We start from the raw sequence: 220494 nt of genomic DNA, 5'->3' as shown, positions 1-220494 counted from the left end.
GATCCGTGATCCGCACCAGCGTCAATTCGATTTGAAGCGGGGTTGCCCCGAGCAGGCGCGCCAGCTGCGTTTCAGTGTTGATCTTGTCCGGCATGAGGTTGAGCAACCCGATCCGCAACGGCCTGATGTCCTGGCGCACCGCATCGGCTTCGCCCATGATCATGACCCCCTCGGCCTCGAGCGTGTGCCGGGCGGGGAGTTGATCGGGTATCTTTATCGGCACGGCGGGTCGGTTCCTTTTTCGGGTCCGACGCTTGGTGGCTTTGATCCGCTTGGTTGCCGGCTCGGCCACATCCTCCCTGGCAGGAGTGCCACCTTGCCCGGATCGGCAGGTTGGCGTCGGGCGTCGCCCCAACTCTTGATGTCGGGATCGCCATAGTTTGCGGCGCTTGCCTTCGCAACGGGCGTTTTCGCGTCGCCGATACATCTGACGGAAGGGGAGAAAATGGGTCGTCGGCCGATCGACCCGTCGTCACGATTTTCTTGCACTGCCCTGCCCGCGCGCTACGGGCCTCATCATCCGGACATCCGGCTCTCACACTGCAAGACGGGCACACCAGAATGTCGATCACCCGCTCCCCCCTCGCCCCCGCCGGCTTTCCCGAGCTTCCCGCCATCCCCGGCGTCACGCTCCGCATTGCCCGCGCGCAGTACAAGACCTGGGACCGGTGCGACCTGACCTTCGTGACGCTCGATCCGGGCACCGGCGTCGCCGGGGTGCTGACCCGGAGCCGCTGCCCTTCGCCCGAGGTCGAATGGTGCCGCAAGGCGCTGGTGCTCGGCGAGGCGCGCGCATTGGTGGTCAATGCGGGCAACTCGAACGCCTTCACCGGCGATCGCGGCCGCGCCGCGGTCGAGGCGATCGCCGCGCGCGCCGCGGCGCATCTCGGCTGCCAGCCCTCGGACATATTCGTCGCGTCCACCGGCGTGATCGGCGTTCCCCTGCCGATCGACAAGGCCGAGGCCGGGCTCGACGCCGCCTTCACCGCCGCGCCGTGCGGCTGGGAGGAGGCCGCCGCGACGATCATGACAACCGACACCTTCGCCAAGGCAGCGGTAACCCGGGCCGTGATCGGCGACAGGACGGTGAGCCTGGTCGGCATCATCAAGGGATCGGGCATGATCATGCCCGACATGGCGACGATGCTCGGCTTCATCTTCACTGACGCCGCGGTCGAGCCCGCCTTCCTCCAGGCAGCGCTCGCCGACGCCAATGTGAAGAGCTTCTCCTGCATCACCGTCGACAGCGACACCTCGACCAGCGACACCGTCCTCGCCTTCGCCACCGGCAAGGCGGGCAACACCCCCCTCGCCTCGTCCGACGATGCCGGCGCCGACGCTTTCCGGGCAGCGCTCGCCGATCTCTGCCTCCAGCTTGCCCATCTGGTGGTGCGCGACGGTGAAGGCGCGTCCAAGTTCATCACCATCGATGTCACCGGCGCCGAGAGCGACCGCAGCGCGCACCGGATCGCGCTGTCGATCGCCAATTCGCCGCTGGTGAAGACGGCGATCGCCGGCGAGGACGCCAATTGGGGCCGGATCGTCATGGCGGTGGGCAAGGCCGGCGAACCCGCCGAGCGCGACAAGCTCGCCATCCGCTTCGGCGAGACCCAGGTCGCCCGCGATGGCCTGGCGGTGAAGGGCTATGACGAAGCGCCGGTCGCGGCGCATCTCAAGGGCAGCGACATCGATATCGGCGTCGATCTCGGGCTTGGCGAGGGCCACGCGACGGTTTGGACCTGCGACCTGACTCACGGCTATATCGCGATCAACGCGGATTACCGGAGCTGAGCCGATGCTGACGATCTGGGGGCGGCTCAATTCGCACAATGTGAAGAAGGTCGCCTGGTTCGCCGAGGAAGCCGGGCTCGCCTATGTGCGGCACGATGTCGGCGGGGCATTCGGCATGGACTCAGCGTATCTCGCCAAGAACCCCAATGCGCTCATCCCGACGATCGAGGATGGCGAGGTCACCCTTTGGGAATCCAACGCGATCCTGCGCTATCTCGCCGCACGGCACGCGCCCGCGCGCTTCTGGCCGGCCGACCCGGCGGCGCGGGCAATGGCCGATCGCTGGATGGACTGGCAGGCCGATTATGCCGAGGCGCAGCGCGACGCCTTTCTCAACCTGATCCGCCGCCCGGAAGGCGAGCGCGATGCCGAAGCGATCAAACGGTCCGCGGCTGCCTGCGCCGAGAAGATGGCCGTTCTGGACGCGCATCTCGCCACCAGCCAATGGCTGTCGGGCGACAGCTTCGGCATCGGCGACGTGCCGATGGGGGTCTATGCCCATACATGGTTCACGCTGCCGATCGAGCGGCCGGACCTGCCCAATGTGGCTGACTGGTACGCCGGCCTCCAGGCACGGAAGGGCTATGCCAGCCAGGTGATGATCCCGCTCACCTGACTTGACGGCGCGCTTCTCCTGATACATCGGCCGGGCCGTCGCGCTCGTGCGACACAGCGACAGGAGGCCGTCATGCCACGCATAGACCACTTCGCCGACCTGCCCTGCTTTCGAGGTCAGCTCGAAGCGGCGTAAGGGATATCCATCCGAGACGAACGTGAAGCGGGGCTTCCGCTTCGTTCACGGCGATATCGAACTTCTCGAAAAACTCGGTCGCAACGATCCCTGCCCCTGCGGGTCGGGGAAGAGATTTCAAGGCATGTTGCCTCGCCGGCGGCCGCTTTCGATGGGGTGGAACGCCATGATTATTATCGGTAGGAAAAAGCGGGGCCGCCGGATCGGGCGGCCCCGCCGTTCGCGCGTCAGGCAAGCTCACCCTGGCGCCCTGCTCTGATCCCTTTTCAAGGCGGGCTTGGGTCGATTCAACTTTATGCTCGACCATGTCAGCGTCCTCCGCATGACGAGCCGCATGATAAAAGCCGATTTCGGGCTGCTGGTGAATCGGGCTTCGCTGTTATGCGCGTTGCTTTTCGCTGTTATTGCGGCTGGGTTTCGCTGTTCCGCAAATCGTTTTCCCTGTTCCGGAATAACAGCGAAAACATCAGTTAAGATACTGATCAAGAAAGATACTATTTCCAACAAACCGGCCGAAAAGGACGAGAAAAAATTTTCTTTCCCTGTTCTTTCCCTGTTACGGGCCGTTAACAGGGAAAACGGCCGCATCCATCGCGTGCCGAAATCCGTCGCCGGAATATCGCGTGGCGCCCGTCGCTCGAACAATCGGATCGCGCAGAGGTGCGAAAAGTGTGTGGGGGACGGACACGTCCCGTCGACCTGCCGGCACCGCTCGCGCAACCCGTCGTCGCGCTCAGGCGACGCAGCGACAGGAGGCCTTCGTGCCACGCATCGACCAATTCGCCGGAAGAGATTTCAAGGCATGCTGCCCGGCGGGAGGCCGGTTTCGACGGGGCCGAACGCCGGGACCGTTGTCGCTGAGCGCCGCGCGATGCGCGCGTCTCAGCAAAGCGGGAGCTGCGCGACCAGTCGGCCGCGCAGTTCCTGGATGCGTTACTGGCTAACAGCCGGTGCCGTGGCTGCCCCACCGGCGAGCTCGCCCTCGAGCCATGCCTTGATCCGCCCCTTGGGCTCGGCGCCGATCTTGGTCGCGGCGGGCGCGCCGTTCCTGAACAGGATCATCGTGGGGATTCCGCGCACGCCGTAGCGGCCGGGGGCATCGGGATTGTCGTCGATGTTGAGCTTGGCGATCGTCACCTGCTCACCGAGTTCCTCCGAGATTTCCTCGAGGCTCGGCCCGATCATCTTGCACGGGCCGCACCATTCAGCCCAGAAATCGACGAGCACGGGTCCGTCGGCGTTGATGACGTCCGCGTCGAAGCTGTCGTCGGTGATGTGTTTGGTGGCCATGAAGGAATCTCCTGTGTTGGCAGCCAATCTAGGAGCCGCGGCGCCAACCCTCAAGCGTGCCGTTCACAGCTTTACTGCGCGGCGGGATAGCCGGGCTTGTGCGAATCCAGGACGGCGGGCGGCAAGACCAGCAGCCGCGGCGCTGCGGTATAGAGCAAGGCGGCCTCGACCATGCGACCTGGGAAGATCACTTCGAGCGCCTCGACATAGGCGGCCATCTGGCGGGCATGGTAGGGCGGAATATCGGCCAGCGTTGCCGGCGCCTGCCGCCCGGTCTTGAAATCGACCACCTGGATTCGGTCGGACGTGACCAGCAGTCGATCGACAGTGCCCGACACCACCACGCCTTCAGCCACCACTGCGGCGATCGGCGCTTCGGCCAGCGAATCCGGGCCGAACAGAGCGGCGAAGCGGGGATCGTGGAGGACGCCGAGCACTGTGCCGGCGATCTCGCTGCGGACAGCGGCATCTTGGATCGCCCCGATCTTCTCCAGCCAGCGATCGGCGGCCGCCGCGCGCTGATCGGCCGGCACCGCGGGCAGGCGTTCGAACAGCGCGTGGATCAGCCGGCCGCGCTCGGCGGCGAGGCGGAAGGCGGGCGACGGCGGCGGATCGGCCACCTCGTCCTCGCCGAGCGACGAGGGCGCCAGCGGCCGCGGCGGGCGAGCCTCCTGGGGCGCCCGCTTCGTCGCCCAATCCGGCAGCGTTTCGTCCGCCGGCTGTTCGATCGGCTTGCGCGACGACAGGGCCACCGGCCTTTGCGGCACGATTCCGGTGAAGCTCCGCGCCTCGGGCGAGGGCGGCACGCCGAGCGCGGTCATCGCCCGGTCGGCGGCGGCATACCAGCTCGACGGTGGCGGCTCCCCCTTCGCCAGCGGCCCGAGCGCACCGGCGATCACCAGCCGCTCCTCGGCCCGCGTCGCCGCCACGTAGAAGAGCCGCCAATGCTCCTCGAGCTCGCGCTGCGCATCCTCCTCGAGCACCGGGCCGAGCGGCCCGCCGCGCTCGCTGGCGCGCGGCCGGAAGATCGGCAGCGCGTTGTCCATCTCGTCCGGGTGCCAGAGCAGCATCGACCGCGGCGAGCGGGTCGGGTCGACCGCCGCATCGGCGAGGATCACCAGCGGTGCCTGCAGTCCCTTGGCGCCGTGCGCGGTCATCACCCGCACCGCGTCGAGCGGCGCGGAAGGGTCGCGCTTGATCTCGACATCGCCCCGGTCGAACCAGTCGAGGAAGCGCTGCAGCGAGGGCGTGCCGAGCGATTCGAAATCGAGCGCTGCGTTGAGCAGTTCCTCGATCGGATCGCGCGCCTCGTGCCCGAGCCGCCGGATCAGCTTGCGCCGCCCGTCGAGCGGCCCGGAGAGGATCTCCTCGAGGAAGCGATAGGGCGTCGCGATATCGGCGCGGTCGAGCATCGCGTGGAGCGGATCGAGCGCCGCGCGCGGCAGCGTGCGCGAGAGATGCCGCCACAGGCTGCCCGCCTCGCGCGGCGCTGCCGCCATCAGCTGCTCCTGGCTCCAGCCGATCAGCGGCGAGACGAGCAGGCTGGCGAGCGACAGGTCGTCGCCGGGCTGGAGCACGAAGCGGATCGCCGCGAGCAGGTCCTGCACCGCGAGCGGCGCGTTGAGCCGCAGCCGGTCGACGCCGGCGACGGGCACCTTCTCGGCATAGAGCCGCGCGACGATCAGCGACGCGAGCTCGCCGCGGCGCTTGACCAGGATCATCACATCCTCGGGGCGGAGCACCCTGCCCTGGCTTTCGAGCATCAGCGTGCCGACCCAGGCCTTGACCTGCTTCGCGATCTGGCTGGCGAGCGCCCGGGTCGAATCGGCGATCCAGCCCTCCTCATCCTCCTCGCTGCCGCCCGCGACGGTCAGCGGCCAGAGCGTTACGGTGCCGGGCCCGGCCACCTCGCTGGCATGCGGCTCGCGCTCGGCGATCTGGCCGAGGCCGGGATCGGGGATCGCATCGATCGCTGCGTCGACGAATTCGAGCACTGGCCGGGTCGAACGGAAGCTGTGGGTGAGCGACAGCCGGTCGAAGCGCTGACCTTCGGCAAGGTCGCTGAAATGCCGCTCGGCCGCCTGGAAATAGATCGGGTGCGTGCCCTGGAAGCCGAAGATCGCCTGCTTGTAGTCGCCGACCGTGAACAAAGTGCGGATCCGCTCGTCATGGCTGCCCAGCCCGGCGAAGAACTCATCGGCGAGCGCGCGGATGATCGACCATTGCTCGGGGTTGGTATCCTGCGCTTCGTCGATCAGGATATGCTCGGTCACCTGGTCAAGCTTGTAGCGCACCCAGTCGCCCATGCCGGGCTGGGCGAGCAGGTCGATCGTCGCGCGGATCAGATCGTCGAAGTCGACCCCGCCGACGCGCCGCTTGGCTCGCGCATAGGCAGCGGCATAATCGCGCCCGACATCGAGCGCGTCGGCGAGCAGATCGGCATAGAAAGCGCGCACCCGGAGATCGAGCAGCTCGGCGCAATAGCCGTACAGGCCGGTCGCGAGCTCGGCATAATCCTCGTCCTGCGGCGCCTGGCCCTTGCCGAACGAGCGCATCTCGCCGTCCTGCCGCGCCCAGATCGCATGGAGTTCGGCGAGCGAGGCGGCGCGCTCGGCCACCGGCTTTTCGAGCCAGGCCGAGATGAGCTCGGCGCGGGCGAGGCCGTTCTTGGTGCCCCAGCCGCTGTTCATCCCGCCGATCGCGTCGAGCGCCTCATGATCGAAGGCATCGTCGCCGCACTGGGAGACGATATAGCTGTCGATATCACCGCTCGGCAGATCGAGCTGGCGACGCAAGAACGGGCGCAGGCCGTCGCCGTGCGGCAGTTCATCCATCGCCGCCGGGGCGCGGGCACAGGCACGCAGGAAGTTCTCCGCCTCGCCCTCGCCGAGCCGGACGCTGAGCCGGCCGACCGTCTCGATCGGCTTGACCCGGCCCTGCCGGTCCGCCTCGACCAGCATCTCGGCCAGCGCCTCGCGCGCCAGCACCGCTTCCTCACGCGCTTCTAGCGGCCTGAAGCCGGGCACCAGGCCGGCCTCGACCGGGAACGCGGCGAGCAGCCCCTGGCAGAATCCGTGGATCGTCTGGATGCGCAGGCCCCCGCCCGGCGCGTCAAGCACCTTGGCGAAGAGCGTGCGCGCATAGGCGATGCGGCGCGGATCGAGATGGTCCTCGCCGAGCGCGAACAGGTCCTTTTTCAGGTCGCGCTCGTCCATCCGCACCCAGGCGGCAAGCCGGGAGCTGATCCGCCCCGCCATCTCGGCCGCGCCGGCCTTGGTGAAGGTGAGGCACAGGATCGCGCCCGGGTCGACGCCGCGCAGCAGCAGCCGGAACACCCGCGCGGTCAGCACCTGGGTCTTGCCGGTGCCGGCCGAGGCGGAGAGCCAGACATGCGCGTCGGGCGCGCTGGCGAGCGCCTGGTTGCCGGTCAGATGCGGCAGCGCGCCGGGCCGGTCAGCGCTCACGGCCATACCATTCGTCGCGCCGCATCAGCTGGTCATATTCGGCATAGGGGGCATATTCGGGGTGGAGCTTGGCGGTGAACGCCTCGCCGCCGGTCAGCCACGCAGCGACCGCCTCAGTGAAGTGATGCGCGGCGAGCGCGGTGAAGTCTGCGGGCAGCACCTTGTCGCCCTTCCCCGCCGGATCGACCGGCGAGGTGATATAGCCGAAGCTGTCGGCGCGCTTGCCGAGCGACCAATATTCGAAGCCGCGCGCCTCGCCCTTGATGCCGTCATAGCCGCCGCGCTCGGCGATCAGCCCGAGCAGCCCGAGCTGCAGGCTGAACCCGGCGCGGACCGCGGCGGGCGATGGCGGCTTGCCGGTCTTGTAGTCGATCACCGCGAGATTGCCGTCGGGCAGCCGGTCGATGCGGTCGAACTTGCCGGTCAAGGTCACCCCGGAGATCGCGATCCGGCCCTCGCGCTCGACCGCGAGCACCTGGCGTCCGGCGGCGGCCCCGCGCGCGATCTCGGCCGCGATCCAGTCGATCGCCTCCATCAGCCGCGGCTGCCACAGCGCACGCATCATCGGGTGCGTGCGCTCGTCAGCGAGCATGGCGAGCGCGCGCGGACGCAGCGCTTCGGGACGGCAATCATCCTCGCGCGCCCAGCGCTCGAGCACGTCATGCACCGCGGTGCCGCGCCACGCAGCACTCGGATCGGCATCGACCGGATCGAGCGGCTGCAGCCGCAGGATGCGCTTGGCGTAGAAGGCATAGGGGTCGGCCTTGAGCCGGTCGACGTCAGTGACGGCGATCCGGGTCGGCCGCAGGATCGCCGGCGGCGATGGCGCCGGCTGGTCGGCGGGTTCGTGGACGCCGGGATCGTCGAGCGCGCGGGTCCAACGCTCGAGGCTACGCGCGCGCTCGAACCGTTCGCCGGCAAGCGCCTGGAGCCGCAGCCAGAAGCGCGAGGCGATCGCCGGCTGGCTCGCATCGCGGCGCGCGCGGGTGATCAGCGCGAGCGGCGCGCCCAGCGCGCCGGCGAGATCGTGCGCCGAAACGCCGATCCTGCGCTCGAGCCCGGGCAGGCCGAGCTCGGCGCGGATGCGCGGCGCGAGCCAGGGGTCGGGTGCCGGCTGGCCGGGCCAGGTGCCTTCGTTGAGGCCGCCGAGGATCATCAGGTCGGCGGTCTGGAGCCGCGCCTCGATCAGGCCGTAGATGGCGAGACGGGGATGCCCGCCCTGCGGCGGCCGCACCGCGACCTCGTCCATCAGCGTCTTGAGCAACGGCGCGAGGCTGGCGGGATCGACGCTTGCCGGGCCTGACGCCGCCTCGGCTTCGAGATCGGCGAGCAGCTCGGAAGCCGCGCGCCCGGCCGGGCCGCTCCACAAGGTGTCGCCGCACAAGGCCTGCGCGGTCTCGCGCAGCGCCGCCAGCAACGCGGCAAGCGGCTGCGCGCCGCCGTCGAACACCGCCTCGATCGGCGCGAGCAGGCCGCGCGCCTCGGGCCACCAGGCGGCGGCTTCGGCGCGGCGCTTGCGCTCGCGTTCGGGCGGGTTGGCGAGATGATCGTCGATCCCCGCCAGCCCCGGCGCCGGGCGTGGACCGCGCAGCACGCGATCCAGGCTGCGCGCGCCATCGAGCCACGCGGCCCGGGCGTCGCCGAACCGCACCAGCGGATGCTTGAGCAAGGTCAGCAGCGCCAGCGGGGCGAAGCGCTGAGTCGCTGCCTCGGCCAGCGCGGTCAGCAAGGTGCCAGACGGCAGGATCGAGAGCGGCCGCCCGGCCGAATCGTCGATCTCGATCTTCCAGCGCGCGGCATGCGCAGCGACGCGGCGGGCGAGGCCGCGGTCAGGCGTGACCAGCGCCGCGGTACGGCCCGGCGTTTCGAGCACCTCGCGGAGCGCCAGCGCGATCGCCTGCGCCTCTTCCGCGGGCGTCGCGAGCTCGGCGGCGGCGATGCCGGCAAGGCGGCGATCCTCGGCGGCGAGCGAGGTCCATTTGCCGGTGAAATCGGCGGGCGCCAGGGCATTGGCGATCGCCCGGCCCCGCGCCGCGGTCGCGTCATGCCCGCCGCCGCCACGCCACGTCTCGAACTCGGTGCGATTGACGCCCATGCGGTCGAGCAGCAGCTTCAGATGGAATTGCGGGTGGGTCTCGATCGACCGGCGCCGGAAACCGCTGACCGGGTCAGGCGCATGCGGACCGAGCGCCTGCCACTCGCCCTCGTCCATGCCCGTGGCGAGATCGGCGAGGACGACCATCCCCTGCGGCAGTTCCGACACGCAGCGCATCAGCCGCGCGACCGCAGGCGCTGAATCGGTGATGCCCGCGGCGCAGACGAAGCCGGCGGGCGGCGCGTCGCGCCAGCGCGCCGCGAGCCGCCTGAGCAGACGCGCCCGGCGATCGGCGAGGTCGATCCGGCCGAGCCGCTCGAGTTCGCCCGGCCAGCGATCGAGTATGATCCCGAACAGCGCCAGCGCGCGACGCCAATGATCCGACAGTTCCTCGCCGAGGTCGAGCTCACGCAGCCGGGCGGGTGCCACCTCTTCGATCAGGAGCTGATCAAGCGTCCGGGAGAGATCGCCCGCCAGCCGCACAGCCTCGGCTGCATCGACCGGCTGGCCAATGCGGATTCGCTCCTCGGCAACCAGCCGGGCAAGGATCATCCGGCGCTGAAGCGGCGGCACCGCGGGCGGCACGGGATCGGGGTCGTCCGCCGGATCGAGCGCAGCGCCGGCAGCCTCGTCGAGGCCCGGATCGCCGATCGCGACCAGCCGCGGCAGCAACAGCCCCCCTTCGCTCGCCCGCACAAAGGCGTCAGTCATCGCGCGCTTGGCGCGGTTGTTGGGAAGCAACACCAGCCCGCGCGCCAGCCCGAGCGGCTCGCCGCCGAACCGCCGGATCAGCCCGGCCGCGAGCGCGTCGGCAAAGGCGCGGTGAGCCGGGATCGTGAAGAGCTGGGGCTTGCCCCGCTCAGCCATCGGCCAGGATTGCCTCGGTCTTCGCAATCGCGCCGGGTGTGCCGACATCGAACCACAGGCCCTGATGGACCAGGCCATAGGCGCGTCCGGCCGCAATCGCGCGATCCCAGAACAAATTGGTCGAGAACGGCCCCTCGGGCCAGTCGGCGATCACCCGCGGCGAGAGTATCTGCACGCCGGTATAGACGAACGGTGCCGGGCGGCCGGGTTGGCGGCGCTTGATGATCCGGCCGTCCGGCGCGAGATGGAAATCGCCCTGCCCGCCATGATTATGCGCCTGCGACAGCGGCACGACCAGCAGCAACGCGTCCATCTTGGCATCGTCCCAGCGTGCGCCGAGCAGCCTGATGGCGTCGGCGGGGCCATCGATCCAGAGATTGTCGCTGTTGACGACGAGGAAGGGCTTGTCGCCGATCAGCTCGCGCGCCTTGACGATGCCGCCGCCGGTTTCCATCAGCCGGGCGCGCTCGTCCGAGACCAGGATCTCGATGCCCTTCACCCGGTTGGCGAGATGCGCCTCGAGCGCGTCGGCGAGATAATGGACATTGACCACCGCCCGCTTCACCCCCGCAGAGCGCAGCCGGGCGAAGACATGGTCGATCAGCGTCTTGCCGGCGACCTCGATCAGCGGCTTGGGCCGCGTCGCGGTCAACGGACGCATCCGCTTGCCGAGGCCGGCCGCCATCACCATCGCCGTCTCCGGCACCGTGCCGCCCGGATCGGGCCGGATCGCGAGCGTGCGCTTGGTGCTCATTGTGCCGCAAGCGCCATCGGATCGCCGCGCAGGCCTTGCGGAATATTGGCGTCGAACCACGCCCTCACGGGCGCGAGCGCCGGGTGCGCGAGATCATGCTCCAGATAGCGCCACACCCGCGGGCAAAGCGTCGGATAGCGCGTCTTGCCGTCGCGCTTCCACAGCCGGGTGAAGATGCCGATGATCTTGGCGTTCCGCTGCGCGCCGAGCACATGATAGGCGATATCGAAATCCTCCCCGACGCCGGTTATCATTTTATAGCGATCGAGCATTGCCGCCTCGAGCACCGGATCGACGTCCCGCCGCGCGTCCTGCAGCAGCGAGACGAGATCATAGGCCGGGTGGCCGGCAAGCGCATCCTGGAAATCGAGCAGGCCGAGCGAATCGCTGCCGCCGATCAGCATCAGATTCTCGGCATGATAATCGCGCAGCACCGTCACCTGCCGGCCGGAGAGCGCCGCGTCGAACACTGAGTCCCATGCCGCTGTATAAGCGTCGATATCGGGCTCGATGCCGAGCGCGGGGCAATACCATTCGGGAAGCAGATTAGCCTCGCGGTGCAGCACGGCGCGATCATAAGGCGGCAGCGCGCCCGCCTCGTGCGCGTGCAGCCGGACCAGCACATCGATTGCCGACTCGTACAGCGCGGTTTCGCGCCCCGCTTCGGCATCGGCCGTCTCGCGCATGCGCACGTCACCGAAATCCTCGATCAGCACGAGGCCCTGATCGAGATCGCTCGCATGGATGATCGGCGCCGCGAAGCCCCGCTCGGCAAGCCAGCGGGCGATGTCGATAAAGGGTCTCGGGTCCTCATGCGGAGGTGGCGCATCCATCAGGATAGCGCTGCGATCCCCGTCGACGACCCGGAAATAGCGCCGGAAGGAAGCATCCCCCGCCACCGGCAGGATTGCCGCGCCGGCCCAGCCATGCGCGGCGAGGAAATCGGCCGCCGCAGCCGGTGGAATCATATCTGTCGCCATCGCGCCTTCCATGGCGCCGGGACCTCGGCTGTCAAGGCGCGGCTGCCATCGGGCTCGATCGTGAGGCTCAGCGCGAGCGCGTCGGGCCACATGCCGGGCGCGCGCTCGGGCCATTCGATGATCAGCAGCGAATCGGCCAGCGCCTCGTCGAGCCCGAGCTCCTCGATCTCGGCGGGATCGTCGATCCGGTAGAGATCGACATGCAGCACCGGCACGCTGACCTCGGGCGGGGCATAGGGCTGGACGATCGCGAAGCTCGGCGAAGGGGCCTCGCCGGCGAGGCCGAGCGCTGACAGCAAGCCGCGCGCGATGCTCGTCTTGCCAGCACCGAGCGGGCCGGCGAGCGTGATGACATCGCCGGGCCGCGCCAAAGTCGCGAGACGCGCGCCGAAAGCTTCGGTCGCGGCGGGGTCAGCGAGCACCGATAATGACGTCACGACATCAATAGCCGGTCAAAAGCATATCAAGCGCGTTCATGATCGCCGACTGCTCAGCCGCCAATGACGACACGGGCAGCCCAAGCGCTTTGGTTGCGACCGACGCAGCACCTTGTGTGATCATCTCCACTTTCTGCCCATTCACGACAAAAATGGGATTGAGCCGTGCAAAGGCCGGACGCATTCCGGATGGCGGAAGCAATGGGACCACAAAGCGGGTGCCAAGAACACTCAGCAGGGTCGCCTGACAATCAAGCAGCAAGACATTGGACCCCGGCTGGGCGTAAACGTCGAAGCGCGCCATCAGAACCGCCGGTATTTTTCCAGCGGCAGACCGTGCTCCTCGACCCACGCATTCCAACCGTCGATCGCCCCCCGATTCTCTTCGAGCCAGCGTCGGCCGCGCTCTTCGGATATCTGCTTGGCGAGCCCTTCTTCGCAGGCACGCGATATGTTGATGCCGAGCTCCTTCGCGTCATCAATCATCGCTGCATCGAGCGAGACATTGGTCGGCCGCCTGAACGGCGTCTTCGATTCCCGGACAAGCGATCTAGGCATTACAATGTCCTGCTCTATGCGTAGATTATATGCGCACCAATCCCCCCATTCAAGTCAGCGCCGCGGCAATTCCACCGTGATGAACGTCCCCTCGCCGGGCTCCGACACCAGCGCGATCGTTCCGCCATGCGCCTCGACGAACTGCTTCGCGAGCGGCAGCCCGAGGCCGAGCGCGCGCTCGCCGCTGCGCGTCACGCCGGGCTGGGCGAAACGATCGAATGCATGCGCGACCGCATCGACGCTCATCCCGGCACCATCGTCCGAAACCACGATCCGCGCCGCCGCTGCGGTGCCGTCGGCGTGGAGCAGGATTCGCCCGCCCTCCCCCGTCCCGCCCACCGCATGGCGGAGCAGATGTTCGATCACCTGGCGCAACCTGAGCGCATCGCCCTTCATGCTGCCGACCGACGGCAATATCTCGACCGCGAAATCGAGCTTCTTGCGCCTGATGAGCGGCTGGACCGCTGCTGCGGCATCGCGCGCGACGGCTTCGAGATCGACCTCGAGCATCTCGATGTCGGGAGTCTTGCCGTCATGCTGGGTCAGGTCGAGCACCTCGTCGACCAGCAGTCCGAGCCGCTCGACCGATTCCATGATCGCATCGACATAGGCGTGCGCGTCCTTCGACAGTTTGCCGGCATAGCCTTCGCTCAGCATTTCAGCGAAACCGCTGATCGAGGTGAGCGGCGTGCGAAGCTCGTAGCTCATATTCGCGACGAAAGCGGTCTTGATCCGGTCCGCCGCCTCGAGCGCCTCGTTGCGATCGCGCAGCGCGCGTTCGATCCGCTGGCTGTCGGAAATGTCGAACATCGTGAACAGCCCGTTGCCGTCGGGAAGCGGCACCGCTGCGAGCTCGAAGAAACGCCCATCGGCGAATTCGAGCTGCCCGCCGCGCTGCGCCCGCTCGACCGTCGCGGCACGCACCAGATCGGCGATCAGCGTCGCGCGTGCCGGCTTGGCGAGCTGGCGCGCGGCTGCTTCGGCGAGCGCATCGACGCGCGGATGGGTGACCAGGAACGTCTCCTCGAAGCCCCAGAGCGCGCGGAACTTGTTGTTCCACAATTGCAGCCGCCCATCCGCCGCGAACACGCCGAGCGCTTCATAGAGATTGTCGAAGGTCGCGGTGCGCACGCGCAGCAGCGTATCGCGGGCGCTGGCGAGCTGGACCTGCTCGGTGCGATCCTCGAAGATCAGCAGCAACCCGCCGTCCGGCAAGGGCTGAGCGACGACGCGGAGATGGACTCCGCCGGGCAGATGCCAATTCTCCTCGATCGCCCCGCCCGCCGCCAGGAACCAGTCGCGCCGCTCGGCCTTCCAGCCCGGAAAATCGCGCACCTCGGGCAGGCGATTGGCTTCGCGCATCCGCTCGAGCACGCGATCGAATTCGGGGCGGTCGGCGAGCCACTCGCTCTTCATCGCGAACAGCCGCCGGAAGGGCTGATTGCAGAATGCCAGCGTGCGGTCGGCGGCGAACTGGACGACTCCGGCGGAGAGACGATCGAGCATCGCGCGCTGCGCATCGGCGAAGCGCTTGATCCCGCTGCGCGCCTGTTCGAGATCCTCGATATCGATCGAGAAGCCGGCGACGCCGCCGACCGGCAGCGGTACGTCGTAGACGCGCAGCATCCGGCGGGCGCCCTTGATCGTCGCCGGCATCGCCTGCATCTGCGGCTGGCCGGTATCGCGCGCGATCACTGCGCTGGCGAGCGGACCGCCGATCCCCGATCCCTCGACCAGTTCGACGCCGCGCCGCACGACATCGGCGGCATCGGCGCCCTCGACCGCATCGACATAGGCCGAGTTGACCATTGCGAGGCGCATATCGGCGCCGCGATACCACATCGGCATCGGCGCGGCCTCGATCAGCCCTGTCAATGCCTGGAAGGCGGCGCGCGCCTCGGCGCCTTCCTCGGCCAGCCGCGCGATCTCCGCCTCGCTCTCGGTCGAGTCGAACACCCAGAGCACGACACCGCCCGGCGCCTGCAGATCGCGCGGCGCGCGGGCGCCGCGGATCATCAGCGCGCGCGACGACCCCTGAGTCCGGATCGCCCGGGCGAATGGCCGCCCGGCTTTCTGCGCCGCCGCCACATCGGCCGCGAGCGCCCGGGCATCATCCGCGGTCAGCCCCGCATCACGCCCCGCCAGATCATCGAGATAGCGCGGCGGCGGCGAGAGCCCGAGCCAGTCGGCGAGCCGGTCGGGCAACTCCAGCCGCCCGTCCGTCCGCACCACCATCGCCAAGGCGGGCGCCGAGCCGAGCAATGCCTCGAGTCGGGCATTGGCGACGAGCGTCGATGCCGCTGCGCGACGTGCGCGAAGGCCGAGATAAAGCGCGACGCAGCCACCCCCGATCAGAAGGGCGAGAATAACCCCGGCTATCACGCTTCCGATGACGGATATCTGGATCACCACAGCCCCTTCAGGCGCCATCGACACGTTGCGCGCACTCTCGCGCAACTGTCCCTAGGCGATCGGCCGTCGAATTTCAAAAGGCGGCAAATGCGTCGCGAACAGGGCCGCTTCGGGCGCATAGTGTGACATTTGCGAAACAGCTGCCACGTTGCGCCGCAAAATCGCTTACCGGCCGCTTGCCGACTTTGCCGATATTCCGCACACTTTGCGCTGCAGTGTTTCGTGAAAGGGGCCAAACAATGCGCAAATTCAGCTTCAATTCATCGACCGCGCTGTCGTCGGCGGCATTCATATCGTCCGCCTTCATTGTCGCCGGAACCCTGGCAAGCCCGTCCTACGCCCAGACCACCGATCCCCAACAAACGAGCGCGGTCAGCGCACCGCAATCGGCAGACAGCCAGCCTGCGGAACCTCCGCATGAGACCGACGTCGTCGTGACCGGCTCCCGCATCGCGCACAGGGGCAATGAGACGGCTTCTCCGCTCCAGACGATCAGTTCCCAGGATCTCGATGCGCGCGGCTATCAGACCGTTGCTCAAGCGCTGAACGAGCTGCCGTCCTTCGGCGTGCCCGGCGCGTCGCCGGTCGGATTCAATCAGTCAGGATTTGGCGCGGGCCAGAGTTTCGTCGACTTTCTCGGGCTCGGATCGCAGCGTACCCTGACTCTGGTTAACGGTCGGCGTTTCGTCTCGGGCAATACGTCTTCGATCTTCGGACCGACGGGATCCGGCGGCAACCAGGTCGACCTCAACGTTATCCCGACCAAGCTGATCGATCGCGTGGAGACGGTCGCGGCGATCGGCGCTCCGATCTATGGCTCGGACGCTATTGCCGGCACAATCAACATCATCCTGAAAAAGGACTATCAGGGTATCGATGTCGATGCCGAGACCGGCATATCGAGACAGGGTGACGCGCCCGAATATCGGCTCCGACTGCTGGCAGGCAGGAATTTTGCCGGCGGTCGCGGCAATATCACGATCGCGGGCGAATATGACGAGTCAAAGGGACTGTTCTTCGACGACCGCGCGCAAACGGCGAGCGACAATCGCTTCGGTGTCTCCCGGACCGGGTCGGGTCCTCAGCCGATCTATCCCGACAACCGCATCCCCTCGGTTTCGCCTTATGGCATCCCGATTGTCGGAGGCGCCAATGTCGGCCTCGATCTCACGCTAACCCCCCAGCAGTCGAACCTGTTCTTCGGTGATCCGACGTTGAACTTTGGCGTCAACAATTCAGCCGGCACGCAGCTCAAATTCGATCAGCAGGGCAATCTTATTCCAATCATCTATGGCAATACGATTGGGCCGGACTCAAGCTTCAATGTCTTCACCAGCGGCGGCAACGGCTTCACGCTGCGCGATGTCGAAAACCTGGTGACCGACATCAAGCGCTACAGCGGCAATATCGAAGCGTCTTTCGATCTTACGCCCAATGTCAGGTTGTTTGGTGAGGGCTGGTATAGTGTAAGCCAAGGCACGAACCTGGCCGCACAACCGGTTTATAACTCCGGGCTGTTCGGCGCAGCTGGGACGAGAGACGGCAATTTGATCATCTCGATCAACAACCCGTTCCTGAGCCCGGCAGCACGCGCCGCGATTCAGAATTCGATCAACAACAATCCCCTAAGCGACCAGAACAATCCATTCGGAGATCCGGCGCTCAACGGCATCACCCAGGATTATTTCTATCTTGGCCGCGCCAACGTCGATCTCTCATCGGGCGTGTCGACCGGCAAATCCGAGGTAATCCGTTTTGTCGGCGGCATGGACGGAACGCTCCATGTCCTGCCCGACCGGGACTGGCGTTTTGAAGCCTATTTCAACTATGGCCGGTCACACGTCACCAGCCGTAACCCGGAACTGAACGAACAGAATTTCCTCAACGCGATCAACGCCGTGAATGGGCCGGGCGGCTCGATTATCTGCGCCCCGGGCTTCACGAACTCACCGATCGCGACGCTCAGTTCCACCTGTGCGCCGATCAACCCCTTTGGCAATCAGGTTTCCCAGGCCGCCAAGGATTATATCACCACGATCGCCACCCCGAGCAACATCAACAATCAATATGATGCGGTCGCCTCGGTTGCAGGCCCACTGTTCAAGCTGCCCGGCGGCGACTTCTCGTTTGCCCTCGGCTTTGAGCATCGCGCTGAAGATTCGACCTTTGATCCGGGCGCATTCTATTATGGCAGCGGCACCGGCAATTCCTCGCAGCGTGGCAGCTATGGCCGGTCGGTTCCGATCGATCCGGTGTTCGGGAAATATTACACGAACGAGATTTTCGGCGAGTTGAATGCCGATCTGATCGGGAGCGATAACGATATACCGTTCGTGCACGAACTCTCCATACAGACGGCCGGCCGTTATATCTGGAATTCGCAGGCGGGTGGCGATCCGACATACACGATTCAGGGGCGATACGCGCCGGTTCGGGACATCGCGTTCCGGGCGGCCTATACCCGCGCGGTGCGGGCGCCTTCGATCACCGAAGCGTTCAACCCGACGTCGAGCGCCTTTGGGTTTGCAACCGACGTCTGCGACATGTCGCTGGTTAACTCCGGGCCGGATCCCGTGACGCGTGCGAAAAATTGCGCTGCGGCAGGCGTGCCGGCCAACTTTGTGTCGCAGTCGAATAACCGTTCTTTCCCGACATACACTTTCGGGAATTCCGCCCTGCAAAACGAAAAATCGGACAATTTCACCGTTGGCGCGGTCTTCACACCGCGGTTCATCCCCGGGTTCAGCATGACTGTGGACTATGTCAATATCACGCTGAAAAACGCGATCAGTCAGTTCTCAACCGACCAGGTCGTCGCGGCCTGTTACGATGCCACCAATTATCCCAGCAACCCGTTCTGTTCGCTCGTCACGCGCGACTTCTCCGGTACTCCGGGAAGCCTTGATTACGCGCAGCTGAGCAATGTTGGTACAAGCTACTTCAACTCGGCAACTCTAAAGTACAAAGGCATCCTGGCAGAAGTATCCTATCGCACTGCCACAGACTTCCTTGGCCAAGGCAGCCATATCGGCCTGGACATCAACTATCAGTATCTCGATACTCTTTCCACCATCGTGACCGAGGGTTCGGTTCCGGTCCACACCAGCAATTCTGTCGGCTATTCACCCCATAAGGGTGTCGCGACGATTCGGTATGACAGAGGCATTTTCTTCGGGCAGGTCCAGATCAACTATATCGGCAAAACGAGAATTGATCCGGACACGGTCTATAATTTCTACGCTGTGCCGGAAGTGAACGCGTTCACCTATGTGAACATGTCCTTCAAGCTGGACGTAACCAAGAATTTCTCGCTCAACCTTGACGTGGACAACGTGTTCGACGTGAAGGCGCCCTATCCCTATTCGGCTTCGGGCGGGACCACGACCTATTTCCAGGGCATCCTGGGTCGTTACATGCGCTTTGGGGCGGCGGTGCATTTCTGATCGCCTGATGGTTACCTGTATCGACTTGGCTCGCTGACAAAAAGGGCCGCGGATCCCTCCGCGGCCCTTCTCATATCGATCTCTCGACCAATCAATAGCGATAATGATCCGGCTTGAACGGCCCCTCGACCGGCACGCCGATATAATTCGCCTGCTTCTCGGTCAGTTTCGACAACTTCACACCGAGCTTCTCCAGATGCAGCGCAGCCACCTTCTCGTCGAGATGCTTCGGCAGGACGTACACGTCGTTCTTGTAATTCTCGCCCTTGGTCCAGAGCTCGATCTGCGCGAGCGTCTGGTTGGTGAAGGACGATGACATCACGAACGAGGGATGGCCCGTCGCGCAGCCCAGGTTCACCAGCCGGCCCTTGGCCAGCACGATGATCTGCTTGCCGTCGGGGAACTTCACCAGGTCGGTGCCCGGCTTCACTTCGGTCCACTCGTAATTGCTGAGCGCGGCGATCTGGATCTCGCTGTCGAAATGGCCGATGTTGCACACGATCGACATGTTCTTCATCGCCTTCATGTGATCGGCGGTGATCACATCGGCATTGCCGGTCGCGGTCACGAAGATGTCGGAACGCGTCACCGCTTCCTCCATCGTCACGACCTCGAAACCCTCCATCGCCGCCTGCAGCGCGCAGATCGGATCGACCTCGGTCACCAGCACGCGCGCGCCACCGTTGCGAAGCGACTGGGCGCTGCCTTTGCCGACATCGCCGAAGCCCGCGACGGTGGCGACCTTGCCGGCGAGCATCACGTCGGTGGCGCGGCGAATCGCGTCCACCAGCGATTCCTTGCAGCCATAGAGATTGTCGAACTTCGACTTGGTGACGCTGTCGTTGACGTTGATCGCCGGGAAGGGCAGCTCGCCCTTCTTGGCAATCTCGTACAGGCGATGAACGCCGGTGGTGGTCTCTTCCGAAACGCCCTTCAGGTTCTTGACCGTCTCGGTCAGGTAGCCCGGATACTTCGCCACGAACGCCTTCAGCGCGCGCTGGAACTCGACTTCCTCCTCATTCTCGGGCTCGCCGAGCGTGTGGCCGGCCTCGAGCTTGGCGCCCCACAGCGCGAACATGGTCGCGTCGCCGCCGTCATCGAGGATGATGTTGGCGGTGGTGCCGTCAGTGTCGGCGCCCCAGTTGAAGATGTCGCCGACATAGTCCCAATAATCGGCAAGGCTCTCGCCTTTCACCGCGAACACCGGCACGCCGGTCGCTGCGATCGCTGCGGCGGCATGGTCCTGGGTCGAGAAGATGTTGCAGGTCGCCCAGCGGACATCGGCACCGAGCGCGGTCAGCGTCTCGATCAGCACCGCGGTCTGGATCGTCATGTGGAGCGAGCCGGTGATCCGCGCGCCCTTGAGCGGCTGCGAGGCGCCGAATTCCTCGCGGAGCGACATCAGGCCGGGCATCTCGGTCTCGGCGATGTTGATCTCCTTGCGGCCGAAATCGGCGAGGCCGATGTCTGCGATGACATAGTCGTTGGTTTCGGCGGCGAGTGCGGTGGCCACGGTGGAATCTCCGGAAAAATACGAAATGGATGGCGGCCACATAGGGCCGGATCGCGGCCAAATCAAATATAAAGATATCTTTATGTGTTTAGGCGGCGGGGTTGCTGGTCGGTGGGCGCCCAGTCCCCATACAGTCTACCGAAATTATCCAACAAGGTGGCGGAGGGCGCGTCAGGCAGTGCCGGTGCTGCTCGCCAGCAGGCGCGGATCGATCCCAGCTTCACCGAATCCGCGCTGCCATCGCGCACCGGCATCGGTGTCGTAGAGCAGTGTCATGTCGCCCGGCAGGTTGAACCAGCCGTGCCGGGTAAGCTCCTCGTCGAGCTGCCCCTCGCCCCAGCCGGCATAGCCCAATGCGACCAGCCAGCGGCTGGGGCCTTGCCCTTCCGAAATCGCCCTGAGCACGTCGATCGTCCCCGAAAGCGACCAGCGCCCCGCCACGTCGATCGTATCCTGCCCGCCCCAGTCGCTCGAATGGATAACGAAGCCGCGCCGCGGCTCGACCGGCCCCCCGAAATGGACCGGCGCGTTGGGCGCTGCGCCAGGCTCGATCGAAAATTGCGCAAGCAGGTCGTGCAGGCCGAGCCCGGCGATCGTCGCACCCACGCCGATCCCGATCGCGCCCTTCTCGTCATGCGCGCAGATCGCGATCACTGCATGCTCGAAACGTGGATCGCCGATGCCGGGCATCGCCAGCAGGAATTGTCCGGTCAGAAAGGGTGCACTTTCAATCACCCGGCCATCATAGCGACACGGCTCCACGCTCGCACGCTTGAAATCCACGCGTCGTTGCACGAGGTAGGCGCCGTCGTGGTTTCGCGACGATCAGGAATCACCGCACCACAAGCGGCCATCAGGAGGATATCACCCATGACCATCAGCGTCGGCGATCGGCTGCCAAGCACCACTCTCGTCAAGGCGACCGCCAATGGCCCCGAGCAGATCAGCTCGGACGAGTATTTCAAGGGCCGCAAGGTTGCGCTGTTCTCGGTTCCCGGCGCCTTCACGCCGACCTGCTCTGCCAAGCACCTGCCCGGCTATCTCGACAAGGCCGATGAGCTGAAGGCGAAAGGCGTCGACGAGATCGCCTGCACCGCGGTCAACGATGCCTTCGTGATGGACGCCTGGAGCAAGAGCGCAGACGCGGGCGGCAAGGTCACCATGCTCGCCGATGGCAATGGCAGCTTCGCCGAAGCGGTCGGCCTGACGATGGACGTCACCAAATTCGGCCTCGGCAAGCGCGGCCAGCGTTACTCGATGCTGGTCAATGACGGTGTCGTCGAGCAGCTCAATGTCGAGGCGCCCGGCGAATTCAATGTCAGCTCGGCCGAGCATTTGCTAAGCGAGCTCTAAGGGCGCGACCCGGCCGGGCGCGGACATGAAACGATCTGCCCCGGCGCGGCGATGTAAAGGAACTGGCGGCATGCCCCCCGCGTTCAGGGGCAGCGATCGAGCGAGGACCAAGCCATGACCGAAGAAACCACACCTGCCGCAACCCCGGCTGCCAAGCCGGAAGAAAAATCCTTCTTCGAGCGCGCCCAGAGCGCCATCGAATCCGCAGTCGAGTCGACTGTGGAAGCAGTGAAGGAACATCCTGCCGCCGCAGCGGCGATCGCCGCCGGCGCGACCGCAGCCGTCGCCGGCGCCGCCTTCGGCATCAGCAAGCTGCTCGAAGACGACGACAGCAAGGCCTGAACCTGGCCGGGGCGCGCCTTCAACGGCGCGCCCTTATTGCCGTCCGCCGTCGTCTTGCCAGCGTCATGCTGCTGCTTTAGCGACGTAGGATGACGACTGCTTCCGATATCGTGGCCAAACTCGACCGTCTCTACCGCGCATCGGTCGAGCGGTTGCAGACGGCGCTTACCGCTTATCTTGCCACCGGCGCGGTTCCCGAGCGGAACTCCCGCCATGATGGCAGCTTCGCCTATCCCGAAATCAGGCTGCGCTACAAAGGCGGCGGCGATCGCCCAGCCCCGCTCCGCTCGTTCGGCCGGCTGGTGACGCCAGGCGACTATCGGATCAGCGTTACCAAGCCGGCGATCTTCGCCGATTACCTGACCGAGCAGCTGACCCTGCTGATCGAGGATTATGATGTCTTCGTCGAGGCAGTGCCCGGCCGGCAGGAAATTCCCTTCCCCTATGTTCTCGACGCCGGCCATGCGCTGAGCCTCGACGAGGTCTCCGCCCTCGACCTGGCGCGCCATTTCCCGGCGACCGAGCTCGCCTATATCGGCGACGAGATCGCCGACGGCCTGTACGCTGATGCCGACGGCACCCGCCCCCTCGCCTTGTTCGACGGCTTGCGCACCGACTTCTCGCTCGCGCGGTTGCGTCATTACACCGGCACGCCGCCCGAGCATGTGCAGCGCTACGTGCTGTTCACCAATTATCACCGCTATGTCGACGAGTTCGTGCGCTGGGCCTGCGCTCAGCTCGGTGAGGGCAGCCGCTTCACCGGTGTATCGGGCGCCGGCGGCACGATGATGCGCGCCGGCGACGATGTCGAGGCGATGCTGGCTGACAGCAGCGCGTGGCGGCGCCACCAGATGCCCGCCTATCACCTGATGGCGGATGACCGCACGGGCATCACGCTCGTCAATATCGGCGTTGGTCCGTCGAACGCCAAGACGATCACTGATCATCTCGCCGTCGTTCGCCCGGAAGCATGGATGATGATCGGCCATTGCGGCGGCCTGCGCCCGAGCCAGCGGATCGGCGACTATGTCCTGGCGCATGCCTATCTGCGCGACGATCATGTGCTTGACGATGTGCTGCCGCCGGAAATTCCGGTTCCCGCCATCGCCGAGGTCCAGCAGGCGCTTGCCCGTGCCGCCGAGACGATTTCGGGCCAGTCGGGCGAGGAATTGAAGCGCCGCCTGCGGACGGGCACGATCGTGACGACCGACGACCGCAACTGGGAACTGCGCTACGCCCGCTCGGCATTGCGCTTCTCGCTCAGCCGCGCCGTCGGCATCGATATGGAGTCGGCGACGATCGCGGCGCAGGGCTATCGGTTCCGCGTGCCTTACGGGACGTTGCTCTGCGTTTCGGACAAGCCGCTCCACGGCGAATTGAAGCTGCCGGGCCAGGCCAACCGCTTCTACGAGCGCGCGATCAGCGAGCATATGCGGATCGGCATCCAGGCCTGTGAGGAGCTTCGCCGCGAAGGCGCCAAGCTCCACAGCCGCAAATTGCGCGCCTTCAACGAACCGCCCTTCCGGTAACACGGAAACCCGACGCGTCTCGTGCGTTACGGCTGCTCAACATTTCAGGAGCATCCCCATGGCCACCGTCCCGAACAAGCCCGCCGCCTCGCGCAAGCCCGCCGCCGCCCGCAAGCCGGCCGCCCGCAAGCCAGCGGCGAAGAAAGCCGCGCCACGCAAGGTCGCGGCGAAGAAATCCAACAGCCATTGGGGCACGGCGGCGATCGTCGGCGGCGTTGCGGCTGTCGGTGCTGCAGCGACGGCGGCATTGTTCGCGATGCGCGGCAACGGCCCGGATTTTGGTACGCTTTTCAATGGCGACGACAACGCGCACCAGGCAGACGGCACTGATTCGTCCGCATCGTTCAAAGCAGGGATTGCCGACGAAGGCACCATCCCGGCCTGAACCTCCTTCTCGGTAGAATGGGAAGCAGCGATTCCCAGTCCCCGGATATCAATCCGGGGACGCTACCTGCCAGTGGAGCGCCGTGCGGGATCCAGATCACCGGTGTTAGAGAATCGGACTCCAGGTTGGTTATTCCGGGCCCTGAGTCGACCCGGCCGCGAGCCCGATTCCCGCTGTTTCCCGCTGTTATCGCGATTTTTTATTTCCGCCGCTGTTATGTTGGATTCTCCGCCCAATTTCGCCCTTCATTATCAATGCTTTACCGGACATCCCGCTGTTAACCAGGAACAGCGGGATAACAGCGGGGAACAGCGACGATAACAGCGGCGGAACAGCGGGCCTGCAGGATGGCGGCCCGCCCCTTGAATAAATCGGTCATGTCAAAGAGCAGGCGGAACCGAGACAGCATTCCCGCCCGCTCACTTTCCACAATCTCCCACCGGATTGAATCGAACCGATCCATTCCTGATCGCCGGCGCGGGGCACAGCCCACCGGCCGCCCCAACGCTCGCGCGATTCAACATTAGCTGATTCTGTTCTCAGGTCGTCCTTCCTTTCGAGAAGGCGACGATGGTGAGCATAGCTCCACACTATCCCGACGAGACACCGGCACTACCCACACTCGATCAGGGCGCCATCCCCGTCGATCCCAACCGCATAGACGCGAGATCCGGGAGCGGGCCTGCTGCGGACACGTCGCCGGCTGCGGCGCTGGCCAGCCCCTCGACACCAACGGCCATCGACACCCCAATTGGCGGGCCGTCCGGACCAGACGCGGCACTCGCGCCCCTTCCCCGCATCAGCGTCCGCGGCGGCAATATGGCCATGCGTGTGCTGAGCCGGGTGATGCAGGATCTCGACATCGTGACCGGTGGCACCCGCGCGGCGACCTACGAGGAGGTGGATGAACACGTAACGCGCAGAATTGCCATCGAGCGGGATCTCGAGAATGCCGCGCTGACGGCGATGGGCAGGCAAACCCTGCCTCTGGCCAGCCCGGGAACCGGGCCAGCTCCGGGCTATGACGCGTCGCTCGCGAATTCCCCAGCCGACAGGCAGCCCGCCATCGATCACGGCGGCGATGTGGACGCGTCGAGCACGGCAGGCACCGGCACGCCAGCGGCGCAGGTAATCCCGACGACAAAGGCCAGCGACAAGGCGACGCTGCCTTCCGCCCAGCCCGAAAACGCCGCGGAAACCGATCCAGCGGCATTGCCGGATGCGCTTCCCGCGCAGGGAACGTTCAAGGGCGGCAAGAAGGGGCTTGGCGACTGGTTCCAATATACCCAGTCCCTGGCGCATAGCGGTGGCAACCCGGCTGATGCGGCCGGACCGATCGGCTCTGGATATTTCAGGGGCGACGACACCGACATCGCCACGGCGGCGGCCATCGCCAAAGACACGATAGACGGCGCTGATCGCGCTCGCGATTTCATGAACAGCGACCTTACGATATCAGCACAATATTTTGAACAACTCGCCGCGATCGAGAGTCCCTATAAAAATCACTACGCGCTTATTGCCCAAATTCTCGATACGAAAATAGCGCTTGATGCCGCTGCTCTCGACCAAAAGGTCGGCCGGGAGGGAATGGCATACGCCCAGTTCTTCGGCCATGTCGCGCGCCAGGTCTCCGTTCCCGTAGATTTCGTCATGACGATAAAAGAGGTGGCGGACGGGACGATCTCGCCTGCGGAGGCAGCGGTCAATTTTGCAACCATGGGCCACGCCCATCAGGTCGCGAGCCTCGAGCGTATGGTCGCGAAGGGGGCTGAGAAACAGATCACTGAAAGAGCACAGCAGGCCGTAGGCGACGGTAGAGGCGATGGGGGCGCGGGAACGGGAAGACCAGCCGGCGGAGGCGGTGATAATGGAACCGGCAAAGGCGGAAAGGGTGGCGGCAACGATGGTGGTGAAGGCCCAACGGGGGACACCCCCAGGCGACCCAACCGGCAAAACATTTTGCAAACCTTGAGTCAGACATTGAGCGACCATCTGCCCGATATTAAAAGCGTCGACCCCAGTGCTCGGGTTGGATTCAGAGGAAGCTTGGCAAGCGGCACCAAAGGGCCGCATAAAAAATTCGCTCCGTTCGATCCAAAGAATTTTGATGTAGATGCCCTTATCGTCAGTGATAAGCTGGCAGACGAAGTAAAAATGTATAATAATTTTCGGAATGGATCTGATCACTCGACGATCTTGGCAATTCAAAACTCAATCGAGAAAGCGCTTCGTGCGAACCCACATTTTTCAGGAATGCGCGGCGCTTTCACCTTTAGGATCTATTCGCGTAATGAGTTCAGAGAAGTCGTTAATAAAAAACTCGAGAAAAAGATACCTCGTTCATGGTCAGATTTATCAATAGGTGATAAATGTACAAATTTGCTGTATTGGGAATAAAGCCCGTTAAAGGCCTGAATAACACCGCCGATATTATCGGAGAGATATTCGGTCACATACAATTCCACCGCGATGAAGATTTCATCTTCGATGAGTTTCCGGCTTATATCGCCAAAGATGATACTTATAGATATGCGCTACTGGGAATACCCGAATCTCCAGGGCACGATGATGGTGAATCGAAGAATGTATTTCAGTTCGAGATGCGGTCACTGGATCGCGATAACACGAATGGCCATATCAATATGTCGGAAGAGATAGCCGAAAAGCTAAATAGTGACGGGCGCCTTTTTTGCTGGACGTGATGCAACATGGACGAGGAGCGAGCATGCCGCCCGCGAAGGCCCCCTCACCAGCCGCTCGGCTTGCCCTTGTTCTGCTCGTCGAGCCACGCCTTCAGCGGCGCAAAATATTCCATGATCGCGTCGCCCGACATCTCGCGGCTGCCGGTGAATGCCTCGAGCGCGTCAGGCCAGGGCTTCGATTGGCCCATGGTCAGCATCGCGTTCAGCTTCGCACCCACCTCCTTGTTGCCGTAGAAGGAGCAGCGATGCAGCGGGCCGGTCCAGCCCGCCTGCTTGCACGCCGCCTGATAGAATTGGAACTGGAGGAGCCGGGCAAGGAAATAGCGCGTATAGGGAACTTCAGCCGGCACGTGATATTTGGCACCGGGATCGAACTTCGTTTCGTCGCGCTCGACCGGCGGTGCGACGCCCTGATATTGCAGCCGCAGCGCATTCCACGCTGCTTCATAGCCGTCCGGCTTGATCGATCCCGAGAAGACGCCCCAGCGCCATTTGTCGATCAGCAGCCCAAAGGGCAGGAACGCGACCTTGTCCATCGCCTGGCGCAGCAACAGGCCGATATCCTTGTCGGGGCTCGGTACCTTGGCCTGATCGAGCAGCCCGATCTGGACGAGATAGTCAGGCGTGATCGAGAGCGCGACGAAATCGCCGATCGCCTCGTGGAAGCCGTCATTGGCACCATTCTCGTAGAGGAAGGGCTGATCCTTATAGGCGCGCTGATAATAATTATGGCCGAGCTCGTGATGGATCGTCACGAAATCATCGGCATTGATCTTGAGGCAGGTCTTCACCCGGATATCGTCCTTGTTGTCGATATCCCAGGCCGAGGCGTGGCAGATCACCTCGCGATCGCGTGGCTTGGTGATCTGCGAGCGGATCCAGAAGCTGTCGGGTAGCGGTGCGAAACCGAGCGAGGAATAGAAACCCTCGGCCGTCTTCACCATCTTGAGCGGATCATAGCCCTTGGACTCGAGCAGCGCGCCCGTATCGTAACCGAGATCACCCGCGCCCTTCGGGGCGACAATATCGTAGATATTGCCCCATTCCTGTGCCCACATATTGCCGAGCAGATCGGCGCGGATCGGCCCGGTCTTCGACTGGATGGCGTCACCATATTTCTCGTTGAGCTTCCAGCGGACATAAGTGTGGAGCGCCTGGTAGAGCGGCTCGACCTGCTTCCACAGCCCGTCGGTCATCTTCGCGAACTCGGCCGGGCTCATGTCATAGCCCGAACGCCAGAGCGCGCCGGTATCCTTGTAGCCGAGGGTCACCGCGCCTTCATTGGCGATCCCGACCGAGCGCTGATAATCGCCCCGCATCTGCGCACCGACATTGTCATGCCAGCTCGTCCACATCTCCTGGAGCTTCGCCGGGTCGCGGACCTTGCCCATCGCCGCCTCGATGTCGCTGCCGTTGATCGGCTTGCCGTCGAGCGTTCCCTTGCCCGCGCCATATTCGGACGACATCCGGGTCACGATCGTCGCCAGTTCTGCCGCGGCGCCGGGCCGGGTCGGTGCCGGAAGCGTCAGGCCGTTGCGCAGCAGGGCGAGCTTGCGGGCGGTATCCGGCGACAGGTTCGGGATGGTGGCGTATTTCGCTGCGTCGAGCGCGTACTTGACCTGCAGCTCGGTCTGCTCGCTGCCGATGCGCGCGTTGATCGCATCCGTATCGTCAGTGATGTAGGTCGCGTTGATCCACCCGGCCTGGTTCGCGACCACCGAGAAATCGCCAAGCTCCTTCTCGGCGCGCGCGACAAAGCTGTCGGCGTCGGCGGGCGTAAGCGCCGCGGATTTGGCGGTCGCGGGTTCCGGCTTGTCCTTAGCGAGCGCGGGCGTCGCCGCGAGCGACAGGACAAGGGCGAGCATTGAGATGCCGGTGCGGATCATGTGCGATTCCCCGAAAATCAAAGGTGATGCCGTACGGTGTGCCGCCCGCGGGGCGCGGTCAAGCGGCGAGGAAGGCAGCGATCTCGCGTCCGAGCTCCGGCTTGACGACAGCGCTCATGTGACCGCCCGGGACTGTCCGCAGGATCGCATCGGGCAGCGCTGCGGCCAACGCCTCGGCCGAGCCATTGTCCTGGTCCTCGATGCCCGACAGGACCAGCACTGGCTGGCTGATCGTGGCAACCTCAGCCGGCGTCATGTTGGTGAAGGTGCCGATCAGGTTGAGCAAAGCGACCGGATCGCCCTTGACCGTTTTCAGAAAGGCTTCGGCCAGCCATTCAGGGCTGCCGCGCTCGTGCTTGCCGAGATGGGTCAGGATATGGCGAAAATGGTCGGCACGCGCGGTCGCGCCAGTCAAGCCGGCGAGGCCCATGCCCGACAGGACGACGCGACGCGGCAGGGCGCCCTTGATCAGCATCCGCGCCGTGGTGCGCGCGCCAAGCGAATAGCCGCCCAGATCATAATCGGTCAGCCCCAGATGCTCGATCAGGGCGAGGCCGTCGCGCGACAGCACATCAGGCGGATAGCTGGCAGCATCGTGCGGCTTCGCGCTCTCGCCGTGCGCGCGCAGGTCGGGCATGATGACGCGGAAGCCGCGATCGGCAATGGCGGCGGCGTGGCCGTAGCGTATCCAGTTAGTGAAGGCATCGGAGAAGAAGCCGTGGAGCAGCACGACCGGCCGCCCCTCGCCCAGCTCGCGCCACGCCAGGCGCACGCCGTCGAAGCTTTCGAAGAATCGGGTTTCAGTCGGGGAGTCTGCCAACAGTCTTCATCCAGCGATCGACGACATTCTTGTTCTGGTCGGTGCGATAGGTGGGCAGGCCGCGCGTGTCGAGCCATGCCTCGTGCCAGCTCTCGACCGCGAAATGATGAGTCGGACGAAAGCGCTCCGGGTCGTCGAAGCTACCGACGGTCAGGTCCATGGTCTCGCTGTCCGGGAATTCGAAGGTCAGCGGCGTGCCGCATGCCGAGCAATAGCCCCTGCTGGCGATCGGGGAAGAAGCATAGCGATCGGGCTCCTGCTCCCAGATCACGTCCGATTTCCTGACGTTCTTGAATGCGATCGAGACGCCGCCGGTCGCCCGCTGGCACATCCGGCAATGGCAAAGATAGGCATCGTCATCGGCGATGGCGACACTGTAGCGTATCCGGCCGCACTGGCAGCCACCCGTCATATTCCGGGCTTCGGTCACTTTCTGCTCCATCGTCTGCCCCTTGGATGCTGCACCGCGAAATAAACAGGTGTCGAGGGTTGGCTTATATAAGCATGCTTATTATGTGGCAGCCTATGAGCGACACCTTGGGTTTCCTGATTAGCGACGTTTCGCGGCTGATGCGACGCCGCTTCGACGAGCGCGCGCGGTTGATCGGCGTGACGCGGGCGCAGTGGCGCACGCTGACCATGCTCAGCCGCCACGAAGGCATCAACCAGGGTGGCCTGGCCGATCTGCTCGAGGTCGAGCCGATCACGCTGTGCCGGATGATCGACCGGCTCGAGGAAGCGGGGCTGGTCGAACGTCGTCGCGATCCGGCCGATCGCCGTGCCTGGCTGATCTTCCTGACCGCCAGGGCGCACCCGCTGCTCACTCAGCTTCGTGGCCTCGCCGACGACATGATCGAGAACGCCCTGTCCGGCCTGGACGAGGCCAAACGCATTGAACTCGCGCATACACTCGGCGTCATCCGCGCCAATCTCAACACCCCCTTCGAAAGCGACGAGGCCAACCATGGCTGATGCAGACCCCAAGATCGGCCGCGGCGTGACGCCGGTTGCCATCAACACGATCGAAGAGGTCGATGCACCCGAGACGAAGCAGCGCTCCTGGGGACGGATTGCGCTGATGCTCAGCGTGCCGCTGCTGATCGTCGCCATCGGCGGCTATCTCTGGATGACCGCGGGCCGCTACGTCTCGACCGACAACGCCTATGTCCAGCAGGATATGGTTTCGGTCAGCCCGGACGTCACGGGCCGGATCGTCGCGGTCAACGTCAAGGAAAACCAGCGGGTCAAGAAGGGCGACATGCTCTTCCGCATCGATCCCGTGCCCTTCCAGATCGCCCTCGACCAAGCCGATGCGGCGCTCGCTTCGGCGCGCGTCCAGGTCAATACGCTCTCCACCGACACCGGCAGCGCCCAGGCCGATATCGAGAGCGCCAATGCCGATATCCAGCTCGCCCAGGCGACCTATGAACGCCAGGCGCAGCTGATGAAGCGCGGCTTCACCACGCGCGCCAGCTTCGACGCCGCCGCCCATGAGGTCTCGGCAGCGAAGGCGCGCCTCGCAACGGCCAAGGCAAGTGCGGCCAAGGCGCGCAACCAGATCGGTAGCGGGACCGGCGCCTCGGGTGCGCCAGCGGCGATCCAGGCGGCGATGGCTGCGCGCGAGAAGGCGGCGCTCGAGCTCAGGCGCACCACTGTCTATGCTCCGGATGACGGCATCGTCAGCCAGACCGGCCGGCTTCAGGTCGGCACCATCATGCCGAGCGGCGTTCCCCTGCTGAGCCTTGTCAGGAACGGCGGCGCCTGGGTCGAGGCCAATTTCAAGGAAACCGATCTCAACCATATGGCGGTAGGCCAGCCAGCGCGGATAAAGCTGGACGCCTATCCCGGCCTCGCTATCCGCGGCCATGTCCTGAGCATCGGCGCCGGCACCGGCTCCGAATTCTCGGTGCTTCCAGCGCAGAACGCCAACGGCAACTGGGTCAAGGTGACTCAGCGCGTGCCGGTGCGCATTGCGATCGACGGCAGTCCGTCGCGCCCGCTGATCGCTGGCCTCAGCGCAAGCGTGAGGATCGATACGAAAGCCAATCGTGACTGATCCAGTCCCCGGCCAGCCGATGCTGGCGGTCAGGCATCGGTGGCTGGTGATGATCGGCGTCATGGGCGCCGTCGTCATGCAGATCCTCGACACGACGATCGCCAATGTGGCGCTGCCGCATATGCAGACCAGCCTCGGCGCAACCGGCGATACCGTCACCTGGGTGCTGACCAGCTACATCATCGCGTCCGCCATCGCGATTCCCGCGACCGGATGGCTTTCCGACCGACTCGGTTCCCGCAACCTGTTCCTCTGGGCGGTCGGCGCCTTCGTCATTGCATCGATGCTGTGCGGTACCGCCGTCAGCCTCGAGGAAATGGTGCTGTTCCGTATCCTCCAGGGAATCGCCGGCGCGTTCATCAGCCCCCTGTCGCAGACCGCGATGCTCGACATCAGCGCGCCCGAGCGGCAGAACAAGGCGATGTCGATCTGGGCGATGGGCGTGATGGTCGGCCCGATCATGGGGCCGGTACTCGGCGGCTGGCTTACCGAGAGCTATAACTGGCGCTGGGTCTTCTATGTCAACGCGCCGGTCGGTGCGCTCACCTTCGCGATCCTGTGGTTTCTCCTGCCCTCGCGGCCGAAGGCAGTGCGTGCGTTCGACATGACCGGCTTCGCCCTGATCTCGATCGCGGTGGCGAGCTTCCAGCTGATGCTCGATCGTGGCCAACAACGGGACTGGTTTTCGAGTCCCGAGATCATCATCGAGGCAATGATCTCGGCTGCGACAGCATGGATGGGGATCATCCACCTTGCGACGGCCAAGAAACCGCTGTTCGACCGCAACCTGTTCAAGGATCGCAACCTCGTCGTCTCGATGTTCTTCATGGTCGTCATCGGCATGTCGACCATGGCCCCGATGTCGTTGCTGCCGCCCATGCTCCAGCAGCTTTACGGCTACCCGGTCGTCGATACCGGCATGCTGATGGCGCCGCGCGGTGTCGGCGTGCTGTTCACCATGTGGTTCTCCGGCCAGATGATGGGCAAGATCGACACCCGACTCCTGATCGCCGCCGGTCTTGTCCTGTACTCGGTCTCGCTGTGGTTGATGTCGGGATGGTCGCTCGACATGGATTACTGGCCGATCGTCATCAGCGGCTTCATCCAGGGGCTCGGCATGGGCTTCGCCTTCATGCCGCTCAACTCGCTCGCTTTCGGCACGCTCGGCCACGCCTATCGCACCGAGGGTGCGAGCCTACTCAACCTGATGCGCAGCATCGGCCAGTCGGCGGGCATCTCGGTAATGGCGGTGCTGCTCGCCCGCAATGTCCAGACGGCACATTCCGATCTCGCCGGGCATATCACGCGCACCGCAATTCCAACGCTCGACCTTGGGGCGCTCGACCGCTTCGGCTCGCTGTCGGATACAGTGTTCGTGATGGCCGACGCGATGATCAACAAGCAGGCAGCGATGATCGCCTATATCGACGACTTCCGCCTGATGGCGTGGGTGGCGATCCTGGTGATACCGCTGGTGCTGCTGCTCAGGAAGCCCAAGGGCAAGGTCGAGGCGGTCATCGCCGAATAGAGATCAGCGCAGCAGGATCGCCGTGAACTCGGCCAGCGGCGCGCTTTCCTCGAATGCCGGCGTACCCCCGGGAAGCGCAATCCAGGGTTGCTTGCGCTTCACCCAGATATGCGCGCGGGGTTCGATCGTGTCGCTCGCATCGAGCGTGCCGGCACGGACCATAGCGATGCCCGGCCGCGCGCTGTTCGTGTTCCACAATCGCGTATGGCACGTCCCGCACACCCTCTGCCAGGACTGGGCGCCACTCGGACTGGTGAAGCGATAGTCGATGATCGGCCCGCTCGCGGTGATCGCGTCCTCGCGAACGACCGCCTGCTCGGTAAAGGCGCTGCCCGACCAGCTCTGGCAATCGAGGCAATGACAGCAATAGACTGGCGGCATCGCCTCGACGGCGAGCGCGTAACGCGACTCGCCGCAGCGGCAACCGCCTTCCATCATCCGCTCAAGCCGCCTTTTGCAGGTGCCGCCGCCCGAGCAGTTCAGCGATCTGCACTGCGTTCAGCGCCGCACCCTTGCGGAGATTGTCGCTGACGCACCACAAGGCCAGCCCGTTCTCCACCGTCGGGTCCTCGCGGACGCGGCTGATGAAGGTGGCATATTCGCCGACGCACTCGATCGGGGTGATATAGCCGCCGTCCTCGCGCTTATCGATCAGCATCACGCCGGGCGCCTCGCGCAGGATCTTCTGCGCCTGCTCGGCCGTGATCTCGTTCTCGAACTCGATGTTGATCGCTTCCGAATGACCGACGAACACCGGCACGCGGACACAGGTAGCGTGGACCTTGATCTTCGAGCCGAGGATCTTCTTGGTCTCGACCACCATCTTCCACTCTTCCTTGGTCGAGCCGTCGTCGAGGAAGCTGTCGATGTGCGGGATCACGTTGAACGCGATCTGCTTGGTGAACTTGGCAGGCGTCGCCGGATCGCCGACGAAGATGTTGCGGCTCTGCTCGAACAGTTCGTCCATCCCCGCCTTGCCCGCGCCCGAGACCGACTGATAGGTCGCGACCACGATCCGCTTGATCGTGGCGAGATCGTGGAGCGGCTTGAGCGCGACGACCATCTGCGCGGTCGAGCAGTTCGGATTGGCGATGATGTTCTTGCGGGTGTAGGTCGAGATCGCCTCGGGGTTCACCTCGGGCACGATCAGCGGCACGTCCGGATCCATCCGGTAGAGCGACGAATTGTCGATCACCGTGCAGCCCGCAGCGGCGAAGCGCGGAGCATGGATCTTGGTCGCGTCGGAGCCGATCGCGAACAGCGCCATGTCCCAGCCGGCGGGATTGAAATTGTCGATATTCTGGACCTTGAGCTTGCGCCCGGTCTCGCCGAAATCGACTTCGTCGCCCTGGCTGCGCGACGATGCCAGAACGGCGATCTCGTCAGCCGGAAACTCGCGCTCGGCAAGGATGTTGAGCATCTCGCGCCCGACATTTCCCGTCGCTCCAGCGACCACGACCCGGTAACCCATTATCCAAACTCCAGTGGAAACGAGGCGGTCGCATACGCCCCTTATCGGCTTTGTCCAGTACAGGAAATCTATCGGCGGCGCGAAATCGCATCGCCGCTTCCGCCGGATGCCGCTGCCGCCCGCCGCCGCTCATCAGAGATTTTCGATTCACGCAAAGACGCGAAGGCGCAAAGCTGGCGCGTTATTGGCGCCTTTCGCCGTCGGATTCTCGAGTCATCCAAGGGCGCTGACGCGCAGGAAGCGCCCTGAATCTTCGCGTCTTCGCGTGAATCCAGTCCCTTCTACTCAGCCGCCTTCGTCCCCAGCTTTGCGTCGAGGAAGTCGAAGATCGTCGTCCAGACATGGATGTCGCGCCCGGCGCTGTGGGTCTTGCCTGGGTAGAACATCATCTCGAACGGCACATTGTCAGCCTGCATCTTCGCTGCGAAGGCAGTCGAGTTGGTGAAAACGACGTTGTCGTCGGACATGCCGTGGATCAGCAGCAACGGGTCGCTGATCTTGTCGGCATCCCCCAGCGCATCCGAGGAAGCATAGGCCTTCGCGTCCTTCTTCGGATCGCCCATATAGCGCTCGGTATAATGGGTGTCGTAGAGTTCCCACTTCGTCACCGGCGCGCCCGAAATGCCGGCTGCATAGACGCCCGGGTTCGCCTCGAGCATCTTCAGCGTCATGTAACCGCCATAGGACCAGCCATAGATCGCGACCTTGTCGGGATCGATAAAGGGCTGGCTCTTGATCCACTTCGCCGCGGCAAGCTGGTCCTCGACCTCGACCGTGCCCATGGCGCGGTAGATGTGATCCTCGAATGCCTTGCCGCGATTGTACGAGCCGCGATTGTCGATCCGGAAATAGACATAGCCGCGCGACACCACATATTGGGCCATCGGGTTCTGCCAGCCGCGGGTGACCTGCTGGCCGGTGCCGGGGCCGCCATAATGCTCGAAGAACACGGGATATTTCTTCCCTTCGACGAGCGGCGGGGTGATCATTTCGTAATAGAGGGTGGTGCCGTCGGCGGCCTTGAAGCTGCCATAGGTCGTGGCCTGGTGATGGGCGAGATAGGGGTAATAGGGATGCCCCGGCACCACGGCATTCTCATTGACCCATGACAGTCGCTTGCCGGTGATATCGGCCAGATAGGTCTGCGCCGGCTGGGTTGCGTTCGAGCGGGTGACGATGATCCGGCTCGCGGCCGAATCCATGGTCGCGTTGTTCCACCAGCCGAGTTCGGTCAGCCGGGTGATGACGTTCGGATGGGCGATGTCGACTGAATAGAGGTGCTGCTCGAGCGCGCCGTCCTTGTTGCCGATGAAATAGAGCCGGCCCTTCGCCTCGTCGACGCCGGCGAGGCTCTGCACGACCCAGGGGCCCTTTGTCAGCTGAATCCATTTGCCGTGCGCGAAGCGGTAGAGATGGCCATAGCCATCGCGCTCGGAACGCCAGATCAGGCTGCCGTCGCGCATCGGACGATAGGCATCGGTCAGGTTGAGCCAGCTGCGCTCGCCCGATTTCTCGGTGAACAGGACGGTCGATTTGCCCGTGGCCGGATCGACCCTGAGCATGTCGAGGGTCTTCTGATCGCGCGTTTCTCGCTGCACGAGCAGCGTCTTGCCGTCGGGCGTCCAGTTCACCCGGGCGAGATAGATATCGGGATCGCTGCCGAGGTCGACCTTCACCTGGCCCGAGCCATCGGCGCTCATGACGTACAGCTCGACCAGCACATTGGGCGTGCCGGCTGACGGGTAGCGCTGTTCATACACCCTTGTGCCGTCAGCGCCGATCGCTGCCCGGGTGACCACGCCGACCGGCGCCTCGTCGAACTTCTCGACTGCGATCCGCGCGTCGCCCGGGGACCACCAATAGCCGGTGCGGCGATCCATTTCCTCCTGGGCGACGAACTCGGCCTCGCCCCAATGGACGGTGCCGGCGCCGGTCGTGGTCAACTGCTTTGCCGTGCCGCCCGCAAGCGGCTGCACGAACAGGTTCTGGTCGCGCACAAAGCTGACAAAACCTCCGGCCGGGCTGATGACAGGATTGAGCTCGCCGCCGGGCATGGTGGTCAGGCGCGTGACTCTGCCGTCGAGGGTCGCGAGATAGAGATCGCCATCGAGCGGAACCAGGATCGACTTGCCGTCAGGCGCCCAATCATAGGCGATGATCCCTTTCGAACCGCCAACGCGGGCGCGCTCGCGCTGCATCTTCTCGGCCTCGGAAAGCTCGGCACCGCTCCCGACCTTCTTCGAATCGACCAGCATCCGTTCCTTGCCGGTCTTCGTGTCGAGCGCCCAGAGATCGAGCCGATCCTTTTCGTCGGGCCGCGGTCGGAGCGACGTGAGCAGCGTGCCGTCCGGCGAGAGCTTCAGCGCGCGCGGCTGCGCGCCGGCGAGATCGGGGCTCGCGAACAGGCGCTTGAGCGTCAGCGGCCGCGATGCTGTGTCGGCGGCAGCGGCAGGCGCCGTGGCAGGCTCAGCGGCCATTGCAGGTATCGCCAGGGCGGCGAGCATCACGCCCGCCAGCAGCCAGGATTTTGGCATCGTTCATCTCCAGTCCCGATAGTCTTTCGCCGCGCGAATGGCGGTGGATGGCGGGCGTTATCGCGGGGCGGGCCGATGAGGTAAAGGGCGGCGTCGCATGCGGCACCGTGCCTTGGAGCGTTACGCTGGGAGAGGCTCTTCGTGGATCCCGGAACCGTGCAAACAGGAGGCGCGACTTGTGCCTGTGATCGTGATCGCGCGACTCTTCCGCTATTCTGCAAGCCGGGTCGATTGCCCGGCGCGGCTCACGATCTTTCGGACCAGGATCAATATGTCGTCACGCCGCCCTGCTTGACCGTAGGGGCCTGGCCGTTGGAGCGATCGATGGCAGCCCATTCGTCGGCAGTATGACAAGTCTGGCTCGTCATGCGCGTGGTGGTGGATTGATCGCTACGACAAATGCGGCGCGGCTTCTTCACCTTCACAGGCTTGGCGGCGTCGCTAGCGCCCGCCGGCGCACTCGGTGCCGCCTCCTGTGCAAAAGAAGGAACTGACAAGGTCAGGCAGGCAAGGGCGACCACGAGCTTCAACAATATCAATCTCCAGACAGTCGGCGAACGACAAAGCGACGATTTCCGGGCGGGGTTCTATGGAATCGATGCTGGCAAATCAACCGCTTACGCCGCAATTGTCCGCCAATATCTGCTCCCGCCTGAAACAATCTCCGGCATGGTCGTTCACCACGCCCGTCGCCTGCAGCCACGCATAGACGATCACCGGCCCGACGAATTTGAAACCGCGCTTCTTCAGCGCCGCGGACATCTCCTCCGAAAGCGCCGACTTGACCGGTACCTGCATGCCGTCGCCCAGGATCGGCTCGCCGCCCGCCACGCCCCACACGAACGCCGAGAAATCCTCCCCCGCCTCGCGCATCGCGAGATACGCACGGGCATTGCCGATCGTCGCCGCGATCTTGGAGCGTGAGCGGATGATCCGGGCGTCAGCCAGGAGGCGCTCGATATCGGCCTCATCGAAGCGCGCCACGATCTCCGGATCGAAGCCCTTGAACGTCTCCCGAAAGGCATCGCGCTTGCGCAGGATGGTGATCCAGGCAAGCCCGGCCTGAAAGCCATCGAGCATCAGCTTCTCCCACAGCGCGCGACTGTCGCGCTCGGGCACGCCCCATTCAGCATCATGATAGGCGCGCATCAGCGGGTCGTTATCGGCCCAGGGGCAGCGGTGTTGAGTCATTGCGTTCCAGTCACGCGGCTTCGTTCAGGGATCGCGCCATCCCCGCCCTTAATGACGCAGCGCCCACCATCGCCGCAATCCCCATGACCGCGCAAAATGCCCCGAACCACAGGACGCGGATGACGTCCTGGTCGCCAATCAACAGCCCGGCGAGCAACGGCCCAAGACTTGACCCCGTCAACTGCGCGCCGCCGATCAGCAGCGCAGCGCGCCGGCTTTGATCGGCGGCGATCATGATCGGGATCTGGAACGGCAGGGCGAACAGCCAGAGGAAGCCGAACAGCGCGGTCGCCGCCACGAACGCGGTTGCCGAGGGCGGCGCGGCCATGATCGCCAGCAAGGCGAGGTTGATCAGCCCGACCACCATGATCGTCGCCCGCGCCGGCAAGCGCCCCGCAAGCAGGGTCGCAGCGCTCGCGCCAAGCACCTGCATGGCAAGCGACAAGGGCGCGACGATATGGATCGTCGCAGCGGCGATGCCGTGGCGGAAGCCGAGCGGCTCGACATAGACCCAGACGGCGACGATGAAGGCGAGATAGGCGACGACACCGCCCAGGGCGATCAGGCCGCGCGCCGACGGCGTTCCTCCCGCTTCGTGCCCCGCCTCGAGCGGTGTATAGGCACGCGGCAGCCGGGGAAGCGCCAGCAATCCAGCCAGGGTGACGATACCGAGCGCGGTGAAGCCGACCGCGCTACCCGCCGCGACATAGCCGATCACGCTGGCCAGGGCGAACTGCGCAAGCGTCTGCGCGGCGAGATAGATGCCCGACCATCGCTCCGGCCGGTCGGTGCGGATGATGAAACCGATCGCGATCCAGATCAGCACGCCCTCCCCCAGCCCGGCGATGATCCGCGCGCCGAACAGGGCGCCGATACCGAGAAGCGGAGTCAGCAGGTCAATGCCGCCGGTCACCAGCAGGGCCGCGCCCGCGATCGCGCGGAGCCGGCTCACCGGCAGGACGAAACCCGCGCCGCCGGCCGCGATCCCCATCGCCAACAGTTCGACCGTGGCAAGGGTGCCAAGCGCGCTGACTGACAGCCGCCCCTCGCTCGCCAGCGCGCCGAGCAGCTGCGGCTGCAATCCGGGGATCAGGACGCCGATCACGCCGACGACGAACACCGCCAGCACGCGATCGGAAGCAAGGTTCATCGCGCGCGACCACGTGCACTGACCGGCCACATCTCCACCAGCGTATCGCCCCTGACGACGTGGTAATAGTCATAGAGGTTCACGGTCGGGTCGCAGTGCGGCACGGTCAGGCTCACCGGATCGCCGGGACGCAGCCGCACGCCGATATCGGGCGACACGAGTGCTGCGTGCTCGTCGCCCATGAACATGAACAGAGTCTCGACCGGGGCGCCGCGCTGCACTTGCGCGGCGCCGCCGTCAGTCGAGAGCGATTTGAAGCCTGCGTCGATCGTGACCAGGGCCGCATGGTTCGCGCTCACCACCCGCGCATCGACCGAGAGCGAGGTTTCGAACGGCACCGCCGCACCGTCGGCAAGGTCGCAATCGAGATATTGCTTGTCCATGAAGACATAAGATCCGGCCTGGAGCTCAGTGAACAGGCCGAGCTCGAGATCGATATGATGCGAGCCGGTGCCCGATCCGCTGACGATCTCCGGCTGGAAGCCGGCCTCGGCAAGGGCGGCGATCACGCTCCGCAGATAGTCGGTGCGGTCCACGATCGCTGCGCGGCGGGCGGCATAATCCTCGATGTGCTGCTGCGCGCCGCAATAATATTGGACGCCGCGATAGACGAGGCTCGCAGACCGCGCGATCGCCTCGGCTACGGCAACCGCAGCTTCGGCCGACTCGACGCCGGTGCGCCTGATACCGGGATCCACATCGATCACCACGTCGAGCATCGCGCCCGCCGCGGCAAGCGCATCCTGCCACCGATCGACCATCTCGACATTGTCGATCGCCGCCATCAGCCCGATCCCGCGCTTCGCCAGCGCCGCCAGCCGCTCTATCGCACCAGGCGCGCTGACCGGCGACGTGATGAGCAGGCCGGTGATCCCGCCATCGGCGAGCACCTCTGCCTCGCCGATCTTGGCGCAGCACAGGCCGATCGCGCCGGCGGCGATCTGGCGCTTGCCGATATCGACGCTCTTGTGGGTCTTGGCATGCGGCCTCAGCGCAACCCCGCGCGCGGCGGCAAAGGCCTGCATGCTACTGATATTGCGGTCGAGCTTCTCGATGTCGAGCACCAGCACCGGCGTGTTGAGGGCGCTGCGCGAACCCTGCTGGCCGATCAGATGAGCGTGCAGTTCAAGGTCGTCCATCAGGAAAACAGCTCCGTCATATGCTGGTTGAGGAACTTGCCCTCGGGATCGGCCGCGCGCCGCACCGCGCGATAGCGCTCCGCCATCGGATAGAGCATGTCCACATCGGCGCGCGTCAGCGTGTGGCGTTTCGCCCAGTGCGGCCGCCCGCCATGGGCGCGGAAGATCGCCTCCGCATCGGCAAACAGGGTACGCCACGGCATCTTGGCATATTGGTGCATCGAGATCGCGGCGACCGGCCCGGCATTCATCGGGCTCATCCAGATATCGTCGGGGGCGACGATCCGGAACTCGAACGGGAAGGACACGGGAAGGCGCTTCCGGCGGATCCAGCGGACAACCTCCTCGAGGGTCTCGAGCCCGGTCGCGCGCGGCATCTCATATTCCATTTCCTCGAACCGGATCGTTCGATCCGACGGGAAAATGGCATGCGCCGGGCCGCGCCGTTGGCCATCGAAGCTGGTCTTCATCATCGCCCATTGCAATGTCGGCACCAGCGCCGGCACGAATGCCCCGACGTTGAGCAGGCGGCGAAAGGCGGTCTCCTCGATGTCGGTTGTGGAGGCCGGCGGATCGCACGGATCGCATGGCTCCAATGTCTTCAGGATGGCGCTGTCGCTGTGCGGGAAGAGCCAGAACTCGACATGCCGCTGCTGCTCGACCAGCTCGTCATAGCGCTCCCGGATCTCGCCCCAGGGCTTCTTCTCGATCCGCTCGGCGAGGTGGAAGGCAGGCACGACCTCGGCCTCGATCTCGGTGGCGATGCCGAACAGGCCGAGCGACAGGCGCTGCGCCTGGAACAGATCGGGGTTGGTGGTTGCATCGCACCAGACCGGCTCGCCGTCAGCGCCGATCAGCCTGAAGCCGCGCGCGAAGGTCGCGAGATTGCCGAGATCGCGGCCGGTACCGTGCGTGCCTGTCGCCATCGCGCCGGCAAGCGATTGCGGGTTCACATCGCCCTGGTTGGCGAGGGCGAGGCCCTCATCCCACAGGGCCGCGGTCAGCCGCTTGATGCTCCATCCCGCCGGGATTCGCGCCGTCCTGCGATCGGGGGCGACAGTGATCGTGCCCGCCATATCCTCCAGGGAGAGGATCAGGCCGTCCGACTGGCAAAGCGGCATGAAGGAATGGCCCGCGCCGGTCGCGCGCACGCTGGCGGCGCCGCGTACCGCATTTGCCAGTTCAGCCTCGGTCTTCGGGCGCAATAGCGGCGCGCTGGCGGCGACGCTGCCGGACCAGTTCGACCAGCTCATCGCGCCGCCGAGCCTTTCACTTCATCATGGATGATGGTGCATTCGAGCGTCCTTGCGTGGCACATCACGAGATCGACCCCTCCCTCTTTTTCCCGGCGCGGCCGGATTCGGCAGCTTGCGCCATGTCCGCAGCATGATGGCGGCCCGGCGTTTCGCAAGGAATACCGATATGTCGGAACGGCGCAAACGAAACAGGGCGCGGAGGCCATCGCCCCCGCGCCCTGCTCCTGTCTCGTAGCGGATAACCGCTGCCCGATTACTCGGCGGCGGTCGCCTTGGCCGGGCGTGTGTCGCGGCGCTCGGCGATACGCGCCGACTTGCCGGTGCGGCCGCGCAGATAATAGAGCTTGGCACGCCGCACGGCGCCCTTGCGGACCACCTCGATCGAATCGATGTTCGGCGAATAAAGCGGGAAGACGCGCTCGACGCCCTCACCGAACGAAATCTTCCGCACGGTGAAGTTGGAGCCCATGCCCTTGTTCGAACGCGCGATGCACACGCCCTCGTAATTCTGGACGCGGGTGCGCTCGCCTTCGACCACCTTCACACCGACCTTCAGCGTGTCGCCGGGGCGGAATTCGGGGATCTTCCTGGTCTCGAGAAACTTGGCGATGTTCTCGGCTTCGATCGTCTGGATGAGATTCATCTCATTCGTCCTTCGTCTGTCGCCGCGCGCCAGAGGGCGACTGGACCCGAGCACCCTCATGGCGCTCCCAAAGGTCCGGCCGCCTTAGCCGTGTATCGGTCTCGGCCATGTGCTTTCGCCATGCCGCGATCCTCGCATGATCCCCCGATCGCAGCACTTCGGGGATCGTGCGCCCTTCCCATTCAACAGGTCGGGTATATTGCGGATATTCGAGCAGCCCCGTTTCGAAGCTCTCGTCCACGCCGCTTGAAGCCGCGCCCATTACGCCGGGAAGCAGCCGAATGCAAGCATCGAGCAGCACCAGCGCCCCCATCTCGCCGCCGGAGAGGACATAGTCGCCGATCGAGACCTGCTCGATCGCGCGGCCTTCGAAGATGCGCTCGTCGAAACCCTCGAACCGGCCGCAGAGGATGGTGACGCCGGGGCCGTCCGCCAGTGCGCGGATCCGGGCCTGGTCGAGGGGTTTGCCGCGCGGGGTCATGGCAAGAATCGGCCGGTCGTCAGCGACGCTGTCGATCGCGGCGGCGAGCACATCGGCACGGAGCACCATCCCTGCCCCGCCGCCCGCCGGCGTGTCGTCGACGGTGCGGTGCTTGTCGGCCGCGAAGTCGCGGATGTTGACTGCGCCCAGCGACCATTTCGCCTCAGCCAGCGCCCGGCCTGCGAGCGACACGCCGAGCGGCCCCGGGAACATCTCGGGATAGAGCGTGAGGATGGTGGCAGCGAAGGTCAATTGCGGACGGCTTTTCGAAGGAACTTCAGACAAAGTGCGGCGGCGACGAGCCCCACCGGAAAGAGCAGCAGTGCCACGATCACACACGCAGCAATGGCCATTGCACCAAGATCGGTAATGTGGCCCATGCCGAACATCATCCAAAGCGCCAGCGCGATGGCAAGGAGGGGCAAGAGTGATGCCGCCAAGGTCATTTTGATACCCAGGCGGAGTTGTGGCCGGAATCTTTCAAAGAACCAGGCGAGAAGCGCGGCCGCGAGACCCTGCGCAAAGCAGGCCGACACAAGGGCAGCTGTATCACTCATCATGAATCCTTTGGGGGGAACGACTATCATCTCGTCCAGTTCTCTAGCTTGAGACCAGGAATATCAGCAAAATCCCGCTCGTTGTTCGTGACAAGAGTCAGCCCTAGCGCCAATGCGTGGGCTGCGATCAGGCGATCGAACCGGCCGCGCTTGAACGGCAGGGTCGCGTAAATGCCTGCGGCGACTTCGTCGAAATCAACAACTGGAATGTTGCGCCTGAAATCCAGCATCTCGGGGGCGTCATTGACCTCGGCGCCGTAGCCCAGCCCCACTTCGGCCAATGTCACGGCCGAGATCACGACTGAACGTGCAGCCTGATCCGCGACTTTCGCGGAAAGCTTTTCCGACGCCCCCTTCAAAAGATAGATGCAGATGTCGCTATCCAGCATGAAAGCCGGGTCAGCCATCTCGATTCAGCTTCTTGCAGTCCCAATCCAGCTCACGCTCTTCGAATTCGCGGTCTTCAGGCGTCAAAAGCTTCAACCACGGGATCTTCCCCGCAAAGCCGCTAATGTCGATCTTGCGCTCGGCCTTGACCGGCTCAACGATGAAGCGGCCCCGCTCCTCGCGCACGGTCATCTCGACGCCAGCCTCGATCCCCAGCGATTTGGGAAGCCTGAGGGCAACCGAATTGCCCGATTTAAAGGTTCGTGATGTGCGGGGCGCGTTCATGACATTCTCTTTCGTATATACAAATTGTATATACTAACTGGCTACATTGTCGTCAATCGTGGAACCATCGCGGACGCGGGCACTTCAGGCGCGATGGAGGATTGCATCATCATCGGCGCCGGCCCGGCGGGATTGACCGCCGCGATCTATCTCGCGCGCTTTCACCTTTCGATCCGGCTGTTCGACTGCGGCACCAGCCGCGCCGCGCTGATCCCCTGCACGCGCAACCATGCCGGCTATCCCGGCGGGATATCGGGCAAGGATCTGCTCGCGCTGATGCTGGAGCAGGCCGAGAACTTCGGCGCCGAGCGCGAACTGGCCGAGGTTTCGTCGATCGTGCCCAAAGACGATGGCTTCGAGGTGCATGTCGGGGAAGGCGACCATGTGTTTCACGCGCGAACCGTCTTGCTGGCGACGGGCGTGGTGAACAACCCGCCGGATATGCCGCGCGAGGAGCATGATGCGGCGCTCGCTCGCGGGCTGCTCCGCTATTGCCCGATCTGCGACGGTTACGAAGTGACCGACAAGCGCGTCGGGGTGATCGGCACCGGCGACCACGGCATGCGCGAAGCGTTGTTCCTGCGCGGCTTCAGTCGGGACGTGACGCTGATCGCACCGGGCGCGGCGCATGATCTGGATGAAGCGTGCCGGGCCAGGCTCGAAGAGGCGGGGATCGTTCATGTCGACGGCCCCTGCGTGCCGATACGGATCGATGGCGACCAGATCGTGGCGACGACGCCGGACGGAGAACTGGCTTTCGATAGCCTCTACCCCGCGCTAGGCTCGCGCATTCGTTCGAAGCTTGCGGTTGATGCCGGTGCGCGCGCCTCCGAGGATGGATGCCTCGAGGTTGACGATCACCAGCGCACCACCCTCCCTGGCCTGTTCGCGGCGGGCGACGTGGTGAAGGGACTCGACCAGATCAGCCATGCGATGGGCGAAGCCGGTGTCGCCGCGACGACGATCCGCAACTTGCTCGCCGAGAAAAGTCCGCTCAGGCGCTGACGAACTCAGCGGCGACGAGCATCCGCGCGTCATCCCATTCGGGCACTGCCTCGGGGCGCATCGGGACCATGAAGCGTTTCTTGTCGGGGCGTTCGATCTCGATCACGTCGCCCGCGCCGAAATTGTCGATCGCCACGACCGTGCCGAGCGCTTCGCCATCGGTGGAGATCGCGGGCAGGCCAAGCAGGTCGGCGTGATAATATTCGCCCTCGGCGAGCGGCGGCAGCGCCGAGCGCGGCACGGTCAGCTCGGTGCCGCGCAACGCCTCGGCAGCATTGCGGTCATTGACCTCGGCGATCCGCGCGATCGTGCCGTTGCTGCCGGGGCGCACCGATTTGAGGGTCAGGGTGCCGTTGTTGAAGCTTTTGTACGGTTTCAGGTCCTCGGCGAAGACCTTGAGGCGGACCTCCCCCGCCACGCCGTGCGCGCCGATGATGACGGCGAGCGTGACGGGGGTGTCGGCAGGCATCAGCCCTCGGCCGGAGCCTGGGCGCTCTCGCCCTCGGCGACATTCGCCTCGGCGGGCGTTTCCTCGGCTGCCGCCTCAGGCGCTGCTTCGACCGGCGGCGTCGCTTCTGAAACCGCCTCGGCGACTGCTTCGGCTTCCGGCGTCGGCTCTTCGGTGGCAGCTTCGACCTCGGCGGCCATCACTGCCTCGGCTTCCTCGTTGCTGTCCTGGGCTGGGGCTTCCTCGGCGACGGGCTCGGGAGCAGGCGCGGCGGCGGCAGCTGCCTTCGCCTCTTCGGCCTCGGCGAGCTTGGTCGCACGCTCTTCAGCGCGCTCGGTTGCCTTGTCGCCCGGCTTGCCCTTGTTGGGGTTGTTACGGGCGACGCGCTCACGGACGCCGGCAACGTCGAGGAAGCGGGCGACGCGATCGGTCGGCTGCGCGCCGACGCTCAGCCAATGCTTGGCGCGCTCGCCGTCGAGGATGATGCGCTTGTCGTCATCCTTGGCGAGCAGCGGGTTATAGGTGCCGAGCTTCTCGATGAAGCGACCGTCGCGGGGCGAACGAGCGTCCGCAACCACGATCTTGTAATAAGGACGCTTCTTGGAGCCGCCACGCGACAGACGAATGCTGAGTGCCATTAGTTTTACTTCCTTCTTTCGATTACGTTATTTCTTCTTGATCAAATTCTCGAAGCCGGGCGGGAGATTGGACTGGCCGCCACCGAGGCCCGGCAGGCCGCCGCCATTGCCGAGCAGGCCGCCGAGTCCGCCTGCGCCACCGAGGCCACCGCCCCCCATGCCGCCTCCACCCATGCCGCCCATGCCGCCGCCGCCCTTGCCGAGCATCGCCATCATCCCCTTCAGGCCGCCCATCTTGCGCAACTTCTTCATCGCGGTGGACATTTCCTGATGCATCTTGAGCAGCTTGTTCACGTCCTGGACGGTCGTGCCGCTGCCCTTGGCGACGCGGATCTTGCGTTTGGCGTTGATGATTTCCGGCTTGGCGCGCTCCTTGGGCGTCATCGAGGTGATCATCGCATCCATCCGGACCAGGATCTTCTCGTCGACCGCGCCCGAGGCCATTGCCTGTTGCGCCTTCTTCATACCCGGGATCATGCCGGCCAGCGCGCCGAGCCCGCCCATGCGGCGCATCTGGGCAAGCTGCTGGCGCAGATCGTCCATGTCGAACTGGCCCTTGGCCAGCTTCGCCGCCATCTTCTCGGCGTCTTCCTGCTGGATCGACTCAGCCGCCCGCTCGACCAGGCCGACCACGTCGCCCATGCCGAGGATGCGCCCGGCGACCCGCGACGGATGGAAGGCCTCGAGCGCGTCGAGCTTTTCGCCAACGCCAGCGAACTTGATCGGCTTGCCGGTGACGGCGCGCATCGAAAGCGCGGCACCGCCACGCGCATCGCCGTCCATCCGGGTCAGCACCACGCCGGTCAGCGGGACCTGATCCGAGAAGCTCTTCGCGACGTTGACTGCGTCCTGGCCGGTCAGCGAGTCGACGACGAGCAGGATTTCGGCCGGCTTCGCGATATCGGCGACCGCGCGCATCTCGTCCATCAGCGCCTGGTCGACGTGCAGCCGGCCCGCCGTATCGAGCATCAGGACATCATAGCCCTGGAGCTTCGCCGCCTGGAGCGCGCGGCGGGCGATATCGACCGGAAGCTGCCCGGGGACGATCGGCAGCGTCGCGACTTCGGCCTGTGTGCCGAGCGTCGCGAGCTGCTCCTGCGCGTTCGGGCGATTGACGTCGAGCGACGCCATCAGCACCTTCTTGCGCTCGCGCCCGGCGAGGCGCTTTGCGATCTTGGCGGTCGTCGTCGTCTTGCCCGAACCCTGCAGGCCGACCATCATGATGACGGCGGGCGGCGTGACGCCGAGCTCGAGCTCGGACGCATCGGCGCCGAGCATCTCGACCAGCGCGTCGTTGACGATCTTCACGACCTGCTGGCCCGGGGTCACCGAGCGCAGAACCTGCTGGCCGATCGCCTTCTCGGTCGCCTTGTCGACGAACTCCCGCGCGACCGGCAACGCGACGTCGGCCTCGAGCAGGGCGACCCGCACTTCGCGCATCGCCGCGCGCACGTCCGCCTCCGTAAGCGCGCCGCGCCCACGAAGCCGATCGAACACACCGCCAAGCCGGTCGCTCAGGCTTTCGAACATCGAGAAACTCCATTGCCGATCGGCGCCGTACCGGTAAACGCAAAGAACGCCGGCGGACGAAACCTCGTCGGCCGGCGTACGCCCAGTGGGCGGCCCTTCACGAATCCCGGTGGGAAACGATCGCGGCGGCCTTTAGCGCGTCGGGCGCGATCGCGCAACCGTCTGCCGGCTTAACCCGATCTACACCGCTCGCATGACAAGAGTCGCGTTCGGAACTCGGGGGCGCCGGCATGGCAGGTGATATGGTGGACGAAACCAGGACGGGCACAGTGAATGCCCGGCAGGATGTATTGAGCGGCGCAATTACGGTTGCGTCGATCCTCTTGTTCGTCGGCACGGGCAGCGCGGTGCTTTCCACGACCTTCCAATATTATTTCGCCGGCGGCAAAAGCGCTGACCAGACCCTTGTCATTGCGCTGCTGCTCAATGTCGCGCTGATCCTGTTCGGATGGCGGCGGCACCGCGAGCTGGCGCGCGAGGTCTCGATTCGCGCCGCCGCCGAGGAGCGGGCGCATCAGCTCGCCGCCCGGGATCCGCTGACCGGCTTCCTCAATCGCCGCAGCCTTGGCGAAGAGGGCGCGGCGATGTTCGTCCGGGCCCAGCGCCGGGGCAAGGCGATGGCGATGCTGATGCTCGATCTCGACCATTTCAAGACGATCAACGACATGCACGGCCACGCCACCGGCGACGCGCTGCTTCGCGAAGTTGCCGTCGAGATCGCCGCGGCAATGCCCTCGATTGCGCTCACCGCACGGTTCGGCGGCGATGAATTCGCGTGCGCCTTCCTGTTCGACCCCACTCATCCCGATACGGTCGAGCGGATCGCCGAGCGCCTCGTCTCGCGCCTCGCCCAGCCGTTCAAGGCTGAAGGGCTGCAGCTCCATATCAGCGTCTCGGTCGGCATCGCGCGGTCCGATTTCGATTGCGCGAGCATCGACGCACTGATGCGATCGGCCGATATTGCCATGTATGCGTCCAAGAACTCGGGCCGCAACCGCTTCGCGTGGTTCGACATGTCGATGGAACGCGAGCTCCAGGCGCGCAATGAGCTCGAGGTCGGCCTGCGCGGCGCGATCCCGCGGCAGGAGATCGTCCCCTATTTCGAGCAGCAGATCGACCTGACCACCGGTCGGCTCGGTGGGTTCGAGATGCTGGCGCGGTGGGAGCATCCGCAGCGCGGCCTGATCGGCCCCGAGATCTTCATTCCGATCGCTGAAGAGACCGGCATGATCGCCGATCTCTCGCTGTCGATCATGCGCCAGGCCTTTCTTGCCGCGAAGGACTGGGATCCGGCCTTGTCGATCTCGGTCAACATCTCGCCCTGGCAATTGAAGGACGCCTGGCTCGCCCAGAAGATCATCAAGGTGCTGACCGAAACCGGCTTCCCGGCGACGCGGCTCGAGGTCGAGATTACCGAGAGTTCGCTGTTCGACAATCTCGCGCTCGCCCAGTCGATCGTCGGCAGCCTGAAGAACCAGGGCATCCGCCTGGCGCTCGATGATTTCGGCACCGGCTATTCGTCGCTCGCGCATCTCCGTGCGTTGCCGTTCGACCGGATCAAGATCGACAAGAGCTTCATCATGTCGATCAACGACAATGCCGAGAGCGCGGCGATCGTTAACGCGATCACCCGGCTCGGCGACAGCCTGAACCTGCCGATCACCGCCGAGGGAATTGAGGACGCGGTCACTGAGGAGCGCCTCCGCGCGCTCGGTTGCTCCAAGGGCCAGGGCTATCTCTACGGCCGGCCGATGAGCATCGCCAACACCCGCCGCCTGCTCGCTGAAAAGCGCCTGTTGCTGCAGCCGGGGGCACAGAAGGCCGCGAGGAAGGAAGTTACCAGCCAGCGCCTGGCCGGCTGAGATAGTCCTCCTCGGCGGGAGTCGAGGCCCGGCCAAGCGCTGCGTTGCGCGATGGGAAGCGCCCGAAACGCGCGATCACCTCGGCATGCTCGCGGGCATAGTGCAGCTGCTCTTCATCCCCGAGCCGCTCGAACATGGCGAGGCTCAGCGTCTGGATCTCGCGGTCTTCGGCATGCATCAGCGGCATATAGAGAAAGGCGCGGCGTTCCGGCTCCATGTCCTCGTCCCATGCGCGCTCAATCGCGATCCGCGCCAGGTCCAGCGCCAGCGCGTCGCCGGCGAAAGCCCTGGCGCTCCCGCGGTGGATGTTGCGCGAGAACTGGTCGATCAGGATGATCGCCGCCAGCACGCTGTCCCGATCGTCGCGCCACCCGGCCGCGCCGCTCCACAGCACCGTTTCGAGCAGCGCCCCGAAACGGCTGGCAATGGCCCGGTCGAGCGCCTCATCCTGTGCGAAATGCCGATCGGCCGGCACGTCGCCGAACCAGAAGTCGAGCACCGCGGCGGCCTTTTCATGGACTTCGCCCCGACCCGCCCCTAGATCACCGCGCATGTCTCACCTCTCCGGCCGCTTTCATGGCTGAACCCCTGATCGTCAGCCTCGGCTGCCGGCTGAACATCGCTGAAAGCGAAACGATCCGCGCCCTGACCGGCGGACGCGACATGGTCGTGGTCAACAGCTGCGCGGTCACCAACAGCGCGGTGCGCGAGACCCGCGCAGCGATCCGCCGCGCGCGCCGCGACCGGCCGGGCGCGCAGATCGTGGTAACGGGCTGCGCCGCGCAGATCGATCCGCAGGGCTTTGCCGCGATGCCAGAAGTCAACCGGGTGATCGGCAATGCCGAGAAGCTGATGCCCGAGGCGTGGCGGGCGGCGGACGCAATGCTGGTCGGCGATATCATGCAGGCCCGCGACACCGCGCCGCATCTCGCCGCCGCCTTCGCATCGCACGCCCGCGCGTTCGTCGAGGTGCAGAATGGCTGCGATCATCGCTGCACCTTCTGTACGATCCCGTTTGGGCGAGGCAATAGCCGCTCGGTGCCGGCAGGCGCAGTGATCGACCGGATCCGGACACTGGTCGATAACGGACACAAGGAGATCGTGCTGACCGGGGTCGATCTCACCAGCTATGGCCCCGATCTGCCTGGCGCGCCGACCCTGGGAATGCTGGTCGAGCGGATCCTTCTTCATGTCCCGGCGCTCGAGCGGCTGCGTCTGTCGTCGCTCGACTCGATCGAGATCGACGACCGGCTGTTCGAGTTGCTCACCGCCGAGCCGCGGATAATGCCGCATGTCCATCTCTCACTCCAGGCAGGCGACGACATGATCCTGAAGCGGATGAAGCGCCGCCATTCGCGCAGCGAGAGCGTGGCGGTGGTGGAACGCCTCAAGGCAGCGCGGCCCGAGATCGCGATCGGGGCCGATCTGATTGCCGGCTTCCCGACCGAGAGCGAGCCGATGTTCCGCAACACGCTGGCGCTGATCGGCGATTGCGACGTGGTCCATGCTCATATCTTCCCCTATTCGCCGCGTGCGGGAACCCCGGCTGCGCGGATGCCGCAGCTGGAGCCGGAAGTGCGCAAGCGTCGGGCGGCGCTGCTGCGCGAGGCGGGCGCAATGCGCCGGACGGCCTGGCTGCAGGGTTTGATCGGGACCGAGCAACAGGTGTTGATCGAACGCCCCGGTGATCGCGGCCACACGCCGGCATTCGCCGATATACGCATCCCCCTTCCCGTCCGTCCTGGCACGGTGGGCGGTATCCGCCCGATCCTCGTAACCGGCGCCAGCGCCAATTCACTCACCGGAATTCCTGCATGAGCACTACCCCAAGCTGGCACGACAAGCTGCTCGGCGGCTTCAAGCGCACCTCGGACCGGTTGCTCGGCAATCTGACCGGGCTCGGCACAGCGCCGCTCGACGACGATACGCTCGACGAGATCGAGGAGGCTCTGATCGCCTCCGACCTTGGCCCGGAGACCGCCGCGCGCATCCGCGCCCGGCTGGCGGAGGGCAGTTTCGAGCGCAACATGGAGGATCTCGGCATCCGGCTGGTGGTCGCCGAGGAGATCGAGAAAGTGCTCGCCAGGGTCGCAAAGCCGCTTGAGATCGAGGCGTTTCCGCGCCCCCAGGTGATCCTGGTGATCGGCGTCAACGGATCGGGCAAGACGACGACCATCGCCAAGCTCGCGCACCTGCTGATGGAGCAGGATTATGGCGTGATGCTCGCCGCGGGCGACACCTTCCGCGCCGCCGCGATCGGCCAGCTCGCGACCTGGGCTGAGCGGGTCGGGGTACCGATCGTCTCGGGCAAGGAAGGCGGCGATGCGGCCGGCATCGTCTATGAGGCAGTCAAGCAGGCGACCGCGACCGGCATCGACGTGCTGATCGTGGACACCGCCGGGCGGCTCCAGAACAAGCGAGAGCTGATGGACGAGCTCGCCAAGATCCGCCGCGTGCTCGGCCGCATCAACCCGCAATCGCCCCACGATATCCTGCTCGTGCTCGACGCGACCACCGGCCAGAACGCGCTCAGCCAGATCGAGGTGTTCAAGGAGGTGGCCGGCGTCACCGGGCTGATCATGACCAAGCTTGACGGCACAGCGCGTGGCGGCGTGCTGGTCGCGGCGGCGGAGAAATATGGGCTGCCGATCCACGCGATCGGGGTCGGCGAGGGAATGGGCGATCTTCGGCCGTTCGATGCGAACGAGGTTGCGCGGATCATCGCAGGCGTGGAAGGGGGCCGGCATGGCTAATCCCTCCCCTGTCCGCCCCAAGATCGGCCCCGGCCTGCGCCTGGCGATCGATATCGGCCCGCTAGCGGTCTTCTTCCTCGTCAATTTCCTGATGCGCGGCCCGGATATCGTCAAGCTGCTCGCGGGCACCGCTGCCTTCATGGTCGCCAGTGCCATTGCGATGATCCTGTCGCGCTGGAAAGCCGGGCACATCTCGCCGATGCTGTGGATGACGGGCACCCTGGTGCTCGTGTTCGGCGGCCTGACGCTCTGGTATCACGACAAGACCTTCATCCAGTTCAAGCCGACCTTCATCTATGCGATGTTCGCCTCGATCCTGGCGTTCGGGCTCGCGACCGGCCGGCCGCTGCTGCAGATGATGCTCGAGGCAGCCTATCCGGGGCTGACCGAAAAGGGCTGGCGGCAGCTGACGATCAACTGGACGATCTTCTTCGTGTTCATGGCGGTGCTGAACGAGATCGTGAGACGCAAGGCGTCCTATGATTTCTGGGTTGCCTTCAAGCTTTGGGGCGCGATCCCGATGACTTTGCTATTCGCCTTCGCCAATTTGCCCATGTTGTTGAAGAACGGGCTGAATACCGACGGCACGCTGCCTGAGGTGCCGCCCGAAGGATAAGGGTGCGCTGCACGGCCTTTTCCCAAAGGCGGAGACCCGAAAGGTGATGCATGCAGCGCGATTCCCAGGTTCGCGCTGCATGCTCAATACTGCCGCGGCGAGACGGGCCCGGGCTGATCAGCCCTGATCGGCCCGGCTGACCCCGTTGCCGTCGAGATTCTGCGCCGCGAACTCCCAGTTCAGCAGCTTGCTGGTGATCGCCTCGAGATAGCCCGGGCGCGCATTGCGATAGTCGATGTAATAGGCATGTTCCCACACATCGATCGTCAGCAGGGGCTTCATCCCCTCATAGGCAACGGGCGTGTCGGCATCGTGCAGCGAGGTGACCTTGAGCGCATCGCCGTCGAGCACCAGCCAGCCCCAGCCGCTCGCGAAATGGTTGACCGATTCGTCGATCAGCTTCTTGACCAGCGCTTCGGTCGATCCGAAGCCGTCGGTGATCATCTGGGCCAGCTTGCCCGACGGGGCCTGCTGATCGGGGGTCAGGCTCTGCCAGAAGAAGCTGTGGTTCCAGATCTGCGCCGAGTTGTTGAACAGGCCCTTGTTGCCGCTGGCCTTGGCCTGGCGGATTACTTCCGACAGTTTCGCATCGCCCAGTCCCGCCTCGGGGGCGAGCAGATTGGTCTTGTCGACATAGGCCTTGTGGTGCTTGCCGTAATGGAATTCCAGCGTCTCCGCTGACATGGTGGGCGCCAGCGCGTCCCTGGCATAAGGCAGGGCGGGAAGTTCGAAAGCCATCGGGAAAACTCCATCATATCGGGGTCGCAGCGCTCCAACGAGCCTGGGCGCTCGAGGTTCACCAGGAACAAGGATTTTTCGCACCTCGTTACGTGTGACAAACGATATTGAACCGCTTACCATCACCCTCGGGCACGCGACGCGCGATAGCGCATCGCAAATGGGAGGGAAACCCTGATGGACAAGATACTCACTGACCTTCGGATCACCCTAGCGGTCGGCGTCCTGCTGGCGGTCGGGCTCATGTTCGCACCCTATTATCTGCCGCCGCTCGGGCTGTGGAACGGCGTATTCCAGTGGCTCCACGTCTTCTTCGGCATTACCTGGATCGGCCTGCTCTATTATTTCAACTTCGTGCAGATTCCGACCATGCCGGCCATCCCGGCCGAGCTGAAGCCGGGCGTCTCCAAATATATCGCGCCCAAGGCCCTGTTCTATTTCCGCTGGGCAGCCGCCTTCACGGTGCTGACCGGGCTGATCCTCGCCCATCTCTATCATGAGCTGAAAGAAGCGATGATGCTCGAGGAATCGGCCCGGCTGATCGGAATCGGCATGTATCTGGCGCTGATCATGGCGGCCAATGTCTGGTTCGTGATCTGGCCGAACCAGAAAAAGGCGCTCGGGCTGGTGGCGGCGGATGACGCGACCAAGGCGAAGGCGGCGCGCGTCGCGATGCTGGCCTCGCGGACGAATACGTTGCTCTCGATCCCCATGCTCCTCTGCATGACGAACTATCATTGATGAAGGGGGGCCCGCGGCCGCGCCGCGGGCTCCTCGCTCGAGACAGCGCGGCCGGCATTTTCCGCTGTTCCCGCTGTTTTCGGCGATGTTCTTTTTTCGCCGCTGTTATGTTGGATTTTGGCGGCGATTTTCTCGTCTGTTATCAATTCCTTGCCGATGATTTCGCTGTTATCGAATAACAGCGGCGGAACAGCGGAGGAACAGCGCACGATAACAGCGGGGAACAGCGGCGGAACAGCGGGATAACAGCGGGGCTGCTGGCGCTGACAGCCGCGGACCTGTCGTTCGACGATGTGAAAGAGCGAAATGGAGCCGTTGCGGAGCTCCGTCCGGCGCACCCGTCCCACGATCCCCGATATGGTTGAATCGATTCGAACCAGCGTCGTGCCGGACCCTTCGACGAGGCTGAGGGCAGGCTCGTTCCGGCATCCGCTGCTCCCCAAGCGCATCGTCATCTTGTTTGCAGCACGGTGGACCCGGAACACGTCCATGGTGACGACAGGGTGCTGATTGGAGACCTGTGTCAGCCGGCCGCAATGAGTCCGTGGCGCTTGAGCGCATGGCGCAGCTGATCGTAGCTCAGCCCGAGCGCTTCAGCGGTCGCGCGCTGGTTGAAGCGGTGCTCGGAAAGCGCCCTGGTCAGCAGGTCGCGCTCGAATTTGGCGATCTTCGTCTTGAAGTCGGAAGGCCCCTCGCCTGTCTCGTCCTCGATCGCCGCCGGCGCCGGAACCGGAGCCTCGTGCGCCGGAGCGGCCGGCGCCGGCGCGACGGTCGCACCGGGGCGATAGGGCGAGTGGAACGGATCGAATTCGATTGCCTCGATCGGCCCGGCCTGCTCCCAGCGATACACTGCGCGCTCGACAACATTGCGCAGTTCGCGGACGTTACCGGGCCAGGGATAGGCGACCAGTGCCGCCACTGCCTCGGGCCCGAAGCCGGGCCAGTCATCGCGGCCCATTTCGGAGGCCATGCGCCGGCCGAAATGCTCGGCGAGCACCAGCACGTCGCCCGGCCGCGCGCGCAAAGGCGGCAAGGTCACCACCTCGAACGACAGGCGATCGAGCAGATCGGCGCGGAACTGATTGCGCGCGACCTTGTCGGGAAGATTCTCGTTGGTCGCAGCGACGATCCGCACATCGACGCGCAACGGGCGTGACGAGCCGATCCGGGTGATCTCGCCATATTCGACCGCGCGCAGCAGTCGCTCCTGCGCGCCCATCGAGAGGGTGCCGAGCTCGTCGAGGAACAGGGTGCCGCCATGCGCTTCCTCGAAGCGGCCGACCCGCGACTTGGTCGCGCCGGTAAAGGCGCCCGCCTCATGCCCGAACAATTCGGCCTCGATCAGCGTCTCGGGCAGAGCGGCGCAGTTCATGATCACCAGCGGCTGATCCCAGCGCGGGCTCAGGCGGTGCAGGCGCTCGGCGACCAGCTCCTTACCCGTCCCGCGCTCGCCGATGACGAGCACCGGCCGATCGAGCGCGGCGGCGCGACTGGCGCGCTCGAGCGTCTCGAGAAAAACGTTCGATTGCCCGATGACCTGTGTCGTTCGATCCATCGCCAAGCCTTGGCGTAAATTCCCAATGCTTGGCAAGATATTTCAGATCGGTTCATCCCCCGTTCATCCGAAAATGGCGGAAATGCGTGGTTTTCGAAACTGGCACGCTCCCTGCAATGCTCTGTGCATCTGCCCGACAGGGCGACCCAGACAACCAGTTCAGAAGGGAATTACACCATGAACAGCAACTACAAGGCAGGCAATCTCCGCCAGACCGTCGCAGCGGTCGTTTGCGCGATCGTCTTCGGTTCCACCTTCCTGATCGGCGCGGTCGCGCCGGCAGAAACCGCCGCCGCTCACGGCGCGGCGATCACCCGGACCGCCGCCTGATCCCAGGCGGTCTCGCCGGGGCGGGAATCCCTTGCCCCGCCCCGGCCCCCAAGCTTCAACAGTATCCAGCGTATCCCGACAGGAGAGTTTTCGACATGGGCATTTTCTCCCGAACCCGCGACATCATTGCCGCCAACTTCACTGACCTGCTCGACAAGGCGGAGGACCCCGCCAAGATGATCCGCATGATCATCCTCGAGATGGAGGAAACCCTGGTCGAGGTTCGCGCCTCTGCCGCCCGGACCATCGCCGACCAGAAGGAGATGCGCCGCCACATCACCAAGCTCGACTCGCTGCAGGAGAGCTGGACCGAAAAGGCCGAGCTGGCGCTCTCGAAGGGCCGCGAGGACCTTGCCAAGGCAGCGCTCGTCGAGAAGCAGAAGGCGGCCGACATGGCCCACCAGCTCGGCGGCGAGATCACCGTCCTCGACGAGGCGCTCAAGTCGTCCGAGGAGGACATCAACAAGCTGCAGACCAAGCTGCGCGAGGCGCGGACGCGCCAGAACTCGATCGTCACCCGGCTCGAGACAGCGCATAACCGCTACAAGCTGCGCGAAATGTATGCCGGCCCGAAGATGCAGGATGCCTTTTCGCGCTTCGAGATCATGGAACGCCGCGTCGACATGGCCGAGGGCCGCGCTGAAGTGGCCGGCATGGGCGCCCCGCCCAAGAGCCTCGAGGAAGAGATTGCCGAGCTCAAATCAGCCGAGAAGGTCGAGGCCGAGCTCGCCGCGATGAAGGCACGCGTCGGAAAGGACGGCTGAGATGGAGGATGTGTTCATCCCGGTGCTCGTCTGCGGCATTCTGTTCATCGGCATGCCCTGGGTGATCCTGCACTATGTCACCAAGTGGAAGCAGGCGCCGAAGATCACGCAGGAGGACGAGAACCTGCTCGACGAGATGTTCAATCTCGCTCGCCGGCTCGAGGATCGCCTCAACACGGTCGAACGTATCGTCGCCGCCGACAACCCCGACTGGAAACCGGCCGCGCCGGCGATCCACCCAACCGATTACGATATTTCGCGGAGGAACTGAGATGTCTGCAAGCCGCACCAAATTCTACCTCGACAAGCAGAACAGCAAATGGCTGGGCGTGTGCTCGGGGATTGCCGACTATACCGGGATCGATGTCACCTGGGTTCGCGTCGGCGCCATCGTCTTCACCATCGTCGGTGGCTTTCCCTGGACCCTGGTCGCCTATTTCCTGGTCGCCTGGATGGCGCAGAACAGGCCCTACGGCCTGTACGAAGGGCCTGAGGACGAGAAATTCTGGCAGGGTGTCCGCTCGAACCCGAAGCGCTCGACCGCAGAGGTCCGCTCCAAGTTCCGCGACATCGACCGCCGGCTCGCCGACATCGAGATGATGTACACCAGCCGCAACAGCCGCCTCGCCAACGAGATCGACAGCCTGCGCTGAGACGGGTCGCGAACAGGGAGTGATGAGATGAACAACGTCGGCATGTTGATCCCGCTGACGGCGGTGGCGATGAGCCCGGTCGCCTGGGTCGCCACCACCTGGATCCGAGCGAAGCACGGCTATCCGCTCGAGGACGAGAAGGGCAATCCGATCAGCCGCAGCGACCCCGATGCCAAGCGCACGATCGAGCTGCTCACCAGCGAGAATGAGCGCCAGGCCGGGCAGATCAGCCGGCTCGAGGAGCGGATCGCAGTGCTCGAACGCATCGCGACCGACCCGGCCGAGCGGACCGCCCGCGAAATCGACGCGCTGCGCTGAGCGCAGCGCCAAGGAGGAAATGATGCATAGCGATCAGTTATTCGTCCTCGCCATCATCGCCCTCGCCATCATGGGCGGCGTCGCGAAGATGTGGGTCAGGGCGCAGCATGGCTACCCGATCGAAGACCGGAACAGCCGGCGCAACCGCCGCCGAAGCGGTTTTGTCGACGACGCCGGCCCCGAGGCCGAACGCAAGATCCACCTGCTCTCGGCGGAAAATGAGCGGCTGGTGGGCCAGGTTTCCCGCCTCGAGGAGCGGATCGCCGTCCTCGAACGCATCGCCACCGACCCCGCCGAGCGCACCGCGCGCGAGATCGACGCCCTTCGCTAAAGGATCGACCGACATGAACGACCATATGATCCTCGAACTGATGAAGCCGGTCTCGGCGCTGACCCTGGTTGCCATCGGTGCCTGGCTGGTCGTCACCTGGATGAAGGTCCGCCACGGTTATCCGCTCGGCGGCGGCAAGGGCCAGATGCTCTACCCCAATTCGGGCGAGGAAACGATCGAGCGGGTCCGCCTGCTGACGCAGGAGAACAGCCAGCTCCGTGCCGAGCTTGGTTCAGTCAAGGATCGGCTCGCCAATATCGAACGCATCGTCACTGACGGCGCGCACAGCCTGGATCGCGAGATCGAGCAGCTGCGCCTGAAAGCCAACTGAGGAGTATCGAGATGGGCCCTGGTGGTGTTTTTCTGATCCCGCTCCTCGCCATATCGGTTGGCCTGGTGGCGGTGATCGGCGGCGTGATCGTCAAGCCGTGGCTGGCGCATCGCGAGAAGCAGATGGAGCTGGAGGCGAAGATGATCGCCGAGAAAGCGGCGCAATATGCGTCGCAGACCAGCAGCCTCGAACAGCGCGTCCGCGTGCTGGAGCGGATCGTCACTGATCGCGGCATCGACGTCGCTGACGAGATCGAAAAGCTTCGCGACCAGCCGCCCCTCAACTGATTTCAATTCATCCAATTCGACAAGGACTGTACAATGCTTATCTTTCTGGCGGTTTTGGCTGCCTTCACTGCGGGCGCCGTGTATCTCACCGAGCGGGTCGACCGCCCCCGCCGCCGCCTCGAGCGCGAGACAGGCCAGCTGCGCTGAGCGCCGGTCAGTTCAGGACAAAGGGAATAGCCACATGAACGTCTTTGAAATGATCGCTGTCATCACCGTGGTCGGCACGATCGGCAGCGTGCTGCGTGCCCGCTACGGCGTGGTCCGCGACAGGCACGGCAATGACGTGCCGATAGGCGTTGACGACACTGCGCAGGCCGAGAACCAGCGGCTGCGCGAAGAGCTTCGGGCCATGAAGGATCGCCTTGCGGTCCTCGAGCGGCTCGCAACCGACAATGACAATAGCGGCGCACGCCTCGATCGCGAGATCGAGAAGCTGCGTGACCGCCCGTGATCGAAGGAGCAGAGATCATGACCGATCCGAACTTCTACCTCACCATGGCAAGCGCCGCGCTGGCGGGGCTGGGCATGATGACCTTTGCCGTCCTCACCGGCTGGCGCGGCTGGCTGGCGCTCAAGCACCAGGAGCTGCAACAGCAATCCGGTGGCGACCTCCACCAGGAACGCAGCCTGCCCAATGCCAGCGCCCGCATCGAGATCGCCGACCTCAAGGAACGGATCCGCAAGCTGGAAGCAATCGCAGCCGGGGTGGACCTCTAGGGCCTACCCCGCTAGCGGGCGAGGCATGCCAAGCCTCGCCGATCTCCAGGACGAATACAGCTTCCTCGATGCCGATGATCGTTACCGCCTGTTGATCGATCTCGGTCGCGACCTGGAAGCGATGCCGGAAGCCCTCAAGACCGATGCGACTTTGGTGCGTGGCTGCTCAGCCTCGGTCTGGGTCTATCCGATGGTCGCCGCCGACGGCACGCTCCATTTCCTCGCGGATTCGAACGCAGCGATCACCAAGGGCATCATCGCCCTGGTATTGCTGACAGTGCAGGACCGAGCGCCTGCCGCGATCGTCGCCACCGATATCGAGGCGGCCCTCGCGCCGTTCGACCTCAGGAACCAGCTCAGCTCGAACCGGACCCAGGGAATCCCGAACATGATTGCTTTAATTCGCGAGACAGCGGCGCGATATCTATGATATAGTGTATCAACGGCGAATGATTGCAATCCGCCACGGCGGTGGGGGGAACCATCTTGCTAAAGCCCGGCATTGCGTTGCTGATGATGATCACTGCGTCTTGCGACGCCGTGCCGGCGCAGAATTCTCAGGCAAATCCGCCGCCCAATGCGCGCGGCCCGTTTGCCGCAACCCGGATCGGCCCACCCGGCGCCCCGCTAACGCCCGGCGCTCATGTTCCGATGCCGCAGGGCGACCCGCAATCAATCGTCATCCGTCTGGAACGCGGCGGGTGTTTCGGCTCCTGCCCGGACTACAGCGTCGACATCACCGGCATGGGGACGGTCAGCTATGAAGGCCTTGGCAGCGTCCTCGTCCGCGGCAAGCATCATTACAAGGTGGGCGCCGATGTCGTGCAGCGGCTGGCCGAACAGTTTCGCCGCGCCGACTTCTGGTCCCTTCGCGACGACTATTCCTCCCAGATAACTGACCAATCCACCTACAAGCTTGTCGTGACGATCGGCGGCCAGACCAAGGCGGTGACCGATTATGTCGGTGGCGATGTGGGCATGCCGGCAAGCGTGACCGAGCTGGAAAAAGCGGTCGATGCGGCCGCCGGCACCGCGAGGTGGATCGATGGCAATGAGGAGACACTGCCGTCATTGCGCCGCGAGCATTGGAGCTTTCATTCCAGGGACGCCGGCGAGACGCTCGCAAGGGCAGCCTCGAGCGCCCCAGATTCAGTGGTCAATGGTCTCCTTGACGGACGGGCGCCGATCGATGCGCGTCCGACCGATGTTTTCGAGGGCGCCGCCAGCCCGCTCGAAAATGCCTGCCGCAAGGCGCGCCTCGCGATCGCGCGCCGGCTGATTGCCGCAGGCGCGCTCGACACGCGTGCCGACGCGCGCGAACTGGCCCTGTTTGCCGCGGTGGAATCAGCGCACCCGGCAATGGTCGCGGAAATCCTGCGACTGCATCCCCGCGTCAACGCCCGCAACCGTGAGGGCGATACCCCGTTGCTCTGGGTCGAGGAAGGCGGACATCCCTTTTACGATGACGAGAAATCGACCGATACACCAGCCGTCATTCGCCAGTTGATCGCGGCCGGGGCGAATCCGAACGCCACCGACAAGGACAGCGAAACCGTCCTGCACAAGACGCTCGATGTCGCGAATGCACGGGAATATATCAAGGCAGGCGCGGAGCTCGAGGCGCGAAACAAGAGCGGTGAAACGCCCCTGCTCGCGACCTATGGCGAAGATATCGCGCTGCTGCTGCTCGATTCAGGTGCGAATCCCGATGTACGAAACGCGAATGGCTTGAGCTTCGTCGATATCGCGGGGGAGCGGCATTTCGACAAGGTGTTGAAGCGCCTCAAGCAGCCATAATCAGCGATTCGTCACCGCCCTGCCGCAATCAGGCGCACGGCGAAAACCAGCCGGTCGAGATCTCCCATCCGGTTGGCGAGCGCCGGCGTCACCCGGATGCACGAGCCCGACGCAGCGCCGTCGCGGTGCACGGTGAAGATGCCGTGGCGATCGAGCAGGGTCCGGGCCAGGGCGACATTGTCGGCCTGCGATGTCCGCCCGCGCAGGCGGAATCCGGTGATCGCGCCGTAGAGCCGCGGGTCGTCGGGCGTCAGGATCTCGAACCGCTCATCGTCGCGGAGCGGCTCGACCCAGCGGTCGCGGAGCGCGCGGAGCCGCGCCGCGCGGCGCGCGCCGCCAATCGCCTCCTGAAAATCGAGCGCGGCCGGCACGGCGAGATGCGCCGCGAAGTCGATCGTGCCGGTATGGAGGCGGGCATCGATATCGTCCGGATCGCCGGCGTTCACCGCCGGGTCGCGATCCACGTCGCTCGTCCGCCCGCGCCGGATATACATCGCGCCGACCCCGAGCGGCGCGCCAACCCATTTGTGGAGATTGATGCCGACGAAATCGGCGTCGAGATCGGGCAGCGTGAAATCGAGCTGGCCCCAGCTATGCGCTGCGTCGACGATCGCCGCCACGCCCCGCGCCCGCGCCATCGCGACGATCTCGCGCACCGGGATAACCAGCCCGGTACGATGGCCGAGATGGGTGAGCAGCAGAAGCCGGACGTTCGGATGAGCGTCGAGCGCGGCCGCATAGGCGTCGATCAGCCCCTGGTAAGTCGCCGGCTCGGGCAGCGTGATCCGGACGAGGGAGACACCACGCCGCGCCGGGAGCGCGGCGCAGCAGGCCTGCATGCTGCCATAATCGAGATCGGCATACAGCACCGCGTCACCCGGGCGTAGCCGGTTATAGCCGGTGATCAATGTCTTGAGCGCTTCAGTTGCGTTGCGGGTCAGCAGGATTTCGTCGACGCCCACGCCCATCGCCGCCGCCACCCGCACGCGGACAGCGTGGAGATCGGCGACCATGCCACGACGGGCGTAAAAGCTGGTGTCGCGGTTCACGCGCTCGACGAGCGCGCGATAGGCAGCGACCACCGGCCGCGCCATCATGCCCCAATTGCCATGCTCGAGCTGGATCGTCGCCTGCGTCACGTCGTAAGCGGCGGCGAGATCGGCCCAATAGCGATCGTCGGCCGCCACGGGCTCGAAGTCGTCTCCCACCCGCACCGCGAGCGGGAGAGCGGCAGTCCCGGGCGCGCTGCGATCGATCGTCATCTCGCCCTGCCCCCTGATGCGTGCCAGCCAACGGTAGCGGGTCTCGCCGGAGATGCCAGCCCACGCCGGCATAACGAAAGGCGCTCTGCTATCAAGAGACCTGCACCTCGTCCGTATAAGAGGCGCTGCCGGGAAGTCCCACTGCATCGGCGACACAGTCGAGGTCAGCGCCAGCCTTCACCAGAAGCCACTCTCCCGGCGCCTTGCCGTTGATCACCGTCACTGCTCCGCGCGGGCACACGCCAAGGCATTTCACCTCGACGATCCCTAGCGCGGCCTTGCGGCTCTTCTTCACGCGCAGATGCTTGCGCAACGCCTTGGCGAGCGGGGTCCGGCCCTTGGGCCCGAAACCGCCTCCCATCCTTTTCGAGCAATTCCTGCAGACCAGCAGCGTGTTCGACCAGTCCGAATGGACCGACTTCAAACGGCGGGCTTCCATTGCCGCGCATCTTCGGCTGCCTTGAGCACGTCATAGGCGGCCTGGATCGCCTGGAAGCGCGCGGCCGCTTCCTTGTCGCCGGGGCGGACATCGGGATGGTTGGACTTGGCAAGCCGCCGCCAGGCGACGCGCACCGCATCGAAATCGGCATCGACCTCGAGCTCGAGCAGTTCGAGCGCGCGGATCTCGTCGCGCGAGCGGCTGCCGTCGCCGGGCCCGGCCCAGCCATAATGTTTCGCTTCGGCATAGCCGTCGGCAGTGCGGGTCTCGGCCGCCTCGCGCTCGGCTGCCTCCTCGGCGGTCAGGCCTTCGAAATAATTCCAGCCGCGATTATATTCGCCGGCGTGCTGTTCGCAGAAATACCAGCGATCGGGCGAATTGGGCGATTTCGGCGCCGGGCAATGGCCGGGCTCGGCGCAGCCATGCCGGTCACAGATCCTGACCGTTGTCGCATCGCTGCCGGCGCCATAGCCGCGCCAGCGGGGAAAGCCCCAGTCGACCGATCGGGAAGAAGAACGCGCCATATTCTGCCGACATAGCTCTGAACGAAGGGTTCGCAACCCGCCGTGGCCAGCGCGGCGACATAAATTTCACGCCGTCCCGCTCCGAAACGCCGAAAAAACGGCCACATGTAAATGCCAGAGGGTCTGTAAGCCGGGTTCTGTCCATCCTCCCCCGGTAATCCCCGGGCGGGGAATAGGCGACCATTCCTCTAGGCCCGCATTTGCATGCGGGCTCAAGCAACCAACCCGGATGACGAGCCGGAACGAGGCCCATATGCCATCCCTATTCGGTCTTGCTCCCGGTGGGGTTTGCCGTGCCGCTCCTGTTACCAGTCGCGCGGTGCGCTCTTGCCGCACCCTTTCACCGTGGCGGGGCCGAAGCCTTCGCCGTCTGCTCTCTGTGGCACTTTCCCTGGGGTCGCCCCCGCCGGGCGTTACCCGGCACCGTCGTTCCGCGGAGCCCGGACTTTCCTCGGCACGTTCGCACGTGACGCGGCCGCCCGACCCTCTGGCGGGGTCTCTGTAGCGCGAGTTTCACGCGCGCGACAATCAAATCAGTCGTCGCCCAAATCAATCGTCGCCCTGCGGCTTCGGCAAGAGCAGGGCCAGCAGGATGGAGCGGCACTCGCCATCGATCTCGCCGTCGAGCAGTTCGGGGCGGAAGCGGCGCTGGAAGGCGACGACCGCGGCGAGCTTGTCGGACACGTCATAACCGAAGCGTTCGAGCGCGATCAGGAAGCCGGCGTCAGTCCACATCGGATCCATCAGATTCCGGTTCGGCCGCGGCAGCGCCAGGCGAAGCTTGGCAAGGCGGTTCCACGGAAACAGCTCGCCGGGATCCTGCTTGCGTTGCGGCGCGATGTCGGAATGGCCGACGACATTGCCACGCGTTACGCTGTGGCGCGCCTTGATGTCGGCGACGAGCGGCACCAGCGCGTCGATCTGCTCCTCCGGGAACGGCCGATAGCCGAACTCATGGCCCGGATTGACGATCTCGATGCCGATGCTCGCGCTGTTGACATCCTCGATCCCCCGCCAGCGCGACCTGCCCGCGTGCCAGGCGCGCCTGTCCTCGGCGACCATGCGCAGGACGGTGCCGTCCTCGGCGACCAGATAATGCGCTGAAACCTTCGACGCCGGATCGCGCAGCCGGTCGATCGCCGACTGCGCATCCTGCATGCCGGTATAATGCAGGACAATCATCGATATGCCGAGCGTGCGCTCGTCGAAGTTAGGCGACGGCATCTCGATGATCGTCATTGCGTCTCCCTCGCTTTCGCGCTGGATCAGCTTAAGCACGGACGGCGGCGTTTCGGAATAGCGGTCTTGATGCCCGCGCCGATCAGCGCCTGGCCGACAGGGCCGCCGGCACGGCCCCGACCGGCTCGTAAAGCCCGCGATACCGCGGGCTTGGGCGGAACGCCTCGGTCTGGCCGATCACCGTTTCCCCCGCGCCGAGCACGAGCAAACCGCCCGGGCGCGCCACCTCGGCAAGGCGATCGAGCACCCGCCGGCGCAGCGCCGGCGAAAGATAGAGCAGGACGTTCCGGCACAGGATGACATCGAACCGCCCGATCGGCAGCGGGTCAGCGACGAGGTTCAATTTGCGGAAGGATATCTGGCGGACCAGTTCGGGCTTGGCGACCCAGTCGATGCCGACCGAGTCGAACCAGCGCATCATCCGGCGCACCGGCAGCCCACGCTGGATCTCGAATTGCGAATAGCGCCCCGAGCGGGCACGGTTGAGCGCTGCCTCGGAAACGTCGGTTGCGACGATTTCGGGAGAGAGAGCACCGCTTATCTCGTCGCGTTCAGTGAAGAGCATCGCCAGCGACAGCGGCTCCTGGCCGATCGAGCAGCCGGCAGACCATATCCGCAACCGCCGCCCCGGACTCTCGGCGCGCATATCCTCGACCGCCTCGCCGATCATCTCGAGTACGGCCGCATCGCGGAAGAAGGAGCTTTCCTGGTTGAGCAGCACGTCGACCACCTGATCGGCGAGATCCGGCCTGCGCAGGAGATCGCGGACCAGTTCGTCAAGGCTCTCGAAGCCGCGCTCGCGCAGCAGAGGCTTCAGGGCGGTTTCGATCCGCCATTCGCGATTCGCCGCAATCTGCTGGCCGGTTCGCGATTCGAGGAGCGCCGCCAGGACGTTGAGAGCGCCCTTGGGCCGCATATGGGGCAAGGGACTCAACATAAAATGGAACTCGACATGACTGGGGCCTTGCCGGACGCGATCATCCGGCCGATTTCGCTTGGTTTCATGATCGCGCAGGCAGTGCCGTTGGTGGCGATCGCACCGGGCATGCCCCAGACGACCGAGCTTGCCTGATCCTGGACGACGACACTGCCGCCGCGATCAATGATCCGCTGCGCGCCCTCGCTGCCGTCACGGCCCATGCCGCTGAGCACGACCGCCAGCGCGCGCGCGCCATAAGCCTGGGCGAGGCTGTCCAGCATCGGGTCTACCGAGGGTGTACAGCCGCTTTTGACGAGCTCATTCGAGAGGCGGATCGACGCATTCTCGCTGTTGCCGACGATCCTCATATGCGCCGTGCCCGGTGCCACGATCACCCGGCCTGGGCGAATGCGCAGCCGGTCGACCGCGACGTCGCAGGGGCGGCCCGCCAGCACCGCGATCTGCGCGGCGAAATAGGGCATGAAGGATTCGGGCAGATGCTGGGTGATCAGGATCGGCAGCTGGAAGCTCTCCGGGATCTCCCGCAGCAACAGGCTGAGCGCGTGAATACCGCCGGTCGACGCGCCGATCGCGACGATGTCGAAGACGGCGCCCGGGCGGTCACTCGCGAACGGCTGTGAGTCGGCGACGACGCGCGCGCGGACTGGCGTGCGAATGGGTGTCTGGGCGGGCGCCGGCGTCGCTTCGAACAGCCGGAAGAGCTTTTCATCGAGAACAGTCGAGAATCGGCTGGCAAAGTCGCCGATATCGGGTTTTTCGAGCGTATCGGCCGCGCCGAGCGCAAGCGCCTCGATCGTCGCCGCCGCGCCGTCGCCGCAGGACGAGGAGACGATCAACACCTTTGCCCCCCGTCCCGCCGCGAGCAGGTCAGGCAGCGCGGTAAGACCGTCGACGCCGGGCATCTGGATGTCGAGCAGAATCCCGTCCACCTGGTTGAGCTCGAGGAACGCGAGCGCCGCCTTGGCGTGCGGCACGGCGCCGGCAACGGTGAATCGGCCGCTGAGCCCGATCGCGCGCGAAATCACCGCCCGCGCGACGACTGAATCGTCGACGATCAGTATGCTCGGCCTTTCCCGGCCCTCTGCGAACCGGGAACGCTTGTGGATTGAGCGGGATGGCATGACGACCGGCCTTTTCAGGCCATGCCGACGATCTGAAGCTTGCTTTCGAGCGTCTCGCGGTCGAAGGGCTTCATCACATATTCGTCGGCCCCCGCCTCGATTGCGGCGCGGATATGCGCCAGACCATTCTCCGTAGTGCAGAACACGACCTTGGGACGGCGCGTGACGGCGCTGTCATGAAGCGCGCGCAGGAAATCCATCCCGCTCATCACCGGCATGTTCCAGTCGAGCAATACGACATCCGGTGCAGACTCGAGACAGCTGTCGAGCGCCTCGCGTCCGTCGCCGGCTTCGGTCACATGGAAATTGAGCGTCTCCAGGATGTGCCGCGCCACCTTTCGGATCACCTTCGAATCATCCACCACGAGGCACGTCTTCATTGAGCTACACCCTGTTTTTCGCCCCTTGAGGCCTTCTTCTGCCCGAAATGCGTAAGCGTCGCGTTAATCGCCGGTCATGCCGCGATGGCGGACAGGCCCGGCACCAGCGCGCGCAGGTCGATCGCGAGGATCGGTTCGCCGTCACGCTCGATGATGCCGCAGCCGGTCGCGCGCCAGCCGGCGTCGAGCAGGACGCCCGCCATCGGCAACAGATCGAACGGCGCCACGTCTTCGAGCGAATCGACCATGATCGCGTAATGATGGCCCTCGACATGCGTGATGACCGCGCGGGTCGCCTGGACCTCGGCGGGCGGCAGCCCGAGCGCGGCGCGCGTATCGATCACCGTCACGACCCGGCTGCGCAACGCCGCGAGCCCGCGCACCTGACGGTCGGCGCAGGGCACCGGCACGACCGCGCCGATATCGACGACCGATTCGACCTGCCCCGATTCGATCGCGACCGCGCGGCCGGCGAGCTGGGCGATGAGGAAGAGTTGCGGCATCAGCGGCCTCCAGCCGAGGTTGCGAGCGCGGCGAGCAGGCCGTCGCGATCATAGCGGTAGACGGTCGCTTCGCGCGTATTGGCCGCGGCACGCTGGCGACGCAGCCGGACGACCGGTGCGCCATCCTTCGCCTGGGGCGCCTCGGTATTCGTCGTCAGGATGACGGCGGCGGTTTCGCCCGTCTTCAGCCTCGTCGCGACTCGATAGCCGGCACCCTCGAGCAAGGGCTTGAGAAAGGCGTTCATCCATGCCGAATCGGCGCCGTCGATCAGGCAGAGAGGGGGCTGCGAATCGGCGCCGGCCACGCCGTGAGTCGCGAACAGCCAGTGGAGATCGAGCAGTTCGATCTGTTCGCCGTCCATCGCGACGACGCCTGCTACCGCACCGACCTCGCGGGCCGGCACCAGATTTTCGGGCAGCGTGACGATGTCGAGCGCCTCGGCGATGGCGTAGCCGATCTCGGCATCGCCGTCGCGCAGCCTGAGGACCGACACTATCGGGCGCGTCGCCCATTCGCCCTGCGCGGCGAGCGGGATGATCCGGCCTTCGGTCGAAAGCCGCAAGCGGCCGGCCGAGAATTTGATCGCCTCGACCGGAATCGGCTCGATCCGGTCGATAATGGCGAGCGGCACCAGCCGGCGGACGCCATCGAGATCGTCGAACAGCAATGCCGAAACGCTCGGCGCCTCGGCTTCGACCAGCGCATCGTCAGTCACGATCTCGCGCCCGAATTGCAGGCCGGCGACCGCGGCGACGCCGGCGCAATCGATCAGCAGCATCGGCAGGCCGCTGTCGGGCAGCGTCTGCCCGGCATAGACGCCGGTCACCATCACCGCCGGCGCGGCCGGCTTGATCACCAGTTCCTCATGATCGAGCACTGAATCGACCGCCAGCGCATAGCTGCCGCCGGGCACACCGACGATGACCAGCATGCGGGCCTCCTCGGTGCGGGCGAAACCGAGCATGGCGCCGAGATCAATCAGCGGCATCCGCCGGTCGCGCACCGTCGCCATCGCCGTATCGCCGAGCATGTCGACCCGGATCGCATCGCCGCCCACGCGGACGATCTCCTCGATCGCCTGGCGCGAGATGGCGAAACGCTGGCCGCCGACGCCGACGCCGATCGTCGCGATGATCGAGAGGGTGAGCGGCACATGGATCGCGATCCGCAGGCCCTTGCCGGGCGTATTGTGCAGTTCGATCCGCCCGCCGATCTGTTCGACATTGGCGCGCACCACATCCATGCCGACGCCGCGGCCCGAGATCGCGGTGACCTTGTCCTTGGTCGAAATCCCGGCCTCGAAGATCAGCTCGAGCTTTGCCTTTTCGCTGAGCGCACGCAGGTCGCTTTCCTTGCGCGGTCCTTGCGCCGCGACCCTGGCGATCAGCTGGTCGGTATCGATGCCGTGCCCGTCATCGCTGATTTCGATGATGATCTGGTTGCCCGATTGCCGCGCGGCGACCGTCAGCCGGCCATTTTCGCGCTTGCCGAGCGCACGGCGCTCGGCCGGCGCCTCGATGCCATGGTCGATCGCGTTGCGGACGATATGGACGAGCGGATCGCGCATCATCTCGATCATCTCGCGATCGAGCTCGACGTCGCTGCCATCCATATAGAGCGCAACCGACTTGCCGAGTTCGCCCGCCGTATCGCGCACCATGCGCGGCAAGGCCGAGAACAGGGCATCGATCTTCTGCATCCGGGTCCGCGTGACGGTGTCGCGCATCTCGGCGACCGTCAGCGACAGCCGCTCGAGCGCTGCCTCGACGCTCGGGTCGGCGCCCTCGTCGCGCAGCCGTCGCGCCAGCTCGTTGCGGGCCAGCACCATGTCGGACATGCCGCTCATCATGCGATCGAGCAGATCGACATTGAGGCGGACGCTGCGGGTCGGGTTGCGCAGTGCCGTCGCCGCCTGAACCTGGACCACCTCTTCCGAGTCGGCATCGAGGGCAGCGATCAGCAGATCCTCGCTCGAATCGTCGAGCGCGACGCCGGCGTCGATCGCCTCGACGATCTCCCCGATCCGGTCGACGATCGCGAGCACCGCATTGACCAGCTTGGTGTCGGGCAGCCGCCTGCCCGAGCGCACCGCGTCGAGCACATCCTCGGCGGCGTGGCTCAACCGGGCGAGTCGCGGCAGATCGAGGAAGCCGCAGCTCCCTTTCACCGTGTGCACGAAACGGAAGATGGCATCGAGCCGGTCTCGATCGTCGGGCGCGGCTTCCCACGCAACGATTTCGCCCGCGAGCGCTTCGAGCGTCTCCCGGGTCTCGGCGATGAATTCCTGCAGCAGATCGTCCATGGGCCCCCGCGAATTGAAGGAGACCTTGGACGGGAACCGGTTAAGGTCGGGTTTACCCGCGGAAGGTTGCGCCGAACAACAGCACCGGTTCGTCGGGGTCTGAAACCTGCACTGATCCGCCGCCATCGGCGACCAGCGCATGGACCAGATAGGCGGCCGCGGCACGCGGCGTGATCAACGCATCGCCCTGCGCGCCCAGCAGCGCCGTGCGCAGCTCGGGATCGAGCACGATCCTCGGCCCATCCGCGCGCACCACGATCTCGACCTGCCCGTCGACCACCTCGGCGCCGACATCGAGCTGCCCGCCGCGAATCAGCGCGTCGCCGGCGATGAGGGCGAGGTTGAGCAGCACCTTGATCGCTGATTTGGGCAAGGTCGCATCCTCGACCAGCCAGCCGAGATTGACCCGATGATTCTCGCCGAACAGCCCCTCGATCGCGGCCCGCGCCTCGCGCGAATCGACCGTCTCGCCGAATCCGCCCGCGGCGCCGAAGGCCAGCCTGAAGAATTTCAGCTTGTTGGCCGATGCCTTGGCGCTTTCCGCGAGCAGTTCCAGGCACCGGTTGCGCATCTCCGGATCATGCTCGTCGGCCAGCAATTCGAGCCCGTTGTTGAGCGCGCCCACCGGGCTCAGCAGGTCGTGGCACAGGCGCGAACAGAGCAGGCTGGCGAAATCGACCGCGCTGATGGTCATGGATTGGGTACGCTCCGGGTCTTGTTGGGCCGCCTCTTCTGGCGAAGCGGGGGCCGTGGTGCAAGGGCGGTGGCCAACAAGGGCGGCATATGCTGTGGCATATGCCAATTGGGAGATGTCGCCATGGGTGTCGAACGCCATGTGAGACTGTTCACGAATGGCCGCAGTCAGGCCGTGCGCATTCCGCGCGAATTCGAACTGCCCGGTGAGGACGCGATCATGCGGAAGGAAAATGGCAGGCCCATCATCGAGCCTGCCCCGCCACGATCGCTCCTCGGCCTGCTCGCGACGCTGTCCCCGATCGAGGAGGATATCCCGACGATTGCTGATGAAGCCCCAGAGCCTGTCGATCTGTGACAAGCTATCTGCTCGATACCGACATCGTGTCCGACCTGGTCCGCAATCCCCTGGGTCGGGCTGCGGCGCGGATCGCCGATGTCGGCGAGGATAAGATATGCACAAGCATCATCGTCGCCTGCAAATTGCGCTACGGCGCTGCGAAGAAGGGATCGACCAGACTGGCTGCACAGGTCGATGCCGTGCTCGACGTTATCCGGATCCTGAACTTCGAGCCCGATGCCGACCAGCGTTACGGCACGCTGCGCACTCAGTTGGAGACCGCCGGCACTGTCATCGGCGCCAACGACATGCTCATCGCCGCGCACGCGCTCTCTATCGGCGCGACCCTCGTCACCGGCAATGAGCGTGAGTTCTCCCGGGTGAAGGGACTGCATCTGGAGAACTGGCTGCGGCCAGCAGAAGGCGGCTAGAGGAAGTGACACCATCCTGCCGCTAGGGGCTTGCCCCACCACGCCCGCTTCGACCATGCGGGGGCGATGACGTTTCAGGTAGACATGGGTGGCGACGGCGCGGGCAAATCAGTCTGCATCGATCTCGAGGAGCTGCTCGCGACTCGGCTGCTCGTCCAGGGCAATAGCGGCTCGGGCAAATCGCACCTGCTGCGCCGGATGCTCGAGCGCAGCGCCGGCCAGGTCCAGCAGATCGTGATCGATCCGGAAGGCGACTTCGTCACCCTCTCGGCGTACGGCCATATCGCGATCGAGGCGGTCGACTATTCAGTCGCCGAGATCACGCGCTTCGCCGGCCGCTGCCGCGAACATCGCACCTCGGTGGTGCTGAGCCTCGAAGGCCTTGAGATGGAGGGCCAGATGCGCTGCGCCGCCGCCTTCATCAACGGCCTGTTCGATGCCCCGCGCGAGCATTGGTACCCTGCCCTGCTCGTCGTCGACGAAGCGCAGATCTTCGCCCCCGCCGCCGGCGCCGAGGTGAGCGAGGAAATCCGCCGCGCCTCGCTCTCCGCCATGACCAACCTCATGTCGCGCGGCCGCAAACGCGGCCTTGCCGGCATCATCGCCACCCAGCGCCTCGCCAAGCTCTCCAAGAATGTCGCCGCCGAGGCGAGCAACTTCCTGATGGGCCGCACCTTTCTCGACATCGACATGGCCCGCGCCGCCGATCTGCTCGGCATGGAGCGCCGCCAGGCCGAGGCGATCCGCGATCTCGCCCGCGGTACCTTTCTCGGCCTCGGCCCCGCCATCTCGCGCCGCCCGATCACGGTGAAGATCGGCCCGGTCGAAACCTCGGCGCGCAGCTCGAGCCCGGTCCTCACCCCCCTCCCCGAGGCGCCCGCGGGCGACATGCGCCAGTTCCTCCTCGCCGGCCTCGAAGAACCCGCCCCGCCCCCACCCGAACCGCGCGCGCCGCGCCCCGCACCCGCTGACCAGCTCCTGCGCGATCTCGCCGGCACACCGGCGCGCGAGGTCGTCGAGGAGCTAGCGCTGCACGACGAGGCCGAGCTCGAACAGGTGGTGATCGACATCCTCCGCGCGATCGTCGACGACGCCGATTCGACCGCCCGCCCGGCAGCCGTTCTGTTCCAGGATTTCCAGGTCAGGTGCCGGATGGTCGGGGTGAAGCGCGCGCCGCTTGACCCCTCGGCCTTCGCCCGCCGCCTCGCCGCCGCCCGCGCCGGCATTTTCGACGGGCTCGACGACGAATGGCAACAGGCGCTCGAGACGGCCGAGGGCCTGCCCGACGACATGCTCGGCGCCTTCCTCCTCATCGCCCGCGCCGCGCGCGCGGGGGAGCCCTGCCCGAGCGACGAAGCGGTCGCCCGCACCTATGGCACCAGCTCGCTCGGCCGCGCGCGGCGGGTGATGAGCTATATCGAAGGCCGCAACATCTTCGTGACACGGGTGGATCTAGCGGGAAAGCGCTCGATCACCATCCCCGGCCTCGGCTGGACGACCGCGGCGGCCGAGATCGGCTGACCCCCGTCATCCCATATTTCCTTCCCCGGCCTTCGCCGAGGAAGGAAAAAGGGCTTTCATTCGGATCATCACCAACCCCTCCCGGCAGTCGGCGACGCAGCCCGATTGATCCCCACCCCCCGCACCCCCATCTCCGCGCGACAGCATCGACCCAGGGAGCTCACCCCATGCACATCGGTTTCATCGGCCTCGGCCAGATGGGCAGCGCCATCGCGGCCAACCTCGTCAAGACGGGCCATGACGTGAAGGTCTGGAACCGCAGCCCCGAAAAGGCCGCTCCGCTCGTCGCGGCCGGCGCCACCCTGGCTGCCTCCCCCGCCGACGCGGCCTCGGGCGAGGTCGTCCTCACCATGCTCGCCGACGACATGGCGGTCGAAGCCGTCACCTTCGGCGAAGACGGCATCCTCGCTGCCCCGAACAAGCCGATCCATGTCTCGCTCAGCACAATCAGCTTCGCCCTCGCCGAGAAACTCACCGCCGCCCATGCCGAGGCCAGCGGTTCCTTTGTCGCCGCTCCGGTGTTCGGCCGCCCCGCCGCTGCGGCGGCCGCCAAGCTGTTCGTCGTCGCCGCCGGCCCTGCGCAAGCCCTCGCCGCCTGCACCCCGCTGTTCGAGGCGATCGGCCAGAAGACCTTTCCCCTCGGCCACACCCCGTCCGCCGCCACCATCGTAAAGCTCAGCGGCAATTTCCTGATCCTGTCAGTGATCGAATCGCTCGCCGAGGCAATGACGCTCGCCGAAAAGCACGGCGTCGAGAAGGCCGCCCTGCTCGAAATCCTCACCGGCACCCTGTTCGGCGCGCCGATCTACCAGGTCTATGGCAAGATCCTGGTCGACCAGAGCTTCCGCCCCGCCGGCTTCGCGGCGCCGCTTGGCCTCAAGGACATGAACCTCGTCGCGGCCGCCGCCACTGATGCGCGCGTGCCCATGCCGGTGCTCAGCCTCCTCCGCGACCGCCTTCTCGCGACGATCGCCCGCGAGGGCGACGATATCGACTGGTCAGGCATCGCCAGGACCGTCGCGGACAATGCCGGCCCCGCATCCTGACCGCCGCTCCCCAACCTTGCCCATCCCCGACAAAGGCATCCTGCCAATGCGCACCATCTCCGACGACGTCGCCGTCCGCCTCTATCATCTCGACGACAGCGGCACCGCGACCACGCTGCTCTACGGCACGCTCGCCGAAGCCCTGCTGACCGCCGAGGCGCAGCCCGCCGAGGTCCAGGCTGACCTGTTCCTTCAGACCAGCAACGATGTCGTCTCCTGGCTCGACTATATCGAGGGCTGACTCACCGCGGCGCCCGAACCCCGCCCCGTCACTGCACCGCCGGCAACGCCAGCCGCTTCGGCCCCTCGGGACATCCGTCGCGATCGACCACGCCGGGGGTCAGCACGAACGCCCCCTCGCCCTTCGCCCGCCCCTTCGGGTTGGGCTGGCCCGCCACCACATGGCAGAGATCGGCCGCGCCCTCGGGCGTCTCGACGAAATCGGCATGGCCGAGACCGCTCGACACGGCGCTGGTATCGACCACTTCGAGCTCCCCCGGCCGCGCCTTGGGGTAGCAGCGCGTCGACCCCGTTTTGTCGCGGCGCCACAGGTCATAGACGCAGTTCGCGTCCCCGGCGCGCGGGCTGCCATGCACTGCCCAGCTCGTCTGCAGGGCGCGGTCGAAGCGCGAGGCATAGACAGTGATATGCCGCTCGGGCCCGGCGATCGCCGCGGCGAGATCTCGATCGAACATCTCGCGGTCGACATCGGGCGAGGCGAGGACGATCGTGCGGACATGGGTGGAGAGCCCGGGATGTGATCGCTGGAGATCGCGCAGCGCGTCGATCGCGATCCGGTTGCCCATGCTGTGCGCGACCAGCACGACATCCTCGGACTCGCTGGTCAGCGCCAGCAACAGCTGGTCGAGATAGGGCTGGGTCCAGCGGTTATTCTCCTCGTCCCAGGTATATTTCGCGACGGCGCGCTGGGAGGGCCAGAGGAACGCGATCACCGGCCCGTCGAACCCGGTGGCGACGCCGATCGCGTCAGCGCGCGACAGCACTTCGGCTGGCGCATTGTTGAAGCCGTGGACGAACAGCAGCACGCGCTTGCTCTTCGACGTGGCAATGTCTGCCCGCAGTTTCTGCCGCCAGGCCGGCTCGCCCGTCAGGTCGAATGTCGGCAGCTTGCCCGCAGCCGTGTGCGGCGGCCCGGCCACGCCATAGCGGACCGGCCCATCATACGGCATGGGCGAACCGAACGGCATCGGCGTCCCCCGCCCGATCGTCAGCACCGGCCCCGGGCCCCGGCAGTCGGGCAGGCTGGTCGCCACGACATAGACCAGCCGCTCGGCGGTGATCGCCACCTGCCGGGTCATCGCCGGGCAGCCGGCGGCCATGACTGAATAGTTCGGCGGCGCGCTCACACAGGCCGAGACCGAAAGAGCGGCGGCGATTGCCGCGAGCGCCGGCAGGGGTTTCGACATCGGCTATTCTCCCCGCGGCGACCACGCGCCGCGTTGTGCCGACGCCCGAATCGTTCGGTCCCGGCGGGGGTGTTCTGGCAGTTGTTACGGGTGCGAAAAAGGGTTGATGAGGTAACCGGCGGCGGTTGGATATGGGACGATGTTTTTCTCACCACCTCTCGCCGTCCTCATGCTATGGTAATCGAATGACGAAACTGTCGAAAAAGCGGCCGATTTCCGCGGAAGCCCGCGTTCTGGGTGATCGCGCCTTCGCGGCGATTACCGCAATTGAGGGCATCGCTCTGAGCTTGGAAAGCCAACGCCGGTTCGCTTCGATGCGAAGCCGCAATTTGACGCCGCAAGAACAACGTGCCGAGATCATTCGTGCCTATGCGGACGCCAAACGGCCTCGATGAATCTCTCGGGTTATGACGCCTTCGACGATCCCTATGCCTATAAAGGTACCCATGTTCTGAAGAATAAGCTCGGCTTGCGAGACACGGCCGCGCTCGAATCATTCGAACTCGAAATGTCGAATTCGCGGGCGACCGAGGCGCTTCCCGACGGGGATTATGACCCTCGCCATTATCGGGAAGTTCATCGCCATCTGTTTCAGGACGTTTATCGCTGGGCGGGAAAATATCGGACGGTTCGAACGTCGAAGGATAGTAACCCATTTTGCTTCCCGGAGCATATCCCGAACGAGATGAATCTTCTTTTCGAGGCGCTTCGAACAGATTGCCTGCCGAGTGAAGACGCTTCCTCTTTCCTGGCGTCCGCCGCCGCGTTTCTGGCCGAGCTCAACGCGATCCACCCGTTTCGAGAAGGCAACGGGCGCGCCCAGCTCGCCTTTATGCACTTGGTGGGACTGCGGGCTGGTTTCCCGTTCGACTTTTCGCGGGCAAAATCCGACACATTCCTGGCGGCCATGATTGCGAGCTATCACGGAGACCTGACGCCGCTGGTAACTGAACTCAGGGCTCTCCTGACCTGACAGACAGCCTGAGCTTTCGGTTGGGTAAGCAAGCGATGCACGGCCACCGTTCAAACCTTGAAACAATGCTCCCGATGCCAGCTCAGGAAGTGCGGATGCGGCCGATCGGCCGGCGGCAGGGCATGGCCGCTCTTGTTGATCATCCCGCGAATCCCTTCGGGATCATTGACCTGTCGTGAGACAAGAACCCGCCGCGCGGGTTCCTGCATCGGCGGATATCACGCGGCTGTCGGTGCCCGATATCCTTCGCAATCTATGCCATTCATTCATATAGCGATTTCGCGGGCCGGCCAACGACAGGATGTCGTCCTGGAAAATTCGTTGGGCGACGTCGTGCCAGCTCGGCTGAAGCGCGAGGGAGAAGATTGTGCGAGGAACCGGGGTTGTGCGTGCTGTCTCCGCGCTGGCGACACTCATGATTTTGCTGACCGCATCGCCGATGGTGCGCGCGCAGCCGGGCCAGGCTCCGAACCTCAGCGAAGCGGGTCGGACGCGGACCAACTTCAACGCCGACTGGCGGTTCAACCTCGGCAAGATCGATGGCGCTGAGGCACCCGACTTGGACGACGCGGGCTGGAGCCATGTCGGCCTGCCGCACAGTTTCAGCATACCTTATTTTCGTGCGACGGACTTCTACACCGGCGACGGCTGGTATCGAAAGAGCTTCACCCTGCCCGCGGTCGCGCCCGGCCGGCGCTATTTCCTTGAGTTCGAGGGCGCGTTTCAGGATGCCCGCGTTTATGTGAACGGCGTCGAGCTCGCGCACCATCGCGGTGGCTACACCGGCTTTCCGGTCGACATCACTCGAGCGGTCCGCGCGGGACACAATGTCGTTGCAGTGCGCGTCAACAACGAGTGGCAGGCAACCCTGGCGCCGCGCGCGGGCGAGCATGTATTCAGCGGTGGACTGTATCGCGACGTGTGGCTGGTCACGTCGGACGCAGTGCATGTGCCGTGGACCGGCACGCGCGTCACGACGCCCGAGCTATCTGCGGCGTCGGGCCGGGTCGCTGTGGAAACCGAGGTGCGCAATGACGGCGGCGCGCGCGCGGACGTGATGGTGGAAACCCATGTCGTTGATGATCGTGGCCGTGCGGTGGCGACGCTGCCGGATGCGCGTGTGAGCGTCGAGCCAGGCACGACGATGGTCGCGAAACAGTTGTCGGCACCGATCGCGCGACCGAGGCTGTGGAGCCCGGAGACGCCATCGCTGTATCGCACGGTCACCAGCCTGCGTGTTGCCGGCGCGGAGCGTGACCGATTCGAGACTGAATTTGGGTTCCGCTGGTTCGAATGGACCGCGGATCGCGGTTTCTTCCTCAACGGCAGGCATCGATACTTCAAGGGCGCCAACGTCCATCAGGATCAGGCCGGGTGGGGCGACGCGGTGACCAACGGCGCGATCGAGCGTGACGTGCGGCTGATCAAAAACGCCGGGTTCGATTTCATCCGCGGTTCCCACTATCCGCACGATCCGCATTTCGCCGAGGCAACCGACCGTATCGGCATGCTATTCCTGTCCGAAGCGCCGTTCTGGGGCACCGCCGGGTTCAGGAACGCCTGGGGGGCTTCCGCCTATCCGCCCGATGCGGCTGACCGCGCCGCATTCGACGCCAATGTCAAACAACAGCTCACGGAGATGATCCGGATCAACCGCAACCACCCGTCGATCGTTGTGTGGGGCATGGATAACGAGGTGTTCTTCACCGAAAAGGAGACGCTTCCAGAAGTACGCCGGCTACTGAAAGAGATGGTCGCATTGAGCCACCAGCTCGACCCGACACGCCCCGCCGCGATCGACGGGGCGCAGCGCGGCGAGATCGACAGGCTGGGCGACGTGGCCGGCTATAACGGCGACGGCGCCAGTCTCTTCCCCAACCCCGGCGTTCCCAATTTCGTGGCCGAATATGGATCGACGATGGAAGACAGGCCAGGCACCTACGAACCCGGCTGGGGCGACCTGCCCGCTACGCCGGGCGCGGACAAGGCGCGGGAAGGCTCGTGGCGACTGTCGTGGCGCGCGGGCGAGGTGATCTGGGCCGGATTCGATCATGGGTCAGTAGCCGGCAAGCGCTTCGGCGGGATGGGCATGATCGACTATTTCCGCCTGCCGAAGCGGCAATATTACTGGTACCGCAACGCCTATGCCGGTGTGGCGCCCCCAGCCCCGTCCGTGGCCGGCACTCCTGCCGCGCTACGCATCTCCACCAGCAGCCCGACGATTGCTCGCGCCGACGGCACCGACGACGTTCAAGTGATCGTTAGTGTGGTCGACGCCCTCGGCCGCCGTCTCAGCAACAGCCCACCGGTACGCCTCGTGATCGAATCCGGCCCGGGTGAGCTGCCGACCGGGCGCGTAATCGACTTCGCGCCCGACAGCGACATCGCCATCCGTGACGGTGAGGCGGCGATCACCATGCGCAGCTGGCAAGCCGGAGTGTCGCGGCTGCGCGCGACGTCACCAGGGGTGAAGGACGCCGTCGCGACGATCCGGACGATGTCAGGTCCCGCCTATGTAGCGGGCAAGACGCCGCTCGTCGTCGAACGACGCTATGTCCCGTTCGTTGCGCCGGTTCGCGAGCGCGCCGGCGACGGAACATTCGGACCCAACAATCCGACGTTCGCGAGTTCGAACGCGCCTGGCCACAGTTCGCAACTGGTCAATGACGGCAACCCGGCGACCTATTGGGCTCCGGCTGGCGAAGACACGGCGATGAGCGTCACTATCGACCTGGAGCGTGTGGTCGAGGTGCACGCATTGACCCTCAGTTTTCCTCAGGCAGCCGGCTATGGTTTCGTGGCGGAGATCGAGGACCGGCAGGGTAATTGGCAAAAGCTTGTCGAGCAGATCGAAGGACAGGACGATCGCCGGACCCGAACCGTGGAAACCGAGGCGCTGGCGGGCCGCCAGGTCCGCCTCCGCCTCCGAGTCCCGCCTGGTGCGACGGCTGGCCTGGCCGATCTGCAGATCATCGGCGCGCTACGAACGGAGTGACTTGGCGATCGCGAGTACGACAACGGCCAGATGGCTGGTTGCGGACACTGGCTGAACGGCAGTTATATTCCTGGCGGTCATTTGGGCGACCAGGCGCGGGGAACGCCTGCTTTCGCAGCATCGGGCCAGAGGGCCGTCGTTCCGCTAACCTTTAGAGTTCGGGCCAGGCGACAATTCGATGGACCGCCCCCCCAAAAAAAGCGGCGCGGGAATCACCCCGCGCCGCTTCCGTCGATCAGCCCCCACGGCCAATCACCTCTTGTGCTTGTGCTTCTTCCCTCCGGTATCGCTCGTGGCATCGCCCGTGGCGGGCGATGTCGTGGCCGAGCTGTCCGGCGCTGGGGTGGTCGGGCTCGCCGCCGGGTCAGGCATGGTCGACGGCTGGGTCGCCGTGTCCGGGGTCGGTGCGGTGGGCGCGGTTGTTGTCGGCGCACCCGACGTCGTCTGGCCAGGCGTCGTCTGGGGCGTCGTCTGCGCCGTGGCAGGGAGGGCGATGGCGAGTGCCGCGCAGGCAATCGCCGTGCTCAAGGTCTTGATATTCATTGCGTATCCACTTCCGGAAAATAGATCCCCTGTGCGGCTGCAATGCCAAACCCTCGCCATCAGTACGACCGCGAGTCGGCAAGCCGAGCCAGTCGCGGGGTGTGTGGCGCGCCGCCGCCGGCTCATCGTACCGGGGACACGCTCCGTCGATTCAACCCCGGCCCCGAACCCTCTATCCCCCGCTGATGCGCACCGGCCGGCCATCCCGCTACAAGCCCGCTTTCGTCGAACAGGCGCGCCTGCTCGGCCGTCTCGGCGCCGACACCGCCGATCTCGCGGGCTTCTTTTCGGTCAGCCTCGCCACCCTCTATCGCTGGCAGGCGCGCTACCCGGATTTCGGGCTCGCTTTCGCGATGGGCCGGGCGCAGGGCGAAGGGCTGGAAAAGCCCGGCATGTTCAGGCGTGCGACCGGCTATGCCTTCAGCGCCCGGCGCGAGTATCGGACCAGGGCCGGCGAACCGATCGCCGCTGATTTCACCGTTCGCGTCCCCGCCGATCCCAAGGTCGCCCTGCGCTGGCTGCGCAACCGCCGGCCCGAGACATGGTGCGGCGAGGCCCGTCCCGCAGCGATAAAGCGCGCGCCACGCCCGCCCAGGCCACCCCGTGGCCCGGCGCCGGAATAAGGCGCCCGGCCGCTCCGGCGGTACGAGGCCAGCGCCCGATCAACGCCCATCCCGCGCCACCAGGCTGCGCACGCCTGCGGGCGCCTCGTCGAAAACCAGATCTCGCCAAATATTCGCGAGTCCGTGCGCGTTCGTCCAGCCACAGCCTCTGACGCCATGATCGATTCTCATAAGTCGGCAACTATATGAAAACTACATTCTCACCTGCCCGTCACTATACCGCCACCGAACGCAGAACGATCCAGCCCCAATGGCAGAGCAATACAGGGCCTCTTCTGCCGCGTTGCATCCGCTTCGACAAAAATCGGGGTGGACGTGCCCTGACAAAGACCCCTTCCTGCTTGCCGCCTTTCCGAACCCGCCCGCCCTTTTACTTCACGCACGTTCTCGGCACCCGGCCGGGCCTCAGCCGCGCGCCCGAAATTCGCACCGCTCCCGCCCAATCTGAAATTGCCCTTGCCGCGGCACCGCCCTATCACCTTCAAAACAAAGGGGTCGCGTCTTTCTGCAGGGGAAGCCGCATGCACAAGCCGTTCAATATCCTCCAGGCCGCGATCCTGAAGGCGCTCACCGAGGCGCTGTTTCACGAGATCGACATGAAGATCACGCCCGATCAGGTCGTGGACAATATCCAGCGCCAGTTCGCCCAGTTCCACGGCAACATGCCGCGCGAAATCGGCGCGTCGCTGGTGCTGCTCTGCCTCCTGATGGGCGGTCCGGCCTTCCTGATCGCCGGCCCCGCCTGGCGTGCGCGGCGCGTGCGGAATCGGCTCGAACGCACCAGCAACAACCTGCTTCAGGATATCGGCAAGATCCGCGGCGTCGTCTATGCCGGCTATTACGGCCATTGGGAGGGCGACAGCCAGAAGCAGCGGCCCAATCCGGTGCTCGCCCAGATCGATTTCGCCCTGCCCGCCGATCGGGTGCGCGGCCCCGCCGACATGCCGATCGCGCCCTTTCACGGGCGCGACCTGACCGATCGGGATATCCTCGGCCCGGGCGATGTGCCGGAAAGCGCCGGCGTCATCGTCATCGGCTCGGGCGCCGGCGGCGGCGTCGCGGCGGCGACGCTCGCCGCGCAGGGCCACGACGTGCTGATCCTCGAGGCCGGCGGGCATTATCCGTCCGAACGGATCACCCACAAGGAAGCCGACATGACCGCCCGGCTGTTCGTCGATGGCGGCCTGCAGAACACCCGCGATCACGACATCATCGTCTTCCAGGGCCGCTGCGTCGGCGGCTCGACGGTCATCAACAACGGCATCTGCCTGCGCGTGAAGCAGCCCGGCCACACCCATCCGATGGCTGACGACGTGCTCGCCAAATGGGCGGCGCTCGGCGCGCCGGTCGACGAGGCGCGCTTCATGGGCGCCTATGAGGCGGTCGAGAAAAGGCTCGGCGTCGCGCCGATCGCCCCCCGGTCAGGGCGCAACAACGGCACCCATCTGATGACCGGCTGGACGGCGCACGCCGCCGCCACCGGCGATCCGCAGGATGCCGCCGCGCCCGTCACCTGGTTCAGCAAGAATTACGGCCCCCGCTCGGAGGGTGGCGCCGGCAACGCCGAATGCGCCTATTGCGGTTACTGCAACACCGGCTGCCCCTATGGCCGCAAGCAGGGCATGGCCCAGTCCTTCCTGATCGATGCACGGCGCAAGCATGGCGCGCGGATCATGGCCGATGCCGAGGTCGTCCGGATCCGCTGGAAGGACGCGACGAAGGATGATTGTCGCGTGGCCGACGGGGTCGAGCTTAAGCTCGCTGACGGCAGCACCCATTTCATCCGCGCGACCCAGGGCGTGGTCGTGGCCGCGGGCGCGCTCGCCTCGAGCCGCCTGCTCGATCGCAGCGGCGTGCTCGGCACCGGGCTCGACATGTCGCTCAACATCTCCTGCCCGGTCGTCGCGCTGATGCCGGGCCAGGTCCGCGCCTGGGACGAGGACCAGATGGCGACCTATGTCGATCGCGGCGATTATCTGCTCGAATCGCATTTCCAGCCGCCGATGAGCATGTCGACCCTGATGCCCGGCTGGTTCGGCGATCATTTCGAGCGCATGCGCAATTATGGCCGCCTCGCCTCGGCCGGCGTGCTGATCCCCGCCGATCGCCAGGGCAGCCTGATCAACGGCGGCCTCCATTTCAAATTGCGCAAGGATGTCGAACTCCCCCTGCTCCGCCGCGCGCTGGCGACCCTGTCGCGAGTCCATTTCGCGGCCGGCGCCGAGGAGGTCTATCCGGCCCTCGCCCGCGGCCAGACGTTGAAGCGCGGCGAGGATATCGACGCCTTCTTCTCCCGCCACCTGCGCGAGGCCGACGACGTCACCCTCGCCAGCTCGCATCCCCAGGGCGGCAATGCCCGCAACGCCGATCCGGGCAAGGGCGTGGTCGATCTCGATTGCCGGGTCCACGGCACCACCAATGTGATCGTCGCCGACGCGAGCACCTTCACCAGCTGCATCCGGGTGAACGCCCAGCTCACGACGATGGCGATGGCGCATTATGCGACGGCGGAGAGGAATCCGTTCACGTGAAGTCCCACGATCTTCGTCACCCCGGACTTGTTCCGGGGTCCATCGTGCCGCAAACCAATCCGCCGATGCTCTTGCGGAGGGATGGATGCCGGAACGAGTCCGGCACGACGTTCTGGGTGGGGTTCTACCCCACCTCCAACCCGACCTCCTCGAAACGCCCAACCTCGACCGACCGCCACAACCGCCCCTCGTCCGAAGTAAGGATCAACCACAAAGCCCCATCCCCCATCGCCTGCGCCGCGTCGCGCGCCGAAGGAACCGGCTCCCCGGAGGGATGCGAATGATAATGCCCTATCACCACAGGCCCCCCGGCCCGCGCTCGCCGATACGCCGCGAACAGCGCGCCAGGCTCGATCTCGAACGCCCGCGCCGGTTCCGCAGCGACATTCGCGCACGCCTCGGCCGCCTCGATGCGCGCGCCAATATCACCCGGCGCCCCGAACAACAGCCCGCACACCTCGAAACCGGGAGAATCTTTCGCTTCGGCTAGCAGCCTCGCCAGCAGAGTGCTTGAAATTGCGTACCCCATAACCACATCAGCTATCGCATGAACCGGGGGGTTTCCACCATCGCAGCGCGCATCTCGGACGAGGCCAATGGCTGGCGTCTCGATCGTGCGCTGGCCGAAGCGGTACCGACCCTGTCGCGCGAGCGCCTCAAGGCGCTGATGTCGAGCGGCCAGGTCAGCGACGCGAGCGGCGCCCTCGCCCGCGATCCGGCCCGCAAGGCAGTCGCCGGCGCCGTCTACACCGTCTCGGTGCCCGAACCGACCGCTGCGCACAACGAAGCCCAGGACATCGCGCTCCAGGTGGTGTTCGAGGACGAGCATCTGATCGTCATCGACAAGCAGGCCGGCCTCGTCGTCCATCCGGCCGCGGGCAATCTCGACGGGACGCTGGTCAATGCCCTGCTCCACCACTGCGCCGGCAACCTCTCGGGCATCGGCGGCGTGGTCCGGCCTGGCATCGTCCACCGCATCGACAAGGATACCTCGGGCCTGATGGTCGCCGCCAAGACCGATCGCGCGCATGAAGGGCTGGCCCGCCAGTTCCACGATCACAGCATCGATCGGCGCTACAAGGCGATCGTCACCGGCCGCCCGCTGCCGTCGGAAGGCACGGTCGACGCACCGCTCGCGCGCAGCCCGTCGAACCGCAAGAAGATCGCGATCGTGCCGAACGGCAAGCGTGCGGTGACTCATTACAAGACGCTGGCGCGGCTGAAGGAAGCGGCGCTGGTCGAGTGCCGATTGGAAACCGGCCGCACCCACCAGGTCCGCGTCCATATGGCGTCGATCGGAAATCCCTTGCTTGGGGACCCGGTTTATGGTAGAACAAAACCAGTCCACAGGCAGGTTTTGGAAACCCTGCATTTCCGCCGCCAGGCATTGCACGCAGCCCGGCTCGGGTTCATTCATCCGGCGACAAGCATCGCTATGGCATTCGATAGCGAAATGCCGTCGGACATGCAGGAACTGTTCGATACACTCTGTTGTTAGGTTCAAGCGCGTGTCGCCTCATGGGGGCCGCGCCAATTAAGGGAGATTTGATCATGGCAAGCGGCAGCAACGTCCCGGCGACGATCCCCGCGCTCGGTGGAGAGGCAAGCCTCAACCGCTACCTGTCCGAGATCAAGAAGTTTCCGATCCTCGCGCCCGAGCAGGAATATATGCTCGCCAAGCGCTTCGAGGAGCATGGCGATACCGAGGCTGCGGCGCAGCTCGTCACCTCGCACCTCCGCCTCGTGGCGAAGATCGCGATGGGCTATCGCGGCTATGGCCTGCCCGTGTCCGAGCTGATCAGCGAGGGCAATATCGGCCTGATGCAGGGCGTGAAGAAGTTCGAGGCCGATCGCGGCTTCCGTCTCGCCACCTATGCGATGTGGTGGATCCGCGCCTCGATCCAGGAATTCATCCTGCGCTCGTGGAGCCTGGTGAAGATGGGCACCACCGCCGCGCAGAAGAAGCTGTTCTTCAACTTGCGGCGCATGAAGTCCAAGCTCGACGCGTTCGAGGACGGCGATCTCTCGCCTGAGCATCTCGCGAAGATCGCCAAGGATCTCGGCGTCACCCAGGAAGAGGTGACGAGCATGAACCGCCGCATGGCGATGGGCGGGGATACCTCGCTCAACGTGCCGATGCGCGAGGACGGCGAGGGCCAGTGGCAGGATTGGCTGGCTGACGATTCGCCTCTTCAGGACGCGGTCGTGGCCGATGCGCAGGAGGCCGATGTGCGCCACGAGATGCTCGAGAGCGCGATGAGCGACCTCAACGAGCGCGAGAAGCACATCCTGACTGAGCGCCGCCTGACTGACGATCCCAAGACGCTCGAGGAACTGAGCCAGGTCTATGGCGTCTCGCGCGAGCGGGTCCGCCAGATCGAGGTCCGCGCCTTCGAGAAGCTGCAAAAGGCGATGATGCGCCTCGCCGGCGACAAGCGGATGCTTGCCCTGGCATAAGGTGATGGCCGGTGCTGACGTTATCGTCGTCGGCGCCGGCGCCGCCGGCATCGCCGCCGCCGAGGCCGCGATCGGGACAATCGCTGCCGGCCGAACCACGCAATCGCGGTTTACCGGCGCCCCACCCGTGCCTAAAAGCAACGCATGAGCGACGAGCGGGGGCCGCCCTCAGAAGCTGGTCCGGGGCCCGACCCGGAGACACCGCTCGCCGGGGCGGGCCCGGTCGCGCCAAAGCCATGGCGCGAACCCGATATCGAACCCTTCACCTATCCGGAACCCCTACGCGCCATGCCCCGCCGTCGCTCCCTGTTCCGCCGGCTGCTCGGCTGGTTCTTCAAGGGTATCGCCGCCTTCGTCGTCGTTTCGATACTGATGGTGGTGTTGTTCCGCTTCGTGCCGCCGCCGGTGACTCTCACCATGCTCGGCGATGCGTTGAGCGGTCATGGCATCACCAAGGCGTGGATGCCGATCTCCCGGATCGACCCCAACATGGCCCGCGCGGCAATCGCCGGCGAGGATTCGCGCTTCTGCTCGCACCACGGCTTCGACATCGCGGCAATCGAAAAGGCCTATCAGCGCAACGAGCGTGGTGGTCGCATCCGCGGTGGCTCCACGATCAGCCAGCAGACAGCGAAAAACGTCTTCCTGATTCAGGGCGGCGGCTATCCGCGCAAGGCGCTCGAAGCCTATTTCACCGTGCTGATCGAGACGATCTGGGGAAAGCGGCGGATCATGGAGGTCTATCTCAACGTCGCGGAGACGGGCATCGGCACCTACGGCGTCAATGCCGGCTCGATCCGCTATTTCGGCCATGACGCATCGCATCTCAGCCCCTCGGAGGCAGGCCGAATCGCCGCCGTCCTGCCGCTGCCCAAGAAGCGCGCCGTCATCGCGCCGCAAGGCTTCACCCGCCGCCACGGCAACGTCCTCACCAAAAGGGTGAGCGTCGTCCGTAACGACGGGCTGGATGGGTGCCTGCGCTAGACGGTCAGGGCTGGGCCGCTTTCTGGGCTGCGTCGCCGGCCTTTTGCGCGCCGTCGCCGACATCCTTGGCCGCCTGGGTAACCGCATCGGTCCTGCGATTGTCGTTGGCGCTCTGGTTGAAAAGATAGAAGGCGCCGATGATGACGGCGACCAGCAGAACGAGCCCGATGAGAAGCCCCGCGCCGCTCCCGCGGCGTTCGATCACGGTGGTGTGCGGCGTCTCGGTTACTTCGTCGACCATGTGATCCTCCTGTTTTGCTCGCCACGAAACGAGAGGATGGCGCGGATTGTTCCGCTGCGGCCTTTCTTCAGAAGGGCAGCTTGAACCCAGGCGGCAGCGGCAAGCCACTCGTCATCTTGGACATTTCGGCGTTGGACGCCGCATCCGCCTTGGCCTTGGCGTCGTTGAAGGCAGCGACGATCAGATCCTCGAGCATCTGCTTCTCGCTCGCCGCGAGCAGCGATTCATCGATATCGACGCCGATGATACGGCCCTTGGCCGATGCCTTCACCTTCACAAGCCCGCCACCGGCCGCGCCCTCGACTTCGATCTGGTCGAGACCCGCCTGCGCCTTGGTCAGCTCGGCCTGGACGTTCTGCGCCATCGCCATGATGTCTTCGAGGTTCTTCATGCTGTGCTCCGTTGTCCTGTCCAGCTTTCGAGTTCAGCCTCGGGGAAAGCGGCAAAGGCCGCCTTCACCACCGGCGTTTCGAGAATCGCGGCGCGTTCCGCCAGTTGCTCGGCCTCGCGCTGTTCGCGCAAGGTCGGCTCGCCGAGCACGTCCTCGGCTGAAACGCGCCAGATGCGTCCGGTGATCCGCTTGAGCTCGGTCGTCAAGGTGCGGACCAGATCGACCGGCAGCGGCCGGGAAGAGCTCAGCACCAACTCGGGCGGTGCGTACCGAACGAGCCGCGCGCTGTTGGTCAGTTGCGCCGCCAGCGCATGCTCGCCCTTGTCGTCGAGCATGCCGATCAGGGAGGTGAAACTGGCGGGCAGGCTGGCCTCGACCGGCGTGCCCGCCGCCCGCGCCGGGCTCGCGACTGAAGGGGCGGCAGGTGGCGCACCGTTCGCGATCATCCGTGCCAGTTCGCCCGGATCCGGCAGGGTCGAGGCATGGATCAGCCGCAACAGCACCATCTCGCAGGCCTCGATCGGCAGCGCGGCGCGGGCGACCTCCTCATGGCCCTTGAGCAGTAGCTGCCACAGCCGGTGGAGCGACGCGAAGGACAGCGACGCGGCCCAGCCAGCGAGCGCCTCGCGCTCCTCGACTGCCTGGCCCAGGTCGGGCGCAGTGCCGAGCTTGGCGAGCGTGGTGGCATGGACCGTCTCCAGCAGCGCGCGTAACACGCCCTGCGGATCGACGCCGAGATCATATTGCCGCCTGAGCGCGGCGAGCGCGCCCTGCCCATCGCCCGCAAGCACCAGCCCGAACAGATCGCGGACCGCACCGCGATCCGACAGGCCAAGCATGTCGCGCACCGTTGCGGCCCGCACGCCGCCACCCTCGATTCCGGCATGCGCGATCGCCTGGTCGAGGATCGACAGCCCGTCCCGCGCCGACCCTTCAGCGGCCCGCGCGATCAGCGCCAGCGCTTCGGGCTCGGCCCCGACGCCCTCGGCCTCGGACACGAACGCGAAATGCGCGGCAAGCTTCTCGGCCGGGATGCGGCGAAGGTCGAATCGCTGGCAGCGCGACAGCACCGTCACCGGTACCTTGTTCACCTCAGTGGTCGCGAACAGGAACTTCACATGCGCCGGCGGCTCCTCGAGCGTCTTCAACAGCGCGTTGAAGGCGTTCTTGGAGAGCATATGAACTTCGTCGATGATATAGATCTTGAACCGCGCCGAGACCGCCGAATAGCGCGAGGCATCAATGATCTCGCGGACATCGTCGACGCCGGTATGGCTCGCCGCGTCCATTTCGATCACATCGATATGGCGCCCTTCGGCAATCGCCCGGCACGGCTCGCAGACGCCGCAGGGATCGATCGTCGGCCCGCCATTGCCGTCAGGCCCGATGCAGTTGAGCGCCTTGGCGATCAGCCGCGCGGTCGAGGTCTTGCCCACCCCGCGCACGCCCGTCAGCAGAAAGGCATGCGCAAGCCGCCCGCGCTTGATCGCATTGGCCAGCGTGGTGACCATCGCATCCTGGCCGATCAGCTCGGCAAAGGTCTGCGGGCGATATTTGCGGGCGAGAACGCGATAGACCCCAGAGTCACTTGGGGCCTTGGCAGGCTGGGGCGGTTCACCGAGATCGAAGGAGGAGTCGGACATTGCCGACCGACTTAGTCACTCCCCCGCCCGGACGCCAGCGCGGCGGTGAGCCACTCGACGAATTGCGATGGAAGCTGGTGGGAGCCGGAACGACCCGTGGCGAAATCGTTGCGGCTGCTTCCTTCCGGATCTGACCGGGTTGGCGACGACCACGTCCGCCCGACTCCCGCGTGCCATATGGCGAGGCCGGGCGGCGTGATCAAGCCCGTCCTACCAGCGGACCGTCCGGCAGATGCGCACGCGGTGATGATGGCGCCATTCCATCTTGCACACACGACGCGTGTGATGACGGTCGCGCCAGCCGTGATGGCGGTCGTTCCGCATCGTGTCGTGGCGCTCGCCATCGGTCCGCACCGTGGTTGTCGTCCTGACGACCTTGTCATGCCGCTCATGGGTCTGCATCTGCGCGCTCGCGGCGGCGGGCGCTATCGCCGCAACGGCGACGAGACCTGCCGAGATCAGCGTGAACAGTTTCATGGTATCTTCTCCTGCGTGCCACGACGGCACGGGAGCGTAATGATCAGCGGCCCTGCATGTTCCGCGCTTCGCCGGGAATTCGGACGGTCAATCCGTCCAGCGCCGCGTCTAGCCAGATCTGGCAGGCGAGCCGACTGGTCCGGGTCGCGCCTGCGGCGAGATCGAGCATGTCCTCTTCATTTTCGCTGGCCGGCGGCAACCGCTCGAAATCAGCGGCATCGACGATGACATGGCAGGTCGAGCAGGCCATCTGACCCTCGCAGGTGCCCTCGAGCGGCTGGCCATTGGCCTGGGCGATGTCGAGCAACCGGTCGCCGGGCTTCGCTTCGACCTCGCTGACCGCGCCATCAGCGCCAATGAAGCGCACCAGCATCAGGCAGCAATCCGCTGAGCAGCGGCGGCGGCCATGATGCGGTCGATCCCCGAGGCGATCTCGGCCTCGGTCGTATAGCGCCCGAATCCGAGCCGGATGCTGCTCCGCGCTTGCGCATCGCTCAGCCCGAGCGCGCGCAGCACATGGCTCGGCCGCCCCGATCCGCTCGCACAGGCCGATCCCGCGGAGAAGGCGATATCCCGAAGATCTGACATCAGCCGGTTCACATCCAGCCCGTCGCGGCGGATATTGAGATTGCCATGATAGCGATGCTCGACCGAGCCGTTGATCGTCCATGCGTCTCCCAGCATGTCGATCGCCAGTCCCCAGAGCTCCTCGACATGCGCTGCGTCATCCTCCCGATAGTCGGCGGCGAGGCGTGCCGCCGCGCCGAAACCGGCACATAATGCCGGCGAGAGCGTGCCGGACCGCCCGGCCGCCTCCTGACCGCCACCATGGAGCAACGGCGCGATCGACAGGCCGTCGCGGATCCACAAGGCGCCGATGCCCTTGGGTCCATGAATCTTGTGCGCAGAAAGGGCAATCAGATCGCAGTTTCCGGGAACATCGATACGCCCATAACCCTGCACCGCGTCGCACAGGAACAAGGCGCCGGCTTCGTGCGCCAGGTCCGCGAGCGCCTCGATGGGCTGGATCACGCCGATCTCGTTGTTGACCAGCATCGCCGCCACCAGCGCGGTTCCCCGCGCGATTGCGGCCCTGGCGATAGCGAGATCGACCAACCCGTCAGGGCCGACCGGCATGATCGTCACCGCCCTGCCCGCGTCCGCCAGCGCTTCGACGGTGTCGAGCGTCGCCGCATGCTCGGTCGCGAGCGTCACGATCCCGCCGGGGTCCACCCCTTTGATCGCCCAGTTGATCGCCTCGGTCGCGCCGCTGGTGAAGCTTGCCGAACCGCCCCGCGGCAGCAACGCCGCCACCGCATCGCGCGCAACCTCGACCGCCGCCTTCGCCGCCCGCCCGGGGCCGTGCGCCGAATGCGGGTTGGCATGCTGGTTCTCGAGCCAGGGCAGCATCGCGGCCAGCGCCTCGGGCGCGAGCGGGGTCGTCGCCTGGTAATCGAGATAGATCATGCAGCGAACGCCCGTGCCGAGCGTGAAATCGTCCGCCATTCGGCAACGAAGCGGTCGATGTCCGCGGCATCGGTCGCACGGCCGAAGCTGACGCGCACCACTTCACGCGAGGCATCTATGCCCCAGCCCATCGCGCCGAGGACATGGCTCGGCTTCATGCTGCCCGAGGAACAGGCGCTGCCCGCCGAAACCGCGATTCCGGCCATATCGAATCGGATCAGCTGAGTCGTCGCGGCAAGGCCGCGCATCCGGTATGCGCCGATCGCCGGATGCCGCACCACGCCGGTCGCGACGATCTCGCCGCCGGAGCGGGCGATCGAGTCGTCGAGCCGCGCCCGAAGCGCTTGCATCGCAGCGATATCTTCCGGGATTTCGAGCGCGGCCGCGAAGCCGAGCGCGCCCGGCAGATTCTCGGTCCCGGGCCGATAGCCCCGCTCCTGCCCGCCCGTCGGCATCAGGCTGCCGAGGTCGCGCACCAGCAGAGCCCCGATCCCCGGCGGCCCGCCGCGCTTGTGTGCCGAGATCGCGACGAAATCGGCATGGTCGGCGACATCGGAATCAGCGCCGGCCGGCATCTGCGCCGCGTCGACGAGGAACAGCCCGCCGGCCGCACGGATCTGCGCAGCCAATGCAGCGATCGGCTGCCGCACGCCGGTTTCGCTGTTCGCCCATTGGATCGCGACGAGCGGTCGCCCCGGGGCGGCCAGCGCCTCTTCAAGCGCCTGGCCGTCGACCACACCCGCGGAATCGACCGGCAGGATTGTCGCGTCGACCGCCGCGCGAATCACCGAATCATGCTCGACCGCCGAGATCAGGCAGCGCGCCGCGATCGAGCGGGTGAGCGCGATGCCGAGCGATTCGCTTGCGCCGCTGGTCAGGATCACCTCGCCTTGCCATCCATAGGCGGCAGCGATTCGCGCCCGCGCTTCCTCGAGTGCCGCGCGCGCCGCGCGGCCCTCCGCATGCGGCGATGACGGGTTCGCCCAGCCTGCCATTCCAGCTGCCACAGCAGCCGCTGCGGCAGGCAGGATCGGCGTCGTTGCGGCATGGTCGAGATAGAGGCGGTCAGGCAGTGGAGCGGTTCCAATTGCGAAAAGGGGCAGGTCACCTATATAGCGCGCACATTCCTGCGCTCCACCCGAGCGCACCATTATGTCAGCAGGTCAAATGCCCGAAGTCATTTTCCCCGGCCCCGAAGGCCGTCTCGAAGGCCGTTTCGCTCCTGCGCCGCGGCCGCGCGCACCGGTCGCGATGATCCTCCACCCGCATCCCACCGCGGGCGGCACGATGAACAACCGCATCGTGCAGGAACTCTACAAGACCTTCCAGCGCCGCGGCTTCGCCACCTTGCGCTTCAATTTCCGCGGCGTCGGCAAGAGCCAGGGCACCTTCGACAATGGCGTCGGCGAGCTTTCCGACGCGGCGAGCGCACTCGACTGGGTACAGAGCTTCCACCCCGAAGCCTCGACCACCTGGATCGCCGGCGTCAGCTTCGGTGCGTGGATCGGCATGCAGCTGCTGATGCGCCGCCCCGAGATTCGCGGCTTCATTTCGATCGCGCCGCCCGCCAACATGTATGATTTCACCTTCCTGGCGCCATGCCCGGCAAGCGGAATCATCATCCAGGGCGAGGCCGACGAGGTGGTGACGCCGCTCGCGACCCAGAAGCTGGTCGACAAGCTGCGGACGCAGAAGCACATCACGATCCACCACGACACGATCCCCAAGGCGAACCATTTCTTCGAGCATGAGATGCCCGAGTTGATGGGCAGTGTGGACAAGTATCTCGACATGCGGCTCGACCCGAACTCGCCGATCCGGTGAGATAGCTTGTTCCGTCGCCCGGACTTGTTCCGGGGGACATCGTGGCGGACCGCAAATCGCTCGCGATAGACAGAAATTTGGATGATTGCGCTCGGTCGGCTTTGGCCCGCAGAAAATTCCGCCTGAAATAGGCGATGTGTTATTTGATGATGCGGGGCGAAAGGCCTCGAACATTGATAGGACTATCGATACGAATTTTAAATGCGTTGTGTTCACCGATGGAGGTAACTGTATATGTACCTCCAGCTATATTGAGACTTTGCCCAACACCGGAAAAGCACTGATCATTCTGAGCCAGCTTTTGATCCGTGTCTGCAGCAGCAATAGCCATGTGAAGGCAAACAGAGCCTCCATGCGAGACGTTCCAAGCGGCAAGTACTTGCAATTGCGCGCGCGTCGGAAATTTCTCATTATAAACAGGCTTAAGAACAACAGAATTAGTTGCACCAACGCCATTTCTATACCTTCCCATTCCAGATTCAGGATCCGTTATTGCTAACAGACCCTTGAAATCGGCAATCATTATTTTAGCATCTATCGAATTCCCATTCTCATCCGCCCGCAAGCAAAATACATAATCAAATCCCGAAATGTGTTCGTCTGCTGATCCGAGTTTTGTTCCAGTCGACTTTTCGTCAAAGCGCCAGGTACAATACCAGTTACCAGTGCCGCCATCCATTTTTACCAAAAGGCTGTTTTTGGATAGCCAAACTCTGTTGCCTTCGATCAGGTCCCGATCGACGGCATAAAGGGCCTGCGGCATAAGCGGGGCCGAATCGACTACGCCGTCCTTTCCCTCAAAAACCACCTCGGTAGAAGGCGCAATTTGCGACTTCGCATCCCAGGTGGCGTAAGGGTCGCGTTTGCGTACGGTCCATGGCCGTGAAACGCCCGGAAGTTGGATCGGGAAAAATGTAACCGCCTGACCGCTATGCGCTTCGGCTAAACCGCCAAAACCCGCCATCGCCAAAACCAGAACCAGAACCAGACCGTATCTCTTCACCCCAACGCCCCCCGTTTGGCGGCCGTCCGTTTTGCGTCGGCCGACCGATTTATACCGCCCATAAGCTTGGGGCCAAGCTGGTTCAGTGGCAGCAACATACATTGCCGGCCGCTCATTTTCGAACAATCAGGACCTTATAAAGTCCAGATCACCACATTGGCGATCAGCACCACTGCCATCACCAGCATCAGCGCACCCTTCTTCACGTCGCGCTGCTTTACGATCAGCACGCCGCCGCCGATCAAGCAGGCAAACGCCGCAAGCATTGCGATCGCGGGCGCAGCTCCCTCGAGCCCAGCCAGTGCCGGCGTCATGCTTCGACCCCCGCCAGCACGGCGCCATAAGCGGCAAGATCGACATTGCCGCCCGACAGGATGACGAGCGTCCCAGCCGTCGCATCGACCTTGCCGGCCAGCACCGCGGCCAGCGCCACCGCGCCGCCCGGCTCAACCACGAGCCGCAGTCGCTCCGCCGCCCAGCGTTGCGCCGTGCGAATCTCGGCCTCGCTGACCGCAACCCCCTGCACGCCGCGCCGCGACAGCACGTCGAAGGTCAAGGGCGAGACACGCTGAGTCTGGAGCGCATCGCAGGCCGTCGGCGGCGGGTTGTCGCCGACCGGCTCGATCCACCCGGCTTCGAGCGAACGGCGCATATCGTCCCACCCTTCGGGCTCGACGACGGTGATCATCGCATCGCGCAGGCCGAGGGTGATACCCGCCGCCAGTCCGCCGCCACCGCACGGCACGACGACATTCACCGCCGGGCCGAGCCCCATCGCCTCCATCTGCGCCTCCGCCTCGAGGCCCGCACTGCCCTGCCCCTCGATGATCCAGGGATCGTCGAAGCTCGGCACCAGCACCGCGCCCCGCGCTTCGGCAAGCTGTGCCGCGATGGCTTCACGGCTCTGAGACGCGCGGTCATAGCTGACAATCTCGGCGCCGAGCGCGAGTGTCCCCTCCCGCTTCGATTTAGGGGCATCGGCCGGCATCACGATCACCGCCGGCATGCCCAGCCTCTTCGCCGCCCAGGCCACCCCTTGCGCATGATTACCCGAGGAAAAGGCGACCACGCCCTTTCCCCGCAATTCGCTGTCGATCGCGGTGAGCCGGTGCCACGCACCGCGCAGCTTGAAGGCGCCGACCGGCTGCAGCGACTCCGCCTTGAAAGCCACTGGAATCCCTCGAATTTCCGTAACGAACAACGGCGACGACGGCAGGATTGCGGCAATCTTTGCGGCGGCATCCCGCACTCCGGCTCGTGTAGGCTGTCGCACAAATGTCACATCAAATCTCCGTGGGTCCAATTCCGCTTTACATCCGCGAATGTCGACCCTATTTCGCGCTTCCCGCTGCCCCATGGGACTTCCAACCGCAAGGCAGCTTTCGTCCGCCGTCAGGCACTTGGAGGTCCCTTGAGTTGCACAAGCATCATAGCGCGCTGGGGTTAGCGACCACCCTTTCGAACGCCGCTCGCGGCATCGATATCGCTAAGCACGGACCGGTTCAGCCGGTAACGCTCATTCGTCCGCACGCAGCGTCGCGTGCAGCCCGATTCTTCGTCGAGAAGTTTCCGGGCCGCTCGATGTATGCGGTGAAGGCGAATCCGTCTCCGGCTCTCCTGCAGATCCTGTGGGAAAGCGGCATCACGCATTACGACGTCGCCTCGATCGCCGAGGTTCGGCTCGTCGCGCGGACACTGCCTGGAGCGACCCTGTGCTTCATGCACCCGGTCAAGGCCGAGGAAGCGATCGAGGAGGCCTATTTCACGCACGGCGTCCGTGTCTTCTCGCTCGATTCGATAGAGGAACTGGAGAAGATCGTCCGCGCCACCCGCGAAGCGCAGGATCTCACGCTCTGCGTCCGCCTGCGCGTCTCGTCCGAACATTCGAAGCTCAGCCTCGCCTCGAAGTTCGGTGCGGCGCCCGGCGAGACCAAGGCACTGCTGTTCGCGGCCCGCCAGGCCGCCGATGCGCTCGGCATCTGCTTCCATGTCGGCAGCCAGGCGATGACGCCCGAAGCCTATGCCAATGCGATGGAGCGCGTCCGCGCTGCGATCGTCGAGGCGGCGGTCACGGTCGACGTGATCGATGTCGGCGGCGGCTTTCCATCGACCTATCCGGGCATGGAGCCCCCGCCGCTCGATCGCTATTTCGAGACGATCGGCCGCGCCTTCGAAAGCCTGCCGGTCAGCTATTCGTCCGAGCTCTGGTGCGAGCCGGGCCGTGCGCTGTGCGCCGAATACAGCTCGCTGGTCGTGCGCGTCGAGCGGCGCCGCGGGAACGAGCTGTATATCAATGACGGCGCCTATGGCGCGCTGTTCGATGCGGCGCATATCGGCTGGCGCTTCCCGGTCGAGCTGCTCCGCGAGCCCGACAGCCATGCCCGCGATATGGAGTTCAGCTTCTACGGCCCGACCTGTGACGACATGGATCATATGGCCGGCCCGTTCCTGCTGCCCGCCGATACGCGTGCCGGCGACTATATCGAGATCGGCATGCTCGGCGCCTATGGCTGCGCGATGCGGACTGCGTTCAACGGCTTCGGATCGGACGAGACGGTTGTCGTCGCCGACGAGCCGATGGCGTCTCTGTACACGACAGACGAGCGCGAGGTCGCGTCGAACGTCGTCACGCTGTAACCAGTAGCCACTACCGCTCTTCTTCCTCCCCTCCCGCTTGCGGGAGGGGTTGGGGGAGGGCTTGTATTATTCGGGGGAAGTTGGCGACATGACCTCCCCTGGCCCCTCCCGCAAGCGGGAGGGGAAAAGAGGAGCAACCAATGACCAACCCGATCAACGACACCCGCAAGGCCGAACTGCTCTCGACCAAGGTCGAGCATATCGACATCACCAAGTTCGACGCGCGCCCGATCGTCGATGCGATGGCGAAGATGAGCTTCACCAGCCGCGATCTCGGCCGCGCGACCAGCATCTACAACCAGATGCTCGCCGATCCCGATTGCACGATCTTCCTCGTCATCGCCGGATCGACCTCCGCGGGTGGGTGCATGGATCTCTATGCCGAGCTGCTGCGCAACAACATGGTCGACGGCATCGTCGCGACCGGCGCCTCGATCGTCGACATGGATTTCTTCGAAGGGCTCGGCCACAAACATTATCAGGCGCTCGAAGTGCCTGATGACGACACGCTGCGCTCGCTGCTGATCGACCGGATCTACGATACCTATATCGACGAGGAGCAGCTCCAGGACTGCGACCACACGATCTACGAGATCGCCAACAGCCTCGAAGCCAAGCCCTATTCGAGCCGCGCCTTCATCCGCGAGATGGGCAAATATCTCGTCGAGCATGGCAAGAAGGACAACAGCCTGGTCAAGCTCGCCTATGAGCATGACGTGCCGATCTTCTGCCCCGCGTTCGTCGACAGCTCGGCGGGCTTCGGCCTCGTCAAGCACCAGGTCGACCGCGCCAAGGAGGGCAAACCCTATATGGTGCTCGACGCGATCGCCGATTTCCGCGAGCTCACCGACATCAAGATCAAGGCCGGCACGACGGGCTTGCTGATGATCGGGGGGGGCGTGCCGAAGAACTTCATCCAGGACACCGTCGTCTGCGCCGAGATCCTGGGGCATGACGATGTCCAGGTACATAAATATGCAGTGCAGATCACCGTCGCCGATGTACGCGACGGCGCCTGCTCCTCCTCTACGCTGCAGGAGGCAGCGAGCTGGGGCAAGGTCAACACGGGCATCGAGCAGATGGTGTTCGCCGAGGCCGGCTCGGTGATGCCGTTGCTGGCCAGCGATGCCTATCATCGCGGTCTCTGGAAGGGTCGGCCCAAGCGCCGCTGGGGTGCCAGCTTCGACTGACCCAGTTAGGTTGCAAATCCGTACCGATTAAGGCAGCTTCCCTCCGATAACAAAAGGGGAGCTGCCTGAAATGACCGACCATAGCCCGATCCTCGCGCCGATCGTTGCGCTCATCGCCTGGAGCCTCGTGATGTGGGTGTGGATGTATGCCACGCGCATCCCGGCGATGAACGCGGCCAAGATCGACACCATGAACCTTGTCGGCGGTAGCGGTGCCGACCTGAAAGCGGTCATCCCGCCCAAGGCGCAATGGCCGGCCGACAATTACAATCACCTGATGGAGCAGCCGACGCTGTTCTACGCGGTTGCGCTGGTGCTCGCGATGCTCGGTTCCGGGGGCGGGCTCAACCTGACCATAGCCTGGGCCTATGTCGGCCTGCGCGTTGTCCACAGCATCGTCCAGGCGACGGTGAATCGGGTGATCGTCCGCTTCGCGATCTTCATGCTCGCGACTTTGTGCCTCGTCGCGCTGACGGTGCATGCGGCGATGCAGGTCTTCTGACCGGTCAGCCGAACAGGCGGGCCATCGATCGTTCAAGCATGATCAATTGCCACAGCGTCCGGCCGTGCTCGGCGCGGCCGGCGCGGTGGTCGGCAGCGAGGCGCTCGATCGCATGGGGATCGAACCAGCCGGTCTCGGCCAGGAGGCGAGACCGGGCGAGGCCGGCCGCTTCATCCGCAAGCGGGCCGCGGAACCAGGCGCTGATCGGGGTGACGAAGCCCATTTTGGGCCGGTAGAGGATGTCGCGCGGCAGATAGCGCTCCATCGCCTTCTTCATCAGCCATTTGCCCTGCCCGCGCCTCAACCGCATCGACACAGGCAAGGTGGCCGCGAATTCCACGAGGCGATAGTCGAGCAAGGGCTCGCGCGCCTCGAGGCTCACCGCCATGCTGGTGCGATCCGCCTTGGTCAGGATGTCGCCGGGCAGCCAATGCTGGAAATCGGCATATTGCGCGCGGTCGAGCGCATCCCGCGCGGGCGCGTCGCGCATGCTCCGGACATAGCGATCCTCGGCGCGATATCCGCCAAGCGCATGGCGCGCCTCGGTAGTGAAGAGCATCGCGCGGAGGGCGGGAGTGGTGACCCCGACCGACCGGGCATAGGCTTCGGCGCCATCCTCGGCGAGCGCAAGCAGGGTCGTCTTCGCGCGCAACGGGCGCGGCGCCCAGTCGGCCTTTGGATAACAGCGCCCGAGCGTCCCGAACACGCCGGAACGGATCGACGCCGGCAACAGGCCCCGCACCCGCTCCTCGGCTGCCTGGAATTTATAGCGGCGATAGCCCGCAAAGGCTTCGTCCGCGCCGTCGCCGGACAAGGCGACCGTGACATTCTCGCGCGCCAGTTCGCAGACCCGGTAGGTGGCCAGCGCCGAGGCATCGGCAAAGGGTTCGTCAAAGGCGGTGACGAGGGTATCGATCAGCGAGAAATCATCGGCGGCAACGACGCGCTCGCGATGCTCGGTGGCGAACCGCTTGGCGATCTCGGTCGCGTAAGCGCGCTCGTCCAGGCCAGCCTCCTCGAAGCCGATCGTGCAGGTCTTGACCGCGCGCTTCGATGCCTCGGCCATGAACGCGACAACCGCCGAACTATCGACGCCACCCGACAGGAACGCACCCAGCGGCACGTCGGCGACCATCCGCGAGGTGACCGCATCGCGAAGCCGCGCGACGAGCTCCTCTTCAAGCGCCTTGACCGAGCCCGTCGCGCGGCGCGAGAAATCGACGTCCCACCAGCGACCCGGCGCCGGCACCGGCTTGCCGCGCTCGATCAGCATCGAATGGCCGGCGGGCAGCTTCTTCACCCCGGCAACGAGGCAGGCATCATCGGGCACATAGCCGAACGCCATATAATCCTCGACCGCGCGGATGTCGGGCGTCCGGCGCAGCAGCGGGTGCGCAAGCAGGCCCTTGAGCTCCGAGGCGAAGGCCAGGCCGCCATCGGACAGCTCGACATAATGAAGCGGTTTCACGCCCAGCCGGTCGCGGGCGAGGAACAGGCATTGCCGTCGCGCATCATGAAGCGCGAAGGCGAACATCCCGTTCAGCCGATCGAGCATCGCCGGCCCCCAGGCCGCCCATCCATGGAGCAGCACCTCGGTGTCGCCTTTGGTGGCGAACACCGCGCCAAGCGCCTGCAGCTCGGTTCTCAGTTCGGCGAAATTATAGATCTCGCCATTATAGGTGACGGTCAGCGCGCCGTCACGACTCGCCATGGGTTGAGGGCTGCCGGCAACATCGATGATCGACAGCCGGCGATGCCCGAGCCCGATCCCGGGCGCCGTCCAGACGCCCGACCCGTCAGGCCCACGATGCGCCTGCGCATCCGCCATCGCAGTGATGCGCGCCGGGTCGACGGGCTTGGGTGTGGCGGGATAGAAAATCCCCGCGATGCCGCACATGTCGCTTAAACCACCGTTCGTCCTGAGCTCGCCAAAGGACTGCTCTTTCTCGCGCCGCTAGACAGAAAGAACGGTGCTTCGACAAGCGCAGGACAGACGGAAATCATCAACGCAGTCCGGCGCTATGATCCGCCAGCCGGTCGATCGGTCCGAGCGCCTGCAGGAAATGCTCGATCGCCACCCGCGGATCGCGGCCCGGCAGGACCTCGGCCGAGACGTGCACCGCGACCCCCCGCTGCAACCCACCGAGCAGCTTTGCTTTCAACGTCTCCAGCTTCACCACCCTGTCGTCATGCGTGACCAGATTGCCGATCCGGTACCAGGTCACGATGTCGCGTTCGACCGGCCCCGGCGCCGTCACCCGCATCACGCCACCGCCGGCGATATCGGGCAGATCGTTCACCCGCACCCACACATCATCCTCGCGGAGCGCTCCGACGCCGAACGAGACCAGCTCCTTGCCCTCATGCTGGCTGCCATAGACCGCGATGGCGAGATCGACGGCATCACCCTGCCCATTTTCATAGCGCCCGATCAGATGATGATCCGCGCCCGGATAATTTGGCGACCAGGGTGCGCGCACGCTCATCGGCGCGCGGTGCCAGCCCGGCACCTCGGGAAGCGTGATCAATGTCGGAAGCGGTTCCACGCGGCCGGCGATTGCCGCCGACCATGTCGGAAACAAGGCCGCCACCGCGAGCGTCAGCGCCGCCGCGACGAACAGGTCGATTCGCCGCTTCGGCTGAACCTGGAGCTGTTCCGGATCGAACACCGGGGCATCGGGCGCGCGGTCAAACCAGCGCCAGCCGATCGCCAGCACCGCGGCCATCACCAGCCCGAAGAAAATCCAGCCATAGACGATATGGTCGATCCCCGTCGCCCGCTCGACCGAGGTGAGATATGCCGCATAGATCGTCCCGAAGGCGCGCAGGCCGTTCGCGATCACCGGTACGATCAGCGCGACGACCATGAAGATCGCGCGGCGCCACCACGAAACGAAACAGACATTGGCGACCAGCGCGCCATAGGCGATCATCGCAATCACGAATTTCGCGCCCGAACACGCTTCGGCGACCTCGAAATAGCCGTTCGGAATGGTGATCAGCACGCCGTTCACCTGGGCGGGCACGCCGAAGAGATGAAGCAGCGGCATGATCATGCCGACGGTGACGGTCTGGAGCGGCGCCTCGAGGCCCTCGCCAAAGGGCACCAGGAAAAAGGCATAGCAAAGCGGGAAAAGCAGCCCCCGCGCAACATTCGGCCCGAGAATCGTCACCACCGCACCCTGCAGCATCATCACCAGCCCGAGATGCCTTGCCAGCGCAACGCCGGCGGCGTCGCCGAGCAGCCAGCCGAAACCGCCAAGCGCGACGAGCGCGAGCCCGGGCCACCACGCGACCGGCCTGACCTGCGCCAGCTCGGCGCGGCGCTGCCACACAAGCCAGGCGATGACGGGGGTGATGAACAGGCAATGCCCAAAGGTCGTGCTCGTCCACCATATTGCCGCGAGGCCGGCCATATCGTTACGGAACAGCAGCAGCAGCGCGACCGTGACCGCGCCGAGCACCGCCAGATGGCGCCTCCACGCCGCGCCGAAACCGCGCGCTCCTGTCCCGGCGGTGAACGCTGCCGCCGGAACGGCGATCGTCACGCCGCCGACTTTCGCGGCGGCGCCTTCACCCTGATGCCGAGGATCGAATCGAGCGGCGCAAGGCACGCATTCCAGCTGTAACGGCGCTGCACCTGTGCCCGGGCTTCCTGGCCCATTGCCGCAGCCCGCGCCGGATCGTCGAGCAACGCGACGACCGCCTCGGCGATCTCGCCGACCGTCTCGCCGACGCTGATCGTGCCGGCATGATCGATTCCCTGCGCGGCCGCAGCTGACGCGACCACCGGGCGGGCCATCGCCATTGCCTCGAGCACCTTGTTCTGCACGCCGCGCGCGAGCTTCAGCGGCGCGACGACCACCGACGCCGCCGCAACCCAGCCGCGCACATCGGCAACCTCGCCGGTCACGATAACGCCCTTGTGCTTCGCCAGCGCCTTCACTGCTTCGGTCGGATTGCGCCCCACGATCGCGAAGCGCGCCAATGGATAGCGCACCTGGATATGCGGCAGGATCGTCTCGACGAACCAGGTGACGCCCTCGATATTCGGGCGGTAATCCATCTGCCCGGTAAAGACGATCAGCGCGCCGGTGGTGTCGATCCGCTTGAACTGGGCGGTGGGATCGAAAAAGACGGTGTCGATCCCGTTCTCGACGACATGGACCCGCTCGGCGCCGGTCCTCGAGCGGAAGAGAGCGGCTTCGGCCTCGCTGACGAACAGGCTTGCATCGGCACGATTGGCGACTGACCGCTCATGGCTGAGCAGCATCCTGGCCTCGCGCTTCAGGAACCAGGCCATCGGTCCGGTCGCCGTCTTTGCGTAGGATTCGAACTTTGCCGAATCCATGTCGCAGAAATCCATGATCACCCGCTGGCGCGGGCGCGCCGGCAGATATTGCGCCATCTGGCTCGAAAAGACGTAGATCGTGTCGATCGAGTGCCGGGCGAGGATATTGTCGACCGCTTCGCGCAGCGGTTTGTTCTCGAACGCGGTCAGCGACACCGGCTTGCGACCGAAAAATGCCTCCACTGCGGCGACCGCACGCGGCTTGGAGCGCCAGATGATCGAGCGATTGCCGGTCAGCTTCGACAGGCCGTCCTTGCGCTTCATGTCGCGCGTGTCGTCGGCAAAGGCGATCAGATGGACGCGTTTGCGCTCAGCGAGAAACTTCAGGACGTGGAAGCCGCGGATCTTGTCGCCGCGATCGGGCGGATAGGGCACGCGATGCGCCAGGAAAAGAATGTCCCCCATCAGCCAAGTCCTCGGGAAATATGCGGCCCAATCTGGTTTGCGACCCACAGCGGCAGCTTTTTCCAGGCTTCGACCTTGAACCGATAGCGCGGGTTCAACGGATTGATTTCTCGCGGCTTCTCCCCAGCGGCGACGCGTTTGGCATATAGGAGCGGGACGGGCGGGAAACCCCAGTTCTTCTTGAACGCGGCAGCCCCGGTTCCCGCTTTCGACCGCCCGAAATCGAAACGCGTGCAGCCTTTTTCCCGGGCATGAGTCATCAGCGCGAAATACATCCGGTCATTGGCGCGCAGCGCGCGCGCAGCGGCGGTGCCGCCGCCCCAATAAGGGAAGACAGTGCCGTTCATGTACAGGCTCAGCACGCTCGCCACAGCCACTCCTTGCCGCCGAACGGTCGTGATATCCGCTGAGTCATCAAATTCACGTAAAACAGCCCGAAACAATTTCGCCGGGAAGACGGGCGTTCCCAGATTGCGCACTGACTCGGCATAGACGGCATAATGCGCACGCGCGTCGTCCTCATGACGCCCGGTCGAGACCTCGAGATCAATTTCCAGCGCCTTGCGAACCTCGGCACGCTGCTTGCGCGGAATCGCTGCAAGCTCCTCCTCGTCGGAACCGGCAAGCGGCCGGCTGAAGCCGAGATAGCTGTGATCGTCGCCGATCCATTCAGGCCCGTCGCCACCGACGCCGCGCAGCTCGAGCGTCGGACAACCAAGCTTCTCCGCCAGCGCCCAGGCGGCATCGGCAAGTGGCTGCACCAGGGCGGCGTCATCGGCAAGGACGCCCCCGCCGACCGCGAACCCGTTCGAGACGAGCGCCCGGCCGAACAGAGGCGACCGGATTTCGGTCAGCGGCACCATCCCGGCGAGCGACCCGTCGGCGCGCTCGGCGACCAGCGTGTGGCTCTTCTGGCCGCAACCCTCGGCCACCGCCACGCTCCACGCGGGCAAATGAAAGGGCGTGCCCTGGGGATGCGCGCGTACATAGGCATCGAGCCGCGCGCGCTCGCCCGGATCGCGAAGGTCGGCCGCGCGCAACGCAAATGGCTGCGAGATCATCGACATGTTCACGAGGCGCGCCGCTCCAGGTCGGCACCGGGATTCTTCCGTCGCGAAGGAGCGTCGAGCCCCATCCCTGCCCTCACCTCGGTCACCACCGCATCCATCCTGCCCCAGTCATGGCGCTCGATCAGGGTGCGAAGCTTCCCGGCCATCGCGCCGAGCCGCGTATAATGGCGCAGCTTCGAGCGCAGCGGCGCGTTGGCGACGCGCGGCTGATCGGGGTCTATTTCCCAGGGGTGGAAATAGAACACGGCCGGCTGGCCCTGACCCGACGCCTGCCTGATCGAGAAATTGGTGAGCGCGGCCGGGATGATCCGGAAAAAGCCGCCGCCGGTAGCCACGCGCCGCCCGGCAATTTCCGCCACCGTCACCGGCACCTCGATCAGGCCCGAGCCGGCGACCGGCCGGAACGCGAAGCGCGGCGCCTCGGGCCAGCCATAATGGTCGTGGTGAAGCGGCGCGACGCTCGACGAATATTCATAGCCCGCCTCGGCGAGAACCGGATGCGCCCAGGGCGTGCGCTTGTCGATCGAGAAGCTCGGCGCGCGATATCCCGTCACCGCGACGCCGGCCGCATCCTCGAGCGTCGCCCGCGTGCGCGCGATATCGTCGCGGAAGGTCGCCGCATCCATCGTGAACACCCGGGCATGGTCCCAGCCATGGCTCGCGATCTCATGCCCCTGATCGACGATCCGCCGGATCAGCGCGGGAAACCGGTGCGCGACCCAGCCGAGCGTGAAGAAAGTCGCCTTGACGCCGCTTTCGCCGAAGAGATCGAGCACTGCATCGGTGTTGCGCTCGACCCGCGGCGCAAGGCCATCCCAATCGGCCCGGTCGATCACCTTTTCGAAGGCGCCGACCTGGAACCAGTCCTCGATATCGACCGACAGGGCATTGCGCATGGCCGCCGCCTACCGGCTCGCAGCGCGAATCGAGGCGAGATCGGGCTGCTGGTCATTCTCGACCCAATCGACCAGCAAGGTCAGCACGCGGCGGAGCGCCGCATCCTGCTCGTCGATCCGCGACTCGAGCGCTGCGATGCGGGCTGAGAGCCTGGCATCGCTGGCAATATCGGCATTGGGCCTGTGGGCATTGGGCCTGTCGACACTGGCTTTATGCGCGCTGCGCCGGTCGGAACCGGAACGCCTCTCCGGTCTGAGTCTGTCCGCCTCGTCGAATGCGGGCGCTTCGGGAAAGGCGCGGATCGGCAGCGGCTCATTGAGCGGAGCGGCTACCGAGATCGGCATCGGCGCGGTGGGTTCGGTGATCGCCACCGGCTTCGGCATCGGCGGCGCGGTGGGTTCGGTGATCGCCACTGGCTTCGGCATCGGCGAGTCCCCGGCGATATCCGCGATCACCGCCGCGACGGCACGCACGTCGATCGTGTCGAGCTGTTCGATCGCGCCGAACAGCAGCACCCGCCCGGCAAGCTGATTGAGCCGCCGCGGAATGCCGTCCGATCCGGTGTAGAGCGCCGCATAGGCATCGGCCGTAAAGTCTGGCCGCCCCTGCCAGCCGACCACCGAAAGGCGGTGGCGCATATAGGGCTCGACCTCTTCAGCACCCATCGGATCGAGATGGTGCATCGCGATCACGCGCTGGCGGAGCTGCTCCAGCCGCTCCGAGCCATGCAGCCGTTCGCGGAACTCGGGCTGGCCGAGCAGGAAAATCTGCAGCAGCGCATGGCCGCCCGCCTGGAAATTGGAGAGCATGCGCAGCTCTTCGAGCGCTGAAACCGGCAGCGCCTGCGCCTCGTCGACGATCAGCAAGGTCCGCCGGCCCGCCCGTGCCATGGCATGAAGGGCGCGCTCGATCGCGACGAGCAGCTGCGACTTCGTCATGCCCGCTGAATCGACCTCGAGCCCGCCGGCGACGATCCGCAACAGGTCCTCGGCCTCGATCTGGGTCGAGACGATCTTGATGACATGGAGCCGCTCGCGATCGACCGTCGCCATCAGGTGGCCGACAAGCGTGGTCTTGCCGGCGCCGACATCGCCGGTGATGACGATGAAGCCCTCGCCCTGCGCAAGGCCATAGCCGAGATAGGCCATCGCCTTGCGGTGCGTGGCGGTATCGAACCAGAAACGCGGATCGGGCGTCAGCTGGAACGGTCTGCCGCTCAATCCATAATGATCGTCGTACATCGTCACCGTCCTGGCGCCGGCCCTTCGGCCCGACGCGTTTCAGAATTGATAGCGCATCCCGAGCTCGGCCGATCCGGAAACCTGATCGTCAGAACCTTTCTGGCTGAACTGATAGACCCCCACTGACGCCGTCGTCCCGATCCGTCCAAAATTATGATAGTAAAGCCCGGTCGCCCCCGTGCTGAAGACAGCCGATGCCCCGGCGATTCCGCTCTTGTAGTAGTTGGCGAACAGGTCGCCCGAGACGCCCGAATTGCGGTCGATCGCCGCCGAGACGAACGCCTGGCCGTAATAGCTCTCGTCCGTGACGCCGTTGATCACATAGCCTGTGCCGCCCGGCGCGTAGAAGCGCCGATTGGCATAGCCGCCGCCAACCCCGAAGCTGAGCGCGCCGCGATTGGCCGCAAGCACCGCATCGACGCCGCGTGCGCGGTAGCTCGAGGTCGAGATCGACTGGAATACCCCGTTCAGGCATCCGCCGGCCGCGCTCCCCGACGTGCCATAGGTGCATCCGGTGAATTGCTGCCCAAAGGCGTCGCGCTGGTCGATGAAGCTGGTCGGCAGGCTGGCGATGCCGTCGCGCAACTGGCGGCCGAACGTGTCGACGCTGTCATAGACGCCGATCTGAATCCCGAGCGACCGGGACGCTGCATAGCTGAACGAGCCGGTATAGGTCATGCCGCCATAGCGCTTGCCGACCCGTGCCTGAAGCGTGGTTCGGGACGAAGGCCGCCAGATCACGCCGGCATCGTAGATCAGGCCATCGGTATCGTAGGCGATGCGGCGCGGCGAGTTCGGGTCTGTCTTGAATCGACCCTTGCCATCCACGACCGGATCGCCGTTCCCGTCGAGCAGCGCGTCCTTCTGGGTGACCGTGATCTTCTCATAGCCCGCGCCAGCGGTCAGCGCGAGCGTCCGGGTCACCGGCAGGACGACATCGCCGCGTGCATATTTGCCCTCGTAACGCTGCGACAATTGGCTCGCATCGTCTCGTTCATAGGCGCCGCTCACCGTCACGCCGACCGGCAGCACCGTGCCGGCCTTGGTGCCGATGGTCGCCTGCGCGACATGGCTGGTCGAATGGTCGAACACATCGAGCTTCGGGCTGCCCGCCGGAACATTGGTCGCGCCCGGCGCTTCGGCCTTGGTGTAGCCGAAACGATAGCTCGCGCCGACGCTGACCGGGCCGACATGAGTCGACAGGGTCGGGCCGGCATAGGCCGAATAGACTTGCGAGATATTGTCGACATTCCCAGCCAGCACGCCGGGCGCGGCGCCCCGGATATCGGAGCGCGCCCGGGTCGCGAGGGCGCCACCTTCTAGGCTGAAGCCCGGCGTTACCCTCACTGCCGCCCGCGCCAGGCCGCTATGGACGGTATCGTCGCCGACCTTCTTGTCCCACGAGATCCTGCGCTCGTAGCGATAGCTGAGCTGGACCTGGGTCCGCTTCGTCTGGATCGACGCATCGATCCCGGCGGCGACGGTCGAATAGGTCAGCACGTCGCCGGTCTGGAAATCGGAGGTCAGCACCTGGCCGATCTCGATATAGGGCGCGATCGACTTGTGGCGGTCATGGCTGTCGGCAAAGGCAGGCGACGCGACCAGTGCGGCGACGAGCCCGGCGATGATGAGGGGCGCGCGGCTCATTCCGTGTCCTCCTGGCCGTAATAGCTGCCGAAGCGCCGGCCCCCGGGCGCGAACGACACCGCGTTCAGCACCAGCTGGATATGGTCGCAGCCCTCGAGCAGCGCGACCGCCTCGCGAAGATCGCCCTCGCTGGTGCGGTCGGCACGGACGACGAGCATCACCTGCCCGGCATGATTGGCCAGCACCGAAGCAGGCGTGGCCGCGAGCGCCGGCGGCGAATCGAAGATCAGCAGCCGTTTCGGATCGGCAGCGAGCAGCGCGGCGATGATCTCACCTGTCCGCCTGCTCGCCAGCAATTCAGTGTCGGTGTTCGATTTGGTCCCGGCCGGCAACAGGCTGAGTTGCGGAATGTCGGTCGCGACGACGCACGCCTCGATATCGATCGTCGGATCGGCAAGCGCGTCGAGCAACCCGGGGCCGTCGTTCAGCCCGAGCCGCTTCATCACATCGGGCTTGGCGAAATCGGCATCGATCAGCAGCACGTCGATATCGCGCTCGGCCGCCATCGCGATGGCGAGATTGACCGCGCAATAGGTCTTGCCGTCATTCGGCCTGGCCGAGCAGACCAGGATGGTCCGCGAGCGATCGCCATCCACTTTCTTCACCACCCGGGCGGTCTGGACAAGCTGGCGCTTCACCTGGCGGAATTCCTCGACCAGCGCGCCGATCGGCGCCCCGGGCACGAGCAGGCCCTTTTCGGCAAGCATCCCGCGGTCGATCGAGGCAAGCCCGCTTTCCCGCTCGAGGCGGGGACGCGGGAGGGGAGCCTCTTCGTGCGCCGGACCGCGGATCGGCTTTGGCGCCGGCAGCGTCGAGTCGGGTTCCTCCGGCATCGGTACCGGCTGCGCCTGCGGCGCGCGGGGCGGTGCGCCGAAATCATAGAGATCAGCGGCGCGCTCGAGCAGCGAGCCCTTCATCTTGCGGGGAGTCATATCGGTCATGCCGCCAATCCCCGCTGCAGCATCTCGACGCCGAGCAGCGCAACCCAGGCGATCGCCAGCGCGCCGGCGCCCCCGGCAAAATAGGCAAGCTTGCGGCGCCGCGCGGCGATCTGCGCGCTGGTCACCATCTCGCCGATCGAACCGATCACCGGCATCCCGGTCGCACGCTCGAGGCGCCCGGCGGTCGCGAAGGTGGTCTGCACCTGGCCCATCAGGAACGCGGCACCGATCCCTGCCAGCGCAGCAGCCAGCAACACGCCGGTCAGCAGCAAGGGCCGGTTCGGCGCGGTCGGCACGCGTGGCGCGGTCGGCGGGTCGATCACGCTGAACTTGATCGAATCGGTCTGGGTCTGGGCCTGGCCGCGCAGCTTGATCGCCTCGCGGTCGGCGAGCAGCTTGCTGTACTGGTCTTTCAGCACCTGATAGTCGTTCTCGATCTTCGACTGCTCGGCCGCGACCGCCGGATCGCCGGCAAGCTTGGCGTTGATCTGGTCTAGGTCCGACTGGAGCTGGGTCTTGCGCGACATCAGCGCGGCGACGGTCGCCTGCTTATCGGCCTGCATCGACTTCAGCGACAGATAGAGCGGGTTGTTCGCCCCGCCGCCGGCGCTGACCGGCTCGTTGCGCGCCGCTGCCTGCGCCGCCGCCATCTGGCTCTTCAGCGCGACCACATCGGGATGGTTCTCGGTAAAGCCCCGCGCCCGCGCCTCGGCGAGCTGGCCCTGGATCGCTGCGAGCCGGGCCCGGGCCGGTCCTGCCGCACCCGTCGCGCCGCCGCCTGCGACCGTGGCCGGGGTTCCCGCCATCTGGCCGTTGAGTGCAGCGACGCTTGATTGAGCAGCGGCGAGATCGCTGTCGATCTGCGCCATTTGCGAGCGGACGGCGCCCATCCGGTCATTCAGGGAACCAGTGCCCGGCAGGGAGCCGAGATAGCGATTCTGGAAATCGGTGCGCTTGGCCTCGGCGTCCTGAAGCTGCTTCTGGCGCGCTTCGAGCTGCGAATCGAGAAAGCCGAGCGACTGGGTCGTCTCGTCGCGGTCGCCGGCGAGATTCTGCTCGACGAACAGGTCGATCAGTTTCTGGACGACCTGGCGCGCCACCTTGGGGCTCGAACCGGTCACCACGATCTCGAACAGATTGTCCTGCTGCGCGGTGATCTTGATCGCCTTTTGCAGCCCGGCGACGCGGTCCGCGACATCGGCCGGGCTCGAGATCGAGTTGGCGAGATCGGTACCGCGCACGACCTTTTCCAGGTTCACTGCGGAGGTGAGCGTCTGGCGGATCGTGTCGACGTCCTTCTGCTGGTCGGCCGGACTGATGCCGACGGCATTGGGCAGGATCGTCTGCATCTGGACGAAGACCCGCGCCCGCGATTCATAGCTGTTGGGGATCTGCGACACGAACAGCCAGCCGACGATCGCGATCGCCCAGGCGACCGCAAGCGCAAGCCAGCGTCGCGTCCAGATTGCGTGGATCGCAACCCTGATCTCGTCGTAAAGGCCGTTCATCCGCCCGGCCGCCCTAGAACATGCTCTCGGGGATGATGATCACGTCGCCTGGCTCGAGCCTGACGTTCGCGCTCGAATCGCCGTTCTTGAGCAGGCTCGACAGCTTGATGTTATACTCGACCTGCTTGCCGGTGCTGCGGTCGTAGCGGACCAGCTTGGCGCGGTTGCCGGCGGCATATTCGCTCAGGCCCCCGACGGCGATCATCGCATCGAGCAGGGTCATGTTGGCGCGATAGGGGATCGAGGCGGGCTTCGCTGTGGCGCCGACGATGCGGACCTGCTGGCTGAACGTCCCCGAGAAATTCTCGACGATCACCGATACGATCGGATCCTTGATATATTCGCCCAGCGCGATCTTCATGTCGTCGGCGAGCATTGCCGGGGTCTTGCCGACCGCCGGCATGTCGCTGATCAGCGGCGTCGTGATCCGGCCGTCGGGGCGCACCTGCACCTTCGCCGAGAGCTCGGGATTGCGCCATACGAAAATGTTGAGCTGATCGAGCGGGCCAATGATATATTCCTCGCCGGGCTGCTCCTGGCTCGCGACGAAACTCGCCGGCGGCAGTTCGCCACGGCCACCGGTTGCGCAGCCGTTAAGCATAAGCGCACTGCTGGCCACCAGCGCCAACCCATTGAAACGACCCGTAAAACGCATTGCACAAACCCTCCAGCCACGTGACTCGCCGGTGACGTCATTCCGGCAAGGTTTGCGGCAATGGATTTGCTATGCGTCTCAGGAGGTTAAGATAGCGTTAGGACTATCGGCCGCGCCGGCCAGGATTTCTGCCGGAAGGGGATGACCGAGAAAGGCGGCGGGGCTTGCCGAAAGTCCGTACGCGCCGGCCATGAAGATCGCGATGACGTCGCCCGGCCGGGCGACCGGGAGCGCGACCCGATCGGCCAGGCGGTCGAGCGGCGTGCACAGGCATCCCACCACGCTGACGGTCTCGGTTTCGCCCTGTGTGGCGGCGGTCGCCACCGCGATGGGATAATTGCGCTTCACCACCGTGCCGAAATTGCCCGAGGCGGCGAGCTGGTGATGCAGGCCGCCATCGACGACGAGAAAGGTTTCGCCGCGACTTTCCTTCCGGTCGATCACCCGGGTCAGATAGACCCCTGCCTCGCCGACCAGCCAGCGCCCGAGTTCGATCGCGAAGCGCGCGTCCTTCAGCGCCGCCAGGCGTGACGTCATGCTTTCGCCAAGCGCTGCGCCGATCATCTCGATGTCGAGCGGCGCCTCACCGGGGAAATAGGGAATGCCGAAGCCCCCGCCGAGATTGACCAGGGGCGGCGTTACCCCGACCTGCTCGGCCAGCCGCGCCGCCAGGGCGAGCGTCTCCGCCTGGGTTTCGATGATCGCCCGGGGATCGAGCGCCTGCGATCCGGCAAAGATGTGGAAGCCGCGCCAGTCGGCGCCGGCCGCGACCACCAGTTTCGCCAGCGCTGCGGCGCGATCGGCATCGATCCCGAAGGGAGAAGCCCTGCCCCCCATCTTCATGCCCGACCCGCGCAGCTCGATCTCGGGATTGACCCTGACGGCAAGCCGCGGCGTGACGCCCAGCCGCTCGCCCGCGGCCAGCGCACGACGCGCCTCGCCTTCGGATTCAAGGTTGAGCGTGACCCCGGCTGCGATGGCGGCCTCGATCTCGTCATCGCGCTTGCCCGGCCCGGCGAAGCTGATCGCCGCGCCCGGCTTCGTGGCGAGCGCAAGCGCCATCTCCCCCTTCGAGGCGACATCCAGCCCGTCGACCAGCGGCGCGATGGCGGCGAGCAACGGCGCGAACGGGTTGGCTTTGATGGCATAATGCAGGTCGAGGCCGGCGGGCATCGCCGCCCGGAATCGGGCGATACGCGCGCTGACGATCGCGAAATCATAGACGAAAAGCGGGGTGTCGCCTGCCTGGGCGATCCACGCCTCGGCAGGTTTACCGGCAATGATCAGCGGTCCCTCGCCTTGGAATTCCGCGGGAATAGAGCCCATCGGCTTCATGACGTCATCTCCGCCTTCAAGGCTGCGCGATCGAGCTTGCCATTGGCATTTCTCGGCAGTTCCTCCCGCCACTCATAGCGCGCCGGCTGCATGAAGCTCGGCAAATCGCGCCGCAACCGTTCGCGCAGCCGTACTTCCGCCTCGCGCGCATCGCCAACCGCCCGCGCGACCACCGTGATCGCCTGCCCGAGCCGGGCATCGGCCACGCCGATCGCCACCGCTTCCGCCGCCTCGCCACCGGCGAGCACCGCTTCCTCGATCTCGGTGGGGCTGATTCGGTTGCCGGCGCTCTTGATCATCTCGTCGTCGCGCCCGACGAACCGGAACAACCCGTCCTCGCCCTCGACGACCGTGTCGCCCGACCAGACCGCGATGCCGCCATGATGCGACCAGGCGGGCGCCGGCCTGAAACGCTGCGCGCTACGCTCGGAATCGCGCCAATAGCCCTGCGCCACCAGCGGCCCGGCATGGACCAGCTCGCCCGGCTCGCCCGGCGCGGCGCGCGATCCGTCGGGGCGTACCGCCATCACCTCGGCAAAGGGAATCGCGCGGCCGATCGCATCGGGATGGGCATCGACAAGCTCGGGCGCGAGATAGGTCGACCGGAAGGCTTCGGTGAGGCCGTACATCGGATAAAGGTCGGCGGCCGGAAACCGGGTGCGCAACGCCCGAACCATCGCCGGCGTCAACGCACCGCCCGAATTGGTCAGCCGTTTGAGCCGTGCCGCCGTCTCGGCCGGCCAGTCGGCCTCGAGCAATTGCACCCAGAGCGGCGGCACGCCGGCAAGCGTCGTCGCGCCGACCCGGTCGACCGCCTTCACCACGTCGCGCGCCGTCAGATAATCGAGCGGCGCGACCGCCGCCCCTGCTGCCCAGGTCGAGAAAAGCTGGTTCTGCCCATAATCGAAGCTGAGCGGCAGCACGCCGAGCACCCGGTCTTCCGGCACGAGCTTCAGATAATGCGCGACCGAGATCGCCCCGAGCCAGAGATTGGCATGGCTGAGCATCACCCCCTTGGGTCGCCCGGTCGATCCCGAGGTGTAGAGGATCGCCGCCAGCGCATCGGGGTCGGCCGACGATGGCGGCATGACGTCACCCTCGGGGTCAATCTCGCTCTCGAAAGCCGGCCGGCAGTCCCCAGGCACGTCGCCCGCTTCGAGCGACACGATCCGCGCTTCCTGGGTCATCAGCAGCGCTGCGCCGCTGTCGGCGAGAATATGGGCCACCTGCGCACGCTTCAGCACCGGATTGATCGGCACATGGACCAGCCCGGCGCGCGGCGCCGCCATCGGCAGCACGCAGGCGAGCCGGGTCTTGGGCAGCCAGCTGGCGATCCGTGACCCCGGCTGGAGATTCTGTGCCGACAGCCACGCGGCCACCGCGCCGGTGAGCCTTTCAAGGCCCGCGAAATCGAGCGCACCGGTCCGATCGATCAGGGCGATATCGGCCGCCACGCCGCGCATCGGCAAGGTGTCGATCGGTCGGGGCGCGGGGTCGAGCTGAACCATGGCCCTTGATACGCATCGGAGACGCGCTGTGAAGGGCAGCTCTTGCCGCGCGCTTGGGTTTCGACGCGAACCGCCCGCGCTCGGCAATCGTCACTCGTAGAACGCCCCCGCATGCAGCAGGTCGGCGGCGTGGCGCCAGGGGTTTGCCTGTACCGGCAGGGATGAATCGGTCGCCCAGGCCTCCATCGCCTCGAGAAAGCTGCCGAGCTTGGCACTTTCCCAGGCGAGCGCCCCTGCTCCGAAATCCGATCGCATCGCCGCCAGAAACTCGAGGAAACTGGCTCGGTCATTCACCCCGCTCACGTCCATTGCTCGCCCCGCCTTCCCATTCGATGCACCTGGCCATCCAGTCGACGTTTCACGCCAATCGACGACGATCGTGTTACAGGGGCGACGATTTTCCACCTTCGCGGGCATGTCCGGCAGGGAGCGATCCTTTGCCCGCCCTTGGCATCGCCCTGCCCATTCTCTAACGGGCGAACCAACGCACAAACTGGGGTCTGCAGTGCTTCCTGACGATATCAATCAAATCGACGCCACGGTCCGTGCCGTCCTGCGTGACGTGCTCGGCCTGAGCGAGGAACGCGTCGCGGGCTTCCGCAGCGAAACGCCTCTATTCGGCGGCCTGGCCGAGCTCGATTCAATGGCGGTCGCGGGCATGCTGACCGAACTCGAAGAGCGGCTCGGCATCCTGATCGAGGATGACGAGGTCGATGGCGAGATGCTCGAGACCTTCGGCGCGCTTGTCCGCTTCGCCGCCGCCAAGGCCAATCAATGAGATTTGGCGGGTGATCGACGATTATGACTGGCCCGGCGGGCGCGAGGCGATGCTGCGCTTCGGCCCTGCCACCGGACCGGTCGTCATCGCGGCGATGCCGCTGTTCGAAGAAGCCAATCACACCCGCGCCTTCATCGTCACGATCCTGCGGGCGCTTGCCGAGCGCGGCGTCGCAAGCGCCTTGCCCGACCTGCCCGGGACGGGCGAAAGTCTCATCGAGACTGAGGAAATATCCTTAAATATCTGGCAAAAAGCATTTTCTTGTGCGGCAAAGGCGCTGAAGGGCGATCATGGGCCGCCCCATGGCATTGCCTTCCGGGGCGGCGCACTTTTCGATTCGACCGCCCCCCTTGCCTCGAGATGGCACTTCGCGCCGGTGGCGGGCGAGAGCCTTGTGCGCGACATGCTCCGCACGCGCCTTGCCGCCGGGAAGGCTGGCGACGCGATCGACCCGACCGGACCAGTGATCGAGCTCGCCGGCAACCGGCTGAGCCATGTCCTGCTGGCCGAGCTCGAAAGAGCCACCCCTTCGAGCGCCCCGCCGCTGCGGGTCGTCAGGCTCGATACCGACACCCTGTCCGCTGACCGCCGCATTGCCGGTCCACCACTCTGGCGCCGCACCGAGCCGGGCAACGATCAGGCGCTTGCCCGCCAGCTTGCTGACGACATCGCCGCCTGGATCGCGACATGCGCCGCCTGATCGCCTTCCCTTGTGCCGGCGACACGCTGCTCGGCACGCTCGACGAGGGCAATGCCGGCATTGGCCTGCTGATCGTCTCAGGCGGCAACGAGATCCGGATTGGCGCGCATCGCGGCATGGCGTCGCTCGCGGCCCGGCTGGCGGCATCGGGCACATCGGTCTTCCGCTACGACCGGCGCGGAGTCGGCGATTCGACCGGCGAGAATCGCGGTTTCCTCGAGTCAGCGCCGGACATCGCCGCCGCCGCCGCCACCTTCAGCGCCGAAACCGGAATCAGGCGGCTGGTCGCTTTCGGCAATTGCGATGCCGCAACCGCGCTCGCCCTGTTCCACGGCGTTGCAGGCATCGACGCACTGATTCTCGCCAACCCCTGGGTCGTCGAGCAAAGCGACGATCTGCCACCCGCCGCCGCGATCCGCGCGCGCTATGCCGCAAAGCTCCGCGACCCGGCCGAGCTGCTGAGGCTGCTTCGAGGCGGTGTTAATATATCCAAGATATTCAATGGATTAAGAAAGATATCTGCGGCGAAATATGAGATAGATACTTTGGCCAGCCGCCTGATTTCCGCGCTTGAATCGACGACCATCCCCACCACCATATTGCTGGCGGAGCGCGACAATACCGCCATCGCGTTCATGGCGCGGTGGCAGGCGACTGGCCGGCGCGCCGAGGTCAGGATCGAGCAGCGCGATACGGATAGCCACAGTTTCGCAAGCCAGGCGGACAAGGATTGGCTGTTCGCCCAAATCGAGGAAGCCATTTCCCGGGTGCGCGAGAGCGGCGCGCGCGAATCCTGATTCAGCGATCAGGAATGGACTGGTTCGATTCAATCACAGGGGAGAGTGTGGAAAGAGCGCGAGCGGTTGGAATGCTGTCTCGGTTCCGCCCCGCTCTTTGACATGACCATTTTATTCAAGGGGCGGGCCGCCATTCCCACACGCCCGCTGTTCCCCGCTGTTCCCCGCTGTTCCGCCGCTGTTATCGTCGCTGTTCCCCCGCTGTTATCCCGCTGTTCCTGAATAACAGCGGGATGCCCTGTAAAACATTGATAATTAAAGGGGAAATTGAGCGGAAACTCCAACATAACAGCGGCGAAAATAAAAATCGCGGGGAACAGCGGGGAACAGCGGAAATCGGGGTCGCGGCGAAGCTCGCTGAACACTCTCCGTCGGAGCCTCCCTGCTGGGGACAAAGGCCTGAAACAGGGAGGGTGCCGGTAGCCCCGTCGCGCCTCACTCAGCCGCTTCAGCCACCTCGAAGTCGGCCTCGGCGAGGAAGCGCTCGGCGTCGAGGGCTGCCATGCAGCCAGTGCCTGCCGCCGTCACCGCCTGGCGATAGACCTTGTCCATCACGTCCCCGCACGCGAACACGCCGGGCACGCTGGTCCGGGTCGTTCCCGTCTCGACCTTGATATAATGATCCGAATCGAGCTCGAGATGGCCGCGGAACAGCTCGGTCGCCGGATGATGGCCGATCGCGACAAAGCCGCCCTCGACATCGAGCCGTGACTTTTCGCCGGTCACCGTATCGACCAGGTCGAGCGCCACCAGCCCGGCATTGCCGCCGCCATCGACAAAGGTCTCGACCTCCTTGTTCCACAAGACCTTGATGTTCTTGTGCGCGAACAGCCGGTCCTGGAGGATCTTCTCGGCGCGGAACGAATCGCGGCGGTGAATCAGCGTGACGTCCTGGCTGTGGTTGGTCAGGTAGAGCGCCTCCTCGACCGCGGTGTTGCCGCCGCCGATCACCGCGATCTTCTTGCCGCGGAAGAAGAAGCCGTCACAGGTCGCGCAGGCGCTGACGCCCTTGCCCTTGAGGTTTTCCTCGCTGTCGAGTCCGAGCCATTTCGCCTGGGCGCCGGTCGCGATCACGAGCACATCGCCTTCATAGACATCGCCGCCGTCGCCGATCAGCCGGAAGGGCCGCCGGGTCAGGTCGACCTCGACGATCGTGTCCCACATCATCCGCGTGCCGACATGCTCGGCCTGGGCCTGCATCTGCTCCATCAGCCACGGGCCCTGGATGACGTCCTTGAAGCCGGGGTAATTCTCGACATCCGTCGTCGTCATCAGCTGGCCGCCGGGCTGGATGCCCTGAACGACGATCGGCGCCATCCCGGCACGCGCGCCATAGATCGCGGCCGAGAGGCCGGCCGGGCCTGAGCCGAGGATGAGCATGCGGGTCTTGTGGGTCGTCATGGGTGTGTCCGTCACTGGAAAGCCCGGCATCTAGGGGCGATGGGGGCAGGCTGGCAACATGGCGTCACCGAATGAACACGCCAAGCGCCGCGCCCGCACAGATTTGCTTTCAGGCCTTCAACCGCGCCGCGTGCCAGGCGATATGATCGGCCATGAAGGTTGAGATGAAATAGTAACTGTGATCATAGCCAGGCTGGATCCGGAGCGTCAGATCGATCCCCGCCTCGGCGCACGCCTGTTCGAGCAGCTCGGGCTTGAGCTGTTCGGCCAGGAAGGTATCAGCCGCACCCTGGTCGACCAGGATTTCCGGCACTCGCGCCCCGTCGGCGATCAGCGCACAGGCATCATAAGCCCGCCAGTCAGCCCGATTGTCACCCAGATAGCCGGTCAGCGCCTTCTCGCCCCAGGGGCAATGCAGCGGCGACACGATCGGCGCGAAGGCCGAGACGCTGCGATAGCGCCCGGCATTGCGCAGCGCGATCGTCAGCGCGCCGTGCCCGCCCATCGAATGGCCGGTGATCCCCTGGCGCGACAGGTCCGCCACCGCGAATTCGGCGGCGATCAGCGCGGGCAGTTCGTCCTCGATATAGGACTTCATCCGGAAATTGGCGGACCAGGGTTCCTCGGTCGCATCGACATAGAAGCCGGCGCCCTTGCCGAAATCATAGGCGTCGTCGTCAGGCACCGCCTCGCCGCGCGGGCTCGTATCGGGGGCGATGAAGATCACCCCATGCTCGGCGCAGGCGGCGCGATATTCGCCCTTCTCGGTCACATTGGCATGGGTGCAGGTAAGCCCCGAGAGATACCAGAGCACCGGCAGGGCCGCGCCGTCGGTATGAGCGGGCACGAAGACCGAGAAGGTCATCTCCGTGCCCGTCATCGCCGAGGCGTGGCGATAGACGCCCTGGGTGCCGCCATGGGCGGCATTGCTCGAGAGCGTCTCGATCGCCATCAGCCCGGCAACTGGCAGAAGGCGCAGAGCTTGTTGCCGTCGGGATCGCGCAGATATGCCCCGTAAGCATTGCCCGGGGCGCCCGGTCGCGGTCCCGGCGCGCCTTCATCGCTGCCGCCATTGGCGATGCCGGCTGCATACCAGGCATCGACTGCCTCCTTGTCGGGCGCCGCGAAGCCGATCGTCCCGCCATTGGCGCTGCAGGCCGGCTCGCCGTTGGCGGGAATACCGATGCCGAAGCCGGGACCACTACCGTTCGAATAGAAGACGCGCGTGCCGAACGGCTGGCCGGCCGGGGCGCCGAGCGCGCCGAACGTCGCATCGTAGAAAGCCTGGCTGCGGGCGACATCGCTCGACCCGACCATGACGTGCGTGAACATGTTCTTCTCTCCCCTGGTGTTGTCAGTAAACCACGACGCTGCGGATGCTCTCGCCGGCATGCATCAGGTCGAATCCCTTGTTGATCTCCTCGAGGCTCAGCACATGCGTGATCATCGGGTCGATCTCGATCTTGCCGTTCATGTACCAGTCGACGATCTTCGGCACGTCGGTCCGGCCCCGGGCGCCGCCGAACGCGGTCCCGCGCCAGTTGCGGCCGGTGACGAGCTGGAATGGCCGTGTCGCGATCTCCTTGCCGGCCTCGGCGACGCCGATGATGATACTGGTGCCCCAGCCGCGATGGCAGGCCTCGAGCGCCTGGCGCATCACCGTCGTGTTGCCGGTGCAGTCGAAGGTGTAGTCAGCCCCGCCATCGGTCAGCGCGACGAGATGGGCGACGATGTCGTCGACGTCCTTCGGGTTGACGAAGTGAGTCATGCCGAAGCGCCTGCCCCATTCCTCGCGGTCGGGGTTGATGTCGACGCCGACGATCATGTTCGCACCCGCCATCCGCGCGCCCTGCAGCACGTTGAGGCCGATCCCGCCGAGCCCGAAGACGATGACATTGTCGCCCGGCCGCACCTTGGCGGTGTTGACCACCGCGCCGACCCCGGTCGTCACGCCGCAGCCGATATAGCAGCTGGTCTGGAACGGCGCGTCCTCGCGGATCTTCGCCACCGCGATCTCGGGCAGGACGGTGAAGTTCGAAAAGGTCGAGCAGCCCATGTAATGAAAGATCTGCTGGCCCTTGTAGCTGAACCGGCTGGTCCCGTCGGGCATCACGCCCTTGCCCTGAGTCGCGCGGATCGCGGTGCACAGGTTGGTCTTGCCGCTGAGGCAGGACTTACACTGGCGGCATTCAGGCGTGTAGAGCGGGATGACATGATCGCCCGGCTTAACCGAGGTGACGCCGGCGCCGACTTCGCGGACGATCCCGGCACCCTCATGGCCGAGGATGCTCGGGAACAATCCTTCCGAATCGAGCCCGTCGAGGGTGTAGGCATCGGTGTGGCAAATGCCCGTCGCCATGATCTCGACCAGCACCTCGCCGGTCTTCGGCCCCTCGAGATCGAGCTCGACGATCTCGAGCGGGCGTTTCGCCTCGAATGCAACGGCTGCGCGAGTCTTCATCTGCCTCTCCTTTGGAAAGGCTCCGCTAGCCGAATAACAGCACATGGAAAAGACGGGATGCAGGCGGAAAAGCCCGATAAACTCGATATGGCGGCGCTACGCGATGGTAGCGGAGGAGGGACTTGAACCCCCGACCCCAGGATTATGATTCCCGTGCTCTAACCAGCTGAGCTACTCCGCCCCGGCCATTCGAGAGCGGGGCCTATAGGAGCGCCGGGCGGTTCCGGTCAAGCGAACATGTGCCGCGAGAGCGGCGCCCATGGGCCGCCGCGATACCACCAGCTCGCAAGCCCGGCGATCGCGACTGGCCGCGGGATGAACTCGGCCTCCAGCCTGTGCTGCAGCGCCTTCGCCGCGGCGGGCCCCACCTTGTTCTGGATCGTGACATGCGGACGCCAACCGGCTGAATCCTGCGGCATCAGCATCGGCGCGAACGCATCGCCGAGCCGGTCGCGGATATCGGCAAGCCCCGGGCTCTCGATCCTGAACGCAGTGCCCTGTCCGAGCGAGACGAGCCCCGCCACCCGGGCAAGGGGCGCCTTCACCCGGCGAGTCTCCTCAGCCAGCCGCCGCTTCAACTCCTCGGCAAGCGACGGCGCAAGGTGATGGAACATCGTCAGATGCGCCGGCAACTGGTTGCGTTCGGGCGGATAATGCGCACGGCGAAGAGCATCGAACCAGGCGGCATCGGCCTTGCCGAACAAGGCCGTCACGATAATCGGCTCGTTCAAATCTCGAGCTGGCTGCCCAGCTCGACCACCCGGTTGGTCGGCAGGCGGAAGAATTCCATCGCGCTTTCGGCGTTGCGCAGCATCCAGGCGAACAGCTTTTCGCGCCAGATCATCATCCCCGGATTGGTCGACGACAGCAGCGTCTGCCGGGCGAGGAAGAAGCTGGTGTCCATCATCCGGAAATCGGCGCCGCATTGATGAACCTTGGCAAGCGCCGCCGGCACATCGGGCTCCTCGATGAAGCCGTAGCGCAGGATCATGCGGTGGAAGCCGTGGGTCAGGTCCTCGAGCGTGATCCGCCCCGCTTCGGGCAGATAGGGCTCGTCCATGATCTTCACGGTGAGCAGGATGATCCGCTCGTGCAGCACCTTGTTGTGCTTGAGGTTGTGGAGCAGCGCATGCGGTACGCCCTCGGGCGACGAGGTCATGAACACGGCGGTTCCCGGCACGCGGGTCGCCGAGGTCGCGGCCGACTGGATGAACACCTTGATCGGCATCGCCGCCTCGCGCATCCGGTCGATCATCAGCTGGCGACCCTTCGACCAGGTCGTCAGCACCGTGAACATGATCAGCCCGATCAGCAGCGGGAACCAGCCGCCCGATGGCACCTTGGTCATGTTCGCGGCGAAATACGCCCCGTCGACAAGGAAGAAGACGGCGAGCAGCGGGATCGCGAGATATTTCGGCCAGTGCCACAGGCGGAAGAACACCACCGACAGCAGGCAGGTATCGATCAGCATCGCTCCGGTCACCGCGATCCCGTAAGCCGAGGTGAGGTTTGAGGAGGTGCGGAAGAACATCACCAGCAGCAGCACCATCACCAGCAGCGCCCAGTTGACCAGCGGGATGTAGATCTGCCCCGCCGTCGCCGCGCTGGTGTGTTCGATCCTGAGCCGCGGCATGAAGCCGAGCTGGATTGCCTGCTGGGTCACCGAGAAGGCGCCCGAGATCACTGCCTGGCTGGCGATCACCGCGGCAGCCGTCGCGAGCCCGACAAGCGGCAGGCGCAGCGAGTGCGGGGCGAGCATGTAGAAGGGGCTCTCCAGCGCTGAATGGCCGAGGCGGAACAGCAGGGCTCCCTGCCCCATATAGTTCATCATCAGCGCCGGGAGCACGAAGAACAGCCAGGACACGCGGATCGGATTGCGCCCGAAATGCCCCATATCGGCATAGAGCGCCTCGGCACCCGTCACCGCCAGCACCACCGACCCGAGCGCGAGAAAGGCGCGGACCGGATCCATCGCGAAGAACTCGATCGCATAATGCGGCGAGAAGGACAGGAGGATATGCGGCGTCTGGAGGATGCTCAGCAGACCGAGCGTCGCGATCACCGCGAAATAGGCCAGCATGATGGGCCCGAAGAACAGCCCGACCCGCGAGGTGCCGCTACGCTGGATCATGAACAGGCCGACGATGATGACGACCGCGATCGGGAGCACCAGCGCGCCGAACGCCGGCGCCGCGACCGCAAGGCCCTCGACCGCCGACAGCACCGATACCGCCGGCGTGATCATGCTGTCGCCATAGAAGAGCGCGCAGGCGAACACGCCGAGCAGGATGATGCCGTTCGACCAGCGCCGCGTCTTGGTCTTGCCCGAGATCAGCGCGAGCAGCGCCAGGCTGCCGCCCTCGCCCTTGTTGTCGGCGCGCATGATGATCGAGACATATTTGAGCGTCACCACGATCATCATCGACCAGAACATCAGGCTGGTGACGCCCATGATGTGCGCCGGATCGAGCGCAAGCTTGTGATGCCCGGCAAAGGTCTCGCGGAACGCGTAGAGCGGGCTGGTACCGATATCGCCGAAGACGACGCCGATCGCACCGAGCGCGAGCTTGGCGAGGCCGTCCTTACGGTGGCCATGGCCCGCCACAGCGGCGGGCTCGCCATCCACCATGGCGGCATTGGGTGTTTCACGTGTCACTGGAAGAGCAATCTTGCCCGAGTTTCTATAAAGGTCATGGAGAGATCGCGACGATCCCCGTCCCCCAAGGATGCGGCGCGATAGCACGCGCCGATAGCCCCCGCAACGGCGCTCGACGGGCAGCCGAGCGGCACCTAATCCTCAGTCGCCAGGGTGCGGATGGTGAACTGGGTCACGAGCCGGTGAACCCCCGGCAGCGCCGACAGGACCTCGCGGTGGATGCGCTCATAGCTGTCGTCCTCGCGCACCAGCACCTTGAGCAGATAGTCCGACTCGCCGCTCATCAAATGCGCCTCGCGCACTTGCGCCGTCCGGGCGAGCGCCTGTTCGAACGCCATCATCGTTGCCTGGCGCTGATCGGTCAGTGTCACCGAGACGAAGACTGTCGAGGGATTGCCAAGGGCTATGCGCGACAGGCGAGCTCGGTAGCCGAGGATCAGCCCCTGGTGTTCGAGCGCCTTCACCCGTCGATGCGCCGCTGATGGCGAAAGGCCTACGCGCGTCCCGAGTTCTTCGCTCGTCAGACCCGAATCCAGGCCGAGGTGCGCGATGATCTTGCTGTCGATGCTGTCCATGGAGGATCATATTGCGCCAGCTGCCACACTCACGCAATGACATTGCAATGCGGGCGCCGAATGCTCCCAGAATGCAAGCACTTCCCGCCCTTCCCGGTGTATATTCAGGGAAACTTCAGGAGAGCAGTCATGCGCGTCGGTGTCCCCAAGGAAATCAAGAATCACGAATATCGCGTGGGGCTTACGCCACCATCGGTGTCGGATATCGTCGCCGCGGGTCACGCGGTGTTCGTCGAGACCGGGGCCGGCCTCGGCATCGATTTCGAGGATGCCGACTATGTGAAGGCCGGCGCGACGATCCTGCCCGACGCGGCCAGCGTGTTCGCCGGATCCGACATGATCGTGAAGGTCAAGGAGCCGCAGCCCGCCGAAGTCGCCATGCTCGAGCCGCGCCATCTGCTGTTCACCTATCTCCATCTCGCCGCCGACAAGCCGCAGGCGGAGGGCCTGATGAAATCGGGCGCAACCTGCATCGCTTATGAAACGGTGACGGCGAATGACCGTTCCCTGCCGCTGCTCAAGCCGATGTCCGAGGTGGCCGGGCGCATGTCGATCCAGGTCGGCGCGCATTATCTCGAAAAGGAACAGGGCGGCCGCGGCGTACTGCTCGGCGGAGTGCCGGGCGTTGCGCCGGCGCGAGTCGCGATCCTCGGCGGCGGAGTCTCGGGCGTCAACGCAGCGCAGATGGCGGTTGGGATGCGCGCCGACGTCACCATCTACGATATCTCGAACGCGCGGCTGGCCGAGCTCGACATGTTCTTCGGCAGCCAGATCAAGACCGCCTACGCCTCGAAGGCAGCGATCGCGGCCGCGGTGAAGAACGCGCATCTGGTGATCGGCGCGGTTCTCGTGCCTGGCGCCGCGGCGCCCAAGCTCGTCACCCGCGAGATGCTCAAGACGATGAAGCGCGGTTCGGTGATGGTCGATATCGCGATCGACCAGGGCGGCTGCTTCGAGACGAGCCATGCGACCACTCATCAGGACCCGGTCTTCGAGGTCGACGGCGTGATCCATTATTGCGTCGCCAACATGCCCGGCGCGGTCGCCCGCACCTCGGCCTTCGCGCTCAACAACGCCACCCTGCCCTTCGTGATCAAGCTGGCGACGCTCGGCGCCGAAGCGGCGATGAAGGCCGATCCGCACCTCGCCCACGGCCTCAACGTTTCGGGCGGCAAGATCCGGCATCAGGCGGTGGCTGAAGCGCTCGACCTGCCGTTCGAGCCTTGGGCGGGATAATCTAAACCCGGGCCCGAATCAGGGCGCGGAGGCCGCGCCCGCCGCCTGGGTCTGCGCCTGTTCCGCCGCTGCGAGATAGGCATCGAGCGCCGTCAGCCGATCGGCGATCGGCTGACGGTAGGAAGCCCCTGCCGGCGCCAGCGCAAGTGCGCGCGCCCAATAGGGCCGTGCCTTTGCGTACTCGCCGGCCCGGATATAGGCGAGGCCGAGGAAGAAGGGGGGCGCCGGGTGTTGCGGCGCCAGGTACATGGCGTGCTGGAAGGCGAACAAGGTCGCCGGCGAGACCGTGCCGTCATGCTGCTCGAGCGCGGTGCCCAGCCCGGTCCAGAGTGTCAGGCTCTTCGGATAGCGCTTGATCCCGCCGAGCACTGCCTGGACGGCGCTGCGCGTATCGCCCGACCTGGTCATCGCGTCGGCTGCGACCAGATAGGCGTTGTCGGCGGTGAAGGCCCCGAGCATCGACTCGCGAAGCTGGGTCATTGCCGGATCGACCTCGATGGGCTCGGCAAAGCTCTCCACCGGGTGCCCCGGCAGCGACGGCCCCGATTGCAGCGCATAGCCGGCCGCGCCGAGCATCAGCGCAGCGCCGACAAAGCTCCACAGCGGCCGTGCGATGCCGCCGATCCACAGAGCGAACCCTGCCGCGATCCCGACAAGGGCGAGGACGATCCAACCCATCAGCTGCGTTTCCTGCGCTTGAAGCTGCCGCGCGCCAGCCATGCGCCGATCGCAAGAAGGGCGATCGGTGCGAGCCAGAGCGGCGCGGTCACTGCGCTGAACGGCGGATCATAGGTGACATAGTCGCCATAGCGCTCGATCAGCCAATGGCGGATCGACTCGGGGCTCTCACCCGCCGCGATCCGTTGCCGCACCAGCGCCCGCATGTCGCCGGCCATGTCGGCATCGCTGTCGGCGATCGACTGGCCCTGGCAGACGAGGCAGCGCAGCGTCACCATCAGCGCTTGTGCCTTGGCCTCGAGCGCCGGATCGCGAAGCTGGGTGTTCGCCAGCGCAGCGGGCGGCAGGCCGCTATCGGCGGTCGCCGGAACGGCAAGGAACAGGCCCAACAGCACACCAATCGTCACCCCGGACTTGTTCCGGGGCCTACTTGTCCACCTACTCCACCTGCGCCGCTCCTTCGGCCCGGTGGATGCCGGAACAGGTCCGGCATGACGTATTGAGAGGAGTCTCATTTCGCACCCTGCAAGGCGGCAAGCAGCGCCGGGATGTCTTCCTCGCGGATGTCGCCGATATGCTGCTGCACGATCCTGCCCCGGCCATCGACAACGAAGGTCTCCGGCACGCCCGAGGAGCCGAGCGACAGCTGCACCGCGCTCACCTTGTCGTCGCCTATCCGCTCATAGGGGTCGCCATTGCGGCGCAGGAAGCCCTCGATCGCCGGGCCGGTATCCCTGATCGCGATCGCGTCGATCGGCACGCCCATCGTCTTCAGCCGCATCAAATTCGGCGCCTCGGCGACGCACGGGATGCACCAGCTTGCAAAGACATTGAGCAGCCGCGGCTTGCCCTTGTGGAAAAGCGCGCTGTCGAGACCAGGCTTGGTCTGGATGATGCCGGGCAGCGCGAAGGCCGGCAACTCCTTGCCGACCATCGCCGAATGGATCGTACGGTCGGCCGGCGCCCTCAGCCCGAACACAACCACCCCGAACAGCAGCGCGAACAACGCAAAGGGCAGCCAGAGCAATCCGCGCCTCATGCCTCCTCCTCGTGCCGCACCCGCCGCTCGCGTCGCAAGCGGCCGAGCAACGACAATGCTCCGCCGATCGCGATCAGCGCGCCGCCCGCCCAGATCAGGGTGACGAAGGGCTTCCACCATAGGCGCAGCTGCCAGCGGCCCTGATCATCGGGCTGCCCGAGCACCGTGTAAAGCTGGCCGTCGAGTTCAGTCGCGATCGCCGATTCGTTGGTGACGGTCGGCGGATTGGCGAAGAAGCGCGACTGCGGGTTCAGCGAAAAGGGAGTCCCATCTCCGCGCTGAACGACCAGATGCGCCTCAAGCGCAGACCAGTTGGGGCCGATCACCGGGTGGATGCCGGCGAGCGTCACCGTATAGGGGCCGACGGCCTGTGGCTCGCCGATCCGCGTCGCGACCAGGGTTTCGCGGGTGAAGGCCGAATCCGAGGCCATGCCGGCAAGGCTGACCGCAATGCCGAGATGCGCGATCACCATCCCCCAGGTGAACAAAGGGGTGCGGCGCAGGTCGCGCTTCCACAAGGGCGCCACGCTGGCTGCCGCCAGCCCAGCGGCCAGCCCGAGCCCAAGCAGCGGAAGCACGCCGATACCGTGCCCCGTCAGCGTGAAGATCGCGAGCCCGGCCAATGTCAGCGTAGCGACTCCGATCGGTACGGTCATGCGGCCAAGCAATGCGTTCAGGTCATCGCGGCGCCAGCGCAGCAACGGCCCGGCCGCCATCACCGCCACCAGCACGAGCGCGATCGGCCCGATCCATTTGTCGAAGAACGGCTTGCCGATCGACAGCTGCACCCCGAACGCGGCGGCGACGATCGGATAGAGGGTGAAAATCAGCACGAGACTGAGGATCACCGAGAGCAGCAGGTTGTTGGCGACCAAAGCCGCCTCGCGGCTCACCACCTCGAAGGTGTTGCCCTGCCGCACGGTGCCGACCCGCGCCGCGAACAACAGCAGTGCGCCACCGATATAGATCGCGAGCAGCGCCAGGATGAACGCGCCGCGCTTCGGGTCGACGGCAAAGGCATGGACACTGGTCAGGATACCCGACCGGACCAGGAAAGTGCCGATCATCGACATCGAGAAAGCGACGACAGCGAGCATCACCGTCCAGGCGCGCAGGCCGTCCCGGGTCGCGAGCACCGTCACTGAATGGAGCAAGGCGGTCGCTGCGAGCCAGGGCATCAGCGACGCATTCTCGACGGGATCCCAGAACCACCAGCCTCCCCAACCGAGCTCATAATAGGCCCAATAGCTGCCGGCGGTGATGCCGAGCGTCAGGAAAATCCATGCGCCGAGCACCCAGGGCCGCATCGCCCGCGCGAAAGCCGGGCCGACATCGCGGGTGACGAGCGCACCGACCGCGAAGGAGAAGGCGACCGAGATGCCGACATAGCCGATGTACAGCGTCGGCGGATGGAAGGCCAAACCGGGGTCCTGCAGCAGCGGGTTGAGGCCGTTGCCATCGGCCGGCGCCGGATCGACCCGTGCGAAGGGATTCGAGGAGAGCAGCAGGAACGCGTAGAAGCCAAGCGCGATCGCCGCCTGAGCGCCGAGCGTCGCGACCAATGTCGGGCGTGCAAGCCGATGTTCGAGAATCGCCACCGCGCCTCCCGCCAGCCCGAGGATCGTCACCCAGAGCAGCATCGAGCCTTCGTGATTGCCCCAGGCGCCGGCGAATTTGTAGAGCCATGGCTTGTCCGAATGGCTGTTCTCGGCGACGAGCAGGACCGACATGTCGGACCGCATGAAGCAGGTGATCAGCAGCGCCAGGGCGACCGCCGCGAGCAATCCCTGCACGACCGCGACCGGGCGAACGGCGGCGAGGATCTGCCGCGTCAGCTCGCGATCGTCCGATCCTGCCGGGCCGGCGAATTGGGAAGAGCGCCTGATACCCACTGCCGCCAGCGCCAGTTGCAGCGCCGCCAGCGCCGCCGCGAACCAGAGCGCGGCAAGACCTGCCTCGGCAATCATTGTTTCAGGGACTTCGTCTCGTGCATCGCACCGGCGACCTGGGGCGGCATATATTTCTCGTCATGCTTGGCGAGCAGATTGGTCGCAGTGAAGCTGCCGTCGGGGTTGAAACTGCCTTCAGCGACAACACCCGATTTCTCGCGGAACAGGTCAGGCGTGATGCCGGTAAAGACCACCGGCACCTGCGCGACACCATCAGTGACGACGAAGTGGATCGTGATCCCGTCGGGCGCGCGCTTGATCGAGCCGCCTTGGACCATCCCGCCAAGCCGCACCGCGCGCCCGAGCGGCGGGCCAGCTTTCTTCACGTCGCCCGGCGCATAGAAGAACGATGCCTGGTCCTTGAGCGCCGACAGCGCGAGCACGGCCGCCCCCGCCACCGCCACCAGCGCGATCAGGGCAAGCGTCAGTCGTTGATGTTTTGCCTTCATTTCCGCTCCGCCCGGCGCATTGCCAGCCAGCTCCATAAAGCCAGGCCGGCGGCGGCGAGGAAGGTCACGCCATAAGCGGCGACAACGAACGGCCAGGGGTTCATGCCGCCATCCGCCGCATCCGCGCTTCCGCCTTCGACGTCGCGAGGATCGCGCGCATCCGCATCAGCACGATCCCGGCGAAGAACAGGGTGAAGCCGAGCAGGGTGAAAGGCAGCGGCCAAAGCATTGAGCCGGCGATGGTCGAACTGGTAAGCCCGATGCTCTGCCCCTGATGGAGCGTGTTCCACCACACCACTGAATAGCGGATGATCGGCAGCAGCACTGACCCGGCGACCCCGTAGATCGCGGGGATGCGCCCGTCCCCGCCGCGATCGCTGTCGGCACGGTTGAGCGCCATGAAGCCGAGATAGACGAAGAAGAGCAGCAGCATCGAGGTCAGCCGGCCGTCCCACTGCCACCAGGTGCCCCACGTCGGCCTTCCCCAGATCGACCCGGTGATCAGGCAGAGCGCAGCGAACATGGCGCCCGGCAGCGCGATGGCGCGCGCGGCGATCATCGCCAGCGGGTGGCGCCAGACCAGGAAGGTGATGCTCGACACCGCGATTCCGCTCCAGCCCGCCATGCCGAGCCAGGCGGTCGGCACATGGATGTAGAGGATCCGCACCGTCTCGCCCTGGAGATAGTCGGGCGGGGTCTGGGTCAGCCCTGCCCAGACGCCGATCGCGATCAGCAGGACGCCCGCCCAGAACAGGGCCGGCGTCAACGGACGTGCCAGCTTCAGGAAGCGGGCGGGATTGGCAAGGGCGTGAAGGCTGGGCACTGGCTCAAGCGTCTAGAGGGTGTTGGGGTGCTACTCAACTGGCTGTCGCGATTTGTCCGGCGAGATGGATTGAGTCTGGCGATCTACCCGGCCTTCCCGCTAGGGGTTAAGTTAAATAGGCATGTCACTGTAATATATTGATTTAGTATATATCTTTTTCCAAAATCGTCATGCCGGACTTGTTCCGGCATCCACTGAGCCAGCGCGCCGAACAACGGAAACGTAGAGAATGTGGCGCGGTAGATCCCGGAACAAGTCCGGGATAACGGTAGAATATCGAGATAGCGCGATCGTTCCTTAACCAACGCCTATGGGGTCTGCCCGTGGCCGCCTGATCCGTCCGCGTGATGCGCCGGGACACGAGCCGAGTCGTTCCCTGTTCTTCGGCGGTAACAGGGAAGAAAACAGGGAAAAACTTTTTTCGAGCCTTTATCGGACGTCCGATTGATATATTATCATTAATTATCAAATGTTTATGCGCACTTTCCCTGTTACTCGGGAACAGGGAATATCCGCGCGGAACAGCGAAAGCCGAGCAGCGATAACAGGGAACGAGTCCGCCGGAACAGGGAAGCTCGATTTGACGGCTGATCACCGGACGAGTCAGGGGTGCGATCTTTCATCGAACGGTCGATGGCATGATCGGGCATTGTCTTGAATCGCGCATGCGATTCCGGCCTCAGCTCCGCCCGATCAGCCGCTTCGCGATCATGTCCGCCACATCCGACGCCGGCGCGCCGGTGCGGTCGCTCTCGTCCCACACCTCGACCAGCCGCTCCGGGATACGCGCTATGCGGGCCTCGACCTCGGCGCGATCGCCATGGCCGAGATATTCGAGGCCGACATTGATGATGCCGCCCGCGTTGATGACATAATCGGGGGCGTAGAGGATGCCGCGCGCCGCGAGCCTTGCTCCGTCCGCCTGAGTCGCGAGCTGGTTGTTGGCGCCCCCAGCCACTACCGTCGTCCTGAGCGCGGCGATCGATTCGGCGGTCAGGATCGCGCCGAGCGCATTGGGGCTGACGATATCGGCCTCGATGCCGAGGATCGCATCGGCGGCGACGGTCTCGGCGCCGAGCTCCGCCGCCAGTTCAATCGCCTTGCCGGCATTCACATCGGCCAGGGTCAGCCGCGCGCCGTCCTTCGCGAGCAACCGCGCGAGTCCGCCGCCGACGCTGCCCACGCCCTGGATCGCGACATGCACGCCCTTCATCGAATCGGCGGAAAGGCCCCGCTTCGCGGCTGCCTTGACCCCGAGATACACACCCATCGCGGTATAGGGCCCAGGATCGCCGCCGGCGCTGCCCGCGGACACCGGCAGACCGGAGACATGGCGAGTCATCGTGGCGATGGTCTTCATGCTCGCTTCGGACATGCCGACATCCTCGGCGGTCACATAGCGGCCGCCGAGCGACTCGACAGCGCGGCCGAATGCCTCGAGCTGCGGCACGGTGATCGCATCGCCCTGCTTCGCCGCCAGCACGACGCCCTTGCCGCCGCCCATCGGCAGCCCCGCCATCGCATTCTTGAAGCTCATCCCGCGCGACAGGCGCAACGCGTCAGTGATAGCACCGTCGCTGTCGGCATAATGCCAGAATCGCACACCGCCGGCGGCGGGCCCGAGCGCCGTCGAATGCACCGCGATCACCGCTTGAAGTCCGGAGGCCGGATCAGTGAAGAGATGGACGCCCTCATGGTCGTCGAAATCGGGGAAACCCCAGCCGGTGGTCACGGAAAAATTCCTGGCTGAAAAAATGGGGCGACCGACGGGACTTGAACCCGCAACATCCGGCATCACAAGCCGACGCTCTAACCAATTGAACTACGATCGCCGCAGAGCGGGTGCCCCTAGCGGGGTGCGGGTGCCATCGTCAAGATTCGTGTCGGATCGCGAACGGGCAAGTGGGCAGGTGCCGGACCGGATCGGGCGTCCACCTTCAATTGATCGTCACCCCGGACTCGTTCCGGCGCTCGGGCTTTGGCTTTCCGCCGGAAAGCCAAGATTGTGTCCGGGGAACACAATCTCGCTCGAACGCACCGTGCCGCATACCAGAAGCCGATGAAGCTTGCTGAGCAGTCGATGCCGGAACAAGTCCGGCAAGACGGATAGGGAGTTTCAAAACTTCCCCTCGATCGCCAGCATATAGCCCTTCGCGGTCGCCTGAAAGCCCGCGAGCGCGAGCTTCTGGATCTCGGCCGGGTCGGTTGGCTGGACGGTCAGCTCAGCACGGAAACGACCCGTGCCCCACAATCGCAGCGCAATATTATCGGTGCCCGCCTGGCTGACCAACGGCAAGAGCAGCGCGCCCGCATCGCACCGCGCGTTGCCGCTCATGCCCTGGCCGAGATTGATACCGGCGAGATCGCCCGACAGAGTCGCGCGCACCCGCCCTTCGGCTTTGTCGCAATTGCCGTCCTGGAACCGGATGCTGACATCGTCGAGATCGAGCGCCGAAACCGGCACCGGCGCGAACACCGTGCCGGCGGGCAGGGTCGCGGTCATATCATCGACGCCAAAGCTGTGCCGGCTGACGCTGATCGCGCCCTGGAATAGGCGCGCCGCGCCGACACCCTGCCCCGCCAGGCCGATTCGCGCGCGACCGACGAGAAGCTGGAACGGCGACAGGCCGGCGTGAAGATCACCAAGCGCAACGCCTCCAAAACTCGCTTCGCGCAGTGTTCCGGACCAGATGCTGCCCCTCACCTCGCGCGCGGCCAGTCCCGTATTGCCCAGATCGAACCAGCCCATGGCAAGCCGAAGCGGCAGCAGCGCGATCAGCGCGAGCACGAAGATAGCGCCGAAAATGGCGACCGGACCAGTGGTGAGGCGAATGCGGCTCATTGGCCTCGCGCCTTGAGCGTCATCTGCGCCGAGACTGTCTTGTCGCCATTGTCCGTGGTGACGAGCGACTCGACCAGTATCCCAGCCGTTTCGAGTTGCGCAATCCAGCCGAGCAAGGCGCCCGGCCGCGCGGTCGCAATCGAGATCTGCACCCGGTTCGGCCCATCCGCGGTGACGCTCGCCAGCGCAAAACCCGCCTCGTTGGCGCGGTCACGGATGACCGAGTCGAGCGGCGCGGCGATCGGTGCGACATTGTGTTGCTGGAGCGCGTTCACTGTCTTCACCCGCGCCTGAGTCTCGGCGAGGCGTATCACGGCGTCCGCGTAGCGCTCGCGCGCGCCCGACAGGCCGTCGGAGACAGGGCGGATGATCGCGGCCCAGATCAGGGTCAGGACGAGAAGCACCGCCATCACGACCAGCATCCGCCTCTCACGAAGCGAGCGCTCGGCGAACCAGAGGCGAAACCGTCCGATCATCGCGCCGTCACCGTCAGCATGGCGGCAAAGCGCCCGGCGCCGGGTGCAATCTGGCTGCGCTGCACCGTAAAGCCATAGGCTTCGATCCTGGACTGCAGATCAGTGATTCGCCCCTCACTCTCTGCAGAGACGGTCGCCCGCAACGCGCCGGTCTGATCGAAGGCGATCGTCTGGATCTCGGCGCCCGGCACGGACCGGACCGCAGCATATACCGCCGCCACGGTCGAACTGAAGCCGGCGCCGCCGCCGCGCAGGCCGGCCAGGCGTGCATCGAGCTGACGCTCGGCATCGTTGACGGTTTCGCCGTGCGGCAGGCCCTGCCGGGCAACCATGTCCGCCTGCCGTTCGAGTGAATCGGCAGCGAAGCTGTATTTCGTGATCTGGACGAGGCTGATCAGCAGGGTGACGCCGAGAATGGCGACCATCAGCCAGCCAAGCCGCCTGACCAGCCCCCAGTCGATCGCCGCACGGCGGCGCCGCGCGAAAGGCCCCTGGCGGAGGTCGAGCGCCGGCGCCGCGACGCTTGCCACGATCGCGGCTTCGAGCTCCTCGCGACCAAGCACCGCTGGCGCGACGCCACCGGTGATCAGCTCGGTCAGCCGCGCTTCATCGGCAAAGCCGCTGGTGGGCCCGCGCACGACGCCCTCGCCACCGAGATCGGCCCGCCAATAACCACTCTCCGGGCGCGGCAGCAGCATCGGCGCCGGCACCAGGGCGGCCGGATCGACGCCATTGGCGGCAAGCAGCATCAGCCAGGCCTGCATCTGCGCTGCTGACACGACACCGATGGGCCGCTCGGCATGACCATCCTCACGCCCGACCGCGACATGGAGTTCGGCGATCGGCGCGGCGCTGGCATCGGCAACGAGCAACCGCGCCGCCGTCACCGCCTGGGCGACCGAACGGTCGGGCAGCTCTGCCCAATGCAACGTCACTGCCTCGGCCGGAACCACCACGACCGGCTCGGCCTCCGAATCGCCGATCTCGGGAAAGCCCTCTCCCCATGCCGCGACGGCGCCCTCGGCGATCTGCAGCCAACGCCACGACACCGCACCGGCCGGCAGGAAAAGGACGAGCATGCCGCTCAACCAGGTTCACCCCATTGCCGCGACGCGAGCCGCGCGGGCAGGATGCTGGCGTCGATCAGCCCATGCTGCTCGAGCTCGGTCCCGCCGAGCGCCACATCGACATTCAGCGAGAACCAGGTCGTCGTCACCGCAGTCTGCGCCTGGGCATCGCCCGACGTCATCGCACTCAACGCCGGCGTCGCCCAGAAGGCGGCGACGGTCGCGTAGCCCTGGGGCGGCCGCCGCAGCAGCGCTTGCCGCGCGCCCTCGACCGTCAACGTGTCGGGCAGCAGCATCGCGAGCAGGGGCGCCTGTTCGGGAAGCAACGTGTTCACATTGATCTTCGAGGGTTTGGCGATGGGCAAGGCACAGATCCAGGGACGAAGCTTCGCGTAGATCGCCGGCGTCACCCCGGCAACTGCGCGCAGCTCGCTTGGGTCGCCCATCAATGTATTGGCGGTACGATAAGGCGTCGCCTGGCCGCCATAGCTGCCATCCTCGGCACCGAGATCGATCGCATTGCTGTCGGTGTCGATCCAGTCCGAGGTCGCGGCAGCGATCGAGTCGGCGGAAGCGCTCGGCCCGCCGACCAGCCGGATCAGCCGAGCGAATTCCAGGCGGGCCGGGGTGTAGGCGGCGTAAAGCGCCGGTGCGGTCTCGACGACCAGGCTGTTGAGGTTGAAGCAATTGCCCCCGTCGGTGATCCTCGCGGTGGCGACACCGCCCGGCACCGGCAGCGGGATCGGCCGGTCGCTCCATCCGCCCGCCAAGGTCACCCGCGCGCTGTTGGTTTTCAGCAGATCGCTCACCTTGGTCAGCGCGAGCGTCTCGGCCGCGTAGGAATAGGCACGTGCCTGGTCCATCGCGACTGCGTTGCCGCCGAGCCGGGTCGAGAGCCGCAATTTTTCGAGCGCGGTGCCGGCGAGGATCGCGATCAGCGCCACGAGCAGCAGCACCGTCAGCAGCGCCACGCCGCGTTCCGAGGTCCGGTCAGTGCGGCGCATTGGCGACCTCGGGCTTCATATAGCTGGTGCCGACCAGGAAGAGCTGCCTGAACTCGACGCCATCATCCCGCACGAGGCGCATCTCCATCGCCTGGGGAAGTGCTGCGAGCGGCGTGTCCTGCCAGGTGTCGCTCCACGCCCCGTTCAAACGATAGCGCAGCGTAACCTGGCGAACATGGCTCAGCATCGCGGCGGGCGGCAGCGGCTGGGCGCCATCGAGCATCGGATAGGCGACCCGTTCAAGCACCCCTCCCGTCAGCCGATATTCGACCTTCTGCTCGCTCGGCCTGGGCGCCGCGTCGAGATTGCTCCACCCCCCGCGCACGAAGCGGACCATCGGCGTCATCCCCGATCCGCTCTCCCCCACAAAGGCAGGCAGCAGATCGCCCGCATCGTTCCGCGTCCGCCGCGTTACCGCCTGGGCGAGATCGGCCGACAGTGCTGAAGAAAGCCGGTTGAGTGCCTGATCGTCATCCAGCTTCGCCGCCGTCACGCCCTGCGCGCGGACGCTGAAGGAGAGCAACGCCACGCCGGCCGCCGCGAGCAGGCCGAAGATCATCAGCGAGATCATCACCTCGATCAGGGTGAAGCCGGAGTCTCGCCTCATGACGCGGCACCGCCCACCGTCGCTGCGCGAACGACCGTCAAATGCCCCTGCCGGCTCCCGGCCGAATCCATCACCTCGACATCGATCCGCACGATCCGCATATCGCCGGTCGGCTGCGTGGTGCGCGTCCAGTTCCACGACCGGCCGCCATTTTGCTCGACGCCTTTCGCGACACCGAGCGTCGGCGTCCGTGCATCGGTCATCGCCTCGATCGCGACGTTGCGGGCGACCATCTGCGCGGTCAGCGTCGAATCGAGGATCGATGCCCCCCGGATCGTCGCACCTTCCATCCGGATCAGCGCCAGCGCGGCGAGGCTGAACACGGCGAGCGCGACCATCATTTCAATCAGGGTAAAGCCGCGCGTGCGCATCTCAGGCGCCGACCTTCACGCCGCCATCGGCTCCGACATGCACCATCACCGCTTCAGTGTCGCGGGTCAGCCGCACGTCCAGCGGGCGATCGGCAAAGCCGGTCGAATCGAACATCACGCGGTCGCGGCCACCGCCATTCGCCACCGCGGCGCTGGTTCCCCTGCCCCAGCTCGTCACCTCGAACGGTTTCTCGCCAATCGCCGCCCAGGCGCCCTGCCGGCGCTGGTCGAAGCCATAGCCGCCCGCCGACACCCAGACGCTCACCGGCCGCGCATCGACGATCGCTACCTGCTGCGCAGCGCGCGCGCGCGCCGCGAAGCGCGTCGCCTCGTCGAGCAGACGCCCGCGCGGGTCAGGCAATGCCCACACGACCATCGCCGTCGCCAGCCCGATGATCATGATGACGATCATCAGCTCGATCAGCGTGAAGCCGTGTTCGGCGGAACGCCCGCGCGCGTGGGCGCTATTGCCAGCTGGTGATATCGGCATCGGCCCCTTCGCCGCCTTCCTTGTTGTCGGCGCCGAGCGTCCAGATGTCGGTTTCGCCATGCTGGCCGGGCGACGCATAGAGATAGGGGCGCCCCCACGGATCCTTGGGCAGCCGCTTGATATAGCCGCCGCGCTGATATTTGGCCGGATCGGCGCCGGCGGGTGCCGAGACCAGCGCCTCGAGGCCCTGCGCAGTAGTGGGATAGCTGTCGTTGGAGAGCTTGTACGCGTCGAGCGCGCCCTCGATCGTGGCGATATCGCTCCTGGCGGCGGTGACCTTCGCCTTCTCGCCATAGGGGATGACGTTGATGGCGACGATCGTCGCGAGAATCCCGAGGATGACGATCACCACCATCAGCTCGATCAGGGTGAAACCCTCTTCCTGGCGGCGTTTGCGGTTGGAAAACCTGGTACGGGTACGCATCTTGAACCTCATTGGCCGGCAAGCGTGGTAAGCTGCAGGATCGGCAGCAGGATCGATAGCACGATCGTCGCGACGATGCCGCCCATCAGCACGATGATCGCAGGTTCGAGCAGCGACAGCGCGGTCGCGGTGAAGCGATCGAACTCGCGCTCGAGATATTCAGCCGCGCGTTCGAGCATCTCGTCGAGATGCCCCGCACTCTCGCCCGACGCGGCGAGATAGGTCAGCAAGGGCGGAAAGACGCCGGTGCGCCGCATCGCAGCCGACAGGCTGCCGCCGCCGCGGATCGATTCGGCGATCTCGTCAGAGGCGAGGCGCAGCCGGCGATTGTGGATCGTGCCCGCGGTCAATGTCAGGCCTTCGAGCAAGGGCAGCCGGCTCGCCACCATGGTCGCGAGGGTGCGCGCGATCCGCGCTGCGTGGAGATCGCGCAACAGACGCCCGAGCAGTGGCAGCTTCAATATCCAGCTATCGAATCCGAGCCTGATCCCCGGATCCTTGAGCGCACGCCAGGCCACGAAGCCAAGCAACCCGATCCCGAGCAGCACCGCCCACCAATAGCCTACCAGAAATGCCGACAGGCCGATCACGATCCGGGTCAGCAGCGGCAATTGCTGGCCGACCGTATCGAACTGCTCGACGATCTGGGGCACGACGAACATCATCAACGCGGTCACCACACCCATCGCGACGACAGCGAGAACGGTCGGATAGGCAAGCGTGGTGACGATCTTGGCGTTGATCTCGGCCTGGCGCTCGAGCAGCACCGAAAGCCGCTCGAGGATCACCGGCAGCGACCCCGACCGTTCGCCCGCCGACACCATCGCGCGATAGAGCGGCGGGAAGCTCTTCGGCTCCCGCCCCATCGCCTCGGCGAGACGGCGGCCCTCGACCACGCCTGCATGGACCGAGGCGACGATCGCGCGGACATTCTCCTGCTCGGTCTGCCGGGTGATCGTCCGCAGCGACTCTTCGAGCGGAGACACCCGGTTGAGTGTCGCGAGCTGGCGGGTAAACAGCGAGAGCTGCTTCGAATTCATCTTCCGCCGGCCGAAGCGAAGATCGGAAAGCAGGGCCTTGCCGCGCGGCGCCGGTCCCGAGCCCGGCTCGACCTTCACGACATAGAGCCGCCGCCGGTCGAGCAGCGCACGCGCATCGTCGATCGATGGCGCCGCGACATGGCCACGCGTCTCGCGGCCCTTGGTGTCGATCGCCAGATAGTCGAAATCAGCCATCGACCGACGGTTCCGGCACCAGAGGCGCCTCGATATCAGCCATATCGCGCCGCGAGACGCGGACCGCTTCCTCGGGTGTGGTCAGGCCGTCACGGACAAGCTGGCGCGCGGCCGAACCCAGATTGGGCGAATGCAGAAAGGCATGGCGCGCGATGATCGCTTCGTCGCCGCCGTCATTGATGAGCCGCCGGATCGTCTCGTCGATGCGGATCGCTTCGAACACGCCGATCCTGCCCTTGAAGCCGGTGCCGTTGCATTCGGCACACCCCACCGCCTCGAACACGACCGTACCTTCGTCGAAACCGAGCAGCGACGAAACCGACCCCTGGGCCTGGACCGGCCGCCGGCATTCGGGGCAGAGCCGTCGCACCAGTCGCTGCGCGATCACCGCGCGGAGCGTAGAGGCGAGCAGGAAGGGCTCGACCTTCATATCGCGCATCCGGGTGATCGCGCCGACTGCGTCATTGGTATGGACAGTCGACAGCACGAGATGCCCGGTCAGCGAGGCCTGGACCGCGATCTCGGCAGTCTCGCGATCGCGGATTTCGCCGACCATCACCACGTCCGGATCCTGGCGGAGGATCGCGCGCAGCCCGGCGGCGAAGGTCAGGCCGACCTTGGGATTGACCTGGGTCTGGCCGACACCCTCCATCGCATATTCGACCGGGTCCTCGACCGTCAGAATGTTGCGGCTGCCGTCGTTGAGGAGACGCAGCGCAGCGTAGAGAGTCGTGGTCTTGCCCGAGCCGGTCGGGCCGGTCACGAGGATGATCCCGTTGGGCTCCGACAGAGCACTCTTCAGCATCGTATTGATCGCCGGCGTCATCCCGAGCACGTCGAGCGTGATGCCGGCATTCTCCTTGTCGAGGATGCGCAGCACCACCCGCTCGCCTGCCCGGCTCGGCAAGGTCGAGACACGCACATCGAGCAGCTTGCCGCCAAGTGTCAGCCCGATCCGCCCGTCCTGCGGCACGCGCCGCTCGGCGATGTCGAGGCGCGCCATCACCTTGATGCGGCTGACCACCACGGGCGCGACATGCGGCGGCATGCGCAGCGTCTCGCGGAGCACGCCGTCGATCCGCATCCTGACGACGAGGCCAGTCTCATAGGGCTCGATATGAATGTCCGACACGCCGTTGCGCGCTGCGTCCGCGATGATTCCATTGATCAGCCGGATCGCGGGGGCGTCGTCGGCGGTGTCGAGCAGGTCGTCAGCGGTGGGCAGGTCGCCAGCGAGCAGGTCGAGTTCATCACCTAGGCCCAATGTCCCCGCCGCGACCGCCGCGGCCTGGCCGTCCATCGCATAGCGATCGGAGAGCAGACGGTCGAAATCCTCGGGACTGACGAAGGTAACGTCGAAGGGTCGGGCGAGATGGCGGCGGAGTTCGAGCAGGACCTTGGGGTCGGAACCCTCGCGCATTGCTACGGAGAAGTGGCTATTCTGACCCGTATCGAGCGCAACTCCAAAGCGCCGGGCGAAGGCATAAGGAATAGCAACAAGCCCCTCCCCTTGAGGGAAGGGGCTCTGCGATGCGGTCATGGCCTCGCCACCAATCTCCATCACTGATCCCTCTTGGGCCGGATCACACTCGTCGAATTGCGCATCACCGGCACCGCGACTCTGGGGTCATCGATTCCGCCCGGCGCGCCGGTCGGCGGCAGCGGGGCCGCGGCGCCGAAATAATCGCGTACCAGCTCGTCGATGCTTGGCTCCTCGTCGGGCCGCTGTCCGGCCTGTTGCAGGCGCAGATAGCCATAACGCTGCTCGGTCACCTTGCGGGCATCCTCGGCGCTGCGCAGGATGGTCGGGCGGATGAAGATCATCAAATTGGTCTTGGTGCGCTGCTTCGCCTTGGATCGGAACAGCGCGCCGACTCCAGGCAGATCGCCGAGCAGCGGCACCTTCTCGATCGTCCGCCTCTCATCGTCGCTGAGCAATCCGCCGATCACGGCGATCTGCCCGTCATCGACGGTCAGCGTCGTCTCGACCTCGCGCTTGTTGAGGATCAGGTCGCTATTGTCGCTCGACACCGGCCCCGCGATCGAGCTGACCTGCTGGTGGAGGAACAGCTTGATCGTCCCGCTCGAATTGATCTGCGGCTTTACCTCGAGCTGGATGCCGACATTCTCGCGCTGCGTGGTGCGGAAGGCATTGTCGAAATTGCTGCTCAGCGCCTGACCGGTGGTGACCGGCACCTCCTGCCCGACCAGGATTCGCGCCGCCTGATTGTCGAGCGTGGTCAGCGAGGGCGCCTGGAGCAGGTTGGACGTGGTGTCGGACTTCACTGCGTTGATGATCGTCCCGAAGATCGCATCCTTGCCGATATTGAACGCACCGCCACCGAACCCGCCCGACGCGCCGAGGATCGAGCTGATCGCTGACTGCGCAAGCGTATCGCTGATCGCGTTGTTGGTGGTGGTGACGGTGGTGGTGCCGTTGACCGTGGTGGTGGTCGTCGCCAGTTTCCGCGCCCCGATCGCGCCCGCGATCGTCAGCAGATTGGGTGCCGAATTGCTGTAGCTGGTGGCGAAGGTCGGCACCCCGCTGCCGGGCAGGCCGGCGAGCAGGAACTGAACGCCGAGCTTGCTCGCGGTCGCATCGGATACCTCGGCGACGATCGCCTCGACCAGCACCTGTTCGCGCCGCGTATCGAGCTGGCGCACGACCTCGGCGAGCTGGCGCTGCACCTCGGCCGGCGCGGCGATCACGATCGCATTCGCACCGGCAAAGCGAGTCACGACCGACGCGGTGCGTCCGCCCTCGGCAGTGACCGCCGGCTGGCCGGTTCCCGATGTCGGCGACGACGTCGCGACCGGCTGCGGCGCTGCCTGCGCCATGCTATTCGTCTGGGTGTCGTTGCCGGTGCCGCCGAAATTCGACTTGGAGAGTGCCTGGGTCGGCGCCGGCTGAGTCGGTGTCTGGCCGACGAGCTGCTGGAGCACCGGCAGAAGCTGCTCGGCATCGGCATTTTCGAGGAAGATCACCTTGATCTCGGTGCCGTTCTTCGCCCGGCGGTCGAGGTCTTCGGCCACCGCGGCGAGGCGCGCCACCGAGGAGGGATCGCCGCGCAAGGCGACTGAGTTGGAGCTGGTGATCGCCACCACGCTGACGCCCTGGCCGGCCGCCGGCCCCTGCCCGCCTCCAGCCCCGCCTTGCCCGGCCAGCGCCTGAAGCGCCGTCGCGATCTCGCGCGCGCCCGCATTCTTCAGTGCGATCACCCGGGTCGAGGCATTGTCGGTGTCGATCCGGCGCAGCACTTCGCGCACGCGCCGGATATTGTCGGCGAAGTCGACGATCACGAGCGAATTGCCGCCGCGATTGGCGGTGACCGACCCTTGAGCGCTGACCAGCGGCCGCACCGTATCGAGCGCCGAGGCGGCGTCGATCGAGCGCAGCCTGACGATCTCGGTGACGAAGCTGTTGCGCGCGGCGCCACTCGACCCGACCCGGCCGGGCTGCGAGGCGGCATTGTCGGTCGGCTGGATCCGGAACGCGCCGTTCGACGTCGGCACCGCGACCAGGCCATTGGCGCGCAAGGTCGAGAGAAACACTTCGAAATATTCGGATTGCGACAGCGGCCGGTCCGTGACGACCGTCACCTTCCCCTGCACGCGCGCGTCGATGATGAAGGTCCGCCCCGTCACCCGCGCCGCATCGGCGATGAAGGCCCGGATATCGGCATCGCGGACGTTCATCGTCGTCTGGGCGGTAAGCGGGCCGGCAATCGCGAGAGCCAACGCGGACGCGAGAATCAGTTTCTTCATTGGCCCGCAATCGTGATCGTGAGGGATAGGGTCTGGTTGCCGCGCTCGACCGTGACGGGCACGCTGCCGCCCTTGCCGACCGAGGCGCCAAGCTGCTCGAAATCGCCCTGGCCGGTGACCGGGCGCCCGCCGATCGCAGTGATAACATCACCTTCGCGCAAGCCAGCCGCGCGGAACGCCGCCCCCGACCCGATCGGCCTGACGGTGAGTCCGCTCACCCGCCCGCCATCGACGCGCGGGATGAAGCCGATATCAGTGCGGAACTGCGCCGGGTTCATGCCCTTGCCGATCCCACCTTTATCGACTGGCAGCGGCGGGGGCCCGAGCAAGGACGGGCTTGCCGCGGGAATCGGCGCAACCGGTGTGACCGCGCCGCTCTGGTCGATGAACAGATCCTCGGCGGCGCCCCCGCGATCGATCGTGACATGATCGAACGCGACTGCCTTCAACTTCACGCCGGGGCTGATCTCGTCGCCGACCGCATAGCTCGTCTGGACGCCGTCGGGGCCGGCGATGATCGCCGATCCACCCCCGGTCGCATCGTTGGTCCGCGTGCCGAACAAGGTGAGCTGGAGCGAGGTCACCACTGCCGGCTTCCCATCGCCGCCGCTCAGCCGAAAAAAGGGATCGAAGCCCTGAAGCATCGCAGTCGGTGAGCCACCAAAGCCGGGCTGGACCGGTTGCCAGGGGCCGAGCGGGCCGACCGGCGTCACCAATACCCAGAAGAGACGGGCACATTGTATGGCGAGCCCCGCCAGCAACAGCAGTTCGAGCGCTGAATAGACATTGGTGCGGGGCAGCCGCCGCAACAGATCACGTGCCCGCGCATCCAGAACCAAACGCATGCGCAAAAAATCCCTGACCCGCCCTATCGCTAGGTAGCGATTGTTACAGTCGTACGTCGCGGATGTGAACCAAATGCGTCGTTGTTGAGGCAGCGAGCGCCAGGTGCCTGTTCGGACTGGAAAATGCGCGCTCGCTTTGGCACCATTGCTGCGATGACTGATGCCGCTCTGATCGAAGCCGCCCCGACACTCGGCTCCGGCCATCCGTCCGAAGCCGTCGTAGCGCGCCTCGCCGCCCAGCCGGGCATCCAGCGGGTGCCGAGCCCCAAGCTGACTCTCTTCCTCCGGCGCGGCTTCCTCGATTCCGCAACCTGCGCCGCGGTGATCGCGCGAATCGATGCGCAGCGCCGCCCCTCGACCATCTCCGATCCGAATGGCGATGCCGCCTTCCGCACCAGCGAAACCTGCGATCTCGACAGCAACGATCCCGTCGTCGCTGAGGTCGAGGCGATGATCACCGGCTTTACCGGGCTCGATCCGGTGCATGGCGAGCCGATGCAGGGCCAGCGCTACGCCGTCGGCCAGGAGTTCAAGGGCCATACCGACTATTTCGAGCCGGCGGGCGTTGATTATGAACGCTATTGCGGGGTCGCAGGCAATCGCACCTGGACGGTGATGATCTATCTCAACGAGCCCGAGGCGGGCGGCGCCACCCGCTTCAAGACGATCGACAAGATCGTCCAGCCCGAAACCGGCAAGCTGCTCGCCTGGAACAATCGCCGGCCCGACGGCAGCCTCAACCCAGCCACGATCCATCAGGGCATGAAGGTCAGGTCGGGGGTGAAATACGTCATCACCAAATGGTTTCGCGAACGGCCCTGGGGCTGGGCCTGACCGCCTCGCGCGGCCTGGCGAAACGCCGTCGCGACTCAAGCGCTGATTCGCCTGTTGCCGATTTACCCCAGTCCGGCACCAGTTCACCGACGCGCGCGAACCCGATTTCCTACACCGTTGATAATAGGGGATTCCATCTTTCCTGATTCACGCAACCGACATGGAACTGTAACACAAGCTTCGCGTGCCTGTCATTTACCGCCCCTATCGCAGCCCTCGCCGACACTGATTCTCGGCTCAAGGGGATTTTACACATGCGCTATCAACCAGGCTTCCGCCTGCAGCTGCTGCTGGGCGGCGCGCTGCTGGCAACCACGATTTCGCCAGCGTTCGCCAAAGGCATTGCAGCTGAGGAGCCTGCCAAGGCAGCTGACGACAAGGCCGCCGCTGCAACCGCCACCGCTGACGAGGGCAAGCCAGCCGACACAGCCGAGGCCGGGCAGATGGCCGATGTCGTCGTCAGCGCGACCAAGCGCGACACGAACCTGCAGAAGACGCCGATCGCGATCGCGGTCGTCAGCGCTCAAATCATCACCGATCGGCATGTTCAGAGCCTGATGGATCTCGCAGACGGGGCGGTGCCATCGCTGCGCGTCGCCACTTTCGAGGCACGCCAGTCGGCGCTGACCGTCGGTATCCGCGGCATCGTGCCGTTCGACGCCAACCAGACCGCGCGGGACCAGGGCGTCGGCGTTTACATCGATGGCGTCTATCTCGGCCGCCAGCAGGGCCTCAACGCCGCGTTGTTCGATGTGGAGCGCGTCGAAGTACTGCGCGGCCCCCAGGGCACGCTGTTCGGCCGCAATACCGAAGGCGGCGCACTGAGCATCGTCACAAAGGGGCCGACCGGCGAATTCGGCGGCCGGGCATCGGCCAGCGTCGGCAATTTCGGCAGCTATGACGGCCAGTTGCATCTCAACCTGCCGGCCTTCGCCAATATCGCGGTCAAGCTCGACGGCGTGATCCAGCACCAGGATCCGACCGTCAAGGATCCGCTCGCCGGCTCAATCGGCTGGAACGCCTATCATCGCGTCGGCGGGCGCATCGCGGCTCGGTGGACGCCCTTCGATGGTTTCACCGCGGACGTCTCCTTCGACAAGGCGAAGGACGAGAACACGCCGTTCTACAGCCAGCTGATCAACTATAATCCGCTGGGTAAGCCGGCTGGCTCCATCGCGATATTGCCGGCGCTGGTCGGCGTCCACCCGGATCGGCAGTCGGTGGCCGACGTCGGCGTGCCGCAACAGTACAGCGTGGACGAGACCGAGGGTGTGGCAGCCTCGCTCAAGTACAAAGTCATGCCAGAGCTCGAATTGCGCTCGATCACCGCGTGGCGCAAGGTCGGCACCAATCAGTGGGACAATTCCGGCGGCCCGGAGCGCGTGCCGTTCTCACCTAACGGCAAGTTCAGCCGCTACAGTCTGTCCGATCTCTACCAGAGCCAGTTCAGCCAGGAATTTCAGGCAGTCGGCAGCATTCCGCAGCTCGACTATACGGCGGGGCTTTATTACTTCACCGAGCAGGCTCGGGAATCCGCGGCCACGCCATCCACCAACCAGTGGAACGCGGACGGCACTGCCTACACCATCCTTCCCTCGCAGGTGTTCGGGCCAATCACCTCCTCCAACCAGGGTTGGGATTATAATTCCCGGTTCCTGCAACGCGCCAGCTATGCCAAGGCGCGGAGCTATTCGGCCTATGGCCAGTTCACCTACACGCCCGACTTCGCTCCTGTCCTGCACCTGACCGTCGGTGGCCGCTACACGAAGGACAAGCGCAACGGCCTGCTCTACATCGTTCAGGGCAAGCCGACCGCCTTCACCTTCAATTTCGACAAGGGCCGTTTCGACCCGATGGTCACGCTTGCGTTCGATGCGGCGCCCGGCATCAATCTCTATGCCAAATACGCCACCGGCTATCGCGCCGGCGGCGCCAATGACCGGTCGCAGACCTTCACCGCCTTCGCTCCGGAATCGGTCAAATCCTATGAGCTTGGCGCGAAGATGGAGTTCCTCGATCGCAAGGTTCGCCTGAACCTCGCCGGGTACATCATGGATCGCTCCGGCACGCAGACCGATTTCGACAATGTCGATACCAACCCGCAGAGCCCGACCTTCAATCTTCACACTGAGGAAACGCGCAATGCCCCGGGCATTTCGAAGATCCGCGGCGTTGAAGTGGAGTTGACGGCCATGCCGATCGACCATCTGACTCTGGGGGCGTCCTACGCCTATACCTCGGTCAAGATCCCGCCCACGGCTAACCCGTTCCTCCCGGGCAATCCGCTGTTTCAGGTGTTTGCCGTGTACACCCCGCCCAACGCCGCGTCGGGCTATGTCGACTATGAGGTTCCGGTCGGCGGCGGAGATTCAAAGGTTCGCCTCCACCTCGACGCCAATTATGCCGATGCCGCCTACAGCTTCCAGGCAGAGAATGTCCTGACTGACTCGAGCTTCATCGTGAACGGCCGCATTGCGCTGGCCGACGTCACCATGAACAGCATCGGCACCAAGGCGACCTTCTCGATCTGGGCTCGCAACCTGCTGGACGAATCGCATATCTATCGTCGCTCGAATGCCAACAACGCTGTGCTCGGCAGCTATGCCAACTTCAACACACCGCGGACCTTCGGCGGCGAAGTCTCGATCAAGTTCTGATCCCGGACGGCGACCGCCTTCAGGCAGCGGTCGCCGCTCCTGTCATGCCCCAAACTCCCCGATCCGCGCGGCAGCGTGCGGGTCGGGGATTTTTTTTTGCGGAGACAATTCCACGTGCCCGCGACCAAAGCCATTCGCGGGCCGATCGAATCTTGTGGTTTCAAGACCGTCATGGTCCAGCATGAGTCGATTCGAACAGGGAGGCGCCCCGATGAACCCGTTTCCAGCCGACATCTTCACCGAACCGACTGACGTCGATCCCGACACGCTCGCCAATCTCGGCCCGCTCCGGCGGTTGGCGGGGAGCTGGGAGGCTGAAAAGGGTGTCGACCTTAATCCGAAAGCCGAGGGCCCCGAGCGGCGCGTCTTCCGGGAGCGAATCGATTTCGAGCCGATCGACCCGCAGGCCAATGGCCCGCAGCTTTTCTACGGCCTGCGCTATCACATCCACATCAACACGCCCGAGGAGGATATCACCTTCCACGACCAGGTCGGCTATTGGTTGTGGGAGCCCGCGACCGGCCTCGTTCTCCAGACCGTCGCAATCCCGCGCGGGCAGGTGGCGATCGCGTCCGGGCAGGCATCGCCCGATGCCCCGAACCTGGTGCTGACGGCGACGCGGGGGCAGACTGAATATGGCATCTGCTCGACCGCGTTTCTCGAATATGCCTTTCGCACCGACTCCTACAGGATCGAGATCATCTTCAATCCCGACGGCTCCTGGAGCTATGTCACTGATACGGTCCTGACGGTGCACGGCCGCACCGAGCCCTTCATGCACCGTGATCGGAACACATTGCACAAGGTGGCTGAGCCCCAGCCCAATCCGCTGGCGCGCATCCTGGCCGCGCGGAAGACCGACGCCGGCCCGGCTTGAAAATGGTGGGCGCGGCAAGGATTGAACTTGCGACCCCACCCGTGTGAAGGGTGTGCTCTACCACTGAGCTACGCGCCCGCAGCGACTTCCCGTTCAATCGAATGGCGATCGATCGGGGCGCCAACGGAATAGGGCGGCGTCGCCGCCGCCCCATCTGGTTTTGCCTTAAGACAGGCGAGCGCAGCTTGTCCAGCCCTGCCCACCCGTTCGGGCCTGTTTCAGTTGACCGAGTCCTTCAGGCCCTTGCCTGCCTTGAACTTGGGCTGCGACGATGCCTTGATCGTCATTGGCTCGCCGGTGCGCGGATTGCGGCCCGTCGATGCCTTGCGCTTGCTGACCGAAAAAGTGCCGAAGCCGACAAGCCGGACCTCGTCGCCCTTTTTGAGCGCACCGGAAATCGCATCGAACACCGCCTCGACCGCCTTGCTGGCGTCGCCCTTGCTCAATCCGGATGCGTCGGCGACCGATCCGATCAGTTCCTGCTTGTTCATGCCTGGAGAACCCCCGTCTTGAAATGGTACACAAAATGAGTCGCGGCACAAAGCCGGTGGTACAGTAAGACGGCTTGAAACGGGGCTGTCAAAACAAAACGACGTAATAGTGCAACAGAAGCTGCGCTAACGCGCCGTTGTTGATTAATGATGCAGTTCCCCACCAATCGGCGCAACCCCTGCCGGGGGCTGGGCGGCCAGATCGTCAGCCTCGGTCCAGTCGATCGCGGTGAGCGGCCCGGTCAGCGCCAGCCGCAGCACTTCATCGACATGGGCGACCGGAATGATCGTCAGCCCCTCGCGGACATTGGCGGGGATCTCCGCCAGGTCCTTCTCGTTTTCGGCCGGGATCAGCACCGTGGTGATGCCGCCGCGGAGCGCTGCGAGCAGCTTCTCCTTCAGACCGCCGATCGGCAGCACCCGACCGCGCAACGTCACCTCGCCGGTCATCGCAATGTCACGCCGCACCGGGACGCCAGTCAGCGTCGAAACGATGGCGGTGACGATGCCGATGCCGGCCGACGGCCCGTCCTTGGGCACCGCACCCTCGGGCAGATGGATATGGATATCCTTGCGCGAGAAGATACTCGGCTTGATGCCATAGCTCGGCGACCGGGCCTTGATGAAGCTGAAGGCAGTCTCGATCGATTCCTTCATCACATCGCCGAGCTTGCCGGTCACCTTGGCCACGCCGCGGCCGGGCACGGTGACGCTCTCGATCGTCAGCAGCTCGCCGCCCACTTCGGTCCAGGCAAGACCGGTGACCGCACCGACCTGGTTTTCCTCTTCGCCCAGGCCATGGCGATATTTCCGCACGCCCGCGAACTCGGCGAGATTGTCGGGCGTGACCGTCACGCTCGTCACCTTGCCTTCGAGGATCTGGCGAAGCGCCTTGCGCGCGAGCTTGGCGATCTCGCGCTCGAGGGTACGAACGCCGGCTTCACGCGTGTAATACTGGATCAGCGCGCGCAGGCCCTCGGGGGTAAGGGTGAACTCGCCCTCCTTCAGCCCATGCGCCTCGATCTGCTTGGCAATGAGGTGCCGCGTCGCGATCTCGACCTTCTCGTCCTCGGTATAGCCTTCGAGGCGGATGATCTCCATCCGGTCGAGCAGCGCCTGGGGCAGGTTCAGCGTGTTCGCGGTCGTCACGAACATGATGTCGCTGAGATCGAGATCGATCTCGAGATAATGGTCCTGGAACTTGGAATTCTGTTCCGGATCAAGCACTTCGAGCAATGCCGAGGCAGGGTCGCCGCGGAAATCCTGACCGAGCTTGTCGATCTCGTCGAGCAGGAACAGCGGGTTCGAGCTGCCGGCCTTTTTGAGATTGGTGACGATCTTGCCCGGCAGCGAACCGATATAGGTCCGCCTGTGGCCACGGATCTCGGCTTCGTCACGCACGCCGCCGAGCGACTGGCGCACGAACTCGCGGCCGGTCGCCTTGGCGATCGACTTGCCGAGCGAGGTCTTGCCGACGCCGGGAGGGCCGACGAGGCACAGGATCGGCCCCTTCAGCTTGTTGGTGCGCGCCTGGACCGCGAGATATTCGACGATCCGGTCCTTCACCTTCTCGAGCGCATAATGATCCTCGTCGAGGATCGCCTGGGCGGCGGAGATGTCCTTCTTGATCTTCGACTTCTTGCCCCATGGCAGCCCGAGCAGCACGTCGAGATAATTGCGCACGACCGTCGCTTCGGCCGACATCGGCGCCATCGTCTTCAGCTTCTTGAGCTCGCCGGTCGCCTTGGCGCGGGCTTCCTTGGAGAGCTTCAGGGTCGCGATCTTCTGGGTCAGCTCGGCGATCTCGTCGCCCTCGCCTTCCTCGCCCTCATTGCCGAGCTCGCGCTGGATCGCCTTCAACTGCTCGTTGAGATAATATTCGCGCTGGGTCTTCTCCATCTGGCGCTTGACCCGGCTCTTGATCTTCTTCTCGACCTGCAGGACACCGAGCTCGCCCTCCATGAAGGCGAACGCCATTTCGAGCCGGCGTGCCGGATCGACTTCGACCAGCAGCGCCTGCTTGTCGGCGACCTTGACGGAGATGTTCGACGCGACCGCATCGGCAAGCCGCGAGGCCTCCTCGATCTCGCCGAGCTGCACCGCGGTCTCGGCGGGGAGCTTGCGGTTGAGCTTTGCATAATTCTCGAACTGGTCGACGACCGAACGCATCAGTGCGGAGACCTCGGTTCCGGTGGCCTCCTTCTCCTCGACCGGCAGCACGGTCGCGGCGAGATAGGTGTCAGTGATCGACAGCGCGTCAAGCGCGGCGCGCATCTTGCCCTCGACCAGCACGCGAACCGTGCCGTCAGGCAGCTTCAGGAGCTGAAGCACGGTCGCGGTGACGCCGATATCGTAGAGATCCTCGCGATCGGGATCATCCTCGGCCGGATCGAGCTGGGCGACGAGGAAGATTTCCTTGTCGGCTGCCATGGCGGCTTCGAGCGCTGCGACCGACTTGTCGCGACCGACGAACAACGGCACGATCATGTGCGGGAAGACGACGATATCGCGAAGCGGCAGGACTGGGTAGGATTGGGTCATGGATACTCCGGGAGCGCCTGAACGCGGCGCAAGTTATCCCTTATATGGTGCAGGTAAGCGATCCATCAATCGCCCTGTGACGATTGATGCCGCCGGCACGGTTTTTCTGGCGCCGGTTTTCCTGTCGACACGGGCAGATCGTCCGTCAGCGCCCGCTTCTTCGATGCTCTTTCGCGCGCTTTTCGCCCTCGCCGCGCTTTCGCTGACCGGCGCTGCCCACCTGCCTGGAATCGGCGAGCCAGCGATCAGCGTACAGACCCAGAGATCGGGCGGCCCGATCGACCCGGAGCAGGCCGCGTTGCGCTTCGACTCGGCCGATCTGAAATTCGAGGTGCTGCCCGAGACCGAGCAATTGAAGGGCGTCGCGACTCTGGTCTTCACGGCAAAGGCGCCGCTCCGGAGATTGCTGCTCGATCTCGATCGCAATATTGCGCCGAGCACAGTCGCGATCGATGGCAGCCCCCTCCCCCGCAGCGCCTTTGCCGACCCCGACGGGCGGCTGACGATCACCCTTCCCGCGCCGATTGCCGCGGGCGGCCAGGTGACCGCCACGATCACCTATGGCGGTACCCCGCACGTCGCCGTACGCGCGCCCTGGGACGATGGCATGGTCTGGTCGAAGACCCCCGACGGCCGCACCTGGTTCGCGACGACGGCCGAAGGCTATGGCTGCGACCTCTTCTGGCCCTGTCTCGATTTCCCGACCGGCGAGCCCGGCCGGGTCACGCTCCACATCACCGTGCCGAAAGGCCTGAAGGCGCCGTCGAACGGCAAGCTGATCGGTGTGGACACCCTCCCCGATGGCCGCATCACCTGGAACTGGAGCGTCCGCCAGCCCAACACCTATGGCATCGCGCTCAATGTCGGTCCGTATGAGGAGATGTCGGGCCTCTACAAGAGCCGCTTCGGCAACCAGATCCCGATGTTCTACTGGTATCTTCCCGGCGAGGAGGCAAAGGCGAAGGCGCTGTTCGCGGAATTCGCGCCGACCCTCGATTTCTTCGAAAGCGAGATCGGCCCTTATCCGTGGGGCGACGAAAAGCTCGGCGTGGTCGAGACGCCGCACAAGGGCATGGAGCACCAGACGATCAATGCCTATGGCAATGACTATGCCAAGGCGCCCGAGGGGTTCGACTGGCTGTTCCAGCACGAATTCTCCCACGAATATTTCGGCAACCAGCTGACCGCCGCCGACTGGGACGATTACTGGCTCCACGAGGGCTATGCCACGTACATGCAGCCATTCTACGGCCGCTGGCGCGAGGGCGAAGCGCGGTATGCGACGATGCTCGACGACGAACGCAACAAGATCGCCAACCTCAGGCCGATCGTCTCGGGCAAGGCGCGCACCGAGGAAGAAGTCTATGAGATCGACAAGGGTGGGCCCGGCCAGGATATTTATTACAAGGGCTCGTGGATGCTCCACACCCTGCGCAACCTGATCGGCGACAAGGCTTTCCTCGATGTCACCCGTCTCGCCGTCTATGGCCGGCTCGACCCGAAACCGGGCAATTTCCAGCCGCGCTACGGGTCGACGCCTGAATATGAGGGCTTCGTCAAGCAGGTGACGGGCAAGGATTATGGCTGGTTCTTCGACGTCTATCTCCGCCAGGCAGCGCTTCCCGAGCTGATTGAGACGCGCGACGGCGGCACCCTGACCCTGGCCTGGAAGGCGCCCGGCGATCTGCCCTTCCCGATGCCGGTCGAGGTACAGGTCGACGGCCGGGTCGAGAGGCTGGCGATGACCGGCGGCAAGGACAGCATCGCGGTCGCGCCAGGCGCGCACATCGTGGTCGATCCGGACAGCCGCATTCTCAAGCGATCGCGCGCAATCGAGGCGTATCAGGCCTGGAAAGCAGCTCAGGCGCGGAAAAGGCAATAGTGTATTGCCAATATAATACACATGGCATAAGAAGAGCGCATGAGCATGGTTATCCATAGCGATCCGGTCGGCCTGCCCGGCCTCGCCGCGATCGCGCTCGGCTTCGTGATCTTCCTCTTCGCTCTGCTGGCGGCACGGCTGCGGGCCGGTCGCGGCGCGACGGTGGCGGTCACCCGTCGAAAGAACGCATCGATCGTCTGGATCATCGTCCAGGGCATCGCGATCGGCATTGTCGGCTTCGGCCCCCTCCGTGTGCTGCTCGATCCTGGCTCGCCCAAGGCGATCGCCGAAGGCACGGCGGCGCTGCTGCTAATGCTGGGCGCGGTCTGGCTATTCGATGCGTCGTCGCGCACCATGGGCAAGAATTGGAGCCTGGTGGCGCGCACGCGCGAGGACCATCAGCTTGTCCAGTCCGGCCCCTTCGCGGTCGTGCGCCATCCGATCTACGTCGCCCTGTTCTTCTTCATGGTCGCGATGGCGATCGCCTATGGCCATACGCGCAACCTGCTGCTCGCGGTGCCGATGTACGCGATTGCGACCTGGCTCCGCGTCCGCCACGAGGAACGCATCCTGCGCGAGCAGTTCGGCGCCGACTATGACGCCTATGCCGCGCGGGTGAAAAGGTTCGTCCCGGGGGTTTTCTGAACATCGGCATGATGACCTTCGAGCGCGACGGCGCGCAGCTTTTCGCGTCGGCCGCGAATGCCGTCCTGCCGCGGATCGAAGCAGCTCTCGGCGCGCTCGCGCCCGACCGGGCGGGGAGCCGTCTGCACGGCATCAGCGCGCTGCCTGCGCTGGTCGGCACGGGCACGCGGATCTGCGCGATCGCCGCCGAAGCACTTGGCCGGCCGTCGCGGCCGGTACGGGCGATCCTGTTCGACAAGACCGCGGCGACGAACTGGTCGCTTGGATGGCATCAGGACAGGACCATCGTCGTCGCCGAGCGCCGCGATGTCGACGGCTTCGGCCCCTGGACGATCAAGGCCGGCTTGCTCCACGTTGCGCCTCCCTTCGATCTCCTGACGCGGATGGTGACGCTGCGCCTCCATCTCGACCCGGTCGGCGCCGACAACGCGCCGTTGATGATCGCCCCGGGGTCGCATCGCTTCGGTCGAGTCGCTGAACCGTTGATCGACGGCATCGTCGCTGCGTGCGGTGTGGCCACCTGTCACGCCGAACGGGGCGATGTCTGGCTCTACGCGACGCCGATCCTTCACGCCTCCAACGCCGCGCTCGCGCCCAGCCGACGGCGCGTGCTTCAGATCGATTATGCCGCCGAGGCATTGCCGGGCGGCCTCGAATGGCTCGGCATCTAGCGTCCCTCTTGCGCTGACCAAGGATTCGCGGCCACTCTCCCGACCAGGGGAAGCCGCATGACCGACCAAGCCGCCGACATGCTCTGGAACCGCGATCTCGCACCGACCGGACCGGAGCAGCGGACCTGGGCCTGGTATCACTATGCGGCCCTCTGGGTCGGCATGATCGTCGCAGTGCCGAGCTGGATGCTTGCCTCGGGGCTGATCGAACAGGGCATGTCGGCGGGCGAAGCGACGATCACCGTGCTGCTCGGCAATGTCATCGTGCTCGTGCCCTTGCTGCTGATCGGCCATGCTGGCGCGCGCTACGGCATTCCCTATTCAGTGCTGGCGCGCGCCTCGTTCGGAACGCGCGGCGCGCGGCTGCCGGCGCTCGCCCGGGCGCTGGTCGCCTGCGGCTGGTATGGCATCCAGACCTGGATCGGCGGCGAGGCGCTGCTGACCCTGCTCGGCGTGCTCGTCGGCCACGATCTCAGGGGCACGCCCATCCCGCTGCTCGACATGGGCGTCGGCCAGGCACTCGCCTTCGCCGCTTTCTGGGCGCTGCAGCTCTTCTTCGTCCGCAAGGGGCTGACCACGATCCGTCGCCTCGAGACATGGACGGCGCCGGTCAAGATCCTCGTCTGCATCGCGCTCGTCTGGTGGGCGGTCGACCGCGCCGGCGGGCTCGGCCCGATCTTCTCGAGCCCGTCCGCCTTCGTACCGGGCGGCGCCAAAGCCGGCCAGTTCTGGATGGTGTTCTGGCCCTCGCTGACCGGCATGATCGGCTTCTGGGGCACGCTTGCGCTCAACATCCCCGATTTCACCCGCTTCGCGCGCAGCCAGCGCGACCAGATGATCGGCCAGGCAATCGGCCTGCCGCCCGGCATGGGCCTGATCGCGCTCGCCAGCGTCATCACCACATCGGCGACCGTGGTGATCTATGGCCATGCGATCTGGGATCCGGTCGCGCTCTCGGGCACGCTGGCCGGGCCGCTGGTCCTGATCGGACTGATCGTCATCACGATCGACACCATCTCGTGCAACATCGCCGCGAACCTGGTGTGCGCCGCCTATGATTTCTCGTCGCTGGCGCCGGGACGGATTTCCTATCGCACCGGCGGGCTGATCACCGCGGTGATCGGCGTGCTGATCATGCCGTGGAAGCTGCTGGCCACGACCGGCGGCTACATCTTCGTCTGGCTGACCGGCTACAGCGCCCTGCTCGGGCCGATCGCAGGCATCTTGATCGCCGATTACTGGCTGATCCGCCGCGCGCAGCTCGATGTCGGCGACCTGTACCGCGAGGATGGACGCTACGCCTATAAGAACGGCTGGAACGGGCGGGCGCTCGCCGCCTTCGCGATCGGCGTGCTGCCCAACCTGCCCGGCTTCCTCGCGACGGTTGCGCCTGGCGTGTTCGGGGCGATCAGCGGTTTCTGGACGGGTCTCTATGCCTATGCGTGGTTCACCGGGCTGTTCCTGGCGCTTGCGAGCTACGCCGTGCTGATGGCCAAACGACGATACTGAAGTCACCACTTGACAATCATCAATCGGCTCGCAATACTGAAGCCACAACTTCACCAATGGAGTCTTTGGCCATGAAAGAGCAAGCCGTTGTCCCCAGCACCTTCGTGATTGAACGGAGCTACCCCGTGCCGCGCGAGCGCGTGTTCGCCGCCCTCAGCCAGGAAGAGAAGAAGCGCCGCTGGTATGCCGAGCGCGACGGTCATGACGTGGCCGATTTCACGATGGATTTCCGCGTCGGCGGCGAGTCGATCCTGCGCTACCGGCTCGGCCCGGATACGCCCTTCGAAGGGGCCGAAATCGTCAATGAGGAGCAGTTCCACGATATCGTTCCCGATCGCCGCATCGTCAGCGCCTCGACCATGTCGCTCGCCGGCAGGCATTTCTCCGTCTCGCTGGTGACGATCGAGCTCATCGCGACCGAAACCGGAACCGATCTCGTCTGCATCCATCAGGGCGTATTCTTCGAAGGTGCGGACGGCCCCGAAATGCGCGAGGCGGGGTGGCGGGCGCTGCTCGACAGGCTCGCAGCAACACTGGCTCAATGACGGCTACTCCAGAGATCAGCGTCGACCGCATCCTGCGCGCCCTCGCCGACCCCTCGCGCAAGGCGATCGTCGAACGGCTGAGCCGGGGACCGCTCTCGGTCTCAAGCTTGGCCGGGCCGCTGGAGATCACCCTGACCGCAGTCGCGCAGCATCTTCAGGTGCTCGAGGAATGCGGCCTTGTCCGCACCGAGAAGATCGGCCGCGTGCGGACCTGCAGCCTGGAGACGAAAGGGTTCTTGCCGCTCGAGCAATGGATTCGCGACCGGCGGTCATTGTGGGAGATGCGGCTCGATCAGCTCGGCGATTTTCTGGCGGAAGACGAATAAAGATCTCTCTCGAACGTCAACCCGGGCTTGTCCCGGGGTCCGTCGTGCCGCGCGCACAACGCCTGAAGCGTTTGCGGAAGCATGGATGCCGGAACAAGTCCGGCATGACGTCGATGGGTTAAGCCGCCCGCCACATCGACCAGAATCGCGGCCCGCCCTTGGGCACTGCCCAGTCACCGATCACCTCGAAGCCGAGCCCCTGATAGAAGCCGATATTCCGTTCGAGCGGAGTCTCGAGATAGGCCGGCAACCCGCTCCCGGCGACTCGCTCGAGGCCCGCGCGCACCGCCATGCCCCCAAAGCCCTTGCCCTGCGCGGCCGGCTCGCAGCCGGCGATGTGGAGGTACCAGTAATCACCCTGGGGCAGGTGGGCGTCGATCGCATCCGATACCGCCAGGGCGCGGCCAAGCGCCGTGCCGAAGGTGGCCAGCAGCGGCAATGCCTCGCGCAGCAGATCGAGTCGGGTGGTACGGATTCGCCCCGGACCACGCCACAGGGTCGCCGCCTCGCCTCCCGCCGTCACGAGACGCATTCCGCGCACATCCTCGTCGAACAGCAGCGCGAACAGGCGCGGCAAGCGCTTCGCCCGGAGGACGGGATCGGGAAAGATGAAGCTGGTCGCCGGGTCCTCGCCAAAGGCGCGGGCCAGGGTGGCGGCAATCGCTGCGCGGTCGCGGTTGCCCGCGATCCGGACTGGGGAAAGCGAGTCGGCGTCAGCGCTCACGCGGCGCCGGCGCCCGCCTTGTCCTTCTTGGCATAGACGCGGATCGGCTCCTTGCGGCCCTCGATCACATCCTTGTCGATCATCACCTCGTCGACCGAATCCATGCCCGGCAGATCGAACATGGTGTCGAGCAAGATGCCCTCGAGGATCGAACGCAGCCCGCGCGCACCGGTCTTGCGATCGATCGCCTTCTTGGCGACCTGCACGAGCGCGTCGTCAGTGAAGCCGAGCTTCACATCCTCCATGTCGAACAGCTTCTGATACTGTTTGACCAGGGCGTTCTTCGGCTCGGTCAGGATCGTGACCAAAGCCGGCACGTCGAGATCCTCGAGCGTCGCGATCACCGGCAGACGGCCGACGAATTCGGGGATCAGGCCGAACTTCAGCAGATCCTCGGGCTCGACCGACTTCAGGGTCTCACCGGTGCGGCGCTCCTCGGGGCTGGCGACATAGGCGCCGAAGCCGATCGACTTGCCCTGAAGGCGATCGCCGATGATCTTTTCCAGGCCGCTGAACGCGCCGCCACAGATGAACAGGATGTTGGTCGTGTCGACCTGCAGGAATTCCTGCTGCGGATGCTTGCGCCCGCCCTGCGGCGGCACCGAGGCGGTGGTGCCCTCCATCAGCTTGAGCAGCGCCTGCTGCACGCCCTCGCCCGACACGTCGCGGGTGATCGAGGGATTCTCGGCCTTGCGGCTGATCTTGTCGATCTCGTCGATATAGACGATCCCGCGCTGCGCCCGCTCGACATTGTAATCGGACGCCTGGAGCAGCTTGAGGATGATGTTCTCGACATCCTCGCCGACATAGCCCGCCTCGGTCAGCGTCGTCGCATCGGCCATGGTGAAGGGCACGTCGAGGATTCGCGCCAGCGTCTGGGCGAGCAAAGTCTTGCCGCAGCCGGTCGGCCCGACGAGCAGGATGTTCGACTTGGCGAGCTCTACGTCAGCGCCCTTCTGGCCGTGGTTCAGGCGCTTGTAGTGATTGTGCACCGCGACCGAGAGCACCCGCTTGGCGCGCTTCTGGCCGATGACGTAATCGTCGAGCACGTCGCAGATTTCCTGCGGGGTCGGCACGCCCCCGTCCTTTTTCGACACGAGCGCCGATTTGGTCTCTTCGCGGATGATGTCGTTGCACAGCTCGACGCATTCATCGCAGATGAACACGGTGGGTCCGGCGATGAGCTTCCTCACCTCGTGCTGCGATTTGCCGCAGAACGAGCAATATAGCGTGCTCTTCGAGTCGCCACCGCTCAGCTTCGTCATAAACCAGATACCTTCATTCGATTCCGCACACCCGTCGCACCTGCGAGGGACTCTGAAGTCGTCGCCGTCATCGTCCGGCACAGCAACCTAATGATAGTTGCGCGCCGACGATAGCCAATATGTTTACGCTGGGAAGAGGAAACAAGCCGTTGCCGCCCGCCCCGATATGGGAGAGCGGCCGTCGCCGGCGTCGTTGATGGCAACGCCGGCGATATATCGGGTGGCTCGGCCAGGGCTCCGACGCGGCTCAGGAAGCAGGCAGCACCGGCGGCGTGCCGTCTTCCGAGATTGCCGGACGCTTGTCGAACACCTCGTCGATCAGCCCGAATGCCTTCGCCTCATCCGCTTCGAGGAACTTGTCGCGATCCATCGCCTTCTCGATTTCCTCGAGCGGCTTGCCGGTATATTGCGCGTAGAGCGTGTTCATCCGATGCCGGATGCGCAGGATTTCCTTCGCCTGGATCTCGATATCGCTCGCCATGCCCTGCGCCCCGCCCGAGGGCTGGTGGATCATGATCCGCGCATTCGTCAGCGCGACCCGCATTCCCGGCTCGCCGGCGGCGAGCAGGAAACTGCCCATCGAGGCTGCCTGGCCGATACAGACCGTGCCGACCCGAGGACGGATATATTGCATGGTGTCATGGATCGCCATGCCCGCCGTGACGACGCCGCCCGGCGAATTGATGTACATGAAGATGTCCTTCTTGGGGTTCTCGGACTCCAGGAAGAGCAGCTGGGCAGTGATGACCGAGGCCATGTGATCCTCGACCCCGCCGGTGACGAAGATGATTCGCTCGCGCAGCAGCCGCGAATAAATGTCGAAGCTGCGCTCGCCGCGGTTGGATTGCTCGATGACGATGGGGACGAGACCACCCTCGGGCGACTGGCTGAAACCAGCATTGGTGAGAGGACGTGCGAAGTCGCCGGTGTCGAACGGGTTGTGCATGATGAGCCTTTAGATCCTTGTGCCCCTAAGGCGCCCTACATCGGCGCTGGCGGAAACGAGTTCAAGCCCCGCCCAAATCCTGACGGCGATCGTCCCCGCCCGGGGCTCGATGCGAAAGATAGGCGAGCCGCCGCATCTCGCGCCGGCCGCGCACCACCGTATCGAGGATGAGCCCGGCAAAGCCGTTGAGCGCGGCCATGATCATCAGCCCGGTGACGAGGATCGCGGTCGGGAAGCGCGGCACGAGATGGGTGTGCAGATAGGTGATGATCAGCGGCACCGCGAGTGCGAGGCCGACCAGGCCGAACAGCACGCCGACGGCGCCGAAGAACAGCAGCGGCCGCTCGATCCGGTAGAGCGTCATGATGGTCCGCGCGATCCGGAAGCCGTCGCGATAGGTGCTGAGCTTCGATTCGGAGCCCTCGGGGCGGGCATAATAAGGCGTCTCGATCTCGCCCACCGGCATTTTCAGCTCGAGCGCATGAACGCTGATCTCGGTTTCGATCTCGAAGCCCGCGGAGAGCACCGGGAAGCTCTTCACGAATCGCCGGGAAAAAACCCGGTAGCCCGAAAAGATGTCGGTGAAGCTGCGCCCGAACAGCTGTGCGAGGATGCCGGTCATCGCCCGGTTGCCGAACTGGTGACCGCGGCGATAGGCAGCGGTCTCCTGAGTCACCCGCGAGCCCACCACCATGTCGAGCTGTTCGTCGAGCACCCGGGCGATCAGCGCTGGCGCCGAGGCCGCGTCATAGGTCGCATCGCCATCGGCCATCACATAGATGTCGGCATCGACGTCGGCGAACATGCGGCGGACGACATTGCCCTTGCCCTGCATCCGCTCGGTACGGACGATCGCACCCGCCGCCCGGGCGACCTCGACGGTGCGGTCGCGGCTGTTATTGTCATAGACGTAGATCACCGCGTCGGGCAGCACGGCGCGGAAGCCCGCCACCGTCTGCGCGATCGCGGTTTCCTCGTTGTAGCAGGGAAGCAGGACGGCAATGCGGGAGTTCATGGCAACGCCATAAGATGCAATGCGCGCCGATTCGACCCCCTTTGTGATTTGACGCACCGGTGCCGGGCGCACATCCTCCTTTCGGAACAACGGGGGGATAGACGATGCCTGCTCATAATTTGCGGTTATTGACACTGATCTTGACCATCATGATCGTGATCGATGCAGCATTGCGGCCAGCGATCCTGCTCGTGGCGTGGCTCTCTCCGGGCACCTTCAGCGTCTATATCACGCCGGTCGCCGGGATGGCGGACGGCTTCGTCTTCGGCTTCAAGATCCTGACGATGATCCTGTTCTGCCGATGGATTTACGTGGCCGGTCGCAACCTGGTGGAGGTCGGCATGGACGAGCTGGAGTTCACGCCGGCCTCGCGCATCTGGTGGTTCTTCGTTCCCGTCGCCTCGCTGTTCAAGCCTTTCCAGGCCATGCGCGAGCTGTGGAACGCCAGCCGCAATATCTGGCCGCACGACACCAATGATAGCCTTGTCTCGGTCTGGTGGGGATTGTGGCTGGCCACCAACATCCTCGCCTATATCTCCAATATCACGAACAGAGACAGCCGGAACCTGACCACTATCGTGGTGCATATCGCCGCGGAAATTGCGGTAGCAGTGGCCGCCATCGCGCTCGTGCGTGGCATTGCCAAAGGGCAAGACAGTCTTGCCGGATCGGAAATTGCCGAAGTCTTCGCCTGAGCGCACCGACGGGACGCTGAAATGCGTAACGCCGCCATTTCGCGAGAAATGACGGCGTTACGCAACTGATCCGGGCGATCAGGCTTTCTTTGCTGGCGCCTTTTTGGCGGCCGGCTTCTTGGCCGGTGCCTCTTCGGCCGGAGCTTCCTCAGCCGCGGGCTTGGCCGCGGCCTTTTTGGCGGCCGGCTTCTTCACCGGCTCGGCTGCTGCTTCCGCTGGCGCTTCATCCTCGGGCTCGGCCTTCTTGGCAGCGGCCTTCTTCGCCGGCTTGGTTTCCTCGGCCTCTTCCTTGGCAGGAGCCACCTTCTTCGCCGCTGCCTTCTTGGCCTTGGGCTTGTGGTTGTCGTGATCGTGGCTGTGCGTGCCGGTATCGAAGCCGTCCTCGGACTCGATCGCTGCCTCGAGCGCCTCGCGGGTTACTTCGCGGTCGCTGATCTCCGCCTTTTCGAACAGCCAGTCGACCACCTTGTCTTCATAAAGCGGTGCACGCAGCTGGGCCGCCGCCATCGGCTCGGAGCGGACATATTCGATGAACCGGGTGCGGTCCTCGGGGCTGTACTGCTGGGCGGCCTGGGCGATCAGCCGGTTCATTTCCTGCTGGCTGACCTCGACGCCATTTGACTGGCCGATCTCCGACAGGAGCAGACCGAGCCGCACGCGGCGCTCGGCAATCGCCTGATAGTCGGCGCGCTCGGCTTCCATCTCGGCAAGCGCCGCGGCTGGATCCTCCTCATGAGTCGCCTCATGCTCGAGCTGCTGCCAGATCTGGTTGAACTCGGCCTCGACCATCGACGGCGGGACCGGAAAATCATGGCCCTCGGCGAGCTGGTCGAGCAGTTTGCGCTTCATGTGCGTGCGGGTCAGCCCGTTGAGCTCCTGCTCGATCTGGCCCTTGAGCAGGCCCTTGAGCTGCTCGAGGCTCTCGAGGCCGAGCGAGGTCGCCAGCGAATCGTCGATCTTGGTTTCGCCGGCGGTCTTCACCTGCTTGATCGTCAGGTCGAAGGTCGCGTCCTGGCCGGCCAGGTCCTTCGCCTGGTAATCGGCCGGGAAGGTCACCTTGATCTGGCGCTCGTCGCCGGTCTTCACGCCGACGACCTGATCCTCGAAGCCCGGGATCAGCCGGCCCGAGCCGAGCTCGACCGACATGTCCTCGCCGGTGCCGCCCTCGAAGGCGACGCCGTCAACCTTGCCAACGAAATCAAGGACGACGAGGTCGCCCATCTTCGCCTTGTAGGTCGGCTTGGCGTCGTCCCAGCGCTTCTGCTGCACGGCGAACTTCTCGAGCTGCGCCTGAACGCTCGCTTCGTCGGCAGGAACGGTCAGCCGCTCGAGCTTGAGCGAATCGATCGCCGGAGTCGGCACATCGGGCAGCACTTCGAGCTCGACCTTCACCTCGGCATCCATGCCGAGCTCATAGCCTTCATCGAGGCTCACCGAAGGCTGGATCGCCGGGCGCAGCTTCTGCTCGGCGAGCAGGGTCTGGACGCCTTCCTGGATCGAGCTGTTGAGCGCATCCTGCATCAGCGCAGGGCCGTGCATCTTGCGAACCAGGTTCGCTGGCACCTTGCCGGGGCGGAAGCCGGGCATCCGTACCTGCGGCGCGACGCGCTTCAGTTCGGCATCGACCTTGGAATCGATATCCTTGGCCGTGATTTTCAGCGTGTAGGCGCGCTTCAGGCCCTCGTTCAACGTCTCGACAGTCTGCATTTCAACACTTGCCTTTTTTAACTCTGGGCCTTTTCAGGGAATCGGTGTCGCGGCACCCCTCGCCCGGCGCGACGAGACTGGTGCGGGCGAAGGGACTCGAACCCCCACATCTTGCGATACCTGGACCTAAACCAGGCGCGTCTACCAGTTCCGCCACGCCCGCATGGGACACCGTCGGTCGGCGCGTCTATACCAGTGATGCGCCCGGGGGCAAGCGCGCAGGCAACCGGCACCGCGCAAAGGCGTTGTCTGTTTCGAGGAGATCAAGCCATGGCCACCACGCCCCCGACTGAATTGCCGCCGCCGAGCCAGCCCGGCCAGCCCGAGACGCCACCGCCCGAGGTCGGCCCGAACGCACCCGATGTCGATATACCCTCGCCCGGCAGCGAGCCGAGCGAACCGTTCCAGCCGACAGACTGAAAAGGACATCATGATGACCGATGAACGCGACCCCCATCCCGACAGCCTGCCCGAGAACGACAATGATGAGCGCAGCGACATCGAGCAGATCGTCGAAGCCCGAAAGGACGCGGTAGAGCGCGGCGAAGGCGGGGACGAGCCCGATTCCTTCACCTCGGCCGGCGAGCCGGACGGCGTCGGCGGCACCGGTGGCGTGACGAAGAATCAGGACGACGTGCAATAAGCGATGCGCGCGCGGGCGGCTACGACCGCTTGCGCGCGATCGCCTTGCTCTCGCTCTTCAGCGGGCGCGAGACCGGGCAGACTTCCTGCAGAAAGCCGTGAAGCGTGTTCGCCAGGTGATCGTTCACCAACCGGTAATGGACATATTGCCCGCGCTTCTCGCTGGCGACGAGCCCGGCATTTTCGAGCACTGAAAGATGCTGCGACACCGCCGGCTTCGACATCGCGAAGCGCGACGCAATCTCGCCGGCCGTCAATTCAGCGTGAGCGAGATAGGCGAGGATCTTTCGGCGCGTGGTGGATGACAGGGCTTCGAAGACGCGTTCCATACCTCTTCTATAATCGCGAACGGGCTTGCGGGCGATGGGGAAATGAGTAATTAGGTAATTTCTTAAATACCTGTCGACTCAGAACCTCACGAGGCTGTGATGCACGATCCGCACGAGGTACATCGTCTGGTCCCCGACTCCTTGGCCGATCCGCGCTTCGGAGTCGTACGATGGGACCCGGTTCATTCGATCTGGAACGGCGGCATGATGGTCGTGACGCTGGTCTTCGCACCGCTCACCGCGAGCCCAGCCGCAATCGCTGTTTTCATCGTCACCACGGGGGCGGGTCTGCTGCTCGGTCATTCGGTCGGCTTCCATCGCCGCATGATCCATGACAGCTTCGAGTGCCCGCTCTGGCTGGAGCGTCTCTTGTCGTGGTTCGGCACCACGGTCGGCATGAGCGGCCCGTTCTGGATGATGCGCACGCATGATCTGCGCGACTGGGCGCAGCGCCAGAGTGATTGCCACCCTTATCTATCCCATCGCCGCCCGATGCCGATCGATGCGCTGTGGCAGCTTCACTGCAGGCTGGTGCTCGATCATCCGCCGCGTTTCGACCTTGGCCGGATCGGCAAGGATCGCTTCCACCGTCTCCTCGAGGCAAGCTGGATGGCGCAGCAACTGCCGATCGCCGCCCTGCTTTGGCTCGCGGGCGGCTGGTCCTTCGTCGTCTGGGGCGTGAGCGCGCGGGTGTTCGCGTCGGTCCACGGGCATTGGCTGATCGGGCACCTCGCGCACCGGCGCGGGCCGCAGCACTGGATCGTCAGCGATGCCGGCGTGCAGGCACATGACGTTCCCTGGGCGGGGCTGATCACGATGGGTGAGGCCTGGCACAACAACCATCACGCTTTTCCGGGGTCGGCGCGCATTGGCCTGTATCCGGGCCAGAGCGATTGGGGTTACGTTTTCATCAAGCTCCTTGAACGGATCGGCCTCGCGTCGAATATCCGCACACCGGATGTGCTACCGCCCCGCCCGAGCCTACGTCTCGCGCCCGGTTCATAGAGTCGCCGACTCGATGAGGCTGCGCAGATAGCTGGTGTGTTCGAGAAACGCAGTGCTTCCGGCGCGGGTGATGGCCGCCCGGGTCCGCGGCTTCTTGCCGACGAATTCCTTTTCGAGCCTGAGATAGCCGGCCCCTTCGAGCGTCGCGAGGTGGCTGCCGAGATTGCCGTCAGTCGCCTCGACCAGCGCCTTCAGTCTGCTGAACTCGATCGGCTCGCTGTCCCTGGCCGCATAAAGGGCCGCCATGATCCGCAACCTGAGCGACTGGTGGATGATTTCGTCCGGGTTCGCCATGTCAGATCGTCCGCATCCACAGGCCGCCCAGGATCAACCCGCCGCCGCCCGCTGCTGCGAGCCAGAAGGACATCAAGCCCGGGGCGAGCAGATAGCCGAGCATCACCATGACGAATATGCCCGCACCGATCCAGGTAAAGCGCGGCAACCCGAAGGTGCCGACCAGTGCGTAGGTGAGCGCCATGATCAACGCCGGAAAGACGAGATAGGGCAGCATCGAGCTCGGTTTGAACACCAGATAGACCGAGCCCATGAAGAGCATGATGATCAGCGCCATCAGCAGCGATCGGGCGTTGGGATTGGCCGAGCCGCCGGGCTTTGCGGCGCCTGAGCGCGCTGCGCGACGCCCGAGAATCGCGCTCCCGATCGCCCCAGCGACGATACAGGGCAGCCAGACCCATCCCCATGAAGCGGGTGCCGTCAGCCCGGTACCGGTATAACCGCCCACCCAGACCAGTCCCCACAAAATGAGGTGCGGACTCGCGACCGCATAAGCACTCGCAACATGCGTGCGACGGCTCACCCGCTCCACATCGCGTAGCGATTCGACGGCTTCGTTTCGCGTGATCATGCTCTGCCTCCCAGTTTCCTCTGCGGTACAGAGGATACGAAACAGAGCACTCTGTCAAGCAGAGTATTTGATCACTCCGAGCAGGAGAGCAGCTCGGCGTCCTTGCCCGAGACCGCCTGTGCCGCCGATGCTGCAAGGTGTGGCGATGACACGTCTGAATGGCGCCCGCCCGGGAGCCAGGCTGACGGGCGTGGCGAGCTTCGCGAAACTCAGCCAAGGCACCGACAGGGCGGCACCTGGACAGGTGCCGCGCGCCTGTCAGTTTTTTAGCGCTTGGAGATAGGTGCGACGATCGAGCTCGCGGCGATCTTGCGATACGCCTCCACACCGGCGTCGAAATAGTGAATCGCCGGCGCCTCGAACGTGACCATATACAGATTGCCGCCGATGATGGCACCGCTCGCCTCGCCCTTGCGATGGACCTCCTCGCCTTCGACCACGAAGCTGTAGGTGAAGTGAAAGCCGGGGCTTCCCGCGAAGGTCGCCGGCTCGATCGAGTCGATCGACATCAGCGAGGTGCCGACCGACACGCGATAGCTACTCTCGAACAACTGGGCGATGTCGGGGATCAGCATCGTCGACGAGAATTTCGGGAGCGGCTCAGTCTTCTTCTTTGCATCGCGAAACAGCGTCGTGTCGTTTGGGATGCCGCCGTAAAAGGTCAGGTCGTTCAACGTCAGGCCGTCGAGCGTCCAGCTTTCCGCGTTGCGCCCGGGCCTCGCGCCGATGCGATTCCAGTCTCTCTCCGGAGTAACTGTCAGTCCGGATTTCGCGACAGTCTGCGCCTTGCCCTTAGGCATCAGTTTGGCGGCGTCAGCGGGCACGGCCCCCACCAGTCCAAATGCTGCCACGGCCAATGAAAGATTCTTGAAAATGTTCATTTCATACCCCCGCCATCATGGCGATCATCGCCTTGTCCGAAGCATCCGGTTTTCGTGCCAGATAATTTTTCAACGCCGCCTGCCCCTCCGCTTGCGAACCCGATCGCAACAGGGACAAACCCAGTCCCCGCCACGCTTCGGCCGGTGAATTGTCGCCGATCGTGGCCTGTTGATAAAAGCCGACCGCGCTTTTCAAATCTTCGGGGCGGCCGCGCGAACGGTATAGTTCGCCCCGCGCATAATTGAGTTCCGGCGTCCAGCCATCCTTGGCCAGATTGGTGATCAGAAAATCGGTCGCCCCAAAGTCATTCATCTTGATCTGATCATCGATGAAGCTCGCCCATAGCGGCCCAAGCGCAGCGCGATATTCGGCACGATTGACCCGGGGCGTACCCGCTACCGGCGTGTTCGCGGCAAGCGCGCGCAATGCGGCGACCCGCTCCGCTGTTGGCGGATGGGTCGCGAACATACCGCCATTCTTGTCCTTGCGACTTTTGACATTTCTGGCAGCGGCGGTGGCATCGGCTTCGGCCCGCATCTGCTCCCAGATCCGGGAGCATTCCATCGGATCATAGCCGGCCTTCGCCATCAATTGCAGGGAGCCCGCATCCGCCTCCGATTCCTGCTCGCGCGAAAACTTGAAGAGATCGGACAAAATCCCCAGCCCGAACAAGCCCAGCCCCATGACGGCCATGATCGCAAAGGTGCCGGTCTTGGATTTCATCTGGCGAAAAAGCGCCAGTGAGTGCCGATCCTGATAGTGAATGAATTCGTGGCCGAGCACTGCTGCCAGCTGGGCCTCGTTGTTTGTTCGAAGAAGCAGGCCCGACCAGAGCTGCATCATGCCATTGGGCGCGGTGGTCGCGTTGAAATAGGGCGTCCGCATGATGTAGATGCGAATTTCCGAACAACGCGGGCCGACGGTCCGGCAGAATACCTGATGAACATAGGCGTTCAGGGCGGAATCACGGATGACGAAGTTCGAATTCTTGAGCCGCCGTTCCTCTTCGTCCATCTGCATCCATAAGCCGCGTTCATCCTTGTCCTGCGGCGCATAGGCGGCAAGGACGGGTGGTACGGGAGCACCGGGATTCGGCGCCTGAGTCTCGAGCGCCTGGGCATGCGCCGCGCCACAGAGCAGCGACGCCAACATCGCGCCCCGCCCCCATTGGCGGACCTTCATTTCGACGCGGTCGCCACAATCGGCTCGACACGACCAGGCAGGCCCTTGAGCAGCTCGTTCACACGCTTGGCGGCGCCCTCCGGCGTCCTGACGTCGCCGCCCATCTGCGCGTCGGCGTTGAGCCAGATCACGTCGCCCGTTTTGAGATCGACGAGCCCTGCATAACCAATATGGACTCCCGGCGGGATATAGACACCCAGGAACATCGCGCCGAGCAACTGTGCCGCCTTGCGTCCGGATGAACCATAGGCATCGTGCGTGAACAGGAAGAGCGCATAGTCGGCGCCCGAGATCTTGCCGATGCGATCAACGCCGCTTCCCAGCGTCCAGTCGAAGGCCGTTTTCTTCGTCGGCAGGCTGCCAAACAGCTTGTTCACCTCGATTGCGTTCGCGACGGCGCCGAACAATGCACGGTATTCGGCCAGATACGCCCCGTCGTCGCCCTCGGGATCATCGGCGAAAATGATTTTCGTATCGGCCACCTTGCTGTTCGCCTTCAGCGCGTCGGCGATCAGGCCCCTGGCGGCAGAGGTCCAGTCGGCATTGGGCTCGTCGACGCCACCCGTGGTCAACGTGCCGACATGCACGTCGGGCCGATAAATCACGATCGAAACCTGATGATCTTTCGGAAATTCGAAACCGGGCTTGACCGCTGAACGCTCCTGCGCCGAAGCGAGACCCGGGAACAACAGAAATGCCGCGGCAAGCGCCGCAAAAAAACGTCCTCTCATTTATTCTTCCCCCCGGACGAGCCGTTCTTCAACGGCGCCTGGTGGAGAAGTTTAAATCTGGCTCAACGGTTCAGCAAACTTTTTTTCCGACGCAAATCACCCGAAACGGATTTATTCGCCTCCTATCGCCGAGGATCAACCAAGCGCCTTTTTCAGCAGCTCGTTGACGACGCCCGGGTTGGCCTTGCCGCCCATCGCCTTCATCGTCTGGCCGACGAAGAAGCCGAACAGCTTGTCCTTGCCCGAACGATATTCGGCGACCTTGTCCTCGTTTGCGGCCATCACTTCGGCGATGACCTTCTCGATCGCGCCGGTGTCGCTGGTCTGCTTGAGCCCCCGCTCCTCGACGATCGTGCCGGCACCCTGCCCGGTTTCGAGCATGATCTCGAAGACCTGCTTGGCGAGCGTGCCCGACAGGGTGCCGTCGGCGACCAAACCCAGCAATTCGGCAGCCTGGGCGGGGCTCACCGGCGATTCTTCGATGCCCTTGCCGAGCCGGTTGAGTGCGCCGAACAGCTCCGATGTCACCCAGTTCGCCGCCGCGACCGGCTTCGCCCCGGCATCGAGCAAGGCATCGAACCAGCGCGCTGCCTCGACCTCGGCGGTCAGGACCCCGGCATTGTACGGCGTGATGCCGAGCGCCTCGTAGCGGCGGCGCTTGGCGTCGGGCAGCTCCGGCAGGCTGGCGCGGCATTCAGCGAGGAAGGCATCGTCGAGCTCGAGCGGCAACAGGTCCGGATCGGGGAAATAGCGATAATCATGCGCATCTTCCTTGGAGCGCATCGACCGGGTCTCGTTCCTGTCGGGATCATAGAGCCGCGTTTCCTGGACGATCCGCCCGCCATCCTCGAGCACCGCAACCTGGCGCTTCGCTTCCTGCTCGACCACCGCCATCACGAAACGCACCGAGTTGACGTTCTTGGTCTCGGTCCGCGTGCCGAGCGGATCGCCCGGCTTGCGCACGCTGACGTTCACGTCCGCGCGCATCGAGCCCTCTTCCATATTGCCGTCGCAACTGCCGACATAGCGCAGGATCGAGCGCAGCTTGCGCAGATAGGCGCCGGCCTCGGCGGGCGAGGTCATGTCCGGCCGGCTGACGATCTCCATCAGCGCGACCCCCGAGCGGTTGAGATCGACATAGGAGCGAGTCGGATGCTGGTCGTGCATCAGCTTGCCGGCATCCTGCTCGACATGGATCCGCTCGACCCCGATCGTCTTGGTCGCGTCGTCCGGGTTCTTGTCGTCGAGGCTGATCATGATCGCCCCCTCGCCCACCAGCGGATGGTAGAGCTGGCTGATCTGATAGCCCTGCGGCAGATCGGCGTAGAAATAATTCTTCCGGTCGAACCGCGACCAGGTGTTGATCTTCGCCTCGATCGCCATGCCGGTGCGCACCGCCTGGCGGATGCACTCGCGATTCGGCACCGGCAGCATCCCCGGCATCGCTGCGTCGACCAGCGACACCTGGGTGTTCGGCTCGGCGCCGAAGGTGGTGGCGGCGCCCGAGAAGAGCTTGGCCTTGGAGGTCACCTGGGCATGGACTTCGAGGCCGACCACGACCTCCCAATAGCCGGTGGCGCCACGGATGCGGTATGCTGCTTCAGTCATTTCGTTTCGGTCCAGTCTCGGGACGTCTGAATAGTCGATGCTTCTTGCGGGAAGCTTGGCTCGGTGCCTCGGGCTTGCGCCGTCGGCGAGCAGGTTGATCGTCGGATCGCTTTGGCCGGTACAAGGGGCTCAAATCCCCCAGCACGCTCAGCCAATCGATCCAGTCGATCATCTTACCACCACGCCTCGGGCCGAGCCACAAACCCCGCCCGCTCCTCGAGCGCAAGCCCCGCATTCAGCACGCCCTGCTCGTCGAGCGGCTTGCCGATGATCTGCAGCCCCAGCGGCAGCCCCGCCTTGTCGAGCCCGCCCGGGATCGACATCGCCGGCAGCCCGGCGAGCGAGCTCGGCACGGTGAACACGTCGTTGAGATACATGGCGATCGGATCGGCGCTCTTCTCGCCCAGCGCGAAGGCCGCCGAGGGTGCGGTCGGCGTCAGCAGCAGGTCGCAGCTCTCCCAGGCCCGCTCGAAATCGCGCGCGATCAGGGTGCGGACCTTCGATGCCTGGGTGAAATAGGCATCGTAGAAGCCGGCCGACAGCACATAGGTGCCGATCATGATCCGGCGCTTCACTTCGTCGCCGAAGCCGGCCGCGCGCGTCGCCGCGTACATGTCCTGCAGGTTCGCACCCTCGGGCAGGTCGCGCAGGCCGTAGCGCACGCCGTCATAGCGCGCGAGGTTGGACGAGGCCTCGGCCGGCGCGATGATGTAATAGGCCGGCAGCGCATATTTGGTGTGCGGCAGCGAGACCTCGACGATCTCGGCCCCGGCGTCCTTCGCCCAGTCGATCCCCTGCTGCCACAGCGCCTCGATCTCGCTCGGCATGTTGTCGACGCGATACTCCTTCGGAATGCCGATCCGCTTGCCGATAAGGCTGTTCGACAAGCCTGCTTCCCATTTGGGCACGTCGAGCTGGAGTGACGTCGCGTCCTTCGGGTCGAAGCCGGACATCACCTCGAGCATGATCGCGCAGTCGCGCACGTCGCGCGCCATCGGCCCGGCCTGGTCGAGCGACGAGGCGAAGGCGATCACCCCCCAGCGCGAGCAGCGGCCATAGGTCGGTTTGATCCCCGAAATGCCGGTAAAGGCGGCCGGCTGGCGGATCGATCCGCCGGTGTCGGTGCCGGTCGCCGCGGGGCAGAGGCGCGCCGCGACGGCGGTCGAGCTGCCGCCCGAGGAGCCGCCCGGCGCGAGCGGCGCGTTACCGCCATCGGCGCGCCGCCACGGCGAGATCACATTGCCGAAGGCGCTCGTCTCATTGGACGAGCCCATCGCGAACTGGTCCATGTTGAGCTTGCCGAGCATGCCGGCGCCGGCGTCCCACAGCTTGCCGGAAACCGTCGACTCATAAGGCGGGGTGAAGCCCTCGAGGATATGGCTCGCCGCGGTCGAGGCGACTCCCTTGGTGCAGAACAGGTCTTTCATGCCGATCGGCACGCCGGCGAGCGGCTTCAGCACCTCGCCGGCGGCGCGCGCCGTGTCGGCCTCCTTGGCCGCCGCAATGGCATGATCGGGAGTCTCGACCAGAAAGGCGTTGAGCGCCTTCGCCCTGCTCACCTTGACGATGAAGGCATCAGTCACCTCGCGCGCCGAGAAGGCGCCGCTGCGCACGCCGTTGCGGATGGCCGCGACGCCGAGATCGGTAAGGTCGGTCATTCGATCACCTTCGGCACGGTGAAAAAGCCATGCTCGGCCTGCGGGGCGTTGGCGAGCACGGCGTCGCGGACATCGCCGTCAGTGACGACGTCGTCGCGCAGCCGCAGGTGATTGGGGATCACCGCGGTCATAGGCTCGACGCCGGTCACATCGACCTCGCCGAGCTGCTCGATCCAGCCCATGATGTTGTCGAGCTCGGGCGCGATGCGCGCGGCTTCCTCTTCGGTGATCGCGATGCGGGCAAGGCTCGCGATCTTCTTCACGGTTGCGATATTGACTGACATGGCCGCGCGGCTAGCACCACGGCTTGGCGCAGCGCAACCTATTCGAACGGATCGCCGACCGGCACGCCTCCCACGAACAGCTGGCGCCGCGGCACGGTGCGGACTTCGACCGCGCCACCCGCAATCCCCTGCCTCAGTGCGGCGCGCGCCATTGCGTCGGGTGCGGCTGCCTCGAACTCGACCCATTTGCCGTCGGACAGCCGATAGCGCTTGGTCGAACAGGACGTCTCGTGAAGCCCCTCATAGACAATCGTCCTGACCCCGGTGCGCTGCTTCTGCTTCGTGTCGGGTTCAGCAGCCAGACGGTCGATGCACGCGTCGCTGACAGCAAACGCTTCGGTGGCACCAGGCGTGTAGAGCAAGGTGCATTTGTGGTCCGCCTCGCGGCCGCACGCATCATAGCTCGTCAATTGATCCTGCAGATCCTGCGGAACCGGCACAGTGCCCGGCAGGACACGCAGTCTTTTGGTGAGCGCGTCGGCCGCGTCGGCCTGCCGATCGCTCTCGTCGACATCCCATCGATTGGTCTGTGTCTGCGTTTTCTGAGCGCGCCTCGCGATCGCCGCGGTCTTCGATGCCGCGAGCCGCTTGAGCGCCGCCTTGCCCGGATCGCCGAAATCGAACGCCAGTGCCGCCCAATCGAACTTGTCCGGCGTGATCCGGCCCGATTCGAGCCGGGCGACCTGGTCCGCGGTCGAGATCGCGTTGAAACTAAGGATCGGTGTCGCGAGAAACAGCGCGACCGCCGCCACGATGAAGGCAATGCGCAGGTTCGCGGGACGCACCCTCGCTGCCCATTGGTTCCGCCCGAGGACAAGCGACACGAAATAGGCGACCCCATAGGTGGTCGCGAGGATGACAAAAACCAGCGCCCAGAGCCGATCGGGCGTGAAGCCATATTGGTCGATCCGGAGCCCGGTCGCGATCGCCGCGATCACGCAGAGCGGCAGCGCCGCCAGCCCCAGCGCCATCGCGCCCCAGCGCAATACCGGGTTGGTAAGCTCCTCGTCTTCGCCATCGCCGATCACCGCATTGGCGAGGATCAGCGCGCCGATCACACAGCTGAGCAGGATCGGCGTGGTCGATTTGGTTGCCTCCCACAGGGCGTGGAGGCCGGTGAAGGGCAAGGCGACCAGAAACAGCAACAGCCCGACGCCAAGCACCGGCGCGAGCACGGCGAGCACCGCCGTAACCACCCGCTGCAGCAGCCGCACAATCCGGTCACGCTCGCGGAGCAGGCCCAGCGCGCCGCCAAAGGCCGCCCCGGCCAACGCTGCGGCGAACCAGGACTTCTCGAGCAATTCGCGCAGGAAATGCAGCCCGATCAGGTCGAACAGCGCCGACAGCAGCCAGGCGAGCAGAAAGACGATCCCGGTGAACGCCCAGCAGGCACACCACAGCACGACATTGGTCCAGGCATGGCCATGGACCTCGGCATAGGGGAAGCGCGCGCGCCCTTCGTCGCGCGCTGTCTGGAACAACGGCACCGTGATCGCGATCGACAGCCACAGGCTCGCATAACGCCAGTCGCCAAACCACCAGCCCGGTGCACCGCCGCTCCAAAAATAGATGAGGCCGGTCACTGCACCGGCGAGCAGCGCAAAGGAGACCGACCAGAGCAGCCGTGTCCGCTCCATCCCGAAGCCGAGGGCCAGCGCTGCGGTGCCGATCCCTATCGCCAACGCGAGTCGCAGGGTAGTGACGGCTTCGGGAATTACCGCGCTCGGCCGGTGCTGATCCGCCAATTGCTGGACGATGATCGCCGCGATCAGCCCGATCGCCGCCAGGATCGCCGGCCGCAGCCGCCAGCTCCGATCGACCTCCTCGGTCGGCATCGTCTCAGCATCGGTCATGGTCTCGCCCCTCTCGCGGCGGATTGAGCGCAGACCTGAAGCCGATTGCAAGGGCCGCGTTCCTGCTGCACGGAATCCCCATCATCGCCGGCGACCGTTGCGCCGCGCCCTGGAGTTCGATGTTTGGCCCGGAAGTTTCTCTACATCGTAGCTGTCCTGATCGTCCTCGCGATCGCCGCCGGCTTCGCCTATCGCCTGTTCCCTGCCGAGATCATGCGCGCGTCGCTGATCCCGACCGCACCGTTCGAGGCGCTGCCGGGCGCCGCGCCCAATGCCTATGCGAGCCCGAAAATGTGGATCGCCCGACCCGACAAGCCCGGCAATCCAGCGCTCTGGACGCCCCCCGGCTACAAGCCCGCCGCCGCCCCGGAGGCAGCAGTCTTCTTCATCCACCCGACTTCCTATCTGAACCGAGCGCGCTGGAACGGGCCGCTCGACGATCCCGAGGCGAATGCCCGCGCCGATCTGTTCCTGCGCGCGCAGGCGAGCGCCTTCAACGACGTCGGCATGATCTGGGCGCCGCGCTACCGGCAGGCGACCTTCGGCGCCTTCCTCACCAACCGGGCGGAGGCCAAGCAGGCGCTCGACCTTGCTTATGGCGACGTTTCCATCGCCTTCGACCAGTTCCTCAAAGAGGCCGGTGATCGCCCGATCATCCTCGCCGGCCACAGTCAGGGCGCCTATCACCTGGCCCGCCTGCTGCACGACCGGATCGCGGGCACGCCGCTCGCCAGGCGAATCGTCGCTGCCTATGTCGTCGGCTGGCCGGTCTCGAAAAGCGCTGATCTGCCGCGCCTCGGCCTGCCCGAATGCGCCACCGCCGATCAGCCGGGCTGCATTCTCTCCTGGCAGAGCTTTGCCGAGCCAGCCGATCCATCGCTGATCTTCGACACGTTCGACGCCACTACCGGTTTCACCGGCGCGCCCCGCAAGGGCACTGCGCTGATCTGCACCAATCCGATCACCGGTACGCCGGATGCGGCCGCACCCGCGACCGCCAATCTCGGCACGCTCGTCCCCGATGCCGAGCTCGACAAGGCCGCCCTTGTCCCGGGTCGTATCCCGGCGCACTGTTCGGGCCGCGGGCTGTTGCTGATCGGCACGCCGCCCGATCTCGGCAACTATGTGCTGCCCGGCAACAACTACCATGTCTACGACTACAGCCTGTTCTGGGCCAATGTCCGCGCCGATGCCGCGCGCCGGCTGGCGGCGTTCAAGGCGGCGAGCGCGCACTGAGATGATCACCGCCGATCGCGCCCTCTTCCGCGAGGCCCTGCCCGGCGCCGGCCGCCTGATCGGGCTCGACGTCGGCACCAAGACGATCGGCACGGCTTTGTGCGACGCACAGTGGACCTTCGCCAGCCCGGCGCTGCTGATCCGGCGCACCAAGTTCCAGAAGGACAAGACAACGCTTGCCGCGTTCATCGCCGAGCAGCAGGTGAAGGGCATCGTCATCGGCCTTCCGCTCAACCTCACTGACGGCAGCGAGAGCCCGCGCAGCCAGTCGAGTCGCGCCTTTGCCCGCAACATGGAGGATCTCGGCCTGCCGATCCTCCTCCAGGACGAACGCTGGTCGACCCAGGCCGTCACCCGCACCCTGATCGAACAGGATGCGAGCCGCGCCAAACGTGCCGAGCTGGTCGACAAGATGGCAGCCGCCTATATCCTGCAGGGAGCGATTGACGGGCTGGTCATCGGCTGATCTCACCAACCGCTCGATCCGCTGGATTGCCCGAATCAGCTGCGCGGATCTTCTCCGAAGCGGTTGGCGCCTCTCTTGCCGTCCTTATCCGCCCCCCGCCAGGTGATCGAGATACGCGCACAACATATCAGCCAATGCATCAGCATAAGCGTTGATTTCGCCTGGGGTGCGAGGGACTGCCGAAAAGCTGCTGCCGGCGCCGCTCAGCGTAGCCTTCATGAGGTCGCCGGCGAGCAGGCGCTGCCCATCGCCGAGACGGGGCGCGCTTTCCCGCAGGAAGGCCTGCACGATCTGCGCACTCTCGGCATGTGCTTCGCGCGCTTCGGGTGCGTCGCGATAGAGGGGCGCTGCGTCGCCGAGGGCGATCCGGATCGCGGCTTCCTCGCATTCCGAACGGATGAACGCATGGACCAGCGTGCGCAGCCTTGCGCTCGGCGCCGCCGCCCGGTCCTCCAGAATGTCGCGCAGCAAAGCCGAGGTCCGGCGCCATTCGTCGCTTTGCAGCCTGAACAGGATGGCCGCCTTGTTCGGGAAATATTGATACAGCGACCCGACGCTGACGCCGGCCCGCTCCGCGACTCGCGCGGTGGTGAACCGATGCGCGCCTTCCGCCTCCAGAACCTGAATAGCGGCATCGAGCACTGCCGCGACGAGCGCGTTGGAGCGCGCCTGCTTCGGCGCCTTTCTCGAGGAAACACCTGGGTTTCGCGGCATGATCGAAAGCGCTCCCGCCAATGCGAATAGGCAAACCTGACGAATTAATCGTATTTCTTCCGGCAGGCAAACGCCGAGGAGAAACGCATGACCACGCTCACCAACGCACCCGTCGCGCCATTGCTCGACCGTCTTTTCAAGGAAGCCGAGGCGGCACATCCGATGAACGATCCCGCCTTTGCCTCGGTCTCCAGTGAGGAGCGCCTGCGGCTGATGCGCAGCAAGGCGGATTATCGCGATTTCTATGCCGGGCTGAAGGACTATGCGCTGCCGGTTTCCCGAGATACCGGCAGGCTTCTCTACATGCTGGCACGCGCCACCGGCGCCCGCGCCATCGTCGAGTTCGGCATGTCGTTCGGCCTTTCCACGCTGCATCTCGCCGCGGCGCTGCGGGACAATGGCGGCGGCCGGCTGATCACATCCGAGTTCGAGCCCTCGAAGGTCGCGCGCGCGCGCGACAACCTGGCGGCCGGCGGGCTATCCGATCTGGTCGATATCCGCGAGGGCGATGCGCTGGAGACGCTGGCGTCAGGCCTGCCCGACACGATCGACCTGCTGCTGCTCGACGGCGCGAAATCGCTTTACATGGACGTGCTCGGCCTCGTCGAAAGCCGGCTTCGCACCGGTGCGATCATCGTCGCCGACAACGCCGATCATTGCCCGGAATATCTGGAGCATGTCGGCGACCCCGAAAATGGCTACCTCACCATGTCGTTCACCGACGAGGTCGAACTTACCATCCGATTGGGTTGAAACAGCCCGAAGCGACCTCGCGCAGACCTATGGAAAGCGAGATTGCAAAGGCAACGCCCAATGAAAAATACAGATAAAAATACAGATGACGCCGCCACGGTTTCGCAACCCGGCCATCTTTTAGTCCGTAGATTCCCCAATGCCCGCGGTTAATTATTCCTTTCAGGACGGTATTGCGGATTTCCCGCAAAGCGAGGGGGACAATTACATGGCCATCCTTTCCGACATTGCCCAACGGCAGGCAAGGTCGCTTGTCGTCCCACAGCGCCAAGCCTGTGCCCCCCTGACATCAGAAGCGATCGAGCGCGAACCGCCGTTGCGTGCAGATCCGGGGCGGCCATTCCTGATCAAATATGGCAAGCATCTACGTGGGGTCTGCGATTGGCTGATCGCGCGATGTTCGCTCATCTCGACTGAGCCGGTGCTCAACGTCGGTGATTTCCCTTGGACAGCGTTGCTGCGCGACAATTGGGAAGCGATCCGCGACGAGGCTGTCGCGGCCGCCCTGGAAAAACCGTCGCCCTCGCTCGCCAATATTTCGCCGGATCATCGGGCAATTGCCGCCGTCGACAAGTGGCGGTCGTTCTTCCTGTGGGGCTATGGTTACCTTATCCAGGAAAACCTCGGCCAGTGCCCTGTAACCACATCGGTGATGGCGAGAATTCCGGGCCTCAACACCGCATTCTTTTCGATACTTGCCCCCGGGACCCATATTCCGCCGCACCGGGGCGTGACCAAGGGCCTCATCACTTGCCACTTGGGGCTTATCATTCCCCAAAAAGGTGATGTGGGCATGCGGGTACGCGATCGGATCGTCCACTGGAGCGACGGCGGCGTCCTCGTCTTCGACGACACCTTTGACCATGAAGTGTGGAACGACACCGACGGCACCCGGGTCGTCCTGCTCCTGCAGGTGCGGCGCCCGCTTAAGCAACCGGGCAAATGGTTCGTCGACAAGTTCCTCGCCTGGATTAGTGGCTCCGCGTTCGTACAAGAAGCTCTTGCAAACCTGCTGTCCTGGAACGCCGCTATCAAAGCACTCGAAACGGACATGAGCAGCTAGGAAGTCCCGGGCTCGCGACGATGCGCTGCCTCACGCGCCGAGCCGATGCCCTGTTTCGCGGTTCGCTTGGGTCGCTATTGTCACATCAATAGGGCGAGACGCGAACAGCGGCCGCTCATCTGGCTGCTGATACTGACGTTCGCGAAGGCGGTGACTGAACAGCTTGCGCCGCTGCAAGCGGCGCGAAAGGAATGAATAAAAATACCAGTCCCCAGCCCAGGGCGCGACCAGGGAATATGTCAGGCGCTCGATGAATGTCCACCGGACCGAATCGCGATCGCGCTTGCGGGGCGACGGCATGCACCAGAGGTCGTTCGAATAGCGCATCCTGCCCTGCCGCATCAGGCGATGGATAACCTCATGATCCTCCAGCACGAAGTTCCATACGCTGGGATCGAAGCCGCCCACCGCGCACAGCGACCCCGTGCAGAATGCCTGTCCCCACCCCCCGCTGTGTGACTGGCGTCGCAGCAATCGCGCCGTATTGCGGATCTGCCAGGCCTTGGCGGCGCGCTTGATCGGGCCCGCCCCGCGCGGAACGCGATAGGCGCCTGTGACCACACAACCGCTCCGGGCAAGTTGCGCGCTTGCCGCGGCCAAATATTGGGGTGGGTAGAGTGTGTCAGCGTCACAAGTTGCGATCCAGCGCGTATGCGTCTCTCTCAAGCCGGCGCGCAGGGCGGAGACCTTGCCTGCACTGGGTTCGGTGACGATGGTATAGTCCAGGGCGTGCACACGGGCCGCCTTGTCAGCGATCGCCGCGCTGTCGTCGGTCGAACCATTGTCAACGAGGAGCAAGCGGAACGGCATCGTCTGCTGTGCCAGGCTGGCGATCGTCTCAGCTATGCAGGCGCGTTCGTTGAAAAACGGAACGATCACAGTCCACTCAACCAACGAACCTTCTCCAATCGATGACACGAGACATCAGCACCACAGTTGCGGCAATCGGGAATATCCCTCAAGCCCTGTCAGAGCGCGTGCATTTGAAGGGTCTGGCCGATCCGGCGGATCGATGCCTGCAAATATCGAGCCGCGCCTTTGCCCGCAACATGGAGGATCTCGGCCTGCCGATCCTGCTCCAGGACGAAGGCTGGTCGACCCAGGCAGTCACCCGCACCCTGATCGAGCAGGATGTCAGCCGCGCGAAGCGCGCCGAACTCGTCGACAAGATGGCGGCGGCTTATATCCTGCAGGGCGGCGATTGATGCCCTGACGAGCTGACGAAGCTTGTGCTGATGCTCTGGCGGCGCATGAAGCGCGTGCGCGATCCCGCCTTCGCCTCGGTCTCCGGTGAGGAGCGCCTTCGGCTGATGCGCAGCAAGGCGGATTATCGCGATTTCTATGCCGGGCTGAAGGACTATGCGCTGCCGGTTTCCCGGGATACCGGCAGGCTTCTCTACATGCTGGCACGCGCTACCGGCGCCCGCGCCATCGTCGAGTTCGGCATGTCGTTCGGTCTTTCCACGCTGCATCTCGCCGCGGCGCTGCGGGACAATGGCGGCGGCCGGCTGATCACATCCGAGTTCGAGCCGACTAAGATCGCGCGCGCGGCAATCTGGCGGCCGGCGGGCTATCCGATCTGGTCGATATCCGCGAGGGCGACGCGCTGGAGACGCTGGCGTCAGGCCTGCCCGACACGATCGACCTGCTGCTGCTCGACGGCGCGAAATCGCTTTACATGGACGTGCTCGGCCTCGTCGAAAGCCGGCTTCGCACCGGCGCGATCATCGTCGCCGACAACGCCGATCATTGCCCGGAATATCTGGAGCATGTCGGCGACCCCGACAATGGCTACCTCACCATGTCGTTCACCGACGAGGTCGAACTTACCATCCGATCGGGTTGAAACGTTGAAACAGAGCAATCCTCGCTGGCGCTGTTTCTCGGCGGCGGTTTCGGGTTTCGGTGAGGTCACCGAAATCTCGCATTCCTCCTGCTCGCTGTCGGGAAGGCAAGTGACGCGCACTTGGCCTTGACGTGCAGGACATTGCGACGCCAGTCGACGCTATCGGGCGGGCAAAGGGAGAGAGCGCATGAAGGAAAAGCGAAGGATCGGGGCAGCCCAATCCGCGACGCACGTAACAATCCTTGATGCCGCACAAACCCTCATGCTCGAGCAGGGATATGCCGCGGTTTCCGCGCGTCGGGTGGCGGTCCAGGCGCAGATCAAGCCAGCGCTCGTCCAATATTATTTCCCGACCATGGATACGCTGCTTCTGACCCTGTACCGGCGCGCGGCGGATCTTTCGATCGACAATCAGGTCGCAGCGCTCTCATCGCCGCAACCGCTGCACCGTTTGTGGGCGCTGAGCAGCGATGCCCGACAGGCCGCACTGGCGGTCGAGTTCATGGCGCTCGCCAATCATCGCAAGTCGATCAGGAACGAAATCGCCAGATATAGCGAGCGCGCGCGGCTCCTTCAGGCCGAAGCGCTCGCCACCATTTTCGCTGATACCCGGTACGCATCGTCTGCGTTTTCCGCAGTCGGCATCTCTCTTCTGCTGGCCGGCGCCGCACGCGGCCTGGTGATGGAGGAAGGACTGGGCATTTCAATCGGACACAAGGAAGCGCGGGCGATTGTGGAAGCCTGGTTGAGCGAGGTCGAACCAGCGCCTTAGCCTCGGAAGTCGTCGCCGGTTGATGATGACCGAGGGTGACCGCCATTGACGGGAGCACGCCAAAGCGCCATACGACTGTATAGCAAACGCGGAGAGGCGTTGGCGATGCAGGAGGGCCCATGTCAGTCGATACGATCCACAAACCGGCTCGGCATGACCTGTCGCCCGCCATCGGTTCCGCAATCACGCTCGACAAGGAAGCCCTGCTCTCGGGCGACCATGGTGCTGACCTGCGCGCCATCCTCGAAGAGCGCGGCGTTCTCCTGTTCCGCGAACTCAACCTCACCGATGAGGAACAGGTCGTGTTCACCAACACGCTCGGCCCCATGGCTGACGACATCTTCAAGATCAGCATGGACCCGCTGGAAAACCCGCTGTTCGCCTACACCAGGGGCGCTTTTTTCTGGCATATCGACGGGACGATGTCGGACGTGCCGATCTTCGCCTCGGTCATGAGCTGCCGGCGCACCTCTCCCATCGGCGGCACGACTGAGTTCGCCAATACATATGCCGCCTTCGCAGACCTGCCGGCGTCCGAACAGGCGGCGCTGGAGGGATTGCAGGTCGTCCACATGTTCGAGACGTCCCAGCGTTACGTGAACCCCGAGCCTGACTATCGCACGGTGCAGGACTGGCAGCGGTTCAAGCCCGCCACCATTCCCCTGGTGTGGAAACACAAGTCGGGCCTCAAATCGCTGGTCCTCGGGTCGACCGCTTCGCATATCGAGGGCATGGGCCTGCGCGAAAGCCTCGACCTGCTCGTTCGCCTGCGCGACCATGCGACCCAGCCCCGGTTCGTCTATTCGCACCAATGGACCGTCGGCGATCTTGTGATCTGGGACAATACCGGCACGATGCACCGCGTCCTTGCCTATCCGCACGATAGCGGTCGGCTGATGCACCGCACGACGATCAGGGGCGACGAACCCTTTGTCTGGTAACCCGCCCGTTGCACTCGTCACCGGCGCCAGCCGCGGTGCGGGGCGCGGCATCGCGGTGGCCCTGGGGAGCCATGGCTGCACCGTCTATGTCACGGGCCGGTCCGAAACGTCGGGCGACTCGAGCGTTCCCGGCACGATCCACGAGACCGCCGCCGCGGTTACGGCAGCAGGCGGCACCGGCATCGCGGTGCGGGTAGACCATGCCGACGATAGCCAGGTCACCGCCCTTTTCGAACGCATCAGCGCCGATCAGGGGCGCCTCGACATCCTCGTCAACAATGCCTGTGCGATCCACGACCAGCTGAGCGCGCCCGGCCATTTCTGGGAGAAACCCCTCGCGATCGGGGACATGATCGATGTAGGGTTGCGAAGCGGCTTCGTCGCCGGCTGGTACGCGGCGCCGTCGATGGTCGCGCAGCGGCGTGGATTGATCGTTTTCACCTCGGCGCCCGGATCGGTCCATTATGTGTTCGGTCCTGCCTATGGCGCGCACAAGGCGGGCGTCGACAAGATGGCGCACGACATGAGCATCGACCTGCGTGAGGCGAACGTGGCGGCCGTGTCGATTTGGATGGGCTCGCTGGCGACCGAGCGATTGCTCGCGATGATCGATGCGGATCCGGCCAGATATGGCCACCTCGCCGAGTCGCTCGAAACGCCCGAGTTCACCGGGCACGTCATCTGGGCACTCTACAGCGATCCCGAGCTGATGGCGCTCAGCGGCAAAACCCTGATCGGTGCCGAGATCGGCGCGCATTACGGCATCGTCGATCGCGGCGGCAAGGTTCCGCCGTCAGTGCGTGCCACGCACGGCATCGCGCCGCGCCCCTTCTATCCCAACGTCATTCGCTGAAAGGAACGCTGCGATGGATGAGGCCGGTCTGCAGCAGTTGCGGCGCGACGTGGATAGGCTGATCGATCGCCGTGCCATCGAAGACGTCGTGCATTCCCATGCGCGCGGCCATGACCGCTTCGATGTCGATCTGATGCGCGCCGCCTATCATGACGACGGCATCGACGAGCACGGTTCCGGCGCGATCAACACGGCCGCTGACTATCCGGACTGGGCGAACCGCATTCACGCCGGCGGATCGCAACTTTGCCTCCACAATATCACCACGCAATATTGCGAGATCGATGGCGATACCGCGCATGTCGAAAGCTATGTGCTGGTCGGGCTTCTCAACCCGGACGGCAAGTCGGTTCGTTTCATCAACGGCCGCTACATCGACCGGATGGAGAAGCGCGCGGGAAAATGGGCGATTGCCGTGCGAAGGTGCACGGTCGATCTGCTGATCGCTGGAGACGCCAGCATCCTTTCGCTCCCGCAATTCAGGCAAGGCGGCTTCATCAAGGGCGCGCGCGATTCAAGCGACGTGTCCTACCAGCGTCCGCTCGATCTCGACGCTGCAGTCGAAAGATGGTGAAGGCCTCGCTGGGCGACCGCAGCAGCGCCGGCCACGCCCCGGCTCAGGCGGAACGGATTGCAGCGCGGGAAGCCGAAATCCTCGGCAAGCCGCCGCGCCTCGCGCCCGTCGACCGGGCATCGGTGGCGGCAGAGGTTCAGGCGATAACCGCGAAGCTGCGCGAGGAGGTGGTCGGCGACGCCGCGCCGATCCCGCTCGATATGATCCCCGAGATCATGTTCACGCTCTGCCGCTATCCGGAATTATGGGGTGCGATCATCGACCTGTCGCTCCCCTTGCAAAACGCCACCGCCGTGCTGCCCGCGCGCGCCCGCCAGCTGGCGATACTGCGCACCGCCTGGCTGCTGCAGGCACCCTATGAATGGGGCGAGCATGTCAAACACGGCAGGAAGATCGGCTTCTCGGAAGACGATATCGATCGCATCATCATTGGATCGTCTGCGTCCGGATGGGACGCGGATGACAGAGCCATCGTCAGCGCCTGCGAGGAATTGCGCGGGAACGCGATGGTGACCGATGAAACCTGGGACAAGCTCGGCGAGCGCCTGAACGATCATCAGCGTTTCGAACTGCTGGTGCTGATCGGCCACTTCACGAACGTTGCCTATTTCCAGAACACGCTGCGCCTCAAACTGGAACGGTCAAACGAGGGGTTGAAGGCGCGCTGATACGCATCTGGCCGGGGGGACCGGCATGGAGAAATCGTCGCTGGTGCTGTTTCTCGACGCGCTCGACCGCGAGGGCCGGGTCGAGCGCTGCCGCCACCCCACCGACCGCCGCGCGCACATCGTGCATTTGACCGACGAAGGCGCGGCGCGTTTCGAGCAGGTCGGGCTTGGGCTGTATCGGCAGCAGCAGGAGAACCTGGCGGTGCTTAGTGAAGCGGAGCAGGCGGAGATGATCGAGATGATGGACCGGCTGACCGCGCACCTGGCTGCCGGCTGAGCGGGCTGATGCGGGCGGCCTGATGGTACCCGTTGGACGGGCTTGTGCTTGGGGGGAAGCAGATGAGTGGACCGCTGGGGCAACCGGACACCCACGCCGGTTCTATCACTTGTCTTTTGCCAATATAGAAATCCCCGCGCCGGCTTGTAACAGTGGTCAATCTTGGCTTTTCTGACGCTTTGTTTGATGGCATCGTCCTAAAATGTCATCCTTCTATCTCCCCCCTTTGATGCCAGGATCGCAAGTGCTCTGGCTTTTCGCGGGTGCGGTCGTTCTTACTTCAATTGGCGCGCTGCTGCGTTTTCTTGGGAGCGGTCTTGAGCTTGCGCGCAGAATTGGCGGAGATCTGCTCAAGGTCGGTGGTCTCACGTTCGGCTTTGGTGTCCTGATGCTTCTCGGAACCTCCGGGCTAACCTTCGTCGAGTTCTACCTGCCAGCCATTTTCGCGTCGCCATGGGCAGCGCTGCTCGCGGGCCTGATCGCGATCTGTCTGTTTGCTCTTCGAAAAATTAGTCCCGCCACGTACGGAGCCATTGAGATTGCAGGCGCTATTGGGACGTTGACCGTCCTCGGATTTAGCTCATTCGGCTCGCCCTTCCAAAGGGGAATCTCGCTTATAACTGCAGCCTACTTTCTTATCCGGGGGCTCGATAATGCCGAGAAAGGGCTTCTACACCGCCGTTTCCTCACTTCCCTCCGAAAACTCAGCGATTGGCGAAAGGCCGCACCGCTCGTCCTAATAGTAGCATTCATTCCACTGATCGCGTGGCTCAGCGCAAATAATCGCTTTGCTGCCATCAAGCCGCCTTTCCTAGGCGGCAAGGGCGGCGAACGGCTTCCCGTATCGGCGATCGAATGCGGCGAGCCTTTCATAGTCTGCGATGAAAGCGCCTGGCGGCAGCACGAGCGATTGGAAAATGGAACAGCGGCCGACCGTGCCCAAGCTGAGGCCGACGCGAACGCCAGATTCGAGTATTATCGTAACGTGATTGATCCTCCAGAATGACCGAGTATTGCGGCGATAAGTGTTGTTACACCTAATTGGAGGAGTCCCGGTGACGGTGTATTTAATCGCCTCTGTTATGCGGCGGTCTTCCGCCCAGCTTGTTAGCAGGAATTCGGTGACAAGGAATTCGGTGACATGGCGTAATTGAGGTAGCCATCCTCCTGCGTAAGACGGAGTCGCTTGGCAGGTGCTCCAAGGCAGGAGGATGACCGATGACGATTTATGCCGGATTGGATGTGAGTGACAAGACGACGCATATCTGCGTGGTCGATGGTACGGGCGCGATAGTGTGGCGCGGCGTATGCGCGAGCGATCCCGAAGTCGTTGCGAAGACGCTGCGCCGGGAGGCGCGCGGGTTGTCGCGGGTGGTTCTGGAGACAGGGCCCTTGTCGACCTTTCTCTACCATGGCCTGATCGAGCGCGAAGTGCCGGTGCTGTGCATCTGCGCGCGGCACGCCAAGGGTGTTTTGTCGGCGCGCATCAACAAGAGTGATCCGCACGATGCCGAAGGGCTGGCGCAGCTCGCCCGCACCGGCTGGTACAAGGCGGTGCGGATCAAGGGTGAGGCGACGCATCTCGACCGCGCGCAGCTCAAGATCCGCGAGCAGCTGGTCATGGCGCACCGGGCGATGGCAAACCAGTTGCGCGGCCTCCTGAAGCTGTTCGGGCTTCGGCTGGGCAAGGTGACGACACCGAATAAGCGGGCGGAGCGCTTGCGGGCGCTGTTCGCACAGAAGCCCGAGATCGCGCCGGTCATGCGGCCACTGATCGAAAGCCTCGAGGCGATCGAGGGGCAGATCCGGCGAGCGACCCGGTTGCTCGCGGCGACGGCCGAGGCCGATCCGGTCGCGGCGCGGCTGATGACGGTACCAGGCGTTGGACCGCTCACCGCGCTCATCTTCAAGAGCAGCATCGAGGACCCCGGGCGGTTCGCGTGCGGTCGCGACGCCGGCGCCTTTGCCGGACTCACCCCCAGGCGCACCCAGTCGGGCGAGCGAGATCACCGGGGCCGCATTACCAAGGCGGGCGATCCGATGTTGCGATCGGCGCTCTATGAGGCGGCGAATAACCTGCTGGCGCGAGTCAAGCGTCCTTGCGCCCTTCAGACATGGGGCCGGCGCCTCGCCGAGACGCGGGGTGCAAAACGTGCTCGCGTCGCCGTTGCGCGCAAACTCGCCATCCTGCTCCACACGCTTTGGCGTTCGGAAAAGGAGTTCTGCTGGGCCTGATCCCCGCAGTACCATGACCGAAGGCCAAAACCGGACGATCCCGCGTTGTACTGTTGTAGCTCAACCAGCACGTCGGTGACATTGGGACGTCCATCACTGCCCGCCTGACCGCGATCATGCGGCATGGACGATAGCGATCCCAATGGATCGGCCCATGACCGCGAAGACAACCATAGACCAAGGTCAGATGCAGCGAATAGAGATCAACGATATGACCAAATCAATTAGACAACAGTCCACTTAAATCCCTTCGCTACCGACCGTCTGGGTGGAACGTACAGTATTGCGATTTTAAGCAGCAATGTTCGCCTAACTAAAAAGACCGCCCTCATAAGGGGCGGTTTTAGTTTATGTCGATCACCTCCTTTCGGCCAGAGCCTACTCAGATTATACCTGTGCATAGCGTGAGTGACGAACGCATGAGGGTGATATCCTCAGAGCAGGCGCTTCTTTCGGTCGGACCATCCCCAAAGTAACGATCCATCCGTTTTTACAACATTCATACTCCACGCCCTTAACCGGCCGAACAACCCCGCATACAATGTCGGGGTTGCGCCTATTTAGATCAATCGACGCCGAAAAGATGGGCGCGGGTCGTCGGGCTTTGGAACGACGGCGTGCTCGCCACCACATATTCACCAGGGGCAAGCGGTGCGCTCGGTACAATCTTTACGAGATTGCGGCCATACGGCTGTACCGAGATTGAAATTCTCATAGAGCTTTTGCCGAGGTCGATCCGGGCGTCCTTCTTGGCGTCCAGCTTCCGCATAGAAAACAGCGTATCCGGGTCAACATCCTCGCTGGCGATCCGCGCTATGAGCACAACGTGATCCCCGCCCCGGATCCGCACGGGAGAACGCGAGCCGTTATATTTAACTTCCAAAAAGCGTCCGAGCATGGACGATAGGCCGAAGTGCCCTTTCATCTGCGCTTCCTGGCTTTCGAGAGGGATTTGCCGGCCGCTCACCAGGGCGGAGACGGAACCAATATAAGCCGGGCCTTGTGCCAAGGCCACCGTTGGAACGGCCAAAATCAATGCAGACACGGCGAAAAAGTGGTTCACGGCAAAATCCCCTCTAAGTTATTTAGCGGGGATTTTACCACGTCGCACGAAACTGAGAAAGTAGTGCTACTGAACTTTTACGGCTCCCAAGAGGCCGCGTCCGGTCTGATCCTTGATATCGGACTCGAGAGACGACGCGATTGCGGCGACGATGAGTGCCACGCTTCCGCTAAGGAACGTGAGATGAGATGGATCGGAAACGTAAGCGACAACGGCGCTGAGGAGGGTGATTCCTAGGCCCTTGATAAATCCATTTTGTGCGGGTGTAATTGTCATATTCAATAAGGTTATCAGCTTTTAAGAGGTAAGCGCCGACGGAACCCGGTCTTGTTGACGGCGGCAGATTAGGACAGCTCGCGGACCTTCACGAAAGGCGGCGAGTGATGGGTGGTGAGCGGTCAAACGAGCCTCGTATGAGTGATCGGACCGATGGCGGAGTGCTTGTTCGGATCGAGCGCCGACGGCGCTGGAGCGACGAGGAAAAGCTCGCGATCCTAATTACAGTGACACGTGCAATAACGCCTTTAATTCAGGACGCCGTGGTCATGTAAAAAACGGGGTTATTGCACATGTCACCGGAACCGTGATCATGTAAAAAACGAGGTCATTGCATATGTCACCGGAACCCCAACTCAACTCATCAACGACTTAACGTACGCGTCCCATTCGTCCGTTGATTTGCAATACATCTCATCCTTCCCAGGCGGTATCATCTTGCAGATTACGGGCTTCTGCTCCCAATACTTTTTCGTCTGACTCGAAACCCACGAGTAGTCGCCGAAGTCGGCACGCTCATCCGCATCGATGACAAACCGCTGGACCGTCTCCGTGCCTCCGCTCTGATAGCCGTTGATCATGAGCTCCATGAGGCAGCGCTTGAGGCGCGGGCTGTAATGGTTGGTGTATGTCTGTGTATCGAGGCCGAGCTTCCCGCCGTCTCCCTTGTCGGAATAGCCCATCGAATGAAAAACGGAGGCAGCTCGTTCGGCGCATTCCCGTTTGGCAGTGATGAGCGCCTTATCCTTGCTCTCGGCTAGCTGTGCCACCAGGGATGCATTCTCTTGCCGTACCTCACCCAGCGAGCGCGTTTGGAGAACACAGAAAGCCGCGAGTGCGACGACAGCAAGACCTAGCAGCCCCGCGAGCAGTTTCAGATTTTGCGTTGACACATCCCTTCCTCTTGGCCGGAATGTATCGACCTTGGCGCCCGGTTGTCCACTAAGTCCCATATAAGTCGCCCCGACGGCGCGTTGGGCCAATGTGATGGTACGGCCGATTCCGGGATGATCAATCGGCGCTCGGAGCGGCGACGTTTGGGCGCTTTCTTGCCGGAGCGGCCGTCGGATAAAGACTGGTCTTAGGATCGCATAAAAACATGACGGAAAGTCCACGGATGGGTTGCTGCGGTCGTTCCCGTTCATGAGCGTGCAGCCAAGCCCAAACGGACGAAATGCCAAGCCCCGGACCGTGTCGATCGATTCAACCGCAACCGGAAATGTAGCACTGTGTAAACCGGACGGAGTCCTCAAAACTCCGGCCTGCTCTTTCACATGACGGTCGAAACCTCGGCGCTTCTCCCGTCCCTGCTATCGAACGATCGTTCGCTGTTACGGGCACCGTTTTCGCTGTTACGCGTGCGGCTTTCGCTGTTCCATGCGAAATTTTACGCTGTTATTGAATAACAGCGTAAACTGTCACAAGCCGTTGTAAATACGCCAAAAAGTTCACGAAAAACTACCCGAAAAGCCCCGAAATGCCGCAGAAAAAATAATTTACGCTGTTCTTTCGCTGTTATTGGTCTCGGAACAGCGAAAACCGCGATCGCCCTGACGCCGCGACATCGGCCAATCCCGCGATCCACCGCACGCCCAAAACAGCGAGTCCGGATCAAGTTCCGGTCGCAGCGTCGCCCGGATTCCGATAACCCGGCAAGCCTGGAATGACCGGGGGGACAGCCAATGACGCAACCGACAACCAACACCACCAATCGTCACGCCCTGCTCGCCCTGGCCCTGGCGCTCACCGGCCTGCTCGGCGGATGCGCCTCCGCCGGCGATGTTCACACCGCCGCCGCAGCCCCGCCCAAACCCTGCATCGACCCCCAATCGGTCACCTCGATCCCGGGCAGCGTCTGGTGGAAGGAACAACGCTGGCGCTACGCAAGCGACGCTGACGCGACCACCGCCTATCAGAAGCTCGAACAGACCACCCCGCCCTGGCCCGACTGGTTCACCCCGCAGGACAGCATCCTGCCGGTCGGCACCCGCTTCCAGATGGCGCTCGCGCCCGGCCAGCCCGAGACCAAGCCCGGCGGCTTCGGCACCTTCGACGCCATCGAGGATTCGCGCGACGTGCGCGACTATCTCGCCGTGCTCTATGCGTGGAAGCCGGTCGTCGACCGGGTCGTCACCTATGAGACGACCCAGCCGATGAAAGTGCAGATCGGCCCGATCGGCCCGCAGGTCGATCCCACCCTGTGCCGGCTGCTGCCGGGCCGCTGGTCGCAGGTCAGCATGCAGGTCCCCGCCGCCGACCGGATGACCTATCTCAAGGTGATCGCCATCCGCCAGATCCGCTGATCCTGCACCAGATGACTGGCACCCACCACATCAGGGCAATCGGGTGAACGAGATCAGGCGATGCCGCGGCCATTCGGACAGGCGCATGGTTCGCGCAGAGGCGCAGAGGCGCGGAGCACAGGACAACACCCTCTCCGCGCCTCAGCGCCTCTGCGCGAACCCTCCTTCCTCATTCACCCGATAACCATTTCTCGCCCCCGCGGCGCTTGCACAGCGCCCCCTCCCCCGCTACCCGATCCCTTTAATGTCAGCCTCAGATCATCGCCCCGCCGCCCTCATCAAAGGCGGCGCCGTTTTCCCGCACCGGCACCTGACCGGCATCGACGGATTGCAGCCCCACGAGATCATGTTCCTGCTCGATGAAGCGGAACAATGGATCGAGGCGAACCGCAGCCGCGCGAAGAGCGACAAGCGCCTCGAGGGCCTCACCCAGATCAACGCCTTTTTCGAAAACTCGACCCGTACCTTGCTCTCGTTCGAGATCGCCGGGAAAAGGCTGGGCGCCGATGTCGTCAACATGCACGCAGCCCAATCGAGCGTGAAGAAGGGCGAGACGCTGATCGACACCGCGATGACGCTCAACGCGATGCGCGCCGATGTGATCGTCATCCGCCATATGAGCTCGGGCGCGGTGCGTCTGATCGCCGACAAGGTCGATTGCCCGGTGCTCAACGCCGGCGACGGCAGCCACGAACATCCGACGCAAGCACTGCTCGATGCGCTCACCATCCGGCGCCGGCGCGGGTCGGTCGCGGGCCAGCGCGTCGTGATCTGCGGCGATCTGCTCCACAGCCGGGTCGCGCGCTCGAACATCCTCGCCCTCACCGCGCTCGCCGCAGAGGTCCGGGTCTGCGCGCCCTCCACGCTGATGCCCGCCGCGATCGAGCGGATGGGGGTCACCCCCTTCACCGATTTCGATACAGCGCTGGACGGCGCCGATGTCGTGATGATGCTGCGCCTGCAGACCGAGCGCATGTCGGGCGGCTTCGTGCCCTCAACCCGTGAATATCATATGCGCTACGGCCTCACCCTCGATCGCCTCGCCCGCGCAAAGCCCGATGCGCTGGTCATGCACCCCGGCCCGATGAACCGCGGGGTAGAGATCGATTCCAACGTCGCCGATCATGCCTCGCGCTCGGCGATCACCGAGCAGGTCGAGATGGGCGTCGCGGTGCGCATGGCCTGTCTGGATGTGCTGACCAGGCGGGCGCGCGGCGTGGAGGGCTGGGCATGAAGCGCGCCTTCATCAACACCCGCCTCGTCTCCGCGGACACGCAGGGCACGACGCTGGTCATCGACGGCGACACGATCGCCGCGGTCGCGCCCAACGCCATCCCGGGCGATGCCGACATCGTCGATTGCGCCCAGCTCGTCCGCGGCGGCGGTCTGCTGGCGCCGGCGATCATCGATCTCGGCGTGTTCGCGGTGGACAAGGCGGCCTGCCGCGCGGGCGGCATCGTCCGGGTCGGTCTGATGCCCGATCAGTCCCCGGTGCTCGACGATCCCGGCATCATCCAGCGCGCCGCCGACATGGGCAAGCCGGCCATCTGGGTCCACCCGATCGCCGCCGCCACCCGTGGCCTCGCCGGTGTCGATCTCGCCGAGATCGCGATCGCGCGTGACGCCGGCGCCCGTGCCGTCGCGACCGGACGGCGCTGGATCGCCGATTCAGGGGTGATGCGCCGCGTGCTCGCTTATGCGCATGATTGCGACCTCACGGTGATCGTCCATGCTGAGGATTCCGGCCTCACCGGCAATGCGGTCGCGACCGCCGGCGAGACCGCGACCCGGCTCGGCCTGCCCTCAGCGCCCGCCATCGCCGAGGCGCTGGCCATCGCCCGCGATCTCCTGCTCGCCGAGGAGACCGGCGCGCGGATCCATTTCCGCCAGGTGACGACAGCCGCCGGCTTCGATCTGATCCGGCGCGCGAAAAGCCGCGGGCTGCCGGTCACCTGCGGCATCACGCCGGCGCATCTCTTCCTGTCGGATATCGCGATGAGCGACTTCCGCACCTTCGCGCATCTCTCCCCGCCGCTGCGCGCCGAAAGCGACCGTCAGGCCGCGCGCGCCGCGGTCGCCGACGGCACCATCGATATACTGTGCTCGGGCCATGATCCGCGCGGCCCCGAGGAGAAGCGCCTGCCCTTCGCCGATTCGGCACCGGGCATGGCTGGGGCAGAAACCCTGTTGGCGCTGGCGCTGGGGCTGGTGCGCGACGAGACGGTCGCGATCGATCGGCTCTTCGCGCTGCTCGCCACGAATCCGGCCCGGATACTGGGCCTCGAGACCGGCGCGCTGAAGGTTGGCGCCCCGGCCGATTTCATGCTGCTCGACAGGGACGCGCCGTGGCAGATCGATACCGATCGCATGGCCGCCAAGGCGGGCAACACCCCGTTCGACAAATTGCCGGTTCAGGGCAAGGTGGCGCGCCTGTTCAAAGGCGGCGCTGAACTGGCCTGAAGAATTTTCTGGGACCGATCGACATTCAGTCCGTCCGATTTCCTCTCCCCAAAGGAGAGGAGTAAGATAGTGGTGTTGCGCTGGCGCGCCTCAGCGCGAGGCGAGTTGCCCACCGGAATGCAGCCAGGACGCGGTCTGGTCGCCCGCGGCCGGGCGGACGAAGCAGGTGCCGCCCTTGGCCCGATAGCTTTCGCACAGCGCCACTGCGTCGCTACGGGCGAAGCCGCCCACCGACAGCCGGTAGAAATTGCCCGCGCTCGTCGAGAAGTTCATGCCCGACGGGGTGTGAGCGGAGAAACTGGCCTCGCGGCGGGTCGCCCTGCCCCAGGCGTCCCGCGCCACGGCGGCGTTCTGGAAAGCACCGAGCTGGACGAAGAAGCTGCCCTTGGCGGTCTTGACCGCGACACGCGGCGACACTGGCTGGCGTGCCATGTGAACCGGCGCGGCAGCGCTGGCGACGGCCGGCAGCCGCTGCACGACTTCCTGGCGCGGCCCGAACACGACGCTCGAAAAGGCGGGTGCGGAGGTCGGCGCGGCCACGGCGGGCGCCGATGCTGCCGCGACCGCGACACTCGCTTCGGCGGCGGGGGCCGGCGCATCCTGTGCGACGGCAGCTGCGTTCTCCGTGGCGGGCGCGGCCGGCGTCTCGATCGGCTCGACCGCTTTCGCCATTGCGGGCCCGGCGCCGTTGAGCGCGAGCGCGAGCGGCTGGCCGGAATCCTGCACCGGCGTCACGCCGAGCAGGGTCGCGACCTGATCATAGGCCGATTTGGGGCGCGAGAAAGACGCCCATTGCGTGATCCGCTGATCGACATCGGCCGGCGCGAGATCGACCGCGACCATGGTCTTGGCTTCCTGCCAGCGACCGGCGAGCGCGAGGCTCAGCGCAAGGTTCTGGCGCGTCTTGGCATCGGCGCCGGGGCTGCGCACCGCTGCATCCAATATTTCGATCGCCCCGTTGGGATCGCCCGCCAGCGCCATCGCCAGGCCGCGATCGCTTGGTGCGATCGAGTCGGTATGCGCGTCCAGGGTCTTGCGTGCGCTTGACCAGTCGCCGGTCGCGATCTGGGTGAGCGCGAGGTTGAGCGCTGCCTTGCCGTTGCCCGGTTCGAGCGCGACCGCGTCGGCATAGGTCTGGCGGGCCGAATCGAAGCGCCCGGCTTTCAGATAGCTCGTGCCGAGCAGCACCCGGAACGCGGCGACCTGCGGGCGAAGCCCGACTGCTGCTTCGGCATGGAGGACTGCCTGGGCAACCTGACCGCTTGCGAGCGCCTTCTGTGCCTTGGCGGCTTCGGACGCAGCCTCCTTCTCGGCCTGCGATTCGCTGCGGGCGCTGGCGAAAGCCATGCCGCCGGCCTGAGTCGCAACGGCGGCTAGCGTGCCGCCCAGCGCGAGTACTGAAAGCCCAAGAGTGAAAGCGGCCCCGGTCTTCATCGCAAGTCCCCTGTGATCAACGTTCGGCCCGCGAGGGAAGCTGGCTGGCCAGCTCCTGAACCTCGGGCAGTGATTGCAGAAATTGGTCGAGCGCCTCGGTCACCAGAACCTGCGCCGAGACATTGTGCAGCGCGCTGGCGAGACGAAGGCGCAGATGGCGCCCCTGATCGAGCCGGAGGGTGAAGGCTGCCTTGCCCGGCTTGGCATGGGTCTCACGGGCGATCCGCCGGGCAGTAGCGACCGAAATCGGCCTTGGCTGCAGTTCCGGCTCCGGTGCACGATAGGGTTCGGGCACATGACGCTGTTCCGGCGCATAATGCGGCTCGTCGTCGGGCGCCTGTTCCGGGAAAGCGTTCTCGGGGAAGGTGCGCAAGGGGATCGGCCGCTCGAGAGAGGCGTAGCCGGAGGACGTACCCTCTGACTCCTCCTCAGCCTCAGCCTCGTCCTCATACGCCATGGGCGCCGAGAACTCTTCCTGCAGCGCCTCGCGCTGGCGTAGCACCGGCGGCACCAGGGCGGGCTGCGCCGGCGGCGCATAGACCGGCTCCGGCTGCGCATAAGCCTGTTCCGGCTGGAAATCGTCAGGCGGCCGCAAATCGGGGCCGCCCATGTCGTTCCAGCCGAGATCGTCATGCTGCCCGGGCATCGTGCCGAAACCGCCGAAACCCTGCGGCCGCATTGCGGGCCGGGCTGTACCCTTGCGGGCGAGCAGCGTCGACGAGAGCGATGCGAGCGGTTTTTGTCCGAACATCGTCATCGGATCAGCTCATCACACGGCGGCCGAAGCCACCGACTGCAGGGCGCTGCGCGACATACCCGTTCGATACGCCTGGTGCGGAAAACACGGTGCGGCGGAAATTCTTTTCGAGCCGGTCGGAGATATAGGTCCAGAGCGCCTGGATCTCCTGCGACGACCGGCCATTGCCATCCACTTCCATCACCGTGCGCCCGTCGATCATCGACGCGGCGAAATCAGTGCGGTGGTGGACGGTGATCGGCGCGACCGTGCCGTGCTGCGACAGCGCGACCGCGGCTTCGGAGGTGATCTTCGCCTTGGGCGTCGCGCCGTTGACGACGAACAGCAGCGGCTTGCCGGCGCGTTCGCACAGATCGACGGTGGCGCCGACCGCGCGAAGATCGTGCGGCGACGGTCGGGTCGGGATGACGATCAGCTCGGCGACCGCGATCACGCTCTGGATCGCCATGGTGATGGCCGGCGGCGTATCGATCATCGCCAGCTTGAAGCCCTGCTGACGCAGCACCTCCAGGTCGGCGGCGAGCCGTGCGACCGTGGTCTGGGCGAAAGCCGGATACTCGCTGTCCCGCTCGTTCCACCAATCGGACAAGGACCCCTGCGGATCAATGTCGATCAACACGACCGGGCCGGCGCCTGCCAGCTGGGCTTGAACGGCGAGATGTCCGGACAAGGTAGTCTTGCCCGATCCGCCTTTTTGCGATGCCATCGCGAGAACGCGCATGTGCCCCTTAAACTCCGCTGTCTGTGGAGGCCGAAGTGACACGAAACACGTCAAGAAGCGGTTAACGCCAGATTGCGAAACCCGGATTGGTACAGTTTGCCTAACGAATTCTTTGCCAAATAGCCGATAGAGGTCATTATCCAATCCTGGGTTGTGTAGCGGGGATGTGACGACATGATGCGCAAGGCGTTCCGGCCGGCGGCGATCGGCCCGGCAATAGTCGGGCTCGGAATCGGGCTTGCCGCTATGGTCATCGCGGCGACGACACCGGCGTTCGCCGACGTGAAGGCGGGGGTCGATGCCTGGACTCGCGGCGACTATCGAAAGGCAGTCGAGGAATGGCGACCGGCGGCCATCGCCGGAGACGCCGATGCGCAATTCAATCTCGCCCAGGCCTATAAATTCGGGCGCGGGGTTCCGCTCGACCTGCCGATGGCTGAAAGCTGGTATCGCAAGGCAGCGCTCCAGGGCCATATCGAAGCCGAGGATAATTACGGCCTGATTCTGTTTCAGAACGGCAAGCGCGCGGAAGCCTTGCCATGGCTCAACAAGTCGGTCGCCCGCGGCGAACCGCGTGCGCAACTCGTGCTTGCGACAATGCTCTATAATGGGGACGGCGTCGCGCGCGACTGGCCCCGCGCCTATGCGCTGATCGTCCGATCCTCTGCCTCGGGCCTGCCCCGCGCCTCCGAAGTGCAGGCGCAGATGGATCAATATATTCCCGCCGACGATCGCCAGAAGGGGCTCGTCCTCGCGCGCCAATATGAAGCCGAGGCGCAGCGTCCCCAATTGCCCCCCGAGATCGCCGGCCAGGGCAGTCAGCCAGGCATGCGCGGCACTGATCTGCCGCCCTCAGCCTATGATCAGAATGGCGGCGCGCAGCCCAATCTCGAAGCGCCACGGCCGGAGCGGGCACGACCGGTCCGCGCCGAGCCGCCGGTGACCGTCGCGCAAAGCCCTGCCCGACCGGCCAAGGCGGTCGCCGGTCACGGCTGGCGCATCCAGTTCGGCGCCTTTCGCGACGAGGGTAACGCCAGGGCCCTATGGGCGAAACTCAAGGGCAAGGTCGGTGCGTTGAGCGGGCTCCAGCCTTATTTCCTCAACAATGGCGGTTCGCTCACCAGGCTCCAGGCGGGGCCGCTGGCGTCGAGCGCCGAGGCGTCGCGCGTCTGCGCGGCGGTGAAGCCGACCGGCACGCCCTGCGTGCCGGTGGCGCCGTAACCTTTCCTTCTCCCGGCGGGAGAAGGAATTATTCGGTCACCCAATCCTTCCTTGCAATCCCCTGCGCATAAAGCAGCGCCGTCAGGTCACCATAATCGATCCGCGCGGCCGCCGCGGCGGCGACGATCGGCTTGGCGTGATAGGCCACTCCCAGGCCGGCCTGCCGGATCATCGCCAGGTCGTTCGCGCCATCGCCGACGGCCAGCGTCCCTTCCAGGCCAATATCGAGCTCGGCGGCGGCATTCAGCAACGCCTGCAACTTGGCGTCCGATCCGACGATGGGCTTCGCAACCGTGCCCGTCAGCACGCCGCCCGCGATATCCAGCCGGTTCGCGGTCGCCCGGTCGAACCCGATCATCTCCGCGACCGGTTCGGCGAACCGCGTGAAGCCGCCCGAAACGAGGATCGTCAGCGCGCCGCGCGCCTTCATCGTCCGTACCAGCGCCGCCGCCCCCGGCATGATTCGCACCCGCTCGGCAAGGCAGCGTTCGATGACTGCCTCCTCCAGGCCCTCGAGCAACGCGACGCGCGCTTCGAGCGCTGCCTCGAAATCCAGCTCGCCGCGCATCGCCGCTTCGGTGACCGCGGCGATCTGCGGCTTGATCCCGGCATAATCAGCCAGTTCGTCGATGCACTCGACGGTGATCATCGTCGAATCCATATCGGCGACGAGCAGCCGCTTCACCCGGCCCTCCACCGGCTGGATCACGATGTCGACCGCCGGGAAGGCGCCTGCCAGCGCCGCGCGCGCCGCCTCGGGGTTCAGCCCGAAATCCACGTCCGCCGCAACGCCACGGTCTATCCAGACATGCGCCGCGGGCAGGCACCCGGCCTGGTCGAGCCGGTCCTGCGCAGCCGAAATATCGCCCCCGCTCAGGTTTTCGGCTGCTATCAGCGTCGCAATGAACATGGAGTCTCCCAGGTCGAAGGTGGCGCTCATCGCAGGGCCGACCGCAAGCGGCAAGTCCGCTTTGGCGATGCGTATCGCGCAACAATATTGCGGCGTAGTGATCAACGCCGATTCGGCGCAGGTGTATCGCGACCTGCGAATCCTCTCCGCGCGCCCTGGCCCCGAGGACGAAGCCCGGGTGCCGCACCGCCTGTTCGGCCATGTCGACGGCGCGGACATCTATTCGGCGGCACGCTGGGCTGCCGAGGCGCGCACCGAAATCGAGCGGGCATGGGAGGCCGGAAGGCTGCCGGTGCTGGTCGGCGGCACCGGTCTTTACCTGCGGACCCTGCTTGACGGGATCGCCCCCGTCCCGCCGATCGACCCGGCCATCCGCGAGGCGGCGCGCGCAATGCCGGTCGCCGATGCCTATGCCGCCCTCGCCGAACATGATCCCGCCGCTGCCGCCCGGCTCGCCCCCGCCGATACGACGCGTGTCGCGCGCGCGCTCGAGGTTATCCGGTCGACGGGCCGGCCGCTCGCTGAATGGCAGCAGGCGAAGGCCGGCGGGATCGGCGACGCGATCGACCTCATGGCCATGGTCCTGCTGCCCGAACGCGACTGGCTGCTCGCACGCTGCGATGCGCGCCTCGAGGGCATGTTCGCCGGCGGTGCGATCGAGGAAGCGCGCGCCGTCCTCGCCCGAACCGACATTCTCGCCACCGCCCCGGTCCGCCTGGCGATCGGCGTACCGGAGATCGGCGCCATGCTTGCCGGCACCTCCACCCTCCCGCAAGCCCTTGCCGCGGCGCAACTCGCCACCCGCCAATATGCCAAACGACAATTTACGTGGTTTCGGAACCAACCTCCCGCTATGTGGCACCGCAGCAGCGCGACAGAAACATGCGTGCTGCTGAACGAATTTGAAACTAGATTCCGCCATAGGGCTTGACGGACAAATTATCAATCACTAACGGCGCATTTCCTGTTGTAATGTTGCGCCATGGGAAAAAGGGACTGACCGATGACGGAAAAGAGCGGAGCCGATATCCTGGTCGAGGCGCTGTGCGATCTCGGCGTGGAGATCGTGTTCGGCTATCCGGGCGGCGCGGTTCTTCCCATTTACGACGCCTTGTTCCGCTCGGGGCGGATCAAGCACATCCTGGTTCGCCACGAACAGGCAGCGACTCATGCCGCCGAGGGCTATGCCCGCTCGACCGGCAAGCCAGGCGTCGTGCTCGTCACCTCGGGCCCGGGCGCGACCAATGCCGTCACCGGAATCACCGATGCACTGATGGATTCGATCCCGATGGTCGTCATCACCGGCCAGGTCCCGACCGGGCTGATCGGCACCGATGCGTTCCAGGAAGCGGACACGGTCGGCATTACCCGCCACTGCTCTAAGCATAATTATCTGGTGAAGGATCCCGCCCAGCTCGGCGATATCCTGCACGAGGCCTTCCATATCGCCACCTCGGGGCGTCCCGGCCCGGTCGTTGTCGATATCCCGAAGGACGTCCAGGTCGCGACGGCACCCTACACCAAGCCCGGCCCGATCAAGCACAAGACCTACCGCCCCCGGGTGAAGGCCGATCAGTCGCTGATCGAGCAGGCAGTCGACATGCTCGCGGCAGCCGAGCGGCCGATCCTCTATACCGGCGGCGGCATCATCAACGCCGGCCCTGCGGCGAGCCAGTTGCTGCGCGAACTTGCGCGCATCACCGGGGCACCAGTCACCTCGACTCTGATGGGCCTCGGCGCCTTCCCCGCCTCGTCGCCGCAATGGCTCGGCATGCTCGGCATGCACGGCACCTATGAAGCGAACCTGGCGATGAACCAGGCCGACCTGGTCATCGCGCTCGGTGCGCGCTTCGACGACCGCGTCACCGGCCGGCTCGACGCGTTCAGCCCGAACAGCCGCAAGGTCCATGTCGATATCGACCGCTCGTCGGTGAACAAGAATGTGCGCGTCGATCTCCCGATCATCGCTGATGTCGGCAATGCGCTCGAGGATATGGTCCGGGTCTACAAGGCGCGGCGCCACCCCAAGCCCGACCTCGCCGAGTGGTGGCGCCGGATCGAGGGCTGGCGCGCGGTCAGGAGCCTCGATTTCCCCGAGAGCACGACCGAGATCATGCCGCAACGCGCGATCCGCGCTCTGTGGGAGGCAACGCACAGGCGCAGCCCGATCATCTCCACCGAGGTCGGGCAGCACCAGATGTGGGCCGCGCAGCATTATGATTTCGAGGCGCCCAACAAATGGCTGACCTCGGGCGGGCTCGGCACGATGGGCTACGGCCTGCCCGCCGCGATCGGCGCGCAGCTCGGCAACCCGAAGGCGCTGGTGATCGACATCGCCGGCGAAGCCTCGATCCAGATGAACATCCAGGAGCTGGCGACGGCGACTCAATACCGGCTGCCGGTCAAGGTCTTCATCCTCAACAACCAATATATGGGGATGGTCAGGCAATGGCAGGAACTGACCTATTCAAGCCGCTATGCCGAGAGCTACAGCGATTCGCTCCCCGATTTCGTCAAGCTCGCCGAGGCTTATGGCTGGAAGGGCATCCGCATCGAAGGACCTGACCAGCTCGAGGACGGCATCGCCGCGATGCTAGCGCACGACGGGCCGGTGATGGTCGATTGCATGGTGGCGAAGCTCGCCAACTGCTTCCCGATGATTCCCTCGGGTGCCGCCCACACTGACATGATCCTCCAGGCGACCGAAGTCTCGGGCGAGATGGACGACGAAGCCAAGGCCCTCGTCTGATGCACATCAAGGAAGAAACGGTCCAGCGCCACACGCTGGCGGTGATGGTCGACAACGAACCCGGCATTCTCGCCCGGATCGCCGGCCTGTTCACCGCGCGCGGCTATAATATCGAGAGTCTGACGGTGTCGGACGTCACGGCCGACAAGGCGGTCAGCCGGATCACCATCGTCACCTCGGCCTCGGATCATGTGATGGAGCAGATGCTCGCCCAGCTCGACCGGCTGATCCCGGTGCACTCGGTGACTGATCTCACCGCGCTTGGCCCTCATGTGGAACGCGAGCTTGCGCTGCTCAAGGTTGCCGGCACCGGCGATCAGCGCATCGAGGCGCTCCGCCTCGCCGACGTCTACCGAGCCCGCGTGGTCGATGCGACCACCACGAGCTTCGTGTTCGAGGTGACCGGCGGCCGCGAGAAGATCGATACCTTCATCTCGCTGATGCGCGAAGTCGGCCTGATCGAGGTCGCCCGCACCGGCATCGTCGCCATCGCGCGGGGAAAGAACGCCGCTTAATCCCCTCTCCCGGCGGGAGAGGGAGGGGCCCATCCGCACAGCGGATGGGAGGGTGAGGGCGAACGGTCCTCACGCCTCATCGCCCTCACCAACTTCGACTAGCCAGCAAGCTGGCAAGTCTTCGTATCCTCTCCCGCTGGGAGAGGGGAAAGAAAGGGAACGAGAATGCGTGTCTATTATGATCGCGATGCCGATCTGAACCTGATCACCGACAAGAAGATCGCGATTGTCGGCTATGGCAGCCAGGGCCATGCCCATGCCCAGAATCTCCGCGATTCGGGCGTCAAGGAGATCGCCATCGCGCTCCGCCCCGGCTCGGCCACCGCGAAAAAGGCCGAAGGCGCCGGCTTCAAGGTGATGACCAATGCCGAGGCGGCTGCCTGGGCCGACATCACCATGATCCTTGCCCCCGACGAACATCAGGCGGCGATCTATGCCGATGATCTCCATGCCAACCTCAAGCAGGGCGCGGCGATTGCCTTCGCGCACGGCCTGAACGTGCATTTCGGGCTGATCGAGCCGCGCGCCGATCTCGACGTGATCATGATCGCGCCGAAGGGCCCGGGCCACACCGTCCGCAGCGAATATATGCGCGGCGGCGGCGTCCCCTGCCTGATCGCCATCGACAAGGATGTGAGCGGCAACGCGCACGACATCGCGCTTGCCTATGCATCGGGCGTCGGTGGCGGACGCTCGGGAATCATCGAGACCAATTTCCGCGAGGAATGCGAGACCGACCTGTTCGGCGAGCAGGCAGTGCTGTGCGGCGGCCTCACCCATCTCATCCAGGCTGGCTTCGAGACGCTGACCGAGGCCGGCTATGCGCCTGAAATGGCCTATTTCGAGTGCCTGCACGAAGTGAAGCTGATCGTCGACCTGATGTATGAGGGCGGCATCGCCAATATGCGCTACTCGATCTCGAACACCGCTGAATATGGCGACATCACCACCGGCCCGCGGATCATCACCAGCGAGACCAAGGCCGAGATGAAGCGAGTCCTCGCCGACATCCAGGGCGGACGGTTCGTGAAGAACTTCGTCCTCGACAACCGCGCCGGCCAGCCCGAGCTCAAGGCAGCGCGCAAGGCAGCCGCCGCCCACCCGATCGAGAAGATCGGCAGCGAGCTTCGCGCGATGATGCCGTGGATCGGCGCCAACAAGCTGGTCGACAAGGACAAGAACTGACACCGCCGGGTTCCTTCCCGTTCGTGGGAGGAACCCGGAAACCTTCCGTTGCGATTTAGGCGTTTGACGCCGCTCCCTGGTCGGGGGCACATCAGCCGCGACAGCCGACCCCCACCAGGAGAAGTTTCGATGCGTCTCGTACTCGCCACCGCCCTCGCCTTTGCCGCGGCCCCGCTGCTCGCGCAAATGCCGACGACTCCCCCCGGCGCCCATGACGCCAGCCGCGTCGTCGCCGGCACCTATGAGGTCGATACCGGCCACACCCAGGTCCTCTTCACGGTCAACCATCTCGGTTTTACCGAATATACGGGCCAGTTCACTCAGCCGACCGGCAGCCTGACGCTCGATCCGGCCAATGCCGCGAACGACAAGGTCGAAGTCAGCTTCCCGATCGACCAGGTCTCGACGACGGTGGCCGCCCTGAACACCCATCTGAAAAGCCCTGACTTTTTCGACGCGGCAAAATATCCTACGGGTAAGTTCGTTTCGACCCGGGTGACGGTGACGGGCGAAACCGCAACCATCGAAGGTAATTTGACGCTCAAGGACGTGACCAAGCCGATCGTTCTGAACGCTCGCTTCGTGGGCGCCGGCAACGCACCGATGGGCGCGAAAAAGCCCTATGTCGGCTTTGCCGCGACGACGACGATCAATCGCAGCGATTTCCATCTCGGTTTTGGCGTGCCCATGGTGTCCGACAAGGTCGATCTCACCATCAATGCCGGCTTCGCCCAGAAATAACTGGCGCGAAGCAAGCCTGAATGAGCGATACCACCCCGTCCGAGAGCGAAGGCAGGCCCGGCGTCGGCCGGATCGAGGCCTTTTCGGACGGGGTCATCGCGATCATCGTCACCATCATGGTGCTCGAACTCCATCCCCCGGTCTCGGAAGGATGGGACAAGCTCTGGACGCTCTGGCCGGTCTTCCTCGCCTATGCGCTGAGCTACGCCTATGTCGCGATCTACTGGGTCAACCATCACCGCCTGTTCAGCCACGCCACTCATGTGACGAACGGGCTGGTCTGGTCGAACATGCTGTTGCTGTTCGCGCTGTCGCTCGTTCCCTTCTCGACCTCCTATCTCGGCGAGCATCATTTCGAGCGCAACGCCGTCTGGCTCTATCTGGCGACGATGCTGCTACCGTCTCTCGCCTATATCTGGCTGCAATCAGTGATCCGTCGGACGGGCACTCAGGACTCCAGATCCGCCGCCTATCACCGCCAGACCAGCCGCAAGGGCGCGTTTGCGAGCGCCGTCTATCTTTCCGGCATCCCCCTCACCCAGGTCTCCCCCTGGCTCGGCATTGCCTGTGCCGCACTGGTCGCCTTGCTCTGGTTCCTGCCGAAAAGCCCGTTCGACCGGCTTTTCGATGGCCGCGGGGCTGGACAGACGCGCCCCTGACACGGTAACGCAGCAGGCAATGACGCAGGCTCTCCGCCTTTCGCTGCTTCGACTTACGCGCCCTTAGGCGCGACTTCCGACGCGTGCCTCGGGCGCGCGCGACCCGCCTAAGGGCCAATCCGACCCAAACGACCCCGCGAGCCGCGAGACCGAAACCATGTTGCGTGACCCTTCCGTAAAATACCGCCCCTTCCCCCAGGTCGATTTGCCCGACCGGCAATGGCCGTCGCGAACCATCACGCGCCCACCGCGCTGGCTCTCGACTGATCTGCGCGACGGCAACCAGGCGCTGATCGATCCAATGGACGGCGAGAAGAAGACCCGCTTCTTCGATCTGATCTGCAAGGTCGGCATCAAGGAGATCGAGGTCGGCTTCCCCGCCGCCGGCGCGACCGAGTTCGATTTCATCTCCGGCCTCGTCAAATCGGGCCGCATCCCCGACGACGTGACGATCCAGGTCCTCACCCAGTCCCGCCGCGACCTGATCGAGACCAGCTTCGAATCGTTGCGCGGTGCGCCGAAAGCGATCGTCCATCTCTACAACGCGGTCAGCCCGGCCTGGCGCAAGATCGTGTTCGGCATGACCCGCGACGAGGTCCGCGGCATCGCAGTCGAAGGCGCGAAGATCCTGCGCGACCAGGCCGCCGCCCAGCCCGACACCGACTGGCATTTCGAATACAGCCCCGAGACCTTCTCGACCGCCGAGCTCGATTTCTCGATCGAGGTCTGCGAGGCGGTGATGGAGGTGCTCCGCCCCACCCCGGATCATCCGCTGATCCTGAACCTTCCCGCGACCGTCGAGGCGGCGACACCCAACATCTATGCCGACCAGATCGAATGGTTCGGCAAGCATATCCGCAACCGCGACAGCGTCATCATCTCGCTCCACCCGCATAATGACCGCGGCACCGGCGTCGCCGCCGCCGAACTCGGCCTGATGGCCGGCGCCGACCGGGTCGAGGGCTGCCTGCTCGGCAATGGCGAGCGCACCGGCAATTGCGACCTGGTGACGGTCGCGCTCAACATGTACACGCAAGGCATTGATCCGAAGCTCGATTTCTCCGACATCGACTCGATCATCAACACCGTCACCTACTGCAACCAGCTGCCGGTCCATCCGCGCCATCCCTATGCCGGCGAGCTGGTCTTCACGGCGTTTTCGGGCAGCCATCAGGACGCGATCAAGAAGGGCTTCGCGGCGCAGGCCGAGCGCAACGACGAATATTGGGAAGTGCCCTATCTGCCCATCGACCCGGCCGATCTCGGCCGCAGCTACGAGGCAGTGATCCGGGTCAATTCGCAATCAGGCAAGGGCGGCGTCGCCTGGGTGATCGAGCAGGACAAGGGCCTCAAGCTGCCCAAGCGCCTGCAGGCCGATTTCAGCCGCCACGTCCAGGCGCTCGCCGACGAGACCAGCCGCGAACTCAACGCCGAGGATATCTGGGGCAAGTTCGAGGCGACCTATTTGCGCAAGCCCGGCGACCGCTTCGCGCTGCTCGATTATCACGAGAGCGGCTCCGCGGGCGACCGCCTGTTCGTCGGTCGCGTGTCGATCGACGGCGAGGAACGCTCGATCAGCGGCCGCGGCAACGGCCTGATCTCGGGCGTGATCGCGGCGCTGTCCGACACCACCGGCCCCCAGCTCGACGTCGTCGACTATAGCGAGCACGCCATCGGCCATGGCGCCGATGCGCAGGCGGCTGCCTATGTCGAGTGCCGCACTTCGGACGGGCGGACGGTGTTCGGCGTCGGCATCGATGCAGACATCGCCACCGCTTCGGTTCGTGCGGTGCTGAGCGCGGCAAACGCGGCTTAGTTTTTCCTCCCCATCGCAGATGGGGAGGGGACCACCATGCCCTGCCGCCGGAATCCGGCCATATCAGAGTATCTCGAAAAGACTGTAGATCGGCCCCGTCGCAATGCGGTGGCCCGTTCCCACCGCAAGTATCCGGTTGAGCCAGACATAGCGCGGATCCGATGCGGTGAAGGTCGCGCTGATCCGGAAATAATAGCTATCCGGATCGACCGCCTCGCCGCCCGCGATCCGGTCGAGGATCTCGGGCGGTCCGTGGCGGATACCGGTATAGGTCATGCCGATCAGCGCGCCGTCCGCGCTCTGAAGCACAAGCCTGACGTCGAGCGTCGTCGCGCCGTCGCCGCGAAGCGTTTGCCAGTCGCTGCCGCCATCGAGCACCACGCCGGAAAGCCGCTCGCCGTCGAACCGGCCGCTCGGCACGATCGCGACGCGCCGCGGCGCGCCATCCGGCCCACCCACGGCATGGAGGGCGCTCACATCCAGTTGCAGCACGAAAAGCGGCCGGGTCCGTACCGATCGCAACGCTTCGGGAAGATCTTCGCTGAGATGCGCCATCATCTGCTCTCCCGGTCGTCAACCGACGGCCAACAACCGTCCATATACCATCGCCTTGCCGGCCAAGATCCTGCTGGCGGTTCGCCCCGAATCGGCACTTTGGCCGAACATGTTCAAAACATTAAAAAATCGTCATTTGCCATTTCAGCGTAACAAAATTATGAACCGTTTTGGATGTACTCCCCCCGGATGCATCCTCTTTGAGGCTGCGGCCCGGTATCTTTCAGCTGCCGGGCCGTGGTTTGCTGGTCGGTCGAACTGGTGCCGCGACTCCTTCGGTCAGCCGCCACGCCCCCGCCCCGCCCTTCATGCCCCGGCCTCCGGCGCCCCGTCTCGGCAGAAGCCCGGCCTTCTTAACTTTTTCATCATCACTGCCGGACTATCCCCTTGGACGGGTTGGGGAAAAAATGGCATCCAGAGCATCCCAGTATCGCGCCGTACAGGCAGCGTCGCTCGATCGACGTGCGGAGCCGCGTCATCCTGTCCATATCACCCGCGCGACCGCGCGTGCGCACCGCGCGAAAGCCTCAGCGGCGGTCCTGTGCGAGATATCGACCTATGGCTGCCGCGTCGTCTCGCCCACCAAGCACCCGCCCGGCGAGCGCCTGTGGCTCAGGCTGAATGACGGCCTGCCCCTTGCCGCGACCGTCATCTGGTGCGCCGACGGCCGGATTGGCTGCCGCTTCGACGAACCCCTCCCGCGCGAGCTGATGCGCAAGCTGATCATCGCCGAGCTCGCATAAGCTTCGGCACATCGGAGCGTCATCGGGAATGCAGCCCGGCCAGGGCGATCCCGGCCAGATTCTGCGTTCGCTTGATGTGCCGGATGCGCGGCGTGCCGGCGCCCGACGCAAGGGCGCGGAACGCCTGCAGATGCTGCCTGCTGGGGCCGCGGCACTTCACCGTTCCGTTCGCCTGAGCCACCACCGCCGCAGCATCGCCCATCAGGACGAAATGGCTTGCGCCAAGGGCGTGCGCGATTCGGAGTGCATGGATCAACGCCAGCCACTCGGCATCCATGCTGTTGCCATGCCCCAGGTCGCGCAGGATGTGGGCCTGCCCCGCCGCCACGACGGCGATCTCCATTGCACCCGGATTGGGCCGGCAGCCGCCGTCGAAGAAGATCTTCAGGGCTGACGGCATCGACCATTCATCATCCGAGCCGCGCGATGAGCGCGCGCGCGGCAGCGCTCACCTCGGCCCAGGTTCGCTCGAAGCCTTCGTCCCCACCATGATAGGGATCACGAACCCCCTCGCCTTCACGCCCGGGCACCAGATCAAGCAACAGGCCGAGCGACGCCGTCGCATCCGCTGGTGCAATGTCCTCCAGATGGCCGAGATTATCCCGGTCGAGCGCGAAGATCTGGTCAAAGCGCCTGAAATCCTCAGGCGACACCTGCCTCGCGCGATAGCCGGAGATGTCGATGCCACGGCGCAGCGCCGTCGCCTGCGCACGGCGGTCGGGCGGTCCGCCGACATGCCAGCTGCCGGTTCCCGCCGAGTCAGCGGTCAGCTCAAGGCCGGCCCGCGCCGCCTCGGCGCGTAACGCAGCCTCTGCCAGTGGCGAGCGGCAGATATTGCCGAGACAGACGAACAGGATCGAGGGCGGTGCGGCCATGCGCGTCAGATAGGGCAGCGCGAGGGCAATGTCATTTCCGCCTGTTTGCGCATTATTGACGCGCTGTTTGCCCTAAGCCCGGCTCCGAACGATCTCGCACCCCACGGCCGCGTCGCGATAGATATCGGGCTTCATCGACCGCACCGTCACCCGCGACACCCGCTCATCGGCGAGGCAAAGTGCAGCGATCGCTTCGCACAATGTCTCCTGCAAATGGAAATGCCGTTCCGCGACCAGAGCCCGAATCCCTTCGCGCAGGAAATCATAATCGAGCACAGCCTCGATCCTGTCCTCGGATGGCGGCGCCGCATATTCGACCTCCATCCGCACGCTCACCACCACGCGCTGCGGGGCGGCGAGTTCCTCGGCATGGATGCCCAGGCCCATGACCAGTTCGAGCCCTTCGAGGATCGTCGTGAAGCGCGCGCGCTCAGCCATGCGGCCCCCTGTTCGCCTGGCGCGTCTCGAACATGACGTCGCTGTCGCGCGGCAGGAAATGCTGGCCATTGTCCACGAAGATGTTCTGCCCCGTCACGCCGCGTGCCGACAGCAGGAAATCCACCGCCTCGGCGATCGCCCGCACATCGACCGGTCGCCGCAGCAAATTCTCCCCTGCCACCGCGGCGAACTCGGCGGCGCTCTGGTCCAGGCTCGGCAGCGAGAGGCCGGGCGACACTGCATTGACCCTGATGCGCGGCCCCAGCGCCTGGGCGAGCATCGCCGTCGCGCCGGCGAGCGCGACCTTGCCACAACTATAGGAGAAGAAATCCGGGTTCAGGTTCGCGACCTTCTGGTCGAGGATATTGACCACTGCGCCCTCCGCCAGATCGTCCTGCGCGGCAAGCGCGGAGGCAAGCAGCACCGGCGCATCGAGATTGACCGCCATATGTCCGGGCAGGGCGGCGGCGTCAGTGATCGGTGGTCGATCGTAAGTGAACAGCGAGGCATTGTTGACCAGCGCGATCAGCGGCGCGTTCAAGCCAGCCCGTGCCTCGGCGACAAGGCGCGCCGCCGTATCGGCAAAGGCGAGATCGCCGGTCACCACACAGGCCCGGCCCTGCCCCGCGCCCAGCTCGGCAGCCAGCGCCTCGGCATCGTCGGGCGACTGATGATGGTGGATCGCCACCCGCCAGCCCCGCCCCGCGAGATGCCGCGCGATCACCGCGCCGATCCGGCGCGCCGCACCGGTGATCAGCACCGTCCGGGCCGGTTCGGTCACGCCTCAATAACCCATCAGCGCGAGCACTTCCTTGCGGCTGCGATCGTCGTCGCGAAACACGCCCATCATGCGGCTGGTCACCATCGAGACGCCCGGCGTGCGGACACCCCGCGCCGTCATGCAGGCGTGGCTCGCCTCGATGACCACCGCGACGCCGACCGGCTTCAGATTCTCCCAGATGCAGTTGGCGACCTCGGCTGTCAGCCGTTCCTGGATCTGCAACCGCCGGGCATAGGCATGAAGCACACGCGCGAGCTTCGAGATGCCGACCACCCAGTTGCTCGGCAGATAGGCGATCGAGGCCTTGCCGATGATCGGCGCCATGTGATGTTCGCAGTGCGACTGGAACGGAATGTCCTTCAGCAGCACGATCTCGTCATAGCCGCCGACTTCCTCGAAGATCCGCGAGAGATGATGCGCAGGATCATCCCCATAGCCCGAACAATATTCCTTCCAGGCCCGTGCCACGCGCTGTGGCGTGTCGATCAGCCCCTCGCGCGCGGGATCGTCACCGGACCAGCGAATCAGGGTTCGGATGGCATCGGCAACCTCTTCGGGCACCGGAATCTTGGCCATCGGCTCGACAATGTCGCCGTCCTCGGGATCGCCATGGCCAATTTCCATACTCATTTCCTTGTTGTCGCTTCGGGTGTGACGTTACGGCAAGCGCGATTGCCTTAACCAGGTTCGATTCGGAAAGCGTCTCATTTAGGCAACACATCCCCAAACACCAGTATTCGTTCGACTTTCATGATTGACGCGCGATTCCCGGAAACGCTAAAATCACCATACCAGGATTACGAACAATGACCGGCTGGCGAGAGACCAGCCACCGTACCAGGAGGAGATGCCGATCATGAAGAAGTTCGAATTGCTTGCCGCGTCGGCGATCATTCTGCTGCACACCGCGCCGGCGATGGCGCAGGCCGCGCCACAGACCCCGCAGACCGCACCGACGCCTGTGCCCGAGAACGCGCCGCAGGAGGGCGATATCGTCGTGACGGCCCAGCGCCAGTCCGAACGCCTCCAGGACGTGCCGATCGCGGTCTCCGCGTTCACCGCCGCGGCGCTCGATCGCCAGCAGATCGTCAACCCGACCGCGCTGCAACAGTCGCTGCCGAACATTACCTTCACCAAGACGAACTTCACCGGCTCCAGCTTCACGATCCGTGGCATCGGCGATCTGTGCACCGGCACCTCGTGCGACAGCGCGACCGCAATTCACGTCAACGACATGCCGCTCGTCTCGACCCGATTGTTCGAAAGCGAATTCTTCGATCTCGAGCGCGTCGAGGTGCTGCGCGGGCCGCAGGGCACGCTGTTCGGCCGCAACGCGACGTCGGGCGTGGTGAATTTCATCACCGCGAAGCCGGATCTTTCCGGCATCCATGCCACCGGCGAAGCCGAATATGGCAATTATAATTCGAAAAAAGCCAAGGCGATGCTCAACATCCCGCTGTCCGACACCATCGGTGTCCGGGTGGCCGGACTGTATCTGAAGCGCGACGGCTATACCGAAAATCTCTACAATGATTCGAAGATCGACAACCGCGATCTCTACTCGATCCGCGGGACGTTGTCGTGGGAGCCGGACAGCAACACGCGCCTCGACCTGATGGGCTATTATTTCCACGAAAGGGATAATCGCAGCCGCATCCAGAAGCAGATGTGCCATCGCGATCCGACCGGAATCCTCGGCTGCCTGCCCGACAAGCTCGCCTATCAGACCACCAATGGCAACTCGACCCTCTCGGCGATCCAGAGTTCGAGCCAGTTCCTCGGCATCGCGTCAGCCAGCGCGGTCACCGGCGGCGGCGGCACCCCGGCCCAGGCGGCCGCGGTCGCGGCGATCTATCGCTCACTCGCGCTCGGCAGCATCTATGGCACCGACGTCTTCGCCAATGCCGTCAACCCGACGAACAACCGAGTCGTCAATGTCGATTACACCCCGACCTATTTCGCCGACGAAGAGCAATATCAGGCGAAATTCTTTCATGATTTCGGCCGTGTCTCGCTGAACATCACCGGCGGCTATGCCCGCAACAGCGTGGATTCGCGTACCGACTATACCAATGCGGTCGAGAGCCCGCTGACCAACAATCCGGGCCTGCAGACGCTCGCCGCTTATGCAGCGGCGCCGGGCGCTGCCTTCCCCGCGGGGGTCAACCCCTTCACCGCGCTAGCCGCCAAGCTCATTCCGAACGGCCCGGCCGGTGGCGTCTGCCAGTCCGACGCAACGCATAATGCGGGCGGCGTCTATTCCGGCGCGAGCGTCGGCTGCTTCCAGCAGAGCCTCGATTTCGACCGGTCCAAGGCGGATACGAAGCAGTGGTCGGTGGAGGGCCATATCGACAGCCATTTCGACGGCATGTTCAACTTCCTGCTCGGCGGCATCTATCTCGACCAGAAGGTGACGGATAACGACTATTATGTGAACGCTTTCGGGCTCGACTATGCGTCCGGCCTGGTCGGCACGATCCCCCGCCTGCTCGGCGCGGTGCCGACCAATGTCATTTCCGCCACCCCATTCTACGACAATGACGAAGCGGAATATCGCCTCAAGTCGTACGGTATCTTTGGCGAGACCTATTTCCAGTTCAACGACAAGCTCAAGCTCACGGTCGGCCTGCGCTACAATCACGACTCCAAATATCTGAAGGCGCGCACCACCTACCTCGTCGATTCGAACGGGGAGAATCCGTTCCTGCCCTATGGGGGGACCGACCTCTCCCAGGCGCTCAATGCCGGCGCGCTGGACTTCGACGTGACCCATAGCGGTAACCAGGCCTATACCGAGGACCGGGTCGCCTTCTCGCGCCTGACCGGCCGGGCCGTGCTCGATTACAAGATCACACCCAACAACATGGTCTATGTTTCCTACTCGCGCGGCTACAAGTCGGGCGGCATCAACCCGCCGCTGTCGCCGATCTTCGCCGTGCCGACGACGTTCGAGCCGGAAAAGGTCGACGCCTTCGAAATCGGGTCGAAAAACAGCTTCATGCACGGCGCACTGCATCTCAACCTGACCGGCTTCTACTATAAGTACAATAATCTCCAGCTTGCCCGCATCGTCGCCCGCACCGCGGTCAACGACAATGTCAGCGCCGATATCTACGGCCTCGAGGCCGAGGCAGTGATCAATCCGATCCCCGCGTTCACCGTGAATGCCAATTTCAGCTATCTGCATTCGAAGGTGACGACCGACAAGTTCATCGCCAACCCGCGCGATCCGTCGGGCGGCCGTTCGGACGCGGTGATCATCAAGGATATCACCAACGCATCGAACTGCGCTGTCATCCCCAAGGCCGGCGCCAATGCCGCGGCTGTCAATGCCTATGTCGGTGCCGTCAACTCCAGCATTGGCCTTGCCGCGCCGACGCCGATTCCCGGCACCAACACGACCGGCGCGTACAGCAGCTGCTCGGCACTGGCCGCGACGGCGGCGGCGCCGCCCGCCGCTCTCGACATCGCTTTCGGCCTGCCCGTCGGAACGGCGCTCCCCTTCACCGTGCTCGGGGACGGCGTGGCGGTCAATATCCGCGGCAACCAGCTGCCCCAGGCGCCGACCTATAAATTCGCCGTCGGCGCTCAATATGTCATCGACTTCGGCAACGGCATGACGCTGGTTCCCCGGGTCGATCTCAACTATACCGGCGGCAGCTTTGCTTCGATCTTCAATCAGAATATCGATCGCATGCAGGGCTATGAAGTCATCAACGCCCAGGTCCAGCTGAACTCGCGGGACGACCGCTGGTATATCCGTGGCTTCGTCCAGAACCTGACCGGAAATGACGCGATCACCGGGCAATATGTCACTGACCAGTCATCCGGCCTGTTCACCAACATCTTCACGATCGAGCCCCGGCGCTATGGCATTGCCGCCGGCTTCAAGTTCTAAATCGATCCGGCGCACATCGCCGATCTTCGACCCCCGGTGCTTGCACCGGGGGTTTTTTGTTACAGAGCCTTGTAAATAAACAAAAAAGGTTCCGTCATTGAAGAAGCGGTCAACTCTCCTTCGCTTCGGTTTCATTGCGATAATTGCCGGGTGACAACGCCCCAAAGGGGGCGCAGTATAGCAGCGCGTTTCTGGCATTTTCACATACCGAAACCACTAACATGCTTAACCACCGATAGAGCGGTAAGCATACCAAAGAGGGGATGATCATGAAGAAGTTCGAATTGCTCGCCGCGTCGGCGATCGCGCTGTTCTATACTAATCCGGCCCTCGCCCAACAGGCTCCGCCCGCGCAGAGCGCGGTGCAGGATAATGGCGCCGACCAGAACACGAGCGACGATATCGTCGTCACCGCGCAGCGCACCTCCGAGCGGCTTCAGGACGTACCGATCTCGGTCTCCGCCTTCACCGGCAAGGCGCTCGAAACCCAACAGATCCACAATTCGCTCGACCTTCAGCTCAGCCTGCCGAACATCACCTACACCAAGACGAACTTCACCGCGTCGAGCTTCACGATCCGCGGCATCGGCGATCTCTGCACCGGCTTCTCATGTGATGCAGCGACCGGCATCCACATCAACGACGTGCCCGTACCCGCGACCCGATTGTTCGAAACCGAATATCTCGACATGGAGCGGGTCGAGGTGCTGCGCGGACCGCAGGGCACGCTGTTCGGCCGCAACGCGACGTCGGGCGTGGTCAACTTCATCACCGCCCGCCCCGATCTCACCGGCATTCACGCCTCGGGATCGGCCGAATATGGCAATTACAATTCGAAGAAGGTCACCGGCGTCCTCAACGTCCCGATCGGCGACACGCTCGGCGTGCGCTTCGCAGGCCTGTATCTGGACCGTGATGGTTATACGACCAACACCTTCGACAATTCGCAGATCGACGGCCGCAAGCTCTATCAGGTCCGCGGCTCGATCCGCTGGCAGCCGAGCAGTTCGACCACCGTTGACCTCATGGGCTCCTATTTTCGCGAGGACGACAACCGCTCGCGCATCCAGAAGCAGCTCTGCCACCGCGACCCGACCGGCATCCTGGGCTGCTCGCCCGATCGCCTCGGTTTCGATTCAGTCAATTCGAACGCCGTGTTCCAGGACATCCTGACATCGCGCGAGTTCTTCACCATCGCGCTCTCGCCCTCACTGGCGCCGTTCGCGGTCCGCAGCCTTTACGGAGCCGACGGGTTCAATGGCATCGCGGTGCCGATCGACCTGCGCACGGTCAATTCGAACGTGAAGCCGACCTATTTCTCGGACGAGATCAACATCCAGGGCCGAATCGACCAGGATTTCGGCCAGATGTCGCTGTCGGTGATCGGCGGCTATAACAGGTCGAGCGTCGACTCGACCGCCGGCTACTTCCTCAACACGCCGAACTCGCTTGCAGCCAATGTCGGCCTCAATACCTTCCTCGGCGCTGCCTCATTGCCGGGCTCGCCGTTCGCCACCGGCCGCGCGCTTGCCTTCAATTCCGCCGGCCAGCTCTGCACCTCCGCGGTCGATCGCAGCTATACGGGCGTATTCGGCGGCCACACCTATGGCTGCAGCAGCAGTCCGCTCAATTATGACGAATCGCGCAGCAAGTCGGAAGGCTGGTCGGCTGAAGCGCATCTCAACTCGCATTTTGACGGCATGTTCAACTTCCTGATCGGCGGCATCTACCTGACCGGCATCACCGACGGCGACTATTATGTCTCGCCTGGCCTTGGCAGCTATGCCGCTGACATCATTGGCTATGCGAAGGGCCTTGGGGCCGGCCTGCCTGCCGGCACCACCTATCTCGCGCCAGGTTTCTTCAACAGCGAGACGCAGCGCTACCAGCTGAAGTCCTATGGCATCTTCGGCGAAACCTATTTCCAGTTCTCGCCGAAATGGAAGCTGACCATCGGCGCGCGCTATTCGCACGACCAGAAGTTCGTCACTGATCGCAGCCCGCTGCTCAGTGTCCTCGTACCCTATGGCACCGCCAACGCCTTCTCGTCGCCCTTTGCCGGGGCCTATGATGCGGATGCCGGCACGGCCGGCGCCCAGCAATATCGCAACGCCACCGTCCAGTTCGGCCGCGTGACCGGCCGCGTCGTGCTCGACTACAAGCCCAGCGACAATTCGATGATCTATCTGTCCTATTCGCGCGGCTATAAATCGGGCGGCATCAATCCGCCGTTCGACCCATCGGTGTTCACCGCCCCGGCCACGTTCAAGCCGGAAAGCATCGACGCCTTCGAACTTGGCACCAAGAACACCTTCATGAACGGAGCGCTGCGTCTCAACGCAAGCGTATTCTACTATAAATACAAGGATCTGCAGCTCAGCCGAATCCTGAACAAGACCTCGTTCAACGACAACACCAATGCCGATATCTATGGTGCCGAGGTCGAGGCGATCATCCGCCCCGAACGGCATTTCATGGTCAATCTCTCCGCCAGCTATCTCAAGACCAAGATCAAGGACTTCTCGCTGGTAGATACGCGCGATCCTTCCGGTGGCCGTTCGGACACGGTGATCATCAAGGATATCACCAACGCTTCCAACTGCGTCGTCCGCCCCACAGGCAATGGCACTGCGGCGCAGGCGAATGCCTTCGTCAACATTGTCAACACCAACGCGTTCCATTTGCAGGGGCCGACGCCGGTACCGGGCACCAATACAACCGGCGCCTATTCAATCTGCTCCACGCTTGCGACCCTCATCGCCGGCCAGGTGCCGAATACGCCGGCAACGGCGGGGCTGTACGGCCTCCAGACGGCGCTGCGCGGCGCCTTGGGCTTACCGGCGGGATCCGTCCTGCCGTTCCAGTACACGACGACGTCCGCGGGTGTGGCCAACGGCCTTCCCGACGGCGTTGCGGTCGACCTGTCCGGCAACCAGCTGCCCAACGCCCCGACCTGGAAATTCTCGGCGGGCGCTCAGCATACCATGGATATCGGCAGCAACGGCATGACCCTCGTTACGCGTGGCGATCTCACCTATACCGGCGAGTATTTCTCGCGAAGCTTCAACCGGCCGATCGACAAGATCCAGGGCTATGAAGTCGTCAACCTCTCGATGACCCTGAACGGCCCCGACGAGAAATGGTATCTGCGCGGCTTCGTGCAGAATCTGACCGCCAACAATGCCATCACCGGCCAATATGTCACTGACGCCTCAACCGGCCTGTTCACCAACATCTTCACGCTTGAACCGCGCCGCTACGGCGTCTCCGCGGGCTTCAAGTTCTGATCCCGGCGCAGGGCGGCTTTGCCCGCCCTGCCCGTCTTTTTAAGCCCCCGGTGCCCGCACCGGGGGTTTTTCTTCGCCCAAAGCGGCGAGAAGGGCCATTTCAAGGTGTGAAACGGGTCATTGTAGGCGTGACAACGCCGAAAAGGCGGCGCACAAGCGAGGCACGTCCCAGGAGGCGTGAAACCGATGTCGGCATGAACGACACATCAGGAAGGAAGATTTATGGCGACTGCACCAACCAAGACCGGCGGCATTCATGCTCCGGTACAGCCCTCCCCCGAGCTGGGCGCGATCGTCGGCAACGACAAGCTCCCGCGCAGCCAGGTGATCAGCAAGGTGTGGGATTACATCAAGGCGAACAACCTGCAGAACCCGGCCAACAAGCGCGAGATCCTCGCCGATGCGAAGCTGGAAAAGGTGTTCGGCCGCAAGTCGTGCACGATGTTCGAGATGAACAAGTATATCGCGCAGCACGTCAAGGCGTGATGTCCACGGGGGCATCGCCGCCGAGGTGGCGGTGCCCCCGGCGAGATTCGAATATTCGAGCTACGGTTTAGGAAGTGGGGCATCGTGCATGCCGGCGCGGCGTTCGCGAGGCTCCCCGGCCATCGATGATATGAGACGCGCTGGAGACTCAATCCGCTCCGGGATAAAACGATCTTTCAGCACTTCCGGGCCGGCAGCCGATGTCCCGACTATTTCGACTTGCCGATACGCCACTCCACCCTCGACGAGCTTGCGCCCAGTTGCGAACTGTCTTCGGTAGCGAAGGCTATGTGCTGCAACCCGGCACTGAACACGTCGCCGATTAGGCGCGACGCGAGCGTACCGCGCCCGCCCGACGCGCTCGTGGCCACCCGGAACTGGCCATCGGCACTTTCCATCGCCCGGCTCTGGACCAGCCCGGCCGCCAATCCGGGCATTTCGCAGGCGCGGGTAAGCGCCGAGATCGGCCTCGACAAATCGGCGCTGGTGCCGATCATCGATTTGCTGGAGGCGCGGGGATGGGTCGAGCGGACGCGATCCACCAGCGACCGCCGCCGCAACCATCTATCGACCACTGCCGCCGGCGAGAAGGAACTCGACGCCCTGTTCGCCGAACTGGCGGTGACCGAGGCGGCGGGTCTGGCAGCACTTTCCGACGAGGAGCGCGAGATGGTGAGCAGCGCTCTCGACAAGGTCTATCATGCCTATGTCAGGCTCGCACGCGACGGCTGAGCGCTCCACGCTGGAATGGTGCCCCCGGCGAGATTCGAACACGCGGCCTACGGTTTAGGAAACCGTCGCTCTATCCGGCTGAGCTACGGGGGCACGCGGCGGTTGGTAGAGAGTGGCTCCGCGCCGGTCAATCATGACAGGCAGTGCGAAGTCGTTCCCTGGGCTCCAATTCCCAAAATGCTAATTCAACGCATCCGGAGGGACGATCGGGAATGGCAGCGGTGCCACCGGAATGCCCTCGTCAGCCAACGCCTTCGCCTCGCCTATCGTCGCCTGGCCGTGAATCGGGGCAGGGTCAGCTTCGCCGGCATGCATCGCGCGGGCACGATCCGCAAAGGCGCTGCCCACCCATTCCGATTTCTCGAGCGCCTTGCGCTGGGCCTCGGCCAGCGCCCGCATCGCTGCCTTCATCGCCATCGGGCTGGGGGCCTCCTGCTGCCCCGCCGTCTGGGCGTTGCCCTTGGCAGCGATATTGGGCGCCATCACCGCCTTGCCGATATTCCCGTCGCCGCACAACGGACAGGACAGCAGGCCGCGATCGCGCTGGTCCTCGAACGCTTCGCTCGATCCGAACCAGGCCTCGAACACATGGTCATGCGCGCACCGCAGGTCGAAGACGATCATGCCGCGGTCACCGTGGGAATGGCGCGTCGGTGCGAAAGGACCGGAATGCGGCTCCGCACATCGGCAATCCGCGCCGGGTCGATGTCGGCAAAGCCGATGCCGGCCGCCTCACCCATGTCGAGCAGGATCTCGCCCCATGGGTCGATTACCAGCGAGTGGCCATAAGTGGCGCGGCCATCCTCGTGCATACCGGTCTGCGCCGCCGCGACCACGAACGCCCCCGCCTCGATCGCCCGGGCACGGAGCAGCACATGCCAATGCGCAGCCCCTGTCGGCTGGGTAAAGGCAGCGGGGACGGCAAGGATCGTTGCCCCGGCATCGCTCAGGGCACGAAACAGGTCAGGGAAGCGCAGGTCGTAGCAGATGGCGAGCCCGAGCTGCCCGACAGGCGTCGCCGCGACCACGGCACCCTCGCCCGGCGTATAGGAAGCGGATTCGCGCCAGCTCTCACCGGTCGGCAGATCGACATCGAACAAATGGAGCTTGTCATAGCGAGCCCGAATATCGCCGTCCGGATCGATCACGAAGCCGCGATTGGAGAGCTTGCCGCCCTCCCCTCTGACCGCGAGCGAGCCGAGATGCACCCAGATCCCATGCGCCGCCGCAGCCTCACGGACCGCGGCCAGGACCGGGTCATCAGTCTCGGGGTATAACGAACCGGCAGCCCTTGTACGGTCGCGATCCAGCAGGCCGGACATCTCGGGTGTGAACAGCATCGCTGCGCCGCCGGCCGCTGCCGCCGCAACGGCATCAACAATGGTGCGCGCATTGGCGGCTGGGTCGATCCCGCTCGTCATCTGGAGCAGTGCGATCTTCATGCCGCGAGCAACGCGTCCAGCTTGCCTTCGCGCTCGAGCGCTGCGAGTTCGTCGGAGCCGCCGATATGGCGGCCGTTGATGAAGATCTGCGGCACTGTGCTGCGCCCACCGGCACGATCGAGCATCTCGGCGCGCTTTGGGCCGCCCATGCTGATGTCGAACTCTTCGACCTCGACGCCCTTGTCATCGAGCAGCCGCATCGCCCGCGAGCAATAAGGGCAAAAGGCTTTGGTGTAGATTTCGATCTTGGCCATCATCATGAAATGTGGGTCGACCCGCCGCTTGTCAATCGTCAGCGCTCGGATCGAGCACGCGCGCCCAGCATAGAATCACGACACTCGCGGCGCCGCCACGCAGCAAGATGCGCGTGCAGGCGTCGGTCGTCGCACCGCTTGTGTGGATATCGTCGATCAACACGACCGCCCTGCCGCGCAGCCTTTCCCGTGCATCGGGCGGGATGGCAAAGGCGCCGGCAACTGTCCTGGCACGAGCGCGGGCGCCCATCGCGCGCAGAAAGGGCGTCGCACGCACCCGGCGGAGCAGCATCGGGTCATTCGGCACGCCGGTCGATCTCGACAATGCCTTCGCGATGAGCGCCGCCTGGTTGAAACCGCGCGACCAGAGCCGCCAGCGATGGAGCGGGACCGGAATCAGCAGGTCGGCATGCTCCGGCATCAACCGCGCCATCTGCCGCGCGACCGTCTCGGCAAAGGCAGTTCTTCCGCCATATTTGAGGCGCAGCGCGACCGTGCGGGCGACATCGCCATACGCGACCGCGGCGCGTATCCCGGCATGGCGCGGCCGCTCGCCATGGCAGGCGGCGCAGAGCGACTCCGGCCCGCGATCATAAGCGAAGGGGATGTGGCAGGCTGCGCACCAGGGCGGCGCGAGGAAACGCAGCGACCCCCAGCACGCAGCGCAGAAACGATGATCCTCACCGGTTACCGCGCCGCAGCCGGGGCAGCGCGGGGGCAGCGCAAGATCGGCGACAAGCCGCAAAGGAGCGAGCAACCGCGCCACGCGCCCTTGTCGCGCCGCACATCCGGCGGCACAAGCCCGCGCGATGAGCGTTCCTGAAATCTTCGACCGCGCCGCGCGTCGCCTGCGTCGGGATCGCGCCAGTGCACGCTTCGCTGACCATGATTTTCTCCGCGCAGCGATGCTCGACGGCATCCGGGAGCGACTCGACAGCGTCACGCGCAGCTTCGAGGATGTCCTTGACCTCGGCTGCTTCGACGGCAGCTTCCAGCCTCCGCCCGGCGCCAGGATCGTCCGCTGCGACGCCGGCTCCAGCTTCGCGCGGGCTGTGGGCGGCATTCAGGCGGATGAGGATCGTCTGCCCTTCGCCGAAGGGTCTTTTGACCTCGTGGTTTCAGCGGGCGTGCTCGACAGCGTCAACGACCTCCCCGGCGCCCTGACGCTCGTCAGGCGAGCGCTCCGGCCTGACGGGCTTTTCGTCGGTGCCTTTGCCGGCGCCGGCAGCCTGTCGACACTTCGCGCCGTCTTCCGCGAGGCTGAATCGGATCGCCCCGCTGCCCGCATCCACCCGCAGATCGACGTCCGATCGGCCGGCGACCTGCTCGTCCGGGCTGGTTTCGCGCTACCGGTGGCTGACGTGGAATCGCTGGTCGTGCGCTATGGCGAGTTGGGGAGGTTGCTGGGAGATTTGCACGGCATGGCGGCCACCAATCTTCTGGTCGGCCGTACCGCGCTCCGCCGCGATACGCTCGCGCGCGCCGCTGCGGCCTTTGCCGCGCGCGCTGACCCTGACGGCCGCACGTCCGAGCGTTTCGAACTGGTGTTCCTGACCGGCTGGGCGCCCGCGCCATCGCAGCCGCAGCCCGCCAGACGGGGCAGCGGCACCACCTCGCTGGCCGATGCGCTCAGGCGGAAGAAGGACGACTAGGGGCACCCGGCGGCGCGGGCTATGCTCCCGCTGCCGGGCGGCGCGTTCCGCCGAATGTCCTTCCGGCCGGGCCGATCTGAATAGAGCGCACGCGTGAATCCTGATTCGGCGATCGATAATCGGTTCGATTCAATCCTTGGAGAGATTGCGGCAGGAGCGCGAGCGGGCGGGATGCTGTCCCGGTTCCGCCCCGCTCTTTGACATGACTGTTTTTTCCAGACGGCGGCTCAGCCCTTCGAGCCGTCCCGCTGTTCCCCGCTGTTCCGCCGCTGTTCCGCCGCTGTTATCGTCGCTGTTCCCCCGCTGTTATCCCGCTGTTCTTCAATAACAGCAGGATTGCAGGTAAAATCTTGATAATGAACAGGAAAATTGAACGCAAAACCCAACATAACAGCGGCGAAAATAAAAAAACGCGATAACAGCGGGAAACAGCGGGAAACCGGAGCTGCGGTTATGCTCACTGCTGCCGGCCAGCCGGTACGAGTCAGTAAAATATGTATTTGAACGACGTGGCCGTCTCTCGGCCGGACTGGCTCAGCCGATCATTCCGTCACCGGAACCCTTGGCGAGCATTCGCCCGATCGCATCGAACAGCGAGTCCATCGCGACCGGCTTGAACAGAACTTCGTCTGCACCGTCGGCCAGGCATCGCTGGCGCAGGTCGATCGCCGTGTCCGCAGTGACGACGATGATGGGCAGGCCGGCCTTGGCATCGCCGCGGCCGCGAATCCGGCGGATCGCCTCGAATCCGTCCATGCCGGGCATCCGCAGATCGACCAGGATCATATCGAAATCCTGTTCCTCGACCAGTTGCAAACCGAGTTCGGCGCTCTCCGCGCCCGTCATCGTCGCACCGGCCACGTCGAGCATGTCTTTCACGACTCGACGATTCATCGGATCGTCCTCGATGAAGAGAACATTCATGGTGCGGGTGCCGGGGCAGGCGCCGCTCGAGTTTGAAATAGGTTCATTTCGGACATCTTATCGGATCATGCCGCCTGCGTTACAAGATGGTTGGCACCATCCATGTCGTTTTTATCCAATGGATAAAGCATTTCAGAAAGCGCCGCGCCGGAGATCGGCTTGCCGATCACCATGTCGATTCCGGTCGCCAGCAAGTCGGCGCGCTGATCGTCGTCAGGCGACGGCCAAAGCAGGCTCGACGCGGTGTTCGTTTCGGTCGCCGCGGTCGCGAGCAGGGAGAGTGTCGCGGGTATATTGTCGCATGCCCTGATCGTGGCGTCATCGATCAGCAGCCACGCCACGCCCCCTGCGCGCATCAGCGCGATCGCCTCGCCAACCGACCCCGCGAACACGATCTTGCCTGCGCGCGCTTCCAGCACTGCGCGGAGCATGCTGCGGGTGATGGGATTGCGGTCGAGAATGACCAGTGACTGCGCCTCGCCCGCCTCCCGTGCAACCTCGTCGGCT

General features: G+C 64.9%; 231 protein-coding genes, 5 tRNA genes, 2 other RNA genes, 3 pseudogenes and 1 riboswitch (2 of these 242 only partly in view). Of the genes and pseudogenes, 98 read left to right on the top strand and 143 right to left on the bottom strand.

The annotated features are described in order from the left end of the window. A protein-coding gene (locus tag ABD050_RS04760; protein WP_343888046.1) for a homoserine O-succinyltransferase crosses the window boundary here: on the bottom strand, window positions 1-223 show its 5' portion. Its footprint begins 719 nt before the window's first position; only the first 223 of its 942 coding nucleotides appear in the window; the start codon lies at window positions 221-223; the stop codon falls past the left edge of the window. A gap of 39 nt (window positions 224-262) precedes the next feature. Continuing rightward, window positions 263-370: riboswitch (SAM-I-IV-variant riboswitch) on the bottom strand. 191 nt (window positions 371-561) lie between these two features. Between ABD050_RS04760 and argJ the strand changes: the two genes are divergently transcribed. From argJ to ABD050_RS29000, 3 genes are all read left to right on the top strand, one after another. Next, window positions 562-1791, top strand: a complete 1230-nt coding sequence (argJ, locus tag ABD050_RS04755; protein ID WP_343888045.1) for a bifunctional glutamate N-acetyltransferase/amino-acid acetyltransferase ArgJ — start codon at window positions 562-564, stop codon at window positions 1789-1791. 4 nt (window positions 1792-1795) lie between these two features. Next, complete coding sequence (locus ABD050_RS04750; protein ID WP_343888044.1) at window positions 1796-2407, top strand: glutathione S-transferase family protein; 612 nt, start codon at window positions 1796-1798, stop codon at window positions 2405-2407. Window positions 2408-2564: 157 nt separating this feature from the next. Then, window positions 2565-2801 carry an SEC-C metal-binding domain-containing protein gene (locus tag ABD050_RS29000; protein WP_425542409.1) on the top strand — a complete coding sequence of 79 codons (237 nt, stop codon included), beginning with the start codon at window positions 2565-2567 and terminating at the stop codon, window positions 2799-2801. Between the two features lie 674 nt (window positions 2802-3475). Here the strand turns inward: ABD050_RS29000 and trxA are convergent. From trxA to ABD050_RS04705, 9 genes are all read right to left on the bottom strand, one after another. Then, a complete protein-coding gene (gene trxA, locus ABD050_RS04745; protein WP_343888043.1) occupies window positions 3476-3832 on the bottom strand; it encodes a thioredoxin TrxA in 357 nt (118 codons plus the stop codon). Window positions 3833-3903: 71 nt separating this feature from the next. Next, window positions 3904-7302: a double-strand break repair helicase AddA gene (gene addA, locus ABD050_RS04740; protein ID WP_343888042.1), complete on the bottom strand. Its 3399-nt coding sequence runs from the start codon at window positions 7300-7302 to the stop codon at window positions 3904-3906. Beyond that, on the bottom strand, window positions 7286-10258 hold the full coding sequence (gene addB, locus ABD050_RS04735) for a double-strand break repair protein AddB (RefSeq protein WP_343888041.1): 2973 nt from the start codon (window positions 10256-10258) through the stop codon (window positions 7286-7288). Before addB ends, addA begins: the two co-directional genes overlap by 17 nt. Beyond that, window positions 10251-11012, bottom strand: coding sequence for a nucleotidyltransferase family protein (locus ABD050_RS04730; protein ID WP_343888040.1), 762 nt, complete (start codon window positions 11010-11012; stop codon window positions 10251-10253). The genes addB and ABD050_RS04730 overlap by 8 nt, the downstream gene beginning before the upstream one ends. After that, window positions 11009-11992 carry an aminoglycoside phosphotransferase family protein gene (locus ABD050_RS04725; protein ID WP_425542408.1) on the bottom strand — a complete coding sequence of 328 codons (984 nt, stop codon included), beginning with the start codon at window positions 11990-11992 and terminating at the stop codon, window positions 11009-11011. Before ABD050_RS04725 ends, ABD050_RS04730 begins: the two co-directional genes overlap by 4 nt. Beyond that, the gene (gene tsaE, locus ABD050_RS04720) at window positions 11977-12429 is read right to left on the bottom strand and encodes a tRNA (adenosine(37)-N6)-threonylcarbamoyltransferase complex ATPase subunit type 1 TsaE (RefSeq protein WP_343888039.1); all 453 of its coding nucleotides are present in this window, start codon (window positions 12427-12429) and stop codon (window positions 11977-11979) included. The genes ABD050_RS04725 and tsaE overlap by 16 nt, the downstream gene beginning before the upstream one ends. A 4-nt stretch (window positions 12430-12433) precedes the next feature. Then, window positions 12434-12733 carry a CcdB family protein gene (locus ABD050_RS04715; RefSeq protein WP_343888038.1) on the bottom strand — a complete coding sequence of 100 codons (300 nt, stop codon included), beginning with the start codon at window positions 12731-12733 and terminating at the stop codon, window positions 12434-12436. Beyond that, window positions 12733-12987 carry a type II toxin-antitoxin system CcdA family antitoxin gene (locus tag ABD050_RS04710; RefSeq protein WP_343888037.1) on the bottom strand — a complete coding sequence of 85 codons (255 nt, stop codon included), beginning with the start codon at window positions 12985-12987 and terminating at the stop codon, window positions 12733-12735. Before ABD050_RS04710 ends, ABD050_RS04715 begins: the two co-directional genes overlap by 1 nt. Window positions 12988-13041: 54 nt before the next feature. Further along, window positions 13042-15417 (bottom strand): sensor histidine kinase, encoded by a 2376-nt coding sequence (locus tag ABD050_RS04705; protein ID WP_343888088.1) that lies wholly within the window; start codon window positions 15415-15417, stop codon window positions 13042-13044. 104 nt (window positions 15418-15521) lie between these two features. On the opposite strand from ABD050_RS04705, the gene ABD050_RS04700 reads away from it, so the two are divergent. Further along, window positions 15522-18842, top strand: a complete 3321-nt coding sequence (locus ABD050_RS04700) for a TonB-dependent receptor domain-containing protein (RefSeq protein ID WP_343888036.1) — start codon at window positions 15522-15524, stop codon at window positions 18840-18842. Between the two features lie 91 nt (window positions 18843-18933). On the opposite strand, the gene ahcY is transcribed toward ABD050_RS04700, so the two are convergent. Both ahcY and ABD050_RS04690 read right to left on the bottom strand, forming a co-directional pair. After that, window positions 18934-20397, bottom strand: coding sequence for an adenosylhomocysteinase (ahcY, locus tag ABD050_RS04695; RefSeq protein WP_343888035.1), 1464 nt, complete (start codon window positions 20395-20397; stop codon window positions 18934-18936). A gap of 129 nt (window positions 20398-20526) precedes the next feature. Then, window positions 20527-21087 carry a YqgE/AlgH family protein gene (locus ABD050_RS04690; protein WP_343888087.1) on the bottom strand — a complete coding sequence of 187 codons (561 nt, stop codon included), beginning with the start codon at window positions 21085-21087 and terminating at the stop codon, window positions 20527-20529. Between the two features lie 138 nt (window positions 21088-21225). On the opposite strand from ABD050_RS04690, the gene ABD050_RS04685 reads away from it, so the two are divergent. From ABD050_RS04685 to ABD050_RS04660, 6 genes are all read left to right on the top strand, one after another. After that, complete coding sequence (locus tag ABD050_RS04685; RefSeq protein ID WP_343888034.1) at window positions 21226-21708, top strand: peroxiredoxin; 483 nt, start codon at window positions 21226-21228, stop codon at window positions 21706-21708. Window positions 21709-21822: 114 nt separating this feature from the next. After that, the gene (locus ABD050_RS04680) at window positions 21823-22050 is read left to right on the top strand and encodes a hypothetical protein (RefSeq protein ID WP_343888033.1); all 228 of its coding nucleotides are present in this window, start codon (window positions 21823-21825) and stop codon (window positions 22048-22050) included. Window positions 22051-22139: 89 nt separating this feature from the next. Beyond that, complete coding sequence (locus ABD050_RS04675) at window positions 22140-23579, top strand: AMP nucleosidase (protein ID WP_343888032.1); 1440 nt, start codon at window positions 22140-22142, stop codon at window positions 23577-23579. 58 nt (window positions 23580-23637) lie between these two features. After that, entirely contained in the window at window positions 23638-23964 is a 327-nt protein-coding gene (locus tag ABD050_RS04670; protein WP_343888031.1) for a hypothetical protein, read from the top strand. A gap of 825 nt (window positions 23965-24789) precedes the next feature. Continuing rightward, window positions 24790-26364 carry a hypothetical protein gene (locus ABD050_RS04665; RefSeq protein WP_343888030.1) on the top strand — a complete coding sequence of 525 codons (1575 nt, stop codon included), beginning with the start codon at window positions 24790-24792 and terminating at the stop codon, window positions 26362-26364. Continuing rightward, a complete protein-coding gene (locus tag ABD050_RS04660) occupies window positions 26337-26669 on the top strand; it encodes a hypothetical protein (RefSeq protein WP_343888029.1) in 333 nt (110 codons plus the stop codon). Before ABD050_RS04665 ends, ABD050_RS04660 begins: the two co-directional genes overlap by 28 nt. 44 nt (window positions 26670-26713) lie before the next feature. Here ABD050_RS04660 and ABD050_RS04655 read toward each other — a convergent pair whose 3' ends face one another. Genes ABD050_RS04655 through ABD050_RS04645 form a run of 3 tightly spaced genes read right to left on the bottom strand, consistent with a single transcriptional unit; the run spans window position 26714 to window position 29787 of the window. Continuing rightward, window positions 26714-28555 (bottom strand): M2 family metallopeptidase, encoded by a 1842-nt coding sequence (locus ABD050_RS04655; RefSeq protein WP_343888028.1) that lies wholly within the window; start codon window positions 28553-28555, stop codon window positions 26714-26716. Window positions 28556-28613: 58 nt separating this feature from the next. Then, on the bottom strand, window positions 28614-29375 hold the full coding sequence (locus ABD050_RS04650) for an alpha/beta fold hydrolase (protein ID WP_343888027.1): 762 nt from the start codon (window positions 29373-29375) through the stop codon (window positions 28614-28616). Then, complete coding sequence (locus ABD050_RS04645) at window positions 29356-29787, bottom strand: GFA family protein (RefSeq protein ID WP_343888086.1); 432 nt, start codon at window positions 29785-29787, stop codon at window positions 29356-29358. The genes ABD050_RS04650 and ABD050_RS04645 overlap by 20 nt, the downstream gene beginning before the upstream one ends. A 113-nt stretch (window positions 29788-29900) precedes the next feature. Here ABD050_RS04645 and ABD050_RS04640 point away from each other — a divergent pair, with 113 nt between their 5' ends. From ABD050_RS04640 to ABD050_RS04630, 3 genes are read left to right on the top strand one after another with little or no spacing between them, the layout of a single operon-like run. Continuing rightward, on the top strand, window positions 29901-30347 hold the full coding sequence (locus tag ABD050_RS04640; RefSeq protein ID WP_343888026.1) for a MarR family winged helix-turn-helix transcriptional regulator: 447 nt from the start codon (window positions 29901-29903) through the stop codon (window positions 30345-30347). Then, entirely contained in the window at window positions 30340-31431 is a 1092-nt protein-coding gene (locus tag ABD050_RS04635) for an HlyD family secretion protein (protein ID WP_343888025.1), read from the top strand. The genes ABD050_RS04640 and ABD050_RS04635 overlap by 8 nt, the downstream gene beginning before the upstream one ends. After that, window positions 31424-32959, top strand: coding sequence for a DHA2 family efflux MFS transporter permease subunit (locus ABD050_RS04630; protein ID WP_343888024.1), 1536 nt, complete (start codon window positions 31424-31426; stop codon window positions 32957-32959). Before ABD050_RS04635 ends, ABD050_RS04630 begins: the two co-directional genes overlap by 8 nt. A gap of 3 nt (window positions 32960-32962) precedes the next feature. Here ABD050_RS04630 and ABD050_RS04625 read toward each other — a convergent pair whose 3' ends face one another. The 13 genes from ABD050_RS04625 to ABD050_RS04565 form a co-directional block, all read right to left on the bottom strand. Continuing rightward, window positions 32963-33397, bottom strand: coding sequence for a GFA family protein (locus tag ABD050_RS04625; RefSeq protein WP_343888023.1), 435 nt, complete (start codon window positions 33395-33397; stop codon window positions 32963-32965). A 4-nt stretch (window positions 33398-33401) separates the two neighbouring features. Then, the gene (locus tag ABD050_RS04620) at window positions 33402-34430 is read right to left on the bottom strand and encodes an aspartate-semialdehyde dehydrogenase (protein WP_343888022.1); all 1029 of its coding nucleotides are present in this window, start codon (window positions 34428-34430) and stop codon (window positions 33402-33404) included. A 281-nt stretch (window positions 34431-34711) separates the two neighbouring features. Then, window positions 34712-36964: a S9 family peptidase gene (locus ABD050_RS04615; protein ID WP_343888021.1), complete on the bottom strand. Its 2253-nt coding sequence runs from the start codon at window positions 36962-36964 to the stop codon at window positions 34712-34714. 266 nt (window positions 36965-37230) lie between these two features. Next, window positions 37231-37497 carry a hypothetical protein gene (locus ABD050_RS04610; protein ID WP_343888020.1) on the bottom strand — a complete coding sequence of 89 codons (267 nt, stop codon included), beginning with the start codon at window positions 37495-37497 and terminating at the stop codon, window positions 37231-37233. 76 nt (window positions 37498-37573) lie between these two features. Beyond that, the gene (locus tag ABD050_RS04605) at window positions 37574-38155 is read right to left on the bottom strand and encodes a DNA-3-methyladenine glycosylase I (RefSeq protein ID WP_343888018.1); all 582 of its coding nucleotides are present in this window, start codon (window positions 38153-38155) and stop codon (window positions 37574-37576) included. A gap of 10 nt (window positions 38156-38165) precedes the next feature. Beyond that, on the bottom strand, window positions 38166-39305 hold the full coding sequence (locus tag ABD050_RS04600; protein ID WP_343888017.1) for a hypothetical protein: 1140 nt from the start codon (window positions 39303-39305) through the stop codon (window positions 38166-38168). Further along, entirely contained in the window at window positions 39302-40444 is a 1143-nt protein-coding gene (locus ABD050_RS04595; RefSeq protein WP_343888016.1) for a DSD1 family PLP-dependent enzyme, read from the bottom strand. Before ABD050_RS04595 ends, ABD050_RS04600 begins: the two co-directional genes overlap by 4 nt. After that, window positions 40444-41697 (bottom strand): D-arabinono-1,4-lactone oxidase, encoded by a 1254-nt coding sequence (locus tag ABD050_RS04590; protein WP_343888014.1) that lies wholly within the window; start codon window positions 41695-41697, stop codon window positions 40444-40446. Before ABD050_RS04590 ends, ABD050_RS04595 begins: the two co-directional genes overlap by 1 nt. 256 nt (window positions 41698-41953) lie before the next feature. Next, window positions 41954-42343, bottom strand: coding sequence for a 50S ribosomal protein L19 (gene rplS / locus ABD050_RS04585; protein WP_343888013.1), 390 nt, complete (start codon window positions 42341-42343; stop codon window positions 41954-41956). 1 nt (window position 42344) lies between these two features. Further along, complete coding sequence (gene trmD, locus ABD050_RS04580; RefSeq protein ID WP_343888012.1) at window positions 42345-43076, bottom strand: tRNA (guanosine(37)-N1)-methyltransferase TrmD; 732 nt, start codon at window positions 43074-43076, stop codon at window positions 42345-42347. Further along, on the bottom strand, window positions 43073-43381 hold the full coding sequence (locus ABD050_RS04575) for a hypothetical protein (RefSeq protein ID WP_343888011.1): 309 nt from the start codon (window positions 43379-43381) through the stop codon (window positions 43073-43075). The genes trmD and ABD050_RS04575 overlap by 4 nt, the downstream gene beginning before the upstream one ends. Window positions 43382-43407: 26 nt before the next feature. Then, the gene (locus tag ABD050_RS04570) at window positions 43408-43770 is read right to left on the bottom strand and encodes a type II toxin-antitoxin system VapC family toxin (RefSeq protein ID WP_343888010.1); all 363 of its coding nucleotides are present in this window, start codon (window positions 43768-43770) and stop codon (window positions 43408-43410) included. A gap of 10 nt (window positions 43771-43780) precedes the next feature. Beyond that, window positions 43781-44053 carry an AbrB/MazE/SpoVT family DNA-binding domain-containing protein gene (locus tag ABD050_RS04565; protein ID WP_343888009.1) on the bottom strand — a complete coding sequence of 91 codons (273 nt, stop codon included), beginning with the start codon at window positions 44051-44053 and terminating at the stop codon, window positions 43781-43783. 93 nt (window positions 44054-44146) lie between these two features. Between ABD050_RS04565 and ABD050_RS04560 the strand changes: the two genes are divergently transcribed. Then, window positions 44147-45058, top strand: coding sequence for an NAD(P)/FAD-dependent oxidoreductase (locus ABD050_RS04560; RefSeq protein ID WP_343888008.1), 912 nt, complete (start codon window positions 44147-44149; stop codon window positions 45056-45058). Here ABD050_RS04560 and rimM read toward each other — a convergent pair. The 3 genes and pseudogenes from rimM to ffh all read right to left on the bottom strand — a co-directional run bounded on the left by rimM (window position 45048) and on the right by ffh (window position 47674). Beyond that, window positions 45048-45527 (bottom strand): ribosome maturation factor RimM, encoded by a 480-nt coding sequence (gene rimM / locus ABD050_RS04555; RefSeq protein ID WP_343888007.1) that lies wholly within the window; start codon window positions 45525-45527, stop codon window positions 45048-45050. The genes ABD050_RS04560 and rimM overlap by 11 nt on opposite strands. Before the next feature lie 140 nt (window positions 45528-45667). Beyond that, window positions 45668-46144, bottom strand: a pseudogene (gene rpsP, locus ABD050_RS04550) (30S ribosomal protein S16); the annotation flags it as partial. A 27-nt stretch (window positions 46145-46171) separates the two neighbouring features. Then, window positions 46172-47674, bottom strand: a complete 1503-nt coding sequence (ffh, locus tag ABD050_RS04545) for a signal recognition particle protein (RefSeq protein ID WP_343888006.1) — start codon at window positions 47672-47674, stop codon at window positions 46172-46174. 230 nt (window positions 47675-47904) lie between these two features. Here ffh and ABD050_RS04540 point away from each other — a divergent pair, with 230 nt between their 5' ends. Beyond that, window positions 47905-49536 carry a putative bifunctional diguanylate cyclase/phosphodiesterase gene (locus ABD050_RS04540; protein WP_343888005.1) on the top strand — a complete coding sequence of 544 codons (1632 nt, stop codon included), beginning with the start codon at window positions 47905-47907 and terminating at the stop codon, window positions 49534-49536. On the opposite strand, the gene ABD050_RS04535 is transcribed toward ABD050_RS04540, so the two are convergent. After that, entirely contained in the window at window positions 49511-50089 is a 579-nt protein-coding gene (locus ABD050_RS04535) for a DUF924 family protein (protein ID WP_343888004.1), read from the bottom strand. The genes ABD050_RS04540 and ABD050_RS04535 overlap by 26 nt on opposite strands. A gap of 23 nt (window positions 50090-50112) precedes the next feature. On the opposite strand from ABD050_RS04535, the gene mtaB reads away from it, so the two are divergent. Genes mtaB through ABD050_RS04520 form a run of 3 tightly spaced genes read left to right on the top strand, consistent with a single transcriptional unit; the run spans window position 50113 to window position 52905 of the window. Continuing rightward, entirely contained in the window at window positions 50113-51354 is a 1242-nt protein-coding gene (gene mtaB / locus ABD050_RS04530; protein WP_343888003.1) for a tRNA (N(6)-L-threonylcarbamoyladenosine(37)-C(2))-methylthiotransferase MtaB, read from the top strand. Then, window positions 51351-52289, top strand: coding sequence for a signal recognition particle-docking protein FtsY (gene ftsY, locus ABD050_RS04525; protein WP_343888001.1), 939 nt, complete (start codon window positions 51351-51353; stop codon window positions 52287-52289). The genes mtaB and ftsY overlap by 4 nt, the downstream gene beginning before the upstream one ends. Further along, entirely contained in the window at window positions 52282-52905 is a 624-nt protein-coding gene (locus tag ABD050_RS04520) for a septation protein A (protein WP_343888000.1), read from the top strand. The genes ftsY and ABD050_RS04520 overlap by 8 nt, the downstream gene beginning before the upstream one ends. Window positions 52906-53022: 117 nt before the next feature. Here ABD050_RS04520 and ABD050_RS04515 read toward each other — a convergent pair whose 3' ends face one another. Beyond that, on the bottom strand, window positions 53023-53643 hold the full coding sequence (locus tag ABD050_RS04515; RefSeq protein ID WP_343887999.1) for a superoxide dismutase: 621 nt from the start codon (window positions 53641-53643) through the stop codon (window positions 53023-53025). 177 nt (window positions 53644-53820) lie between these two features. Here ABD050_RS04515 and ABD050_RS04510 point away from each other — a divergent pair, with 177 nt between their 5' ends. After that, window positions 53821-54384 (top strand): urate hydroxylase PuuD, encoded by a 564-nt coding sequence (locus ABD050_RS04510; RefSeq protein ID WP_343887997.1) that lies wholly within the window; start codon window positions 53821-53823, stop codon window positions 54382-54384. Here ABD050_RS04510 and ABD050_RS04505 read toward each other — a convergent pair. Continuing rightward, window positions 54378-54839: a hypothetical protein gene (locus ABD050_RS04505; protein WP_343887996.1), complete on the bottom strand. Its 462-nt coding sequence runs from the start codon at window positions 54837-54839 to the stop codon at window positions 54378-54380. The genes ABD050_RS04510 and ABD050_RS04505 overlap by 7 nt on opposite strands. 68 nt (window positions 54840-54907) lie before the next feature. Beyond that, complete coding sequence (gene pspF, locus ABD050_RS04500; protein ID WP_343887995.1) at window positions 54908-55939, bottom strand: phage shock protein operon transcriptional activator; 1032 nt, start codon at window positions 55937-55939, stop codon at window positions 54908-54910. Between the two features lie 177 nt (window positions 55940-56116). Here pspF and ABD050_RS04495 point away from each other — a divergent pair, with 177 nt between their 5' ends. The 12 genes from ABD050_RS04495 (at window position 56117) to ABD050_RS04440 (ending at window position 61467) form a co-directional block, all read left to right on the top strand. Further along, window positions 56117-56269 (top strand): hypothetical protein, encoded by a 153-nt coding sequence (locus tag ABD050_RS04495; RefSeq protein ID WP_343887994.1) that lies wholly within the window; start codon window positions 56117-56119, stop codon window positions 56267-56269. 95 nt (window positions 56270-56364) lie between these two features. Beyond that, window positions 56365-57033 carry a phage shock protein PspA gene (gene pspA / locus ABD050_RS04490; RefSeq protein WP_343887992.1) on the top strand — a complete coding sequence of 223 codons (669 nt, stop codon included), beginning with the start codon at window positions 56365-56367 and terminating at the stop codon, window positions 57031-57033. A gap of 1 nt (window position 57034) precedes the next feature. Continuing rightward, window positions 57035-57304 (top strand): envelope stress response membrane protein PspB, encoded by a 270-nt coding sequence (pspB, locus tag ABD050_RS04485; protein ID WP_343887991.1) that lies wholly within the window; start codon window positions 57035-57037, stop codon window positions 57302-57304. 1 nt (window position 57305) lies between these two features. Next, on the top strand, window positions 57306-57686 hold the full coding sequence (gene pspC / locus ABD050_RS04480) for an envelope stress response membrane protein PspC (protein WP_343887990.1): 381 nt from the start codon (window positions 57306-57308) through the stop codon (window positions 57684-57686). Window positions 57687-57713: 27 nt separating this feature from the next. Next, on the top strand, window positions 57714-58004 hold the full coding sequence (locus tag ABD050_RS04475; RefSeq protein ID WP_343887989.1) for a hypothetical protein: 291 nt from the start codon (window positions 57714-57716) through the stop codon (window positions 58002-58004). 19 nt (window positions 58005-58023) lie between these two features. Then, window positions 58024-58335 (top strand): hypothetical protein, encoded by a 312-nt coding sequence (locus tag ABD050_RS04470; RefSeq protein WP_425542406.1) that lies wholly within the window; start codon window positions 58024-58026, stop codon window positions 58333-58335. Between the two features lie 13 nt (window positions 58336-58348). Continuing rightward, the gene (locus ABD050_RS04465) at window positions 58349-58666 is read left to right on the top strand and encodes a hypothetical protein (RefSeq protein WP_343887986.1); all 318 of its coding nucleotides are present in this window, start codon (window positions 58349-58351) and stop codon (window positions 58664-58666) included. A gap of 11 nt (window positions 58667-58677) precedes the next feature. Next, entirely contained in the window at window positions 58678-58953 is a 276-nt protein-coding gene (locus ABD050_RS04460) for a hypothetical protein (RefSeq protein WP_343887985.1), read from the top strand. Window positions 58954-59134: 181 nt separating this feature from the next. Beyond that, window positions 59135-59404 (top strand): hypothetical protein, encoded by a 270-nt coding sequence (locus tag ABD050_RS04455; RefSeq protein ID WP_343887984.1) that lies wholly within the window; start codon window positions 59135-59137, stop codon window positions 59402-59404. Between the two features lie 17 nt (window positions 59405-59421). After that, window positions 59422-59670 carry a hypothetical protein gene (locus ABD050_RS04450; protein ID WP_343887983.1) on the top strand — a complete coding sequence of 83 codons (249 nt, stop codon included), beginning with the start codon at window positions 59422-59424 and terminating at the stop codon, window positions 59668-59670. 25 nt (window positions 59671-59695) lie between these two features. Then, window positions 59696-60100: a SufE family protein gene (locus tag ABD050_RS04445; RefSeq protein ID WP_343887982.1), complete on the top strand. Its 405-nt coding sequence runs from the start codon at window positions 59696-59698 to the stop codon at window positions 60098-60100. A 41-nt stretch (window positions 60101-60141) separates the two neighbouring features. Then, the gene (locus ABD050_RS04440) at window positions 60142-61467 is read left to right on the top strand and encodes a DUF6438 domain-containing protein (protein WP_343887981.1); all 1326 of its coding nucleotides are present in this window, start codon (window positions 60142-60144) and stop codon (window positions 61465-61467) included. 11 nt (window positions 61468-61478) lie between these two features. On the opposite strand, the gene ABD050_RS04435 is transcribed toward ABD050_RS04440, so the two are convergent. The 11 genes from ABD050_RS04435 to ABD050_RS04385 form a co-directional block, all read right to left on the bottom strand. Continuing rightward, window positions 61479-62801, bottom strand: a complete 1323-nt coding sequence (locus ABD050_RS04435; RefSeq protein WP_343887980.1) for an aminotransferase class V-fold PLP-dependent enzyme — start codon at window positions 62799-62801, stop codon at window positions 61479-61481. Between the two features lie 19 nt (window positions 62802-62820). After that, entirely contained in the window at window positions 62821-63168 is a 348-nt protein-coding gene (locus ABD050_RS04430) for a thioredoxin domain-containing protein (protein WP_343887979.1), read from the bottom strand. Beyond that, window positions 63150-63692 (bottom strand): J domain-containing protein, encoded by a 543-nt coding sequence (locus ABD050_RS04425; RefSeq protein ID WP_343887978.1) that lies wholly within the window; start codon window positions 63690-63692, stop codon window positions 63150-63152. Before ABD050_RS04425 ends, ABD050_RS04430 begins: the two co-directional genes overlap by 19 nt. Window positions 63693-63802: 110 nt before the next feature. Further along, window positions 63803-64183: RNase P RNA component class A (rnpB, locus tag ABD050_RS04420), an RNA gene on the bottom strand. A 58-nt stretch (window positions 64184-64241) separates the two neighbouring features. After that, entirely contained in the window at window positions 64242-64931 is a 690-nt protein-coding gene (locus ABD050_RS04415; protein WP_343887977.1) for an N-acetylmuramoyl-L-alanine amidase, read from the bottom strand. A gap of 82 nt (window positions 64932-65013) precedes the next feature. Beyond that, window positions 65014-65847: a CheR family methyltransferase gene (locus ABD050_RS04410; protein WP_343887976.1), complete on the bottom strand. Its 834-nt coding sequence runs from the start codon at window positions 65845-65847 to the stop codon at window positions 65014-65016. A gap of 14 nt (window positions 65848-65861) precedes the next feature. Further along, complete coding sequence (locus ABD050_RS04405) at window positions 65862-66932, bottom strand: chemotaxis protein CheB (RefSeq protein ID WP_425542410.1); 1071 nt, start codon at window positions 66930-66932, stop codon at window positions 65862-65864. Window positions 66933-67006: 74 nt separating this feature from the next. Further along, window positions 67007-67372: a response regulator gene (locus ABD050_RS04400; protein WP_343887974.1), complete on the bottom strand. Its 366-nt coding sequence runs from the start codon at window positions 67370-67372 to the stop codon at window positions 67007-67009. 74 nt (window positions 67373-67446) lie between these two features. Next, a complete protein-coding gene (locus ABD050_RS04395; RefSeq protein WP_343887973.1) occupies window positions 67447-67875 on the bottom strand; it encodes a chemotaxis protein CheW in 429 nt (142 codons plus the stop codon). After that, complete coding sequence (locus ABD050_RS04390) at window positions 67875-70178, bottom strand: chemotaxis protein CheA (RefSeq protein WP_343887972.1); 2304 nt, start codon at window positions 70176-70178, stop codon at window positions 67875-67877. Before ABD050_RS04390 ends, ABD050_RS04395 begins: the two co-directional genes overlap by 1 nt. A gap of 52 nt (window positions 70179-70230) precedes the next feature. Beyond that, on the bottom strand, window positions 70231-70872 hold the full coding sequence (locus ABD050_RS04385; RefSeq protein ID WP_343887971.1) for a histidine phosphotransferase family protein: 642 nt from the start codon (window positions 70870-70872) through the stop codon (window positions 70231-70233). A gap of 123 nt (window positions 70873-70995) precedes the next feature. Here ABD050_RS04385 and ABD050_RS04380 point away from each other — a divergent pair, with 123 nt between their 5' ends. The 5 genes from ABD050_RS04380 to ABD050_RS04360 all read left to right on the top strand — a co-directional run bounded on the left by ABD050_RS04380 (window position 70996) and on the right by ABD050_RS04360 (window position 74450). Continuing rightward, on the top strand, window positions 70996-71229 hold the full coding sequence (locus ABD050_RS04380) for an antitoxin (RefSeq protein WP_343887970.1): 234 nt from the start codon (window positions 70996-70998) through the stop codon (window positions 71227-71229). Then, window positions 71226-71642: a type II toxin-antitoxin system VapC family toxin gene (locus ABD050_RS04375; RefSeq protein ID WP_343887969.1), complete on the top strand. Its 417-nt coding sequence runs from the start codon at window positions 71226-71228 to the stop codon at window positions 71640-71642. The genes ABD050_RS04380 and ABD050_RS04375 overlap by 4 nt, the downstream gene beginning before the upstream one ends. A 66-nt stretch (window positions 71643-71708) precedes the next feature. Beyond that, the gene (locus ABD050_RS04370; RefSeq protein WP_343887968.1) at window positions 71709-73163 is read left to right on the top strand and encodes an AAA family ATPase; all 1455 of its coding nucleotides are present in this window, start codon (window positions 71709-71711) and stop codon (window positions 73161-73163) included. Between the two features lie 167 nt (window positions 73164-73330). Beyond that, window positions 73331-74209: an NAD(P)-dependent oxidoreductase gene (locus tag ABD050_RS04365; RefSeq protein WP_343887967.1), complete on the top strand. Its 879-nt coding sequence runs from the start codon at window positions 73331-73333 to the stop codon at window positions 74207-74209. Between the two features lie 46 nt (window positions 74210-74255). After that, the gene (locus tag ABD050_RS04360; protein ID WP_343887966.1) at window positions 74256-74450 is read left to right on the top strand and encodes a hypothetical protein; all 195 of its coding nucleotides are present in this window, start codon (window positions 74256-74258) and stop codon (window positions 74448-74450) included. Window positions 74451-74478: 28 nt separating this feature from the next. On the opposite strand, the gene ABD050_RS04355 is transcribed toward ABD050_RS04360, so the two are convergent. Next, window positions 74479-75636, bottom strand: coding sequence for an alpha/beta hydrolase (locus ABD050_RS04355; RefSeq protein WP_343887965.1), 1158 nt, complete (start codon window positions 75634-75636; stop codon window positions 74479-74481). Window positions 75637-75821: 185 nt separating this feature from the next. Between ABD050_RS04355 and ABD050_RS04350 the strand changes: the two genes are divergently transcribed. The 3 genes from ABD050_RS04350 to ABD050_RS04340 all read left to right on the top strand — a co-directional run bounded on the left by ABD050_RS04350 (window position 75822) and on the right by ABD050_RS04340 (window position 79604). Beyond that, a complete protein-coding gene (locus ABD050_RS04350) occupies window positions 75822-76031 on the top strand; it encodes a hypothetical protein (protein ID WP_343887964.1) in 210 nt (69 codons plus the stop codon). Further along, window positions 76028-76609 carry a Fic/DOC family protein gene (locus ABD050_RS04345; RefSeq protein ID WP_343887963.1) on the top strand — a complete coding sequence of 194 codons (582 nt, stop codon included), beginning with the start codon at window positions 76028-76030 and terminating at the stop codon, window positions 76607-76609. The genes ABD050_RS04350 and ABD050_RS04345 overlap by 4 nt, the downstream gene beginning before the upstream one ends. Before the next feature lie 385 nt (window positions 76610-76994). Continuing rightward, window positions 76995-79604, top strand: coding sequence for a glycoside hydrolase family 2 protein (locus tag ABD050_RS04340; protein WP_343887962.1), 2610 nt, complete (start codon window positions 76995-76997; stop codon window positions 79602-79604). Window positions 79605-79856: 252 nt separating this feature from the next. Here the strand turns inward: ABD050_RS04340 and ABD050_RS04335 are convergent, their stop codons facing one another. Further along, window positions 79857-80147, bottom strand: coding sequence for a hypothetical protein (locus ABD050_RS04335; RefSeq protein ID WP_343887961.1), 291 nt, complete (start codon window positions 80145-80147; stop codon window positions 79857-79859). Window positions 80148-80332: 185 nt separating this feature from the next. Here ABD050_RS04335 and ABD050_RS04330 point away from each other — a divergent pair, with 185 nt between their 5' ends. Beyond that, window positions 80333-80770 carry a hypothetical protein gene (locus ABD050_RS04330; RefSeq protein WP_343887960.1) on the top strand — a complete coding sequence of 146 codons (438 nt, stop codon included), beginning with the start codon at window positions 80333-80335 and terminating at the stop codon, window positions 80768-80770. A 521-nt stretch (window positions 80771-81291) separates the two neighbouring features. Further along, the gene (locus ABD050_RS04325) at window positions 81292-83301 is read left to right on the top strand and encodes a GMC family oxidoreductase N-terminal domain-containing protein (RefSeq protein ID WP_343887959.1); all 2010 of its coding nucleotides are present in this window, start codon (window positions 81292-81294) and stop codon (window positions 83299-83301) included. 124 nt (window positions 83302-83425) lie between these two features. Here ABD050_RS04325 and ABD050_RS04320 read toward each other — a convergent pair whose 3' ends face one another. After that, window positions 83426-83830: a M67 family metallopeptidase gene (locus ABD050_RS04320; RefSeq protein WP_343887958.1), complete on the bottom strand. Its 405-nt coding sequence runs from the start codon at window positions 83828-83830 to the stop codon at window positions 83426-83428. An 18-nt stretch (window positions 83831-83848) separates the two neighbouring features. On the opposite strand from ABD050_RS04320, the gene ABD050_RS04315 reads away from it, so the two are divergent. The 4 genes from ABD050_RS04315 (at window position 83849) to mtgA (ending at window position 86742) form a co-directional block, all read left to right on the top strand. Then, on the top strand, window positions 83849-84799 hold the full coding sequence (locus ABD050_RS04315) for an RluA family pseudouridine synthase (RefSeq protein WP_343887957.1): 951 nt from the start codon (window positions 83849-83851) through the stop codon (window positions 84797-84799). Between the two features lie 53 nt (window positions 84800-84852). After that, complete coding sequence (rpoH, locus tag ABD050_RS04310) at window positions 84853-85758, top strand: RNA polymerase sigma factor RpoH (RefSeq protein WP_343887956.1); 906 nt, start codon at window positions 84853-84855, stop codon at window positions 85756-85758. 4 nt (window positions 85759-85762) lie between these two features. Further along, complete coding sequence (locus tag ABD050_RS04305; RefSeq protein ID WP_343887955.1) at window positions 85763-85906, top strand: hypothetical protein; 144 nt, start codon at window positions 85763-85765, stop codon at window positions 85904-85906. A gap of 140 nt (window positions 85907-86046) precedes the next feature. Next, window positions 86047-86742, top strand: coding sequence for a monofunctional biosynthetic peptidoglycan transglycosylase (gene mtgA / locus ABD050_RS04300; protein ID WP_343888085.1), 696 nt, complete (start codon window positions 86047-86049; stop codon window positions 86740-86742). 4 nt (window positions 86743-86746) lie between these two features. On the opposite strand, the gene ABD050_RS04295 is transcribed toward mtgA, so the two are convergent. The 8 genes from ABD050_RS04295 to ABD050_RS04260 form a co-directional block, all read right to left on the bottom strand. Beyond that, a complete protein-coding gene (locus ABD050_RS04295; protein WP_343887953.1) occupies window positions 86747-86983 on the bottom strand; it encodes a hypothetical protein in 237 nt (78 codons plus the stop codon). Between the two features lie 67 nt (window positions 86984-87050). After that, window positions 87051-87374, bottom strand: a complete 324-nt coding sequence (locus ABD050_RS04290) for a YbaB/EbfC family nucleoid-associated protein (protein ID WP_343887952.1) — start codon at window positions 87372-87374, stop codon at window positions 87051-87053. Beyond that, window positions 87371-89017, bottom strand: coding sequence for a DNA polymerase III subunit gamma/tau (locus ABD050_RS04285; protein ID WP_343887951.1), 1647 nt, complete (start codon window positions 89015-89017; stop codon window positions 87371-87373). Before ABD050_RS04285 ends, ABD050_RS04290 begins: the two co-directional genes overlap by 4 nt. A gap of 73 nt (window positions 89018-89090) precedes the next feature. Continuing rightward, an RNA gene (gene ffs, locus ABD050_RS04280) (signal recognition particle sRNA small type) lies at window positions 89091-89188 on the bottom strand. A gap of 39 nt (window positions 89189-89227) precedes the next feature. Then, entirely contained in the window at window positions 89228-89494 is a 267-nt protein-coding gene (locus tag ABD050_RS04275; protein WP_343887950.1) for a hypothetical protein, read from the bottom strand. A gap of 43 nt (window positions 89495-89537) precedes the next feature. After that, a complete protein-coding gene (locus ABD050_RS04270) occupies window positions 89538-89870 on the bottom strand; it encodes a 2Fe-2S iron-sulfur cluster-binding protein (RefSeq protein ID WP_343888083.1) in 333 nt (110 codons plus the stop codon). Continuing rightward, complete coding sequence (locus tag ABD050_RS04265) at window positions 89867-90961, bottom strand: cysteine desulfurase family protein (protein WP_343888082.1); 1095 nt, start codon at window positions 90959-90961, stop codon at window positions 89867-89869. The genes ABD050_RS04270 and ABD050_RS04265 overlap by 4 nt, the downstream gene beginning before the upstream one ends. After that, on the bottom strand, window positions 90958-92034 hold the full coding sequence (locus tag ABD050_RS04260; RefSeq protein ID WP_343888081.1) for a cysteine desulfurase family protein: 1077 nt from the start codon (window positions 92032-92034) through the stop codon (window positions 90958-90960). Before ABD050_RS04260 ends, ABD050_RS04265 begins: the two co-directional genes overlap by 4 nt. 94 nt (window positions 92035-92128) lie before the next feature. On the opposite strand from ABD050_RS04260, the gene ABD050_RS04255 reads away from it, so the two are divergent. After that, window positions 92129-92785 (top strand): alpha/beta hydrolase, encoded by a 657-nt coding sequence (locus ABD050_RS04255; RefSeq protein WP_343887949.1) that lies wholly within the window; start codon window positions 92129-92131, stop codon window positions 92783-92785. 139 nt (window positions 92786-92924) lie between these two features. Here ABD050_RS04255 and ABD050_RS04250 read toward each other — a convergent pair whose 3' ends face one another. The 3 genes from ABD050_RS04250 to ABD050_RS04240 are packed head-to-tail and all read right to left on the bottom strand — an operon-like array spanning window position 92925 to window position 95037. Next, complete coding sequence (locus ABD050_RS04250) at window positions 92925-93914, bottom strand: hypothetical protein (RefSeq protein ID WP_343887948.1); 990 nt, start codon at window positions 93912-93914, stop codon at window positions 92925-92927. Between the two features lie 8 nt (window positions 93915-93922). After that, a complete protein-coding gene (locus ABD050_RS04245) occupies window positions 93923-94102 on the bottom strand; it encodes a hypothetical protein (RefSeq protein ID WP_343887947.1) in 180 nt (59 codons plus the stop codon). Continuing rightward, window positions 94099-95037 carry a threonine ammonia-lyase gene (locus ABD050_RS04240; protein WP_343887946.1) on the bottom strand — a complete coding sequence of 313 codons (939 nt, stop codon included), beginning with the start codon at window positions 95035-95037 and terminating at the stop codon, window positions 94099-94101. The genes ABD050_RS04245 and ABD050_RS04240 overlap by 4 nt, the downstream gene beginning before the upstream one ends. Before the next feature lie 167 nt (window positions 95038-95204). On the opposite strand from ABD050_RS04240, the gene ABD050_RS04235 reads away from it, so the two are divergent. From ABD050_RS04235 to ABD050_RS04225, 3 genes are all read left to right on the top strand, one after another. Next, on the top strand, window positions 95205-96425 hold the full coding sequence (locus tag ABD050_RS04235; protein WP_343887945.1) for a type III PLP-dependent enzyme: 1221 nt from the start codon (window positions 95205-95207) through the stop codon (window positions 96423-96425). A 140-nt stretch (window positions 96426-96565) separates the two neighbouring features. Continuing rightward, a complete protein-coding gene (locus ABD050_RS04230; protein ID WP_343887944.1) occupies window positions 96566-97615 on the top strand; it encodes a 1,9-bis(guanidino)-5-aza-nonane synthase in 1050 nt (349 codons plus the stop codon). A gap of 70 nt (window positions 97616-97685) precedes the next feature. After that, window positions 97686-98117, top strand: a complete 432-nt coding sequence (locus ABD050_RS04225) for an MAPEG family protein (protein ID WP_343887943.1) — start codon at window positions 97686-97688, stop codon at window positions 98115-98117. 4 nt (window positions 98118-98121) lie between these two features. Here ABD050_RS04225 and ABD050_RS04220 read toward each other — a convergent pair whose 3' ends face one another. The 13 genes from ABD050_RS04220 to ABD050_RS04160 all read right to left on the bottom strand — a co-directional run bounded on the left by ABD050_RS04220 (window position 98122) and on the right by ABD050_RS04160 (window position 113984). Beyond that, window positions 98122-100014: an XrtA/PEP-CTERM system amidotransferase gene (locus tag ABD050_RS04220; protein ID WP_343887942.1), complete on the bottom strand. Its 1893-nt coding sequence runs from the start codon at window positions 100012-100014 to the stop codon at window positions 98122-98124. Window positions 100015-100120: 106 nt separating this feature from the next. Continuing rightward, entirely contained in the window at window positions 100121-101659 is a 1539-nt protein-coding gene (gene xrtA / locus ABD050_RS04215; RefSeq protein WP_343888080.1) for an exosortase A, read from the bottom strand. A gap of 2 nt (window positions 101660-101661) precedes the next feature. Continuing rightward, window positions 101662-102873 carry a TIGR03087 family PEP-CTERM/XrtA system glycosyltransferase gene (locus ABD050_RS04210; protein ID WP_343887940.1) on the bottom strand — a complete coding sequence of 404 codons (1212 nt, stop codon included), beginning with the start codon at window positions 102871-102873 and terminating at the stop codon, window positions 101662-101664. Further along, window positions 102873-103934: a FemAB family XrtA/PEP-CTERM system-associated protein gene (locus ABD050_RS04205; protein ID WP_343888079.1), complete on the bottom strand. Its 1062-nt coding sequence runs from the start codon at window positions 103932-103934 to the stop codon at window positions 102873-102875. Before ABD050_RS04205 ends, ABD050_RS04210 begins: the two co-directional genes overlap by 1 nt. 8 nt (window positions 103935-103942) lie before the next feature. Beyond that, entirely contained in the window at window positions 103943-104839 is an 897-nt protein-coding gene (locus ABD050_RS04200; protein WP_343887939.1) for an XrtA system polysaccharide deacetylase, read from the bottom strand. A gap of 9 nt (window positions 104840-104848) precedes the next feature. Beyond that, the gene (locus ABD050_RS04195; RefSeq protein ID WP_343887937.1) at window positions 104849-106081 is read right to left on the bottom strand and encodes an ExeA family protein; all 1233 of its coding nucleotides are present in this window, start codon (window positions 106079-106081) and stop codon (window positions 104849-104851) included. A 39-nt stretch (window positions 106082-106120) separates the two neighbouring features. Continuing rightward, the gene (locus ABD050_RS04190) at window positions 106121-107728 is read right to left on the bottom strand and encodes a hypothetical protein (protein ID WP_343887936.1); all 1608 of its coding nucleotides are present in this window, start codon (window positions 107726-107728) and stop codon (window positions 106121-106123) included. Next, entirely contained in the window at window positions 107725-108669 is a 945-nt protein-coding gene (locus ABD050_RS04185; protein ID WP_343887934.1) for an AAA family ATPase, read from the bottom strand. Before ABD050_RS04185 ends, ABD050_RS04190 begins: the two co-directional genes overlap by 4 nt. Then, window positions 108666-110177 carry an XrtA system polysaccharide chain length determinant gene (locus ABD050_RS04180; RefSeq protein ID WP_343887933.1) on the bottom strand — a complete coding sequence of 504 codons (1512 nt, stop codon included), beginning with the start codon at window positions 110175-110177 and terminating at the stop codon, window positions 108666-108668. Before ABD050_RS04180 ends, ABD050_RS04185 begins: the two co-directional genes overlap by 4 nt. 13 nt (window positions 110178-110190) lie before the next feature. Continuing rightward, entirely contained in the window at window positions 110191-110832 is a 642-nt protein-coding gene (locus ABD050_RS04175) for an XrtA/PEP-CTERM system exopolysaccharide export protein (protein WP_343887932.1), read from the bottom strand. Between the two features lie 78 nt (window positions 110833-110910). Then, complete coding sequence (locus tag ABD050_RS04170; protein WP_343887931.1) at window positions 110911-112167, bottom strand: pyridoxal-dependent decarboxylase, exosortase A system-associated; 1257 nt, start codon at window positions 112165-112167, stop codon at window positions 110911-110913. Continuing rightward, entirely contained in the window at window positions 112164-113675 is a 1512-nt protein-coding gene (locus tag ABD050_RS04165) for an acyl-CoA ligase (AMP-forming), exosortase A system-associated (RefSeq protein WP_343887930.1), read from the bottom strand. The genes ABD050_RS04170 and ABD050_RS04165 overlap by 4 nt, the downstream gene beginning before the upstream one ends. A gap of 90 nt (window positions 113676-113765) precedes the next feature. Beyond that, window positions 113766-113984 (bottom strand): DUF7660 family protein, encoded by a 219-nt coding sequence (locus ABD050_RS04160; RefSeq protein ID WP_343887929.1) that lies wholly within the window; start codon window positions 113982-113984, stop codon window positions 113766-113768. A gap of 196 nt (window positions 113985-114180) precedes the next feature. On the opposite strand from ABD050_RS04160, the gene ABD050_RS04155 reads away from it, so the two are divergent. The 3 genes from ABD050_RS04155 to ABD050_RS04145 are packed head-to-tail and all read left to right on the top strand — an operon-like array spanning window position 114181 to window position 115950. Next, window positions 114181-114453 carry an acyl carrier protein gene (locus ABD050_RS04155; protein ID WP_343887928.1) on the top strand — a complete coding sequence of 91 codons (273 nt, stop codon included), beginning with the start codon at window positions 114181-114183 and terminating at the stop codon, window positions 114451-114453. 10 nt (window positions 114454-114463) lie between these two features. Continuing rightward, the gene (locus tag ABD050_RS04150; protein WP_343887927.1) at window positions 114464-115153 is read left to right on the top strand and encodes an alpha/beta hydrolase family protein; all 690 of its coding nucleotides are present in this window, start codon (window positions 114464-114466) and stop codon (window positions 115151-115153) included. After that, complete coding sequence (locus ABD050_RS04145) at window positions 115141-115950, top strand: hydrolase 1, exosortase A system-associated (protein WP_343887926.1); 810 nt, start codon at window positions 115141-115143, stop codon at window positions 115948-115950. The genes ABD050_RS04150 and ABD050_RS04145 overlap by 13 nt, the downstream gene beginning before the upstream one ends. A 435-nt stretch (window positions 115951-116385) precedes the next feature. Here ABD050_RS04145 and trxB read toward each other — a convergent pair whose 3' ends face one another. From trxB to ABD050_RS04105, 8 genes are all read right to left on the bottom strand, one after another. Continuing rightward, window positions 116386-117351 (bottom strand): thioredoxin-disulfide reductase, encoded by a 966-nt coding sequence (gene trxB, locus ABD050_RS04140; protein WP_343887924.1) that lies wholly within the window; start codon window positions 117349-117351, stop codon window positions 116386-116388. Between the two features lie 109 nt (window positions 117352-117460). After that, the gene (gene fghA / locus ABD050_RS04135; protein WP_343887922.1) at window positions 117461-118303 is read right to left on the bottom strand and encodes an S-formylglutathione hydrolase; all 843 of its coding nucleotides are present in this window, start codon (window positions 118301-118303) and stop codon (window positions 117461-117463) included. Then, entirely contained in the window at window positions 118303-118683 is a 381-nt protein-coding gene (locus ABD050_RS04130; RefSeq protein ID WP_343887921.1) for a VOC family protein, read from the bottom strand. The genes fghA and ABD050_RS04130 overlap by 1 nt, the downstream gene beginning before the upstream one ends. Before the next feature lie 22 nt (window positions 118684-118705). Continuing rightward, window positions 118706-119812 carry an S-(hydroxymethyl)glutathione dehydrogenase/class III alcohol dehydrogenase gene (locus ABD050_RS04125; protein WP_343887920.1) on the bottom strand — a complete coding sequence of 369 codons (1107 nt, stop codon included), beginning with the start codon at window positions 119810-119812 and terminating at the stop codon, window positions 118706-118708. Between the two features lie 104 nt (window positions 119813-119916). After that, window positions 119917-119993, bottom strand: a tRNA-Met gene (locus ABD050_RS04120). A gap of 46 nt (window positions 119994-120039) precedes the next feature. Next, a complete protein-coding gene (locus tag ABD050_RS04115) occupies window positions 120040-120525 on the bottom strand; it encodes a 2'-5' RNA ligase family protein (RefSeq protein ID WP_343887919.1) in 486 nt (161 codons plus the stop codon). 14 nt (window positions 120526-120539) lie between these two features. Continuing rightward, complete coding sequence (locus tag ABD050_RS04110; RefSeq protein WP_343888078.1) at window positions 120540-122441, bottom strand: potassium transporter Kup; 1902 nt, start codon at window positions 122439-122441, stop codon at window positions 120540-120542. A gap of 161 nt (window positions 122442-122602) precedes the next feature. After that, a complete protein-coding gene (locus ABD050_RS04105; protein ID WP_343887918.1) occupies window positions 122603-123043 on the bottom strand; it encodes an Lrp/AsnC family transcriptional regulator in 441 nt (146 codons plus the stop codon). A 129-nt stretch (window positions 123044-123172) separates the two neighbouring features. Between ABD050_RS04105 and ald the strand changes: the two genes are divergently transcribed. Next, complete coding sequence (gene ald / locus ABD050_RS04100) at window positions 123173-124279, top strand: alanine dehydrogenase (RefSeq protein ID WP_343887917.1); 1107 nt, start codon at window positions 123173-123175, stop codon at window positions 124277-124279. Between the two features lie 18 nt (window positions 124280-124297). Here ald and ABD050_RS04095 read toward each other — a convergent pair whose 3' ends face one another. The 21 genes from ABD050_RS04095 to ABD050_RS03995 all read right to left on the bottom strand — a co-directional run bounded on the left by ABD050_RS04095 (window position 124298) and on the right by ABD050_RS03995 (window position 142343). Further along, a complete protein-coding gene (locus tag ABD050_RS04095; protein ID WP_343887916.1) occupies window positions 124298-124957 on the bottom strand; it encodes a tetratricopeptide repeat protein in 660 nt (219 codons plus the stop codon). Beyond that, window positions 124957-125364, bottom strand: coding sequence for a cytochrome c-type biogenesis protein (locus ABD050_RS04090; RefSeq protein ID WP_343887914.1), 408 nt, complete (start codon window positions 125362-125364; stop codon window positions 124957-124959). Before ABD050_RS04090 ends, ABD050_RS04095 begins: the two co-directional genes overlap by 1 nt. A gap of 104 nt (window positions 125365-125468) precedes the next feature. Continuing rightward, a complete protein-coding gene (locus ABD050_RS04085) occupies window positions 125469-125996 on the bottom strand; it encodes a redoxin family protein (protein ID WP_343887913.1) in 528 nt (175 codons plus the stop codon). Continuing rightward, the gene (locus ABD050_RS04080; RefSeq protein ID WP_343887912.1) at window positions 125993-127963 is read right to left on the bottom strand and encodes a heme lyase CcmF/NrfE family subunit; all 1971 of its coding nucleotides are present in this window, start codon (window positions 127961-127963) and stop codon (window positions 125993-125995) included. The genes ABD050_RS04085 and ABD050_RS04080 overlap by 4 nt, the downstream gene beginning before the upstream one ends. Next, window positions 127960-128394, bottom strand: a complete 435-nt coding sequence (ccmE, locus tag ABD050_RS04075; protein ID WP_343887911.1) for a cytochrome c maturation protein CcmE — start codon at window positions 128392-128394, stop codon at window positions 127960-127962. The genes ABD050_RS04080 and ccmE overlap by 4 nt, the downstream gene beginning before the upstream one ends. After that, window positions 128391-128498 carry a heme exporter protein CcmD gene (gene ccmD / locus ABD050_RS04070; protein ID WP_343887910.1) on the bottom strand — a complete coding sequence of 36 codons (108 nt, stop codon included), beginning with the start codon at window positions 128496-128498 and terminating at the stop codon, window positions 128391-128393. Before ccmD ends, ccmE begins: the two co-directional genes overlap by 4 nt. Then, window positions 128495-129217 carry a heme ABC transporter permease CcmC gene (gene ccmC / locus ABD050_RS04065; RefSeq protein WP_343887909.1) on the bottom strand — a complete coding sequence of 241 codons (723 nt, stop codon included), beginning with the start codon at window positions 129215-129217 and terminating at the stop codon, window positions 128495-128497. Before ccmC ends, ccmD begins: the two co-directional genes overlap by 4 nt. A gap of 679 nt (window positions 129218-129896) precedes the next feature. Further along, window positions 129897-130949 (bottom strand): Glu/Leu/Phe/Val family dehydrogenase, encoded by a 1053-nt coding sequence (locus tag ABD050_RS04060; RefSeq protein WP_343887908.1) that lies wholly within the window; start codon window positions 130947-130949, stop codon window positions 129897-129899. A 23-nt stretch (window positions 130950-130972) separates the two neighbouring features. Then, a tRNA-His gene (locus tag ABD050_RS04055) sits at window positions 130973-131049 on the bottom strand. Between the two features lie 284 nt (window positions 131050-131333). Further along, window positions 131334-132059 (bottom strand): type II secretion system protein N, encoded by a 726-nt coding sequence (locus ABD050_RS04050; RefSeq protein ID WP_343887907.1) that lies wholly within the window; start codon window positions 132057-132059, stop codon window positions 131334-131336. After that, entirely contained in the window at window positions 132056-132535 is a 480-nt protein-coding gene (gene gspM, locus ABD050_RS04045; protein WP_343887906.1) for a type II secretion system protein GspM, read from the bottom strand. Before gspM ends, ABD050_RS04050 begins: the two co-directional genes overlap by 4 nt. Continuing rightward, the gene (gene gspL, locus ABD050_RS04040) at window positions 132532-133614 is read right to left on the bottom strand and encodes a type II secretion system protein GspL (RefSeq protein WP_343887905.1); all 1083 of its coding nucleotides are present in this window, start codon (window positions 133612-133614) and stop codon (window positions 132532-132534) included. Before gspL ends, gspM begins: the two co-directional genes overlap by 4 nt. A gap of 5 nt (window positions 133615-133619) precedes the next feature. After that, window positions 133620-134606, bottom strand: a complete 987-nt coding sequence (gene gspK / locus ABD050_RS04035; protein WP_343887904.1) for a type II secretion system minor pseudopilin GspK — start codon at window positions 134604-134606, stop codon at window positions 133620-133622. Continuing rightward, window positions 134593-135213, bottom strand: coding sequence for a type II secretion system minor pseudopilin GspJ (gspJ, locus tag ABD050_RS04030; protein ID WP_343887903.1), 621 nt, complete (start codon window positions 135211-135213; stop codon window positions 134593-134595). Before gspJ ends, gspK begins: the two co-directional genes overlap by 14 nt. After that, window positions 135210-135584, bottom strand: coding sequence for a type II secretion system minor pseudopilin GspI (gene gspI, locus ABD050_RS04025; protein WP_343887902.1), 375 nt, complete (start codon window positions 135582-135584; stop codon window positions 135210-135212). The genes gspJ and gspI overlap by 4 nt, the downstream gene beginning before the upstream one ends. 1 nt (window position 135585) lies before the next feature. Next, entirely contained in the window at window positions 135586-136074 is a 489-nt protein-coding gene (locus tag ABD050_RS04020) for a GspH/FimT family pseudopilin (protein WP_343887901.1), read from the bottom strand. Next, window positions 136049-136510: a type II secretion system major pseudopilin GspG gene (gspG, locus tag ABD050_RS04015; protein ID WP_343887900.1), complete on the bottom strand. Its 462-nt coding sequence runs from the start codon at window positions 136508-136510 to the stop codon at window positions 136049-136051. Before gspG ends, ABD050_RS04020 begins: the two co-directional genes overlap by 26 nt. Then, entirely contained in the window at window positions 136507-137733 is a 1227-nt protein-coding gene (gspF, locus tag ABD050_RS04010; protein WP_343887899.1) for a type II secretion system inner membrane protein GspF, read from the bottom strand. The genes gspG and gspF overlap by 4 nt, the downstream gene beginning before the upstream one ends. Then, window positions 137726-139273, bottom strand: a complete 1548-nt coding sequence (locus ABD050_RS04005) for a GspE/PulE family protein (RefSeq protein ID WP_343887897.1) — start codon at window positions 139271-139273, stop codon at window positions 137726-137728. The genes gspF and ABD050_RS04005 overlap by 8 nt, the downstream gene beginning before the upstream one ends. 20 nt (window positions 139274-139293) lie before the next feature. Continuing rightward, window positions 139294-141498 (bottom strand): type II secretion system secretin GspD, encoded by a 2205-nt coding sequence (gene gspD / locus ABD050_RS04000; protein ID WP_343887895.1) that lies wholly within the window; start codon window positions 141496-141498, stop codon window positions 139294-139296. Beyond that, on the bottom strand, window positions 141495-142343 hold the full coding sequence (locus ABD050_RS03995; RefSeq protein ID WP_343887893.1) for a type II secretion system protein N: 849 nt from the start codon (window positions 142341-142343) through the stop codon (window positions 141495-141497). Before ABD050_RS03995 ends, gspD begins: the two co-directional genes overlap by 4 nt. Before the next feature lie 153 nt (window positions 142344-142496). On the opposite strand from ABD050_RS03995, the gene ABD050_RS03990 reads away from it, so the two are divergent. The 3 genes from ABD050_RS03990 to ABD050_RS03980 all read left to right on the top strand — a co-directional run bounded on the left by ABD050_RS03990 (window position 142497) and on the right by ABD050_RS03980 (window position 146711). After that, entirely contained in the window at window positions 142497-143177 is a 681-nt protein-coding gene (locus ABD050_RS03990) for a prolyl hydroxylase family protein (protein WP_343887891.1), read from the top strand. A 254-nt stretch (window positions 143178-143431) separates the two neighbouring features. Next, entirely contained in the window at window positions 143432-145834 is a 2403-nt protein-coding gene (locus tag ABD050_RS03985) for a TonB-dependent receptor (protein WP_343887889.1), read from the top strand. A 211-nt stretch (window positions 145835-146045) separates the two neighbouring features. Continuing rightward, on the top strand, window positions 146046-146711 hold the full coding sequence (locus tag ABD050_RS03980) for an FABP family protein (protein ID WP_343887887.1): 666 nt from the start codon (window positions 146046-146048) through the stop codon (window positions 146709-146711). Window positions 146712-146714: 3 nt separating this feature from the next. On the opposite strand, the gene ABD050_RS03975 is transcribed toward ABD050_RS03980, so the two are convergent. The 3 genes from ABD050_RS03975 to lon all read right to left on the bottom strand — a co-directional run bounded on the left by ABD050_RS03975 (window position 146715) and on the right by lon (window position 149743). Further along, window positions 146715-146789, bottom strand: a tRNA-Val gene (locus tag ABD050_RS03975). Window positions 146790-146929: 140 nt separating this feature from the next. Next, window positions 146930-147202: an HU family DNA-binding protein gene (locus ABD050_RS03970; protein ID WP_343887885.1), complete on the bottom strand. Its 273-nt coding sequence runs from the start codon at window positions 147200-147202 to the stop codon at window positions 146930-146932. A gap of 144 nt (window positions 147203-147346) precedes the next feature. Further along, entirely contained in the window at window positions 147347-149743 is a 2397-nt protein-coding gene (gene lon, locus ABD050_RS03965; RefSeq protein WP_343887883.1) for an endopeptidase La, read from the bottom strand. Window positions 149744-149906: 163 nt separating this feature from the next. Here lon and ABD050_RS03960 point away from each other — a divergent pair, with 163 nt between their 5' ends. The 6 genes from ABD050_RS03960 to ABD050_RS03935 all read left to right on the top strand — a co-directional run bounded on the left by ABD050_RS03960 (window position 149907) and on the right by ABD050_RS03935 (window position 155321). Next, entirely contained in the window at window positions 149907-151625 is a 1719-nt protein-coding gene (locus ABD050_RS03960; protein ID WP_343888077.1) for a M1 family metallopeptidase, read from the top strand. A 39-nt stretch (window positions 151626-151664) separates the two neighbouring features. Next, window positions 151665-152270, top strand: a complete 606-nt coding sequence (locus ABD050_RS03955; protein ID WP_343887881.1) for a methyltransferase family protein — start codon at window positions 151665-151667, stop codon at window positions 152268-152270. Between the two features lie 11 nt (window positions 152271-152281). Then, entirely contained in the window at window positions 152282-152941 is a 660-nt protein-coding gene (locus ABD050_RS03950) for a phytanoyl-CoA dioxygenase family protein (protein ID WP_343887879.1), read from the top strand. A 57-nt stretch (window positions 152942-152998) separates the two neighbouring features. Beyond that, window positions 152999-154450: an NCS1 family nucleobase:cation symporter-1 gene (locus ABD050_RS03945; RefSeq protein ID WP_343887877.1), complete on the top strand. Its 1452-nt coding sequence runs from the start codon at window positions 152999-153001 to the stop codon at window positions 154448-154450. A gap of 71 nt (window positions 154451-154521) precedes the next feature. After that, window positions 154522-154995 carry an SRPBCC family protein gene (locus ABD050_RS03940; protein WP_343887875.1) on the top strand — a complete coding sequence of 158 codons (474 nt, stop codon included), beginning with the start codon at window positions 154522-154524 and terminating at the stop codon, window positions 154993-154995. After that, on the top strand, window positions 154992-155321 hold the full coding sequence (locus ABD050_RS03935) for an ArsR/SmtB family transcription factor (protein WP_343887873.1): 330 nt from the start codon (window positions 154992-154994) through the stop codon (window positions 155319-155321). Before ABD050_RS03940 ends, ABD050_RS03935 begins: the two co-directional genes overlap by 4 nt. Window positions 155322-155439: 118 nt before the next feature. Here the strand turns inward: ABD050_RS03935 and ABD050_RS03930 are convergent, their stop codons facing one another. From ABD050_RS03930 to ABD050_RS03915, 4 genes are all read right to left on the bottom strand, one after another. After that, a complete protein-coding gene (locus ABD050_RS03930; RefSeq protein ID WP_343887871.1) occupies window positions 155440-156045 on the bottom strand; it encodes a GNAT family N-acetyltransferase in 606 nt (201 codons plus the stop codon). Continuing rightward, on the bottom strand, window positions 156042-157310 hold the full coding sequence (gene clpX / locus ABD050_RS03925) for an ATP-dependent Clp protease ATP-binding subunit ClpX (RefSeq protein ID WP_343887869.1): 1269 nt from the start codon (window positions 157308-157310) through the stop codon (window positions 156042-156044). Before clpX ends, ABD050_RS03930 begins: the two co-directional genes overlap by 4 nt. Before the next feature lie 247 nt (window positions 157311-157557). Continuing rightward, complete coding sequence (gene clpP / locus ABD050_RS03920; RefSeq protein WP_343887867.1) at window positions 157558-158256, bottom strand: ATP-dependent Clp endopeptidase proteolytic subunit ClpP; 699 nt, start codon at window positions 158254-158256, stop codon at window positions 157558-157560. Window positions 158257-158317: 61 nt separating this feature from the next. Further along, window positions 158318-159271, bottom strand: coding sequence for a glycosyltransferase family 2 protein (locus ABD050_RS03915; protein WP_343887865.1), 954 nt, complete (start codon window positions 159269-159271; stop codon window positions 158318-158320). A gap of 149 nt (window positions 159272-159420) precedes the next feature. Here ABD050_RS03915 and ABD050_RS03910 point away from each other — a divergent pair, with 149 nt between their 5' ends. Continuing rightward, entirely contained in the window at window positions 159421-159966 is a 546-nt protein-coding gene (locus ABD050_RS03910; RefSeq protein ID WP_343888076.1) for a DUF4328 domain-containing protein, read from the top strand. Between the two features lie 78 nt (window positions 159967-160044). Here ABD050_RS03910 and tig read toward each other — a convergent pair whose 3' ends face one another. Together tig and ABD050_RS03900 are read right to left on the bottom strand one after the other, a co-directional pair. Continuing rightward, window positions 160045-161673, bottom strand: coding sequence for a trigger factor (tig, locus tag ABD050_RS03905; protein ID WP_343887863.1), 1629 nt, complete (start codon window positions 161671-161673; stop codon window positions 160045-160047). Between the two features lie 78 nt (window positions 161674-161751). Beyond that, window positions 161752-161836, bottom strand: a tRNA-Leu gene (locus ABD050_RS03900). A gap of 107 nt (window positions 161837-161943) precedes the next feature. Here ABD050_RS03900 and ABD050_RS03895 point away from each other — a divergent pair. Both ABD050_RS03895 and ABD050_RS03890 read left to right on the top strand, forming a co-directional pair. After that, window positions 161944-162093, top strand: a complete 150-nt coding sequence (locus tag ABD050_RS03895) for a hypothetical protein (RefSeq protein ID WP_343887861.1) — start codon at window positions 161944-161946, stop codon at window positions 162091-162093. Window positions 162094-162106: 13 nt separating this feature from the next. Continuing rightward, window positions 162107-162316: a hypothetical protein gene (locus tag ABD050_RS03890; RefSeq protein WP_425542405.1), complete on the top strand. Its 210-nt coding sequence runs from the start codon at window positions 162107-162109 to the stop codon at window positions 162314-162316. Window positions 162317-162335: 19 nt separating this feature from the next. On the opposite strand, the gene ABD050_RS03885 is transcribed toward ABD050_RS03890, so the two are convergent. After that, window positions 162336-162644, bottom strand: coding sequence for a metalloregulator ArsR/SmtB family transcription factor (locus tag ABD050_RS03885; RefSeq protein ID WP_343887857.1), 309 nt, complete (start codon window positions 162642-162644; stop codon window positions 162336-162338). A 99-nt stretch (window positions 162645-162743) separates the two neighbouring features. Here ABD050_RS03885 and ABD050_RS03880 point away from each other — a divergent pair, with 99 nt between their 5' ends. After that, window positions 162744-163649: an acyl-CoA desaturase gene (locus ABD050_RS03880; RefSeq protein WP_343887855.1), complete on the top strand. Its 906-nt coding sequence runs from the start codon at window positions 162744-162746 to the stop codon at window positions 163647-163649. On the opposite strand, the gene ABD050_RS03875 is transcribed toward ABD050_RS03880, so the two are convergent. From ABD050_RS03875 to ABD050_RS03835, 9 genes are all read right to left on the bottom strand, one after another. Continuing rightward, entirely contained in the window at window positions 163644-163943 is a 300-nt protein-coding gene (locus ABD050_RS03875) for a transcriptional regulator (RefSeq protein ID WP_343887853.1), read from the bottom strand. The two genes, ABD050_RS03880 and ABD050_RS03875, sit on opposite strands and share 6 nt — an antisense overlap. 1 nt (window position 163944) lies before the next feature. Further along, window positions 163945-164514 carry a hypothetical protein gene (locus tag ABD050_RS03870; RefSeq protein WP_343887851.1) on the bottom strand — a complete coding sequence of 190 codons (570 nt, stop codon included), beginning with the start codon at window positions 164512-164514 and terminating at the stop codon, window positions 163945-163947. A gap of 266 nt (window positions 164515-164780) precedes the next feature. Continuing rightward, entirely contained in the window at window positions 164781-165365 is a 585-nt protein-coding gene (locus ABD050_RS03865; protein ID WP_343887849.1) for a hypothetical protein, read from the bottom strand. 31 nt (window positions 165366-165396) lie between these two features. Further along, window positions 165397-166548 carry a M48 family metalloprotease gene (locus ABD050_RS03860; protein WP_343887847.1) on the bottom strand — a complete coding sequence of 384 codons (1152 nt, stop codon included), beginning with the start codon at window positions 166546-166548 and terminating at the stop codon, window positions 165397-165399. Between the two features lie 26 nt (window positions 166549-166574). Next, a complete protein-coding gene (locus ABD050_RS03855; RefSeq protein WP_343887845.1) occupies window positions 166575-167309 on the bottom strand; it encodes a hypothetical protein in 735 nt (244 codons plus the stop codon). A 135-nt stretch (window positions 167310-167444) separates the two neighbouring features. Then, window positions 167445-168917, bottom strand: coding sequence for an Asp-tRNA(Asn)/Glu-tRNA(Gln) amidotransferase subunit GatB (gene gatB / locus ABD050_RS03850; RefSeq protein ID WP_343887844.1), 1473 nt, complete (start codon window positions 168915-168917; stop codon window positions 167445-167447). A 173-nt stretch (window positions 168918-169090) separates the two neighbouring features. Further along, window positions 169091-170575 carry an Asp-tRNA(Asn)/Glu-tRNA(Gln) amidotransferase subunit GatA gene (gene gatA / locus ABD050_RS03845; protein ID WP_343887843.1) on the bottom strand — a complete coding sequence of 495 codons (1485 nt, stop codon included), beginning with the start codon at window positions 170573-170575 and terminating at the stop codon, window positions 169091-169093. Further along, window positions 170572-170859 (bottom strand): Asp-tRNA(Asn)/Glu-tRNA(Gln) amidotransferase subunit GatC, encoded by a 288-nt coding sequence (gene gatC, locus ABD050_RS03840; protein WP_343887842.1) that lies wholly within the window; start codon window positions 170857-170859, stop codon window positions 170572-170574. The genes gatA and gatC overlap by 4 nt, the downstream gene beginning before the upstream one ends. Before the next feature lie 38 nt (window positions 170860-170897). Further along, window positions 170898-172712 carry a DUF4153 domain-containing protein gene (locus ABD050_RS03835; protein WP_343887840.1) on the bottom strand — a complete coding sequence of 605 codons (1815 nt, stop codon included), beginning with the start codon at window positions 172710-172712 and terminating at the stop codon, window positions 170898-170900. Between the two features lie 123 nt (window positions 172713-172835). Between ABD050_RS03835 and ABD050_RS03830 the strand changes: the two genes are divergently transcribed. Together ABD050_RS03830 and ruvX are read left to right on the top strand one after the other, a co-directional pair. Continuing rightward, a complete protein-coding gene (locus ABD050_RS03830) occupies window positions 172836-173948 on the top strand; it encodes a DUF3089 domain-containing protein (protein ID WP_343887838.1) in 1113 nt (370 codons plus the stop codon). A gap of 1 nt (window position 173949) precedes the next feature. Then, the gene (gene ruvX / locus ABD050_RS03825) at window positions 173950-174414 is read left to right on the top strand and encodes a Holliday junction resolvase RuvX (protein ID WP_343887836.1); all 465 of its coding nucleotides are present in this window, start codon (window positions 173950-173952) and stop codon (window positions 174412-174414) included. A gap of 84 nt (window positions 174415-174498) precedes the next feature. Here ruvX and ABD050_RS03820 read toward each other — a convergent pair whose 3' ends face one another. After that, window positions 174499-175128: a TetR/AcrR family transcriptional regulator gene (locus ABD050_RS03820; RefSeq protein ID WP_343887834.1), complete on the bottom strand. Its 630-nt coding sequence runs from the start codon at window positions 175126-175128 to the stop codon at window positions 174499-174501. Between the two features lie 87 nt (window positions 175129-175215). On the opposite strand from ABD050_RS03820, the gene ABD050_RS03815 reads away from it, so the two are divergent. Then, window positions 175216-175881 carry an O-methyltransferase gene (locus ABD050_RS03815; protein WP_343887832.1) on the top strand — a complete coding sequence of 222 codons (666 nt, stop codon included), beginning with the start codon at window positions 175216-175218 and terminating at the stop codon, window positions 175879-175881. 208 nt (window positions 175882-176089) lie between these two features. Then, window positions 176090-176944, top strand: a complete 855-nt coding sequence (locus ABD050_RS03810; RefSeq protein WP_343887830.1) for an aspartyl/asparaginyl beta-hydroxylase domain-containing protein — start codon at window positions 176090-176092, stop codon at window positions 176942-176944. A 30-nt stretch (window positions 176945-176974) separates the two neighbouring features. On the opposite strand, the gene ABD050_RS03805 is transcribed toward ABD050_RS03810, so the two are convergent. Beyond that, window positions 176975-177823 (bottom strand): glycosyltransferase family 2 protein, encoded by an 849-nt coding sequence (locus ABD050_RS03805; protein ID WP_343887829.1) that lies wholly within the window; start codon window positions 177821-177823, stop codon window positions 176975-176977. Between the two features lie 146 nt (window positions 177824-177969). Here ABD050_RS03805 and ABD050_RS03800 point away from each other — a divergent pair. From ABD050_RS03800 to ABD050_RS03750, 11 genes and pseudogenes are all read left to right on the top strand, one after another. Continuing rightward, a pseudogene (locus ABD050_RS03800) lies at window positions 177970-178165 on the top strand (RuvX/YqgF family protein); the annotation flags it as partial. 14 nt (window positions 178166-178179) lie between these two features. Beyond that, window positions 178180-178431, top strand: a pseudogene (locus ABD050_RS03795) (hypothetical protein); the annotation flags it as partial. A 191-nt stretch (window positions 178432-178622) separates the two neighbouring features. Continuing rightward, complete coding sequence (locus ABD050_RS03790) at window positions 178623-178790, top strand: hypothetical protein (protein ID WP_343888093.1); 168 nt, start codon at window positions 178623-178625, stop codon at window positions 178788-178790. A gap of 187 nt (window positions 178791-178977) precedes the next feature. After that, window positions 178978-179562: a TetR family transcriptional regulator gene (locus tag ABD050_RS03785; protein ID WP_343887827.1), complete on the top strand. Its 585-nt coding sequence runs from the start codon at window positions 178978-178980 to the stop codon at window positions 179560-179562. 119 nt (window positions 179563-179681) lie between these two features. After that, window positions 179682-180503, top strand: coding sequence for a TauD/TfdA dioxygenase family protein (locus tag ABD050_RS03780; protein ID WP_343887825.1), 822 nt, complete (start codon window positions 179682-179684; stop codon window positions 180501-180503). After that, window positions 180493-181356 carry an SDR family NAD(P)-dependent oxidoreductase gene (locus ABD050_RS03775; RefSeq protein WP_343887823.1) on the top strand — a complete coding sequence of 288 codons (864 nt, stop codon included), beginning with the start codon at window positions 180493-180495 and terminating at the stop codon, window positions 181354-181356. The genes ABD050_RS03780 and ABD050_RS03775 overlap by 11 nt, the downstream gene beginning before the upstream one ends. Window positions 181357-181369: 13 nt before the next feature. Further along, window positions 181370-181930 (top strand): nuclear transport factor 2 family protein, encoded by a 561-nt coding sequence (locus ABD050_RS03770; protein ID WP_343887821.1) that lies wholly within the window; start codon window positions 181370-181372, stop codon window positions 181928-181930. Further along, the gene (locus tag ABD050_RS03765) at window positions 181924-182598 is read left to right on the top strand and encodes a carboxymuconolactone decarboxylase family protein (protein ID WP_343887820.1); all 675 of its coding nucleotides are present in this window, start codon (window positions 181924-181926) and stop codon (window positions 182596-182598) included. The genes ABD050_RS03770 and ABD050_RS03765 overlap by 7 nt, the downstream gene beginning before the upstream one ends. Window positions 182599-182623: 25 nt before the next feature. Then, window positions 182624-182875: a MarR family winged helix-turn-helix transcriptional regulator gene (locus ABD050_RS03760; RefSeq protein ID WP_343887819.1), complete on the top strand. Its 252-nt coding sequence runs from the start codon at window positions 182624-182626 to the stop codon at window positions 182873-182875. A gap of 202 nt (window positions 182876-183077) precedes the next feature. Then, complete coding sequence (locus tag ABD050_RS03755; protein ID WP_343887816.1) at window positions 183078-183881, top strand: hypothetical protein; 804 nt, start codon at window positions 183078-183080, stop codon at window positions 183879-183881. A gap of 212 nt (window positions 183882-184093) precedes the next feature. Continuing rightward, complete coding sequence (locus ABD050_RS03750; protein ID WP_343887814.1) at window positions 184094-185110, top strand: IS110 family RNA-guided transposase; 1017 nt, start codon at window positions 184094-184096, stop codon at window positions 185108-185110. Between the two features lie 565 nt (window positions 185111-185675). Here ABD050_RS03750 and ABD050_RS03745 read toward each other — a convergent pair. Together ABD050_RS03745 and ABD050_RS03740 are read right to left on the bottom strand one after the other, a co-directional pair. Further along, window positions 185676-186173 carry a hypothetical protein gene (locus tag ABD050_RS03745; RefSeq protein WP_343887812.1) on the bottom strand — a complete coding sequence of 166 codons (498 nt, stop codon included), beginning with the start codon at window positions 186171-186173 and terminating at the stop codon, window positions 185676-185678. 632 nt (window positions 186174-186805) lie between these two features. Continuing rightward, complete coding sequence (locus ABD050_RS03740; RefSeq protein ID WP_343887810.1) at window positions 186806-187432, bottom strand: hypothetical protein; 627 nt, start codon at window positions 187430-187432, stop codon at window positions 186806-186808. A gap of 699 nt (window positions 187433-188131) precedes the next feature. On the opposite strand from ABD050_RS03740, the gene ABD050_RS03735 reads away from it, so the two are divergent. The 3 genes from ABD050_RS03735 to ABD050_RS03725 all read left to right on the top strand — a co-directional run bounded on the left by ABD050_RS03735 (window position 188132) and on the right by ABD050_RS03725 (window position 191212). Further along, entirely contained in the window at window positions 188132-188752 is a 621-nt protein-coding gene (locus ABD050_RS03735) for a hypothetical protein (RefSeq protein WP_343887808.1), read from the top strand. 343 nt (window positions 188753-189095) lie between these two features. Further along, window positions 189096-189986 (top strand): aspartate carbamoyltransferase catalytic subunit, encoded by an 891-nt coding sequence (locus tag ABD050_RS03730; protein ID WP_343888075.1) that lies wholly within the window; start codon window positions 189096-189098, stop codon window positions 189984-189986. After that, a complete protein-coding gene (locus ABD050_RS03725; protein WP_343887806.1) occupies window positions 189983-191212 on the top strand; it encodes a dihydroorotase in 1230 nt (409 codons plus the stop codon). The genes ABD050_RS03730 and ABD050_RS03725 overlap by 4 nt, the downstream gene beginning before the upstream one ends. A gap of 90 nt (window positions 191213-191302) precedes the next feature. Here ABD050_RS03725 and ABD050_RS03720 read toward each other — a convergent pair whose 3' ends face one another. The 3 genes from ABD050_RS03720 to ABD050_RS03710 are packed head-to-tail and all read right to left on the bottom strand — an operon-like array spanning window position 191303 to window position 194124. Beyond that, on the bottom strand, window positions 191303-192646 hold the full coding sequence (locus tag ABD050_RS03720; protein WP_343887804.1) for an SPOR domain-containing protein: 1344 nt from the start codon (window positions 192644-192646) through the stop codon (window positions 191303-191305). A 16-nt stretch (window positions 192647-192662) separates the two neighbouring features. Then, window positions 192663-193403 carry a hypothetical protein gene (locus ABD050_RS03715; RefSeq protein WP_343887802.1) on the bottom strand — a complete coding sequence of 247 codons (741 nt, stop codon included), beginning with the start codon at window positions 193401-193403 and terminating at the stop codon, window positions 192663-192665. A gap of 4 nt (window positions 193404-193407) precedes the next feature. After that, the gene (locus tag ABD050_RS03710; RefSeq protein WP_343887800.1) at window positions 193408-194124 is read right to left on the bottom strand and encodes an AAA family ATPase; all 717 of its coding nucleotides are present in this window, start codon (window positions 194122-194124) and stop codon (window positions 193408-193410) included. Window positions 194125-194298: 174 nt separating this feature from the next. Here ABD050_RS03710 and ABD050_RS03705 point away from each other — a divergent pair, with 174 nt between their 5' ends. Further along, window positions 194299-195345, top strand: a complete 1047-nt coding sequence (locus ABD050_RS03705) for an SPOR domain-containing protein (protein WP_343887798.1) — start codon at window positions 194299-194301, stop codon at window positions 195343-195345. Between the two features lie 28 nt (window positions 195346-195373). Here ABD050_RS03705 and serB read toward each other — a convergent pair whose 3' ends face one another. Next, a complete protein-coding gene (gene serB, locus ABD050_RS03700) occupies window positions 195374-196255 on the bottom strand; it encodes a phosphoserine phosphatase SerB (RefSeq protein ID WP_343888074.1) in 882 nt (293 codons plus the stop codon). Between serB and miaA the strand changes: the two genes are divergently transcribed. The 7 genes from miaA (at window position 196248) to leuA (ending at window position 203920) form a co-directional block, all read left to right on the top strand. Beyond that, window positions 196248-197186, top strand: coding sequence for a tRNA (adenosine(37)-N6)-dimethylallyltransferase MiaA (miaA, locus tag ABD050_RS03695; protein ID WP_343887796.1), 939 nt, complete (start codon window positions 196248-196250; stop codon window positions 197184-197186). The genes serB and miaA overlap by 8 nt on opposite strands. A 72-nt stretch (window positions 197187-197258) precedes the next feature. Then, window positions 197259-199004: an acetolactate synthase 3 large subunit gene (locus ABD050_RS03690; RefSeq protein WP_343887794.1), complete on the top strand. Its 1746-nt coding sequence runs from the start codon at window positions 197259-197261 to the stop codon at window positions 199002-199004. Beyond that, window positions 199004-199519, top strand: a complete 516-nt coding sequence (ilvN, locus tag ABD050_RS03685) for an acetolactate synthase small subunit (RefSeq protein ID WP_343887792.1) — start codon at window positions 199004-199006, stop codon at window positions 199517-199519. Before ABD050_RS03690 ends, ilvN begins: the two co-directional genes overlap by 1 nt. A 165-nt stretch (window positions 199520-199684) precedes the next feature. After that, window positions 199685-200704, top strand: a complete 1020-nt coding sequence (gene ilvC, locus ABD050_RS03680; RefSeq protein ID WP_343887790.1) for a ketol-acid reductoisomerase — start codon at window positions 199685-199687, stop codon at window positions 200702-200704. A 129-nt stretch (window positions 200705-200833) separates the two neighbouring features. Further along, window positions 200834-201445, top strand: a complete 612-nt coding sequence (locus tag ABD050_RS03675; RefSeq protein ID WP_343887788.1) for a YceI family protein — start codon at window positions 200834-200836, stop codon at window positions 201443-201445. A 20-nt stretch (window positions 201446-201465) separates the two neighbouring features. Then, window positions 201466-202104 (top strand): TMEM175 family protein, encoded by a 639-nt coding sequence (locus tag ABD050_RS03670; RefSeq protein ID WP_343887786.1) that lies wholly within the window; start codon window positions 201466-201468, stop codon window positions 202102-202104. A gap of 157 nt (window positions 202105-202261) precedes the next feature. After that, window positions 202262-203920 (top strand): 2-isopropylmalate synthase, encoded by a 1659-nt coding sequence (gene leuA, locus ABD050_RS03665; protein ID WP_343887784.1) that lies wholly within the window; start codon window positions 202262-202264, stop codon window positions 203918-203920. A 63-nt stretch (window positions 203921-203983) separates the two neighbouring features. Here the strand turns inward: leuA and ABD050_RS03660 are convergent, their stop codons facing one another. Continuing rightward, window positions 203984-204478: a DUF3237 domain-containing protein gene (locus ABD050_RS03660; protein WP_343887782.1), complete on the bottom strand. Its 495-nt coding sequence runs from the start codon at window positions 204476-204478 to the stop codon at window positions 203984-203986. 404 nt (window positions 204479-204882) lie between these two features. Here ABD050_RS03660 and ABD050_RS03655 point away from each other — a divergent pair, with 404 nt between their 5' ends. Beyond that, entirely contained in the window at window positions 204883-205218 is a 336-nt protein-coding gene (locus ABD050_RS03655) for a PilZ domain-containing protein (RefSeq protein WP_343887780.1), read from the top strand. A 19-nt stretch (window positions 205219-205237) separates the two neighbouring features. Here ABD050_RS03655 and ABD050_RS03650 read toward each other — a convergent pair whose 3' ends face one another. From ABD050_RS03650 to folE, 5 genes are all read right to left on the bottom strand, one after another. Continuing rightward, entirely contained in the window at window positions 205238-205618 is a 381-nt protein-coding gene (locus ABD050_RS03650; protein ID WP_343887778.1) for a reverse transcriptase-like protein, read from the bottom strand. A gap of 10 nt (window positions 205619-205628) precedes the next feature. Next, entirely contained in the window at window positions 205629-206093 is a 465-nt protein-coding gene (locus ABD050_RS03645) for a low molecular weight protein-tyrosine-phosphatase (protein WP_343887776.1), read from the bottom strand. 72 nt (window positions 206094-206165) lie between these two features. Next, complete coding sequence (locus tag ABD050_RS03640) at window positions 206166-206531, bottom strand: dihydroneopterin aldolase (protein WP_343887775.1); 366 nt, start codon at window positions 206529-206531, stop codon at window positions 206166-206168. Further along, window positions 206524-207312, bottom strand: a complete 789-nt coding sequence (locus tag ABD050_RS03635) for an SDR family NAD(P)-dependent oxidoreductase (RefSeq protein ID WP_343887774.1) — start codon at window positions 207310-207312, stop codon at window positions 206524-206526. Before ABD050_RS03635 ends, ABD050_RS03640 begins: the two co-directional genes overlap by 8 nt. A 3-nt stretch (window positions 207313-207315) precedes the next feature. Continuing rightward, entirely contained in the window at window positions 207316-207936 is a 621-nt protein-coding gene (folE, locus tag ABD050_RS03630) for a GTP cyclohydrolase I FolE (RefSeq protein ID WP_343888073.1), read from the bottom strand. Window positions 207937-208168: 232 nt separating this feature from the next. Here folE and ABD050_RS03625 point away from each other — a divergent pair, with 232 nt between their 5' ends. From ABD050_RS03625 to ABD050_RS03610, 4 genes are all read left to right on the top strand, one after another. Beyond that, on the top strand, window positions 208169-211210 hold the full coding sequence (locus ABD050_RS03625) for a TonB-dependent receptor (RefSeq protein ID WP_343887773.1): 3042 nt from the start codon (window positions 208169-208171) through the stop codon (window positions 211208-211210). Window positions 211211-211479: 269 nt separating this feature from the next. Next, window positions 211480-214497 (top strand): TonB-dependent receptor, encoded by a 3018-nt coding sequence (locus ABD050_RS03620; protein WP_343887772.1) that lies wholly within the window; start codon window positions 211480-211482, stop codon window positions 214495-214497. A 222-nt stretch (window positions 214498-214719) separates the two neighbouring features. Then, window positions 214720-214983, top strand: a complete 264-nt coding sequence (locus ABD050_RS03615) for an SWIB/MDM2 domain-containing protein (protein WP_299906850.1) — start codon at window positions 214720-214722, stop codon at window positions 214981-214983. Between the two features lie 288 nt (window positions 214984-215271). Next, entirely contained in the window at window positions 215272-215715 is a 444-nt protein-coding gene (locus ABD050_RS03610) for a MarR family winged helix-turn-helix transcriptional regulator (RefSeq protein WP_343887771.1), read from the top strand. A 16-nt stretch (window positions 215716-215731) separates the two neighbouring features. On the opposite strand, the gene ABD050_RS03605 is transcribed toward ABD050_RS03610, so the two are convergent. The 5 genes from ABD050_RS03605 to ABD050_RS03585 all read right to left on the bottom strand — a co-directional run bounded on the left by ABD050_RS03605 (window position 215732) and on the right by ABD050_RS03585 (window position 218177). Further along, window positions 215732-215808 (bottom strand) — tRNA-Arg (locus tag ABD050_RS03605). 87 nt (window positions 215809-215895) lie between these two features. Continuing rightward, window positions 215896-216339, bottom strand: coding sequence for a DUF1178 family protein (locus ABD050_RS03600; protein WP_343887770.1), 444 nt, complete (start codon window positions 216337-216339; stop codon window positions 215896-215898). Continuing rightward, window positions 216336-217157: a carbon-nitrogen hydrolase family protein gene (locus tag ABD050_RS03595; RefSeq protein ID WP_343887769.1), complete on the bottom strand. Its 822-nt coding sequence runs from the start codon at window positions 217155-217157 to the stop codon at window positions 216336-216338. The genes ABD050_RS03600 and ABD050_RS03595 overlap by 4 nt, the downstream gene beginning before the upstream one ends. After that, window positions 217154-217411 (bottom strand): glutaredoxin 3, encoded by a 258-nt coding sequence (gene grxC / locus ABD050_RS03590; RefSeq protein WP_343887768.1) that lies wholly within the window; start codon window positions 217409-217411, stop codon window positions 217154-217156. Before grxC ends, ABD050_RS03595 begins: the two co-directional genes overlap by 4 nt. A gap of 31 nt (window positions 217412-217442) precedes the next feature. Then, entirely contained in the window at window positions 217443-218177 is a 735-nt protein-coding gene (locus ABD050_RS03585) for a ComFC family protein (protein WP_343887767.1), read from the bottom strand. A 43-nt stretch (window positions 218178-218220) separates the two neighbouring features. Here ABD050_RS03585 and ABD050_RS03580 point away from each other — a divergent pair, with 43 nt between their 5' ends. Then, entirely contained in the window at window positions 218221-219063 is an 843-nt protein-coding gene (locus ABD050_RS03580) for a class I SAM-dependent methyltransferase (protein WP_343887766.1), read from the top strand. Between the two features lie 227 nt (window positions 219064-219290). Here the strand turns inward: ABD050_RS03580 and ABD050_RS03575 are convergent, their stop codons facing one another. The 3 genes from ABD050_RS03575 to ABD050_RS03565 all read right to left on the bottom strand — a co-directional run. Further along, entirely contained in the window at window positions 219291-219524 is a 234-nt protein-coding gene (locus ABD050_RS03575) for a hypothetical protein (RefSeq protein ID WP_343887765.1), read from the bottom strand. Window positions 219525-219597: 73 nt separating this feature from the next. Continuing rightward, the gene (locus ABD050_RS03570) at window positions 219598-219987 is read right to left on the bottom strand and encodes a response regulator (RefSeq protein WP_343887764.1); all 390 of its coding nucleotides are present in this window, start codon (window positions 219985-219987) and stop codon (window positions 219598-219600) included. Between the two features lie 65 nt (window positions 219988-220052). Beyond that, window positions 220053-220494 carry the 3' portion of a sensor histidine kinase gene (locus ABD050_RS03565; protein WP_343887763.1) on the bottom strand. It continues 2042 nt past the right edge of the window, so the window shows 442 of its 2484 coding nt (coding positions 2043-2484); its start codon lies beyond the right edge, outside the window; its stop codon occupies window positions 220053-220055.

This window comes from Sphingomonas oligophenolica (assembly GCF_039522915.1).
GTDB lineage: Bacteria > Pseudomonadota > Alphaproteobacteria > Sphingomonadales > Sphingomonadaceae > Sphingomonas > Sphingomonas oligophenolica.
Note: the sequence above shows the minus strand (reverse complement) of the source record. Positions and strands in the feature narration are given on the sequence as shown.

What these genes read in the sequence shown, in the direction of transcription:
- ABD050_RS03675 (WP_343887788.1), top strand. Translation starts at nt 200,834, where the DNA reads ATGCGTCTCGTACTCGCCACCGCCCTCGCCTTTGCCGCGGCCCCGCTG.
- ABD050_RS04230 (WP_343887944.1), top strand. Translation starts at nt 96,566, where the DNA reads ATGACCAACCCGATCAACGACACCCGCAAGGCCGAACTGCTCTCGACC.
- ABD050_RS04430 (WP_343887979.1), bottom strand. Translation starts at nt 63,168, where the DNA reads ATGGAAGCCCGCCGTTTGAAGTCGGTCCATTCGGACTGGTCGAACACG.
- folE (WP_343888073.1), bottom strand. Translation starts at nt 207,936, where the DNA reads ATGGAAATTGGCCATGGCGATCCCGAGGACGGCGACATTGTCGAGCCG.
- ABD050_RS03785 (WP_343887827.1), top strand. Translation starts at nt 178,978, where the DNA reads ATGAAGGAAAAGCGAAGGATCGGGGCAGCCCAATCCGCGACGCACGTA.
- ABD050_RS04505 (WP_343887996.1), bottom strand. Translation starts at nt 54,839, where the DNA reads ATGACGATGCGCTTGGGGAGCAGCGGATGCCGGAACGAGCCTGCCCTC.
- ABD050_RS04335 (WP_343887961.1), bottom strand. Translation starts at nt 80,147, where the DNA reads ATGAATATCAAGACCTTGAGCACGGCGATTGCCTGCGCGGCACTCGCC.
- ABD050_RS03880 (WP_343887855.1), top strand. Translation starts at nt 162,744, where the DNA reads ATGCACGATCCGCACGAGGTACATCGTCTGGTCCCCGACTCCTTGGCC.
- pspF (WP_343887995.1), bottom strand. Translation starts at nt 55,939, where the DNA reads ATGGATCGAACGACACAGGTCATCGGGCAATCGAACGTTTTTCTCGAG.
- ABD050_RS04350 (WP_343887964.1), top strand. Translation starts at nt 75,822, where the DNA reads ATGACGAAACTGTCGAAAAAGCGGCCGATTTCCGCGGAAGCCCGCGTT.
- gspF (WP_343887899.1), bottom strand. Translation starts at nt 137,733, where the DNA reads ATGGCTGATTTCGACTATCTGGCGATCGACACCAAGGGCCGCGAGACG.
- trxB (WP_343887924.1), bottom strand. Translation starts at nt 117,351, where the DNA reads ATGACGACCCACAAGACCCGCATGCTCATCCTCGGCTCAGGCCCGGCC.
- ABD050_RS04730 (WP_343888040.1), bottom strand. Translation starts at nt 11,012, where the DNA reads ATGAGCACCAAGCGCACGCTCGCGATCCGGCCCGATCCGGGCGGCACG.
- ABD050_RS04540 (WP_343888005.1), top strand. Translation starts at nt 47,905, where the DNA reads ATGGCAGGTGATATGGTGGACGAAACCAGGACGGGCACAGTGAATGCC.
- ABD050_RS04320 (WP_343887958.1), bottom strand. Translation starts at nt 83,830, where the DNA reads ATGGGGTACGCAATTTCAAGCACTCTGCTGGCGAGGCTGCTAGCCGAA.
- ABD050_RS03875 (WP_343887853.1), bottom strand. Translation starts at nt 163,943, where the DNA reads ATGGCGAACCCGGACGAAATCATCCACCAGTCGCTCAGGTTGCGGATC.
- ABD050_RS04710 (WP_343888037.1), bottom strand. Translation starts at nt 12,987, where the DNA reads ATGCCTAGATCGCTTGTCCGGGAATCGAAGACGCCGTTCAGGCGGCCG.
- ABD050_RS04285 (WP_343887951.1), bottom strand. Translation starts at nt 89,017, where the DNA reads ATGTCCGACTCCTCCTTCGATCTCGGTGAACCGCCCCAGCCTGCCAAG.
- ABD050_RS03970 (WP_343887885.1), bottom strand. Translation starts at nt 147,202, where the DNA reads ATGAACAAGCAGGAACTGATCGGATCGGTCGCCGACGCATCCGGATTG.
- ABD050_RS03960 (WP_343888077.1), top strand. Translation starts at nt 149,907, where the DNA reads ATGCTCTTTCGCGCGCTTTTCGCCCTCGCCGCGCTTTCGCTGACCGGC.
- ABD050_RS03815 (WP_343887832.1), top strand. Translation starts at nt 175,216, where the DNA reads ATGACCACGCTCACCAACGCACCCGTCGCGCCATTGCTCGACCGTCTT.
- ABD050_RS04560 (WP_343888008.1), top strand. Translation starts at nt 44,147, where the DNA reads ATGGAGGATTGCATCATCATCGGCGCCGGCCCGGCGGGATTGACCGCC.
- ABD050_RS03755 (WP_343887816.1), top strand. Translation starts at nt 183,078, where the DNA reads ATGTCATCCTTCTATCTCCCCCCTTTGATGCCAGGATCGCAAGTGCTC.
- tig (WP_343887863.1), bottom strand. Translation starts at nt 161,673, where the DNA reads ATGCAGACTGTCGAGACGTTGAACGAGGGCCTGAAGCGCGCCTACACG.
- leuA (WP_343887784.1), top strand. Translation starts at nt 202,262, where the DNA reads ATGTTGCGTGACCCTTCCGTAAAATACCGCCCCTTCCCCCAGGTCGAT.
- ABD050_RS04110 (WP_343888078.1), bottom strand. Translation starts at nt 122,441, where the DNA reads ATGGTGGATGGCGAGCCCGCCGCTGTGGCGGGCCATGGCCACCGTAAG.
- ABD050_RS03595 (WP_343887769.1), bottom strand. Translation starts at nt 217,157, where the DNA reads ATGAAGATCGCACTGCTCCAGATGACGAGCGGGATCGACCCAGCCGCC.
- rimM (WP_343888007.1), bottom strand. Translation starts at nt 45,527, where the DNA reads ATGCCTGCCGACACCCCCGTCACGCTCGCCGTCATCATCGGCGCGCAC.
- ABD050_RS04170 (WP_343887931.1), bottom strand. Translation starts at nt 112,167, where the DNA reads ATGAAGCCGATGGGCTCTATTCCCGCGGAATTCCAAGGCGAGGGACCG.
- ABD050_RS04380 (WP_343887970.1), top strand. Translation starts at nt 70,996, where the DNA reads ATGGGTGTCGAACGCCATGTGAGACTGTTCACGAATGGCCGCAGTCAG.
- ABD050_RS04750 (WP_343888044.1), top strand. Translation starts at nt 1,796, where the DNA reads ATGCTGACGATCTGGGGGCGGCTCAATTCGCACAATGTGAAGAAGGTC.
- ABD050_RS04325 (WP_343887959.1), top strand. Translation starts at nt 81,292, where the DNA reads ATGCACAAGCCGTTCAATATCCTCCAGGCCGCGATCCTGAAGGCGCTC.
- ABD050_RS04645 (WP_343888086.1), bottom strand. Translation starts at nt 29,787, where the DNA reads ATGACGGGTGGCTGCCAGTGCGGCCGGATACGCTACAGTGTCGCCATC.
- ABD050_RS04360 (WP_343887966.1), top strand. Translation starts at nt 74,256, where the DNA reads ATGCGCACCATCTCCGACGACGTCGCCGTCCGCCTCTATCATCTCGAC.
- ABD050_RS04655 (WP_343888028.1), bottom strand. Translation starts at nt 28,555, where the DNA reads ATGATCCGCACCGGCATCTCAATGCTCGCCCTTGTCCTGTCGCTCGCG.
- trxA (WP_343888043.1), bottom strand. Translation starts at nt 3,832, where the DNA reads ATGGCCACCAAACACATCACCGACGACAGCTTCGACGCGGACGTCATC.
- ABD050_RS03790 (WP_343888093.1), top strand. Translation starts at nt 178,623, where the DNA reads ATGGACGTGCTCGGCCTCGTCGAAAGCCGGCTTCGCACCGGCGCGATC.
- ABD050_RS03760 (WP_343887819.1), top strand. Translation starts at nt 182,624, where the DNA reads ATGGAGAAATCGTCGCTGGTGCTGTTTCTCGACGCGCTCGACCGCGAG.
- ABD050_RS04395 (WP_343887973.1), bottom strand. Translation starts at nt 67,875, where the DNA reads ATGCCGCAACTCTTCCTCATCGCCCAGCTCGCCGGCCGCGCGGTCGCG.
- ruvX (WP_343887836.1), top strand. Translation starts at nt 173,950, where the DNA reads ATGATCACCGCCGATCGCGCCCTCTTCCGCGAGGCCCTGCCCGGCGCC.
- ABD050_RS04255 (WP_343887949.1), top strand. Translation starts at nt 92,129, where the DNA reads ATGCCCGAAGTCATTTTCCCCGGCCCCGAAGGCCGTCTCGAAGGCCGT.
- fghA (WP_343887922.1), bottom strand. Translation starts at nt 118,303, where the DNA reads ATGGCGATCGAGACGCTCTCGAGCAATGCCGCCCATGGCGGCACCCAG.
- ABD050_RS04495 (WP_343887994.1), top strand. Translation starts at nt 56,117, where the DNA reads ATGAACAGCAACTACAAGGCAGGCAATCTCCGCCAGACCGTCGCAGCG.
- rplS (WP_343888013.1), bottom strand. Translation starts at nt 42,343, where the DNA reads ATGAATCTCATCCAGACGATCGAAGCCGAGAACATCGCCAAGTTTCTC.
- gspJ (WP_343887903.1), bottom strand. Translation starts at nt 135,213, where the DNA reads ATGAGGCGAGACTCCGGCTTCACCCTGATCGAGGTGATGATCTCGCTG.
- ABD050_RS03600 (WP_343887770.1), bottom strand. Translation starts at nt 216,339, where the DNA reads ATGATCGTCTTCGACCTGCGGTGCGCGCATGACCATGTGTTCGAGGCC.
- ABD050_RS03980 (WP_343887887.1), top strand. Translation starts at nt 146,046, where the DNA reads ATGAACCCGTTTCCAGCCGACATCTTCACCGAACCGACTGACGTCGAT.
- ABD050_RS03765 (WP_343887820.1), top strand. Translation starts at nt 181,924, where the DNA reads ATGGTGAAGGCCTCGCTGGGCGACCGCAGCAGCGCCGGCCACGCCCCG.
- ABD050_RS04670 (WP_343888031.1), top strand. Translation starts at nt 23,638, where the DNA reads ATGGCCACCGTCCCGAACAAGCCCGCCGCCTCGCGCAAGCCCGCCGCC.
- argJ (WP_343888045.1), top strand. Translation starts at nt 562, where the DNA reads ATGTCGATCACCCGCTCCCCCCTCGCCCCCGCCGGCTTTCCCGAGCTT.
- gspM (WP_343887906.1), bottom strand. Translation starts at nt 132,535, where the DNA reads ATGATCGGACGGTTTCGCCTCTGGTTCGCCGAGCGCTCGCTTCGTGAG.
- ABD050_RS04510 (WP_343887997.1), top strand. Translation starts at nt 53,821, where the DNA reads ATGGACAAGATACTCACTGACCTTCGGATCACCCTAGCGGTCGGCGTC.
- ABD050_RS03735 (WP_343887808.1), top strand. Translation starts at nt 188,132, where the DNA reads ATGACGCAACCGACAACCAACACCACCAATCGTCACGCCCTGCTCGCC.
- ABD050_RS04680 (WP_343888033.1), top strand. Translation starts at nt 21,823, where the DNA reads ATGACCGAAGAAACCACACCTGCCGCAACCCCGGCTGCCAAGCCGGAA.
- ABD050_RS04225 (WP_343887943.1), top strand. Translation starts at nt 97,686, where the DNA reads ATGACCGACCATAGCCCGATCCTCGCGCCGATCGTTGCGCTCATCGCC.
- mtgA (WP_343888085.1), top strand. Translation starts at nt 86,047, where the DNA reads ATGCCCCGCCGTCGCTCCCTGTTCCGCCGGCTGCTCGGCTGGTTCTTC.
- ABD050_RS04445 (WP_343887982.1), top strand. Translation starts at nt 59,696, where the DNA reads ATGCCAAGCCTCGCCGATCTCCAGGACGAATACAGCTTCCTCGATGCC.
- ABD050_RS04470 (WP_425542406.1), top strand. Translation starts at nt 58,024, where the DNA reads ATGATGCATAGCGATCAGTTATTCGTCCTCGCCATCATCGCCCTCGCC.
- ABD050_RS04460 (WP_343887985.1), top strand. Translation starts at nt 58,678, where the DNA reads ATGGGCCCTGGTGGTGTTTTTCTGATCCCGCTCCTCGCCATATCGGTT.
- ABD050_RS03690 (WP_343887794.1), top strand. Translation starts at nt 197,259, where the DNA reads ATGACGGAAAAGAGCGGAGCCGATATCCTGGTCGAGGCGCTGTGCGAT.
- ABD050_RS04130 (WP_343887921.1), bottom strand. Translation starts at nt 118,683, where the DNA reads ATGTTCACGCACGTCATGGTCGGGTCGAGCGATGTCGCCCGCAGCCAG.
- gatC (WP_343887842.1), bottom strand. Translation starts at nt 170,859, where the DNA reads ATGTCAGTCAATATCGCAACCGTGAAGAAGATCGCGAGCCTTGCCCGC.
- ABD050_RS04425 (WP_343887978.1), bottom strand. Translation starts at nt 63,692, where the DNA reads ATGGCGCGTTCTTCTTCCCGATCGGTCGACTGGGGCTTTCCCCGCTGG.
- ABD050_RS04705 (WP_343888088.1), bottom strand. Translation starts at nt 15,417, where the DNA reads ATGGCGCCTGAAGGGGCTGTGGTGATCCAGATATCCGTCATCGGAAGC.
- ABD050_RS04370 (WP_343887968.1), top strand. Translation starts at nt 71,709, where the DNA reads ATGACGTTTCAGGTAGACATGGGTGGCGACGGCGCGGGCAAATCAGTC.
- ABD050_RS04725 (WP_425542408.1), bottom strand. Translation starts at nt 11,992, where the DNA reads ATGGCGACAGATATGATTCCACCGGCTGCGGCGGCCGATTTCCTCGCC.
- ABD050_RS03895 (WP_343887861.1), top strand. Translation starts at nt 161,944, where the DNA reads ATGGCCACCACGCCCCCGACTGAATTGCCGCCGCCGAGCCAGCCCGGC.
- ABD050_RS03620 (WP_343887772.1), top strand. Translation starts at nt 211,480, where the DNA reads ATGAAGAAGTTCGAATTGCTCGCCGCGTCGGCGATCGCGCTGTTCTAT.
- ABD050_RS03580 (WP_343887766.1), top strand. Translation starts at nt 218,221, where the DNA reads ATGAGCGTTCCTGAAATCTTCGACCGCGCCGCGCGTCGCCTGCGTCGG.
- rpoH (WP_343887956.1), top strand. Translation starts at nt 84,853, where the DNA reads ATGGCAAGCGGCAGCAACGTCCCGGCGACGATCCCCGCGCTCGGTGGA.
- ABD050_RS04330 (WP_343887960.1), top strand. Translation starts at nt 80,333, where the DNA reads ATGCGCACCGGCCGGCCATCCCGCTACAAGCCCGCTTTCGTCGAACAG.
- ABD050_RS04200 (WP_343887939.1), bottom strand. Translation starts at nt 104,839, where the DNA reads ATGCGCAATGCCCTGTCGGTCGATATCGAGGACTGGTTCCAGGTCGGC.
- ABD050_RS04275 (WP_343887950.1), bottom strand. Translation starts at nt 89,494, where the DNA reads ATGAAACTGTTCACGCTGATCTCGGCAGGTCTCGTCGCCGTTGCGGCG.
- ABD050_RS04675 (WP_343888032.1), top strand. Translation starts at nt 22,140, where the DNA reads ATGACGACTGCTTCCGATATCGTGGCCAAACTCGACCGTCTCTACCGC.
- ABD050_RS04605 (WP_343888018.1), bottom strand. Translation starts at nt 38,155, where the DNA reads ATGACTCAACACCGCTGCCCCTGGGCCGATAACGACCCGCTGATGCGC.
- ABD050_RS04465 (WP_343887986.1), top strand. Translation starts at nt 58,349, where the DNA reads ATGAACGACCATATGATCCTCGAACTGATGAAGCCGGTCTCGGCGCTG.
- ABD050_RS04050 (WP_343887907.1), bottom strand. Translation starts at nt 132,059, where the DNA reads ATGAGCCGCATTCGCCTCACCACTGGTCCGGTCGCCATTTTCGGCGCT.
- gatA (WP_343887843.1), bottom strand. Translation starts at nt 170,575, where the DNA reads ATGACCGACCTTACCGATCTCGGCGTCGCGGCCATCCGCAACGGCGTG.
- ABD050_RS04195 (WP_343887937.1), bottom strand. Translation starts at nt 106,081, where the DNA reads ATGTACGACGATCATTATGGATTGAGCGGCAGACCGTTCCAGCTGACG.
- gspK (WP_343887904.1), bottom strand. Translation starts at nt 134,606, where the DNA reads ATGCGCCGCACTGACCGGACCTCGGAACGCGGCGTGGCGCTGCTGACG.
- ABD050_RS03910 (WP_343888076.1), top strand. Translation starts at nt 159,421, where the DNA reads ATGATCGTGATCGATGCAGCATTGCGGCCAGCGATCCTGCTCGTGGCG.
- ABD050_RS03835 (WP_343887840.1), bottom strand. Translation starts at nt 172,712, where the DNA reads ATGACCGATGCTGAGACGATGCCGACCGAGGAGGTCGATCGGAGCTGG.
- ABD050_RS04400 (WP_343887974.1), bottom strand. Translation starts at nt 67,372, where the DNA reads ATGAAGACGTGCCTCGTGGTGGATGATTCGAAGGTGATCCGAAAGGTG.
- ABD050_RS03625 (WP_343887773.1), top strand. Translation starts at nt 208,169, where the DNA reads ATGAAGAAGTTCGAATTGCTTGCCGCGTCGGCGATCATTCTGCTGCAC.
- ABD050_RS03870 (WP_343887851.1), bottom strand. Translation starts at nt 164,514, where the DNA reads ATGATCACGCGAAACGAAGCCGTCGAATCGCTACGCGATGTGGAGCGG.
- ABD050_RS03725 (WP_343887806.1), top strand. Translation starts at nt 189,983, where the DNA reads ATGAAGCGCGCCTTCATCAACACCCGCCTCGTCTCCGCGGACACGCAG.
- ccmD (WP_343887910.1), bottom strand. Translation starts at nt 128,498, where the DNA reads ATGAACCCCTGGCCGTTCGTTGTCGCCGCTTATGGCGTGACCTTCCTC.
- ABD050_RS04165 (WP_343887930.1), bottom strand. Translation starts at nt 113,675, where the DNA reads ATGGTTCAGCTCGACCCCGCGCCCCGACCGATCGACACCTTGCCGATG.
- ABD050_RS03890 (WP_425542405.1), top strand. Translation starts at nt 162,107, where the DNA reads ATGACCGATGAACGCGACCCCCATCCCGACAGCCTGCCCGAGAACGAC.
- grxC (WP_343887768.1), bottom strand. Translation starts at nt 217,411, where the DNA reads ATGGCCAAGATCGAAATCTACACCAAAGCCTTTTGCCCTTATTGCTCG.
- gspG (WP_343887900.1), bottom strand. Translation starts at nt 136,510, where the DNA reads ATGAGGTTCAAGATGCGTACCCGTACCAGGTTTTCCAACCGCAAACGC.
- clpP (WP_343887867.1), bottom strand. Translation starts at nt 158,256, where the DNA reads ATGCACAACCCGTTCGACACCGGCGACTTCGCACGTCCTCTCACCAAT.
- lon (WP_343887883.1), bottom strand. Translation starts at nt 149,743, where the DNA reads ATGACCCAATCCTACCCAGTCCTGCCGCTTCGCGATATCGTCGTCTTC.
- ABD050_RS04570 (WP_343888010.1), bottom strand. Translation starts at nt 43,770, where the DNA reads ATGCTGGATAGCGACATCTGCATCTATCTTTTGAAGGGGGCGTCGGAA.
- ABD050_RS04265 (WP_343888082.1), bottom strand. Translation starts at nt 90,961, where the DNA reads ATGATCTATCTCGATTACCAGGCGACGACCCCGCTCGCGCCCGAGGCG.
- ilvC (WP_343887790.1), top strand. Translation starts at nt 199,685, where the DNA reads ATGCGTGTCTATTATGATCGCGATGCCGATCTGAACCTGATCACCGAC.
- ABD050_RS04410 (WP_343887976.1), bottom strand. Translation starts at nt 65,847, where the DNA reads ATGCGGCCCAAGGGCGCTCTCAACGTCCTGGCGGCGCTCCTCGAATCG.
- gspL (WP_343887905.1), bottom strand. Translation starts at nt 133,614, where the DNA reads ATGCTCGTCCTTTTCCTGCCGGCCGGTGCGGTGTCGTGGCGTTGGCTG.
- ABD050_RS03915 (WP_343887865.1), bottom strand. Translation starts at nt 159,271, where the DNA reads ATGAACTCCCGCATTGCCGTCCTGCTTCCCTGCTACAACGAGGAAACC.
- ABD050_RS04355 (WP_343887965.1), bottom strand. Translation starts at nt 75,636, where the DNA reads ATGTCGAAACCCCTGCCGGCGCTCGCGGCAATCGCCGCCGCTCTTTCG.
- ABD050_RS04145 (WP_343887926.1), top strand. Translation starts at nt 115,141, where the DNA reads ATGCGCCGCCTGATCGCCTTCCCTTGTGCCGGCGACACGCTGCTCGGC.
- ABD050_RS03660 (WP_343887782.1), bottom strand. Translation starts at nt 204,478, where the DNA reads ATGATGGCGCATCTCAGCGAAGATCTTCCCGAAGCGTTGCGATCGGTA.
- ABD050_RS04665 (WP_343888030.1), top strand. Translation starts at nt 24,790, where the DNA reads ATGCGTGTGCTGAGCCGGGTGATGCAGGATCTCGACATCGTGACCGGT.
- ABD050_RS04600 (WP_343888017.1), bottom strand. Translation starts at nt 39,305, where the DNA reads ATGAACCTTGCTTCCGATCGCGTGCTGGCGGTGTTCGTCGTCGGCGTG.
- ABD050_RS04245 (WP_343887947.1), bottom strand. Translation starts at nt 94,102, where the DNA reads ATGACGCCGGCACTGGCTGGGCTCGAGGGAGCTGCGCCCGCGATCGCA.
- ABD050_RS03720 (WP_343887804.1), bottom strand. Translation starts at nt 192,646, where the DNA reads ATGAAGACCGGGGCCGCTTTCACTCTTGGGCTTTCAGTACTCGCGCTG.
- ABD050_RS03855 (WP_343887845.1), bottom strand. Translation starts at nt 167,309, where the DNA reads ATGAGAGGACGTTTTTTTGCGGCGCTTGCCGCGGCATTTCTGTTGTTC.
- ABD050_RS04520 (WP_343888000.1), top strand. Translation starts at nt 52,282, where the DNA reads ATGGCTAATCCCTCCCCTGTCCGCCCCAAGATCGGCCCCGGCCTGCGC.
- ABD050_RS04625 (WP_343888023.1), bottom strand. Translation starts at nt 33,397, where the DNA reads ATGATGGAAGGCGGTTGCCGCTGCGGCGAGTCGCGTTACGCGCTCGCC.
- ald (WP_343887917.1), top strand. Translation starts at nt 123,173, where the DNA reads ATGCGCGTCGGTGTCCCCAAGGAAATCAAGAATCACGAATATCGCGTG.
- pspA (WP_343887992.1), top strand. Translation starts at nt 56,365, where the DNA reads ATGGGCATTTTCTCCCGAACCCGCGACATCATTGCCGCCAACTTCACT.
- ABD050_RS04635 (WP_343888025.1), top strand. Translation starts at nt 30,340, where the DNA reads ATGGCTGATGCAGACCCCAAGATCGGCCGCGGCGTGACGCCGGTTGCC.
- ABD050_RS03710 (WP_343887800.1), bottom strand. Translation starts at nt 194,124, where the DNA reads ATGCGCGTTCTCGCGATGGCATCGCAAAAAGGCGGATCGGGCAAGACT.
- ABD050_RS04455 (WP_343887984.1), top strand. Translation starts at nt 59,135, where the DNA reads ATGAACGTCTTTGAAATGATCGCTGTCATCACCGTGGTCGGCACGATC.
- ABD050_RS03705 (WP_343887798.1), top strand. Translation starts at nt 194,299, where the DNA reads ATGATGCGCAAGGCGTTCCGGCCGGCGGCGATCGGCCCGGCAATAGTC.
- ffh (WP_343888006.1), bottom strand. Translation starts at nt 47,674, where the DNA reads ATGTTCGAAAGCCTGAGCGACCGGCTTGGCGGTGTGTTCGATCGGCTT.
- miaA (WP_343887796.1), top strand. Translation starts at nt 196,248, where the DNA reads ATGAACATGGAGTCTCCCAGGTCGAAGGTGGCGCTCATCGCAGGGCCG.
- ABD050_RS04450 (WP_343887983.1), top strand. Translation starts at nt 59,422, where the DNA reads ATGACCGATCCGAACTTCTACCTCACCATGGCAAGCGCCGCGCTGGCG.
- ABD050_RS04535 (WP_343888004.1), bottom strand. Translation starts at nt 50,089, where the DNA reads ATGCGCGGTGATCTAGGGGCGGGTCGGGGCGAAGTCCATGAAAAGGCC.
- ABD050_RS04125 (WP_343887920.1), bottom strand. Translation starts at nt 119,812, where the DNA reads ATGAAGACTCGCGCAGCCGTTGCATTCGAGGCGAAACGCCCGCTCGAG.
- ABD050_RS03750 (WP_343887814.1), top strand. Translation starts at nt 184,094, where the DNA reads ATGACGATTTATGCCGGATTGGATGTGAGTGACAAGACGACGCATATC.
- ABD050_RS04345 (WP_343887963.1), top strand. Translation starts at nt 76,028, where the DNA reads ATGAATCTCTCGGGTTATGACGCCTTCGACGATCCCTATGCCTATAAA.
- ABD050_RS03570 (WP_343887764.1), bottom strand. Translation starts at nt 219,987, where the DNA reads ATGAATGTTCTCTTCATCGAGGACGATCCGATGAATCGTCGAGTCGTG.
- ABD050_RS03670 (WP_343887786.1), top strand. Translation starts at nt 201,466, where the DNA reads ATGAGCGATACCACCCCGTCCGAGAGCGAAGGCAGGCCCGGCGTCGGC.
- ABD050_RS04190 (WP_343887936.1), bottom strand. Translation starts at nt 107,728, where the DNA reads ATGAGCCGCGCGCCCCTCATCATCGCCGGGCTCGTCGCCGCACTGGTC.
- ABD050_RS03935 (WP_343887873.1), top strand. Translation starts at nt 154,992, where the DNA reads ATGACGGCTACTCCAGAGATCAGCGTCGACCGCATCCTGCGCGCCCTC.
- ABD050_RS03945 (WP_343887877.1), top strand. Translation starts at nt 152,999, where the DNA reads ATGACCGACCAAGCCGCCGACATGCTCTGGAACCGCGATCTCGCACCG.
- serB (WP_343888074.1), bottom strand. Translation starts at nt 196,255, where the DNA reads ATGTTCATTGCGACGCTGATAGCAGCCGAAAACCTGAGCGGGGGCGAT.
- ABD050_RS04475 (WP_343887989.1), top strand. Translation starts at nt 57,714, where the DNA reads ATGAACAACGTCGGCATGTTGATCCCGCTGACGGCGGTGGCGATGAGC.
- ABD050_RS03645 (WP_343887776.1), bottom strand. Translation starts at nt 206,093, where the DNA reads ATGGCCGCACCGCCCTCGATCCTGTTCGTCTGTCTCGGCAATATCTGC.
- addA (WP_343888042.1), bottom strand. Translation starts at nt 7,302, where the DNA reads ATGGCCGTGAGCGCTGACCGGCCCGGCGCGCTGCCGCATCTGACCGGC.
- ABD050_RS04295 (WP_343887953.1), bottom strand. Translation starts at nt 86,983, where the DNA reads ATGGTCGACGAAGTAACCGAGACGCCGCACACCACCGTGATCGAACGC.
- pspC (WP_343887990.1), top strand. Translation starts at nt 57,306, where the DNA reads ATGTCTGCAAGCCGCACCAAATTCTACCTCGACAAGCAGAACAGCAAA.
- ABD050_RS04435 (WP_343887980.1), bottom strand. Translation starts at nt 62,801, where the DNA reads ATGCCGGCGTGGGCTGGCATCTCCGGCGAGACCCGCTACCGTTGGCTG.
- ABD050_RS04185 (WP_343887934.1), bottom strand. Translation starts at nt 108,669, where the DNA reads ATGACCGATATGACTCCCCGCAAGATGAAGGGCTCGCTGCTCGAGCGC.
- ABD050_RS04715 (WP_343888038.1), bottom strand. Translation starts at nt 12,733, where the DNA reads ATGGCGCGCTTCGACGTTTACGCCCAGCCGGGGTCCAATGTCTTGCTG.
- ABD050_RS04290 (WP_343887952.1), bottom strand. Translation starts at nt 87,374, where the DNA reads ATGAAGAACCTCGAAGACATCATGGCGATGGCGCAGAACGTCCAGGCC.
- ABD050_RS04180 (WP_343887933.1), bottom strand. Translation starts at nt 110,177, where the DNA reads ATGAACGGCCTTTACGACGAGATCAGGGTTGCGATCCACGCAATCTGG.
- ABD050_RS04175 (WP_343887932.1), bottom strand. Translation starts at nt 110,832, where the DNA reads ATGCGTTTTACGGGTCGTTTCAATGGGTTGGCGCTGGTGGCCAGCAGT.
- ftsY (WP_343888001.1), top strand. Translation starts at nt 51,351, where the DNA reads ATGAGCACTACCCCAAGCTGGCACGACAAGCTGCTCGGCGGCTTCAAG.
- ABD050_RS04020 (WP_343887901.1), bottom strand. Translation starts at nt 136,074, where the DNA reads ATGCCGATATCACCAGCTGGCAATAGCGCCCACGCGCGCGGGCGTTCC.
- ABD050_RS04595 (WP_343888016.1), bottom strand. Translation starts at nt 40,444, where the DNA reads ATGGACGACCTTGAACTGCACGCTCATCTGATCGGCCAGCAGGGTTCG.
- ABD050_RS03990 (WP_343887891.1), top strand. Translation starts at nt 142,497, where the DNA reads ATGACTGATGCCGCTCTGATCGAAGCCGCCCCGACACTCGGCTCCGGC.
- ABD050_RS04365 (WP_343887967.1), top strand. Translation starts at nt 73,331, where the DNA reads ATGCACATCGGTTTCATCGGCCTCGGCCAGATGGGCAGCGCCATCGCG.
- ABD050_RS04315 (WP_343887957.1), top strand. Translation starts at nt 83,849, where the DNA reads ATGAACCGGGGGGTTTCCACCATCGCAGCGCGCATCTCGGACGAGGCC.
- gatB (WP_343887844.1), bottom strand. Translation starts at nt 168,917, where the DNA reads ATGACTGAAGCAGCATACCGCATCCGTGGCGCCACCGGCTATTGGGAG.
- ABD050_RS03820 (WP_343887834.1), bottom strand. Translation starts at nt 175,128, where the DNA reads ATGCCGCGAAACCCAGGTGTTTCCTCGAGAAAGGCGCCGAAGCAGGCG.
- gspD (WP_343887895.1), bottom strand. Translation starts at nt 141,498, where the DNA reads ATGAAGAAACTGATTCTCGCGTCCGCGTTGGCTCTCGCGATTGCCGGC.
- ABD050_RS04565 (WP_343888009.1), bottom strand. Translation starts at nt 44,053, where the DNA reads ATGAACGCGCCCCGCACATCACGAACCTTTAAATCGGGCAATTCGGTT.
- ABD050_RS03780 (WP_343887825.1), top strand. Translation starts at nt 179,682, where the DNA reads ATGTCAGTCGATACGATCCACAAACCGGCTCGGCATGACCTGTCGCCC.
- ABD050_RS03770 (WP_343887821.1), top strand. Translation starts at nt 181,370, where the DNA reads ATGGATGAGGCCGGTCTGCAGCAGTTGCGGCGCGACGTGGATAGGCTG.
- ABD050_RS03860 (WP_343887847.1), bottom strand. Translation starts at nt 166,548, where the DNA reads ATGTTGGCGTCGCTGCTCTGTGGCGCGGCGCATGCCCAGGCGCTCGAG.
- ABD050_RS04205 (WP_343888079.1), bottom strand. Translation starts at nt 103,934, where the DNA reads ATGATCTCGCAGCCATTTGCGTTGCGCGCGGCCGACCTTCGCGATCCG.
- clpX (WP_343887869.1), bottom strand. Translation starts at nt 157,310, where the DNA reads ATGACGAAGCTGAGCGGTGGCGACTCGAAGAGCACGCTATATTGCTCG.
- ABD050_RS04085 (WP_343887913.1), bottom strand. Translation starts at nt 125,996, where the DNA reads ATGAGGCGCGGATTGCTCTGGCTGCCCTTTGCGTTGTTCGCGCTGCTG.
- ABD050_RS03985 (WP_343887889.1), top strand. Translation starts at nt 143,432, where the DNA reads ATGCGCTATCAACCAGGCTTCCGCCTGCAGCTGCTGCTGGGCGGCGCG.
- ABD050_RS04415 (WP_343887977.1), bottom strand. Translation starts at nt 64,931, where the DNA reads ATGACGATCATCGAGATGCCGTCGCCTAACTTCGACGAGCGCACGCTC.
- ABD050_RS03885 (WP_343887857.1), bottom strand. Translation starts at nt 162,644, where the DNA reads ATGGAACGCGTCTTCGAAGCCCTGTCATCCACCACGCGCCGAAAGATC.
- ABD050_RS04575 (WP_343888011.1), bottom strand. Translation starts at nt 43,381, where the DNA reads ATGAGTGATACAGCTGCCCTTGTGTCGGCCTGCTTTGCGCAGGGTCTC.
- ABD050_RS04385 (WP_343887971.1), bottom strand. Translation starts at nt 70,872, where the DNA reads ATGACCATCAGCGCGGTCGATTTCGCCAGCCTGCTCTGTTCGCGCCTG.
- ABD050_RS03655 (WP_343887780.1), top strand. Translation starts at nt 204,883, where the DNA reads ATGGCATCCAGAGCATCCCAGTATCGCGCCGTACAGGCAGCGTCGCTC.
- ABD050_RS04620 (WP_343888022.1), bottom strand. Translation starts at nt 34,430, where the DNA reads ATGGGTTACCGGGTCGTGGTCGCTGGAGCGACGGGAAATGTCGGGCGC.
- ABD050_RS04590 (WP_343888014.1), bottom strand. Translation starts at nt 41,697, where the DNA reads ATGAGCTGGTCGAACTGGTCCGGCAGCGTCGCCGCCAGCGCGCCGCTA.
- ABD050_RS03610 (WP_343887771.1), top strand. Translation starts at nt 215,272, where the DNA reads ATGTGCTGCAACCCGGCACTGAACACGTCGCCGATTAGGCGCGACGCG.
- ABD050_RS04390 (WP_343887972.1), bottom strand. Translation starts at nt 70,178, where the DNA reads ATGGACGATCTGCTGCAGGAATTCATCGCCGAGACCCGGGAGACGCTC.
- ABD050_RS04515 (WP_343887999.1), bottom strand. Translation starts at nt 53,643, where the DNA reads ATGGCTTTCGAACTTCCCGCCCTGCCTTATGCCAGGGACGCGCTGGCG.
- ABD050_RS04210 (WP_343887940.1), bottom strand. Translation starts at nt 102,873, where the DNA reads ATGGGGGACATTCTTTTCCTGGCGCATCGCGTGCCCTATCCGCCCGAT.
- ABD050_RS03715 (WP_343887802.1), bottom strand. Translation starts at nt 193,403, where the DNA reads ATGACGATGTTCGGACAAAAACCGCTCGCATCGCTCTCGTCGACGCTG.
- ABD050_RS04005 (WP_343887897.1), bottom strand. Translation starts at nt 139,273, where the DNA reads ATGACCGCATCGCAGAGCCCCTTCCCTCAAGGGGAGGGGCTTGTTGCT.
- ABD050_RS03615 (WP_299906850.1), top strand. Translation starts at nt 214,720, where the DNA reads ATGGCGACTGCACCAACCAAGACCGGCGGCATTCATGCTCCGGTACAG.
- ABD050_RS03940 (WP_343887875.1), top strand. Translation starts at nt 154,522, where the DNA reads ATGAAAGAGCAAGCCGTTGTCCCCAGCACCTTCGTGATTGAACGGAGC.
- ABD050_RS04095 (WP_343887916.1), bottom strand. Translation starts at nt 124,957, where the DNA reads ATGGGTTGGATCGTCCTCGCCCTTGTCGGGATCGCGGCAGGGTTCGCT.
- ABD050_RS04615 (WP_343888021.1), bottom strand. Translation starts at nt 36,964, where the DNA reads ATGCCAAAATCCTGGCTGCTGGCGGGCGTGATGCTCGCCGCCCTGGCG.
- ABD050_RS03810 (WP_343887830.1), top strand. Translation starts at nt 176,090, where the DNA reads ATGGCCATCCTTTCCGACATTGCCCAACGGCAGGCAAGGTCGCTTGTC.
- ABD050_RS03995 (WP_343887893.1), bottom strand. Translation starts at nt 142,343, where the DNA reads ATGCGTTTGGTTCTGGATGCGCGGGCACGTGATCTGTTGCGGCGGCTG.
- ABD050_RS03650 (WP_343887778.1), bottom strand. Translation starts at nt 205,618, where the DNA reads ATGCCGTCAGCCCTGAAGATCTTCTTCGACGGCGGCTGCCGGCCCAAT.
- ABD050_RS04080 (WP_343887912.1), bottom strand. Translation starts at nt 127,963, where the DNA reads ATGATTGCCGAGGCAGGTCTTGCCGCGCTCTGGTTCGCGGCGGCGCTG.
- pspB (WP_343887991.1), top strand. Translation starts at nt 57,035, where the DNA reads ATGGAGGATGTGTTCATCCCGGTGCTCGTCTGCGGCATTCTGTTCATC.
- ABD050_RS04685 (WP_343888034.1), top strand. Translation starts at nt 21,226, where the DNA reads ATGACCATCAGCGTCGGCGATCGGCTGCCAAGCACCACTCTCGTCAAG.
- ABD050_RS03955 (WP_343887881.1), top strand. Translation starts at nt 151,665, where the DNA reads ATGAGCATGGTTATCCATAGCGATCCGGTCGGCCTGCCCGGCCTCGCC.
- ABD050_RS04640 (WP_343888026.1), top strand. Translation starts at nt 29,901, where the DNA reads ATGAGCGACACCTTGGGTTTCCTGATTAGCGACGTTTCGCGGCTGATG.
- ABD050_RS04160 (WP_343887929.1), bottom strand. Translation starts at nt 113,984, where the DNA reads ATGGACGTGAGCGGGGTGAATGACCGAGCCAGTTTCCTCGAGTTTCTG.
- addB (WP_343888041.1), bottom strand. Translation starts at nt 10,258, where the DNA reads ATGGCTGAGCGGGGCAAGCCCCAGCTCTTCACGATCCCGGCTCACCGC.
- ABD050_RS04105 (WP_343887918.1), bottom strand. Translation starts at nt 123,043, where the DNA reads ATGGACAGCATCGACAGCAAGATCATCGCGCACCTCGGCCTGGATTCG.
- ABD050_RS04305 (WP_343887955.1), top strand. Translation starts at nt 85,763, where the DNA reads ATGGCCGGTGCTGACGTTATCGTCGTCGGCGCCGGCGCCGCCGGCATC.
- ccmE (WP_343887911.1), bottom strand. Translation starts at nt 128,394, where the DNA reads ATGAAGGCAAAACATCAACGACTGACGCTTGCCCTGATCGCGCTGGTG.
- ahcY (WP_343888035.1), bottom strand. Translation starts at nt 20,397, where the DNA reads ATGTGGCCGCCATCCATTTCGTATTTTTCCGGAGATTCCACCGTGGCC.
- ilvN (WP_343887792.1), top strand. Translation starts at nt 199,004, where the DNA reads ATGCACATCAAGGAAGAAACGGTCCAGCGCCACACGCTGGCGGTGATG.
- gspI (WP_343887902.1), bottom strand. Translation starts at nt 135,584, where the DNA reads ATGCGCACGCGCGGCTTTACCCTGATTGAAATGATGGTCGCGCTCGCC.
- ABD050_RS03950 (WP_343887879.1), top strand. Translation starts at nt 152,282, where the DNA reads ATGACCTTCGAGCGCGACGGCGCGCAGCTTTTCGCGTCGGCCGCGAAT.
- ABD050_RS04220 (WP_343887942.1), bottom strand. Translation starts at nt 100,014, where the DNA reads ATGTGCGGCATCGCGGGGATTTTCTATCCCGCCACACCCAAGCCCGTC.
- ABD050_RS04660 (WP_343888029.1), top strand. Translation starts at nt 26,337, where the DNA reads ATGTACAAATTTGCTGTATTGGGAATAAAGCCCGTTAAAGGCCTGAAT.
- ABD050_RS03640 (WP_343887775.1), bottom strand. Translation starts at nt 206,531, where the DNA reads ATGGCTGAGCGCGCGCGCTTCACGACGATCCTCGAAGGGCTCGAACTG.
- mtaB (WP_343888003.1), top strand. Translation starts at nt 50,113, where the DNA reads ATGGCTGAACCCCTGATCGTCAGCCTCGGCTGCCGGCTGAACATCGCT.